The organism is Streptomyces sediminimaris (genome assembly GCF_047049295.1).
Taxonomy (GTDB): Bacteria; Actinomycetota; Actinomycetes; order Streptomycetales; family Streptomycetaceae; genus Streptomyces; species Streptomyces sediminimaris.
In genome coordinates this window covers 670117-892322 of sequence record NZ_JBJWOT010000001.1, presented here as the reverse complement: position 1 = coordinate 892322, position 222206 = coordinate 670117, and the positions used below count along the sequence as shown (strand labels likewise).

General features: G+C 74.3%; 209 protein-coding genes and 2 pseudogenes (2 of these 211 only partly in view). 113 read left to right on the top strand and 98 right to left on the bottom strand.

Annotated elements, in window-relative coordinates; translation table 11 throughout:
- Both ACJ9NR_RS04165 and ACJ9NR_RS04160 read left to right on the top strand, forming a co-directional pair.
- On the top strand, positions 1-247 hold the 3' end of the coding sequence (locus ACJ9NR_RS04165) for a PfkB family carbohydrate kinase (RefSeq protein ID WP_412489709.1). 881 nt of this gene lie to the left of the window's left edge; the window shows 247 of its 1128 coding nt (coding positions 882-1128); its start codon lies beyond the left edge, outside the window; the stop codon is at positions 245-247.
- Positions 248-286: 39 nt separating this feature from the next.
- Positions 287-1222, top strand: coding sequence for a pseudouridine-5'-phosphate glycosidase (locus tag ACJ9NR_RS04160; protein WP_412489710.1), 936 nt, complete (start codon positions 287-289; stop codon positions 1220-1222).
- Between the two features lie 320 nt (positions 1223-1542).
- On the opposite strand, the gene ACJ9NR_RS04155 is transcribed toward ACJ9NR_RS04160, so the two are convergent.
- Positions 1543-2127, bottom strand: coding sequence for a DUF4865 family protein (locus ACJ9NR_RS04155; RefSeq protein ID WP_412489711.1), 585 nt, complete (start codon positions 2125-2127; stop codon positions 1543-1545).
- Between the two features lie 167 nt (positions 2128-2294).
- Entirely contained in the window at positions 2295-2864 is a 570-nt protein-coding gene (locus tag ACJ9NR_RS04150) for a TetR/AcrR family transcriptional regulator (RefSeq protein WP_412489712.1), read from the bottom strand.
- Positions 2865-3039: 175 nt separating this feature from the next.
- On the opposite strand from ACJ9NR_RS04150, the gene ACJ9NR_RS04145 reads away from it, so the two are divergent.
- The 3 genes from ACJ9NR_RS04145 to ACJ9NR_RS04135 are packed head-to-tail and all read left to right on the top strand — an operon-like array spanning position 3040 to position 6631.
- A complete protein-coding gene (locus ACJ9NR_RS04145) occupies positions 3040-3327 on the top strand; it encodes an SHOCT domain-containing protein (RefSeq protein ID WP_412489713.1) in 288 nt (95 codons plus the stop codon).
- Positions 3324-4073 (top strand): ABC transporter ATP-binding protein, encoded by a 750-nt coding sequence (locus ACJ9NR_RS04140; protein WP_412489714.1) that lies wholly within the window; start codon positions 3324-3326, stop codon positions 4071-4073. Before ACJ9NR_RS04145 ends, ACJ9NR_RS04140 begins: the two co-directional genes overlap by 4 nt.
- The gene (locus ACJ9NR_RS04135) at positions 4070-6631 is read left to right on the top strand and encodes an ABC transporter permease (protein WP_412489715.1); all 2562 of its coding nucleotides are present in this window, start codon (positions 4070-4072) and stop codon (positions 6629-6631) included. The genes ACJ9NR_RS04140 and ACJ9NR_RS04135 overlap by 4 nt, the downstream gene beginning before the upstream one ends.
- A gap of 246 nt (positions 6632-6877) precedes the next feature.
- Here the strand turns inward: ACJ9NR_RS04135 and ACJ9NR_RS04130 are convergent, their stop codons facing one another.
- Both ACJ9NR_RS04130 and ACJ9NR_RS04125 read right to left on the bottom strand, forming a co-directional pair.
- Positions 6878-7405 (bottom strand): ATP-binding protein, encoded by a 528-nt coding sequence (locus ACJ9NR_RS04130; RefSeq protein ID WP_412489716.1) that lies wholly within the window; start codon positions 7403-7405, stop codon positions 6878-6880.
- 229 nt (positions 7406-7634) lie between these two features.
- Positions 7635-7958 (bottom strand): hypothetical protein, encoded by a 324-nt coding sequence (locus ACJ9NR_RS04125; RefSeq protein ID WP_412489717.1) that lies wholly within the window; start codon positions 7956-7958, stop codon positions 7635-7637.
- 350 nt (positions 7959-8308) lie between these two features.
- On the opposite strand from ACJ9NR_RS04125, the gene ACJ9NR_RS04120 reads away from it, so the two are divergent.
- Complete coding sequence (locus ACJ9NR_RS04120; protein WP_412489718.1) at positions 8309-9433, top strand: PLP-dependent cysteine synthase family protein; 1125 nt, start codon at positions 8309-8311, stop codon at positions 9431-9433.
- A 15-nt stretch (positions 9434-9448) separates the two neighbouring features.
- Here ACJ9NR_RS04120 and ACJ9NR_RS04115 read toward each other — a convergent pair whose 3' ends face one another.
- The gene (locus ACJ9NR_RS04115; RefSeq protein ID WP_412489719.1) at positions 9449-9922 is read right to left on the bottom strand and encodes an SRPBCC family protein; all 474 of its coding nucleotides are present in this window, start codon (positions 9920-9922) and stop codon (positions 9449-9451) included.
- Between the two features lie 87 nt (positions 9923-10009).
- Positions 10010-10828: a DeoR/GlpR family DNA-binding transcription regulator gene (locus ACJ9NR_RS04110; RefSeq protein ID WP_412489720.1), complete on the bottom strand. Its 819-nt coding sequence runs from the start codon at positions 10826-10828 to the stop codon at positions 10010-10012.
- Positions 10829-11109: 281 nt separating this feature from the next.
- On the opposite strand from ACJ9NR_RS04110, the gene ACJ9NR_RS04105 reads away from it, so the two are divergent.
- The gene (locus ACJ9NR_RS04105) at positions 11110-13464 is read left to right on the top strand and encodes a hypothetical protein (RefSeq protein ID WP_412489721.1); all 2355 of its coding nucleotides are present in this window, start codon (positions 11110-11112) and stop codon (positions 13462-13464) included.
- On the opposite strand, the gene ACJ9NR_RS04100 is transcribed toward ACJ9NR_RS04105, so the two are convergent.
- The 4 genes from ACJ9NR_RS04100 to ACJ9NR_RS04085 all read right to left on the bottom strand — a co-directional run bounded on the left by ACJ9NR_RS04100 (position 13434) and on the right by ACJ9NR_RS04085 (position 18145).
- A complete protein-coding gene (locus ACJ9NR_RS04100; protein ID WP_412489722.1) occupies positions 13434-15869 on the bottom strand; it encodes a right-handed parallel beta-helix repeat-containing protein in 2436 nt (811 codons plus the stop codon). The genes ACJ9NR_RS04105 and ACJ9NR_RS04100 overlap by 31 nt on opposite strands.
- A gap of 109 nt (positions 15870-15978) precedes the next feature.
- Positions 15979-16584 carry an Rv1733c family protein gene (locus ACJ9NR_RS04095; protein WP_412489723.1) on the bottom strand — a complete coding sequence of 202 codons (606 nt, stop codon included), beginning with the start codon at positions 16582-16584 and terminating at the stop codon, positions 15979-15981.
- Positions 16585-16822: 238 nt separating this feature from the next.
- Positions 16823-17650 (bottom strand): MOSC domain-containing protein, encoded by an 828-nt coding sequence (locus ACJ9NR_RS04090; protein WP_412489724.1) that lies wholly within the window; start codon positions 17648-17650, stop codon positions 16823-16825.
- A 51-nt stretch (positions 17651-17701) separates the two neighbouring features.
- Entirely contained in the window at positions 17702-18145 is a 444-nt protein-coding gene (locus ACJ9NR_RS04085; protein ID WP_412489725.1) for a DUF6643 family protein, read from the bottom strand.
- A 297-nt stretch (positions 18146-18442) separates the two neighbouring features.
- On the opposite strand from ACJ9NR_RS04085, the gene ACJ9NR_RS04080 reads away from it, so the two are divergent.
- Positions 18443-19771 (top strand): TerD family protein, encoded by a 1329-nt coding sequence (locus tag ACJ9NR_RS04080; RefSeq protein ID WP_412490517.1) that lies wholly within the window; start codon positions 18443-18445, stop codon positions 19769-19771.
- Between the two features lie 27 nt (positions 19772-19798).
- Here ACJ9NR_RS04080 and ACJ9NR_RS04075 read toward each other — a convergent pair whose 3' ends face one another.
- The gene (locus tag ACJ9NR_RS04075; RefSeq protein WP_412490518.1) at positions 19799-20998 is read right to left on the bottom strand and encodes a glycosyltransferase; all 1200 of its coding nucleotides are present in this window, start codon (positions 20996-20998) and stop codon (positions 19799-19801) included.
- 39 nt (positions 20999-21037) lie between these two features.
- Here ACJ9NR_RS04075 and ACJ9NR_RS04070 point away from each other — a divergent pair, with 39 nt between their 5' ends.
- The gene (locus ACJ9NR_RS04070; protein ID WP_412489726.1) at positions 21038-21823 is read left to right on the top strand and encodes a glutamate racemase; all 786 of its coding nucleotides are present in this window, start codon (positions 21038-21040) and stop codon (positions 21821-21823) included.
- A gap of 105 nt (positions 21824-21928) precedes the next feature.
- The gene (locus ACJ9NR_RS04065) at positions 21929-22465 is read left to right on the top strand and encodes a hypothetical protein (RefSeq protein WP_412489727.1); all 537 of its coding nucleotides are present in this window, start codon (positions 21929-21931) and stop codon (positions 22463-22465) included.
- Positions 22466-22473: 8 nt separating this feature from the next.
- Here the strand turns inward: ACJ9NR_RS04065 and ACJ9NR_RS04060 are convergent, their stop codons facing one another.
- Positions 22474-23541, bottom strand: a complete 1068-nt coding sequence (locus ACJ9NR_RS04060; protein ID WP_412489728.1) for an O-antigen ligase family protein — start codon at positions 23539-23541, stop codon at positions 22474-22476.
- 247 nt (positions 23542-23788) lie between these two features.
- Between ACJ9NR_RS04060 and lnt the strand changes: the two genes are divergently transcribed.
- The 3 genes from lnt (at position 23789) to ACJ9NR_RS04045 (ending at position 28067) form a co-directional block, all read left to right on the top strand.
- A complete protein-coding gene (gene lnt, locus ACJ9NR_RS04055; protein WP_412489729.1) occupies positions 23789-25399 on the top strand; it encodes an apolipoprotein N-acyltransferase in 1611 nt (536 codons plus the stop codon).
- A 68-nt stretch (positions 25400-25467) separates the two neighbouring features.
- Positions 25468-25947 (top strand): NUDIX hydrolase, encoded by a 480-nt coding sequence (locus tag ACJ9NR_RS04050; protein ID WP_412489730.1) that lies wholly within the window; start codon positions 25468-25470, stop codon positions 25945-25947.
- A 176-nt stretch (positions 25948-26123) separates the two neighbouring features.
- Positions 26124-28067 carry a helix-turn-helix domain-containing protein gene (locus ACJ9NR_RS04045; protein ID WP_412489731.1) on the top strand — a complete coding sequence of 648 codons (1944 nt, stop codon included), beginning with the start codon at positions 26124-26126 and terminating at the stop codon, positions 28065-28067.
- Between the two features lie 215 nt (positions 28068-28282).
- Here ACJ9NR_RS04045 and ACJ9NR_RS04040 read toward each other — a convergent pair whose 3' ends face one another.
- The 4 genes from ACJ9NR_RS04040 to ACJ9NR_RS04025 all read right to left on the bottom strand — a co-directional run bounded on the left by ACJ9NR_RS04040 (position 28283) and on the right by ACJ9NR_RS04025 (position 33298).
- Positions 28283-29056: a polysaccharide deacetylase family protein gene (locus ACJ9NR_RS04040; RefSeq protein ID WP_412489732.1), complete on the bottom strand. Its 774-nt coding sequence runs from the start codon at positions 29054-29056 to the stop codon at positions 28283-28285.
- A 176-nt stretch (positions 29057-29232) separates the two neighbouring features.
- The gene (locus ACJ9NR_RS04035) at positions 29233-29928 is read right to left on the bottom strand and encodes a LuxR C-terminal-related transcriptional regulator (protein WP_412489733.1); all 696 of its coding nucleotides are present in this window, start codon (positions 29926-29928) and stop codon (positions 29233-29235) included.
- Between the two features lie 151 nt (positions 29929-30079).
- On the bottom strand, positions 30080-31531 hold the full coding sequence (locus tag ACJ9NR_RS04030) for a purine-cytosine permease family protein (RefSeq protein ID WP_412489734.1): 1452 nt from the start codon (positions 31529-31531) through the stop codon (positions 30080-30082).
- A gap of 303 nt (positions 31532-31834) precedes the next feature.
- Entirely contained in the window at positions 31835-33298 is a 1464-nt protein-coding gene (locus tag ACJ9NR_RS04025; RefSeq protein ID WP_412489735.1) for a glyceraldehyde-3-phosphate dehydrogenase, read from the bottom strand.
- Between the two features lie 190 nt (positions 33299-33488).
- Here ACJ9NR_RS04025 and gnd point away from each other — a divergent pair, with 190 nt between their 5' ends.
- The 4 genes from gnd (at position 33489) to ACJ9NR_RS04005 (ending at position 37822) form a co-directional block, all read left to right on the top strand.
- Positions 33489-34928 (top strand): NADP-dependent phosphogluconate dehydrogenase, encoded by a 1440-nt coding sequence (gene gnd / locus ACJ9NR_RS04020; protein WP_412489736.1) that lies wholly within the window; start codon positions 33489-33491, stop codon positions 34926-34928.
- Positions 34929-35105: 177 nt separating this feature from the next.
- Positions 35106-36605, top strand: coding sequence for a purine-cytosine permease family protein (locus ACJ9NR_RS04015; protein WP_412489737.1), 1500 nt, complete (start codon positions 35106-35108; stop codon positions 36603-36605).
- Entirely contained in the window at positions 36602-37150 is a 549-nt protein-coding gene (locus tag ACJ9NR_RS04010; protein WP_412489738.1) for a cysteine hydrolase family protein, read from the top strand. The genes ACJ9NR_RS04015 and ACJ9NR_RS04010 overlap by 4 nt, the downstream gene beginning before the upstream one ends.
- Positions 37151-37420: 270 nt before the next feature.
- Positions 37421-37822 carry an SseB family protein gene (locus ACJ9NR_RS04005; RefSeq protein ID WP_412489739.1) on the top strand — a complete coding sequence of 134 codons (402 nt, stop codon included), beginning with the start codon at positions 37421-37423 and terminating at the stop codon, positions 37820-37822.
- A 468-nt stretch (positions 37823-38290) separates the two neighbouring features.
- On the opposite strand, the gene ACJ9NR_RS04000 is transcribed toward ACJ9NR_RS04005, so the two are convergent.
- The gene (locus ACJ9NR_RS04000) at positions 38291-39208 is read right to left on the bottom strand and encodes an oxidoreductase (protein WP_412489740.1); all 918 of its coding nucleotides are present in this window, start codon (positions 39206-39208) and stop codon (positions 38291-38293) included.
- Positions 39209-39326: 118 nt separating this feature from the next.
- Between ACJ9NR_RS04000 and ACJ9NR_RS03995 the strand changes: the two genes are divergently transcribed.
- Entirely contained in the window at positions 39327-39923 is a 597-nt protein-coding gene (locus tag ACJ9NR_RS03995) for a TetR/AcrR family transcriptional regulator (RefSeq protein ID WP_412489741.1), read from the top strand.
- A gap of 209 nt (positions 39924-40132) precedes the next feature.
- A complete protein-coding gene (locus tag ACJ9NR_RS03990) occupies positions 40133-40897 on the top strand; it encodes an alpha/beta fold hydrolase (RefSeq protein ID WP_412489742.1) in 765 nt (254 codons plus the stop codon).
- Positions 40898-40978: 81 nt separating this feature from the next.
- Here the strand turns inward: ACJ9NR_RS03990 and ACJ9NR_RS03985 are convergent, their stop codons facing one another.
- The 3 genes and pseudogenes from ACJ9NR_RS03985 to ACJ9NR_RS03975 all read right to left on the bottom strand — a co-directional run.
- Entirely contained in the window at positions 40979-41392 is a 414-nt protein-coding gene (locus tag ACJ9NR_RS03985; RefSeq protein ID WP_412489743.1) for a MarR family winged helix-turn-helix transcriptional regulator, read from the bottom strand.
- Between the two features lie 76 nt (positions 41393-41468).
- Complete coding sequence (locus ACJ9NR_RS03980) at positions 41469-41819, bottom strand: VOC family protein (protein ID WP_412489744.1); 351 nt, start codon at positions 41817-41819, stop codon at positions 41469-41471.
- 614 nt (positions 41820-42433) lie between these two features.
- Positions 42434-43198 (bottom strand): annotated as a pseudogene (locus ACJ9NR_RS03975) (ribonuclease BN); the annotation flags it as partial.
- A gap of 155 nt (positions 43199-43353) precedes the next feature.
- Between ACJ9NR_RS03975 and ACJ9NR_RS03970 the strand changes: the two are divergent.
- From ACJ9NR_RS03970 to ACJ9NR_RS03920, 11 genes are all read left to right on the top strand, one after another.
- On the top strand, positions 43354-44316 hold the full coding sequence (locus ACJ9NR_RS03970; protein WP_412489745.1) for an SMP-30/gluconolactonase/LRE family protein: 963 nt from the start codon (positions 43354-43356) through the stop codon (positions 44314-44316).
- A gap of 171 nt (positions 44317-44487) precedes the next feature.
- On the top strand, positions 44488-44949 hold the full coding sequence (locus ACJ9NR_RS03965) for a fluoride efflux transporter FluC (protein ID WP_412489746.1): 462 nt from the start codon (positions 44488-44490) through the stop codon (positions 44947-44949).
- Entirely contained in the window at positions 44946-45362 is a 417-nt protein-coding gene (locus ACJ9NR_RS03960) for a DUF190 domain-containing protein (protein ID WP_412489747.1), read from the top strand. Before ACJ9NR_RS03965 ends, ACJ9NR_RS03960 begins: the two co-directional genes overlap by 4 nt.
- Positions 45359-45733 (top strand): fluoride efflux transporter CrcB, encoded by a 375-nt coding sequence (gene crcB, locus ACJ9NR_RS03955; RefSeq protein ID WP_412489748.1) that lies wholly within the window; start codon positions 45359-45361, stop codon positions 45731-45733. The genes ACJ9NR_RS03960 and crcB overlap by 4 nt, the downstream gene beginning before the upstream one ends.
- A 74-nt stretch (positions 45734-45807) precedes the next feature.
- Positions 45808-46644, top strand: coding sequence for an undecaprenyl-diphosphate phosphatase (locus tag ACJ9NR_RS03950; protein ID WP_412489749.1), 837 nt, complete (start codon positions 45808-45810; stop codon positions 46642-46644).
- 172 nt (positions 46645-46816) lie between these two features.
- Positions 46817-47494, top strand: a complete 678-nt coding sequence (locus ACJ9NR_RS03945) for a FadR/GntR family transcriptional regulator (protein ID WP_412490519.1) — start codon at positions 46817-46819, stop codon at positions 47492-47494.
- Positions 47491-47658: a hypothetical protein gene (locus ACJ9NR_RS03940; protein ID WP_412512678.1), complete on the top strand. Its 168-nt coding sequence runs from the start codon at positions 47491-47493 to the stop codon at positions 47656-47658. The genes ACJ9NR_RS03945 and ACJ9NR_RS03940 overlap by 4 nt, the downstream gene beginning before the upstream one ends.
- Before the next feature lie 31 nt (positions 47659-47689).
- Positions 47690-48706 (top strand): asparaginase, encoded by a 1017-nt coding sequence (locus ACJ9NR_RS03935; protein ID WP_412489750.1) that lies wholly within the window; start codon positions 47690-47692, stop codon positions 48704-48706.
- Positions 48707-49090: 384 nt separating this feature from the next.
- Entirely contained in the window at positions 49091-50029 is a 939-nt protein-coding gene (locus ACJ9NR_RS03930; RefSeq protein WP_412489751.1) for a glutaminase, read from the top strand.
- Between the two features lie 351 nt (positions 50030-50380).
- Positions 50381-51775 (top strand): polyprenol phosphomannose-dependent alpha 1,6 mannosyltransferase MptB, encoded by a 1395-nt coding sequence (gene mptB / locus ACJ9NR_RS03925; RefSeq protein WP_412489752.1) that lies wholly within the window; start codon positions 50381-50383, stop codon positions 51773-51775.
- Positions 51772-53139: a glycosyltransferase 87 family protein gene (locus ACJ9NR_RS03920; protein WP_412512677.1), complete on the top strand. Its 1368-nt coding sequence runs from the start codon at positions 51772-51774 to the stop codon at positions 53137-53139. Before mptB ends, ACJ9NR_RS03920 begins: the two co-directional genes overlap by 4 nt.
- Positions 53140-53174: 35 nt before the next feature.
- Here ACJ9NR_RS03920 and ACJ9NR_RS03915 read toward each other — a convergent pair.
- The 5 genes and pseudogenes from ACJ9NR_RS03915 to ACJ9NR_RS03895 form a co-directional block, all read right to left on the bottom strand.
- A pseudogene (locus ACJ9NR_RS03915) lies at positions 53175-53990 on the bottom strand (D-alanyl-D-alanine carboxypeptidase family protein); the annotation flags it as partial.
- Between the two features lie 186 nt (positions 53991-54176).
- A complete protein-coding gene (rho, locus tag ACJ9NR_RS03910) occupies positions 54177-55319 on the bottom strand; it encodes a transcription termination factor Rho (protein ID WP_412489754.1) in 1143 nt (380 codons plus the stop codon).
- Between the two features lie 273 nt (positions 55320-55592).
- A complete protein-coding gene (locus ACJ9NR_RS03905; protein WP_412489755.1) occupies positions 55593-56420 on the bottom strand; it encodes a class I SAM-dependent methyltransferase in 828 nt (275 codons plus the stop codon).
- 233 nt (positions 56421-56653) lie between these two features.
- Positions 56654-57679 carry a MerR family transcriptional regulator gene (locus ACJ9NR_RS03900; RefSeq protein ID WP_412489756.1) on the bottom strand — a complete coding sequence of 342 codons (1026 nt, stop codon included), beginning with the start codon at positions 57677-57679 and terminating at the stop codon, positions 56654-56656.
- 97 nt (positions 57680-57776) lie between these two features.
- A complete protein-coding gene (locus ACJ9NR_RS03895; RefSeq protein WP_412489757.1) occupies positions 57777-58244 on the bottom strand; it encodes an SRPBCC family protein in 468 nt (155 codons plus the stop codon).
- Positions 58245-58463: 219 nt separating this feature from the next.
- Between ACJ9NR_RS03895 and ACJ9NR_RS03890 the strand changes: the two genes are divergently transcribed.
- Entirely contained in the window at positions 58464-59105 is a 642-nt protein-coding gene (locus ACJ9NR_RS03890; protein WP_412489758.1) for an RNA polymerase sigma factor, read from the top strand.
- 177 nt (positions 59106-59282) lie between these two features.
- On the opposite strand, the gene ACJ9NR_RS03885 is transcribed toward ACJ9NR_RS03890, so the two are convergent.
- Positions 59283-59696: a nuclear transport factor 2 family protein gene (locus tag ACJ9NR_RS03885; protein ID WP_412489759.1), complete on the bottom strand. Its 414-nt coding sequence runs from the start codon at positions 59694-59696 to the stop codon at positions 59283-59285.
- 114 nt (positions 59697-59810) lie between these two features.
- On the opposite strand from ACJ9NR_RS03885, the gene ACJ9NR_RS03880 reads away from it, so the two are divergent.
- Positions 59811-60557 (top strand): class I SAM-dependent methyltransferase, encoded by a 747-nt coding sequence (locus ACJ9NR_RS03880; protein WP_412489760.1) that lies wholly within the window; start codon positions 59811-59813, stop codon positions 60555-60557.
- A gap of 299 nt (positions 60558-60856) precedes the next feature.
- Here ACJ9NR_RS03880 and ACJ9NR_RS03875 read toward each other — a convergent pair whose 3' ends face one another.
- Positions 60857-62932: an ATP-binding protein gene (locus tag ACJ9NR_RS03875; protein WP_412489761.1), complete on the bottom strand. Its 2076-nt coding sequence runs from the start codon at positions 62930-62932 to the stop codon at positions 60857-60859.
- Between the two features lie 141 nt (positions 62933-63073).
- Between ACJ9NR_RS03875 and ACJ9NR_RS03870 the strand changes: the two genes are divergently transcribed.
- A complete protein-coding gene (locus ACJ9NR_RS03870) occupies positions 63074-63997 on the top strand; it encodes an MEDS domain-containing protein (RefSeq protein WP_412489762.1) in 924 nt (307 codons plus the stop codon).
- A 13-nt stretch (positions 63998-64010) separates the two neighbouring features.
- On the opposite strand, the gene ACJ9NR_RS03865 is transcribed toward ACJ9NR_RS03870, so the two are convergent.
- The 9 genes from ACJ9NR_RS03865 to ACJ9NR_RS03825 all read right to left on the bottom strand — a co-directional run bounded on the left by ACJ9NR_RS03865 (position 64011) and on the right by ACJ9NR_RS03825 (position 70763).
- Positions 64011-64379, bottom strand: coding sequence for a hypothetical protein (locus ACJ9NR_RS03865; RefSeq protein ID WP_412489763.1), 369 nt, complete (start codon positions 64377-64379; stop codon positions 64011-64013).
- A 32-nt stretch (positions 64380-64411) separates the two neighbouring features.
- Complete coding sequence (locus ACJ9NR_RS03860; protein ID WP_412489764.1) at positions 64412-65155, bottom strand: GntR family transcriptional regulator; 744 nt, start codon at positions 65153-65155, stop codon at positions 64412-64414.
- Positions 65156-65285: 130 nt separating this feature from the next.
- Positions 65286-66452 carry a serine hydrolase domain-containing protein gene (locus ACJ9NR_RS03855; protein ID WP_412489765.1) on the bottom strand — a complete coding sequence of 389 codons (1167 nt, stop codon included), beginning with the start codon at positions 66450-66452 and terminating at the stop codon, positions 65286-65288.
- Positions 66453-66543: 91 nt separating this feature from the next.
- Positions 66544-66948: a nuclear transport factor 2 family protein gene (locus tag ACJ9NR_RS03850; RefSeq protein ID WP_412489766.1), complete on the bottom strand. Its 405-nt coding sequence runs from the start codon at positions 66946-66948 to the stop codon at positions 66544-66546.
- Between the two features lie 12 nt (positions 66949-66960).
- Positions 66961-67929, bottom strand: coding sequence for an acetylxylan esterase (locus ACJ9NR_RS03845; RefSeq protein WP_412489767.1), 969 nt, complete (start codon positions 67927-67929; stop codon positions 66961-66963).
- 107 nt (positions 67930-68036) lie between these two features.
- Positions 68037-68621: an Rv1733c family protein gene (locus ACJ9NR_RS03840; protein WP_412489768.1), complete on the bottom strand. Its 585-nt coding sequence runs from the start codon at positions 68619-68621 to the stop codon at positions 68037-68039.
- Between the two features lie 164 nt (positions 68622-68785).
- The gene (locus tag ACJ9NR_RS03835) at positions 68786-69553 is read right to left on the bottom strand and encodes a ferredoxin reductase (protein WP_412489769.1); all 768 of its coding nucleotides are present in this window, start codon (positions 69551-69553) and stop codon (positions 68786-68788) included.
- Positions 69546-70151, bottom strand: a complete 606-nt coding sequence (locus ACJ9NR_RS03830) for a sulfite oxidase-like oxidoreductase (protein ID WP_412489770.1) — start codon at positions 70149-70151, stop codon at positions 69546-69548. Before ACJ9NR_RS03830 ends, ACJ9NR_RS03835 begins: the two co-directional genes overlap by 8 nt.
- A gap of 174 nt (positions 70152-70325) precedes the next feature.
- Positions 70326-70763 carry a MarR family winged helix-turn-helix transcriptional regulator gene (locus ACJ9NR_RS03825; protein ID WP_412489771.1) on the bottom strand — a complete coding sequence of 146 codons (438 nt, stop codon included), beginning with the start codon at positions 70761-70763 and terminating at the stop codon, positions 70326-70328.
- A gap of 257 nt (positions 70764-71020) precedes the next feature.
- On the opposite strand from ACJ9NR_RS03825, the gene ACJ9NR_RS03820 reads away from it, so the two are divergent.
- On the top strand, positions 71021-71815 hold the full coding sequence (locus tag ACJ9NR_RS03820) for a putative protein N(5)-glutamine methyltransferase (protein WP_412489772.1): 795 nt from the start codon (positions 71021-71023) through the stop codon (positions 71813-71815).
- Positions 71816-72423: 608 nt separating this feature from the next.
- On the opposite strand, the gene ACJ9NR_RS03815 is transcribed toward ACJ9NR_RS03820, so the two are convergent.
- Positions 72424-73095: a hypothetical protein gene (locus ACJ9NR_RS03815; protein ID WP_412490520.1), complete on the bottom strand. Its 672-nt coding sequence runs from the start codon at positions 73093-73095 to the stop codon at positions 72424-72426.
- Between the two features lie 110 nt (positions 73096-73205).
- Complete coding sequence (locus ACJ9NR_RS03810; RefSeq protein WP_412489773.1) at positions 73206-75272, bottom strand: SpoIIE family protein phosphatase; 2067 nt, start codon at positions 75270-75272, stop codon at positions 73206-73208.
- Positions 75273-75547: 275 nt separating this feature from the next.
- On the opposite strand from ACJ9NR_RS03810, the gene ACJ9NR_RS03805 reads away from it, so the two are divergent.
- The 4 genes from ACJ9NR_RS03805 (at position 75548) to ACJ9NR_RS03790 (ending at position 80011) form a co-directional block, all read left to right on the top strand.
- Positions 75548-76423: a hypothetical protein gene (locus ACJ9NR_RS03805; RefSeq protein ID WP_412489774.1), complete on the top strand. Its 876-nt coding sequence runs from the start codon at positions 75548-75550 to the stop codon at positions 76421-76423.
- A 104-nt stretch (positions 76424-76527) separates the two neighbouring features.
- Positions 76528-76896 carry a hypothetical protein gene (locus ACJ9NR_RS03800; RefSeq protein ID WP_412489775.1) on the top strand — a complete coding sequence of 123 codons (369 nt, stop codon included), beginning with the start codon at positions 76528-76530 and terminating at the stop codon, positions 76894-76896.
- Between the two features lie 507 nt (positions 76897-77403).
- Positions 77404-79419, top strand: a complete 2016-nt coding sequence (locus ACJ9NR_RS03795) for an oxidoreductase (protein WP_412489776.1) — start codon at positions 77404-77406, stop codon at positions 79417-79419.
- A gap of 40 nt (positions 79420-79459) precedes the next feature.
- Positions 79460-80011: a PadR family transcriptional regulator gene (locus tag ACJ9NR_RS03790; RefSeq protein ID WP_412489777.1), complete on the top strand. Its 552-nt coding sequence runs from the start codon at positions 79460-79462 to the stop codon at positions 80009-80011.
- 11 nt (positions 80012-80022) lie between these two features.
- Here ACJ9NR_RS03790 and ACJ9NR_RS03785 read toward each other — a convergent pair whose 3' ends face one another.
- Positions 80023-80595, bottom strand: coding sequence for a hypothetical protein (locus tag ACJ9NR_RS03785; protein WP_412489778.1), 573 nt, complete (start codon positions 80593-80595; stop codon positions 80023-80025).
- A gap of 743 nt (positions 80596-81338) precedes the next feature.
- Here ACJ9NR_RS03785 and ACJ9NR_RS03780 point away from each other — a divergent pair.
- Complete coding sequence (locus ACJ9NR_RS03780; RefSeq protein ID WP_412489779.1) at positions 81339-82034, top strand: glycoside hydrolase family 75 protein; 696 nt, start codon at positions 81339-81341, stop codon at positions 82032-82034.
- A gap of 116 nt (positions 82035-82150) precedes the next feature.
- Here the strand turns inward: ACJ9NR_RS03780 and ACJ9NR_RS03775 are convergent, their stop codons facing one another.
- The 4 genes from ACJ9NR_RS03775 to ACJ9NR_RS03760 all read right to left on the bottom strand — a co-directional run bounded on the left by ACJ9NR_RS03775 (position 82151) and on the right by ACJ9NR_RS03760 (position 84942).
- Positions 82151-82561 carry a PTS-dependent dihydroxyacetone kinase phosphotransferase subunit DhaM gene (locus ACJ9NR_RS03775; protein ID WP_412489780.1) on the bottom strand — a complete coding sequence of 137 codons (411 nt, stop codon included), beginning with the start codon at positions 82559-82561 and terminating at the stop codon, positions 82151-82153.
- On the bottom strand, positions 82554-83156 hold the full coding sequence (gene dhaL / locus ACJ9NR_RS03770) for a dihydroxyacetone kinase subunit DhaL (protein WP_412489781.1): 603 nt from the start codon (positions 83154-83156) through the stop codon (positions 82554-82556). Before dhaL ends, ACJ9NR_RS03775 begins: the two co-directional genes overlap by 8 nt.
- A 46-nt stretch (positions 83157-83202) precedes the next feature.
- The gene (gene dhaK, locus ACJ9NR_RS03765) at positions 83203-84195 is read right to left on the bottom strand and encodes a dihydroxyacetone kinase subunit DhaK (protein ID WP_412489782.1); all 993 of its coding nucleotides are present in this window, start codon (positions 84193-84195) and stop codon (positions 83203-83205) included.
- Between the two features lie 174 nt (positions 84196-84369).
- Positions 84370-84942, bottom strand: coding sequence for an Rv1733c family protein (locus tag ACJ9NR_RS03760; RefSeq protein ID WP_412489783.1), 573 nt, complete (start codon positions 84940-84942; stop codon positions 84370-84372).
- A 294-nt stretch (positions 84943-85236) separates the two neighbouring features.
- On the opposite strand from ACJ9NR_RS03760, the gene ACJ9NR_RS03755 reads away from it, so the two are divergent.
- Positions 85237-86238, top strand: coding sequence for an Acg family FMN-binding oxidoreductase (locus tag ACJ9NR_RS03755; protein WP_412489784.1), 1002 nt, complete (start codon positions 85237-85239; stop codon positions 86236-86238).
- A gap of 142 nt (positions 86239-86380) precedes the next feature.
- On the opposite strand, the gene ACJ9NR_RS03750 is transcribed toward ACJ9NR_RS03755, so the two are convergent.
- Entirely contained in the window at positions 86381-86779 is a 399-nt protein-coding gene (locus tag ACJ9NR_RS03750) for an STAS domain-containing protein (protein WP_412489785.1), read from the bottom strand.
- A gap of 242 nt (positions 86780-87021) precedes the next feature.
- Between ACJ9NR_RS03750 and ACJ9NR_RS03745 the strand changes: the two genes are divergently transcribed.
- From ACJ9NR_RS03745 to ACJ9NR_RS03725, 5 genes are all read left to right on the top strand, one after another.
- Positions 87022-87852, top strand: coding sequence for a universal stress protein (locus ACJ9NR_RS03745; RefSeq protein WP_412489786.1), 831 nt, complete (start codon positions 87022-87024; stop codon positions 87850-87852).
- Positions 87853-87993: 141 nt separating this feature from the next.
- Positions 87994-88620, top strand: a complete 627-nt coding sequence (locus tag ACJ9NR_RS03740) for a hypothetical protein (protein WP_412489787.1) — start codon at positions 87994-87996, stop codon at positions 88618-88620.
- Between the two features lie 249 nt (positions 88621-88869).
- Positions 88870-89544, top strand: coding sequence for a helix-turn-helix domain-containing protein (locus ACJ9NR_RS03735; RefSeq protein WP_412489788.1), 675 nt, complete (start codon positions 88870-88872; stop codon positions 89542-89544).
- A 114-nt stretch (positions 89545-89658) separates the two neighbouring features.
- Positions 89659-90099, top strand: coding sequence for a pyridoxamine 5'-phosphate oxidase family protein (locus ACJ9NR_RS03730; protein ID WP_412489789.1), 441 nt, complete (start codon positions 89659-89661; stop codon positions 90097-90099).
- A 228-nt stretch (positions 90100-90327) separates the two neighbouring features.
- A complete protein-coding gene (locus ACJ9NR_RS03725; RefSeq protein WP_412489790.1) occupies positions 90328-91422 on the top strand; it encodes a universal stress protein in 1095 nt (364 codons plus the stop codon).
- Positions 91423-91473: 51 nt separating this feature from the next.
- On the opposite strand, the gene ACJ9NR_RS03720 is transcribed toward ACJ9NR_RS03725, so the two are convergent.
- The 7 genes from ACJ9NR_RS03720 to ACJ9NR_RS03690 all read right to left on the bottom strand — a co-directional run bounded on the left by ACJ9NR_RS03720 (position 91474) and on the right by ACJ9NR_RS03690 (position 99076).
- Positions 91474-92505 (bottom strand): Acg family FMN-binding oxidoreductase, encoded by a 1032-nt coding sequence (locus ACJ9NR_RS03720; protein ID WP_412489791.1) that lies wholly within the window; start codon positions 92503-92505, stop codon positions 91474-91476.
- On the bottom strand, positions 92498-93400 hold the full coding sequence (locus ACJ9NR_RS03715; protein WP_412489792.1) for a universal stress protein: 903 nt from the start codon (positions 93398-93400) through the stop codon (positions 92498-92500). The genes ACJ9NR_RS03720 and ACJ9NR_RS03715 overlap by 8 nt, the downstream gene beginning before the upstream one ends.
- A gap of 143 nt (positions 93401-93543) precedes the next feature.
- Complete coding sequence (locus ACJ9NR_RS03710) at positions 93544-95139, bottom strand: ABC transporter permease (protein WP_412489793.1); 1596 nt, start codon at positions 95137-95139, stop codon at positions 93544-93546.
- Positions 95136-96131: an ABC transporter ATP-binding protein gene (locus ACJ9NR_RS03705; RefSeq protein WP_412489794.1), complete on the bottom strand. Its 996-nt coding sequence runs from the start codon at positions 96129-96131 to the stop codon at positions 95136-95138. Before ACJ9NR_RS03705 ends, ACJ9NR_RS03710 begins: the two co-directional genes overlap by 4 nt.
- A complete protein-coding gene (locus tag ACJ9NR_RS03700) occupies positions 96128-96643 on the bottom strand; it encodes a nitroreductase/quinone reductase family protein (RefSeq protein ID WP_412489795.1) in 516 nt (171 codons plus the stop codon). Before ACJ9NR_RS03700 ends, ACJ9NR_RS03705 begins: the two co-directional genes overlap by 4 nt.
- 812 nt (positions 96644-97455) lie before the next feature.
- Positions 97456-97830: a hypothetical protein gene (locus ACJ9NR_RS03695; RefSeq protein WP_412489796.1), complete on the bottom strand. Its 375-nt coding sequence runs from the start codon at positions 97828-97830 to the stop codon at positions 97456-97458.
- Between the two features lie 31 nt (positions 97831-97861).
- Complete coding sequence (locus ACJ9NR_RS03690; RefSeq protein WP_412489797.1) at positions 97862-99076, bottom strand: globin domain-containing protein; 1215 nt, start codon at positions 99074-99076, stop codon at positions 97862-97864.
- A 636-nt stretch (positions 99077-99712) separates the two neighbouring features.
- Here ACJ9NR_RS03690 and ACJ9NR_RS03685 point away from each other — a divergent pair.
- Positions 99713-100627, top strand: a complete 915-nt coding sequence (locus ACJ9NR_RS03685) for a universal stress protein (RefSeq protein ID WP_412489798.1) — start codon at positions 99713-99715, stop codon at positions 100625-100627.
- A gap of 75 nt (positions 100628-100702) precedes the next feature.
- Here the strand turns inward: ACJ9NR_RS03685 and ACJ9NR_RS03680 are convergent, their stop codons facing one another.
- From ACJ9NR_RS03680 to ACJ9NR_RS03670, 3 genes are all read right to left on the bottom strand, one after another.
- Complete coding sequence (locus ACJ9NR_RS03680) at positions 100703-101089, bottom strand: hypothetical protein (protein WP_412489799.1); 387 nt, start codon at positions 101087-101089, stop codon at positions 100703-100705.
- Complete coding sequence (locus ACJ9NR_RS03675; RefSeq protein WP_412489800.1) at positions 101086-101751, bottom strand: DUF4389 domain-containing protein; 666 nt, start codon at positions 101749-101751, stop codon at positions 101086-101088. Before ACJ9NR_RS03675 ends, ACJ9NR_RS03680 begins: the two co-directional genes overlap by 4 nt.
- A 138-nt stretch (positions 101752-101889) precedes the next feature.
- Positions 101890-102354: a pyridoxamine 5'-phosphate oxidase family protein gene (locus tag ACJ9NR_RS03670; protein WP_412489801.1), complete on the bottom strand. Its 465-nt coding sequence runs from the start codon at positions 102352-102354 to the stop codon at positions 101890-101892.
- A gap of 331 nt (positions 102355-102685) precedes the next feature.
- Between ACJ9NR_RS03670 and ACJ9NR_RS03665 the strand changes: the two genes are divergently transcribed.
- The 7 genes from ACJ9NR_RS03665 (at position 102686) to ACJ9NR_RS03635 (ending at position 110509) form a co-directional block, all read left to right on the top strand.
- Complete coding sequence (locus tag ACJ9NR_RS03665) at positions 102686-103378, top strand: response regulator (protein WP_412489802.1); 693 nt, start codon at positions 102686-102688, stop codon at positions 103376-103378.
- A 121-nt stretch (positions 103379-103499) separates the two neighbouring features.
- A complete protein-coding gene (gene gap, locus ACJ9NR_RS03660; protein WP_412489803.1) occupies positions 103500-104528 on the top strand; it encodes a type I glyceraldehyde-3-phosphate dehydrogenase in 1029 nt (342 codons plus the stop codon).
- A gap of 119 nt (positions 104529-104647) precedes the next feature.
- Complete coding sequence (locus tag ACJ9NR_RS03655) at positions 104648-106375, top strand: GAF domain-containing sensor histidine kinase (protein WP_412489804.1); 1728 nt, start codon at positions 104648-104650, stop codon at positions 106373-106375.
- A gap of 212 nt (positions 106376-106587) precedes the next feature.
- Positions 106588-107601, top strand: a complete 1014-nt coding sequence (locus tag ACJ9NR_RS03650; RefSeq protein WP_412489805.1) for a zinc-dependent alcohol dehydrogenase — start codon at positions 106588-106590, stop codon at positions 107599-107601.
- A gap of 39 nt (positions 107602-107640) precedes the next feature.
- The gene (locus tag ACJ9NR_RS03645; RefSeq protein ID WP_412489806.1) at positions 107641-108756 is read left to right on the top strand and encodes an NAD(P) transhydrogenase subunit alpha; all 1116 of its coding nucleotides are present in this window, start codon (positions 107641-107643) and stop codon (positions 108754-108756) included.
- Positions 108753-109091 carry an NAD(P) transhydrogenase subunit alpha part 2 gene (locus ACJ9NR_RS03640; protein ID WP_412489807.1) on the top strand — a complete coding sequence of 113 codons (339 nt, stop codon included), beginning with the start codon at positions 108753-108755 and terminating at the stop codon, positions 109089-109091. Before ACJ9NR_RS03645 ends, ACJ9NR_RS03640 begins: the two co-directional genes overlap by 4 nt.
- A gap of 5 nt (positions 109092-109096) precedes the next feature.
- Positions 109097-110509 (top strand): NAD(P)(+) transhydrogenase (Re/Si-specific) subunit beta, encoded by a 1413-nt coding sequence (locus tag ACJ9NR_RS03635; RefSeq protein ID WP_412489808.1) that lies wholly within the window; start codon positions 109097-109099, stop codon positions 110507-110509.
- Positions 110510-110582: 73 nt separating this feature from the next.
- Here ACJ9NR_RS03635 and ACJ9NR_RS03630 read toward each other — a convergent pair whose 3' ends face one another.
- The 5 genes from ACJ9NR_RS03630 to ACJ9NR_RS03610 are packed head-to-tail and all read right to left on the bottom strand — an operon-like array spanning position 110583 to position 116036.
- Positions 110583-112208 carry an NAD(P)-binding protein gene (locus ACJ9NR_RS03630; protein WP_412489809.1) on the bottom strand — a complete coding sequence of 542 codons (1626 nt, stop codon included), beginning with the start codon at positions 112206-112208 and terminating at the stop codon, positions 110583-110585.
- Positions 112205-113242 (bottom strand): thiamine pyrophosphate-dependent enzyme, encoded by a 1038-nt coding sequence (locus ACJ9NR_RS03625; protein WP_412489810.1) that lies wholly within the window; start codon positions 113240-113242, stop codon positions 112205-112207. The genes ACJ9NR_RS03630 and ACJ9NR_RS03625 overlap by 4 nt, the downstream gene beginning before the upstream one ends.
- The gene (porA, locus tag ACJ9NR_RS03620; protein WP_412489811.1) at positions 113239-114480 is read right to left on the bottom strand and encodes a pyruvate ferredoxin oxidoreductase; all 1242 of its coding nucleotides are present in this window, start codon (positions 114478-114480) and stop codon (positions 113239-113241) included. Before porA ends, ACJ9NR_RS03625 begins: the two co-directional genes overlap by 4 nt.
- Entirely contained in the window at positions 114464-115042 is a 579-nt protein-coding gene (locus ACJ9NR_RS03615; RefSeq protein WP_412489812.1) for a 2-oxoacid:acceptor oxidoreductase family protein, read from the bottom strand. The genes porA and ACJ9NR_RS03615 overlap by 17 nt, the downstream gene beginning before the upstream one ends.
- 37 nt (positions 115043-115079) lie before the next feature.
- On the bottom strand, positions 115080-116036 hold the full coding sequence (locus ACJ9NR_RS03610) for a universal stress protein (RefSeq protein WP_412489813.1): 957 nt from the start codon (positions 116034-116036) through the stop codon (positions 115080-115082).
- Positions 116037-116246: 210 nt separating this feature from the next.
- Here ACJ9NR_RS03610 and ACJ9NR_RS03605 point away from each other — a divergent pair, with 210 nt between their 5' ends.
- The 5 genes from ACJ9NR_RS03605 (at position 116247) to ACJ9NR_RS03585 (ending at position 121067) form a co-directional block, all read left to right on the top strand.
- Positions 116247-116969: a CBS domain-containing protein gene (locus ACJ9NR_RS03605; RefSeq protein WP_412489814.1), complete on the top strand. Its 723-nt coding sequence runs from the start codon at positions 116247-116249 to the stop codon at positions 116967-116969.
- A gap of 135 nt (positions 116970-117104) precedes the next feature.
- Positions 117105-117527, top strand: coding sequence for an Hsp20/alpha crystallin family protein (locus ACJ9NR_RS03600; protein ID WP_412489815.1), 423 nt, complete (start codon positions 117105-117107; stop codon positions 117525-117527).
- A 227-nt stretch (positions 117528-117754) separates the two neighbouring features.
- Positions 117755-118270: a hydrogenase maturation protease gene (locus ACJ9NR_RS03595; RefSeq protein ID WP_412489816.1), complete on the top strand. Its 516-nt coding sequence runs from the start codon at positions 117755-117757 to the stop codon at positions 118268-118270.
- Between the two features lie 181 nt (positions 118271-118451).
- Positions 118452-119888, top strand: coding sequence for an MBL fold metallo-hydrolase RNA specificity domain-containing protein (locus tag ACJ9NR_RS03590; protein WP_412489817.1), 1437 nt, complete (start codon positions 118452-118454; stop codon positions 119886-119888).
- A gap of 108 nt (positions 119889-119996) precedes the next feature.
- Positions 119997-121067 (top strand): zinc-dependent alcohol dehydrogenase family protein, encoded by a 1071-nt coding sequence (locus tag ACJ9NR_RS03585; RefSeq protein WP_412489818.1) that lies wholly within the window; start codon positions 119997-119999, stop codon positions 121065-121067.
- A gap of 54 nt (positions 121068-121121) precedes the next feature.
- On the opposite strand, the gene ACJ9NR_RS03580 is transcribed toward ACJ9NR_RS03585, so the two are convergent.
- Positions 121122-121343 (bottom strand): hypothetical protein, encoded by a 222-nt coding sequence (locus tag ACJ9NR_RS03580; RefSeq protein ID WP_412489819.1) that lies wholly within the window; start codon positions 121341-121343, stop codon positions 121122-121124.
- Between the two features lie 236 nt (positions 121344-121579).
- Between ACJ9NR_RS03580 and ACJ9NR_RS03575 the strand changes: the two genes are divergently transcribed.
- From ACJ9NR_RS03575 to ACJ9NR_RS03545, 7 genes are all read left to right on the top strand, one after another.
- Entirely contained in the window at positions 121580-122455 is an 876-nt protein-coding gene (locus tag ACJ9NR_RS03575; RefSeq protein ID WP_412489820.1) for a universal stress protein, read from the top strand.
- 41 nt (positions 122456-122496) lie between these two features.
- Positions 122497-124866: a glycoside hydrolase family 65 protein gene (locus tag ACJ9NR_RS03570; RefSeq protein ID WP_412489821.1), complete on the top strand. Its 2370-nt coding sequence runs from the start codon at positions 122497-122499 to the stop codon at positions 124864-124866.
- 139 nt (positions 124867-125005) lie between these two features.
- Entirely contained in the window at positions 125006-125269 is a 264-nt protein-coding gene (locus ACJ9NR_RS03565; RefSeq protein WP_412489822.1) for an SHOCT domain-containing protein, read from the top strand.
- A 39-nt stretch (positions 125270-125308) separates the two neighbouring features.
- Positions 125309-126289, top strand: a complete 981-nt coding sequence (locus tag ACJ9NR_RS03560; protein ID WP_412489823.1) for an Acg family FMN-binding oxidoreductase — start codon at positions 125309-125311, stop codon at positions 126287-126289.
- 253 nt (positions 126290-126542) lie between these two features.
- Positions 126543-127907 carry an MBL fold metallo-hydrolase gene (locus ACJ9NR_RS03555; RefSeq protein WP_412489824.1) on the top strand — a complete coding sequence of 455 codons (1365 nt, stop codon included), beginning with the start codon at positions 126543-126545 and terminating at the stop codon, positions 127905-127907.
- Positions 127908-127977: 70 nt separating this feature from the next.
- A complete protein-coding gene (locus ACJ9NR_RS03550) occupies positions 127978-128364 on the top strand; it encodes a rhodanese-like domain-containing protein (protein WP_412489825.1) in 387 nt (128 codons plus the stop codon).
- Positions 128361-129107, top strand: coding sequence for a sulfite exporter TauE/SafE family protein (locus ACJ9NR_RS03545; protein ID WP_412489826.1), 747 nt, complete (start codon positions 128361-128363; stop codon positions 129105-129107). Before ACJ9NR_RS03550 ends, ACJ9NR_RS03545 begins: the two co-directional genes overlap by 4 nt.
- 25 nt (positions 129108-129132) lie before the next feature.
- Here the strand turns inward: ACJ9NR_RS03545 and ACJ9NR_RS03540 are convergent, their stop codons facing one another.
- Entirely contained in the window at positions 129133-129447 is a 315-nt protein-coding gene (locus ACJ9NR_RS03540) for a metal-sensitive transcriptional regulator (RefSeq protein ID WP_412489827.1), read from the bottom strand.
- Positions 129448-129510: 63 nt separating this feature from the next.
- Between ACJ9NR_RS03540 and ACJ9NR_RS03535 the strand changes: the two genes are divergently transcribed.
- The 3 genes from ACJ9NR_RS03535 (at position 129511) to ACJ9NR_RS03525 (ending at position 131956) form a co-directional block, all read left to right on the top strand.
- Complete coding sequence (locus ACJ9NR_RS03535; protein ID WP_412489828.1) at positions 129511-130089, top strand: rhodanese-like domain-containing protein; 579 nt, start codon at positions 129511-129513, stop codon at positions 130087-130089.
- Between the two features lie 185 nt (positions 130090-130274).
- Entirely contained in the window at positions 130275-130565 is a 291-nt protein-coding gene (locus ACJ9NR_RS03530) for a response regulator transcription factor (RefSeq protein WP_412489829.1), read from the top strand.
- A complete protein-coding gene (locus tag ACJ9NR_RS03525; protein WP_412489830.1) occupies positions 130562-131956 on the top strand; it encodes a sensor histidine kinase in 1395 nt (464 codons plus the stop codon). The genes ACJ9NR_RS03530 and ACJ9NR_RS03525 overlap by 4 nt, the downstream gene beginning before the upstream one ends.
- A gap of 171 nt (positions 131957-132127) precedes the next feature.
- Here ACJ9NR_RS03525 and ACJ9NR_RS03520 read toward each other — a convergent pair whose 3' ends face one another.
- On the bottom strand, positions 132128-132829 hold the full coding sequence (locus ACJ9NR_RS03520; RefSeq protein WP_412489831.1) for a response regulator: 702 nt from the start codon (positions 132827-132829) through the stop codon (positions 132128-132130).
- 223 nt (positions 132830-133052) lie between these two features.
- Between ACJ9NR_RS03520 and ACJ9NR_RS03515 the strand changes: the two genes are divergently transcribed.
- Positions 133053-133649: an Rv1733c family protein gene (locus ACJ9NR_RS03515; protein WP_412489832.1), complete on the top strand. Its 597-nt coding sequence runs from the start codon at positions 133053-133055 to the stop codon at positions 133647-133649.
- 22 nt (positions 133650-133671) lie between these two features.
- Here ACJ9NR_RS03515 and ACJ9NR_RS03510 read toward each other — a convergent pair whose 3' ends face one another.
- Both ACJ9NR_RS03510 and ACJ9NR_RS03505 read right to left on the bottom strand, forming a co-directional pair.
- Positions 133672-134334 carry a CBS domain-containing protein gene (locus ACJ9NR_RS03510; protein ID WP_412489833.1) on the bottom strand — a complete coding sequence of 221 codons (663 nt, stop codon included), beginning with the start codon at positions 134332-134334 and terminating at the stop codon, positions 133672-133674.
- A 23-nt stretch (positions 134335-134357) separates the two neighbouring features.
- A complete protein-coding gene (locus ACJ9NR_RS03505) occupies positions 134358-134822 on the bottom strand; it encodes a cyclic nucleotide-binding domain-containing protein (RefSeq protein WP_412489834.1) in 465 nt (154 codons plus the stop codon).
- A 201-nt stretch (positions 134823-135023) separates the two neighbouring features.
- Here ACJ9NR_RS03505 and ACJ9NR_RS03500 point away from each other — a divergent pair, with 201 nt between their 5' ends.
- Positions 135024-135236: a hypothetical protein gene (locus ACJ9NR_RS03500; RefSeq protein WP_412489835.1), complete on the top strand. Its 213-nt coding sequence runs from the start codon at positions 135024-135026 to the stop codon at positions 135234-135236.
- 29 nt (positions 135237-135265) lie between these two features.
- Here ACJ9NR_RS03500 and ACJ9NR_RS03495 read toward each other — a convergent pair whose 3' ends face one another.
- The gene (locus tag ACJ9NR_RS03495) at positions 135266-136960 is read right to left on the bottom strand and encodes a SulP family inorganic anion transporter (RefSeq protein ID WP_412489836.1); all 1695 of its coding nucleotides are present in this window, start codon (positions 136958-136960) and stop codon (positions 135266-135268) included.
- A 247-nt stretch (positions 136961-137207) separates the two neighbouring features.
- Here ACJ9NR_RS03495 and ACJ9NR_RS03490 point away from each other — a divergent pair, with 247 nt between their 5' ends.
- Together ACJ9NR_RS03490 and ACJ9NR_RS03485 are read left to right on the top strand one after the other, a co-directional pair.
- On the top strand, positions 137208-138113 hold the full coding sequence (locus tag ACJ9NR_RS03490; protein WP_412489837.1) for a universal stress protein: 906 nt from the start codon (positions 137208-137210) through the stop codon (positions 138111-138113).
- Positions 138114-138141: 28 nt separating this feature from the next.
- Positions 138142-139023, top strand: coding sequence for a universal stress protein (locus ACJ9NR_RS03485; protein ID WP_412490521.1), 882 nt, complete (start codon positions 138142-138144; stop codon positions 139021-139023).
- 5 nt (positions 139024-139028) lie between these two features.
- Here ACJ9NR_RS03485 and ppk2 read toward each other — a convergent pair whose 3' ends face one another.
- On the bottom strand, positions 139029-139832 hold the full coding sequence (gene ppk2 / locus ACJ9NR_RS03480) for a polyphosphate kinase 2 (protein ID WP_412489838.1): 804 nt from the start codon (positions 139830-139832) through the stop codon (positions 139029-139031).
- A 48-nt stretch (positions 139833-139880) separates the two neighbouring features.
- Here ppk2 and ACJ9NR_RS03475 point away from each other — a divergent pair, with 48 nt between their 5' ends.
- The 3 genes from ACJ9NR_RS03475 to ACJ9NR_RS03465 all read left to right on the top strand — a co-directional run bounded on the left by ACJ9NR_RS03475 (position 139881) and on the right by ACJ9NR_RS03465 (position 143579).
- The gene (locus ACJ9NR_RS03475) at positions 139881-142265 is read left to right on the top strand and encodes a phosphoketolase family protein (RefSeq protein WP_412489839.1); all 2385 of its coding nucleotides are present in this window, start codon (positions 139881-139883) and stop codon (positions 142263-142265) included.
- A 174-nt stretch (positions 142266-142439) separates the two neighbouring features.
- Positions 142440-142904 (top strand): Crp/Fnr family transcriptional regulator, encoded by a 465-nt coding sequence (locus ACJ9NR_RS03470; protein ID WP_412489840.1) that lies wholly within the window; start codon positions 142440-142442, stop codon positions 142902-142904.
- Between the two features lie 144 nt (positions 142905-143048).
- Positions 143049-143579 (top strand): DUF2231 domain-containing protein, encoded by a 531-nt coding sequence (locus tag ACJ9NR_RS03465; RefSeq protein WP_412489841.1) that lies wholly within the window; start codon positions 143049-143051, stop codon positions 143577-143579.
- 46 nt (positions 143580-143625) lie between these two features.
- Here the strand turns inward: ACJ9NR_RS03465 and ACJ9NR_RS03460 are convergent, their stop codons facing one another.
- The 5 genes from ACJ9NR_RS03460 to ACJ9NR_RS03440 form a co-directional block, all read right to left on the bottom strand.
- Complete coding sequence (locus tag ACJ9NR_RS03460) at positions 143626-144282, bottom strand: potassium channel family protein (RefSeq protein ID WP_412489842.1); 657 nt, start codon at positions 144280-144282, stop codon at positions 143626-143628.
- Complete coding sequence (locus ACJ9NR_RS03455; protein ID WP_412489843.1) at positions 144279-144938, bottom strand: potassium channel family protein; 660 nt, start codon at positions 144936-144938, stop codon at positions 144279-144281. The genes ACJ9NR_RS03460 and ACJ9NR_RS03455 overlap by 4 nt, the downstream gene beginning before the upstream one ends.
- A complete protein-coding gene (locus tag ACJ9NR_RS03450; protein ID WP_412489844.1) occupies positions 144935-147706 on the bottom strand; it encodes a cation-translocating P-type ATPase in 2772 nt (923 codons plus the stop codon). Before ACJ9NR_RS03450 ends, ACJ9NR_RS03455 begins: the two co-directional genes overlap by 4 nt.
- A 456-nt stretch (positions 147707-148162) precedes the next feature.
- Positions 148163-148615, bottom strand: a complete 453-nt coding sequence (locus ACJ9NR_RS03445; protein WP_412489845.1) for an OsmC family protein — start codon at positions 148613-148615, stop codon at positions 148163-148165.
- A gap of 60 nt (positions 148616-148675) precedes the next feature.
- A complete protein-coding gene (locus ACJ9NR_RS03440) occupies positions 148676-149542 on the bottom strand; it encodes a CBS domain-containing protein (RefSeq protein WP_412489846.1) in 867 nt (288 codons plus the stop codon).
- Between the two features lie 184 nt (positions 149543-149726).
- On the opposite strand from ACJ9NR_RS03440, the gene ACJ9NR_RS03435 reads away from it, so the two are divergent.
- From ACJ9NR_RS03435 to ACJ9NR_RS03390, 10 genes are all read left to right on the top strand, one after another.
- Positions 149727-150221: a hypothetical protein gene (locus ACJ9NR_RS03435; RefSeq protein WP_412489847.1), complete on the top strand. Its 495-nt coding sequence runs from the start codon at positions 149727-149729 to the stop codon at positions 150219-150221.
- A complete protein-coding gene (locus ACJ9NR_RS03430; RefSeq protein WP_412489848.1) occupies positions 150194-151111 on the top strand; it encodes a hypothetical protein in 918 nt (305 codons plus the stop codon). Before ACJ9NR_RS03435 ends, ACJ9NR_RS03430 begins: the two co-directional genes overlap by 28 nt.
- Positions 151095-152534 (top strand): V-type ATPase 116kDa subunit family protein, encoded by a 1440-nt coding sequence (locus ACJ9NR_RS03425; RefSeq protein ID WP_412489849.1) that lies wholly within the window; start codon positions 151095-151097, stop codon positions 152532-152534. Before ACJ9NR_RS03430 ends, ACJ9NR_RS03425 begins: the two co-directional genes overlap by 17 nt.
- Positions 152531-152956, top strand: coding sequence for an ATP synthase subunit C (locus ACJ9NR_RS03420; protein WP_412489850.1), 426 nt, complete (start codon positions 152531-152533; stop codon positions 152954-152956). The genes ACJ9NR_RS03425 and ACJ9NR_RS03420 overlap by 4 nt, the downstream gene beginning before the upstream one ends.
- Before the next feature lie 2 nt (positions 152957-152958).
- Positions 152959-153180 carry a hypothetical protein gene (locus tag ACJ9NR_RS03415; RefSeq protein WP_412489851.1) on the top strand — a complete coding sequence of 74 codons (222 nt, stop codon included), beginning with the start codon at positions 152959-152961 and terminating at the stop codon, positions 153178-153180.
- Positions 153177-153707 (top strand): hypothetical protein, encoded by a 531-nt coding sequence (locus ACJ9NR_RS03410; RefSeq protein WP_412489852.1) that lies wholly within the window; start codon positions 153177-153179, stop codon positions 153705-153707. The genes ACJ9NR_RS03415 and ACJ9NR_RS03410 overlap by 4 nt, the downstream gene beginning before the upstream one ends.
- Positions 153704-155440, top strand: a complete 1737-nt coding sequence (locus ACJ9NR_RS03405; protein ID WP_412489853.1) for a V-type ATP synthase subunit A — start codon at positions 153704-153706, stop codon at positions 155438-155440. The genes ACJ9NR_RS03410 and ACJ9NR_RS03405 overlap by 4 nt, the downstream gene beginning before the upstream one ends.
- A 5-nt stretch (positions 155441-155445) precedes the next feature.
- A complete protein-coding gene (locus tag ACJ9NR_RS03400; protein ID WP_412490522.1) occupies positions 155446-156831 on the top strand; it encodes a V-type ATP synthase subunit B in 1386 nt (461 codons plus the stop codon).
- A gap of 4 nt (positions 156832-156835) precedes the next feature.
- Entirely contained in the window at positions 156836-157465 is a 630-nt protein-coding gene (locus ACJ9NR_RS03395; protein ID WP_412489854.1) for a V-type ATP synthase subunit D, read from the top strand.
- Between the two features lie 233 nt (positions 157466-157698).
- On the top strand, positions 157699-158979 hold the full coding sequence (locus ACJ9NR_RS03390) for an FAD-dependent oxidoreductase (RefSeq protein WP_412489855.1): 1281 nt from the start codon (positions 157699-157701) through the stop codon (positions 158977-158979).
- Positions 158980-159010: 31 nt separating this feature from the next.
- Here ACJ9NR_RS03390 and ACJ9NR_RS03385 read toward each other — a convergent pair whose 3' ends face one another.
- The 9 genes from ACJ9NR_RS03385 to ACJ9NR_RS03345 form a co-directional block, all read right to left on the bottom strand.
- Entirely contained in the window at positions 159011-160285 is a 1275-nt protein-coding gene (locus ACJ9NR_RS03385; protein ID WP_412489856.1) for an APC family permease, read from the bottom strand.
- Positions 160251-161639 (bottom strand): phosphoribosyltransferase family protein, encoded by a 1389-nt coding sequence (locus tag ACJ9NR_RS03380; protein WP_412489857.1) that lies wholly within the window; start codon positions 161637-161639, stop codon positions 160251-160253. The genes ACJ9NR_RS03385 and ACJ9NR_RS03380 overlap by 35 nt, the downstream gene beginning before the upstream one ends.
- 357 nt (positions 161640-161996) lie before the next feature.
- A complete protein-coding gene (locus tag ACJ9NR_RS03375) occupies positions 161997-162503 on the bottom strand; it encodes a flavodoxin domain-containing protein (protein ID WP_412489858.1) in 507 nt (168 codons plus the stop codon).
- Positions 162504-162572: 69 nt separating this feature from the next.
- Positions 162573-163079 carry a universal stress protein gene (locus tag ACJ9NR_RS03370; protein ID WP_412489859.1) on the bottom strand — a complete coding sequence of 169 codons (507 nt, stop codon included), beginning with the start codon at positions 163077-163079 and terminating at the stop codon, positions 162573-162575.
- Positions 163080-163204: 125 nt separating this feature from the next.
- A complete protein-coding gene (locus tag ACJ9NR_RS03365; protein ID WP_412489860.1) occupies positions 163205-164344 on the bottom strand; it encodes a site-2 protease family protein in 1140 nt (379 codons plus the stop codon).
- A gap of 13 nt (positions 164345-164357) precedes the next feature.
- A complete protein-coding gene (locus tag ACJ9NR_RS03360) occupies positions 164358-164648 on the bottom strand; it encodes a hypothetical protein (protein WP_412489861.1) in 291 nt (96 codons plus the stop codon).
- 135 nt (positions 164649-164783) lie between these two features.
- Entirely contained in the window at positions 164784-165281 is a 498-nt protein-coding gene (locus tag ACJ9NR_RS03355) for a hypothetical protein (RefSeq protein WP_412489862.1), read from the bottom strand.
- Between the two features lie 130 nt (positions 165282-165411).
- Complete coding sequence (locus ACJ9NR_RS03350; RefSeq protein ID WP_412489863.1) at positions 165412-167745, bottom strand: heavy metal translocating P-type ATPase; 2334 nt, start codon at positions 167743-167745, stop codon at positions 165412-165414.
- 24 nt (positions 167746-167769) lie between these two features.
- A complete protein-coding gene (locus ACJ9NR_RS03345; RefSeq protein WP_412489864.1) occupies positions 167770-168651 on the bottom strand; it encodes a universal stress protein in 882 nt (293 codons plus the stop codon).
- Between the two features lie 277 nt (positions 168652-168928).
- On the opposite strand from ACJ9NR_RS03345, the gene ACJ9NR_RS03340 reads away from it, so the two are divergent.
- The 6 genes from ACJ9NR_RS03340 (at position 168929) to ACJ9NR_RS03315 (ending at position 177184) form a co-directional block, all read left to right on the top strand.
- Positions 168929-169687, top strand: coding sequence for a universal stress protein (locus ACJ9NR_RS03340; protein ID WP_412489865.1), 759 nt, complete (start codon positions 168929-168931; stop codon positions 169685-169687).
- A gap of 2 nt (positions 169688-169689) precedes the next feature.
- Entirely contained in the window at positions 169690-172398 is a 2709-nt protein-coding gene (locus ACJ9NR_RS03335; RefSeq protein ID WP_412489866.1) for a cation-translocating P-type ATPase, read from the top strand.
- A 587-nt stretch (positions 172399-172985) separates the two neighbouring features.
- Positions 172986-175676 carry a bifunctional acetate--CoA ligase family protein/GNAT family N-acetyltransferase gene (locus ACJ9NR_RS03330; protein ID WP_412489867.1) on the top strand — a complete coding sequence of 897 codons (2691 nt, stop codon included), beginning with the start codon at positions 172986-172988 and terminating at the stop codon, positions 175674-175676.
- 12 nt (positions 175677-175688) lie between these two features.
- Complete coding sequence (locus ACJ9NR_RS03325; protein ID WP_412489868.1) at positions 175689-176420, top strand: CBS domain-containing protein; 732 nt, start codon at positions 175689-175691, stop codon at positions 176418-176420.
- Between the two features lie 16 nt (positions 176421-176436).
- Positions 176437-176946 carry a flavodoxin domain-containing protein gene (locus tag ACJ9NR_RS03320; protein WP_412489869.1) on the top strand — a complete coding sequence of 170 codons (510 nt, stop codon included), beginning with the start codon at positions 176437-176439 and terminating at the stop codon, positions 176944-176946.
- A 34-nt stretch (positions 176947-176980) separates the two neighbouring features.
- A complete protein-coding gene (locus ACJ9NR_RS03315; RefSeq protein WP_412489870.1) occupies positions 176981-177184 on the top strand; it encodes a hypothetical protein in 204 nt (67 codons plus the stop codon).
- A gap of 191 nt (positions 177185-177375) precedes the next feature.
- Here the strand turns inward: ACJ9NR_RS03315 and ACJ9NR_RS03310 are convergent, their stop codons facing one another.
- A complete protein-coding gene (locus tag ACJ9NR_RS03310) occupies positions 177376-178377 on the bottom strand; it encodes a GerMN domain-containing protein (protein WP_412489871.1) in 1002 nt (333 codons plus the stop codon).
- A gap of 232 nt (positions 178378-178609) precedes the next feature.
- Between ACJ9NR_RS03310 and ACJ9NR_RS03305 the strand changes: the two genes are divergently transcribed.
- The gene (locus tag ACJ9NR_RS03305; protein WP_412489872.1) at positions 178610-179605 is read left to right on the top strand and encodes an Acg family FMN-binding oxidoreductase; all 996 of its coding nucleotides are present in this window, start codon (positions 178610-178612) and stop codon (positions 179603-179605) included.
- 2 nt (positions 179606-179607) lie between these two features.
- Entirely contained in the window at positions 179608-180201 is a 594-nt protein-coding gene (locus tag ACJ9NR_RS03300; protein WP_412489873.1) for an Rv1733c family protein, read from the top strand.
- Positions 180202-180516: 315 nt separating this feature from the next.
- Here the strand turns inward: ACJ9NR_RS03300 and hypE are convergent, their stop codons facing one another.
- The 12 genes from hypE to ACJ9NR_RS03240 form a co-directional block, all read right to left on the bottom strand.
- On the bottom strand, positions 180517-181551 hold the full coding sequence (hypE, locus tag ACJ9NR_RS03295) for a hydrogenase expression/formation protein HypE (protein ID WP_412489874.1): 1035 nt from the start codon (positions 181549-181551) through the stop codon (positions 180517-180519).
- Positions 181548-182651 (bottom strand): hydrogenase formation protein HypD, encoded by a 1104-nt coding sequence (gene hypD / locus ACJ9NR_RS03290; protein ID WP_412489875.1) that lies wholly within the window; start codon positions 182649-182651, stop codon positions 181548-181550. Before hypD ends, hypE begins: the two co-directional genes overlap by 4 nt.
- A complete protein-coding gene (locus ACJ9NR_RS03285; RefSeq protein ID WP_412489876.1) occupies positions 182648-183268 on the bottom strand; it encodes a CBS domain-containing protein in 621 nt (206 codons plus the stop codon). The genes hypD and ACJ9NR_RS03285 overlap by 4 nt, the downstream gene beginning before the upstream one ends.
- A complete protein-coding gene (locus tag ACJ9NR_RS03280; protein WP_412489877.1) occupies positions 183261-184622 on the bottom strand; it encodes a Ni/Fe hydrogenase subunit alpha in 1362 nt (453 codons plus the stop codon). The genes ACJ9NR_RS03285 and ACJ9NR_RS03280 overlap by 8 nt, the downstream gene beginning before the upstream one ends.
- Positions 184619-185386 carry an NADH-quinone oxidoreductase subunit B family protein gene (locus tag ACJ9NR_RS03275; protein WP_412489878.1) on the bottom strand — a complete coding sequence of 256 codons (768 nt, stop codon included), beginning with the start codon at positions 185384-185386 and terminating at the stop codon, positions 184619-184621. Before ACJ9NR_RS03275 ends, ACJ9NR_RS03280 begins: the two co-directional genes overlap by 4 nt.
- A gap of 1 nt (position 185387) precedes the next feature.
- A complete protein-coding gene (locus ACJ9NR_RS03270; protein ID WP_412489879.1) occupies positions 185388-186194 on the bottom strand; it encodes an FAD/NAD(P)-binding protein in 807 nt (268 codons plus the stop codon).
- Complete coding sequence (locus ACJ9NR_RS03265) at positions 186191-186655, bottom strand: Crp/Fnr family transcriptional regulator (RefSeq protein WP_412489880.1); 465 nt, start codon at positions 186653-186655, stop codon at positions 186191-186193. Before ACJ9NR_RS03265 ends, ACJ9NR_RS03270 begins: the two co-directional genes overlap by 4 nt.
- A complete protein-coding gene (locus tag ACJ9NR_RS03260; protein WP_412489881.1) occupies positions 186655-187785 on the bottom strand; it encodes a 4Fe-4S dicluster domain-containing protein in 1131 nt (376 codons plus the stop codon). Before ACJ9NR_RS03260 ends, ACJ9NR_RS03265 begins: the two co-directional genes overlap by 1 nt.
- 205 nt (positions 187786-187990) lie before the next feature.
- Positions 187991-188248 carry a HypC/HybG/HupF family hydrogenase formation chaperone gene (locus tag ACJ9NR_RS03255; protein ID WP_412489882.1) on the bottom strand — a complete coding sequence of 86 codons (258 nt, stop codon included), beginning with the start codon at positions 188246-188248 and terminating at the stop codon, positions 187991-187993.
- A 6-nt stretch (positions 188249-188254) separates the two neighbouring features.
- Positions 188255-190543 carry a carbamoyltransferase HypF gene (gene hypF, locus ACJ9NR_RS03250; protein ID WP_412489883.1) on the bottom strand — a complete coding sequence of 763 codons (2289 nt, stop codon included), beginning with the start codon at positions 190541-190543 and terminating at the stop codon, positions 188255-188257.
- Positions 190540-191043: a hydrogenase maturation protease gene (locus tag ACJ9NR_RS03245; protein WP_412489884.1), complete on the bottom strand. Its 504-nt coding sequence runs from the start codon at positions 191041-191043 to the stop codon at positions 190540-190542. The genes hypF and ACJ9NR_RS03245 overlap by 4 nt, the downstream gene beginning before the upstream one ends.
- A 75-nt stretch (positions 191044-191118) precedes the next feature.
- Positions 191119-191949, bottom strand: coding sequence for a universal stress protein (locus tag ACJ9NR_RS03240; protein ID WP_412489885.1), 831 nt, complete (start codon positions 191947-191949; stop codon positions 191119-191121).
- Between the two features lie 165 nt (positions 191950-192114).
- On the opposite strand from ACJ9NR_RS03240, the gene ACJ9NR_RS03235 reads away from it, so the two are divergent.
- The 3 genes from ACJ9NR_RS03235 (at position 192115) to ACJ9NR_RS03225 (ending at position 196159) form a co-directional block, all read left to right on the top strand.
- Positions 192115-193020 (top strand): universal stress protein, encoded by a 906-nt coding sequence (locus ACJ9NR_RS03235; RefSeq protein ID WP_412489886.1) that lies wholly within the window; start codon positions 192115-192117, stop codon positions 193018-193020.
- A gap of 8 nt (positions 193021-193028) precedes the next feature.
- Positions 193029-195716 (top strand): pyruvate, phosphate dikinase, encoded by a 2688-nt coding sequence (gene ppdK / locus ACJ9NR_RS03230; RefSeq protein ID WP_412489887.1) that lies wholly within the window; start codon positions 193029-193031, stop codon positions 195714-195716.
- Between the two features lie 110 nt (positions 195717-195826).
- Complete coding sequence (locus tag ACJ9NR_RS03225) at positions 195827-196159, top strand: cupin domain-containing protein (protein ID WP_412489888.1); 333 nt, start codon at positions 195827-195829, stop codon at positions 196157-196159.
- A gap of 150 nt (positions 196160-196309) precedes the next feature.
- On the opposite strand, the gene ACJ9NR_RS03220 is transcribed toward ACJ9NR_RS03225, so the two are convergent.
- The gene (locus ACJ9NR_RS03220; RefSeq protein WP_412489890.1) at positions 196310-196660 is read right to left on the bottom strand and encodes a DUF8129 domain-containing protein; all 351 of its coding nucleotides are present in this window, start codon (positions 196658-196660) and stop codon (positions 196310-196312) included.
- A gap of 111 nt (positions 196661-196771) precedes the next feature.
- Positions 196772-197131, bottom strand: coding sequence for a DUF6479 family protein (locus tag ACJ9NR_RS03215; RefSeq protein WP_412489891.1), 360 nt, complete (start codon positions 197129-197131; stop codon positions 196772-196774).
- A gap of 128 nt (positions 197132-197259) precedes the next feature.
- Between ACJ9NR_RS03215 and ACJ9NR_RS03210 the strand changes: the two genes are divergently transcribed.
- The 8 genes from ACJ9NR_RS03210 to ACJ9NR_RS03175 all read left to right on the top strand — a co-directional run bounded on the left by ACJ9NR_RS03210 (position 197260) and on the right by ACJ9NR_RS03175 (position 207900).
- Positions 197260-197655 (top strand): four-helix bundle copper-binding protein, encoded by a 396-nt coding sequence (locus ACJ9NR_RS03210; protein WP_412490523.1) that lies wholly within the window; start codon positions 197260-197262, stop codon positions 197653-197655.
- 281 nt (positions 197656-197936) lie between these two features.
- Entirely contained in the window at positions 197937-199115 is a 1179-nt protein-coding gene (locus ACJ9NR_RS03205; RefSeq protein WP_412489892.1) for an acyl-CoA dehydrogenase family protein, read from the top strand.
- Between the two features lie 9 nt (positions 199116-199124).
- A complete protein-coding gene (locus ACJ9NR_RS03200) occupies positions 199125-199982 on the top strand; it encodes an oxygenase MpaB family protein (protein ID WP_412489893.1) in 858 nt (285 codons plus the stop codon).
- 62 nt (positions 199983-200044) lie between these two features.
- Positions 200045-202285: a serine/threonine-protein kinase gene (locus tag ACJ9NR_RS03195; protein ID WP_412489894.1), complete on the top strand. Its 2241-nt coding sequence runs from the start codon at positions 200045-200047 to the stop codon at positions 202283-202285.
- 100 nt (positions 202286-202385) lie between these two features.
- On the top strand, positions 202386-203954 hold the full coding sequence (locus ACJ9NR_RS03190) for a phytoene desaturase family protein (protein ID WP_412489895.1): 1569 nt from the start codon (positions 202386-202388) through the stop codon (positions 203952-203954).
- A complete protein-coding gene (locus ACJ9NR_RS03185; protein WP_412489896.1) occupies positions 203951-204721 on the top strand; it encodes a class I SAM-dependent methyltransferase in 771 nt (256 codons plus the stop codon). Before ACJ9NR_RS03190 ends, ACJ9NR_RS03185 begins: the two co-directional genes overlap by 4 nt.
- A gap of 519 nt (positions 204722-205240) precedes the next feature.
- Entirely contained in the window at positions 205241-206350 is a 1110-nt protein-coding gene (locus tag ACJ9NR_RS03180) for an NAD(P)H-dependent flavin oxidoreductase (protein ID WP_412489897.1), read from the top strand.
- Entirely contained in the window at positions 206347-207900 is a 1554-nt protein-coding gene (locus ACJ9NR_RS03175) for an acyl-CoA synthetase (RefSeq protein WP_412489898.1), read from the top strand. The genes ACJ9NR_RS03180 and ACJ9NR_RS03175 overlap by 4 nt, the downstream gene beginning before the upstream one ends.
- 44 nt (positions 207901-207944) lie before the next feature.
- Here ACJ9NR_RS03175 and ACJ9NR_RS03170 read toward each other — a convergent pair whose 3' ends face one another.
- Complete coding sequence (locus ACJ9NR_RS03170; protein ID WP_412489899.1) at positions 207945-208127, bottom strand: hypothetical protein; 183 nt, start codon at positions 208125-208127, stop codon at positions 207945-207947.
- 82 nt (positions 208128-208209) lie between these two features.
- On the opposite strand from ACJ9NR_RS03170, the gene ACJ9NR_RS03165 reads away from it, so the two are divergent.
- Complete coding sequence (locus tag ACJ9NR_RS03165; RefSeq protein ID WP_412489900.1) at positions 208210-209706, top strand: acyl-CoA synthetase; 1497 nt, start codon at positions 208210-208212, stop codon at positions 209704-209706.
- An 86-nt stretch (positions 209707-209792) separates the two neighbouring features.
- Entirely contained in the window at positions 209793-211301 is a 1509-nt protein-coding gene (locus ACJ9NR_RS03160) for a purple acid phosphatase family protein (RefSeq protein WP_412489901.1), read from the top strand.
- 62 nt (positions 211302-211363) lie between these two features.
- Here ACJ9NR_RS03160 and ACJ9NR_RS03155 read toward each other — a convergent pair whose 3' ends face one another.
- Positions 211364-213556, bottom strand: a complete 2193-nt coding sequence (locus tag ACJ9NR_RS03155) for a sulfatase (RefSeq protein WP_412512676.1) — start codon at positions 213554-213556, stop codon at positions 211364-211366.
- Positions 213557-213709: 153 nt separating this feature from the next.
- Positions 213710-215326 (bottom strand): acyl-CoA synthetase, encoded by a 1617-nt coding sequence (locus ACJ9NR_RS03150; RefSeq protein ID WP_412489903.1) that lies wholly within the window; start codon positions 215324-215326, stop codon positions 213710-213712.
- A gap of 185 nt (positions 215327-215511) precedes the next feature.
- Here ACJ9NR_RS03150 and ACJ9NR_RS03145 point away from each other — a divergent pair, with 185 nt between their 5' ends.
- The 7 genes from ACJ9NR_RS03145 to ACJ9NR_RS03115 form a co-directional block, all read left to right on the top strand.
- Positions 215512-216312, top strand: coding sequence for a crotonase/enoyl-CoA hydratase family protein (locus ACJ9NR_RS03145; protein ID WP_412489904.1), 801 nt, complete (start codon positions 215512-215514; stop codon positions 216310-216312).
- Positions 216313-216523: 211 nt separating this feature from the next.
- Entirely contained in the window at positions 216524-217465 is a 942-nt protein-coding gene (locus ACJ9NR_RS03140) for a Zn-ribbon domain-containing OB-fold protein (protein ID WP_412489905.1), read from the top strand.
- Positions 217462-218511, top strand: a complete 1050-nt coding sequence (locus ACJ9NR_RS03135) for a thiolase family protein (RefSeq protein ID WP_412489906.1) — start codon at positions 217462-217464, stop codon at positions 218509-218511. The genes ACJ9NR_RS03140 and ACJ9NR_RS03135 overlap by 4 nt, the downstream gene beginning before the upstream one ends.
- On the top strand, positions 218508-219674 hold the full coding sequence (locus ACJ9NR_RS03130) for a thiolase family protein (protein WP_412489907.1): 1167 nt from the start codon (positions 218508-218510) through the stop codon (positions 219672-219674). Before ACJ9NR_RS03135 ends, ACJ9NR_RS03130 begins: the two co-directional genes overlap by 4 nt.
- 93 nt (positions 219675-219767) lie before the next feature.
- Positions 219768-220010 carry a DUF397 domain-containing protein gene (locus tag ACJ9NR_RS03125; RefSeq protein WP_412489908.1) on the top strand — a complete coding sequence of 81 codons (243 nt, stop codon included), beginning with the start codon at positions 219768-219770 and terminating at the stop codon, positions 220008-220010.
- Positions 220011-220142: 132 nt separating this feature from the next.
- Positions 220143-221087: a universal stress protein gene (locus ACJ9NR_RS03120; protein ID WP_412489909.1), complete on the top strand. Its 945-nt coding sequence runs from the start codon at positions 220143-220145 to the stop codon at positions 221085-221087.
- Between the two features lie 322 nt (positions 221088-221409).
- Positions 221410-222206, top strand: the 5' portion of a protein-coding gene (locus tag ACJ9NR_RS03115; RefSeq protein WP_412489910.1) for a lysylphosphatidylglycerol synthase transmembrane domain-containing protein. It continues 259 nt past the right edge of the window; only the first 797 of its 1056 coding nucleotides appear in the window; it begins with the start codon at positions 221410-221412; the stop codon falls past the right edge of the window.

The window sequence follows — 222206 nt, the reverse complement described above, 5'->3', positions numbered from 1 at the left end:
GGGTGCGGACGCGCGGTTCCTGACCGCCCCGGACGCGGAGGTCGCCGATGTCACCGGCGCCGGAGACGCGATGCTCGCCGCCTTCGTCCACGCGCTGCTGGCCGGCGGCGACCCGGTGGACGCCGCGCGCTACGGCCACGCCGCCGCGGCTCTGACGGTCGCGAGCGCGGCGACCGTCAGGCCCGACCTGACGCCGCGCCTGATCGAGGACGTGCTGAACCGCGGCGCGGCCGCGACGAACGCCTGACCCGCCCGCTTGCCCGAACCACCGGATCCGGAGCCCGACATGACCACCCCCGCCCCCGCCCCGCACCCGCGCCTGGTGCTGACCGACGAGGTCCGCGAGGCGCTGCGCGACGGGCGTCCCGTCGTGGCGCTGGAGTCGACGATCATCAGCCACGGCATGCCGTACCCGCAGAACGTGGAGATGGCCGTCGAGGTCGAGCAGATCATCCGCGAGGGCGGTGCCGTCCCCGCGACCATCGCCGTGCTGGACGGCCGGCCCCGCATCGGGCTGACCCCCGCGGACCTGGAACTCCTCGCGACCGCGCCGGACGTCACCAAGGCCAGCGTCCGCGACCTCGCCTACGTCGTCGCGCGTGGTGCCCACGGCGCGACGACCGTGGCCGCGACCATGCGGCTGGCCGCCCTCGCGGGCATCCGCACCTTCGTCACCGGCGGCATCGGCGGGGTGCACCGCGGCGCGCCGACGACGTTCGACATCAGCGCCGACCTGACCGAACTGGCCACGACCGGCGTCGCGGTGATCAGCGCGGGCGTCAAGAGCATCCTCGACATCGGTCTGACCCTGGAGACCCTGGAGACCCTGGGCGTGCCGGTCCTCACCTACGGCACCGAGGAGTTCCCGGCGTTCTACTCGCGCCGCAGCGGCTTCACCTCGCCCCTGCGCGTGGACTCGGCCGCCGAGATCGCCGCGGTGATGCACGCCCGCTGGGACCTCGGCATCCCCGGCGGCCTCAGCATCGCCAACCCCGTGCCCGAGGACGAGGAGGTCCCGGCCGAGCGCATGGACGGCGTCATCGCCCGGGCCCTGGCCGAGATGGACCGGGCCGGGATCACCGGCAAGGACACCACGCCCTACCTCCTCGGCCGGATCGTCGAACTCACCGGGGGCGAGAGCCTGCGGACCAACATCGCCCTGGTCAAGAACAACGCCCGGCTCGGCGCACGGATCGCGGTCGCCTACGCCGAGCTCGGCTGACCGCCGCACGACGACAGCGGCCGAGTCCGTGCGGGGGCGGCCCCGCCGGGCCGCTCGACGCGGTCCCGTCGCTCGGACCACGTGCGCACCGGCCCGCCGCCCCGTCGCGTACGCCGTCCACCGCGCGCCACCACCGCCACCCGCCGCACGGAACGCTTTCCGGCACGGCACGGCACGGCACGGCACCGCACGGCACGCGCGGCGGCGTCATCGCGAGGCCGGCCGGGCAGGTGCGGGCCGCCGGTGACGAGGCGATCGTGTGCGTCGCACCCGGCCAGGTCCCCGGGCCGCACGTCGCGCCGGGACCGTGCGGGCGCCGCTCACCACTGCCTCCCGCGCGGCAGCCGGTCGCGCCCCGGCGCCGACATGTGCAGGACCTCGAACACGTCGCCGTCGGCCTTGGGCGTGCCGTGCCCCCAGAGCGAGAAGTGGACCAGCTCCCAGCGGCCGGTGTCCACGGCGGCGGCCGACAGCACGGCCCCGTCCTCGCCGGCCAGCCGCCGGACCTCGCCGACCGCGTCCGCCATCACCTCGGCCAACCGCACGCCCTCCGGAACGGGCCGGCGCCGCCGTACGGCCGTCCGCGCCGGCGACCCCGCGGCGCCGCCCTCCTCGTGGGCGAGGCTGCTCCACTGCCGGACCGACGGCCGCCCGAAGTCGTCGGCGAGCCCCTGGAAGGCACCGCCCCACAGGAAGGCGTTCATGCCCTCCACGGTGTTCCAGAGGTAGAAGGGCGCGTACTGGTTGACCGGCGAGCCGTTCACCCCGCGCTCGCGCATCAGGTACGCCTTGAGGCCGAGGCCGTCCCAGTCGTCCAGCAGGTGCCCGACCCGGGCGACGCGGCCTCGGACGATGCCCATGTCGTAGTCGGCGGGCAGAGTCAATTCGTACTGCATGGCGTGCACAGGTGCCTCCTCGGGGCGGGCGTGTCCGGCGCACCGGCCGGAGCCCGCGGCCGCGACGGGCCGCGGGTGTGGTGGTCCCGGCGGGCCGTACCCGGCCGGAGAAGCAGCGCTCCGCGCGCGCCTGCCGCAGGCCGGGACGGCGCCTCGCGGCCTGCGCGTGTGTGCTCCTATCGCGGGGCGAGAAGGGACGACAGCCCCCGGACGCCGGCGTCGAAGGCGGCGGGGGAGCCGGAGGCGCGGGCGAGGACGTAACCGCCCTGGACGGTCGCGAGAACGGTCGCGGCGATCTCCTCGCCGTCCAGCGAGGGCGCGAACTGACCCTGTTCCTTGCCCTCCTCGACGATTCCGGCGATCAGCTCGCGGATGGCGTCGAGCGTCTCGTCGACCGGCGCCCGCAGTTCGTCGCTGGCGATGACGTCGGGGTCCATCGTCAGCCGCCCGACCGGGCAGCCGCGCAGCACGTCGCGCTCACGCCGCAGATACGCCTCGATCCGCTCGTACGGCGTCCCCGGCCCGCGCAGCACTCCCTCCGCGGCGACCCGCAGCTCCTCGGCCGTCCGCCGGATCGCGGCCAGCGCGAGATCGGGCTTGCCCTTGAAGTGGTGGTACATGCTGCCCTGCCCGGCACCCGAGCGCTCCAGGATCGCCTTGGGGCTGGTGCCCACGTACCCGCGCTCCCACAGCAGTTCGCGGGTGGATTCGATCAACCGCTCCGACGTGCTTTCCGAGGTGCCCATGAGCCCACTGTACATACTGGTAGTTACAGAAGTCGAGGCGGTCGGGAGCAGTGCGGACACCGGCGCGTACTCCCGGGGAGGTACGCGCGGTGCCGCTGGCCGTACGACGACCCGGACCCCGGTCCGGCGGGAGTCTCGAGACAACACCGAAACGCTCTCAGGGAGATGACTCGAGATGCAGACACTCGCACACTGGGACGGCGGGCCCGGCCCCTGGATCCTCTTCTTCCCGCTGATCTGGGCGGCCGTGGTGGTCGGCGCCGTCACCCTGCTGCGCCGCGGCGCGTGGCGCGGCCGCGGCGGTCCGTGGCGTGCCATGGGGGACGGCCGTCCCACCGGCGACTCGCCCATCGCCGTGCTCGGCCGCCGCTTCGCCTCCGGCGAGATCGACGAGGACGAGTACTGGCGCCGGCTGTCCGTGCTGGACGAGCAGTTCGGCCGTACGAAGGGCGGTGCGGCGTGACGACCGCGACCGCCCTCCGCACGGCCGCCCGGGTCGTCGACGCCGTGAAGGTCTACGGCAGCGGCGACACCGAGGTGAGGGCCCTGGACGGGGTGAGCGTCGACTTCCCGGCCGGCCGCTTCACCGCGATCATGGGGCCCTCGGGCTCCGGCAAGTCCACCCTGATGCACTGCGCGGCCGGACTCGACACGCTCACCTCGGGCGCCGCCCACATCGGCGACACCGACCTGCGCGGCCTCGACGACCGCCGCCTCACCCTGCTGCGCCGCGACCGCGTCGGTTTCGTCTTCCAGGCGTTCAACCTGGTGCCGACGCTCACGGTCGCCGAGAACATCACGCTGCCGCTGGACCTGGCGGGCGGGGAGGGCGACCCGGAGTGGATCGAGGCGCTGATCGACGTCGTCGGCCTGCGCGACCGCCTGCACCACCGGCCCACCGAACTCTCCGGCGGCCAGCAGCAACGGGTCGCCGTGGCCAGGGCGTTCGCCGGGCGGCCGGACGTCGTCTTCGCCGACGAGCCGACCGGCAACCTCGACTCCCGCTCCGGCGGGGAGGTCCTGGGCCTGCTCGGCCGGGCGGTGCGCCAGACCTCCCGCACGGTCGTCATGGTCACGCACGACCCGGTGGCGGCGGCCCACGCCGACGAGGTCGTCTTCCTCGCCGACGGGCGCCTGGTGGACCGTATGCGGGCGCCGACCGCGGAGAAGGTCCTGGACCGCATGAAAGCCCTCGAGGTGCCCTCGTGAACGCCGCCGTACGCCTGAGCGTGTCCTCCCTGCGCGCCCACAAGCGGCGCTTCGCCGGAACCTTCCTCGCCGTGTTCCTCGGCGTGGCCTTCCTCGGCGGCACCCTCGTCATGGGTGACACGCTGCGGGCCGGCTTCGACTCGATGTTCGGCAGCGCGGCCGCCGGCACGGACGCCGTGGTGCGCGGCGCCGACGTGATCACCACGCCCGGCGACAGCCAGGGCGTGCGCCGGCCCGTTCCCACCGCCCTGGTGGGCACGGTCGAGGGCGTGCCGGGCGTGGCGGCCGCCGCGCCGGACATCGAGGGCGCCGGCCAGCTCGTCGGCAGCGACGGCAAGCCCATCGGCGGCCAGGGCCCGCCCACCCTCGCCGGCAACTGGATCACCGACGCCGGGCTCAACCCGTACCGGCTCGCCGAGGGCCGTGCCCCGCGCAGGTCCGGGGAGGTCGTCGTCAACCGCGGCGCCGCGAAGAAGGGCGGTCTGAAGATCGGTGACACGACCACGCTGCGCACCCCCGACCCGGTCAGGGTGACCGTCGTCGGCCTGGCGACCTTCGGCGGCGAGGACGGCATGGCACAGGTGACCTTCACCGGCATGACCCGCGCCGACGCCGAGAAGTACCTCACGGCCAGGCCCGGCGAGGCGGCGAGCATCAAGGTCCGCGCCGGACCCGGCGTGAGCGAGAGGGAACTCGTCGGCCGGCTGACCCCGGTGCTGCCCAAGGGGGTCGAGGCCGTCACCGGTCAGGAGTCGGCGCGGGAGAACACCGACATGATCTCCAGTCAGTTCCTCACCGTCTTCACCACCTTCCTGCTGGTGTTCTCCGGCATCGCCCTGCTGGTCGCGACGTTCTCCATCCACAACACCTTCGCGATCGTCGTGGCCCAGCGCACCCGTGACAACGCCCTGTTGCGGGCCCTGGGCGCCTCCCGGCGGCAGATCACCGCCACCACTCTGATCGAGGCCACCGTCGTCGCCGTGACCGCCTCCGCGGCCGGTCTCGCCGGGGGTATCGGTATCGCCGCGGGCCTGCAGGCGCTGTTCCCGGCGATCGGGTTCCCCTTCCCCGACGGCGACCTGGTGATCGGCGCGCTGTCCCTGGTGGTGCCGCTCGTGGTCGGCGTCGTCGTCTGCCTCGGCTCCGCGCTGCTGCCCGCCGCCCGCGCCGGCCGTACGGCCCCGCTGGCCGCCCTGCGCGAGACGGCCGTCGACGCCTCCGGTGCGTCCCGCGCGCGTGCCGTCCCCGGCCTGGGCCTCGCCGCCCTGGCCGTCTCCGCCACGCTCGGCGGGGTCCTGGTGTCGTCGTCCCTGTGGCTGGCGGGCCTCGGTGCCGTGCTGGCGCTGGCGTCCTTCGTGGTCCTGGGCCCGGTCGCCTCGAACCGGGCCGTGCGCGTCCTCGGCGGCCCGCTCGACAGGCTCCGCGGCGTCTCCGGCGGCCTGGCCCGGCGCAACGCCCTGCGCAGCCCGAGGCGGACCGCCGCCACCGCGAGCGCCCTGATGATCGGCGTGGCCGTCGTCTCGCTGTTCACCGTCTTCGGCGCCTCGCTGAAGGCGACCATGGACCAGACCGTGTCCCGGTCCTTCGCCGGCGACATCGCCGTCAGCACCCCGTCGTTCGGCGCGGGCGGCAGCGGCCTGAGTCCTCGCCTGGCCGGCGCGATCCAGCGGCTTCCCCAGGTCGACACGGCCGTGGGGCTCGGCCGGGGGGTCGCCGAAGTGGACGGCGCGGGACGGGCGCTGACGGTCACCGATCCCGTGGCCCTGGAGCGCACCTTCGACCTGGGCAGGGTCGACGGCTCCCTCCGCGACCTCGGCACCGACGGAATCGCCGTCACCAGGGCGGAGGCCCGCAGGCAGCACCTCGCCACCGGCGGGAAGGCGCACCTCACCTTCACCGACGGCGAGAAGGAGACCTTCACCGTCCGCGCGGTCTACGGCCGGTCCGAACTCGCCGGTGACTACGTCATCACCCGCGCCGCCTGGGCCCCGCACCGCACCCAGGACTCCGACACCCTGGTCGCCGTCTCCCTCGAGGACGGCGTGGGCACGGACGCGGGCAAGGCGGCCGTGCGGAAGGTCACCGTCCATTACGGCGACCCGCAGGTGCAGACCCGCGAGGAGTACGCGCAGTCCTCGGCCGGCGGCATCGACATGATGCTGACCCTCGTCTACGCCCTGCTCGCCCTCGCGGTCCTCATCGCCCTGCTGGGCATCGCCAACACCCTGACGCTGGCGATCCACGAGCGTACCCGCGAACTGGGCCTGCTCCGGGCGGTCGGCCAGACCCGTTCGCAGCTCAGGGCCATGGTCCGCTGGGAGTCGGTGCTCGTCGCCGCCTTCGGCACGGTCGGCGGCCTCGGCCTCGGCGCCTTCCTCGGCTGGGTGCTGGTCAAGGCCTCGGACGGCGCGAGCGACAGTGCGTTCGCCTTCGCGCTCCCGCCCGTACAGCTGCTGATCGTGGCCCTGGTGGGTCTCGGGGCGGGCGCCCTGGCGGGCCTGCGCCCGGCCCGGCGGGCGGCGCGGCTGGACGTGCTGCGCGCCATCGCCACGGAGTGAGCTGCGGCCACCGGGCGGAGGCTTCCGCGGCCGACCGAGCCGACGGCAGGGGCCCTTCGCGCCGAGTACGGGGGCCGGCGCGCCGGCCGGGGGAGCCGTGGAGGGCCCGGCGGCCGGGGGGACCAGGAGCGCGCCGGGGCCCGGAGGGCGGACGCGCGAAGGCGCCGGGCGCTGAGCGCGACCGTCCTCCCGGTGCCGGCCGGTGCGTCCGCGGGCGTACGGCCCTCCCCTACGGTCACCGCCCGGTCAGCCGGCAACGGCGGACCGGGCGGGAGCGTGTGCGGACCTGTGGCCGTCGACCGCGTGCTCGACCTCCGTGAACCGGCGGGCGGGTTTCTCGGCCGTACGGCAGGGACGGGCGGGCGGCGTCACCGGCGCCGGGGCGGTCGGCAGCGTGAACCAGACGACCTTGCCCGAGTCGCCGTCCGGGCGCACGCCCCAGCTCTCGCTCACCGCGGCCACCATGGCGAGCCCGCGCCCGGTGGTCGCGGACGTCTCCACGTCGCGGACCTCGGGCAGCCGCGGGTCGTGGTCGCGCACCGAGACCATGAGCCGGTCCAGCAGCAGCTCTATCTCCACGGTGCACAGCTTGTCGGGCTGGGCGTGCAGGTGCACGTTGGTCAGCAGCTCCGTCACACCGAGCGCGGCCCGGTCGATGAGCGAGTCCATATGCCAGTAGCGCAACTGCGCAGAGACGATTCTGCGGACCTGGCCGATCCGCGACGGCAGGGCTTGGAGCTCTACCGTGCAGTGCCTGCTTGGGTGACTGATCACGGCTGCGACTCCCCGACTGAAGAGGTCCGGAAGAACACGGAAGACGGATCCAGCAGGGCCCGAGTGCAACGGCTGCCTGCTGTCGTGCCCGGCGGCTGGTTCGCAGCGTTATCGCCGGTAAACCCAGAGTGACGTGAGACCAGCGTGACGCAGGGGGCGAGGTGGCGCAACTCGCCGTCGGCCGAGCCGATCGGAGGGTGCGCGCCGCCGCCGTGCTGCCGGGCGGCCGTCAGGCCCTGCCCCCGGCCGCCTTCCGCACGGCCTCGATGAACCGGCGAGCCGCGGGCGGCCCGGGCTCGCCGGGTGCCGGGTCGTGGTCGCCCAGGGTCAGCAGATAGCGTTTGCCGTTGAGGTCGGCGAGCGCCCGGCCCTCCGCCGCGAACCAGGGTTTGGAGGCGCGCACGGCCTGCACCGGCGCACTGTCGATCTCGGTGCCGTAGCTGGTGAGCAACGCGAGCCTGCCGTCGCTGATCCGGACCTGCCCGGCCCGGGTGAGCGAACGCAGCCGTTTGTCGATCCGCACCCCCGTGGCCGTGAACTCCGGCTCCGCCATGCCGCCGCCCCCTTGTGCGCGATCGGTGCGCTGGACCGTGTTCCCGCGCGGGTCATGATCCAGCTCGTGTCGAGGTCCTGTGTGCCCCCGTTCGGTGCGGTCTGCCCGCGCCCGCGGTGCAGTCTGCCCGCACCCGGCGTCGAGCACCAGTACGCACGACACCCTCGGGCGGAGCGCACGGAGCACTCGCGCGAATGCGCCCCCCTCACCCGCCGTACCGGGCCCCCAGGCGCTCCTTTGGGGCGCCCAAAGCTGCGTTTATGCAGGTGAGAAGCGTGTGAAAGGTGCTTATGATCGGTGCGCCGGCCGTGCGGGACCCCGTCGGCGCCCAGCGTAAGGAGCACTCCGTCGTGAGCACCCCCCAGCAGACCCGGTCCGGCGAGACCCTCGACGCCGACCGCAGCGACGCGGCCTACCGCGACTGGCTGAAAGAGGCGGTCCGCAAGGTGCAGGCCGACGCCAACCGCTCGGCCGACACCCACCTCCTGCGCTTCCCGCTGCCCGAGAAGTGGGGGATCGACCTGTACCTCAAGGACGAGTCGACGCACCCGACCGGCAGCCTCAAGCACCGCCTCGCCCGCTCGCTCTTCCTATACGGCCTCTGCAACGGCTGGATCCGGCCGGGCCGTCCGGTGATCGAGGCGTCCAGCGGCTCGACCGCCGTCTCCGAGGCGTACTTCGCGGGGCTGATCGGCGTGCCCTTCATCGCCGTGATGCCGCGCACGACGAGTGCCGAGAAGATCCGCCTGATCGAGTTCCACGGCGGGCGGTGCCACTTCGTGGACGACTCACGCAGGATGTACGAGGAGTCGGCGCGTCTGGCGGCGGAGAGCGGCGGCCACTACATGGACCAGTTCACCTACGCGGAACGGGCCACGGACTGGCGCGGCAACAACAACATCGCCGAGTCCATCTTCCGCCAGCTGGAACTCGAGCGGTTCCCCGAGCCGGCGTGGATCGTGGCGACGGCCGGCACCGGCGGCACCTCGGCGACCCTGGCGCGCTACGTCCACTACACCCAGCGCGACACCCGCATCTGTGTCGCCGACCCCGAGAACTCCTGTTTCTACGAGGGCTGGACCTCCGGCGATCCGGACGTCACCTGCGACTGCGGCTCCCGTATCGAGGGCATCGGCCGGCCCCGCATGGAGCCCAGCTTCGTGCCCGGCGCCATCGACCGGATGATGAAGGTGCCCGACGCGGCGAGCGTCGCCGCCGTACGGGCGCTGGAGCGGGCCATCGGGCGCAAGGCGGGCGGCTCGACGGGTACCGGCCTGTGGAGCGCGCTGAAGATCGTCGCCGAGATGGTGGCCCGGGGGGAGCGGGGGAGCGTGGTGACGCTGCTGTGCGACCCGGGCGACCGGTACCTGGACAAGTACTACTCCGACGCCTGGCTCGCCGCACAGGGCATGGACATCGGACCGTACGCGACGGCGATCCAGTCGCTGCTGGCAACGGGCGTCTGGCCCGATTGAGGGCGTACCGTCGGGCTACCGGGAGGCCAGGCGCCGGTCCAGCGAGGTCACCGCGTCCCGGAAGGACCGGCCCAGGCCCGCACGAGCCGCCTTCAGGACGAGCCGCGACGGCGCCGCCCCGTCGGCGGCGAAGGTCCACCTCACCCGCGTGCCGGTGCCGGCCGGCGCGAGGCGCCACTCCTCGGCGAGGGCCCGCAGGCCGGGCACGTTGGCCACGTCGACGCGGTAGGCGTACAGCTCCGCCTCCTTCGCCGCGAGCACCGTCTCCTCGAACCGTGTGCCGCCCCTGAGCCGCACCTCGCGCCGGGTGCCGCCGTCGAGGGGCCGGGCCAGCGTGATCGCCGCGAACCACTGGGCCCAGCCCGGTACGTCCTCGGCCAGCGCGCGGAAGACGGCGTCGGGTGCGGCCGCGGTGTCGTGCGTGAAGGTGAGTCGCACGGGCGCGGTCTCGACGAAGCCGAGTCCGACGGGGCGCAGTCGGCGGGCCATGGGCACGGACTCCTCGGGCGGGAGGGCGAGCGATCGGCACCGTCACGGTAACTGACGGGCCGTCAGTTGTCTGCCCCGCGGCCGGGATCAGCTCTCCGGCTCGCCCGCCACCACCAGCTGGGGCAGATGCTCGGAGATCTCCTCACGGGCGTCCGACGGCAGTCCCGCGTCCGTCACCAGGGTGTCGACCTGCTCCAGCGCCGCGAACGAACTGAGGCCCACCACACCCCACTTGGTGTGGTCGGCGACCACCACGACCCGCCGCGCCGACTGCACCAGACGCCGGTTGGTCTCGGCCTCCGCGAGGTTCGGCGTCGACAGGCCGGCCTCGACCGATATGCCGTGCACACCGAGGAAGAGCACGTCGAAGTGGAGCGCCGCGATCGCCTGGTCGGCCACGGGCCCCACCAGCGAGTCGGACGGGGTGCGCACCCCGCCCGTCAGCACCACCGTGGCCGCACCCTGCCGGGGGCCGGAGGTGCGCTGCGCAGCGTGGAAGACGTCCGCCACCCGCACCGAGTTGGTCACGACCGTCAGGTCCGGCACGTCCACCAGCTGATGCGCGAGCGCGTACGTCGTCGTACCGCCCGAGAGCGCTATCGCGGTCCCCGGAGCCACCAGCTGCGCCGCCGAGCGTGCGATGTCCTCCTTGGCCGTCAGTTCCAGGCCCGACTTGGCCTCGAAACCGGGCTCGTGCGTGCTCGCCTCGACCACCGGGACCGCGCCGCCGTGCACCTTCTCCAGGACGCCCTGGCGGGCCAGCGCGTCGAGGTCGCGGCGCACGGTCATGTCCGACACGCCGAGCTTGCGGGTCAGCTCGTTGACCCGGACCCCGCCGCGGCGCCGGACCTCCTCCAGGATCAGGGAGCGCCGCTGCTCCGCGAGGAGGTTCTGATTCTCACTCACGTACGCTCCGGTCCTTTCGCCTCAAGCCGTCCGACACGCCGCGCACACCTGCTCCGACAAGGACGTTCTCCGTGCCCCGGTGTGCGGACGTCCCATCCTCGCACGGCTGGGTACCCATCACGCCACCCACCCGACGCGCCCAGGTCACCCTGGCCACATCTGTTCCCCCGTTGTCACCCGGATCGGGGAGATTCCGCGGGCATGGGTGTAAGCCCTGCTCGGAGCGGAGATCATGCCCGCACGCACACAGCCGACGGCGCGTCACGGGGGAAGTGCGAACAGTGGAACGTGCGCAGGAACGCAGCCCGGCCGACGGTCCCGCCGCGGGTGCCGACGCATCCGCGACCGCCCTGGAACTGCTGGTCCACGGCGTGGGCGGCACGACGCCCCAGGAGATGCTGAACGATCCGTCCACGGTGCGCGTCACCGGCGACGACACGGCGGCCGTCTTCCGGCGCGCCGAGGACGTCGACGCCGAGAGCCGGCCCGAGGACTACCGGAACAGGCCGGTGCCGGAGGCGTACGTCTGGTGCAACCTCACCTCCGGCGACAGCGCACGCGCCCTGTGGCTGTTGCTGCTGCCGTTCATGGTCGTCAACCTCGCCCACTGGATGCGCCCCGACGCCCGCGGCCACCGGCGGACGGTCCGCCTGTACGGGCTGCTGGTGCGGCTCGCCGGGCTGACCCTGACGGTGCTGCTGGTCGCGGCCGCCTGCGAGGTCGCCCTGGACCTGGTCGCCTGGCAGTGCGCGGGCACGCGCGCGTGCGCCGAGCGCCACTCCTGGCTGGGCTTTCTCTCGCCCGACGGGTCGCACGACGGCTGGTGGAGCGGGCCGGGCCGCCGCCTCGCCCTGGCGGCCATGGTGCCCGCCGGGCTCACCGGCCTGCTGTGGTACCTCTCGCGCCGCACCTGGAGCGCGTACGAGTCGGTGCGGCCGATGCCCCAGCAGGCCGGACCGGACGAGGACGCCGGCCGCGGCGGCCTGGGCAGCCCCGGCTTCTGGTACGGCCGCCGCCCGGTCGCCCGCCTGCGCGCCGCCCACACCGCGGCCGGCCTGCTCACCGTCGCCTCGGCCGTCGGATGGTCCGCGGCCCGCCGCGACCGGGTGCCCGGCGGACCGGCCGCGCTCGACACCCTGGGCCGGCTGCTCCTCGCGGCGATCCTCGCCACCGCCCTCGTGGCGCTGTGGGCGGTCTGCCGCAGCGGCCGCGGCGAGAACCGCCTCGACCAGGAGCCCGACGAGCACCTCGTGCGGCGGCTGCCGCTCGCCGCGCTCGTCCTGCTGCTGCTCGCCGCGCTGTACGGCGGATGGGAGCGGCCGGGGTGGCACTCCGCGGGCCGGCTGCCCGGCGGCGGCTTCACCTTCGGCGGCATCGCCCTGGTGCAGGGCGCCCTCGTCGTCGCCCTCGCGGTGGTCGCCGGCCTGCTCCACCGCACCCGCCCCGACCGGCGAGCCGCCCTGCGCGGCCTGGCCGGCCCGGCCGTCGCCACGCTCGCCTGCGCCCTGGGCGGCGTGATGTCCGGTGGTGTCGCCCAGCGCGTATCGGACTGGCTGGACGGCACCGGCTCCTTCCTCGACGGCCCGCCCGTCCTGCTGACCTGGCAGGCCTCCGTGATCCCCGTCCTGCTGGTCGTGCTGCTCGCGTTCTGCGGCGGGGCGGCACGGCGGGCCTGGCTGCTGCGCCGCACCGAGCTGGGCGAGGTACGGCTGGACTACGCGTCGGAACCCAGGGACGCCGCCCGCACCGCCCGGATCGCCACCACGCGCGCGCTGGCCACGCTCACCGACCGCGCCCCCCTGCTCGTCGCCGTCGTCGCGGGCACCACCCTGCTCCTGGGCGCCGGGGCGATCGCCGGCGCCCAGGCGACCGACGAGGCCCCGGGCCCGGCCGCCCGGAACGCGTACGCCTTCGTGCACGGCGTCGCGCAGACCTCGCAGGCCCTGGGATCGTGGCTGATCGGCCTGGGCTTCATACTCTTCGTCACCTGGGGCAGGCGCGCCTACAAGGACGCCTCCGCGCGGCGCACCATCGGCATCCTCTGGGACGTCGGCACCTTCTGGCCGCGCGCCGCCCATCCCTTCGCCCCGCCCTGCTACGCCGAACGCGCCGTCCCCGACCTCACCTGGCGGATGGCGACCTGGACCCGCGCCACCGGCGGCCGCCTCGTCATCTCCGGACACTCCCAGGGCAGCGTGCTCGCGGCCGCCGCGGCCTGGCAGCTGGCACCCTCCGACCGCAAGCGGGTCGCCCTGCTCACCTACGGCTCCCCGCTCGAGCGCCTCTACGGCCGCTGGTTCCCGGCCCATTTCGGCCCCGCCGCGCTCGTCTCGCTGCACCACGACGTCGACTGCTGGCGCAACCTCTACCGGCTCACCGATCCCATCGGCGGCCCGGTCCGCCTGCCCGGCGACTGCGGTCTTGAGGTGGACCGCGCCCCGCTGAAGGACCCGCTCGCCTACGGCCGCACCGCGGCGCACCCCCTGCCGGCGCCGATCCTCGGCCACTCCGACTACCAGGCCGACCCGGTCTTCGCCGAGGAGCGCCGGCGGCTGCTGGCCCGCCTGCGGCCGGAGGTGCCGGCTCCGCGCCCCGTCACCGGTGCTCAGGAGGACCCGGGCAGATCCTCCGCGTAGAGCAGGGTCAGGTCGTCCTTGGTGGGCTCCGTGAACTGGGCGACCCGGCTCGCGTGCCGCTCCACCATCGCCTCGAAGGTCTGGCGGGCCGTGCGGCCGTTGCCGAACGCCGGGCCCTTGGGGATCGCCGTGAAGTACTTCAGCAGGGCCTCGGCGGTGCCCGGCGCCAGCCGGTACTCGTGCTCGTCGGCCTGCTGCTCGACGATCCGCAGCAGCTCCTCCGGGTCGTAGTCGCTGAAGGTGATGGTCCGTGAGAAACGGGACGCCACACCGGGGTTGACCGAAAGGAACCGTTCCATCTCCGCCGTGTAACCCGCGACGATCACCACGACCGCGTCGCGGTGGTCCTCCATCAGCTTCACCAGCGTGTCGATGGCCTCCCGGCCGAAGTCCCGGCCCGAGTCCTCCGGCGAGAGCGCGTAGGCCTCGTCGATGAACAGCACACCGCCGCGCGCCCGGTCGAAGGCCTCCTGGGTGCGGATCGCCGTCGAGCCGATGTGCTCGCCGACCAGGTCGACCCGGGAGACCTCGACGAGATGGCCCTTCTCCAGCACCCCGAGCGAGGCGAGGATCTCGCCGTAGAGCCGGGCCACGGTCGTCTTGCCGGTGCCGGGGGAGCCCGTGAAGACCAGATGCCGCTTGACCGAGGCCGCCTTCAGACCCGCCTGCCGGCGGCGCCGGCCCACCTCGATCATGTCGGTCAGCGCCCGGACCTCGCGCTTGACGCTCTCCAGGCCCACCAGCGCGTCGAGTTCACCCAGCACCGCCGTCGGCGTCCGCGCCGGCTGCTCGGGCTGCGCGGCGGTGAGCAGCGGCTCCTGCTCCGTGGTGCGCTGCCCGGGGATGGCGCCCAGCAGCCCGGGCGAGCGGTCGGCCGTCTCCACCGCGGTCTCCCGGGCCGGGGGCGGCGTGAGGCCCGCGCTCTCGTCGCTGGTGCACTCCTCGGCGACCGGGCCGGTGCCGGGTGCCGCGTCGCCGCCCTCCGCGAACTCGTAACCGCCGCGCGCGCACCGCTCCGTACGGCACTTCCTCAGCGTCGTACGGCTGCCGTCGATGACGTGGAAGCCGTAGCCGCCGCTGCCGGTCACGCGGCAGCCGAGGAAGCTGCCGCGGCCACCCGCCGACACGTAGAACCCGGCCTCCGCGGGGGAGTCGACCGTGCAGCGCTCGAGGGTGGGGTCGGCGCCCTTGGTGACGATCACGCCGGTCTGCGTGCCGTCGATGGTGCAGCCGCTGAGGGTGCCGCCGCTGCCGTGGTCGCGGAACCAGGCGCCCGTCGCGGCGTCCCGGATGCGGCAGTCGTCGAGCTGCGCGGTGGCGCCGTCGCTCACCGACACGGCCGTGTTGCGCACCTGGGACAGATCGCTGTCGACGACGTCCGCGCGCGAGCCGCGGTCGAGCACGAACAGGGCGTCCGGCACGTCGTGCACCCGGCAGGAGTCGAGCACGGCCGTGGCGCCGTCGCTGACCCACACCGCCGGGTAGTCGCCCGTGCTGTCGAAGATCTCGCACTGGTTGGCGTCCACGCGGGTGCCCGGGTCCCACACCGACAGCCCGTTGCGCCCGAACTGACGCACCGTCGTGCGGGTCAGCGTGAGCACCGAGCGCGAACGCAGGTCGACCGCGTTCTCCGGGACGTCGTGGATACGGCAGTCGGCCAGCGTGAGCACCGCGTCCGTGTCGAGGGTGACACCGTCCCCGGTGGTGCGGTGCACATCGCTGTCCGTGAGGTGGGCGGTGGCCCGGCCGGTGATCTGCACACCGCTTCCCCGGACCTCGTAGATCTCACAACCCAGCGCCTCCACGGCGGTGTTCTCACCGGTCGCGGTCAGACCCGCCCCGGCGGTGTGGTGGATCCGGCAGCGCTCCAGGCGCGGGTGCGCGCCCCCGCGGACGGCGACGCCCGCCTGGCCGGCGGCCACCACCTCGCACTCCTCGAACACCCCGCCTCCGCCGTCGAGTACGGCCACCCCTATGCCCGCCGGGTTGTCGACGGTGCAGCGCCGCACGGTCGGGCGCGCGCCGGCACGCACCTCGATCCCCGCCGCGGAGCGGGTGACGACCCGGATGTCCAGCAGCTCCGGCGTGCCCTCCTCCACCAGCAGGGCGGGCGCCGCCGCGTCCTGCGCCTCCACGTGCAGGTCCTGGACCACGGCCGAGGCGCGCACGGTCAGCGGCACCCCGTCCACGGGCGCGATCCGCACCGAACCGGGGGAGCCCTCGGGCCCGCGCAGCGTCACCGCCCGCTGCACCACGAGGTTCTCCCGGTAGGTGCCGGGGGCGACGGTGAGAACGTCACCGTCCGCGGCGGCCTCCAGGGCGGCGGCGAGCGATGCGTACTCACCCGTGCGGCGCCGCCACCGCGATGTGCCGGTGTGCGTCACCTGGACCGTGCCCTGTGCCATGGCGCTGCTGTGCCCCCCACCTCGTGATACGCGGGTTGATGCCGAAGGGTTCGGCCCGCTCCACCGTAGCGTGCGCGCGGGTGGTGGGTTGACCAGAGCCGGAAGGCCGTCAGCTGCCGGCGCCGGTCCTGCCCCAGTCCGGGCCCGCCTTGTCCCAGGCCTGGTCCAGGCGGGCGTACCGGCGGCGGACCATGCGCCGGACGATCAGGCGGCGGCCCCCCTCGACGGCGCCCGCGGCGAGCATGGCGGCACCGAACCCGGCGAGCACCGCGTGCGTCGTCGCGGTCGCGGGGTCCAGCGGGCGGGCCACGAGCCGGCCGTGCCGGTCGGTCCATATCCGGAAGTGGTCGCCGCGGTGCGGGGACTTGAGGTCCGCCAGGACCGCGCCGTGGTGACCGGAGCCGTCCGGCGCGGTCCAGCCGGCGAACACGCGGCTGCGCAGGTCGCCCGCCGAGGTCGCCTCCGGGTCGGTGTCCAGCGCGGAGCGGTCCAGCTTGCGCACCACCGTGGCGGTCACCAGGTGGCGGGCCGCACGCTGGTCCCGGACGGACCGCTGGAGGGCGCCCTGGGCGAGACCGCCCACGAGGGAACCGACGACGGGCGCGGCGACGACGATCAGCAGCAACGCCACCAGGGCCAGCCAGGCTTCGACCAGATCGCTCGTGCGGCGCAGCGGATTGTGCCGCCAGCGCCAGAGCCCGCTGATGGTGCGCACCGTCCCGCACCCCCTTCCCGCTCCACCTTGACCCCGGGTGAGCAGTCCAGGGGCCGACCAGGTCGAAGAGAGAGGGAAATCACCCGCTCCCACGGCCTCTCATGAACTTCTCACGCGAACTCAACGCACGGGCACCCGGCCTTGGTTCCCGCGACGGGACCGGGCACCGATCTTCCGGCGCGGTCCGCTGCAGGACCGTTCGGCGGACCGTCCGACACGCACCGCCGGCAACCGGCGGCTACGCGAGAACCGTCACCGCGTCGCCGACCCGGATCACACCGGTGGACAGGGGCACCAGGTTCTGGCCGAAGGCCGGTTTGCCGCCGATACGGCGGTGGCGGACCAGCGTGGCGAGCGGTTCCCTGCCCCGTGCCGCGGTGTCCTGGTCGGTGGTGGTCACCACGCACCGCCCGCACATTCCGGTGACACGGAACGTGACCTCCCCGATGGCCACGCGGGACCAGTCGTCCTCGGCCCAGGCCTCGGTGCCGCGCACCACCACGTTCGGCCGGAAGCGGTTCATGGGCAGCGGTCCCTCGGCCGGGCGAGCGCCCCCTGCGATCAAGGAGTTGAGGGCGTCGAGAGAGGCGCTGGTGGTCAGCAGCAGCGGGTAGCCGTCGGCGAAGCTCACCGTCTCGCCCGGTCGTGCGTACGCGGGGTCGACGGGCCTGCGCGTGGCCGGATCGTCCATGTGGACCAGGCGCACGCCGGTGCCGAGATAGTCGCTGCACCATGCGTGAGCGGCCGCGGCCTCGGCGGGAACCCCTTCGACCTTGTCGCCGAAGACGTCCACCGGTACGGTTCCGGCCGGCCGCGGAACGGGCACGGTCAGCGAGGCCGTGCCCGGCGCGGACAGGCGGACACCGCCGCCGGGCAGCAGCTCGGCGGCGGCGAGCGCGAGGCGCGGCTGCTGACGTTGTGTGACGACCTTTCCCCCGTCGTCGATCAGCGTCCAGCGCCGGTCCCCGGCCAGCCCCCAGGGCTCCACGGCGGCCTCCCGGGGCGCGAAGCCCCGGAACGCCTTCACCGGGTGGATGTGTATCGACTGCAGCAGCGCACTCCCCATGCGGCCATCGTGTCAGGTGACAACGATGGCCGGGAGGGGCCGACGGACGGCTCAGTAACCGCCGCGGTACTGCTGCTGGCCGTTGTACGGCTCCTGGTACTGAGCCGGGGCCGGCCGGGGGGCGGCGGGGCGCATCGCCTCGTAGCCCATGCCGGAGGCCATCGGCCGTTGCGGCTGCTGCTGACCGGGGTATCCGCGCGGAGCGCCGGCCTGCTGCGGGATGTACGCCGCGGGCGCCTGCTGCAGCGGAGCCGGCTGCTGCGCCTGCGGATAGCCGTAGGAGGACTGGGCGGACTGGACGGAGGGACCCGCCGGGAGGGCGGGGAGGGCCGACGGCAGGGCCGGCAGATAGCTGCCCGGCGCGTCGTACGCGGCGGGAACCCGGATCGGAGCGATCTGAGGGGTGCCCCGCTCGGCGACCAGCCGGTCGTAGATCGGGGTGTCCGGGAAGGCGGAGTAGTAACCGCCGCCAAAGGTGGAGCGGGGGGAGGTCATGGCTCATAAGTTAAGCCCTCGATGTGCTAGTTGGGGAGACCGATAAGAGGGTTGTTTTCCGTGTCCGCAGTGACGCGGGATCCCCAATGCGAGCGAACTTGGCAAAAAGGGGCGCCGCTCGGCGCCTGAATTCTGTAAAGGCCAGTTCGCGGATGGTTACCGGCGGGTCGGCGGCCGGTCCTCCCGTGCCGCAGTGGGAGTTCGCCGTCCTACCGAATAGGTTGGGCGGGTAGACGGCCCGAAGGGCTGCCGGGACACCGGCCGGCACGGTGAGACGCGATGGGGGCGGACATGTCAATGTCGAAAGGTTCGAATACGCCGGTGCCGACGACGGCACTGCGGGTGGAATTGGGCTGGCGCTCCGGCCCCGGCGTGCCGGACGCGGACGCCTCGGCGCTGCTGCTCGTGAACGGCAAGGTGCGCTCCGACGGCGACTTCGTCTTCTACAACCAGGCGGCGCACCCCTCCGGCGCGGTCCGGCACGAGGGCAAGCGGGACGGCGGCGGCCGTGTCGTCGACACCCTCCTCGTCGACCTCGCGCGGGTAGAGCCCGCGATCGAGACCGTCGTGCTCGTGGCCTCCTCGGACGGCGGCGGTTTCGGGCAGGTCCCCGGCCTCTACATCGAGGTCCGCGACGCCGCCCGCGACGACGTGGTGGCCCGCTTCGACAGCACGGGCGCCACCGTCGAGACCGCGTTCGTGCTCGGTGAGTTCTACCGCCGCCAGGGCGCCTGGAAGTTCCGTGCCGTCGGCCAGGGGTACAGCAGCGGACTCGAGGGCCTGGCCACGGACTTCGGGATCACGGTGGACGAGCCGCAGCACGCCGCGCCCCCGGTCCCGCCCGCCCCCGCGGCGCCCGCGCCGCCGCCCGCCGCGCCCCCGGTGACGATGCCGCCCCCGGTCACGCCGCCCGCGCACGTGGCCCCGCCGGTCACGCCCCCGGCCGCCGTCCAGCCGCCCCCACCGCAGGCACCTCCCGCGCAGCCGGTGCGGCTGAGCAAGGTGACGCTCACCAAGGCGGCCCCCTCGGTCTCGCTGGCCAAGCAGGGCGGCACCTCGGGCGCCATGCGCGTGAACCTCAACTGGCAGGTGCGCAAGCAGTTCTCCGGCTGGGGCAGCAAGCGCGGCCGCGCGGTCGCCATGCACCGGGACCTCGACCTGGACCTGTGCGCCCTGTACGAGCTCGGCGACGGCAGGAAGGGCGTCATCCAGGCCCTCGGCAACGCCTTCGGGGCGCTGCACCAGCCGCCGTACATCCACCTCGACGGCGACGACCGCACCGGTGCCGTCGAGAGCGGCGAGAACCTCACCATCAACCTCGACCACCAGCGGGACTTCCGGCGCATCCTCGTCTTCGTGACCATCTACGAAGGCGCGCGTTCCTTCGCGGACCTGCACGCGACGGTCACCCTCCAGCCGCAGTACGGCGCCCCGATCGACTTCTCGCTCGACGAGTGCACCGTGCCCTCGACGGTGTGCGCCCTCGCCCTGATCACCAACACGGGCGGTGACCTGATGGTCCAGCGCGAGGCCCGCTACCTGGTGCCCGAGCGGGGCGTGAGCCCCCAGCGGACCATCGACCGCGCCTACGGGTGGGGCATGAACTGGACCCCCGGCAGGAAGTGAGCACCTCTGGACGCCCCTGGACGGCATCTAGAGGGGCTGCTCGTCCGTGACGGTGTCCGGGCGTGCGTAGGTGCGGCCCTTCCAGGCCGCGCCGCGCCCCCGGTAGTGCTGTACCGCGGAGTCGACCGTCATGAGGAGATAGAGCGACGCGGTGAACGGCAGCAGGGGAGCGAGCCACGGCGGCTGCCGGTAGTGGCGGAGCATCGGGAGGTACGTTCCCGCCATCACCAGCCAGGCCAGAGCGCCGAGGACCCAGGCCGCCGTGTCCCCGCAGACCAGGCCCACGACCAGGGCCACGGGCGGCACCAGGTACACCAGGGCCAGCCCGATCACCGTCCCGAGCAGCACCACGGGGTTGTGCCGCAGCTGCGCGTACGCGCTGCGTGACACCATCCGCCACAGGTCGTGCAAGCGCGGATAGGGCCGCACGCTGTCCACCCGCTCGGCCAGCCCCAGCCAGATCCGGCCGCCGCCGCCCTTGACCGCGCGCGCCAGCGCCACGTCGTCGATGACGGCGTGCCGGATGGCGTCCGGGATCCGCGCCCGTTCGGCGGCGTCGGCGCGCAGCAGCACGCAGCCGCCCGCCGCGGCCGCCGTCCGCGTGCCCTTCGCGCCGATCCGGCGGAACGGGTACAGCTGCGCGAAGAAGTAGACGAAGGCCGGCACCACGAGCCGCTCCCACAGGCTCTCCACCCGCAGCCGGGCCATCTGCGAGACGACGTCGAAGCCGCCGCCGTGCGCGGCGGCGACCAGCTCGCGCAGGCTGTCCGGAGCGTGCGCGATGTCCGCGTCCGTCAGGAGCAGGTACCCGGGCTCACGCGCGCGTGCCAGGGCGATGCCGTGCCGCACCGCCCACAGCTTGCCCGTCCAGCCGGCGGGCGGTTCGCCGGGGGATGCGACGGTCAGGGGCAGACCGCCGTGCGCGTCCGCCAGCTCGCGGGCGAGCGCCCCGGTGCCGTCCGAGCTGCCGTCGTCGACGAGGAAGATCTCCGCCGGGCCCGGATACTCCTGGGCGAGCAGGGACGGCAGGCTCGAGGGCAGCACGGCCGCCTCGTCACGCGCGGGCACGACGACGCAGACCGGCGGCCACACGGCCGGCTCCCGCCGGGGCGGCAGCCGGATGTCCGTACGCCAGAAGAAGCCCTGACAGAGCAACAGCCACAGCCAGGCGGCGAGTGATACGGCAGCGATCCACACATTGGCGCTCACCTGGGCAGTGTGCCCCACTCCACCGGCCGGCAACGGGGCATCGTCTATCGTGGCCGGGTGAAGATCGCGCTCATGGACTCCGGAATCGGTCTGCTCCCCGCCGCAGCGGCGGTACGGCGTCTGCGGCCGGACGCCGATCTCGTGCTGTCGTGGGACCCCGACGGAATGCCCTGGGGGCCGCGCACCCCCGAGGACATCACCGAGCGGGCGCTGGACGTGGCCGGTGCCGCCGCGGCGCACGGCCCCGACGTCCTGATCGTCGCGTGCAACACCGCGTCCGTCCATTCCCTGCCCCAGCTGCGGGCCCGTTTCGAGCCCGGTCTGCCGGTCATCGGGACGGTCCCGGCGATCAAGCCGGCCGCGGCCGGCGGCGGGCCGGTGGCGATCTGGGCGACGCCCGCCACCACCGGCAGCCCCTACCAGCGGAACCTGATCGCCGAGTTCGCCCACGGCGTGGACGTCACCGAGGTGCCCTGCCCGGGTCTCGCGGACGCCGTGCACCACGCCGACGAGGCCGCGATCGAGGCCGCGGTCACCGCGGCCGCCGCGCTCACCCCCGGCGACGTGTCGACGGTCGTGCTCGGCTGCACCAACTACGAGCTCGTCGCCGAGCGCATCAGGACGGCCGTGCGGCAGCCGGGCCGGCCGCCGCTGATCCTGCACGGATCCGCCGGGGCGGTCGCCGCTCAGTCGCTGCGCCGGATCGGCGCGCAGCCCGCCCCGGACGCCCGCGCGGAGGGCACGCTGACCGTGCTGCTCAGCGGGCGCGAGGCGGAGCTGCCCGCGACCGCCCTGTCGTACGCGGAGGGCCGGCTGCTGCAGGCGGTCAGCTCCACGCGCTGACCGGGGGCCGCGGATCGTGCGGTCGCGGTCCGGGGCGGCCCGCCCGGCCCGGTCACGCTGAGCGATCCGGTGCCCGCGCAGCGGAACATGAGTAACCTCGTAGCCATGAGGGACCATTCCCACGGCGAGAAGGCCAGGCAACCCGAGGTCTGGACCGGGCGCGCCACCAACCGGGTCCAGTGGCTGCTGGCGCTCGGCGGTGCGGCCTTCATGGCGCTCGGCGTCGAGCTGGCGGTCGACTCCGCCTGGACGTCCGGCGTCGCCCCGCTCGTCATGTCCGTCGTCGGCTGCATCGCCGCCGGACTGCTGGTCCTCTTCGGCACGCTCGCCTTCGTGCACGTCGACATGAAGCTCGACAAGGAGTGCGTCGAGGTGCGCTGCGGGCACATCGGCGTGCCGCGCCGCCGCATTCCCCTCTCGCACGTCGCGGGCGCCGAGTTCGCCGAGCACGTCACTCCGCGCCAGTGGGGCGGCTGGGGCTACCGCTGGCGTCCGGAGAAGGGCACCGCGGTGGTCGTGCGGCGCGGTGAGGGCGTCGTCCTGCGCCTGTGGGACGGCCATACGTTCACCATCACCGTGGACAACGCCGAGACGGCCGTACGGGTCATCAGGGACCGGCTGCGTCCGGGCGGGCCCCGCTGAGCAGCGGCTCAGGGGGCCGGCCGGTCATCAGGCGGGCGCGCGGCCCCGTCCGGCCGCGGTGACTCGCCGGGCAGCGGCCGAGCCGTGGCGACACCCGCCACAAGACCCGCCCCGACCGATACGGCCGTGAAGCTCAGCGCGTTGCCGACCGAGGCGATCACCGCCAGCGCCGTCAGGGCCGCTCCCGCGGTGAGCACGACCGGCGTGGGACGCGGTGAGCGCCACAGCGCGTGCAGCACCCAGCAGAAGGACGCCCCCAGCAGGATCACGCCGAGGACACCCTGCTCCGCCGCCTGCTGCAACAGAGCCGAGTGGGGCTTGCCGTCCGACAGCAGGGTCCGGTTCGCCGTCGAGCTCAGTTCACCGAAACGCTCCGGGCCCACACCGAGGGCGGCGTTGCGGTGGGCCTCGTGCAGCGCGTCCCGCCACAGCTCGATCCGGTGCGGGGTGAGCCGGCCCTCCAGGGAGGTGGTGAGCCCGTCGGGCAGGGCGTCGCCGGCGACGGCCCAGGTCAGGCCGGCCACCAGGAGGGCGGTCAGCGCGAGGCCGGTGATGCCCGGGCCGCGGTGGGTCATCCGGCCGGCGGCCAGGGAGCACAGCAGGACGGCGGTGCAGGCCACGAAGCCGCTGGTGGAGCCCAGGACGGCCGCGGACACCGTGATGGCCACCGCCAGCGCGACCAGGACGTAACGCAGACTCGCCGACTCGGCGGACCAGGCCGCACAGCACGCCGCCCCGGCGCACAGGGCCAGCAGCGCGGCCGTGGCACCGGCGTGCCCGAGCGGCGCGAGGATCTGGGGCCCCGGCGCGAGCTGCGGAACGGCCACGGCCAGGCCGAGCCCGGCCAGCGCCCCCGCGCCCGGCGTCGCCACCGGCAGCAGCGCCCCGCAGATCCGTCCGGCGGCATAGCCGGCGGCCACGGCGAGCACCGCGAGCAGCACGCCCTCCGGGCGGCCCTCGTGCGCGGTCGCCGTGACCAGCGCCCAGGTGGCACAGGCCCCGAGCACGGCCACGCCCGCCGCATCAGAAACGTTTCGTCTTTCGCTGATCTCCCCAGGACCGGCGTCAGACGTCATCCCCGTGGAACCCACCCCGCCCCCAGACCCCGACCGAAAGGCCCCCCGACCTCGTGCGACCCGGGCCGCCGAGGCCGTGACCGGCCGGGCGACTCGCTGGGCACACCGTAACGGCTGATGGCCGGTTTGTGGATGAGTTGGGCCGAGTCACGCAGGAACGATGCGACGCCCGGGCCGGCCGGTGCGTGAGCGCCTGCCGTCCGGCCCGAGGTGTCCGTCGCGAAGTCACCGGCCTTAGACTCCCGGAGTGACCGTCACCGCAACCTCCGTGGACGAGTCGGACCAGTTGCAGCCGCAGTCCGCGCCCGCAGCCCGCGCGGCGCGCCTCGTACGCCTCGTTCCGGCCCTCGCCGCAGCGCTCTCCGGAGTGCTGCTCTACGTCAGTTTCCCGCCACGCACCCTGTGGTGGCTGGCCGTGCCGGCCTTCGCCGGCTTCGGCTGGGCGCTGCGCGGCCGCGGCTGGAAGGCGGGCCTGGGCCTCGGCTACCTCTTCGGCCTCGGCTTCCTGCTGCCCCTGCTGGTGTGGACCGGCGTGGAGGTCGGCCCGGGACCCTGGCTGGCGCTGGTGGCGATCGAGGCGATCTTCATCGCCCTGGTCGGCGCGGGAGTCGCGGTGGTCTCGAAGCTTCCGGCGTGGCCGCTGTGGGCGGCCGCCGTGTGGATCGCGGGCGAGGCGGCACGCGCGCGCGTGCCGTTCAACGGCTTCCCCTGGGGCAAGGTCGCCTTCGGCCAGGCGGACGGCGTCTTCCTGCCGCTGGCCGCGGTGGGCGGCACGCCGGTGCTCGGTTTCGCGGTCGCGCTGTGCGGCTTCGGCCTCTACGAGGTCCTGCGCCTGGTCCGCGAAGGACGCCGGACCCGGGCCGTGCGGCGCTCGGCGGCGGCCGCGGCCCTGCTCAGCGTGGCCGTCCCGGTGGTGGGCGCGGTGGCCGCGCGGTCGCTGGTGAGCGACCAGGCCGAGAACGGCAAGGCCACCGTCGCGGTCATCCAGGGCAACGTGCCCCGCTCCGGACTGGAGTTCAACGCCCAGCGGCGGGCCGTGCTCGATTACCACGCGCGCGAGACGCTGCGGCTGGCCGCCGAGGTCAAGGCCGGCAGGACGCCGAGGCCCGACTTCGTACTGTGGCCGGAGAACTCCTCCGACGTCGACCCCTTCGCCAACGCCGACGCGTACGCCGTGATCGACGGCGCCGCCAAGGCGATCGGTGTGCCGATCTCGGTCGGCGCGGTCGTCGAGCGGCACGGCAGGCTCTACAACGAGCAGATCCTGTGGGACCCGAAGAAGGGCCCCGTCGACACCTACGACAAGCGGCAGATCCAGCCCTTCGGTGAGTACCTGCCGCTGCGCTCGCTCATCGGCGCCGTCAACAGCGACTGGACGTCCATGGTCCGCCAGGACTTCAGCCGGGGCACCGAGCCGGGCGTCTTCACCATGGACCACGCCAAGGTCGGCCTGGTCACCTGCTACGAGGCCGCCTTCGACTGGGCGGTGCGCTCCGAGGTCACCGACGGCGCGCAGATGATCTCCGTGCCCAGCAACAACGCGACCTTCGACCGCAGCGAGATGACCTACCAGCAGCTCGCGATGTCCCGTGTCCGCGCCGTCGAGCACAGCCGGACCGTCACGGTGCCGGTGACCAGCGGTGTGAGCGCGATCATCATGCCGGACGGGAAGATCACTCAGAAGACCGGCATGTTCGTCGCCGGCCACCTGGTGCAGAAGGTGCCGCTGCGGTCGTCCGAGACGCCCGCCACGCGGCTGGGCATCCTGCCGGAGATGGCCCTGGTGCTGGTCGCCGCGGGCGGTCTGGGCTGGGCGATCGGCGCCGGAATGCGCCGGCGGCGCGCCCAGGACCTGTAGCCGTACGCCGGGCGTAAGGCTCGCGGAGCGCGCCGGGAGCGGGGCACCGGCCGTTTAAGGTCGGTGTCATGCCGACTCCTGACTTCATCCGTGACATCCGGGCCACCGCCGGCCACCAGCTGCTCTGGCTTCCCGGTGTCAGCGCCGTCGTCTTCGACGACGAGGGCAGAGTGCTGCTGGGGCAGCGCGCGGACAATCACAAGTGGGCGTTGATCTCCGGCATCCCGGACCCGGGCGAGCAGCCCGCCGCGGCCGTGGTGCGGGAGGTGCGGGAGGAGACGGGCGTCGAGTGCGTCGTCGAGCGCCTGGTCGCGGTGCGCTCCGGACGGCAGGTCACCTACCCCAACGGTGACGTCTGCCAGTTCATGGACATCTGCTTCCGCGCCCGGGCCGTGGGCGGCGAGGCCTGTGTCAACGACGACGAGTCCCTGGAGGTCGGCTGGTTCGCGCTGGACGCGCTGCCCGCCATGACCGAGTTCCACCACTTCCGCATCAAGCAGGCACTGTCCGACGAACCCGCGTGGTTCGAGCCCCTGACGTCCGACTGAAGTACGGGCGGCAAGCACCTGCCGGCCCGCCGGTCTCCTTGGTCCCCTTGCGGCCGCACCGCCTCACTCGTGCCCGGCCGGCGGCCGGCCCGCGCACCGACACCCTCCGGGCCGGAGCGGACGCGAGTTGTCCACAGGCCTGACGGGGCGGGCGTGGGATGAGGAATCCTGTGAGCATGTCCCGTGATCGTGTGCAGTCCGCCGAACGCGCCGGTGCCGAAGCGGCCGGTGCGGCGCTCCCCGGTGCCGAGGCGCCGTTCCTGGAGCTGCTGGCCAGGGACGCGTCCGCGGACGCCTACGAGCAGCCGGTGCCGCTGGCCCGGGCCGAGGGGCGGCCGGCCGGGGAGATCGCCGCGCTCGAGCACGCCAAGCTGCTCGCGCTGCGCGTACGCGCGGAGCTGGAGGGGCGGCGGCGCCGGGAGGCCGAGCTGTCCGCGCTCTTCGAGACGGCACACGACCTCGCCGGACTGCGCGACCTGGACTCCGTGCTGCAGGCGATCGTGCAGCGCGCCCGGTCCCTGCTGGGCACGGACGTCGCCTACCTCAGCCTGAACGACCCGGACCGCGGCGACACCTACATGCGGGTGACCGAGGGCTCCGTCGCCGCCCGCTTCCAGCAGCTGCGACTGGGCATGGGGGAGGGCCTGGGCGGCCTCGTCGCCCAGACCGCCCGGCCGTACGTCACCGACGACTACTTCAAGGACGGCCGCTTCCAGCACACCAACGCCATCGACACCGGCGTACGGGACGAGGGCCTGGTCGCCATCCTCGGCGTACCCCTGAAGCTGGGCCGGCACGTCATCGGCGTCCTCTTCGCGGCCGACCGGCGCGCCCGGGTCTTCGAACGGGAGCAGATCGCGCTGCTCGGCTCGTTCGCCGCGCTCGCCGCGGCCGCCATCGACTCGGCGAACCTGCTCGCCGAGACCCGCTCGGCCCTCGCCGACCTGGAGCGGGCCAACGAGATCATCCGCGACCGCAGCGCCGTCATCGAGCGCGCCTCCGACGTCCACGACCGGCTCGCGGAGCTCGTGCTGCGCGGCGGGGGAGTCCACGACGTGGCCGCCGCCGTCTCCCACGTCCTCGACGGCACCGTCGAGTTCACCGAAACCGCCGACGCGCCCCCGGCTGCCCTGGAGACGTCCCGCGCCGAAGGACACGCGGTACGGCACGAGGACGACTGGATCGCCGCCGTGACGGCCGGCGGCGAACTGCTCGGCGCGCTCGTGCTGCGCGGCCACCCCGGGCTCGACCCCGTCGACCAGCTCACCCTGGAGCGTGCCGCGATGGTCACCTCGCTGCTGCTGCTCGCCAGACGCTCCGCCGCCGAGGCCGAACGGCGCGTCCGCGGCGAACTGCTGGACGACCTCCTCGACGCCCGGGACCGCGACCCGCGTCTGCTGCGCGAGCGCGCCTCCCGGCTGCACGCCGACCTCGACGCCACGCACGTCGTACTCGCCGCCCGGCTCGACGTCCCCGCTCCCGACGCCGACGAGGAGGCGGACGCCCGCCGCCGCCTGTGGTCCGCCGCCTCGCACCTCGCCGCCACGCGGCACGGCCTGGCCGCCGCCCGTGACGGCGGCACCGTCCTGGTGCTGCCCCTGGCCGAGGGCGACACCGCCACCGGCCTGGCCCGCCGCACCGCCCGCCAGCTGGGCACGGCCGTCCACGAAGCGGTCACGGTGGGCGCCTCCGGGCCCGTCCGGGACCTCGCCGCCCGCCCCGACACCGTGGCCGCCGCCTATGCGGAGGGCCGGCGCTGCCTGGAGGCCCTGCGCCTGCTCGGCCGCTCGGGCGACGGGGCCGCGGCCGAGGACTTCGGCTTCCTCGGCCTGCTGCTGGCCGGGGACCGGGACGTCGCCGGATTCGTGGACCGCACGATCGGCGAGGTCATCGCCTACGACGAACGACGCGGCACCGACCTGCTGCGCACCCTCGACGCCTACTTCACCTGCGGTATGAGCCCGGCGCGCACCAAGGACGCGCTGCACGTCCACGTCAACACCGTGGCGCAGCGTCTGGAGCGCGTCGCCCGCCTCCTGGGCGACGACTGGCAGAGCCCCGCGCGGGCCCTGGAGATCCAGCTCGCCCTGCGGCTGCACCGGCTCTCGGCGCACGACTGACCCCGGCGCGTGCGGGAGCCGGCTGCGCCAGGGGCCGGCGGGCGCGCGCCGCGCGCGGGGCCGGCGCGGGTCGCTGCCGCACGGGGCGTCCCGCCCGTAGGGCGTCATCCGCAGGCGTCATCACGACCGTACCGGCGGGCGCCTTCGCCATCTGCCGCCGGCAGGGCCGACCCCGGCGGCGGGCCGCCGCCTGCGCCGCGTCGCGGGACCGGTGGTCAGCGCACCGGGAAGCCGAAGGAGTACCCCTGCTGCTTCAGCCACGGCAGGCACTCGCGCAGGGCGGCCACGGTCTGCGAACGGTCCCCGCCGGCGTCGTGGAAGAGGATCGTCGGACCGTTGGACACCTCCCTCTTGAGGGTGGCGACGATGGTCTCGGTGCCGGGGCGCTCGAAGTCCTTGGTGTCCACGTTCCAGCCCAGCGGCCGCATCCCCTGCGAGGCGGCGAGATGCCTGCTGTACGGCGTGAACGCACCGCCCGGGGCCCGGTAGTACATCGGCCGGACGCCCCCGGACGCCTTGGTGATCATGCCGGCGGCGTCCAGGATCTCCTTCGACTGGTAGGAGTCGGCCTTCTTGTCCATGGTCGTGTCGTGCGACACCGAGTGGTCGCACAGCCGGTGCCCGGCCGCCACCACCGCCTTGACCAGGTCGGGGTGCTCCTGCGCCTGCGTGCCGACCATGCAGAAGGTGGCCTTCACGCCGTTCTCCTTCAGCACCCGCAGCACCTGCGGCGTCCAGACCGGGTCCGGTCCGTCGTCGATGGTGATGTTGACGCCCCGGGGGCCCTTGTCCGAGGCGTGGACGATGCTGATCGCCACCGGGGCCCGGCCGGGGCCGGCGGCCGCGGAGGGCTTCGACACCTCCGGACGCCGCCCGTCGACGGGACCGGCCTGCGCGGTCCACACCGAGGCCGCCGCCGCCACCGCCGTCACTCCGACCGCCGCCGCGAGTACCCGGCCGTACCATCCCCGCCCGCCATGCCGCGCCATGTCCGCCCCGCCCCTTGTCGTTCCGTGCCGCTCGTGCACCTGTCAGGACGGGATAACGGCGGGGCGGGATCCGTCTGTTACGGATCACGGACAATTCCGCGGGGGTTCCGGGACGACCGGCGGCGCGATCCGGGGCCCGGGCGCCGGGTGACGGGTGAGCGCGCGGGGCGCGCGGGTCAGGCTGCCGGCCTGATCAGCCCGGACTCGTAGGCGAAGGTCACCGCCTGGACGCGGGCGCGGGCGCCGATCTTGGTGAGGATGTGGCTGACGTGGGACTTGACGGTGGTCGGTGCGATCGCCAGGCGTAGCGCGATCTCGCTGTTGGACCAGCCCGAGGCGACGGCGGTGAGGACGTCGCGCTCGCGCCGGGTGAGGGTGTCGAGTCCGGCGCCCGGCTGGAGGCGGCGGGCGGTCGGCTCCGCCCGGACGGTGTCGATGAGGGTGCGGGTCAGGGCGGGAGTGATCACGGCGTCCCCGGCGGCCACGATCCGTACGGCCGCGGTCAGTTCCTCCGGGGAGGCGTCGGTGAGGAGGAAGCCGTCGGCCCCGGCGCGCAGGGCGGCGTGGGCGTGGCCCTCGTCGAGGGCCGACGTGAGGACGAGGACGCGGGGAGCGGTCTGGCCGGCGCCGGACTCGGCGGCCGGGCGGATGCGCGCGGGCCGGGCGATGCGCCGCACGGCCTCGATGCCGGACGCGTCGGCGAGGCGGACGTCCATCAGGACGACGTCCGGGCGCAGCGCCGCGATCAGGCCGGCCGCTTCCGCTCCGCTCGCCGCTTCGCCGACGACGGTCAGGTCGGGCTCCGCGGTCAGCAGCATGCGCAGGCCGAGACGCTGCAGCGACTGGTCGTTGACGAGGAGTACGGAGACCATGTCAGTCCTTCCGCCCACTCTGAACGAAACTGTTTCGTTCACCTGGTGGCCAGACTACGCCCAGGGCTATCGAAACGACATCGTTCCCCTTATGGCTTCGCTCACATCGGCGTACAACGGCCTGGGGCGTCTCCTTCTTCCCCGGCGTCCGTCACGATTCGCGGTGCTCGTGCGCGGCCCGCTCGAGTTCGACCGCCTCGTCCTCCGCCAGCCGCTGCTCGGCCGCCACGTCGACGGAGCGGGTCAGCAGCCAGTAGAGGGCCGCGGAGACCGGCAGCCCGATGAAGAGGGAGATGTCGGCGCCGTCGAGCGCGTCGGCGAAGGGCCCGGTGTAGAGCGTGCCGACGGAGAAGAAGGGGATCATCACGGCGAAGCCCACCAGGTAGGCGACGATGCCGTGCCAGCCCCAGCGCCCGTAGATGCCACGGGGGTTGAAGATCTCGGCGATGGCGTAGTGACCACGGCGCACGACGTAGTAGTCCATGAGGTTGACCGCGGTCCACGGAATGAACAGATAGAGCACCAGCAGCAGGAAGTTGTTGAAGTTCTCGAGGAAGTTGGAGGTCGCGGCGAGAGCACCGACCAGGGAGAGCGCGGCCGTGAGGCCGACGGTCACCAGCCGCGCGCCGAACGTCGGCCGCACCCTCTTGACGGAGTCGACGGCACTGATCAATGTGAGCGAACCGCCGTACATGTTGAGCGCGGTGACGGACACCAGCCCCAGGACGGCGAAGAGCAGCACGATCGCGCCGAAGCCGCTGAACACCCTGTCGCCGGCCGCGTTGATCGACTTGATCGTGTCGAAGTCCTTGCCGGCCCAGGCGGCGAGCAGCGACCCGAGCGTCATGAGCCAGATGCCGCCGAGCGCCGAGCCGAAGTAGGTCCAGTAGAAGGTCTTGCGGACGGTCACGTCCGGCGGGAGGTAGCGCGAGTAGTCCGAGACGTAGATGGCCCAGCTGATCTGGTAGCCGGCGACCACGCCGAACTGCGCCAGGAACGGCGTGGCCTGGAAGGCGCCGAGGTCGAAGGAGCCGGCCGGGTAGTGCAGGGTGACCAGGGCGCCCACGGTGAAGACCCCGAAGACGACGAGGAAGGTGTACGTCAGGAACTGCTCGGCCCTGTGGATGACGTCGTAGCCCACCAGCGCGATGACGAGGGCGACCAGGGTGACCACGACGACCCAGAGCTTGACGCCTCCGTGAACGGTGGTGTGCATCGCCTCACCGGCGAGGATGGTGTTGAAGACGTTGAAGCCCGCGTACTGCACATATGCGAACAGCCAGACCAGCAGAGCGCCGACGTAGCCGAACTGGGGTCGCGACTGGATCATCTGGGGCAGCCCGAGCTGGGGCCCCTGGGCCGAGTGGAACGCCATGAAGAACGTGCCGATGACGGTGCCCGCGACGATCGCGATGAGCGACCAGATGAGGTTGCCGCCCTCGGTGATGCTGATCAGGCCCACGGCCAGGGTGGCTATCTGGGCGTTCGACATGAACCACAGGGGGCCGAGATGCCAGAGCTTGCCGTGCCGTTCGTCCAGGGGCACGTAGTCGATGGAGCGGGTCTCCATCCCCGACACGCGCGGTTTCGACGATGTGCTCACGGTGCCTCCAGAGTGCCGGCCCACCCCTGTGGCGACATTTCTGCCCGCGAGCGGCCCGATCAAGCCGTCATTGCCGACCCTTGACCGACGGACCGGGGAGGTCGGGCGGCCGGGGCGGATTCCTCCCCGCGCGGGCCGTGTGCCCGCCCGGCGGCCCGGCGGCGGGGATCTCTGCGGTGGTACCGCTCATGCCGGCCCTCCCCGCCGCCGGAGGGCTCCTGGACACGGGGCGCGCGAACGGCGCGGGCCGCCACCCGGATCCCGGACGGCGGCCCTCGGCGCGCTGCCCCCAGCGGGACGGTGTCAGGCGGCCGGCCCGGGGAACGTCGGGTACTCCACCCCGGACACGTACTGCACGACGCGGATCACCTGGCAGGAGTAGCCGAACTCGTTGTCGTACCAGAGGTAGAGGATGGCGTTGTCGCCCTCCACCTTCGTGGCGCCGGCGTCGACGATCGAGGCGTGGCGGGAGCCGATGAAGTCGCTGGAGACGGCGTCGGGAGCCGTGGTGAAGTCGATCTGGCGCCTGAGCGGGGAGGTCAGTGAGACGTCGCGCAGGTGGTCGAGGACCTCCTCGCGGGACGTCTCGCGCGACAGCTGCAGGTTGAGGATCGCGATGGAGACGTCCGGTACGGGGACCCGGATCGAGCTGCCGGTGATGCGTGCCCTGAGGTCGGGCAGCGCCTTGGCGACCGCGGAGGCGGCGCCGGTCTCGGTGATGACCATGTTGAGCGGCGCGGAACGGCCGCGGCGCTCGGCCTTGTGGTAGTTGTCCAGCAGGTTCTGGTCGTTGGTGAAGGAGTGGACGGTCTCCACGTGGCCGCGCTCGACACCGAACGCGTCGTCCATCGCCTTCAGGGGCGGCACGATCGCGTTGGTGGTGCAGGACGCGCAGGACAGGATCCGCTCGTCCGGTTTGACGGTGTCGTGATTGACGCCGTGCACGATGTTCGGGACGTCGCCCTTGCCCGGCGCGGTCAGCACGACCTTGTCGACACCGGGGCGCAGGTGCTGCGAAAGCCCCTCGCGGTCACGCCACTTGCCGGTGTTGTCGATGAGGATGGCGTTGTCGATGCCGTACGCCGTGTAGTCGACCTCGGACGGGTCGTTCGCGTGGATCACCTTGATGGCGTTGCCGTTGGCGAAGATCGTGCTGGTCGCCTCGTCCACGGTGATGGTGCCCTGGAACTGGCCGTGGATGGAGTCCCGGCGCAGCAGCGAGGCGCGCTTGACGATGTCCTTCGCGGATTCCGCGGACTGCCCGCCGCCCCCGCGCACGACGATCGCGCGCAGCCGCAGGCCGTTGCCGGAGCCGGCCTTCTCGATCAGCAGCCGGGCCACCAGGCGGCCGATGCGGCCGAAGCCGTAGAGGACGACGTCGCGGCCCTCGCCGCGCTCGATCTTGTTGGCGCCCGTGGCACCCGCGACGGCCCCGGCGGTGAACGCCTCCACGCTCAGGCCCCGGTCGTCGCTCTTGTACGTCGCCGCGAGCATGCCGATGTCGATCTGCGAGGGGCCGAGGTCCAGCGTGGTGAGCGCCCGCAGGAACGGCAGGGTCTCGGTGACCGAGAGCTCCTCACCGGCGATCTGCCGGGCGAAGCGGTGCGTCTTGAGGATGCTGACCACCGACTTGTTCACCAGGGAGCGGCTGTGCAGCAGGACCGTGACGTCCCGCTCGCGGTGCAGCTTCCCGATGATCGGGATCATCGACTCCGCGATCTCCTCGCGGGTCTTCCAGTTGGTGAACGAGTCGTCGTTGACAGTCACAGGTCCATCTTTCGAGCTAGGCGGCGCTCATATGTTAAACCCTGTTTGATCGATCGTCCGGGCGGGGTTCCTCACACCGTCCCCGCGCCGTCCCTCCGCCGCCATCGAGACGATCCGGCCGCCCGTCCGTACCTGACGGTCATGGGACCCCGCAGCGGGACCGCCGCCGGACGGATCGAGGACGTACACCATGAACGCAACCGCAGCCATCGGCGTGACCGGCCTGGGCGTGATGGGCCGCAACCTGGCGCGCAACTTCGCCCGCCACGGCTACACCGTCGCGGTCCACAACCGCACGGCGGGCCGCACGCGCGCGCTCATGGAGGTGTACGGCGACGAGGGCGCGTTCGTCGCCGCCGAGACGGCCGAGGAGTTCGTGGCGGCGCTCCGGCGTCCCCGCCGCCTGATGATCATGGTGCAGGCGGGGCCCGCCACCGACGCGGTCATCGGGGAGTTCGCCGCGCTGCTCGAGCCCGGCGACATGATCATCGACGGTGGCAACGCCCACTTCGCCGACACCCGCCGCCGCGAGGCCGCCCTGCGCGAACTCGGACTCCACTTCGTCGGCACCGGCATCTCCGGCGGCGAGGAGGGCGCCCTCGAAGGCCCCTCGATCATGGTCGGCGGCTCGGCGGAGTCCTACGACGTCCTCGGCCCGATGTTCGAGCGGATCAGCGCCAAGGTCGGCGGCGAGCCGTGCGCCGCCCACGTCGGCAGCGACGGCGCCGGGCACTTCGTGAAGATGGTCCACAACGGCATCGAGTACGCCGACATGCAGCTCATCGCCGAGGCCTACGACCTGCTGCGCCAGGTCGGCGGCTACACCCCCGCCGAGATCGCGGGCGTCTTCCGCCACTGGAACGAGGGCCGGCTCGGCTCCTACCTGGTCGAGATCACCGCCGAGGTGCTGGCCCACACCGACCCGGACACCGGTGCCCCCTTCGTCGACGTCGTCCAGGACGCCGCGGGCCAGAAGGGCACCGGCCGCTGGACCGTGCAGACCGCGCTGGACCTGGCCTCCCCGGTCACCGCCATCGCCCAGGCCACCTTCGCCCGCGCCGCCTCCGGCCAGCGCGACCTGCGCGCCGCCTACGCGGGCCTGCCCGGCGGCACCCGGCCCCTGCTCAGCCGCACCGAGGCCGAACGCTTCGCCTCGCAGGTCGAGCACGCCCTGTACGCGTCGAAGGTCATCGCCTACGACCAGGGCTGGAAGATGATCCAGGACGCGGCCGCCGAGTACGGCTGGAAGATCGACCTGGGCACGGTCGCCCGGATCTGGCGCGGCGGCTGCATCATCCGCGCCTCCTTCCTCGACCGCATCCGCGCCGCCTGCTTCGCCGACCACGACCTGGTGAGCCTGCTCGGCGAGATGGAGTTCGCCATGGAGATCACCGACGCGCAGGTGCCCTGGCGGGAGACGGTCGCCTCCGCCGCCCGCCGCGGCATCCCCGTGCCCGCCTTCTCCGCCGCCCTCGCGCACTACGACACGCTGCGCGCCGGCCGGCTTCCCGCCGCCCTGCTCCAGGGCCAGCGCGACTACTTCGGCGCCCACACCTACCGCCGTACCGACCGCCCCGGCGTCTTCCACACCCAGTGGAACGCCCCGGACCGCCAGGAGACGAGTGCCTGACAGCTGTCCGTCTCGTGCCCGGTCGAGGGTCCCTTTCCGTACCGGGCCGGCGCCGCCCGGACGGACGCGGCGCCGTGACCGTCTGCGCGGACTCCTCCTTCTTGACGCTCCGACCGGCGCGCACCAGGCTTCAGGCCTCGGGCTTCGGCGGAAGGCGGCTGGACAGGCAGGTCGACGATGGCAGAGTCACCGGACACCCCCGGCAGCACATCAGCGGGACGTCAGCTGCAGGTGGAGAAGCACGGTATCGACGTCATCTCCGACGCCGAACGCAAGGGCGGCCCGCGGACGCTGTTCTGGCCCTGGTTCGGTGCCAACGTGTCGGTCCTCGGCCTGAGTTACGGTTCCTTCGCGCTCGGCTTCAACACCTCCTTCGGGCAGTCGCTGACCGCCGGCGTCATCGGCATCGTCTTCTCGTTCCTGCTCTGCGGCTTCGTCGCGGTGGCCGGCAAACGCGGCTCGGCGCCGACGATGGTCCTCAGCCGCGCCGCGTACGGCGTGCGCGGCAACCGTCTGCCCTCGGTCATCTCCTGGGTGCTCACCGTCGGCTGGGAGACGGTGCTGTGCGCGCTCGCCACCATGGCCACCGCGACCGTCTTCGGGCGGCTCGGCTGGGGCGGCGGCACCGGGACCAAGGTCGTCGCCCTCGTCCTGGTCGGCGCGCTGACCGTGGTCGGCGGGGTGATGGGCTTCGACCTGATCATGCGGCTGCAGACCGTGATCACGGTGGTCACCGGCGTGCTCACCGTCGTCTACGTCGTGCTGGTCGCCGACCACATCCACTGGAGCACCGTCAGCGCCCTTCCGTCGGGCTCCGCCCAGGAGTTCATCGGCGCGGTGGTGTTCATGATGACCGGCTTCGGCCTCGGCTGGGTCAACGCCGCCGCCGACTACTCCCGTTACCTGCCGCGCGGTTCCTCCAGCCGGGGCGTGATCGGCTGGACCACCTTCGGCGCGTCCCTGGCCCCGCTGCTCCTCCTGGTCTTCGGCCTGCTGCTGGCCGACTCCTCGACCTCACTCGGTGCGGGCGTCGCCGCCGATCCGATCGGCGCTCTCGCCACCCTCCTGCCGACCTGGTTCCTGGTCCCCTTCGCCGTGGTCGCCGTGCTGGGGCTGGTCGGCGGCGCGGTCCTCGACATCTACTCCTCCGGGCTCGCCCTGCTGTCGGCGGGCATCCGGGTGCCGCGTCACGTCGCGGCGCTCGCCGACGGCGTGCTGATGCTCGCGGGCTCGGTCTGCATCGTCTTCCTCGCCGACGACTTCCTGGGCCAGTTCATGGGCTTCCTGACCACGCTCGGCGTGCCCATCGCGGCCTGGTGCGGCATCATGCTCGCCGACCTGGCCCTGCGCCGCCGCGACTACGACGAGGGCGACCTGTACCGTCCGGCCGGCCGCTACGGCGACGTACCGGCCACCCCGCTGCTGCTCACCGTCGGCGCCATCGTCCTCGGCTGGGGCCTGGTCACCAACTCGGCGGCGGGCTGGCTCGACTGGCAGGGCTACCTCCTCGGCCCGGTCGGCCTCGGCGGCACGTCCGGGGCCTGGGCCTTTGCCAACCTCGGCGTCCTCGCCGCCCTCGCCGTCGGCTTCCTCGGCACCCTGGCGCTGACCCGCGCCCGGGTCCGCGCGCAGGAGGCCCGGGCACCGAGTCCCACCGGCGCGGGAGCGGCCGTATGACCGCCGGCCTGCTCGCCGTCATCGACATGCAGCACGTCTTCGCCGACCGCGAGAGCCCTTGGTGCGCCCCTCGCTTCGCCGAAGCGGCGGCCGGCGTACGACGCCTGCTGCCGGCCTTCGGCGACCGGGTCGCCTTCACCCGCTTCCTGGCCCCCGGGAGACCCGAGGGCGCCTGGCGCGCGTACTACGAGCGGTGGCCGTTCGCCCTGCAGTCGCCCGGCGCGCGGCTGTGGTCCCTGACCGACGAGTTCTCGCGGCACGGCGGGTGTGCGGTCGACGCGGCGACCTTCGGCAAGCGGACCCCGGAACTGGCCCGCCTCGTCGGTCCCGGCAACCGCCTGGTCCTGGCGGGCGTCAGCACGGACTGCTGCGTCCTGTCCACGGCGCCGGCCACCGCCGACGCGGGAGTCGGGGTGTCGGTCGCGGCGGACGCGTGCGCGGGGGCGGACGACGACTCGCATGCGAAGGCCCTGCACATCATGGACCTGTACCGGCCTCTGATCCGTGTCACGGGCGTGGCGGAACTGCTGCGCGAGGCGGAGTGAGCGCGCGCAGTGCCTCGGGGACGCGGCGACGGGCCGGACGGACGCGACGGCGCGTCGGCGCACCGGCCACACGCCGGCGCGAGCACGGCCGAGCCCCTGGCCCGCCGGGCGCCGGGCGCCGCCCAATGATCCGCCGCGGGGACGCCTCTCGCGTGAGTCTCCTGGAAAGCGGGGAATGAGATCGGCCCGATCGGGTACGCGAGCAGGACCGTGCCCGGGGCGATCTTGACCCGGGCGGTCCGTACCACCGCCGCTACCAGGGGATCTGTCATGGAGACACCCGCCAACGACCACAACGCCACACCGGCCCGGCAGGCGCTGGACGCGCTGGCCGTGAACACCGAGGACACCAGCGCGCTGGACACGCTCGCCGGCAGCGAGGTGCTCGTCCCCGTCCCGGACGACGCGAACCAGGAGGACGCCGCGGACCCGGGCGCGGTGGCGCTGCCGGTCCTGGAGCAGCCCGGCGGCGACCCGGTGGTGCCCGTGTTCACCTCGGAGGGCGAGATGGCCGGGCTGCTGCCGTTCGTCTCCCGTTACCGCCTGGTGCCCCTGGGCGCGCTCGCCTCGCAGTGGCCGGCCGACGACCTGTCGCTGACCATAGACGCCGGTTCCGAGCACCCGCTGACGCTGACGTCCGAAGGCGTACGGACGCTGCTGGCCCGGCCCTGAGCCCACCCGTCGGGGAATGCGCCGCGGGCCCGGGAAGGGGGCGGGCGTCTCCCGCTCCCGCCCCCGGCTCTCGCGCGGCACGAGGATGAACGGCGCCGACCCCGCTCGTCCGCGCGCCCACGGTCGCCGCGCCCGAGGATAGGTCCGCCGCCGTCCTCGCGTCCCACCTCGCGGCATGGCGGATCGTGGCATTCCCCCGGGAGGCCGTGGTGATCACCGCCCGGCCCGCGCCCGCTGCGTGCTCCGCCACGCCCGCCGGGTACTGCAGCCCCGCGACATCTCCGGTGCCCAGCGCCTGTCCTGTGACCCCCGCCCGCAACCGGAAGCCCGGGTCCGGGCCCAGGCCCGTACCCGGTTCGGCCGCGTCGCCTTCGGCTCGGCGGGGCAGCGGTCCGCGAGGCAGGTGACGGCGGGGCGGAGCGCGCCGGGCGGGCGTCGGTACGACAGGCGCCCGCCGGGGAGGAATCCTCACGCGGCCGTGAGCGGCAGCGGGCGGGGAAAGGTGACGCCGGTCAGCTCCTCGGAGACCGTCCACAGGCGGCGGGCGGTGGCGGGGTCGCTGGCCGCCCGCGAGCGGCCGACCAGGGTCGGTGCGCCGCGCATCTCGCCGCGGCCGTCCGGTCCGACGTAGCCCGCGCCGGGCAGGTCCTGCACGGCGGCGTACAGGGTCGGCAGCGCGCCGGCCTTGTCGTCCTGCGCCACGAGACGGTTGCCGACCTTCATGACCGCGCGCCGCAGAGGGCTGCCGTCGTGGCTCTGGAGGTTGGTGGCGGCCCAGCCCGGGTGTGCCGCCAGGGCGCGGACGGAGGAGCCCGACTCGGTGAGCCGGCGCTGCAGTTCGAGGGTGAAGAGCAGGTTGGCGAGCTTGGACTGGCTGTAGGCCCTGATGGGCGCGTACTCACCGGTGAGGTTGAGGTTGTCGAAGTGGATGCGGGGGCTGCCCGGCATCTTGTGCGCGCCGGAGGACACGGTCACCACCCGGTCGGTGATGTGGGGCAGCAGCAGGTTCGTGAGGGCGAAATGCCCCAGGTGGTTGGTGCCGAACTGGGTCTCGAAGCCGTTCTTGGTGGCGGACTCCGGGATGTTCATGACGCCGGCGTTGTTGATGAGCAGATCGAGGCCGCCGTGCCAGGCCGCGGCGAACTCGCGCACGGAGGCGAGATCGGCGAGGTCGAGCCGGCGCACCTCCACGCTGCCACGGACCCCCGAGGCGGCGGCCTCGCCGCGTCGGGGGTCGCGCACGGCGAGCACCACGTGCGCGCCCGCGCCCGCCAGTGCCTCCACCGTGGCCAGGCCGAGCCCGCTGTTGGCGCCGGTCACGACGGCGGTGCGGCCGGTCTGGTCGGGGATGTCGGTGACGTTCCACTTGCTGGTTCGCGTAGTCATGCCGGCAAATGTAGGCGGCGCCAACAATGCTGTCAATGACAACAATAGTGACGGCGACAACAATGATGGCGCTGTCAACAATGTAGTCGCCACAAACATGACCGATACACTGAAGTCCATGCACACCCGCACTCGCAGCTACCACCACGGAGACCTGCGCGCCGCCCTGCTCGCCCGGGCCGAGGAGACGCTCCGCGAGAGAGGGCCGGCCGCGCTGTCGTTGCGCGAACTCGCCCGTGACCTCGGTGTCAGCCATGCCGCGCCGAGCCGGCACTTCAGGGACAAGCAGGCCCTGCTGGACGCGCTGGCGCTGAACGGATTCGAGCGGCTGACGGCCGTTCTCGGGGCCTCGCAGGACGGGGTCGCGGAGAAGATCGCCGACCAGGTCGACGCGGTGGTCCGCGCCTACATGGGCTTCGCCGGGGACAACGCCGCACTGCTCGACCTCATGTACTCGATCAAGCACGACCCGGCGGCGTCCGACTCCCTGCTCGAGGCCACCCAGCGGTGGTCGGACCTGATCCTGCGGCTGCTCGCCGAGGGCCAGGCCAGGGGAGAGGTGCGCCAGGGGCCGCCGGAGCAGGTCGCCCTCCCCGTCTTCGCGACCCTGCACGGCTACGCCGACCTGACGGTGTCCGGCATGGTGCCCCCGGAGGCGGGCGAGCACGGCCTCGACGACGTGGTCGCGTTCATCCTGCGGGGCATACGGCCGTGACCGCCGACCACGAGGCCGATCGGCGGAAAAGGAGTTGGGCGGGACGAGGGCCGACCGGTAACGTGCGCCACGCCGTGACACCGACCGAGGAGGTGAGACCCATGAACGCTGAAGCCGTGTGGGTGCTCCCCCCGGAGATCACGGTCGGCGACTGACGCAGGCGTCGCCGGGAGCGCCTCGACGAAGGTCCTCCCGAAAGGCAACTACCTGTGCATATTGTGCAGTTCACCGCAGAGACGTCGAAGAACGGCGTTCGCGAACGCGACTTCGTCCTGGGTGAGGTCACCGGCGTGCTCTGGTCGCCGGAATCCGGCCCCGACCGCGCGCCCCTGGTGCTGATGGGACACGGCGGCGGCACCCACAAGAAGTGGCCCGCCATGGTGGGTCGCGCCGAGCGCCTGGTGCACGACGGCGGTTTCCACGTCGCCGTCATCGACGCACCCGGCCACGGCGGCCGGCCCCGCACGCCCTACGACGAGCAGGAGATCGCCGCGCTGTACGAGGCGAGGGCGGCGGGCGAGCCGGAGGGCCCGATCGTGGTCCGCTACAACGCCCGGCTGGCCGAGCGCGCCGTACCCGAGTGGCGGGCGACCCTCGACGCCCTCCAGGGGCTGCCGGAGATCGGCGCCGACGGGCCGGTCGGCTACTACGGCCTGAACATGGCCACCGCGATCGGGGTACCGCTGGTGGCGGCCGAGCCGAGGATCACGGCGGCGGTCTTCGGTCTGCACTGGCCCGACGCCCTGGCCGGGACGGCGAAGGCCGTCACCGTCCCGATCGAGTTCGACATGCAGTGGGACGACGAGCACATCCCCCGCGAGTCCGCTCTCGCGCTCTTCGACGCCTTCGCCTCGGCGGAGAAGACGCTGCACGTCAACGCGGGCAGGCACAAGGAACTGCCCAGGTTCGAGGCCGACAGCGCGGTCCGGTTCTTCGTGCGCCACCTACGGCGGACCGGGGCGGCGCCGGCCTGAGCGGACGGTGACGTCACCACCGTCCCGATGTGACGGGTGCCGGCGTCCGGTGCGCCACCGGGCGCCGGCACCGCGCGGTTCTCAGTGCCCGGACGGGTCCGCGGACCGCTCGCCCAGCAGCCGGGCCAGCACCTCGCGCTGCAGCGGCCGCACCTCGTTGTGCAGGGCACGTCCCTTGCCGGTCAGCGCGACCCACACCCCGCGCCGGTCCTCCACGCAGACGGAGCGCTCCACCAGGCCGTCCTTCTCCAGCCGGCCGATGAGCCGGGACAGCGCGCTCTGGCTGAGATGGACCCGCCCGACGAGGTTCTGCACCCGGCAGTGCTCGCCCTCGCCGAGGGACTCGGACGCGAGGATGTCGAGCACCTCGAAGTCGCTCGCGCCCAGGCCGTGGGGGTGGAGCACACGATCGATCTCGCACATGGTGCGCGCGTGCACCGAGAGGATGTCCCGCCACTTCTCCTCGAGCCGGGCGTCGGCCGTTTTCACTGCCATACCCGCACGGTAACACCGAATCAGCCAATTGTTGACGGCGCAACCAATGCGGGTGCATGCAGCTCCGCCGGCGGTGTCAGGCGGCCGGGTCCTGGAGCAGTCCGACGAGGTTGCCGTCCGCGTCCTTGACGAAGGCGATCAGCCGGCCGCCGCCGACGTCCTGCACGTCCTGCATCAGCTCGGCGCCCGCGTCCACCAGCGCGGCCAGCCGCCCCCGGATGTCCGACACGTGCCAGTACGGCACCGGGCCGGTCATGCCCTTGGCGTGCCCGTTGGGGTCGAGCCCGACGTCCTGCCCGGCGTCCTTGAAGCCGACGTAGTACGGCTCGTCCGCATACGGCTCCACTTCGAGCAGGGCGCTGAACAGGGCCTTCGCCCGGGCGAGGTCCTTGACGGGGTAGATGACGGTCTTGAGGCCGGCGGTCATGGCGGGCTCCTCGGCAGAAGGTGAACCGACGGATTCGGTCGGTGTGTTCACGCTAAGCCGGGGGAGCGGTGTGCGGCTTCTTCGATCCTGACCGTTCGGGCGCGACCACACGGCCGTGACCGGCGGGCGGTGGCCGCCACCGACGCCGTCGCGCGCGAACGGGCCGGCCTCACCGGCGCGCGGCCGGCCGGCCGATCGCGGCCCCCGCGCGGCGCGCGCCTGCGCGGGGGCCGCCGCCCGAGCAGGCGTGCCGCGCCGCCGGGGCCGTACGTTCCCGGTCAAGACCGCTCGAACGCCGTACGCGGCGGCCCGGAGCGCGGGACAGTCGGGGCAGTGCGGAGACACGGAGTGCGACGGTCCGTCCGGAAGGGGGACGCGATGGTGAGGTCCTCCACCGGCCGGTCGCGTCCGGCCGGCAGGCGCCGACGCCCGTGACCGACGCCCGCACCCCGCCAGGAACGCATGGCCGCCGGCCCCGGGCCGCGGTCCGACGTGCGCGCTCCCGTGCCGCGGTCCGACGTGCGCGCTTCCGTGCCGCGGTCCGTCGGCCCCCGGTGGTCCTCTCCGCGGTCGGCCGGTTCCCGGGCCTCCCCCTCCGGCGGATCACCGGGACCGTCGACGTGCCCGAGCCACTCGCACACCAGCCGGCCCAGCAGCGCACCGCCGTAGACGACGAACCCGACGCCGACCAGCCAGGACTCCACCACCAGGACCGTGCCGACCGGGCCGTAGCTGATGGCGTTGGTGACCAGGAGCGGGGTGAACACCAGATACGAGAAGCCGCGCAGGCCGACCAGGCCCGCCATCGTCGCGAGCGCGCCGGGCAGCAGGTACCTCCACGGCACCTGGCGGCTGAGCAGGAAGTGCGGCCCCCACCAGAAGAACAGCACGCCGACGCCCATGCTGAGCAGGATGCGGGGCGTGCCCTCCAGCACGTGACGGGTCTGCACCTGGGCGTACAGGTAGACCATCAGCATGGCCAGCCACACCACCTGCCGCCAGATCCGGTGCCAGGGAACGGAGCGCGGCTTCCAGATCCGCTCGTAGCCGTTCTGCACACTGGAGGCGAAGGACACGCCGAACAGCGCGAGCAGCGCCATGCTCAGCGCGCTGGTGGTGCTGATGACGTTGCGGGTCGGGCCGAAGACGTGGGCGAGTGCGTCGGCGGACTTGCCGGACAGCGCCATGCCGTCCACCAGCCACAGCGCGAACCCGCCGTGCCCGAACGGATCCGCCGCCGCGACCACGATCAGCAGCGGCGCCAGCGTGACCAGGGCGAGTGTCGCGAACCCCATCGCCCGGTGCAGCAACTCCAGCTCGGCGCCCCGTCGGTGCAGCTCCGCGAGCCCCAGCCGGTGCCACGCGGACCACCGCGACATCAGGACCACCCCTTCCTCCGGCCCGGAGCCACCCGTGGTGGTGTGCTGGGTGGCCAGGAATGTCTCCAGGTAAACCTGAACGAGTGACGCGGCGCCGGGCAGCAGCCCCCGCACATGCCAGCATGAACCGTCCCGACCTCGACGAGGAGGTTTTCATGGACCGTCCCAGTGAACTCGTCCCGCTCCGGTACGTGGCCATCGGCGGCCGCGGCCCCGAGGACGTCGTCGCGGACTCCCGCGGCCGTGTCCTGACCGGCGTGGAGGACGGCCGGATCCTGCGCGTCGACGGTCTGGCGGAGCCCTCCGCCGCCCGCGTCGAGGTGCTCGCGGAGACCGGTGGCCGCCCGCTCGGCCTGGAACTCCTCACGGACGACGCCCTGTTGGTGTGCGACGCCGAACTGGGTCTGCTCCGCGTCGACCTGCGCCAGGGCATCGTCCGCATCCTCGCGGACTCGGTGGCGGGACAGCGGCTGCGGTTCTGCAGCAACGCGGTCGCCCTGTCCGACGGGAGCGTCTGCTTCACCGTCTCCAGCCGGGCCTACCCCCTCGGGCAGTGGATCGGCGACATCGTCGAACACACCGGGACCGGCCGTCTGCTGCGCCTGGCCCCCGGCAGCGAGTCCCCGGAAGTCCTGCTGGAGGGACTGCAGTTCGCCAACGGCCTCGCCCTGAGCGGCGACGAGTCCTTCCTGATCGTCGCCGAGTCGGGCGCCCGCCGGCTCACCCGCTACTGGCTCACCGGGCCCGGGGCCGGGCACGGCGAGCCCTTCGTGGAGGACCTGCCCGGCATGCCGGACAACATCTGGCGCGGCACGCCGGACGGCCCCGTCTGGGTGTCCCTGGCCGGCCCCCGCGTCCCCCCGCTCGAGCTGCTGCACCGCGCCGCCCCCGCCGTCCGCGGCGCCGCGGCCCGGATCGCCGTCCGCGCCCCCTACCGCCCCACCGGCATGGCCGGCGTCCTCGCCGTCGACGACCGGGGGGAGACCGTCCACCACCTCGCCCGCCGCCGCTCCGGCTACCGCATGGTGACCAGCGTCTGCGAGGCGGCCGGCCACCTGGTCCTGGGCAGCCTGTGGGAGCGGGGCATCGCGGTGTGCGCGTCACCGGTCCCGAAGTGACCCGGGCGCGGGCCGGGCGTTACCCTGTTCCCCGGCCGCGATCACCTCTCGCGGCGCGGCGGTGGGGCCCGCCGTACCCGAACCGCGGCACCGGTGCCGCCAACGGTCCCTACTTGCTATGGAACGGCGCCCGCCTGTTCACGGGCCCCGGCGAGTAGGAGACGTACGACCATGACAGCCCAGGAGGCCGAGAGCGTCCGCGCCCGGACCCGCACCCCGCGGCCGCCCGCCTGGCGGGGCCAGGCTCCCGTCGTCGCGGTGGTGGCGCTCGGCGGAGCCCTCGGCGCCACCGCGCGCCACGCCCTCGCCCTGTGGTGGCCCGCCGCACCCGGCGGTTTCCCGTGGGCGACCTTGTGGACCAACGTCGCCGGCTGTGCCGTGATCGGCGTGTTCATGGTGGTCATCACCGACGTGTGGGCCGCGCACCGGCTGGTGCGGCCGTTCTTCGGCACCGGCGTGCTCGGCGGCTTCACCACCTTCTCCACCTACGCCGTCGACATCCAGAAGCTCGTCGACGCCGGCCATCCCCGTACCGGACTGGCCTACCTCGCCGCGACCCTGCTCGCGGCCCTCACGGCGGTCTGGCTCGCGATGACCGCGGCCCGCCGCGTCCTGAAGTGGAGGCAGCCATGACGAGGCCGACCGGCAGCGCGCTGCGCCTGACCGTCTTCATCGGCGAGAACGAGACCTGGCACCACAAGCCGCTCTACTCCGAGATCGTGCACCGCGCACACGCGGCCGGACTGGCCGGTGCCAGCGTCTTCCGCGGCATCGAGGGCTTCGGCGCCTCCTCGCTGATCCACACCTCCCGGCTGCTGTCCCTGAGCGAGGACCTGCCGGTCGCCGTCGTCGTCGTCGACACCGAGGAGCGCGTCCGCGCCTTCCTGCCGCTCCTCGACGAGCTGGTCGGCTCGGGTCTCGTCGTCCTGGACGAGTGCGAGGTCGTCCGCCCCCAGTCGCCGCCTCGTCCGACCGGGGGCGCCCCCGGCCCCGGCCGGGAGGGCGGCCCCGGCCCCGCGGACCCGAAGGGTGAGAAGCCGTCGTGAACTGGCTGCTGGTCGTCGCGGGTGCCATGGTCGGCGCCCCGCTGCGTTACCTCACGGACCGCGCGGTGCAGTCCCGGCACGACTCGGTCTTCCCCTGGGGCACCTTCGTGGTGAACGTCTGCGGCTGCCTGGCGCTCGGCCTGCTGACCGGTGCCGCGTCCGCCGGGGCGGCAGGCCCCCATCTCCGGCTGCTGATCGGCACCGGCCTGTGCGGGGCCCTGTCGACCTACTCGACCTTCTCCTACGAGACCCTGCGGCTGACCGAGACGGGTGCGGGGCTCTACGCTGCCGCCAACGTCGTCGCGAGTGTCGCGGCGGGCCTCGGCGCGGCATTCGCCGGGGTGTCGGCCGCACAGGCCCTGTGGGGGTAGGCGGCCGTCCCGCCTTCCGCCCGTAGTAAGACTGTCCACAACACTGTCGACCCAACTCCTCAGAACTGGATCACATGAGCGTCATTAGCGTCGGTCAGGCCGTCGTCCTCGGTGTCGTCGAGGGGGTGACCGAGTTCCTGCCGGTCTCCTCGACCGGACATCTGAAGATCACTGAGGGGCTGATGAACATCCCCGTCGACGACGATGCCGTCGTCGGGTTCTCCGCCGTCATCCAGGTCGGCGCGATCGCCGCCGTGCTCGTGTACTTCTTCAAGGACATCGTGCGGATCGTCTCCGCCTGGGGGCGTGGCATCGCCAACAAGGAGGAGCGGTACCACCACGACTACAAGTTCGCCTGGTGGGTCATCTACGCCACCATCCCGATCGTGATCGTGGGCCTGGCCGCCAAGCCGCTCATCGAGGGGCCGCTGGCCTCGCTGTGGGTGGTGGCCGGCTCACTGATCGCCGGCAGCGGCGTGATGTGGGCGGCGGACCAGATGGGCCGGCACAAGCGCGGCGAGGACGACACCACGCTCAAGGACGCCATGCTGGTGGGCACCTCACAGATCCTGGCGCTGCTCTTCCCCGGCTTCTCGCGCTCGGGCGCCACGATGTCCACCGCGCTGATCCTGGACCTGGACCGGGTGGCGGCCACCCGTCTGTCGTTCTTCCTCGGCATTCCCGCCCTGACCGGCGCCGGCCTGTACGAGCTGAAGGACGCCCTGGGCACGGGGGTGGGCGCCGCCCCGCTGGCCGTCGGCACCATCGTCTCCTTCGTCGTCGCCTACGCCTCGATCGCCTGGCTGCTGAGGTTCGTCGCCAAGCACTCGTTCAACGCCTTCGTGGTCTACCGGATCCTCGTCGGCGTGCTGCTGCTGGGCCTGCTGAGTACTGGCACGCTCAGCAGCTGACGGCGGCCGCTCGGCCGCCTCGGGGCGTGAGGTCCGTTCCCGGACTTCACGCCCCTTGCGCGTACCCGTGGGCCGCGGCGCTTGACAGCTCCGGCCCGCCACCCGCAGGATCGCTCCCGTGAACCTGTCAGACAGCCAGACAGCCGGTCGGGGCCCGCGGCGCGTCAGCGCGATGGAGGCGGTGCTCGGGCACCTGCGTGCCGCCATCGAGCGCGGCCAGTACGCGGTGGGCGACAAGCTGCCCTCCGAGGCCGAGCTCTGCCGCACCCTCGAGGTCAGCCGGCCCGTGCTGCGCGAGGCCCTCAGGGCGCTGCAGACGATGGGCCTGACCGTCTCCCGGACGGGCAAGGGCACCTTCGTCGTCGCCGGCACCGTGGAGGACCCCACTTTCGGTGACTACGCGGCCAGCGATCTGCTGGAGGTGCGCCGGCACGTCGAGATCCCGGTGGCGGGCTACGCGGCCTCCCGCCGCACCGCGGAGGACCTCGACCACCTGGCGCACCTGCTGGAGCGCATGGAGCGGGAGACCGACACCACCTCCTGGGTCGCCCTCGACACGCTCTTCCACCTGGCCGTCGCCCAGGCCTCGCAGAACCCGGTCTTCCGCCGGGTGATCGAGGAGATCCGGGACGCACTGGCGCGCCAGTCGGCCTTCCTCAACGAACTGGGCGGACGCCGCGAGCAGTCCAACCGCGAGCACCGGGCGATCGTCGAGGCGCTGACGGACGGCTGCGCGGCCGACGCCGAGGAGGCCATGGCCCACCACCTCGACCGCGTCAGGTCGACGCTCTCCGACATCGTGCGCCCCGGGCGCGCGGACAGTCCCACGGAAGGCGGACCCGAGGCATGAGCGAGCAGCACCTCGAAGACGAGACACGCACCCCCGCCGCACACGTCGACGCGCGCGACGCAGGCCGATCGCCGGCACCCGGGCCGGCGGACGGCGCGGCATCCGCCGGCCGGATCGCCCGCCCGTCCACCGGCAACCGACCCACGACCGGGGCGGACGCGTGACCCGCGTGCCGCTCCCCGACAAGAGGCAGTGATGTACAGCACTTCCGTCGCGGACGCACCCCTGATCCGCGAGCCCCTCCACGCCCCCGTCGCCCACCTGATACGCGGCGGGGTCGTCGAGGGCCTCCACTACGGGTCCGTCGTCGTCCTGGACGCCGGCGGCACGGTCCGGCTCCAGATCGGAGACATCGAGGCCGCCTTCTACCCCCGCTCGGCCCTCAAGCCCGTCCAGGCGGTCGCCATGGTGCGGGCCGGGCTCCCGCTCGAGGGGGAACTCCTCTCCCTCGCCGCGGCCAGTCACTCGGGCGAGGAACGCCACCTCGCCGGCGCCCGGCGCATCCTCGAACGCGCCGGTCTCCGCGAGGACCACCTGCGCAACGTGCCGGACATGCCGCTCGACCCGGCCGTCCGGGACACCTGGGTACGGGAGGGCCGCGCACCCTCCCGGCTCGCCCAGAACTGCTCGGGCAAGCACGCGGCGATGCTCTACACCTGCACGCTCAACGGCTGGCCGCTGGACGACTACCTCGATCCCGGGCACCCCCTCCAGCAGGCGATCGCCGAGATCGCCGAGGACCTCACCGGACAGCGCGTCGCGAAGGTCTCCGTCGACGGATGCGGCGCGCCGCTGTTCTCGGTGTCCCTGCACGGGCTCGCGCGCGCGGCCGCCCGTATCACCACCGCGGCGGCCGGTACGCCCGAGGCACGGGTCGCCGACGCGATGCGTGACCACGCCGAGATGGCGTCCGGCGCCGGCCGGGACGTGGCCGCGCTGATGCGTGCCGTGCCGGGCCTGCTGGCGAAGGACGGCTACGAGGGCGTCCAGGTCGCCGCGCTTCCCGACGGGCGGGCCGTCGCGGTGAAGATCGCCGACGGGGCCGGCCGGGCGCGGATTCCGGTGACTGCGGCGGCGCTCGCGCGCGCGGGCGTGGACTCGGGGCTGCTCACCGGGTTCGCGGGGGAGCCGCTGCTGGGCGGAGGCGAGCCGGTGGGGTGCGTGCGCCCGGTACGTGCCCTGGACCCGGCTCCGTTGACCGCCTGCGCGTAGTTCCTCCGCGTTCCGGAGGGAACCGCGAAGCGGTGCGGGCCGGTTCCGGTACGCGGGCCGGCGCGCCCGGCTCCCGCGCGTCCAGGACCAGGGTCGTTGTGACCTCCGCGGCTCAGGAATCCGTACCTCACGAATCCGTACCCCAGGAACCCATACCGCAGGAATCCGTACCCCGGGAAGAGGACCCTCGCCCTCACGACCGCCGCCGCCGTGCGCAGCGAACGTGGCCGAACCCGTCCCGGAGAAGGGCCTGTTGCCCGCCGAGAAGCTCGCCGCCCTGCTGCGGCCCGAGGTCGTCGCGGGCAGCGGGCCGGCGCCTGCCCGGCCCCGGTGACCACTCCCTTCGGCACATGCGGGAACGCACCGGACCGGAGCGGCGGCACAATGGTGATCATGACAGCGACGTCGTCCCCTTCCTACGAGCCGGTCCTGGCGCGCATCGCCGAGGAGATCGGCCGGACCCCCGGCCGCGGCCGGCCCGCCGACTACATCCCGGCGCTCGCGGCCCGTGACCCGCGCAGCTTCGGCATGGCGGTCGCGGAGCTCGACGGCACGGTTCACGGCGTCGGGGACTGGCGGGAGCCGTTCTCCACGCAGTCCATCACCAAGGTCTTCACCCTCGCCCTCGACCTGGCCCGCGAGGGCGACCAGCTCTGGGAGCACGTGGGCCGCGAGCCCTCCGGCAATCCCTTCAACTCCCTGGTCCAGCTGGAGTACGAGGACGGCATCCCGCGCAATCCGTTCATCAACGCCGGCGCCCTCGTCGTCACCGACCGCCTGCAGACCCGTACCGGGGACGCCTCGGGCGAACTGCTGGACTTCCTGCGGTCCGAGAGCGGCAACCCGGCCCTGGACTTCGACAAGGACGTCGCCGCCTCCGAGACCGCGCACGGCGACCGCAACGCCGCCCTCGCCCACTTCATGGCGTCGTACGGCAACATCGACAACCCGGTGCCGGTGCTGCTGGAGCAGTACTTCCGCCAGTGCTCCGTCACGGCGTCCTGCGCCGACCTGGCGCTGGCCACCGGCTTCCTGGCCCGCCACGGCATACGCGCCGACGGCGGCCGGCTGCTCACCCGGAGCCAGGCCAAGCAGGTCAACGCGGTGATGCTGACCTGCGGGACGTACGACGCGGCCGGCGACTTCGCCTACCGCGTCGGCCTACCGGGCAAGAGCGGCGTCGGTGGCGGCATCATCGCGGTCGTCCCCGGCCGCTGCACGCTGTGCGTGTGGAGCCCGGGGCTCGACGAACGCGGCAACTCGGTGGCGGGCGTCGCGGCCCTGGACCGCTTCACGACGCTGACCGGCCTGTCGGTGTTCTGAGGCCGCCCGCGGCCCGGATCCCGCCGCAGCCACTGCCCGTACCGCGCCTGCACGCGTGCCCGCCCGGACGAAGCCGGGCCGCCCGCGGCCGGAGCGTCGACGGCCGGAGCGTCGGCGCGCCCGGTCCCCGCAGGCCGGCGACAGCGCGACCGCGGCGGGGCGGTGGGCCGCCGGGGCCCTGCCGGGCAGGTCCCGCGAGCGCTCGGGAGGCGGTGCCCCTGCCGTGTGGGCGCGGGCCGTGTCCGCGCCGCACCGGCGGGATCACACGCCGGTCACCCGCACGCCCCCGCCCGGCAGGCGGCGCGTCGATGTCCGGCCACCCGGCGTTGACACGCTTGCCGGGTGTTGGCCATGGCTCTTCCCGTCGATCTCCGCCGCTGCCAGGTGCTGGGCCTGGCCGGCACCGCCTCCCTCGCACTGGGCGGTGAGACGGCCGGCGCCCTGCCCGTACGGGACCTGCCGGCCCCGGCCGACGTCCACGCCGCCCTGGGCCTGGTCGGCGTCTACTTCGGCCTGGTGCTGCTGATAGCGGCCTGGGTGCTGCTCGGGCGGCTGGTGCGCGGCGCCGAGCCGCCCACCCCGCGCGAGCTGCTGCTCGTGCTCGCCGTCTGGGCGGCCCCGCTGCTGCTGGCCCCGCCGCTGTTCAGCCGCGACGTCTACAGCTACCTCGCCCAGGGCGCCATGGTCGACGCGCACATGGACGTCTACGTCCAGGGACCCGCCCGGCTCGGTGGCCCGCTCGCCGACGAGGTGGCCCCGCTGTGGCAGCACACCGGCGCCCCGTACGGCCCCGTCTTCCTCGCCGCCGCCTCCGCACTGTCCGCGCTGACCCGCGGCGAGCTCCCCGCCGGGCTCCTCGGGATGCGCGCGCTCGCCCTGATCGGCGTGGCACTGATGGCCCTCGTACTGCCGCGGCTGGCCCGGCACAGCGGCGCCGACCCGGCCGCCGCCCTCTGGCTCGGCGCCCTCAACCCGCTGGTGCTGCTGCACCTGGTCGCGGGCGCCCACAACGACTCCGTCATGCTCGGCCTGCTCGGCGCCGGCCTGGTCGCCGCCCTCGGCCGCCACCCCTTGCCGGGCGCCGTCCTCGTCACGCTCGCCGCGCTGGTCAAGGCCCCCGCCGTCCTGGGGCTCGCCGCGGTCGTCGTCCTCCAGGTGCGCTCCGGGCGGCACCCGGCGAAGGCCCTCGCCACGACGGTGCCGGCGGCCGTGGCCACGACGGTCGCCGCGACCGCCGCCGCCGGTACCGGATACGGCTGGATCGGAGCCCTCGAGACCCCCGTCTCCCCGCACAACTGGGCACTGTCCAGCCTCCTCGGCCGCGCCACCGGCGCCGTGCTGGCGCGCTTCGGCAGCGACCTGGCGCCCCTGGCGCTGCCGGCCTGGCACCTGTTCGGTCTCGCGGGCGCGGCGGCGGCCGTGGCGGCCATATGGTGGCGGCTGCGTCCCGGCCCGGTCTACGCGCTCGGCCTGAGCCTCGCCGCGGTGGCCGCGTTCGGCCCGGCGATCCGCCCCTGGTACGCCCTGTGGGGTCTGTTCCTGATCGCCGCCGCAGCGCCCAGCACCTCGGTACGGCAGCGGGTGGTGGCCGTGACGGCGGTGCTCGCGCTCGCCACCCTGCCCAGCGGCGGCGCGGTCGACGGCGGGCAGTTGATGCTGGCCGTCTCCGGCGGCGCGCTCGCCGTGGTCGTCCTGTGGCAGGCCCACCAGGCGGCGGGGGCACCCGCCCTGGAAAGGACGGCATGAGCCCGCCCCGCACCGACCGCGGCCGGCTGCTCCTGGTCCTCGTCCTCGCCGCCGCCACCGCCGCCTTCACCGCGACCGTCCCGCTGCTGCGCGACTGGTTCGACCTGCGCGTCTACTACGGAGCGGTCAACACCTGGATCCACCACGGCGGACGGCTCTACGACTACCGGGTGCCGGGCACGGCGTACGGATTCACCTACCCGCCGTTCGCGGCCGTCAGCATGCTGCCCATGACCCTCGTCGGCCTGCGTACGGCGATCGTGGGCTCGGTCCTGCTCAACCTCGCCGCCCTGGCGCTGATCCTGCACGTCCTGACCGAGGGGGCGTGGCGCCGGTACGGCTGGTTCGGGTGCGCCCTGGGCGCCTGCCTGCTCGCCCTGTTCGAACCGCTGCGGGACACCTTCAGTTTCGGGCAGGTCAACCTCCTGCTGCTGGCGCTGGTGCTCACCGACGCATGGCTGCTGACCACCGGCCGTGAACGCCGGGCGGGTGCCGGCATCGGCCTGGCCGCCGCGATCAAGCTCACGCCCGCGCTCTTCATCGGCCTGCTGCTCCTGGCCCGCCGGTGGCGGCCCGCCGCCGTCGCGGGCGCGGTCACCGCCGCGGCGACCGCGCTCGCCGCCCTGGTGGCTCCCGGTGCCTCCCGTTTCTACTGGACCGAGGCCCTGTGGGACACGAGCCGGGTGGGCCGCCTCGGCTACGTCTCCAACCAGTCCCTCCAGGGCATCCTGGCCCGGCTCGGGGACACCCACCGCACGGCCTGGGCCGCGGCCGTACTGGTGGTGCTCGGTGTCTGGGCGTGGCGCACCCGCCGCGCGCTCGCCGCGGGTGACTGGCCGGCCGCCTTCGCGCTCACCGGTGCGACGGCCTGTCTCGTCAGCCCCATCACCTGGGTGCACCACCTGGTGTGGCTGCTGCCGGCCTTCGCCGTGCTCGTGCGGACGGGGCACCCACGGGTGGCGGGCGCCCTGTACGCCGTGCTGTGCACCAGCGTGGTCTGGCTGTGGTTCCACGACGCCTCCGGCGTCGACGGCTTCCTCGGCAGCAACACCTACACCTGGATCACGCTGGGCCTGCTGCTGTGGCTGCCGGCCGGTCAACTCCGCGCCGGCCGCCTGCCCCTGCGCCGCAGCAGCAGCGCCACGGCCCCCGCGCCGAGCACGGCGGCACCGCAGACGGCGCCCGCCACCGGCCATTCCCGCCCGCGGTCGGGGGCGGCGGCCACCGGTGCGGGGTGCGCCGCCGCGCGCGTGGCGTGCGGTCCCGGCCGGGGCCTGAACCGCAGCGCGTCCAGCGAGCCCACCGGTTCCACCCGCCCCGCCGCCTCGAACCCCCAGTCGAGCAGCCGGCGGGCCTCCTCGTAGATGGCGAACCCGCCGCCTTCCTGAGGGTTCATCACGGTGACCACGAGCGTGCGCCCGTCCCGGCGCGCCGCCGCGATGAGCGTGTTGCCGGCGTTGCTGGTGTAGCCGTTCTTGACGCCGATCAGCCCCGGGTACGGCTCCACGCCGTTCGCCCCGGTCAGCAGCCGGTTGGTGTTGCGGATGCCGTACGACCACCCGCTCCCGCTCGGGAACATCGCCTCGGCGGTGCCGCAGTACCGGGCGAAGTCCGCGTTGCGCAGTCCCTCCCGGCCGAACACCGCCAGGTCGTAGGCCGACGACACCTGGCCCGGCATGTCGTAGCCGTCGGGCGAGCGCACCCGGGTGTCGAGGGCGCCCAGCGTGCGGGCCTTGGCCTGCATCTGCTCGGCCGTCCGGTGCCAGCCGCCGTTCATCGAGGCCAGCACGTCCACGGCGTCGTTGCCGGAGTTGAGGAAGACCCCGCGCCACAGGTCGGAGACCCGGTACGTGTGCCCCTCGACCAGCCCGACCCTGCTGCTGCCCGGGCCGATGTCCGACATCTCGTCCTGGCCGACGGTGTGCCGCAGGTCCGCCGGCAGCGTCGGCAGCACGGTCAGGGCGAACAGGGTCTTCAGCGTGCTGGCGGGCGGAAGCCGGCGGTGCGCGTCGTGCGCGGCCAGCACCTCGCCGGTACGGGCGTCGGCCACCAGCCAGGACAGCGCGGAGACCTCGGGCAGCTTCGGCGCCGCGCGGTGCGGGCGGACCTGAGTCCCCCCGCGATACAGGTACGACGACTGGGGCACCGCCGCCCGCGGTGCGGCGGGCGGCGTGGGCTCCGCGCCGGCCGCGACCGCGACGGGCGCGAACGCCATGACCGCAGCGGCGCAGAAGGCGCAGGTGGTGACGGCCGCCCGGGATGGAAAATCAGTGATCATATGATCAAAGTAGGAATTAACCGGGCATACGGGACGGTGACCGGGCCGGAGACGGCCGGCCGGCACCCGGATGCCGCAGCGCGGGTGCGCGCGTCGCGGGCGTACGGACCTCGCGCGGCGCGGTCACCCCGCGGGCAGCGTCGGCTGGATGCGGCGTACGAACGCCGCGTTGTCGGGGGTGTCCCGCAGGCGTTCCAGCAGGGTCTCCAGACCGGCCTGGCCCTCCCTGTTCTGCAGGGCGCGGCGCAGACCCCGTGCGGCGGTCAACTCGGCCGGGGAGAGCAGGAGTTCCTCGCGGCGGGTGCCGGAGGGGTTGATGTCGACGGCCGGGAACACCCGGCGGGCGGCCATCTCGCGGTTGAGGCGGAGCTCCATGTTGCCGGTGCTCTTCAGCTCCTCGAAGAAGTAGTCGTCGGCGCGGGAGCCGGTCTCCACCAGCGCGGTCGCGAGGATCGTGAGCGAGCCGCCCTCCTCGGCCGACCGGGCGGCGCCGAAGAACCGCTTCGGCCCGAGCAGCGCGGTCGCGTCGACGCCGCCGCTCAAGGTGCGGCCACCGGCGGCGGCCGCGTTGTTGTGGGCCCGGCACAGCCGGGTCAGCGAGTCGAGCAGGATGACGACGTCCTCGCCGGCTTCGACGAGCCGCTTGGCCCGCTCGACGACGAGTTCGGCCAGCGCGATGTGCTGCTTGGCGGACCGGTCGAAGGTCGAGGCGTACACCTCGCCGCGCACGGAGCGCCGCATGTCGGTGACCTCCTCGGGCCGCTCGTCGAGCAGCACCACCATCAGGCGGCACTCGGGGTGGTTGCCGGCCACGGCGGCGGCGATCTGCTGCAGCAGTACGGTCTTGCCGGTCTTGGGCGGGGCGACGAGCAGGCCGCGCTGGCCCTTGCCGACGGGCGCGAGCAGGTCGACGACGCGTCCGGTCAGGCCGGCCGCGGGGTGCTCGACGCGCAGCCGGTCGCGCGGGTGCAGCGGTGTCAGATCGTGGAAGTGGCGGCGTCCGCGCACTTCCCGGGGGGTGCGTCCGTCGATCCGTACGACGTCGGTCAGGGCGCGCCGGCCGTCGCGCACGCCTTCGACGAGGTCGCCCTTGCGCAGGCCGTGACGGCGGATGAGGGCGGGGGAGACGGCGGGGTCGGAGGCCGCTGGCAGCAGGCCCTCGGCGCGCAGGTGCCCCTTCCCGCTCGCGTCGATGTCGAGGACACCGGTGACGACCTGGGTCTGGGGTTCGTGCCGGACAGGGGGGTGTTCGAGAGTGGTGGTCATGGTGGTCGGTCCTTTCGCGGACACGTGACAGCAGGGATGTGCGCAGGGAGGGGAACGCCGCGGAGGGAAGGCGGACAGAGCGCGCCTTCGGCGGCAGGAACAGCACCTCGGGTACGGCAACGCCGGTCGCGAGGCGGTGCTGGAAAGCCGGTGCGCCGACCGGGAAGAGGCGGCGATTCGGCGAACTGATGAGGAACTGGCACCGGCGCCCTCACGTGGGGCGTACACAAGTGCTAGTGGGACCGTACCACAGCGACTGCGGCGTCAAACCGCTCAGCGGGTGGCGAGCAGGCCGTAGAGGAGCGGGATCCGCGGCTGCGGCAGGCGCCACCAGCCGGACGGGGTCCGGACCATCTGCGGCCAGCGTGGCCAGGGCAGCTCCTCGCTCTCCCGGAGGCTCCGGATGGTCAGTCCTGCCCCGGTCAACGCGTTGACGACCTCGCCTATTCCGTGCGTCCACTCGTAGCTGTCGGTGGCGCCCTCGACGGCCGGGCCGTCGGTGTAGGTGTGTGTGGCGTCCCGGCGCACGGCGCCGTCGCCGGCCAGGTAGTCGTGACGCAGCACGAGCTCCGGTCCTTCGCCCGGGCCGGCCTTCGGGCCGAGGGAGTTGAGCAGGGGGTGGAACTCGACGACGTACACCATCCCGCCGGGCCGCAGGAGCCGGGAGAGGACGGCCGCCCAGCGGTCCAGGTCGGGCAGGTAGCACAGGGCGCCCTTGCCGGTGTAGACGACGTCGAACCGCCGCCCGCCCAGGGCCTGTTCGGCGTCGTACACGTTCGCCTGCACGTAGTCGACGTCCAGGCCCGCCCGCGCCGCGATGTCCCGCGCCGCGGCCACCGAGGCCGCGGAGAAGTCGAGACCGGTGGTCCGCGCGCCGCGCTCGGCGAACGCGAGGGTCTCGGTCCCGAGGTGGCACTGCAGGTGCAGTACGTCCCGCCCGGCCGGCTCGCCGAGGTCCTCCCACTCGAACGGGGCGAACCAGCGGGCCGGGTCCAGGCCCTGGCCCAGCCCGTAGAACCGGCTGGCGAGGTGGACGGGGGTCCGGGCGTCCCAGTTCGCCTGGTTGGCCCGCATGAGCCGCGCGTGCTCGTCGGTGGTCATGGGGCCATCCAATCGCGAACGGGCTCCCCGTGGCGGGAGGAAATCCGGACCCGGTCCGGCGGGAGAGCGGCAGGAGGGGCCGCGAGGGGTGGACGTGGCCGGTACGGCCCCGGCGTGTGCCGACCGGCGTGTCCCGCCGCACCGTCACCACCGTGCGCCGCGCGCGGTCACCGGCGACGCCGTCACCGCGTCCCGGGTACGACGCGAGTGCGCGAGGGTGCCTCCGCAGGCGCTCAGGGCCCCGGCGTGTCCAGCATCGACAAGGCTTCGAGCAGCCCGCCGGGACGCAGCAGACCAGGGTGCTGGGTACGCCTCCAGCCGGGTCCGCACAGGAGCACGCGACTGCGCGTGCGCGCGCCGCGGACACCCCAGCGGGTCTCGGCGACGTGCTGGGCCAGGGGCGTGCTCGCGGTGGCGGCCGACTGCGACCAGAGGACCACGGCACTCGGGCCGACGCGCTGCACCGCGGCCAGCAGAGCCTCCACCGGGACGGCACTGCCCAGCATCAGGGTGGCGACGCCTCGCTGTGCCAGTGCCGCGTTGAGCGCCTCGAGGGCGAGGGTGTGCTGCTCCTGCGGAAGGCACGCCAGCACCACCGGGGAGGAGGGCGACACTCTCCGGGTCAGCGCGGCGGACACGTAGACGTGCCGGATCGTCGCCGAGACGTGCCAGGACAGCAGATGCTCCACCTCCACGTAGCGGTCTCCGGCCGACTGCCACTTGCGCCCGACGGCCTGCAGGGCCGGGCTCAGGATCTCCTCCCAGGTGAGGACCAGCCCGTGGACGCGGAGGGACGCGGTGAGCAGTTCCTGGACGGCGACGGAGTCCAGCCGGACGGCGGCACGCGCGAGCCCCCTGCACTCCTGCCGCACGTTGCCCAGCGGCAGGCCGCTGCCCGACCGTGAGGCGCTCGCGCGCGAGGAGGCGGCCGGCACGGCGAGGGCGCCGCCGCCCGCGGGCGGAGGGGGCGGCGTCAGCGTGGCGTGCGCGCTGTGCTCGCCGGCGTGTTCCCTGGCCGCCCTCGCCGCCTCCGCCGGGGGGATGCCCGCGGCCGTCAGCCGGCACATCTCGACCACCATGGCGACGTCACGCGGCGTCCATCTGCGGTGGTGGCCCGCCGGTCTGGTCGCCGGGCCCAGTCCGTACCTGCGGTCCCAGGAGCGCAGCGTCGTGGGCGACACGCCCACGCGTCTGGCGAGGAAACCGGTGCTCACCCCGGCCTCGGGGGCGATGTCCGCGTCCGGTGCCCTCACGTCCATGGGGCGGTCCACGCGGGACGGGCCGACCGGGCGCGAGCACGGTGGAGGAGACGGACGCCCCGGGGCGTGGGGAGCGCGAGGGATGCCGTCCGCCTCGTCACCGCAGGCCCCCGCCCGCTGACGGCGGAACGCCCAGAGCGTGGTCGACGGCCCGGGGCAGATGTTCGGCGACCTCGTCACCGAGCCGCTCGAACTCCCGCCTCAGCAGGGGAGTGAGCAGACGGGCCGGACCGTGGAAGTCGACGCGCGCCCGGTAGGTCAGCCGCGTTCGTGCTCCGTCCTCCTCGAAGCGCAGGTCGTCGGTGGAGGTGGCGGTGCCGTTGCGTCCCACGAAGGTCAGGTGGCCGGGGTCGAACCGGATCATCCGGTAGCGCAGTTCGGTGCGGCGTCCCCGGAACCGCGACACGTTGTGCCACTCCGCGCCCACCGACGGCGCTCCGCCGCCGATCCGGTCGCAGGAGACGGTTCCCGGGTCCCACAACGCCGCGTTCGAGAAGTCCGCGAGAAAGCCCACGACGTCGGGCAGTGGATGGGCCAGTGTCATGACGCGCTCGACCTCGACCACGAGTGCCTCCGTTCCTCGGCCTTGCGACTACGGCTCCCGGCACCTTCTGTTCCGCATCCGTGCTGCGCGCGGATGCACACGGAGCGGGCGGTGTCGCGCGGCCCGTATCGCGTTTTTTCGATGCACAGACGATGCGAGTTGTCCACGGTGCATCGAATCCGCAGAGTGGGACTCCGGCGGTCGCACCGAGCGACCACCAGGCCCGGCCGAGGAGTTGCGATGACGAGCGCACAGCACACCCGCGCGGATGCCGCCGAGGACACCGCGCTCCGACCGCGGACGTCCGGGATACCGGACCCGGACTTCGACGAGGCCGAGGTCGTGGACGGCTTCCTCGCCGGTGACGAGGCATGCCTCGAGGCCGCCCACCGTCGCTGGGGGCCGCTCGTCCACGCCCTCGCACGGCGCTCGCTGGGGGACGCCAGGGAGGCCGAGGACGTCACGCAGGTGGTGTTCCTCGCCGCGTGGCGGGGCCGCGCCGGGTTCGCCCCCGACCGCGGCACCCTGTCCGGATGGCTCGTGGGCATCACCCGCCGGAAGATCGCCGACGCGCTGTCCGCCCGCACCCGGCGGAGCGAGCTCGTCGCGGCCGCGGGTGCCCGGATGATGCTCCAGGTGACCGACGACGCCGCCGGGGTGGAGGCCAGCATCGACCGTGTCCTGCTCGCCGACGAGCTCTCCCGCCTTCCCGCACCGCAGCGCCAGGTGCTCAACCTCGCCTTCTACGACGATCTGACGCAGACCCAGATCGCCGAGCTGACCGGCTGGCCGCTGGGGACCGTCAAGAGCCACGCCCGCCGGGGGCTGCGCCGTCTCGCGGGCCGGCTGAAGGAGGGCGGCGCGCTCGAATGCGCCGTGTGACACCGCCGTACGGCCGTGTGGTGACGCCGTAGGTCCCCGTGTCGCACCGTCGTGTACGCCCGTGTGACACCGGCGTGTACGCCCGTGTGACACCGCTGTGCGAACGACGCGCGCACCCGTCACGCCGTGGGAACTCGCCGTGGCCGTCGGCGCGCTCCTGCCCCGAGCCTCCGGGTCTCATGTCGAGACCGACTGGGCTGGGGGCGAATCCGCCGCCTTGACGATCTCGTCGAACCGCGCGCCCATCTCCGCCGCCAGTGCCTGCGCTCCCGACAACGGCCGCACCATGACCATGAGTTCGGCGATCAGGCCGTCCTCGTTCACTCGGATGAAGTCGCAGCCCGTCAGCTCGCGGTCGCCGACCCGCGCGGTGAACACCAGCGCGTGGTCACGGCCGTCGGCCCCGGCGAGCTCACGCTCGTACCGGAAGTCCTGGAAGACCTCCGAGACCGCCCGCAGCACCGCTGCGGTGATCGCCTTTCCCGTATACGGCTTGAAGACGACGGGGCTGCTGAAGACGACGTCCTCGGCCAGCAGCGCCTCGACGGCGTCCATGTCCACGGCCTCGACCGCCTCGCGGAACGCTCGCACGGGATCACCTTCTCTTTCGGGTAATCAATTAGTGGAGTATGTGTCTATGAGACTAATCAGCGTTCGACGTGGTGTCCACCGCCGGATGCCGCCGCGCTGACTAAGCTGACGGCGATGTTCAGCCCCGAAGGCCCCAGCCTGCGCGAGCTCGCCGTCCAGGCCCTGTCGTCCGTCGAGCACGGCTACGACCTGCTCGCCCCGAAGTTCGACCACACCCCTTTCCGGACGCCGGGCCCGGTGCTCGACGCCGTCGCCTCGGCGCTGGCCCGCACCGGTTCCTTCGACGCCGGGCTGGACCTGTGCTGCGGCACGGGAGCGGGAGTCGACGTGCTGGCGCGGGTGTGCCGGCACGGTGTCACCGGGATCGACTTCAGCGCGGGCATGCTCGACGTGGCGCGGCACACCGTACGCCCGCCGGGGCCCGCGGTCTCCTGGGTCCGCGGTGACGTCCGCGCGCTCCCCTTCGCGTCCGGGGCCTTCGACCTGGTCGTGAGCTTCGGGGCGTTCGGGCACTTCCTGCCCCGCGAACTGCCGGGCCTGTTCGCGCAGGTCCACTCCGTGCTCCGGCCGGGCGGCAGCTTCGCCTTCCCGGTGCTCGCCCCGCCCCGGCCGACGACCCCCGCGTTCTGGATGCTGCTCGGCTTCGACGCGGTCATGCGGGTGCGCAACGCCGTGTGGCGCCCCTCGTTCGTCATGTACTACCGCTCCTTCCGCCTCGGCGACGTACGACGGGAGCTGGAGCGCGCCGGGTTCCGGGTGCGCCTCGAGGCACTGCCGGAGTTCGGGCGGCGCGCCGACGGCAGCCCGCGCGTGCGGATGGTCGTGGCCGTCACCGAGGGGACCGGGCCGGCTGCCGCCTGATCCGGTCCGTGGCGGGCCCGCGTGATCCGGCCTGATGCGACTCGTCCAGAAACGGACCTGGGACGTCCGGCCCGGGTGCGCCCCGGCCGGATCCGTTCCCGCGCGCGGTCCGGCTGCCCGTCGATCGCCCGTCCGATCCGACTGCCGGCCGACCGCCCCCGTCCGATGCGGCTGCTCGCGGCCCGCCCCCGCCCCGGCCCGGCTGCTCGCGCACCGCCACTGTCCCGCCCCGTCCCGTCCCGACTGCTCGCGGCCCGCCCTTTCCCGCCCCGCCCGATCCGTACCGGGTCCGTGCCCGGTCAGACCTCGAACCCCTCCAGTGCCCCGCCCAGCGCCAGCTCGACCGCCTCCTCGGGCCCCAGCATCCCTCCCGCCCGCACCGCTTCGAGGAAGCGTGCCTCCCCGAGCGAGGTGCGTAATCGGCGCTCGTACTCGCGGTGGAAGACCGTCCGGTCCGGCCGGCCGAGCTGCGGCAGTCCCGCCGTGTGCCACAGGCGTCTGCTGACGCCCAGCAGACGTGCGGCGAGCTCGTCCTCGCCCCGTGCGGCATGCGCGACGACCAGGAGGTCGGTGACCGCGGCCGCGCCGATGCGGTCGTGCACCCGCCACTTGGCGGTCAGCGCCTCGCGGGCCGAGCGCACCGCGTCGTCGGGGTGGCCGAGGCCGGCCCTGGCGAGCGACACGAAGAAGTCGCCCCAGGCCCGCATCCACAGCTCACCGCGCTCGGCGCACTCGGCCCGCAGCCGCTCGGCCACCGCCGCGCACCGCTCGAACGCGGCCTGGCCCGCCAGCAGATACGCCTGCAGGGCGAGCGTCAGCAGCTGGAAGAACTCGGCGCCGCCGTCCTCGGCCGGCGCCTGCCCGACGCTGCCGTAGAGCACCGCGGAGCGCGCGGACTCACCCCGTACGGCGAGGCTCGCGCCGGTCAGCGGCAGCGCCGGCACGGGCAGCCGGCGCTCCTCGGCGAGCCAGACATAGGCGGCGCTCACCGACTCCGCGGCCTCCAGGTCGTCGGGGACGACGGTGACCAGCCGGTGGGCCCAGACGGCGAGGGCGTGCTCGGGCCCGTTGTCCCCGGGGGCGTGACGCAGCGCCCGTTCCAGGTAGGTGCGGCCCTCCTCGGCGAAGCCGCACGCGAACCAGAAGAACCACAGCGAGCCGGTGAGTTCCAGCGCCGTCCCGGGCTCGGGTGCGGTCAGGCACTCCTCGATCGCCAGCCGCAGGTTGGCGTGTTCCAGACTCAGCCGCTCGGCCCACATCCGCTGGCCGGGCCCGAGCCACTCGGCCTCGCCCTGGCGGGCGATCCAGCGGAAGTAGTCGCGGTGGCGGCGCCGGACCGCCTCCACTTCCCCGAGACCGGTCAGCCACTCGGCGCCGAAGGAGCGGACGGTGTCCAGCATCCGGTAGCGCACCGCCGTGCCTCCGCCGTCCCGGGCGATGATGGACTTCTCGCCGAGCGAGCCGAGCAGGGCGTGGATCTCCTCGGGGGCCAAGGGGCCGCCGTGGCACACGAATTCGGCCGCCTCGACGTCCCAGCCGCCCGCGAACACCGACAGCCGGGCCCACAGCAGCCGCTCCGGCGGGGTGCACAGCTCATGGCTCCAGCCGATCGCGGTGCGCAGCGTCTGGTGCCGGGCCGGACGTGGCCGGGCGGGCGAGACGAGCAGGTCGAAACGGGAGCCGAGGCCCTCCAGGAGCCGGTGCAGAGGCAGTCCGCGCAGCCGTACGGCGGCCAGTTCCAGGGCGAGCGGGATTCCGTCCAGCCGGGTGCAGACGGCGGCCACGTCGGCCCGGTTGGCATCGGTGAGCGTGAACGCCGGCAGTGCCGCCGCGGCCCGTGCCGCGAACAGGGCCACGGCGTCGTCCCGTTCGCCCAGCGGCAGGGGCGCCACGGTCAGCAGCTGCTCGCCCGGCACGCCCAGCGGCTGCCGGCTGGTGGCCAGGACCCGCAGTTCCGGAACGCCGGCGAGGAGTTCCCGCACCACGCGCGCGCATGCGTCCAGAACATGCTCACAGGTGTCCAGAACCAGCAGTACGGGCGCCCCCGCGAGGTGTTCGCACAGCGCCTGCAGGAGGGGCCGCAGGGTCTGCTCGGTCAGCCGGGTCGCCTGGGCCACGACGTTCGTCAGCAGGTCCGGGTCCCTCAGGTCCGACAGCTCCACCAGCCATGTGCCGCCCGGGAACCCGGCCGTGACGGCGTGCGCGGCCCGCAGCGCCAGCCGGGACTTGCCGACCCCTCCCGGCCCCGTCAGTGTCACCAGTCGCTCGGCCCCCAACAGGCCCGCGATGTCGGCCAGTTCACGTCGGCGGCCGACGAACGCGTTCGCCTCGGCGGGAAGGTTGCCGATCCTGCCGCCCTGGACAGAGGCCGCCATCGCGTCCCCCCTCACCGGAACCGATGGCGCACACGATAACCCCTCACGGCAGGGCCCTCCCGGGCGTAGCGTGGAAGCGGTCGGTCCACCGAGGGAGGCAGGAGGATGGCCGTCGTACCCACCCGGAAAACCGTGGGGCAGATGCGTCAGGGAGACCACTTCCTCCTCGGCTACGACACGGACGAAGAGCGGGAGACCGTCCTCGCCGCGTTCCTGCTGGACGGGCTGGCCAGCGGACAGCGAGGGCTCGTGCTGCCGCCCGCCGACATCCCGGGCCCGGTGGCCCTGTCGTTCCTGGAGCCGCACGGCTGCCGTCTCGACGAGGAACTGGCGCGGGGTCGGTTGTGCGTCGACCCGCACCTCGCCGCCCCCGAGGGGCTGTGGGACCTGGACGAGGTCGTCCGGCGTGAGACCCGGCGCGCCGTGGGCGACGGCTTCCTGGGCCTGCGCGTGTGCACGGAGACCCTGCGCGCGCGGACGGGCGGGCAGTTCAAGATGCTGCACGACAGCGAGCTGCTGCTGGACCCCGTGTTCTCCTCGCTGCCCGTGCTCGGCATCTGCCAGTACGACCGCCGCCTCTTCGACGACACCGAACTCACCCCGCTCACCGGGCTGCACCACGGCCGGGTCGGCGCCGACGACGTGTGGCGCGACGAGATCCTGGTCATCAGCCGCACCTTCGCACCGCAGGGCCTCGCCCTGGCCGGTGAGGTCGACGACACGAACGTCACCGCCGTCGCCCGCGCCCTGCGCGCCGAGACCGACCGCGCCAGGGCGCGCACCGGGAGGCGCACCCGTCTCGACCTGCGTGGCCTGCGCTTCGTGGACGTCGGCGCGCTGCGCCTGCTGGTGTTCACGGCGCTGGGTCTGTACACCGCGGGCGGCACCCTCGAACTGGCGGGCGTGGCCCCGCACGTACGCCGGATGATGCGGGTGACCGGCTGGGACCGGGTCCCTGGCCTGCGGCTGGAGCCGGCCGGGGCGCACGGACTGAACGGACTGAACGGACTGAAGGAACCGAACGGACTGGACGGACCGGGCGGACTGAACGGTGTGGGACCGTGACGTGCTTCGCCCATCAGGCTCCGCGCCGGGCCCGGACGGCGGCCGGGTCCCCGCCGCTGCCGCTGCCGCCGCCTTCGTCCGGGCGGGGCGCCTCGCGCGTCCGGACGGGCGCCGTACGCCGGGCCCCGACGGCGTACGCCCGCCGCCCGGTCTGTGCGGGCGGCGGGCGTACGACCCGGTGGCGGCGGTGCACGAGACGGCTGCCGACGCCCTGCGGTACGGCGGTGGGCAGGGTGCGGTACCCCGGCGCGGCGACCGTGACCGGGTGATCCGCGAGACCTCCGGCGTCGGCGGGTGCCTCCCGGTCGAGGCAGGTGGCGGGCGCGGCGGTCGAGCGATCGGGGCCGACGACGGCCTCGGCTCCCCCCGGGTTCCCCCGCACGGCCCTGCCCTGCCCCCGCGCCCGGGGCGCGTTCAGCCCGCCGCGGGCAGCGTGAACTCGTAGACCAGGGCGTCCGGCTGGGCGTCCACCACCAGGTCGGTGATCTCCAGCGGGCGGGCGTACTGGTCGTGCACGCGCCGGGTCACCCGTACCGAGGGCGTGTCCGGGAGCGGGGTGATGGTGTCCCGGTGGTGCAGCGTCAGGCCCGCCCTGCGCATCCAGTCGTAGGCGCGGCGCAGCTGGGCCGAGCAGGCGCCGTCGGCGCGGCCGCGGTAGCGGCGCAGTTCCTCGACCTCGCAGAGGGCCACCGCGGAGAACGACGTCATGGCCGTGCGGCGGCCACGGCCGTCGGCGCCCGCCGACTCGTAGCGGTGCACCAGGGTAGGGCGGTGCGGGGCGAGCCCCAGGGCCTCGGCGTGCTCCGGCGGCGGCGTCTCCCAGGTGACCCTGGCCCGGTCGAGGGCGCCCGGGTCCGCGGCCCGGGCGCCGACGGGGAAGGCCAGCGAGGACGGGCTCTGCACCGCAGGCCCGGGCAGGGTGGCGTGGCTGCCCCGCCGGTCGGTGGCGACCACGCCGTCCCGGCGCAGCACCTCCAGCGCCTGCCGGATGGTCTCCCTGCTGACGTCGAAGTGCTCGGCGAGATGCCGCTCGGCCGGCAGCCGTTCACCGGGCGGGATGCCGCCGTCGCGCAGCTCGCCGCGCAACCGTGTCGCGACGCGCCAGTACAGCGGCTCCTTCTCGGGCAGGGGAGGGTCGTGCGGGGTGGTGCGGGCCATGCCGCGCCTCCTGTTGGTGACATGCCGTAGCCGTGCGGACTCAGTGCGCCACCAGATCTAGCATTGGTCTAAACCAAGAAGGAAGAGCAGTCCGCCGGTTCGGCCGAAACCGGCCCGCGCGCACCGCCGCTCAGAGGGCGCTGTAGACGGCGTCGACCAGTGCCATCTTCCGCGGGTCGTCGGCGATATGAGGCCCCATCCGGTTCATCACATAGCCCAGGGACACGCCCGCCTCCGGGTCGGCGAGACCGCAGGAGCCGCCGAAGCCGTCGTGTCCGAAAGCGCGCGGGTTGGGGCCGTAGGAGCCGTTGGTGCCGCTGAGCCACAGTCCGAGCCCGGCCTCCGTCTCGCCCTCGAACCCGGCGCCGAGCACCAGGTCCCGGCAGCTGCCCTGCCCCTCGCGCACCCGCTCGGCCGCCTCGGGCGACAGGACGCGATGGCCGTCGCAGGACCCCCGGTCCGCGAAGACGCCGTAGAGCGCGGCGACCGCCCGTGCCGTGCCGTGCCCGTTCGCGGCCGGGATCTCGGCGGCCCGCCACCCGGGCGTGTTGGCCTCGTCGGCGCCGACCGGCGGGTTGGTCAGTGCGGCCAGGGCCGCGGGCGTCAACCGGCTGAAGACCGCAGCCTGTTCGCTGCTGGGCGCGGCCGGCGGACGCACCAGCTCGGCGGCCCGCCCGAACTCCTTCTCCGGCAGCCCGATGCGGAAGTCGATGCCCAGCGGACCGGTCACCTCCCGCTCCAGGAAGGCGCCCGGCCGCAGCCCCGAGACGCGCCGCACGACCTCCCCGACCAGGAAGCCGTAGGTGAGGGCGTGGTATCCGGAGCGTGTCCCGGGCTCCCACCAGGGCTCGGTCGCGGCGAGCCGCCGGGTGGTCAGCTCCCAGTCGTAGAGCTGCTCGAGCGAGTGCGGCTCCCGCAGGCCGGACAGCCCCGCGCGGTGGGACAGCAGATGCCGTACGAGGACCTTCTCCTTGCCCGCGGCGGCGAACTCGGGCCAGTAGGCGGCCACCGGCGCGTCGAAGTCGAGCAGTCCCCGGTCGGCGAGGATGTGCGCGCACAGCGCGACCGGTCCCTTCGTCGTCGACCAGACGTTGACCAGGGTGTCGTGTTCCCAGGGCCGGGTGCGGGCCGCGTCGGCCCAGCCGCCCCACAGGTCCACCACCGCCTCGCCGCCGACTCTGACGGTGACCGCGGCGCCGAGCTCGGCGCGGTCCCGGAAGTTCTCCTCCAGTGCCGTCCGTACCGCCGTGAACCGCTCGTCGCAGTAACCGTGCACCTGTGGCTCACGCTCCGCCATGGGGTCCTCCGTCGTCCGCCGGGAACCCGGGCCGCGACCCTGCGGCCCGGGCTGATGGAGAACGTACCGACTGGTCGGACTGGAGGGAAGGTCACAACAGGAAGAGCTTCTCCGTTGGCTCGCGGTGACCGTCGGCCAGATGCCAGTAGTCCCGGGTCTCGACGGCCAGGCCGGTGTCGTCGAAGCGTGCGAACACGCAGCCCGCGAGGGCGGACGCGACCCCGTCCTCCTCGGCGAGCACCCGGAACTCGGCCACGGCGAGACCGCCCGGACCGACGAGCGGTGGCGAGAACCGCACGTCCGTCACCCGCTCCTGCGTGAACGACCGGCGCAGATAGGCGGCCAGTTCGTCCCGCCCGCGGTGCGGTTCCCGGAACGGCATCGAGCGATGCACGCAGTTCTCGGCGTACAGCTCCAGCAGCGCCGCCACGTCGTGCACGGCCCAGGCCCGCTCCCAGACCCGGACGAAGCGCTCGGCGGCCTCACGTGTGCGCATGTCCCGGCGCCCTCAGACGTACGACCGCAGCCACTGGAGCTTTGCCGCGACCTGGTAGGGCCCGCCGCCCTCATGGTCGTTGAAGTCGTAGACCTCGATCTTTCTGTCCTTGTGCGCCCAGGCGTTGAAGGCGGCGAAGACGGTGGAGGGCGGGCAGGTCTGGTCCTCCAGGGCCGCCGAGAACAGGGCGGGGCAGCTGCCTCGGGAGGCGAAGTGGACGCCGTCGAAGTAGGACAGGGTGCGCAGGGTGTCGTCGGTGCGGCCGCGGTGGGTCTTGAGGAAGAGGCCGATCTCACGGTAGGGGTGGCGGTCCGTCAGCGTCGCGGCGCGCGGGTAGTCGCACAGGAACGGCACGTCCGGCGCGACCGCGGTCAGGTCCGGGACCAGGCCCCCCACCGCGATGGTGATGCCGCCGCCCTGGCTGGCGCCCAGGGCGACCGTGCGGGAGGCGTCGGTCAGCGGGTGCGAGCGGGCCGCCTCCACGGCGCGCACCGCGTCCGTGAAGACCCGGCGGTAGTAGTAGTTCTCGGGCGCGTCGATGCCGCGGGTCATGAAACCGGGGTAGGCGGGGGCGCCGCCCACCGGGTCGGGGGTGCCGCCGCCCCCGCCCCACGCGCTGCCCTGCCCGCGCGTGTCCATCACGAAGTGCGCCCGGCCGGTGGAAGCCCACAGCAGGTGCTCGTGCGGCAGGCCGCGCCCGCCGCCGTAGCCGATGAACTCGACGACCAGCGGCAGCGGCTCCGTCGCCGCCGAGGGCAGCGTCAGCCAGCCCTTGACCGGGTGCCCGCCGAAGCCCGCGAAGGTCACGTCGTACACCTGGACCGTCGTCAGGCCCGTGTCGACCGGTTCGAAGCGGGCGTCCAGGTCGTGCTCACGGGCCTCCTGGAGGGTCTTGGACCAGAGGGCGTCGAAGTCCTCGGGCTCGGCGGAGGCGCTGCGGTACTCGCGGAGCTCGTCGAGCGGTAGGTCGAACAGGGCCATGGAGGACCGCCTTTGTGGAGGGACAGTGCCGGTGATCACACCGTACGTGGGTGGTGCAGCCACCCGCCAGGCCCCTCCGGGACGCCCGTGTCACCGCCGGGGCCCGGTCACGCGCGGCGCCGCGTCCACTCCGGCTCGGTCCGTGCCCACTCCCGCTCCCATTCGGCCAGCCGGTGGCGGGTGGACACGCGGCGGACGACGGCGTTGGCCAGGAGCACCGCGGCGGCCGTGCCGCCCGCGGCGGCCACGCCGAGGGTCACCGTGTGCTGCCAGATCGCGGTGCTGCCGGGCGGCGGGGGGACGCTGCGCCCCTTGGCGTCGAACCAGACGACCACCTTGTCGCCGTGCCGGGTGCCCGCCGGTACCCGGGCCGTCGTGGTGTGCGTCCCGGTGGCCGGATCCGTCCAGCGCACCTGCGCGCGGTACGAGTGCTGCCGGCCGCCCTGCGCGGTGGGCAGCCGGTCGGGCGTCCTGCCGACGACCTCGGCCCGCACCCGGTGCCGGTCGGCGCGCTGCGCCGCGGCGACGGCCCGCGCCTCGTCGTGCGCCCACCAGCCGGTGAGCGCTCCCGCCAGCGGCGCGCCCATCAGCAGCAGGACGGCGAAGACCAGCGCCGTCCACGCCTCGATCACGTCCGACCGGCGCCGCAGCGGATTGCGCCGCCAGCGCCAGCCGCGCATCCGGGTCCGCATGTCGACCTCCTCGCCGTCACGGAAGCCGGAGGGGCCGTTTCCTGCCTGGTTCGTATTGTCCCTCCGTATCGCGTATGCGCGCGAGTGCCCTCAGGAGAGGGGGTACCCCCCGGGACGCGGTTCGGTCACCCGGGGGCCGCCGCGAGGCAGTGGTTTGCGCCACGTCACCCGAAGCGTTCGATACGGATCCGGTCCACCGGCTGGCCGGCCTCGACCAGCAGCCGTGAGGCGTGCTCGGCGAAGGCGTTGGAGCCGCAGACATAGGCCTCCCACCCACCCGGCGGCCGCTCGGCCAGGAGCGGCCCCACATGTGCGGCGGCCATACGCCCTACCGGCACCCCCGCCGGGGCACTCCGTGTGAAGACCGGCGTCGTCTCCGCGCCGAACTCCCGCGCGTAGATGAGCTCCTCGGGGCTGCGCGCGGAGACCAGCAGCCGCAGCGGTACGCCCAGGGCACGCGCCCGGTGGTGCCGCACCATCGACATCAGCGGCACGACCCCGGAGCCGGCCCCGAGCAGCAGCGCGGCCCGGTCGCCCGGCCAGGCGAAGAAACCGCTCAGCGGGCCGCGCACCTCGATCCGGTCGCCGGGCTCGGCCACCGTGTGGAACCAGCCCGAGACCTCGCCGTCCGCCACCTGGTCCAGGGTCAGCTCCACATGCCCGGAGTCGTCGGGGGCCGACGCGATGGAATAGTGGCGCTGGGCCACGTAACCGTCCTCGGCGGTCAGCCGCAGCATCAGGTGCTGGCCGGGCAGGTGCCCGCCCCAGCCGGGTACCGCGAACCGGAAGGTGGCCGCCCGCGGCGTCTCGCGGCGGATCTCGGTGAGCGTGGCCGTGTGCCACACCGAGGCGGCGCGGTCGTCGACGGCGATGCGGCCGGGCACCGCGAAACGGGTCGGCGGGGCGGCGGACGTGGGGGTCGTCTCAGTCACCGGAGTACCGCTGCTCCCGCCAGGGGTTGCCGCGCGTGTGGTAGCCGTTCTGCTCCCAGAAGCCCGGCTCGTCGTGGTCGAGCAGCCTCAGGCCGGCGACCCACTTGGCGCTCTTCCAGAAGTACAGATGGGGGACCAGCAGCCGGGCGGGCCCCCCGTGCTCCGGGGCGAGCGGCTCTCCGCCGTACTCCCAGGCGATCCAGGCCCGCCCGCCGGTCACGTCCGCGAGCGGGAGGCTGGAGGTGTATCCGGTGTGGGAGTACGCGACGGCATGGGTGGCCGACCGGTGGGGCCGCACCACATCGAGGAAGGCGTCCAGGGACACGCCCCCGAACCGCACCCCGAACTTCGACCAGCCGGTCACGCAGTGGATGTCGCCCTCGTACGCCGACGCCGGCAGCGCGTGTGCCTGCTCCCAGTCCCAGGTGCGCGGCCTCTCCACGAGTCCGTCGACGCGGAAGGTCCAGTCGGTGGGCGCCAGTTCGGGCGTGACCTCGGCGGACAGGACGGGCCAGTCGTCGCCCGCGTCGTACTGGCCGGGCGGCAGGCCCGGGAGGTGGGCGCGGGGGCGTCCGGTGAAGCCTCGGGTGACGTTCATGCGGATCCAGCGGGACGGGGGCGAGCGTTCACGTGGTCAACCGTACGTGCTCTCCGGCCGTGCTCCTGTTCGGGGCCCGCGATCTCCGCGGCCGTGCGGAACCCCTGCTCCCCGGCCGTCGTCGTGCGGTCTGCGGTCTGCGGTCTGCGGCCCGCCGTTCGCCGTTGGCGCCGGTCAGGCGTCGCTCTCGGGGCGCGTCCACGCGTTGTAGCGCGCGAGATAGCCGGCGAACCGCTCCAGGTCCTCCTTCGGCCAGTCCGCCAGCCGCTCCCGGAAGGCCGCCCGGCGGCTGTCGGTGACCCGCGCCAGGATCCGGGTGCCCGTCTCGGTCAGGTGCAGGACCTGGACGCGGTGGTCGTCCGGGTCCACGCGACGCTCGATGAGGCGGGCCCGCTCGAGCGCGGCCACCTGGCGGCTGACGGTCGACTTGTCGAGGGCGTAGTGCTCCGCCAGATCGGTGGCGCGGCAGCCGCCGCTCTCCTCCAGATGCCCGAGCAGCGTGTACGAGACCAACGACAGCTCGGGGTGCATCCGGCCCGCCGACGCACGGGCGCGGCGGGCGAAGGCCGTCATCTCGCGCTGGATCGTCTCCACGGCCTCGTCCGCTTCCACCGGACCTCCCTCACCCACGCGACTCACCCCGGCCCCGGAACGCCCCGCGGTCTCTTGGTTGCAGAGTACAACTCGGGCCCGGTGGTTGGGGTAATGTGTCGGTCCGGCCCGGGAACGTCCCGGCCCCCGGAGACAGGGGAGGTGAGACCCATTTCCGCAGTGCGCAGGTCGGGTGCTCTCCCCTCGGAACACGTGCGTCGCCGCCCGTAGGCGGCCGCGGGAGCGCCCTTCGACTCACCGAAAGGCTCTCGGCTTCCATGCCACCACTGTCTTCCTCCTCCCCGCCGTCGCCCTCCACCCGTGACTCCGTCGTGGCCGCCCTGCGCGCCGCGGGCTGTGTCTTCGCCGAGGAGGAGGCCGAGTTGATCCTCGCCGCCGCCCGTACGCCGGGGGAACTGGCCGTCCTGGTCGACCGCCGGGCCGGCGGGCTGCCCCTCGAACTCGTCGTCGGCTGGGCGGAGTTCCGCGGGCTGCGCATCGTCGTGGAACCCGGCGTCTTCGTGCCCCGCCGCCGTACCGGGTTCCTCGTCGAACAGGCCCTCGTCCAGGTCCCGGACGCCTCCGTCGTGGTCGACCTGTGCTGCGGTTCGGGCGCGGTGGGCGCGGCGCTCGCCTCCGCCCTCGGCCCCGTGGAACTGCACGCCGCCGACCTCGACCCGGCCGCGGTGCGCTGCGCCCGCCGCAACGTCGGCGGCCAGGTCCACCAGGGCGACCTGTTCACGGCGCTGCCGGACGACCTGCGCGGCCGGATCGACATCCTCGCGGCCAACGTCCCCTACGTCCCCACGGACGAGGTCGGCCTCCTGCCCGCGGAGGCCCGCGACCACGAGCCCCGCACCGCGCTGGACGGCGGCGCCGACGGCCTCGACGTCCTGCGCCGCGTCGCCACCGAGGCCCCCGCCTGGCTCGCGCCCGGCGGCTGCGTCCTGGTCGAGACGAGCGAACGCCAGGCCGCTGCGGCCCTGGAGACCTTCGCGGCGAGCGGTCTGGCACCACGCCTCGCGGTCTCGGAAGAGCTGTACGCCAACGTCGTGATCGGCGTCAGGGAGTAGCGCCGGGTGCCGCGCCGGCGGCGGGGCCGGGCGCCGCGCCGGGTGCGTGCCGCGTCGTGCAGCCGGCGGGGCGGGGCCGTGGCGCCGCTGCCCGGACCGGAGGGCCCGGGACGGCGCGGAAACGGGCCGGTGGGGCCTTGAGGTGCCCGGCTGCCGGCGCCCGCACGTGTCCGGCACGGCCGCGGACGCCGGCGCCAGGGCGTGGTGCCGCCCGCTGCCCGGCGTGCCTGCCGAGGGCGTTCGGCGGCGGCCGCCGTTGCGCGCGCCGCCTGCGGCTGCCGGCACGGCTGCGGACGGCCGGCGCCAGGGCGTGGTGCCGCTGCCCGGCGTGCCTGCCGAGGGCGTTCGGCGGTGGCCGCCGTTGCGCGCGCCGCCTGCGGCTGCCGGCAGCTGCGGACGGCCGGCGCCAGGGCGTGGTGCCGCTGCCCGGCGTGCCCGGCGAGGGCGTTCGGCGGTGGCCGCCGTTGCGCGCGCCGCCTGCGGCTGCCGGCAGCTGCGGACGGCCGGCGCCAGGGCGTGATGCCGCTGCCCGGCGTGCCCGGCGAGGGCGTTCGGCGGCGGCCGCCGTTGTGCGCGCCTGCGGCCGCCGGTGCGGTGGGCGGCCGGTGTCAGGTCGTGGCGCCGTCGCCCGACGGGGTCCCGAGCGGGGCGGGCATGCGCCAGTTCCGGTGGCCGGGGAACATGCCGTGACGGTCGCCGCCGGGGCCCCTGTCCCAGGTGCCCTGCAGGGCGTGGGTCGCGGTCCTGGTGCCGTCTCCGGCGCGGGTGCCGATGAGGAAGGCGGTGTCGCCCTTCTTGAGGGCGCCGGCGCCGGAGCCCTTCGTGCCGTCGTGCAGGACGGTGGTGCCGGAGTTCACGGTCCAGGTCCACGAGGCGCCGTCGTCGCTCTTGACGGTGACCTGGTCGCCGTCGATCTTCTCGACGGTGCCGCGCTGCCAGGTCCGTACGATCCACTTGCCGGTGTCCTGGTCCTTGACGGTCGCCTCGCCGTGCACGCCCATGCCGCCCGCGCCGAACCAGCGGCCGCCGCCGTGGCGGTCGCCGGGTCCGCCGGGTGAGGGGGATCCGGACGCGGAGGGCACGGCCCCCTGACCCGAGCCGCCCGACGTGGCGGCGTAGGCGACGCTGCCGCCGAGGGCCAGGACGACGACCGTGGCCGCCGCGGTCACGGCACGCGCGCGGCGCGACCGCGGACGCCACGGCCGCCGCTCGCGGTCCGCCCCGCCCGGGCCGGTCATCACTTCCATGTCCGCGGTGGGTTCCTGGTCCGGCTCGTGCATCACGGCTCGCTCCCATCGGCCACGGCCACGGCTTCGACTGCCACGCCTACCGGTGATTGTCCGACGAGGCCGATAAGGAACGGGTAATCAGTACCTGTGAACCCCGCTGATCAGCACGTCTTCTGCACGCGGGCGATGAGCAGCGCCACGTCGTCGGAGTTGTCCGGCTGGTGCAGGGTACGCAGCAGCAGGTCCGCGACCTCCTCCAGCGGACGGTCGGGCCCTTCGAGGAGGGCCAGGAGCGCGTCCAGGCGCTCGTCGAGCGGATGCTGCCGGGTCTCGACCAGGCCGTCGGTGTAGAACACCAGCCGGTCGCCGGGCCCCAGGTCGACGGTGGTGGTGGAGAAGGCCACCCCGCCCACGCCCAGCGGTACCCCGGTGGGCAGGTCGAGCAGCTCAGGGGCGCGCCCGGCGCGCAGCCGGGCCGGCGGCAGGTGGCCCGCGTTGGCGATCCGGCACTGCCGCAGCCCGGGGTCGTGGACGGCGTAGACACAGGTGGCGATGGAGTGGTCCAGGTCCTGGGTGATCCGGTCGAGGTGTTCCAGGAGCCGGGCCGGGTCGAGGTCGAGGGAGGCGAGGGTGTTGGTCGCGGTGCGCAGCCGGCCCATGGTGGCGGCGGCGCTGATGCCGCTGCCCATCACGTCGCCCACGACCAGCGCCGTCTTGCCGCCCTCCAGCGGGATCACGTCGAACCAGTCGCCGCCGACCTCGGTGGTGGCGCCCGCGGGCTGGTAGCGGGAGGCGACCTCCAGGCCGCCCGTCACCGACGGGTGGCTGGGCAGCAGACTGCGCTGGAGGGTGAGGGCCGTGTCGCGGGCGTTCTGGTACCAGCGGGCGTTGTCGATCTGCACGGCCGCGCGGGCCGCCAGCTCACGGGCGAGCAGCAGGTCGTCCTCGCTGAACGGCAGCGGGTTGTTCGTGCGCTTGAGGTCGAGCGCGCCGAGCACCTCCCCGCGCGCGATCAGCGGCACCGCGAGATAGGAGTGGACGCCCGCGCGGGCCAGCAGCTCCGCCGCCTCGGGCGAGCGGGCGATGCGGGGCAGGTGCGCGGCCGCCACCCGTCGCACCAGGACCGGACGGCCGGTGCGCACGCACTCGGTGACGAGGCGGTCGGGGCCGTACCGGGCCACCTGCCCGGGCGGGTCGGCGGCCCGCAGCGCCTCGGGCGCCTCCTCCGCCTGCACGGCGAGCGCGCGGATCACCGCGGACTCCGCGGGGCCCAGGCTGCTGCGTCTGCCCAGCACCACCGCGTCGAGCAGGTCCACGGCCGCTATGTCGGCGAGCTCCGGCACGGCCACGTCGGCCAGCTCGTGGGCGGTGCGCTCCAGCTCCAGGGTGGTGCCGATCCGGGCCGAGGCGTCCGCGATCACCTGCAGCCGCCGCCGGGCGGCCTCCGCCTCGACGGCCGCCCGGTGCTGCTCGGTGACGTCCACCACCGAGGCGGCCAGTCCGAGCACGGTGCCGACCGCGTCGTCCAGCCGGTACAGCGAGATCGACCAGGCCCGGTCCTCCTCGGGCTCGGCCGGGGTCCGCCCGGTGGTCTGCCGGTCCACCAGCGGGCGTCCGGTCTCCAGCACCTGGCGCGCCGCCGCCTCGATCGCGTCGACGTCGAGGTGCGGCAGGACCTCGCGGATGGAGCGGCCGACGTGGTCCTCGGCCGGCCTGCCGTTGATCTCCTCCAGCGCCGGATTGACCGAGACGTAGCGCAGATCGGTGTCCAGGACGGCCAGGCCGATGGGGGACTGGGCGATCATGCGGGTGGACAGCGCCACGTCCCGTTCCAGCCGCCGTACGGTGGTCCGGTCGGCGCACAGGCCCAGCGCGTAGACGTCGCCGTGGTCGTCCAGCAGGCGCATGTTGCGGAACTCCACCAGACGCGTGCTGCCATCCTTGCGCCGGATGGGGAAGGCCCCGGCCCAGCTCTGGCCGGTGAGCATGACGTCGGCGAAGAGCTTGATCACCAGGTCGAGGTGCTGCTCGTGCACCATGATCCGGGCCGCGTACTGGCCGAGGGCCTCGTGGGCCGGATAGCCGAACAGCTCCTCCGCCTGCGGGCTCCAGAGCACGACGCGGCCCTCGGCGTCCAGGACGACCGAGGCCATGCCCAGCACGTCGAGCAGCCCGCTCGGCCGTGCCGACTCCTCGCCGCCGGCCACCGGAAAACCAGGTGCACTCATTCCACGCACCGCCTTCGCCCGCTCACGCGGCACGTCGTTCCCCCGTGCCGACTCCCCAAGTTCTACCGCGCTCAACCGTCGCTGTGACGCCCCTCTCGCCCACCTCCACCATCCCTCGACACGATCAGGGCCGTCCCCCGAGCGGTGACGACACTACCCGCCACGCAGCGTCGCCGACCCGAAAGGCTCCGTTACCGGGCTGGTCTGTACATGACCACCTGGCCGGGCCAGACTGTCCGCCGAGCCGGCCCCACCCCCTACGAAGGAGTCCGCCCATGCCCCTGCGCGCCCGGCAACGTTGTCATGCCGCCGTGACCGCGGTGCTCGCCCTCGCGACCGCCGCCGTGCTGTCCGCCGCCCCGCCCGCGTCGGCCGCCGGCACCTGGAACGAGGTGGGCTCCGACCGCGCCGACCCGCTGACCGAGAGCCAGGGACTCGCCTCCGTCGAGGTGCCCGCCGGCAGCCCCAACCACTACACCGGCATCGGCACCATCCCCATCGGCGTGCGCAGCCGGGGCTGGAACCACGTCGGTGACCCCGACGCCTCCTACGACGGCCACGTCGTCGAGCCGTACCAGGCCGACTCGGGCGACGCGAAGATGTACCGCGTCCAGGCGCCCGACGGCGGCTGGTCGGAGTACGTGCACAAGCTCGCCCCGGGCGAGGCGCTCAACAACTCCTGGGTCGCGATCTCGCCGGACGGGCAGTGGATGCTGTCGGGGGAGTACGGCACGATGAGCCGCTTCCTGGTCTTCCCGACGCCGGGCGTCAACGCCGCCACCTCGCCCTCGGCCGACCTCCCGCAGGTCTCGACGGTCCACCTCGACCACGCCGTACGGGATGTGCAGGGCTGCGACTTCTCCGGCCCCACGACCCTGCTGTGCTCCTCCGACGACCCGGACGGCTCGCTGTTCGGCCTGACCAAGCCGCTGCTCCAGGTCGGCCTGTCGGCCGCGCCGAACGGCACCTCGGACGTCTCCGGCCACGTCACGGCCCTGCGGCAGCTGCCGTTGCGCAGCGCCTGCTCCGGCTCCTTCGAGGCGGAGGGCATCGACTACGACCGCCGCAGCGGCACCCTGCGCGTGATCGTCGTGTCGCCCGGGTTCTGTGTGCTGACGGACAGCAGGACCTACCGCTTCACACAGGGCTGAGGCGCGCGCTGGTCGGGTCCGGACAGGGGTGCTTTTCTGGGGGTGTGGCGTGGTTCGCGGGGAACTCGCGGCGCCGCGCCACCCCCGCGAGAGGAGCGATCACGATGGACCGTGTGCGAGCGCACGAGGAGCCCGTATCCCTCGAGATCAGTGGATGCAGCAAGGAGGACGCCCGGATCGTCTTCGACGCGCTGTGCACCTGCTTCGAGTCCGACCGGGCTCCCGGTGAGGTGCCGAAGCAGCTCCACGAGACCCGCCCGATGGTCTGGCTCGGCACCTTCGAGGTCACCGACGCCCACGACTGTCCCCCGCCCGCTCCGCTGTCCTCCTCCGTGGAGGTGGACGCCCAGGGCGGCTACTGGGCGATCGAACGCCTGCGCTCCACGCTCGATCCGCTCTTCACCGTCCGCGATCTCGCCTCGGCCTCCGGCGACCAGGAGCGCGAACTCCACGTGCGTCTCGAGAGCCGGTGACGCCGTAGGGCGCGCCCGGGTTCAGGCCGGCGGACCGGGCACCGCCCGCCGGCCCCGTTGACCACCGGCAGGACCTCCGGGCGGGCGCGCCCGTCCGGGCCGTGCAACCCCTCACGGCGTACGCCGGAGCCCGCCGTGGCCGGGGTGCCCTCCGCCGCGAGCGGGCCGCCGCTGCCCGGCGCCCCCGCGGTCCTGGCCCGGACCGTCGGACCATCCGCACCCGCCGCACCCGCCGCACCCGCCGCGGCCGGCAGCGACCGGGCGGACGGCGGTCGCCGAGCCAGTGCTCGAGGCAGCTCAGGGCAGGCTCGCAGTCGTCCGTCCCGGACCGGCTCGGGCGGCGGATCGGCTGCCGGGCGAGGGCGACCACCTCGGCGCCTTCGGGGCTCACGGGGCCTCGGCGCGCCGGGGTGGCCCGGATCACCCCTCCCCGCTTATGCAACTAGTTGCAAAACCTCTCCGGAGCCTCTAGAACAGTGGGCACGACACCGCGCACGGAGGGGCCCGATGAGCCGTTACCCGCACCTGCTGAGCCCGCTGGACCTGGGCTTCACCACGCTGCCCAACCGCGTCCTCATGGGCTCCATGCACGTGGGCCTGGAGGAGGCGGAACGCGGCTTCGAGCGCATGGCGGCCTTCTACGCCGCCCGGGCGCGCGGGGGAGTGGGCCTGATCGTCACCGGTGGCATCGCCCCCAACGACGAGGGCCGCCCGTACGAGGGCGGCGCCCGGCTCACCACCGAAGCGGAGGCCGAGCAGCACCGCGAGATCACCGGGGCCGTGCACCGCGAGGGCGGCCGGATCGCGATGCAGATCCTGCACTTCGGGCGCTACGCCTACCACCGGGACCTGGTCGCCCCGAGCCCGCTGCAGGCCCCGATCAGCCCCTTCCCGCCCCGCGAGCTCACCGACGCCGACGTCGAGCGCACCATCGACGACTACGCCCGCGCCGCCCGCCTGGCCCGGCAGGCCGGCTACGACGGCGTCGAGATCATGGGTTCCGAGGGCTACCTCATCAACGAGTTCACCGCCGCGGGCACCAACCACCGCACCGACCGGTGGGGCGGCTCCTACGACAACCGCATGCGCTTCCCGGTCGAGATCGTCCGGCGCGTGCGCGAGGCCGTCGGCGAGGACTTCATCGTCATCTACCGCCTGTCCATGCTGGACCTGGTCCCGGGCGGCTCCACGCTGGACGAGGTGATCACCCTCGCCAGGGCCGTCGAGGCCGCCGGGGCGACGATCATCAACACCGGCATCGGCTGGCACGAGGCCCGCATCCCCACCATCGCCACCTCCGTGCCGCGCGGCGCCTACACCTGGGTCACCGAGAAGCTCATGGGCGAGGTGTCCCTCCCGCTGGTGACCACCAACCGCATCAACACCCCCGAGTTGGCCGAGGAGTTGCTCGCCACGGGCCGCGCGGACATGGTCTCCATGGCCCGCCCGATGCTCGCCGACCCCGACTTCGTCGCCAAGGCCGCGGCGGGCACGCCGGAGGCCATCAACACCTGCATCGGCTGCAACCAGGCCTGCCTCGACCACACCTTCAGCGGGAAGATCACCTCCTGCCTGGTCAACCCGCGCGCCTGCCACGAGACCGAACTCGTCCTCGCCCCGACCCGGACGAGGAAGCGCGTCGCCGTCGTCGGCGCCGGACCGGCCGGACTCGCCTGCGCCGTGTCGGCGGCCGAGCGCGGCCACGCGGTCACGCTCTACGACGCCGCGAGCGAGGTCGGCGGCCAGCTCAACGTCGCCCGCAAGGTGCCGGGCAAGCAGGAGTTCGACGAGACCCTGCGCTACTTCCGCCACCGGCTCGGCGCCCACGGCGTGGACGTGCGCCTCGACACCCGGGTCGGCTCCGGTGACCTGGCGGGCTACGACGAGGTCGTCGTCGCCACCGGAGTCACCCCGCGCACCCCCGACATCCCCGGCGTCGACCACCCGAGCGTCGTCGGCTACCTCGACGTGCTGCGCGACGAGGTGCACGTCGGCGACCGCGTCGCGATCCTCGGCGCGGGCGGCATCGGCTTCGACGTCGCCGAGTACCTGACCGACGGCGGGGACAAGGCGAGCGAGGACCCGGAGACCTACTTCCGTCGGTGGGGCGTCGACATGGACTACCGCCGCCCCGGCGGGCTCGGCGCCCCCGAGCGTCCCGTCCCGCCCCGCACCGTCCACCTGCTCCAGCGCAAGCCCACCAAGGTCGGCGCGGGTCTCGGCAGGACCACCGGCTGGATCCACCGCACCGAGCTCAGGCACCGCGGCGTCACCATGGTCCCGGGCGTGCGCTACGACCGCATCGACGACGCCGGGCTGCACCTCACCGTCGGTGAGGAGAGCACCGTCCTGCCCGTCGACACCATTGTGCTGTGCACCGGACAGGAGCCGCGCCGCGACCTGTACGAGGAACTGCTCGCGGCCGGCCGCAGCGTGCACCTGATCGGCGGCGCGGACGTGGCCGCCGAGCTCGACGCCAAGCGGGCCGTCAAGCAGGGCACGGAGCTGGCCGCGGCCCTCTAGGGGCCTCCAAGGGCCATCGGGCCGTCCTTAGGATGACTCCATGTCACTCCCGCACGCGATCCTGACCGCCCTGCTGGAAAAGCCGTCCTCCGGGCTGGAGCTGACCCGCCGGTTCGACAGGTCCATCGGTTACTTCTGGTCGGCGACGCATCAGCAGATCTATCGCGAGCTGGGAAGACTGGAGGCCGAGGGGCACATCCGGGCACTGCCGTCGAAGCAGCCCGCCCGCGGGCAGAAGAAGAGCTACGAGGTGCTGCCCGCGGGCCGCGCCGAACTGGCCCGCTGGACCGCCGCCTCCCAGGACCCCAAGCCGCACCGCGACCCGCTGCTGCTGCGGCTGCGCGCGGCGGCCGTGGTGGGCACGTTCGGGCTCGAGGCCGACCTGCGCCGCCATCTGGAGCTGCACAGACGCCAGTTGGCCGAGTACGAGGAGATCGAGCGGCGCGACTTCCCGCCCGGCAGGGACACCGCGCACGACCGGCTCCAGCACCTCGTGCTGCGCGCCGGGATCGACCTGGAGACCTTCTGGACGCGGTGGCTCACGCACGCCCTGGAGGAGTTCGCCGAGCTGCCCCGCCCCGGGACGGCCTGAGCGCGAGGCCGTCACAGGCGGTGCGGCCTGGCGCGCTTGCGCAGGTACCACCCCGTGGCGATGACGCCCGTGCCCACCAGGGCCGCGCCGACCCCGAGCGTGACCGGCCCGTAGTCCTTGATCGCGCCGCCCAGGCCGCCCGCCACGCCGAGCGAGGGCGTGGGCGTGGGCGAGGCCGAATGCCTGGCCGTCGCCGAGATGCTGGGCTTGGAAGCGGGGGAGACGACGATCGACTGGGTGCCCGCGGTGCTGTTGGTGGCCGAGCACTGGACGATCACGGTGTACGTGCCGGGGCTCACGTTCGACCAGGCCGCCGACTGCAGGGCGGTGGTGCCCGACAGCGACACCTGACGCCCCTGGGCGAAGCTCGACTGGGTGCTGGTGAGCAGGGAGGCGGTGCCCCAGCTGCCGCTGCTGCTGGTCCGGGAGCACTGGGTGGTCGTCACCGACACCGTGGACCCGCTGGAGCTCACCGAGATGCCCGAGCCCTGCGCCACGGCCGGAGTGGCGGCCAGGGCGAGCGGCAGCGCGGCGGCCGCTGCGGCGGTCAGGGCCGAGCGGGCGAGTGGCTGGGAGTTGCGCATGGGTCTGCCCTCCGACGGCACGGTTGGCGGTACATCCCTTGCGCCGCCGGGGGTCGGGAAACGCCCGTGCTGTCTCAGGGGCAGCCAACGTCCCCGCGGCAGGTCCCGCACGCGCACCGCCCCCGGGCAGGTGACGGATTCCTTCGTCCGGCCCATGCCACGGTCCCGTCAGGGCCGGCCGCCCCGGCCGTCCCCGTCCGCCGCGCCGACCGGCCGCCCCGGGCGCCGTTCGGGCAGCCGGGCCCGGATCCGCTCGCGGTGGTCTCACGCCCGCCTTGCAGTCGGCGGGGGAGGAGCGCGAGGCTCTCGCGCGGTGCGCTCCCGCCGTACACCCGGGAGCCGGCCGCCCGAGGGCCGAGGCGGATCCGGCCGGTGGGGGCCGTGCCGCCGCCGCCGGCGGGAGCGGCGGCGCCGCGCTCGTGTCGGCGGGTGTGTTGGTGGCCGGCCGGAGGAGTTACGTATGCTGAACCACCTCACGGCTGAACTCTCCATGAGGGCTGGTGAGTTGTGCCGGTGGCGCGGACCGCTGTCGTCGCTGTTCCCGCGCCCGACGCGGGTGGCCGGGTGGCCGGAGCCGACGCAGGTTCGGGTGCCCGGCCCCCGCCGCTCGTCCGCACGCGCCACGCCGTGCGTCGCCTGAAGCCCGTGTGCCGGTCCGGCCCGCCTACGGTGGCCGCATCATCGCATCGGCACAAAACGGGCATATAGGCCGTCAGTGCTCCTTCAGGAAAGGGCTCTTCATCGTGCGTGTCCAGTCGCTGACCCTGGCCGTGGCCGGCGTCGCCCTGCTCGCCCCCTCGATGGCGGCCGTCGCCGAACCCCGTGTCCCGGTGGAGCTGACCGCCCGGCGCGAGGGCGACGTCCGCGCCGCCGACCTGCTGGCCAGGGTGCGTGAGTGCACCCGGATCTCGCACGGGCGCTTCCGCAGCGACCACGGCAAGCGGGCGAGCGTCGCGGTCTGCGGCACCCGGCACGCCGTCTTCTGGAAGGCCGACATGGACATCGACTGCGACGGACAGCCCGGACCGCACTGCAACCGCCGCAGCGATCCGCTGTTCTCGGCCTCCACCGCCTACCGGCAGTCCGACGGACGGTCGCTGAACGCCGAACGCCTCCCGTACGTCGTCGTGCCGGCCGCCGGCTCCGCCTGGGACCCCGCCGACGACGGCGTCCGCGGCGGTTCCGTCGCCGCCGTCGTCTACCGCGGCCGGGTGCAGTACGCGGTGGTGGGCGACATCGGCCCGCGCGGCCTCATCGGTGAGGCGTCCTACGCCACCGCCCGGGCCCTGGGCATCGACCCGGACCCGCGCCGCGGCGGCGTGTCCTCGGGCGTGACCTACATCGTCTTCAAGAACTCGCAGGCCAGGCCGATCGAGAGCCATGCCGCCGCCGTCGCGGCGGGGCGGCGGCTGGCACGACGCTTCGTCCAGGGCGAGTAGCCTCCCGGCGGCAGCCGGGAGGCGCCGTGATCGCGGGGGCACTCCGGATGACCGGCCGCCGCCCACCCGTCGCCGGCCGGACGGAGCACACCGTCGGCGTTCCCGCCGGGTGCTCGTCAGACCTTCCGGTAGGTGTACGCCTCCGCGGCCGCCGCCTCCACCGCGGCGAGGTCCGCGCCCGCCGCCGCGGTGACCACCGCGGCCACCGCCCCTTCCACGAACGGGGCGTCCACCAGCCGGGTGTTGCCGGGAAGCTCGTCGCCCTCGGCGAGCAGCGCCTTCACCGTGAGCACGGCGCTGCCGAGATCGGTGAGCACGGCGACCCCGGCGCCCCGGTCGACGGAGGCGGCCGCGGCGGCGATCAGCTCCGAGCTGGTGCCGAGGCCGCCGCCCTCGGTGCCGCCCGCCGGGGCGACGGGCACCGAGACCCCGCCGCCCGCGAGCCCCTTGGCCAGCTCGGCCACGGACGCGGCCACCTCGGCGCTGTGCGACACCAGCACGATCCCGACCTGCTTGTCGTCACTCACCGTCGGCCTCCGCGAGAGCGGCGACGAGCAGCGACGACGAGGTGGCGCCCGGATCCTGGTGACCGATGCTGCGCTCGCCGAGATAGCTGGCACGGCCCTTGCGGGCCAGCATCGGCGTCGTCGCGAGCGCGCCCTCCTCCGCGGCGGCCCGGGCCGCCGCGAAGTCCCCGTCACCGAGCGCCTCCACGGCCGGCACCAGGGCGTCGATCATGGTCTTGTCGCCCGGCGCGGCCCCGCCGAGCGTCATGACCGCGTCCACCCCGGCCCGCAGTGCCTCGGTGAGCTGCGCCTCGCCGACCTCGGAGGCGTCCCCGAGCGCCTTGCCCGTGCGGCGCAGCAGCGTGCCGTACAGCGGCCCCGACGCGCCGCCGACGGTCGAGATCAGCTGCCGCCCGGCGAGCACCAGGACCGCCCCGGGCGTCTGCGGCGCCTCCTTCTCCAGCGCCGCCGCCACGGCCCGGAACCCGCGCTGCAGATTGCTGCCGTGGTCGGCGTCCCCGATGGGCGAGTCGAGAGCGGTGAGGCGTTCCGCCTCGCGGTCCACGGACGCGGTGGTCGCCGTCATCCAACGGCGGAAGAAATCGGCGTCGAGCACTGGATCTCCTTGCGTGGTAGGTACGTTGACACCCCGGCCCGCCGGTCTACATGCCCCAGCGCAGCCCCGGCGTCCTCACCGGCGCGTCCCACAGGCGCAGCAGGTCCTCGTCGACCTGGCACAGGGTGACGGAGGCGCCGGCCATGTCGAGCGAGGTGACGTAGTTGCCCACCAGCGTGCGGGCGACGGCGACGCCGCGCGCGGCGAGCACCCGCTGCACCTCGGCGTTGAAGCCGTACAGCTCCAGCAGCGGCGTCGCGCCCATGCCGTTGACCAGGACGAGGACGGGGTTGCGCGGGGGCATGTCCTCGACGATCGCGTCCACCGCGAACGCGGCGATCTCCCCCGAGGTCATCATCGCCCGCCGTTCCCGGCCGGGCTCCCCGTGGATGCCGACGCCCAGCTCCAGCTCGCCGGCCGGCAGGTCGAAGGTGGGCGTGCCCTTGGCCGGCGTGGTGCAGGCGCTGAGCGCCACGCCGAAGCTGCGGGAGTTCTCGTTGACCTGCCGGGCGATCGCCTCCACGCGCTCCAGCGGCTGCCCCTCCTCCGCCGCCGCGCCCGCGATCTTCTCCACGAACAGCGTCGCCCCGGTGCCCCGGCGCCCGGCGGTGTAGAGGCTGTCGGTGACCGCCACGTCGTCGTTGACGAGCACCTTGGCGACCTGGACGCCCTCGTCCTCGGCGAGCTCGGCGGCCATGTCGAAGTTGAGCACGTCACCGGTGTAGTTCTTCACGATGAACAGCACGCCCGCACCGCTGTCCACGGCGGCCGCGGCGCGCACCATCTGGTCCGGGACCGGCGAGGTGAACACCTCGCCCGGGCAGGCACCCGTCAGCATCCCGGGGCCCACGAATCCGCCGTGCAGCGGCTCGTGCCCCGAGCCGCCGCCCGAGACCAGGGCGACCTTTCCGGCCACGGGGGCGTCCCGCCGCACGATCACCCGGTTCTCCACGTCCACGGCCAGTTCCGGATGGGCGGCCGCCATGCCGCGCAGCGCGTCCGCGACCACGGTTTCCGGAACATTGATCAACATCTTCACGGGATCCTCCTGGTGAGACGCGTTCGATCTGGCATCCGTACAGCCACATTCGGCAGTATCGGTGCTTCTGCGCCGCTGGTCACGTGTACGGCGGATCCGGGCGTGCTGCCGGGCGGCGCGGCGCGCGGTGACGGCCTCTTCCGTCACCGCGCGCCTGCGGCACCCCGGCCGCGGTCAGCCGGTCTTGTGTCCCCACTTCGGGCCGACCATGGCCCATTCCCTGCCCCACCGGCGGGCGCGCCGCCGGTCGAGCCGCAGCCGGGCCAGGCCGCCGGCGCCGAGCACCAGACCGGTCACGCCGAGCGCGGCGCCGGTCCCCAGCACGGCCGCTTCCACGTCCCCGGCCGACCGGCTCGGCGGCCGGGTGGCCAGCTCACCGCGCGCATCGGTGTAGACCACGACGTGCGATCCCGCCTTCAGCCCGGTGTCGACCAGGGTGTTCCCGGTCCGGCTGGAGCCGTCCGGAAGGGTCCAGCGGACCTCGGCCAGGGCCCGGTAGTAGTTCTTGGCTCCGGACTGCGTCGTGTCCGAGACGAGGACGGCCGCCACGGGTACGCGCTCGGCGCGCTGCTGTGCGAAGACGTCGTCGGCGGCGTGCGCGGTGACCACACCGGCGAGCGTCCCGCCCACGGCGATGATCGCCCACACGGCCAGCACGAGCCAGGCCTCGAGAACGTCCTCGCGACGGCGCAGCGGGTTCGACCGCCACCGCCACAGCCACTTCGTCGTTCGCCTGCCTGCAGGCATCGCTCTGCACCTCCTCGTCGTCTCGATGAGCCCAACGTGACAGTCCGCAGCGCGGCGCGGGATGGGCCGGACAGGGGAGAAGGCGGGGCCGACCGGGACCGGGTCGGCGGCGGGGATGGGCCGTTCAGCCCCCGGCGGACCGGGGAAGCCGGCGCTCTCCCGCCGCCGTGGCCGCCGGCAGAGACCTGTAGGGCCACCGAGGAGGGACCATCGGCCTCTGACCCGAACGCCGCCGCGAGTCCACCCTCGAAGCACACCAGCTGCTGTCCGGAGACCGTACGGGAGGAGGCCAGCATGCGATCCGCGCCTCTCGACGCCGAGACCCTGGAAGCCTGCGTCGCCGCGGCCGTGGCCGCGCCCTCGTTCTTCAACACCCAGCCGTGGCGTTTCCGGCTGGACCCCGGCAACGTCGCCTTCGAGGTGCGTGCGGATCCGGAGCGCAGCCTGCGCCACGCGGATCCGGTGGGCCGCGCCCTGCACCTGTCGGTGGGCGCCTCCGTGTTCAACCTGCGGGTCGCCGTCTCCCACTTCGGCTGGGTCCCGGTGGTACGGCTGCTTCCGCGCCCCGAGGAGCCCGGTCTGCTCGCGACCGTGCGGCTGACGGGCAGCACCGGACGGCACAACGGGGAGCACCGCGACGACCTGTACGGGGCGATCTGGCGCCGGCACAGCAGCCGTCTGCCCTTCTCCGAGCGGCCGGTACCGTCGCAGGCGCGCGCCGAGCTGGCCGAGTCCGCCCACCGGGAGGGCGCCTCGCTGAGCTTCGTCGAGGCGGCCGAGACGGCGCGGCTGCTCCGGGTGACCGCGGAGGCCGAGCACCGCAACCGCCTCGACGCCGCCCGCGGCACGGAGAGCCGCCGCTGGGTGCACCGGGACCCGGACGATCCGCACGACACGGGTCTGCCGCGGGCCGCACTCGGCCCGCAGGACGCCAGGGAGGGCCTTCCCATGCGGGACTTCACCGCCGCACGGCACCCCGAACGGCTGTCGTCCCAGGACTTCGAGACCGCCCCGCTCATCGCCCTGCTGAAGACGGTGCACGACCGGCGCACGGACTGGCTGCGGGCGGGGGAGGCCCTCGAACACGTGCTGCTGGTGGCCACGGCCCTCGGCCTGCGCGCCTCCCTGCTGCACCAGCCGATGGAGTGGCCCGACCTGCGCCGCAGCCTGAGCCCGGACCCGGACCTCACCGGCCACGCCCAGATGCTGATCCGTTTCGGCTACGGCCCGGAGGGCCCCGCGACCCCGCGGCGCACCGCGCACGCCGTGCTCGACACCGATCCGCGGCACCGGTAGCGGTAGGTACGGTCGGCGCACCCGCGTGCCTGTGTGTCCGCCAGAGCGGCCGCCGCAGGCCGAAACGCCGCGGCGGTCGCGCTACCCCGGCGCAGGCGTGCCGCGCCGGCGGCCCGGGGCCGCGCGGCGCGGACGGCCCGGGTCAGCCCGCCGCGGCGGAGACGGGGACGTCCTCCTGCCGGAGTGAGCCGAACAGCGCCGTGGGCAGGTCCGGGTGGATCTCGAAGACGCCTGCCAGACGCACGGCGCGCAGGAGGCGCAGGAAGCCGCCGTCGCGGGTGACCAGCCGGAGCCGGCCCCGCCGGGCCAGCACCCGGTTCCTCGTCCGGCACAGCAGCCGCAGCCCGCTGCAGTCGATGAAGGCCACGGGGCGCAGGTCCAGCACCACGTCCGGGCGCCCGAGCGCGGTCAGGGTGTCGAGGCGCGCCGAGAGCGGCGCGGCCGTGAGCAGGTCGATCTCGCCGCGGACCTCCACCACGGTCGTGCCGCCGACGACGCGTTCCGTGTGGCAGGGCGCGAGCCCGGTGTGGTGTGTGTCCATGTGCAGAGCAAAGCCGTGCGCCAGGACGCGGCGGAAGGGCCGGTCGGCCCTGTGGGCGAGGCCGCCGGGACCGATCGGCCCTGTGCCCGCCGTGCCACACGGCGGGCAGGGCCGCTCGCGGGCCGGGAAGGGACCGATGGCCCCCTTCCCCGCGCGGCCGCCGGCCGGAATCTGAGAGGTGGGCCCGTGCCGGGCCGCTCGGTGCGGAGGGGCCGTACGGAGACAGAGAAGGGAATCCCGCCATGACATCCCAGCACGTGGCCGTCGGAGTGGACGGCTCGCTGACCGCCGTACGCGCCCTGGACTGGGCGGCGCAGGAGGCGGTGCACCGCGGCGCCGGCCTGCACATCGTCCACGCCGTCGCCGACCTGGACGAGGCGGGACCCGTCCTCGCGTCGGCCGTCTCACGCATCGAAGAGCACCATCCGCTGCTGCCCGTGACCGCGGAGCCGGTCGTGGGCGGTGCGGTGGAGGTGCTGCTCCGCGCGAGCGAGGACGCGGTCCTCACCGTCGTCGGCAACCGCGGACTCGGCGGGATCACCGGAGCGCTGTTCGGTTCCGTGAGCGTCCGTCTGGCCGCGCACGCGCACGGACCCGTGCTGGTGGTGCGCGGCGACCACCGCTGCGACGAGGGCCGCGAGGTGCTGCTGGGCCTGGGCGGCGACGCCGACGCCGACGCGGCGGCCTACGCCTTCGAGGAGGCGGAGCGGCGCGGCGTCCCACTGCGCGTCCTGCACGCCTGGTCCCACCGCCACGTCGGTCCCGAACTGCCGTCGGTGATCCCCGCGACGAGTCCCGGACAGCGTGAACTCGCCCGGCGGGACGCCGCGGAGGAGGCCGTGGCGCGCTTCAGCATGGCCGAGCTGCGGCAGAAACACCCCGGTGTCGGCGTCGAGTCGCACACGGTACGGGCGGCGGCCGGGCACGTCCTGCTGGAGGCCACCCGTGACGCCGGTCTCGTCGTCGTCGGTGTCCACCGGCACGCGGACCGGCACGTCACGCGGCCGGGTTCGGTCGTCCACACCCTGCTGCACCGTTCGCACTGCCCCGTGGCCATCGTGCCGACCGGCTGAACGGGCCCGTGCGGCAAGGACGTTCGGCCCTGCACCACGGGCCGCGCAGCCCCTCCGGCATCCGCTGCCGGAGCGGGACATTGAAGGCGCAACAACAGACGTCAACCACCCGAGCGTCACCCCGAGAGAGGGATGAGCACCATGGCAGTCCACGAACACCCGCACCGGAACGTCCGGTTCCACCTCCCGTCCATGCGCCGGTCCGCGACGGCCGCGCGCCCGGCCGGCGAGACGAGCACCGTCGTCCTGACGGCGACCGCCGCGCATGTCCTCGCCGGGCTCCGTGTGCTGATCGGGTTCGTCTTCCTGTGGGCCTTCCTGGACAAGACCTTCGGCTTCGGCTACGCCACGGCGTCCGGCAAGGGCTGGATCGACGGCGGGTCGCCGACCAAGGGCTTCCTCAGTTCGGTCGCCGCCGGCCCGATGGAGTCCACGTTCCACGACTGGGCCGGGGCCGGCTGGGCGGACTGGCTGTTCATGCTCGGCCTGCTGGGCATCGGCCTCGCCTTCGTCACGGGCGTCGGCCTGCGGCTCGGGGCCGTCGCCGGCACCGCCCTGATGGCGCTGATGTGGATGGCCGAATGGCCGCCCGCCAAGCACCTGTCCGACGGGTCGCCGAGCATGTCGACCAACCCGTTCGCCGACTACCACCTCATCTACGCCGTCGCTCTCATCGCCCTCGCGGCCGCGGGCGCCGGCGCCACCTGGGGCCTGGGCAAGGTCTGGGCGCGGCTGCCCTTCGTCAGCCGCAACCGCTGGCTGCTCTGACCCGACGGTCGCCGGCCGTGCAACGGTTCCCGACCGTCCCGCACCGGGGCACCGCCGCAGCACCGCGGCGGTGCCCCGGCCTGTGTGTGACCGCGGCCGGGAGCGCAGGACGCGGTTCCGGTTCCGGCCGGCGGTGGAGTGGGGGCCGACCGGCTCAAGCGCACACCGCCCGAACCGGGACAAGCTGAAAACGAGGGGTGATCCCGGCCCCGGGCGCACACCCGGTCGGACGAGAGGAAGTGAGGGGCCATGACGGAGCAGGCACCGTCCCGAGCGGTGGAAGAGCACGCGCTGGGCGACCTCGGCCGCCGTCTCGCGGCACGGCGCACCGAACTCGGGCTGACCAGGGCGGAGACGGCCGCCCGGGCCCACATGGCGCCCGGCTACCTCCAGTACCTCGAGGAGTATCCCGGCGCCGCACCCGGCTCCGGTGTCCTGCTGAGGCTGGCCGAAGTCCTCAAGACCACGGTGCGGGACCTCACCGGCGGCGACACCGATCTGCCGCACGGGCTGGGACGGCCCGCCCGCGGCGCCCGGCTGGTCGAGCTGAGCGTCCCGGAGTGCCGTGCCCTGCTCGGCACGCGCGGGGTGGGCCGCATCGCGGTGCCCACCGCCTCCGGACCCGTCGTCGTGCCCGTCAACTACAGCCTCGTCGACGGCGCGATCGTCTTCCGCACCGAGCCCGGCAGCACACCCGCCCAGGCCTCCGGCTGCCAGGTCGCCTTCGAGGTCGACCGCATCGACGACGCGTTCAGCAGGGGCTGGAGCGTGCTGGTGCGCGGCCACGCCCGGACCGTGACGGACCCCGGCGAGACACGCGCGCTGGCCGAGCGTGCCCGCGGCGCTCCCTGGGCCGGCGGACCGCGCGACACCTGGGTGCGCGTCGATCCGACGGTGATCACCGGTCGCCGTATCACGGTGTGAGGCGGGACGTTCTCCGACCCGGCCGGGACCGATGGTCCCTCACCGCCGGCCCCCGTCCCGCGGAGGATTGAGGGAACGCTCCGGCGCCGCATCCACGTAAGAGACGGACTGGCCATGTATCCGAACGACGGTTTCCGCGAACTCGACCGGCAGGAGTGCCTGCGCCTTCTGGCGAAGGTCCCGGTCGGCCGCATCGTCCACACCCGCCAGGCCCTGCCGGCGGTGCTGCCCGTCAACTTCGGTGTCGACATCGACGGCGCGGTCGTGCTGCGGACGTCGACGGCCTCGGAGCTGGCCCGCGCGGTCGACGGTGTGGTGGTCGCCTTCGAGGCCGACGAGATCGACGCGGCCACCCACTCCGGCTGGAGCGTCGTCGTCACCGGGCCGGCCGAGGTGGTGACCGACCGCGGCGAGCACGAGCGCCTGACGCGGACCGGACCGCGTTCCTGGGTGCCGTCGCCCATGGAGGTGTTCGTGCGCATCGAGCCCGAACTGGTCACCGGCCGCGAACTGGTGGGCGGGCGCAGCCTGTACGGGGTGAACCTGTCGACCTGAGCCCACGGGCCCCCGTTCCGGACGGCAGGGCGGCGGCAGGCAGCGGGCGCCCGGGTCCCGGTGACCCCGGAAGAAGGCCGCCCGGCCCCGACCGGCGCCGGACGCCACGAGAGAACTCTTCGCGACAGCACCCGCGACCGCGTGCCGGGGAGAGAGCGCCGGTCCCGTCCTCGGGACGGAACGGACGGCTCCCGCGCGGACGGCGCGCCGAGACGTACGGAGCGGACGATGGTGAAAGCCGCACGCGCACCGGTCGTGGTCGGCGTCGAGCCCGGCCCGGCCCACCGCCCGGTCCTCGCCTGGGGCGCCGACGAGGCGGACAGGCGCCGGGTGCCCCTGCACCTGGTGCACGCCGAGGGCAGACCCGCCGACGGGGGCACGCCCCGTCACCTCTACCGGGGCGGGTGCACCCAGGAGCGGCGCGACCTGGCGGAACGCGCCCTGCTCGACGCGGTCGCCTTCGTCGCCGACCGCCACCCGCGGCTGGAGGTCTCCACGCTGCTCGCCGCGGACGACCCCGTGCCGCTCCTGCGCAGGCACGCACGCACCGCCGCGGCCGTGGTGCTCGGCCCGCACCGGCTGAGCACGCTGGAAGGAGTGTTCACCCCGGCGTCCGTCACGCTGCCGGTGATCGCCCGCGCCGGCTGCCCCGTGGTGGTCGTGCGCGCCCCCGGGCAGGCGTCCGCCCGGCCGGCGCACTTCGTCGTCGGGGTGGACGTCGGCGTGGACGGCCGCAGCCACTCCGTGGCCGCACTCGATCACGCCTTCGCCGCAGCGGCCCTGCACCGCGTGGCGTTGCGGGTGCTGTACGTCTGGCACCCGCCCCTGCTCGGCGTCCTGGACGAGCACGCCGCCCTGCGCGAGTGCCGCACTCTCCTGCGGGAGCTGGTGGACGGCCGCCGGCCCGCCCACCCGGACGTGGACGTGCGTCACGAAGTGCTCCGCGGCCGGCCGGCGCGGGTCCTGGCCCGGGAGTCCGCGCACGCGCTCGGGCTCGTCGTGGGCATCCGCGGCAACGGCGGCCCCACCGGCATACTGCTCGGCTCGGTCGTGCGGGACGTGCTCGCCCGCGCCCGCTGCCCGGTCGTGGCCGTCCCCCGGTGCGCCGGGCAGCCGCCTCCGTACGGCCGTCTGCACGTCGGCCGTACGGCTCGCCGTGCGCAGCGCGCCGCGGGCCGCCGCGCCCGGCGGCTCACCGCCGTCACCCGTGCCGGGGCGGGGATGGCCCACAGGGGCCGCCGGGCCTGGATCCGGCACGGCGGACCGGTGCGCAGGGGGCTGGCGCCGCGGCGGTGGCGCCGGCGGGCGGGCCTGCGATGGTGAGTAGGCCGCCCGGGCCCGGCCCGGCGCGCCCCCGCGGGAAGGCGGGCGCCGTCACCCCGCCGTGAGGACCGCCTCCACCGGCCGCCGCGGGGTCGCGCGGTCGCGGGCGCAATGGCCGAGCCGCAGGATCATCTGCGGGAACTCGCCGCGCGTGATCGCCGTGCGCACCTGCTCACGCAGCCAGGGCACTTCGAGGGGCTGGGTGTGGAAGGCCGCCGCGGTCCAGCGCACGGTCGCGTGCAGCAGGACGCGCTGCAAAGCCAGCCCGGCGCGCAGCCAGTCCTCCGGTGTGTCGCCCGGGGTGGTCAGCACGACGACCAGTCCCGCGCCGGGAGACCGGCGGACCGGTTCGGCGGGCACCGCGCGGCACAGACCGGTGAAGTCACGGCCGGTCAGACCCGTGCCGTCCGGACGGCCGGCGCAGGAGCCGACGGGGACGCCGTCCGGACGGCCGTCCCGGCCGGGCCGACTCCAGTGGGCCAGTTCGGCGCGGTACCCGGGGTCGTGGCGGTGGGCGGCCTCGGCGGTGCGGACCAGTTCCCCGAGATGGCGGAGCGCGTGCGGGGCCCGCACCGTGTACAGCTCGGCACCCTCGGCCCGTGCGTGCTCGCGCAGTTCCGCGGTCAGCGGCGGCGGCAGCGGGGAGGGGCGGAAGGCGCCGCGGTGCGTGTGCCGTTGCCACAGCGCCCGGTACATCAGGTTCACGTCGGCGGCCGGCCGGGCGTACGCGCCCCAGCCGACCCGCGCGAGCCGAGCCGGGTCGCACGGATCGGGGAGCAGCCGGACGACGGGCCGGTGGCCCAGGCGGCGCATGGCCAGACGGACGTTCAACAGGGCCGCCCCACAGCTGATGAGCTGCTCGCGCCCGTCGGCGTCGCAGAGCGGGAGCCGGCGCCCGCCGTCCGCGTACAGGTCCAGCCCGTCCTCGCCGTGGCTGAACAGCCAGGGCTGGGTGTTGTGGACCGAGGGCGCGGTGACGGCCGCGCGGACCAGGTGGCCGGCCGCGTGGTCGACCCGGGGGAGCGCCGCGTCCATGGCGGACCGCCGTTCGCCGTCGCCTTCTCCTCGCGCGGGCTCAGTCATGCGGCACGACGGCGACGGGGCAGCGCGCGTGGTGGATCACGGTGCGGGTGACCGGTCCGGTGTGCGGGCCGATGTGGCTCTCGCGGGCACGGCGGCCGACGACGAGCAGTCCGGCACCCGAGCCGGCGCGGACCAGGTGGGTTCCGGCGCCGCCCTTGACGACGGTCTCCACGACGTCGACGTCCGGGTACTTGTCGCGCCAGTTGTGCAGCACCATGGTCAGCAGGCCGCGCCATTCCTCCTCGGGGGCCGGGCCCTCGCCGACGGCCGGCTCACCGGGACCGAGCGCGACGGAGTCCGTGTCGCTCCAGGCGTGCAGGGCGTGCAGCCGCGCACCGCGCGACCGGGCCGCCTCGAAGGCGAAGTCGATCACGTCGTCGCACGCCGCGCCCAGGTCGATGCCCACGACGACGTCACGGTACGGCGTGCGGAGCGAGGAGTTGCCGTCCTCGTCCGGCAGGTGCTCGTCCTCGGCCCGCTCCCCGGCCTCGACCAGGACGACCGGCCCCGGCGCACGCGCGGCCAGCGTCTGAGCCACCGATCCGATGAGGAACCCGGTGAAGCCGCTCAGTCCGCGCGAGCCGACGACCAGCAGCTCGGCCCGCCGCGCGGCGTTCGACAGGGCCGTGACGGCCAGGTCCTCGACCTGTTCGTCGGTGATCCACATGTCGGGGCAGAAGCGTGCGATGCGGTCCTTGGCCCGGCGCAGGACACCCTGGCCCACATGACGCCGCACCACGCCCGCCGCCTGCGAGGACGCCCGCTCGGGGCTCCACTCGCTGGCGTGCACCAGATGCAGGGGGAGATCGCGGCGCACCGCCTCCCGTGCCGCCCACTCGGCGGCGGCCAGGCTCTCGGGGGATCCGTCGACCCCGACGACGATCGGTCGTGACATGGCGGCCACCTCCGTAATCCGCGCACTCGGCCGTCGCGGCCCAGTTCCCATGCTCGTGCGGAGACCGGCCGCGCCGGAGGGGCCGGCGGTCCCGTCCTCAGGTCCTTACGGCCCCTGCGCGGCGGGCGCCCTCGCCGGTGGGGCTATCCGACGTCCCGGTGGCGGAAGCCCGCCAGGCCGGCCGCGAGCAGGGCGGCGGCGATCGCCGTGACGGCGGCAGGTGCGCCGAACGCCGCCCGGGCGGCCGGAAGTTGGGGAAGATGCTGGAACGGGGAGAGGTCGAGCAGCCAGTCCGGCAGGCCGAGGACGTCACCGAGCACGCCGGTGACCAGGCACAGACCCAGGACGGCCCACGCCGCGCCCACGGCGCGCGGCGCCAGCCCGGTCAGGGCGGTCGCCACCGCGGCGAGGGTCCACAGGGCGGGCGCGTAGACCAGGGCGGCACCGACCAGGCGGGGGACCTGCCCGGCGTCGTGGCTGACGAGCGCGTAGCTGAGGCCGGTGCCCAGGCCCGCCGCGCCGAGCACCACCACGCTGCCGAGGACCGCGACGGTGAGGTGGCCGCCGGCCCAGCGGAGCCGCGAGACGGGGGCGGCCAGGACGGGTTCGGCGCGCAGCGCGCTCTCCTCGCCCCGCGGGCGCAGGGCGGCCTGGACGGCGAAGCCCGCGCCGACCAGGGCGACGGTCAGCAGGGAGCGGGTGAGATAGGCGTCGGTGATGCTCGTCTCGCCGAAACCGGCGATCACCTTGCGCATGGTGTCGTTGTCGCCGATGAGGTCCTGCACGTCGTCCGCGACCCAGCCGTAGGCGATCCCGGTGAGGAACACGGCGCAGCTCCAGCCGATCAGGCTGCCGCGCTGCAGGCGCAGGGCGAGCCCGAGGGGCCGGCCGAGGCGCGGCGCCGCCCGCGGCGGACCCGGGCGCGGCGGCACGAGGCCGGCGCCGAGGTCGCGCCGGGCCGCGAGGGCGGAGGCGAGGGCGAGGGCGCCGGCCACGCCACCGGCCGCCAGGAGCAGCGGCCACCAGCGTTCGCCGGCGTAGGGGCGCGTCTTCTGCACCCAGCCGATGGGGGAGAGCCAGGACAGCCTGCCGTCGCCGACGTCCCCGACGGCGCGCAGCACGAACGTGAGGCCCAGCACGGCGCCCGTGCCGCCGTGCACCACCCGTGTGTTCTCGCTGACCTGGGCGGCCACGGTGGTGAACGCGGCGAAGACCAGTCCGACGGCGAGGAAGGACAGCCCGAGGGCGACCGAGCCCGCCGCCGGCAGGCGCAGCGCGAGCAGACCGAGCGTCACCGCGGCGGCGACCACGACGTTCATGGCGCCGACCACGAGGAGCGCGGCGGCGACCGACGCGTGCCGCCCGGTCGGCAGGGCACGCACCAGCTCGGCGCGGCCGGCCTCCTCCTCGCCGCGGGTCTGCCGCCCGACCGTGAAGACGCTCATCAGGGCGACCACGACGAGCCCGACCGTGCCGGTCTGGAAGGCGACCTGCCCGCCCATGGTGTCGAGCGCGAGGGGCGGCCCGTTGAAGGCGATGGCCGCGGCGTTGCCCTCGCTGCCCCGGGCCGCCACGTCGAGGTCGTGCTGCGTGGGGTAGAGCCCCTTGACGCCGGCGGCGGTCAGCAGCACCAGCAGCGGGATGCCCACGATCCACAGGGCGATGCGGACCCGCTCGCGGCGCACCAGGAACCGGGTGAGGGTGACGGTCCCGGTCAGCTCCACCGCCCTGCCGCTCATGGCCGCCCGCCGTGGTGTCCGGCCGCGCCCAGGTGACCGTCCGACATCCTCCGCTCCCCGGCCAGTTCGTCGCCGTAGTGGCGCAGGAACAGCTCCTCCAGGGTGGGCGGCCGGCTGGTGAGGGTGCGGATGCCGAAGCCGGTGAGGTGGCGTACGGCCTCGTCGAGGTGGTCGGTGTCGACGTCGAAGCGGGCGCGGTCGCCCTCCGTGCGCAGACCGTGCACACCGGGGAGGGCGCCGAGACCGGTCGCCGGGCGGGCGGTGTGCACGTCGACGGAGGTACGGGTCAGATGGCGCAGCTCGGCCAGGGTGCCGCTCTCCACGGTGCGCCCGGCCCGGATGATGTCGACCCGGTCGCACAGGGCCTCCACCTCGGCCAGGATGTGGCTGGACAGCAGCACGGTGCGGCCCTCTGCCTTGACCTCGCGGATGCAGTCCTGGAAGACGGTCTCCATCAGCGGGTCGAGGCCGGAGGTCGGCTCGTCGAGGACCAGCAGCTCGGCGCGGGAGGCCAGGGCGGCGACCAGACCGACCTTCTGCCGGTTGCCCTTGGAGTAGGTGCGGGCCTTCTTGGCCGGATCGAGTTCGAACCGCTGGAGCAGCTCGTCCCGGCGGGCGGCGTCGAGGTCGCCGCGCAGCCGCCCGAAGACGTCGATGATCTCGCCGCCGGTCAGCTTCGGCCACAGGCTCACGTCGCCCGGCACGTAGGCCAGCCTGCGGTGCAGGGCGACCGCGTCCCGCCAGGGATCACCGCCGAGCAGGACGGCCTCGCCGGCGTCGGGCCGCAGCAGGCCCAGCAGCACCCGGATGGTGGTGGTCTTGCCCGCGCCGTTGGGCCCGAGGAAGCCGTGCACCTCCCCGGTGGCCACGGTCAGGTCGAGGCCGTCCAGGGCCCGGGTCGCGCCGAACGTCTTCACCAGGCCGCAGACGCGGACCGCGGCGTCCTGCCCGCCCGGGGCGGGGGCCGCGGCGGCGGTGGACGGGGAGGTCACGTCCGGCTCCCGTCCTGCGGCAGCGGCCGGTCGGGCAGCACGCGGAACACGGGGACGTGCTCGGCGATCCGCTCGAACTCCTCCAGGGGAGCGTGCCGGTCCACGCGCAGGTGCGGCCGGGCTCCCGGGGCCAGCGCGAGATAACGGCGCAGCACGGGCGCGCGGTCGCCGACGCCGACCTCCTCCAGGCGTACGGCCTCGCGCCGGCCGTGCCGCAGCACCGCGTGTCCGCCGGCCGCGCGGACGTTGCGCACCCAGTTCGCGTCCGGGCCGAGCATCGCCACCAGGTAGCGCTCGCCCTCGTGGTCGGCGACCACCAGCGGCAGCGAGACACGGCGTCCGGTACGGCGCCCGGTCACCTCCAGCGTGACCAGGCGCCGCGGTCCCAGTCCGGCCGAGGCCGCGAGCACGGTCTGCCGGTTCATGACGCGGGCCAGCCGGTTGGGCCGCCCCCGGCGGTACATCCACCGGTCGAACCGGTGCAGTAGGCGTGCCGATCCGTCACGTCCCATCTCTCACACCCGCCTCGGCATGCGATCGGGCCCCGGGCGGCCGCTGTCGCCGTCCACCCGTGGCGACATCCTGATCCACGCCTGCGCCGAGCCGGTGAACACCCCGCGCGGGCAGGGCGGTTCGCCCGCTCGGCCCAGGCTCACCTTCCAGCATCGACGCACGCGGCCGTGTCCCGCAGGGGCCGAACGGCTCTGTCCCGGTGCCATTGGGCCGGCGACACGCCGGGCCGACCGTCCTTTGCCCCGGGCCCGGCCGTCGCCGCGGACGAACGGGAGCGGGGCGGCGCGTTCGGGCCGTCGACGAGAACGAGGGGCACCGGATCCGTGCAGGCCACCGTCCGGCAGGGCGTGACCGATGCCGGCCCTGGGCACCTTCGGATCCAGGCGCCGTGATCGTCGGCCGAAGCACCGGACGCGACACGACACGGTGCGACAGGACACGGTGCGACAGGACATGGCGCGGCCCGGTGCCGTCCGGGCCGCGCCGTTCGCCGCGCTCGTCCCGCGGCGCACGCCGTCGCTCCCACGACCAGGGCCGGGTCCGCGGCGGCGAGGGCGATCGCCTCGTCCCGGCCGCCGCAGAACCGGCCGCTCCGGAAGCCCGGCCGCCTCGGATCCCGGCCGCTTCCGAAGCCGGGTCGCCACCGGAGCCAGGTCGCCACCGGAGCCGGGTCGGCCCGCGGAACCAGCCCGGCCGGCGGGCCGTCGGTCACCCGCGGGGCCCGGACGACCGGGTCGGCGCGGCGGGAGGGCGCGCACACGGCGGGGCCCGGCCGGTGGGTGTCACCGACCGGGCCCGGCCCCGACCAGGGCTACGCGGAGCGCTGAGCGCCACCCCGCCAGGGCGGTGCGGTCGTGCGGTGACCGTCGTCCCAGGCGTGGGCGGCCCGGTCGAGCCGGCGGCGCAGCCGGGCCTGGAGCTGGTCGACGACCTCGCGGCCGCTGGCCTCCTCGGCGTTGACGGTCACCGGCCGGCCGCCGATGTGCAGGTCGGCCGAGGCCGCCCAGGGCAGGTCGGCGTGGGCGGCCGCCCGCACGATGCGCACCTCGCCCGTGACGGCGGGCAGCCCGGACCGCCCGATGACGGCGTCGATCTTCGTGCGCGCGTAGGCGAGGGTCGCCTCGTCCACCGCGCCGTCGCGGCGCAGCCGCACCGCGGGCGTGGCCTGGGTGTTGTCGCTGGTCATGGTGACCCCTTTCGGAAAGGTGCGTCGGCGGTCAGGCGGCGGTGCCCGGCAGCCACAGATCGGGCCCGAAGACCTCGTAGCGGATGCGCCGGGCGGGCACCCCCGCGCCGAGCAGCTGTGCGCGGACGTCGCGCATGAAGGGCAGCGGGCCGCACAGGAACACCGTCGCCCCGTCGGGGAGTGCGACACCGCAGAGGTCCATCCGGCCCTCGTGCGCGGCGGGTTCCTCCGGACCGGGGCGCTCGTACCAGAACTCCGCGTCGGCACCCGGGAGTTGCTCGACGAGCTCACGCGTCTCGGCGCGCAGCGCGTGCTCGGCGGGGGAGTCGTCGGCGTGCAGGACCAGCACCCGGCGGGGCGAGGCGTTGGCCTCGAGGTGGGCCAGGATGCCCGTCATGGGGGTGCAGCCGATGCCCGCCGAGATCAGCACCAGCGGCCCGGCGGCGCCGCCCCGGTCGTCGAGGAAGACGTCACCGAAGGGCGCGGAGAGCGTCAGCCGGTCGCCCTCGTGGACCTGGCTGTGCAGCAGGTTGGAGACCTCGCCGTGTGGTGCGGCGGCCGTGCCGGTCACCCGCTTCACGGTGATGCGCCGCAGCTCCCTGCCCGGGTCCGAGGACAGGCTGTACTGGCGCAGCTGGTGCACCCCGTCGGGCATGCGGACCCGCACGCTCACGTACTGGCCCGCCCGCGCCCGCGGTGCCGGCCGGCCGTCGGCCGGGCGGAGCAGGAAGGACACCACGTCCGGGGTCTCCGCGCGCCGTTCCACGACCGTCCACCGCCGCCAGCCCTGCCCCGGTTCGACGCCCGCCTCGTGGTAGAGGCGCGCCTCCCGGCCGATCAGCGCACCGGCCATCAGCCAGTACACCTCGTCCCAGGCCGCGGCCACCTCCGGGGTGACGGCGTCGCCGAGCGTCTCGGCGATCGCGGCGAACAGGTACTTGTGCACGACGGTGTACTGGTCGTCGGTGACGCCGACCGCCGCGTGCTTGTGGGCTATGCGGTCCAGCAGGGCGTCGGGCCGGGTGTCCGGATGGTCCAGCAGCGCGGTCGCGAACCCGGCGATCGAGCCGGCCAGGGCGCGCCGTTGCTCCCCGCTGGCCTGGTTGCCGCGGTTGAACATGCCGTCCAGGAGCTCCGGACGGTCCCGGAACATCGCCCCGTAGAAGCGGGTCGTGATCTCGTCGAGCGCTCCGGCCACCGCGGGCAGGGTGGCGCGGACCACGGTGGCGGACTCTGCGGACAGCATGGGGCCTCCCGGGCCGGGGAATCGGGGATGCGAACCGCGTCGGCTGCGCGGCGACCTTCTGTCTAGCAGGGGCGCGACCATGGTTCGGCGCCCTTTCCGGGCCGTGGCCCCACCTGGGGACCTACGGCCCAACGACTCGGGCACATCGGCCCAACGGCCCTGCCGCGGCCCGGGGCCCTACGGCACTTCCGCGCTTCCCGCCCGGCCCTGGCCGGGCCCGGGGGACGGCCGGCCGGCCGCACGGGGAGCGCGGTCGGGACGGGGGGCGTGCCCGTGCGGAACGGACCGCCCGGGCACGCGGCCGACGACCCACGTACGGCCACGGCCCTTCGCGGGGCCGTCCCCCTGGGCGGGGCGCCGTGTCCGGTAGGGACGGGGGGAGCCCCTCGGATGCCGTGCGCGGCGTCCCCGCCTGATTCAAGGTTCACTCCGTGGCCGTCCGCCCGGCAGGGGTGACCGGACCCGACTGCGGGCCGTTCGGTCCTTGCGCACGGGGCGCGTGTGCCGCCCGCAGCTGAAGCGACGTCATGGGCTGCGTGCGCGAGGGCCGTTCGGCCCCGGGCGGGGGACGCCAGGCACCTGCTGCTGCGCCCGTGCAGCACGGAGACTGGCGTGACATCCCGAGGAGGTTGGCACATGTCCACGATCACCGTCGGTCTCGACGGCTCCCCGCAGAGCCTCGCCGCCGCGGACTGGGCGGCCCGCGAGGCGGAGCGACGCGCGTCCGGGCTGCGGCTCGTGCACGGCTGGGAACAGCCGCCGTACGTGTATCCGCCGCTCGGCGGCATCCCGGCGCCCGGTGCGATCGACACGCAGGGCAGCTGGGCCGAGGACCTGTTGCGGCAGACGCGCGCCCGGCTCGCCGACCGCCACCCGGCGCTGCGGATCGAGACCGCGCGGAGCGCGGACCACCCCGTCTCCGCCCTGCTGGCCGCCGCCGAGGACTCCGACCTGCTGGTCCTCGGCTCCCGCGGGCTCGGCACGGTCGCCGGGTTCCTCGTCGGATCGGTCGCCCTCGCCGTCGTGGCCCGCGCGGAGCGGCCGGTGGTTCTCGTACGGGCCGGTGAGCGCGCCGAGGACGAGCATCTGCCGGACGCGGCGGGCACGGAGTCCACCAGCACTCCCCCCCGCGACGTCGTGCTGGGGCTGGACCTGGAGAATCCCGGCGAGGCCGTCATCCGGTTCGCCTTCGAATCGGCACAGCGCCGCGGGGCCCGGCTGAAGGTGGTCCACGGCTGGAGCCTGCCGGGCTCCCACGGCTACGGCGCCGCCATGGACGTGGGGCTCGGCGAGGAACTGGCCGAGCGGATCCGGCAGCGGCTGGCCGAGGTCCTGCGGCCGTGGCGGGAGAAGTTCCCCGGCGTCGACGTGCGGGAGCAGGCCGTGGTCGGCAGCCCGGGCCGCCATCTCGTGCACGCCTCGCACGACGCGGCGCTGGTCGTCGTCGGACGCACCAACCGCCGCGCGGCGGTCGGCAGCCACATCGGACCGGTGACCCACGCGGCGCTGCAGCACGCCGTCGCGCCGGTGGCGGTGGTGCCGCACGACTGACCCGGCGACCCGGCGACCCGGGCGGCCGGCGCACGCGGACGCGGGTGCCGGTGACGTCGGTGTCCGCGGCCGGTGTCAGTAGAGGGAGGCGGGCCAGGTGCAGGCGACCGCGGCGATGACGCCCAGGTCCAGCAGCACGCCCACGCTCAGCCACGGATCGAACCAGACCCCCTTCAGCACCAGTCCGCTCGACGCGGCGACGAGCGCGGCCGTGGGCCACCATCCGGCGCCCGCCAGGACTCCGGCGCCGGCGACCACGTACACGACAGCCGTGTACCAGGCCAGGGCGAGCGCCGCCGCCCGGGCCGCCGCGGCGGAGACACCGGCGGACGCCAGCAGCCACGAGTGCCCGGGCGCGAAGGGTGCCGGCGCGCCGCCGGACTGCTGCTGCGGCGCCGTCCACACACCGGGGTGCAGCAGCCCGTGCACGACCAGGAAGGCCGCCACCAGCAGCGTGATCATGCCCGGTCCTCCGGCTCACAGGGCTCGGTTCCGCCCATGTCGAGGCGGAAGGGCGGGTAGACGTCCGTCATCAGGCCGGCGTAGGCGGCCACCCGCAGCACCCACCTGTTGAGGCCGAGGATCAGGTCGAACAGGCTCCGCGGGTACTTCTGGGTGAAGGCCAGCGTCACGCCCGCGATCACCGCCAGCACGGCGACCAGACCGCCGTCCCACCAGCCGAGGTGGTAGCCGCCGAGGAAGAACCCGATGATGATGTAGTGCGGGATGGCCAGCAGCCACCACTTCACCAGCACCAGCCCGCGGGAGAGCCGCTCGGGGTAGGCGACGTCCAGCCGCGCGGGGTAGTCGGGCTCCTCGCCCAGGCTGAACGGCGGATAGCGGTCGGTGCCCAGCGCGCCGTACGAGTAGTAGGCGACCCGCCAGCTCCAGCGCAGCACGCCCAGGTTGAAGTCGAACAGGGCCCGGGGGTAGCGCTCGGTGAACAGGATGCTGACGAACGCGACCATGCTGACCAGGGTGAAGGCGATCCAGAGGAAGAACAGCACCACGTAGTGGGGGATCACCAGGATCCACTTCACCAGCCACAGCCAGCGGGACAGCTGCGGGTCGAGCACCGCGGTCACGCGTACGGGACGGTTCGGCGCACTCGCCAGGGTCGTCATGGCGATCAACTCCTTCGGCCCGTGGCGCCCCGGCGGCGACCCGGGCCCAAGTCCAGCGTGGCCGCGGCACGCCGCGCCGGGCGAGGGCCGTTGGGGCCGCTCCCGGGCCCATCGGTCCCGGCGGGGGCAGTGCCCCGCTCAGCCGCCGTCGGACCGGCCCGCGTCCGCGTCCGTGAGGCGGACGCCGGTGACCAGGTCGGGCCGGATGCGCACGGCGTAGTCCATGGTCTGCTGCACCCAGGGCCGCAGCAGCCGCTGGAAGCGGGCGAGCTCCCGCGGGTCGGTCACCAGGTGGGCGTAGCCCGTGGCCACGACGCTCCAGCCGAGGTGCGTGGCCGGGTCGATGGCGTCGGCCTCGTAGGCGACGACCACGCCCGCGGTGGCGGGCTCACGCGTGTGGGAGGTCAGCGCCGCGCCCTCGTGGGTGCGGATGATGATGTCACCGCCGTCCACGACGTGGTTGACCGGCCGGATGGTCGGCAGGGCGTGCCGGGTGAAGACGACACGGCCCAGGGACACGCTGCCGAGCAGACGCATCGCCTCGCTCCTGTCGAGCTCGATGCTGCGGCGCGGTCCCACGGGGGCCGGGTGGGTAGGGCGCATGGCGGTCATTCCGTAGGGTTCGGCGGCTCACGTGTGCCGATCATTGGAGCGCAGCGCGCCACACCCCGCCAGGGCCGTTCGGCCCCAGTCCGCGACCGGTCGGCCCTGGCGGTATCCGCGCGGCGCGGGCGTGAGGGAGCCCGGGGCGGGTAGCGGAAGAAGGACGCACGAGGACGCGGGAAGAACGACGCCCGAGGACAAGGCCGGACGCACGAGGATCAGGGCCGACCGGCCCTGGCCCGTCCCGCCGCGAGCGGGAAGTATCCCGACACCGGCGCCGGCTCGCAGGAGACACCGGCGCGGAGCGCAGGAGCAGAAGAAGGAGCAACCGATGGCGGACGGCGAGCGGCCGGGCCCGGAGAACCCGATCCGGGTCTTCCTGCTGGACGACCACGAGGTCGTGCGGCGGGGGGTGCACGACCTCCTCGACGACGAGCCGGACATCACTGTGGTCGGCGAGGCCTCCACGGCCGGACAGGCGATGGTCCGCGTCCCGGCGCTGCGCCCGCAGGTCGCGGTCCTCGACGTCCGGCTGCCCGACGGCGACGGCGTCACCGTCTGCCGCGAGCTGCGCTCGAGCATGCCCGACCTGGCCTGCCTCATGCTGACCTCCTTCGACGACGAGGAGGCCCTGCTGGACTCGATCATGGCGGGGGCCTCCGGCTACGTCCTGAAGCAGATCCAGGGCTCCGACCTGGTGTCGGCCGTGCGCACGGTCGCCTCGGGCCAGTCGCTGCTCGACCCCAGCGCCACCACCCGGCTGATGGCCCGGCTGCGCGGCGGGCAGGAGCAGGAGGAGGAACACGACGCGCTGCCCGGTCTGACCGACCGGGAGCGCGAGATCCTCGCGCTGATCGGGGAGGGCCTGACCAACCGGCAGATCGGCCGGCGGCTGTTCCTCGCCGAGAAGACGGTGAAGAACCACATCTCCCGGCTGCTGGCCAAGCTCGGGGTGGAGCGGCGCATCCAGGCCGCCGTGATCGCCACCCAGGCCCAGGACCGGCTGCGGCACGACGGCCGCTGACACCCGGGCCGAACGGCCCCGGATCACCCCCCGTCCGGCCCAAGCCCCGCACCCCCCGCCGTCCGCAGGCTGGCGGCAGGCCCCGGACAGATGCCGGGCGACTACCGGGAGGACGACGGACATGACCGTACGCGTGGGCATCAACGGCTTCGGCCGCATCGGACGCAACTACCTGCGCTGCGTGCTGGAGCGGGCGGAGAACGGCACCGGAACACCGGTCGAGGTCGTGGCGGTCAACGACATCACCTCCCCGGCGACCCTGGCCCATCTGCTGGAGTTCGACTCGACCTACGGACGGCTGCACCGCAGCGTCGAGCACGACGAGGACTCCCTCACGGTCGACGGCCACCGCATCGCCGTGACGGCCGAACGCGACCCGGCCGCCCTCGCCTGGGGCGAGCACGGCGTGGACGTCGTCATCGAGTCCACCGGCCGCTTCCGCACCCGCGAGCAGGCCGGAGCGCACCTGAAGGCGGGCGCCCGCAAGGTGCTGCTGTCGGTGCCCGGCAAGGACGTCGACGCCACCCTCGTCATGGGCGTCAACGAGACCACCTACGACCCGGTCGGCGACCACGTCGTCTCCAACGCCTCCTGCACGACCAACTGCGTGGCCCCCATGGTGAAGGTGCTCCACGAGCGCTTCGGCATCGTCAAGGGCCTGATGACCACCATCCACGGCTACACCAACGACCAGGTGGTCCTCGACGGCCCGCACAAGGACCTGCGCCGCGGCCGCAGCGCCGCCGTCAACATCATCCCCACCAGCACGGGCGCCGCCCGCGCGGTCGGCCTCGTCCTGCCGGAACTGGCCGGGACGCTCGACGGCATCGCGGTGCGGGTGCCCGTGGAGGACGGTTCGCTGACCGACCTCGGCGTGGTCCTGCGGCGGCCCGTCACCGCCGACGAGGTCAACGCCGCCTACCGCGAGGCCGCCGAGGGGCCCCTGAAGGGTGTGCTGCGGGTCTCCGACGCCCCGATCGTCTCCCGCGACGTCGTCGGCGACCCCGCCTCCTGCGTCCTGGACGCACCGCTGACACAGGCCAGCGGCGAGCTGGTCAAGGTCTTCGGCTGGTACGACAACGAGTGGGGCTACACCAACCGGCTGCTCGACCTCACGGAGTACGTCGCCGCCCGCCTCCCGCGCGGCTGACCGGCACGGCGGCGGCCGGTTCCTCCCCGGTCCCGTACCGTCCTGCGCCCCGGACGGTTACCGTGGCACATGACCGACACGGTCGGCCGTCGGCGGTGTCGGGAGTTGGAGGAACACCGGTGGGAAGCCCTGAGGAGTCCCAGGATGCGCGCGTCAAGCTGCCGCAGCTGAGGCTCGACGAGCTGCTGGAGGAGCTGCAGGCCCGTCTCGACGCCGCCCGCGGCACCCGCGACCGGGTGCACAGCCTGCTGGAGGCCGTGCTCTCGGTCGGCCGCGAGCTCGACCTCGAACAGGCCCTGCACAGCATCGTGGAGGCCGCGGCGGCACTCGTCGACGCCGAGTACGCCGCCCTCGGCGTGATCGGGCCGGACGGCAAGCGGCTGTCCGCCTTTCACACGATCGGCGTCAGCGAGGAGACGATCGCCCGGATCGGCCCCTATCCCGAGGGCCACGGCATCCTCGGGGAACTCATCCGCCACCCCGAACCGCTGCGGCTGGCCAAGATCTCCCAGCACCCGGCGTCGTACGGCTTCCCGGCCCACCATCCGCCGATGAACAGCTTCCTCGGTGTTCCGATCCGGGTCCGCGACGAGGTGTTCGGCAATCTGTACCTGACCGAGAAGCGCGGCGGGGTGCAGTTCGACGAGGACGACGAGTCGGTCCTGGCCACGCTGGCGGTGGCGGCCGGTGTCGCGATCGACAACGCCCGCCTGTACGAGGAGTCCCGGCTGCGCGAACGCTGGCTGCAGGCCAACACGGAGATCAGCCACCGGCTGATGTCCGGCGGTCCGGGCGCCGACGTGCTCCGGCTGATCGCCGAGCGGGCCGGCGAGATCACCGGCTCGGCCCTGGCGGCGGTCGCGCTGCCCATGGAGGGCACCGGCAGGCTGTCGGTGGAGATCGCCGTCGGGGTGGACTCCGAGGCGCACCGGGGCCTCGTGCTGCCCATGGACCGGAGCCTGATGGGCCTGGCCTTCTCCGGGGCCGTCCCGGTCACCAGCGAGGACGCCGCCCACGACGAGCGGATCTCCCAGGAGCCGCCGCGCTTCGAGGGACTCGGCCCCGCCGTCGCCGTGCCCATCGGCAGCGCCGGGACGGGGGCGCGAGGCGTGGTCCTGCTGGCGCGCAGGGCCGGCCAGCCGGTGTACCAGGCGGCGGAGACCGAGCCGCTGCAGGCCTTCGCCGCACAGGCCGCCATCGCGATGGAGCTCGCGGAACGACGGATGGACGCCGAGGAGGTCGCGGTGCTCAAGGACCGCGACCGGATCGCCCGTGACCTGCACGACCTGGCGATCCAGCGGCTGTTCGCCACCGGTATGACGCTGCAGAGCGCGGGCCGCTTCATAGAGCACGAGGAGGCCGCCGGCCGGGTGGCGCGGGCGGTCGACGACCTGGACGAGACGATCAAGATCATCCGGTCGACGATCTTCGGTCTGCGCGCGCGTGAGGACGGCGCCGGAACGGGCCTGCGGGCCCGTGTCGTGCGGGCGGTCGGCGAGGCGACCCAGGTGCTCGGCTTCGCGCCCAGCCTGCGGATGGAGGGCCTGCTGGACACCGATGTGCCGCGGGAGGTCGCCGACCACGTCGTGGCCGTCCTGTCCGAGGCCCTGACCAATGTCGCCCGGCACGCCAAGGCCGGCCGTACCGACGTCGTCCTGGAGATGGACGGCCGGGAGATCCGGCTGACGGTTGCGGACGACGGAGTGGGCATCCCGCCCGACGGCCGCCGCAGCGGCCTGCGCAACATGGCCGAGCGGGCCGAGCAGCTGGGCGGGGCACTGGAGCTCGGCGGCGGGCCCGCCGGCGGTGCGGTGCTGGCCTGGCACGCACCGGTGAGCCCTCAGTAGACCGGGGCGCCGCGCCGCACCCGGCGCGGTCCCTCCGGCCCGAGACCACAGGCCCTGCCGCAGGGCCGTTCGGCCTCTGCAGCCGGCCCGCCCACGCGGGTGAGGCTGGTGGTGCCGTCCCGAGGCAACGGGCCGGCATGCGGGTGGAGCACGGCCAGAACCGGACGAGCCGGTGGGCGCACCCCTGCATCGGCCCCGCAGAGGAGCAGAACATGAAGGCAGCGGTCGTCACCGACTTCGGAAAGCCCCTGGAGATCCAGGACCTGCCCGTCCCCGAGCCCGGTCCCGGGCAGGTGCTGGTGAAGATGGAGGCCTCCGGGCTCTGCCACACCGACATCCACGCCGCGCACGGCGACTGGCCCGTCAAGCCGCGGCCCCCGTTCATCCCCGGCCACGAGGGCATCGGCCCCGTGCGGGCCGTGGGCCAGGGCGTCTCCGCCGACCTGATCGGCAAGCGGGTCGCCGTCCCGTGGCTCGGATCGTCCTGCGGCACCTGCCGCTACTGCCTGTCCGGCCGGGAGACCCTGTGCGAGTCGCAGGTCAACTCCGGCTACTCCGTGGACGGCTGCTACGCCGAGTACACCGTCGCGAACGCCGGCGCCGTCGTCCGGGTGCCCGACGGCGTGTCCTCCTTCGACGCCGCACCGCTGACCTGCGCGGGCGTCACCACGTACAAGGCGGTCAAGGTGGCCCGGGTGGTACCGGCCGAGCGGGTGGCGATCTTCGGCGTCGGCGGCCTGGGCCACCTCGCGCTGCAGTACGCCCGTCTCATGGGCGGCCTGGTCACCGCCGTCGACCTGGAGCCGGACAAGCTCGGCCTGGCGCACCGGCTGGGCGCGGACGAGATCGTCAACGCCCGCTCCCACGACCCCGTCGAGGAGATCGAGAAGGCCGGCGGGGCGGACGTCGCCGTCGTGCTCGCCGCCGCGCCCAAGGCGTTCGAGCAGGCGTACCGGTGCCTCAACCGCGGCGGACGTCTGGTCATGGTCGGCCTGCCCGCGGACAATGCGTCCATCCAGGTGCCCATCTTCGACACCGTCCTCGGCGGCATCTCCGTCCTCGGCTCCATCGTGGGCACCCGCCAGGACCTGGCCGAGGTCTTCGCGCTGCACGCCGCGGGACGCACCCAGGTCATCGCCGAGACACGGCGCCTGGAGCAGGTGAACGACTCCTTCGACGAGGTCCTCGGCGGACGGGCCGAGGCCCGGCTCGTCTTCGAGTTCTGAGGCCCGGGGACCCCGGGCCCCAGGGAGAGGCAGCAGATCATGGCCACCGTCACCGTAGGTGCCCTGCGGGAGCGGGCGCCCGGCGAGCGCCGCGTCGCCCTCGTTCCCGAGACCGTCACCCTCCTGCGCCGGATCGGACTCGACGTCCTGATCGAGTCCGGGGCCGGATCCGGCGCCTGGTTCACGGACGCCGACTACACCGACGCCGGCGCGGAGGTCGTGTCCGCGGACGAGCTGTACACACGCGCGGACGTCGTGCTGTGCGTCGGCCCGCCGGACACGGAGACCGCGCGGGCGCTGCGCGGCGCGCAGACCCTCGTCGGCCTGCTCGAAGTGCTGCGCCACCCCGCCCTCGTGCGGGAACTGCACGGGCGCGGGGTGCGCACGGTGAGCCTCGACCTGCTGCCGCGCACCCTCAGCCGCGCCCAGTCCATGGACGCGCTGACCTCGCAGGCGAGCGTCGCCGGCTACAAGGCGGCGGTGCTGGCGGCCGACTCCTACGACCGCTTCTTCCCGATGCTGACCACCGCGGCGGGCACCATGCGCCCGGCCCAGGTCCTCGTCCTCGGCGCCGGAGTGGCCGGACTGCAGGCGATCGCCACCGCCCGCCGCCTCGGCGCCCTCGTCACGGCGTACGACGTACGCCCCGAGTCACGGGAGGAGGTGGAGTCGCTCGGCGCCCGGTTCCTGGACATCCAGAGTCCGCCGGGCACCGGATCGGGCGCCGGGCAGGGCGGGTACGCGCGGGAGCTGTCCGAGGCGGAGCAGGCGGCCCAGCGGGAGGCGCTGGACGCCCACCTCGCCCGTACGGACATCGTCATCACCACCGCCCAGGTCCCGGGCCGCAAGCCGCCGTTGCTGGTCACGGCCGCCGCCGTCGGGGCCATGAAGCCCGGTTCGGTCGTCGTGGACCTCGCGGCCAGCGAGCTCGGCGGCAACGTCGAGGGCTCCGAACCCGACAAGACCGTCGTGCTGGACAACGGCGTCACCGTGATCGGCGCCGGGCACCTGCCGTCCGCGATGGCCACCGCCGCCTCCACGGCCTACGCCCGCAACCTCGTGGCGGTCCTGCGCCACCTCGTGCACGACGGTCGGCTGGTCTTCGACCCGGCCGACGAGATCACGGCCGCGCTCACCCAAGGAGCCCCCTCATGAACGACCTCGATCTCCTCACCGCGATCACCGTCTTCGTCCTGAGCGTCCTGGTCGGCGTCGAGGTCATCAGCAAGGTCCCCGCGACCCTGCACACGCCCCTGATGTCCGGCTCGAACTCGGTGCACGGCATCGTCGTGATCGGCGCCATGCTGATCGCCGCGGAGTCGCACACCGCGCTCGGCTACGTCCTCGCCTTCGTGGCCATGGTGTTCGGGGCGATGAACGTCGTCGGCGGTTACGTCGTCACCGACCGGATGCTGGAGATGTTCAGGGCGAGGCCGCGCGGCGGCGGCAAGGCCGACAGGGCCGACAGGGCCGACAGGGCCGGGGTGTGAGCGCCATGGACACCGTCTCCAACACCGTCCACTACGTCTTCCTCGCCTCGGCCGCCTGCTTCGTCCTCGGCCTGCACCTGATGAACCACCCCCGCACCGCCCGCCGCGGCAACGCCGTCTCCGCCGGAGCCATGGCCGTCGCGATCGCGGCCACGGTGTGGCTGGTGGTCCACCAGGGCACGATCACCACGACCGGCTGGCTCGTGCTCGTCTCGGGCGGCCTGGTCGGCGCCGCGCTCGGCCTGTACGCCGCGCGCGAGGTCAAGATGACCGCCATGCCGCAACTCGTCAGCCTCTTCAACGCGGTGGGCGGCGGGGCGGCCGCGCTCATCGCGGTCAACGACCTGCTGCAGGCCGGCCACCCGGCCGCGCTGGGTGCCCGGGTCTCGCTCCCGGGCGCACTGGACATCGTCATCGGCGCGGTCACCTTCTCCGGATCGCTGATCGCCGCGGGCAAGCTCCAGGGCGTCGTCTCCGGTGCGCCGCTGGTGTTCCCGGGCGCGCGGCTGCTGAACGTCGCGCTGCCGCTGTCCTTCGTCGCCGGCACGGTCTGGCTGGTGCTGGAGCCGGGCTCGCGCACCGCCCTGTACGGACTCGCGGCCGTCGCCCTGGCCTTCGGCGTGACGATGGTCCTGCCGATCGGCGGCGCGGACATGCCGGTCGTGATCGCCCTGCTCAACGCGTTCACCGGATCGGCGGTCGCGATGGCGGGCTTCGTCCTGAACGAGACCGCGCTGATCATCGCGGGAATGCTGGTCAGCTCCTCGGGTGGCATCCTCACCAAGCTGATGGCCGACGCCATGAACCGGTCGATCGCGGGCATCGTGGTCGGCGGCTTCGGCACCGGGGACAGCGCGCCGGTCGCGGCCGGGGGAGCGCCGGTGCAGGTGCGCTCCGTCTCCGCGGACGACGTGGCGATCCAGCTGGCGTACGCGAGCAAGGTCATCTTCGTCCCGGGCTACGGCCTCGCCGCCGCCCAGGCCCAGCACGAACTCGGCGACCTGGCCCAGCTGCTGACCGACAACGGGATCGAGGTCAGCTACGCCATCCACCCGGTCGCGGGCCGGATGCCGGGGCACATGAACGTGCTGCTGGCGGAGGCCGACGTGCCCTACCCCCAGCTGAAGGAGATGGACGAGGTCAACCCGGAGTTCCCGCAGGCCGACGTCGCCCTCGTCATCGGCGCCAACGACGTCACCAACCCCATCGCCCGGCGCCCCGGGAACGCCATCTCCGGCATGCCGATCCTCGACGTCGACAAGGCCAAGAGCGTCGTGGTCATCAAGCGCTCCATGGGCCACGGCTACGCCGGAGTCGACAACGAGCTCTACACCGATCCCAAGACCGGGATGTTCTTCACCGACGCCAAGAAGGGACTGGCCGACCTCAAGGCGGCCATCGGCGAGTTCGTCGGCTGAACCGGCCGGACCGCACGCACGAGGGGGCGCCCCCCGCCGGAGCCGGCGGGGGGCGCCCCCTCGTGCGCGTCGCTCACTCCTCGGGCACCATGTCGATCGCCCCGCACGGGCACTCCGCGGCGCACAGCCCGCAGCCCTTGCAGTAGTCCAGATCGATCGCGAACCCCTTGCCCGGCCCCAGCTTGGTGATGGCGTTGTCCGGGCAGACGCCGTAGCAGTTGTCGCACTCGAAGCAGTTCCCGCACGACATGCAGCGCCGGGCCTCGAACAGGGCGGTGGACTCGTCGAGCCCCTGCACCACCTCGTCGAACGTCGAGACCCGCCGGGCCGTCTCCAGCCGCGGCCGCACGGAGGCGGGCGCGTCGGAGTAGTACCAGGTGTTGAGCCGGTCGGCGGAGGCGAGGCCGTGCTTGGGACCCGGATCGTGGACCGTGCCGCGCAGATACGCGTCGATGTGCCGGGCCGCCTTCTTGCCGTGTCCCACGGCCACCGTGACCGTGCGGTCGGCGGGCACCATGTCGCCGCCGGCGAAGATGCCGTCGTGTCCGGTCATCAGCCCCTCGGCCACCCGCACCGTGCCGTGGTCCACCGCCAGGTCCGGCACGTCCCTCAGCAGCGAGAGGTCGGAGTCCTGACCGAGCGCCAGCACCACGCTGTCCGCCTCGAGCTCCTCGAACTCGCCGGTGGGCTGCGGGAAGCCGGTCTCGTCCAGCTCCATCCGCTCGATGGTGAGACGGCCCCCGTCGGCGTGCTTGATGGTCGACAGCCACTTCATCCGCACGCCCTCCTCCAGCGCCTCCTCGACCTCGACGTCGTGGGCGGGCATGCGGTCGCGGGTGCGCCGGTAGACCACCACGGCTTCGGTCGCGCCGAGCCTGCGGGCGGTGCGGGCCGCGTCCATGGCGGTGTTGCCGCCGCCGTAGACGGCGACCCTGCGGCCCAGCAGGGGCGGCCCCTCTCCCTCCATGCTGCCCAGCAGCGCCACCGCGTCGAGGATGCGGGCGCTGTCACCGGCCGGGATGTAGGCCCGTTTGCCGATACCGGCGCCCACGGCCAGGAACACGGCGTCGAAGCCGCCGTCCCGCTGCGCGGCCAGCACGTCCTCGACGCGCGTGCCGGCCTCGAAGACGACGCCGAGGGCGCGGATGCGGTCGATCTCCGCGTCCAGCACCTCACGCGGCAGGCGGTAGCGCGGGATGCCGTAGCGCATCATCCCGCCGAGCCGGTCCTGCGCCTCGCGCACCGTCACCTCGTGGCCGAGCAGCCGCAGGTGGTACGCGGCCGACAGGCCGGCCGGACCGGAGCCGACGACCAGCACCCGCTTGCCGGAGGACGTCGCCGGCGCGGGCACGGTCCAGCCCCGCTTGACGGCTTCGTCGCCCAGGAAGCGCTCGATCGCGTTGATGCCGACCGCGTTGTCCACCTGGACGCGGTTGCAGGCCGTCTCGCACGGGTGGTAGCAGACCCGGCCCATGATCGCGGGCAGCGGGTTGTCGCGCATCAGCTGCCGCCAGGCGGCCTCGTAGTCGCCGCTCTCCGCGTGGTACAGCCACTGCTGGATGTTCTCGCCGGCGGGGCACGCCTGGTTGCACGGCGGCAACCGGTCGACGTAGAGCGGCCGTTCGGTGCGCCAGGCGCCGGTGTGGTTGGCCAGGCTGGAGCCGACGTTCAAAGTGATCGCGAACGGTTCGTCCTTCACAGCGATGCCTCCTCCTGCTGCCCCGGCCTCCGGCCGGGGGCGTCCCCGAGCAGCCCGAAGCGGGCGATGTTGCGGTCGGCCGTCCGTTGCAGCCGGGCGATGACGTCGGTCTGCGGCTCCGGTTTGAACAGGTGCGCGTACCGCTTCTGCGGGCGCAGGTACTCCTCCACCGGCAGCCTGCGCCGGATCGGTGTGACGTCGGTGACCTCCCCGTCCACGGCCTCGAAGACCGGGAAGAGGCCCGTCTGTTCGGCCAGCCGGGCGATGCGCACGGTGTCGTGGGAGGCCGTCCCCCAGCCCAGCGGGCAGGGCACCAGCACATGCAGATAGCGGGCACCGCGCAGGCCCATCGCCCGGTGCACCTTCGCCTCCAGGTCGCGCAGGCCCGCGACGGTGGCCGTGGCGACGTAGGGGATCTCGTGGGCCATCGCGATCAGCGGCAGGTTCTTGCCCTGCCCGAAGGGGGCGCCGGGCTGCTCGCCGACCGCCTGCGTGGTCGCCGTGCGCGCGGTCGGAGGAGTGGCCCCGGAGCGCTGCACGCCGGTGTTCATGTAGGCCTCGTTGTCGTAGCAGACGTACAGGACGTCGTCGTTGCGCTCGAACATGCCGGACAGGCAGCCGAGGCCGATGTCGACGGTGCCGCCGTCGCCGCCCTGCCCGACCACCCGCACGTCCGTGCGGCCCTTGGCGCGCAGGGCCGCGGCCACCCCGGCGGCGACCGCGGGCGCGTTGCCGAACACGGAGTGCAGCCAGGGCAGTTGCCACGACGTCTCCGGATACGGCGTGGAGAACACCTCCAGGCACCCGGTGGCGTTGACGGCGATCACCTTGCCGCCGGAGGCCCGCTGGGCGGCGTCCAGGATGTAGCGGGCGCCGAGCGCCTCGCCGCAGCCCTGGCAGGCGCGGTGGCCGCAGGTGAGCGCGTTGGAGCGGCCCGCGTCCGCCTGGTCGGACTGCAGCTCGGGCCCCAGCAGCCGGTTTCCGGCGGCGAAGCTGCCCACCTGGTAGAACTTGACCTGCTGTGCGGCACTCATCGGTTGCTCCCCACGTCCCGCAGGATGTTCTCCGCGGAGGGGCCGGACCGCCTGGTCCGCGCCATCCGCGCCAACTCCCGCTCCACCAGTCCGGTGTCGAGGTCCAGGAAGGTCAGCTGACCCAGCCGCCCGGCGAGCGCGTCGTCGAACAGCCGGTGCAGCGACGCCTTGGTGATCGCCCGGCCGCCGAGGCCGGCGACGACGGTGTGGCCGTCCAGCTGGATGCCGGACAGCGCGGTGCGCACGTTCGCCGACACGATCCCGCCGATGCCGACCGCCAGCGCCCGCTCCAGGACGACGACCCGGCGGGCCCCGCCCAGCACCGCACGCACCGCATCCAGCGGGAAGGGCCGGAACGACGTGATCGCCAGAGCGCCGATCCGCACCCCGCGCTCGCGCATCTCGTCGACGACGTCGCACACCGTGCCGAAAACCGACCCCAGCGCCACGACGACCGTCTCGGCGTCCTCGCAGGCGTAGGGATGCACCAGACCGCCGGATTCGCGCCCGAACACCTCCCGGAACTCCCCGGCGATCCGGGGGATCGCCGCCAGCGCCTGCATCTGCTTGGCGTGCGCCAGATAGCGCACCTCGGTGAAGGCCTCCGGCCCGACCATCGCGCCGATCGACACGGGGTCCTCGGGGTCCAGCACCTGCCGTGGCTCGTACGGCGGCAGGAACGCGTCCACCTGGGCCTGCTCCGGCACCTCGACGCGCTCCCAGGCGTGGGTGAGCACGAAGCCGTCCATGCACACCATCACCGGCAGCGACAGCTCCTCCGCCAGCCGGAAGGCCTGCGGATGCAGGTCGGCGGCCTCCTGGTTGTCGCGGGCGTACAGCTGGATCCAGCCGGAGTCGCGCTGCGACATGGTGTCGCTGTGGTCGTTCCAGATGTTGATCGGCGCGCCGATGGCCCGGTTGGCGACCGTCATCACGATCGGCAGCCCGAGGCCGGAGGCGTTGTAGAGGGCCTCCACCATGTACAGCAGGCCCTGGCTAGCCGTCGCCGTGTAGGCACGGGCGCCCGCGGCCGAGGCCCCGATGCACATCGACATCGCGGCGAACTCCGACTCGACGTTGACGTACTCGCACGGCTGCAACTCCCCGGCCTTCACCAGGCGGCTGAGCTCCTCGACGATGTGCGTCTGCGGCGAGATCGGATACGCGGCGATCACCTCGGGCCGGCAGCAGGCGACGGTCTCGGCCACCGCGCGCGACCCCTCAGTTTGCTTGAGCATGCGCCCGCTCCTCCCGCTGGGCTGTGCTGACGTGGTCGTAGGCCTCCCGGGCGGCGGCCGCGTTGGCCCGCCCCAGGTCGCCCGGGAAGCGTTCGAGGACGGCGGCGGTCAGCGAGTCGATGCCCACACAGCCGGTGAGGGCCGCCAGGCCGCCGAGCAGGACGGCGTTCGGCACCGGACGGCCGAAGTGGCGCACGGCCAGCGCGGTGGCCGGCACGGTCAGGGCGTGACCCGGGTACTCGGCCAGGCCCAGCTCCGCGACGGAGCGCGGAGAGTTGATCAGGACGGCGCCGTCCGGGCGCAGTCCCTCGAAGACGTTCACCTGGTGCAGCAGCGTCGGATCCTGGACGACCAGGGCGTCGGGCCGCATGACGGGCTCACGCACCCGGATCGGCCGGTCGTCGATCCGGCAGAACGCCACCACCGGCGCTCCCGTCCGCTCCGATCCGAAGCTCGGGAACGCCTGTGCGTGGCGGTCCTCCATGAACGCCGCCACCGACAGCAACTCGGCGGCCGTGACGGCGCCCTGGCCGCCACGGCCGTGGATACGAACCTGGAACACGGCAACTTTTCCCTTCCGGCTGCTTGGTGCGGACGCTTCACTCGTGCGGGACGACCGCCACCGGGCAGCGGGCCCGGTGCATCGCCGCGTGCGCGACGGGCCCGGTGTGCGTGCCGAGCCGGGTCGGGCGGATCCTGCGGCCGACGACCAGCAGGCAGGCGTCCCGCGCGGCCTGCGGCAGGTGCTGCGCCGGGCGGGCGTCCGCCACCACCGTCCGCACCCGCACGTTCGGGAACTTCTCGTGCCACGGCCGCAGTGCGTCGGCCAGCGCGCGCTCGGCGGCCCCTCGCGCGGCGGCACCCGTCGTGGCCGCGGCCGGCGGCGGCGCGAAGGGCGCGTGCCAGGCGTGCACCACCCGCAGCGGGGCGTTGCGCAGCGCCGCGCTCTCGAAGGAGAACGCGAGCAGTTCCTCGCACGGACGCGAGACGTCCACGCCGGCCACCACGTCCCGGTACGGGGCGCGCCGCGAGGGCAGGCCGGCCGCGTCGGGCAGGTGCTCGTCCTCGGGTGTGCGGTCGGCCCGTACGAGGACGACCGGCCGCGTGGCCCGGGCCACCGTCGCAAGCGCCACGGAGCCGGCCAGGTAACCGCCGAACCCGCCGAACGCCCGGCTGCCCAGCACCAGCAGCTCCGCCTCGGCGGCGGCCTCGACCAGGGCCTGGACCGCGGGCAGCGCGATCTGCTCGGCGCTCGTCCGCACCTGCGGGTGACGCTCCTCCAGGGCCTGGACCGCGGGCAGCGCGATCTGCTCGGCGCTCGTCCGCACCTGCGGGTGACGCTCCTCGACCTGGTCCAGGGCCGTGCGCAGGATGCGCCGCGCCCAGTGACGAGGCGCCTCCAGCTCCGGCAGCCGCGACGCCTCGGGGGACAGCCCCACCCAGGCGTGCACCAGCCGCAGCGGCAGACCGCGCCGCAAGGCCTCCCCGGCCGCCCAGTCGGCGGCGGCGAGGCTCTCCCGTGAGCCGTCCAGGCCCACGACAACGGGGCGAAGCACGGCCGCCACCACCTCTCCGGGTCCTCGCCCGTCCCCTGCACGGCGGGCCTTCGTACCACCAGCGTCCTGGCCGGGCGTGCCGCCGGGCAGGGGCTGCGTGGCCCCCGCAACGGGCCGAACGGCCCTCTGCCCTGCGGCGGGAGAGTGACCGACGCTGAAAGTACGGGGCGAGGCGAGCACGCCGCGGACACGAGCACCCGGGAGGACGCCATGCACGGCACTCCGCACATCGTCAGCGATGTGATGACCCGTACCGTCGTCGCCCTCGGCCGCGGAGCGACGTTCAAGGAGATCGTGAAGACCATGCAGCAGTGGCGGGTCAGCGCCATGCCCGTGGTGGAGGGCGAGACCCGGGTCGTCGGGATCGTCTCGGAAGCCGATCTGCTGCCCAAGGAGGAGTTCCGGGACGGGGACCCGGACCGGCACACCCAGCTGCGCCGCCTCGCCGACCTGCTCAAGGCCGGTGCCGTGACCGCCGAGGAGCTGATGAGCGCCCCGGTCGTCACCGTGCCGGAGGACGCCACCCTCGCCCAGGCCGCCCGGATCATGGCTCTGAGGAAGGTGAAACGGCTGCCCGTGGTCGACGACGCGGGCGTGCTCAGGGGGATCGTCAGCAGGGCCGACCTGCTCAAGGTCTTCCTGCGTAGCGACGAGGACATCGCCGCGGAGGTGCGCGAGACGGTCGTCGCCGACCTGTTCCCCACCCGGCCCGAACCGATCCGCGTGGAGGTGCGCGAGGGCGTCGTGCGGCTGACCGGGAGGATCGCGGACACCGCCCTGGTGCCCGTCGCCGCACGGCTGGTGCGGGCCGTCGAGGGCGTCGTCGACGTGGAGTGCGCGCTCACCGGGCCGCGCCGCCGCCCGGACCTCGACCCCGACCTGCCGGACGCCGCGTCCGCCGCACCGCCGTCGGAGGTCACGGGCACCGCGTGAGCCGGCGCCCCGACCGCGACCGCCCGGGGAGCGACGGGGCGCCAGGGCCGGTCGGACCCCACAGGGGCCCGACCGGCTCACGCGCGTCCCCCGGAGGCGCGCGACGCTGGAAGCGGCGAAGAAGAGGAGGGAGACATGGCTGGCATGATCGAGCGGCTGCCGGGCTGGCCGACCCTGCCCGACCTGTTCGGCTGGGTGGAGTCCGGCTTCCCCGGGGCGCACACGGTCCCCGGACTGCACGGCATCCGCATCGAGGAGTTCCTGGCGGACGGGAAGTACGTGCTGCGGGCGGAGCTCCCCGGCATCGACCCCGCCAAGGATGTCGAGATCACCGTCGCGGAGGGCGTTCTGACCCTGCGGGCCGAGCGCAGTGAGGAGACGACGAAGAAGCACCGCACGGAGTTCCACTACGGCACCTTCGCCCGCTCCGTCCGGCTGCCGGCCGGGGCCAAGGGCGACGAGGCCGCCGCCGAGTACAAGGACGGTGTCCTGACCGTCACGGTCCCGGTGCCCGAGACCAAGACGGCCACGAAGACCATCCCCGTGCGGCAGGTCTGAGCGCGCGAGGGCGCTCGACCGTGAACCGCGGTGCGCGGCCGGTACGCCGGCCGCGCACCCGGCTGTCCGGGCCGGTCACGGGTGCGGGCCGCCCGGAAGCCGGGTGCGCGGGCCCTTCGGCCCGGTGACCGCGATTCCCCGTGACCGGCGGTCCCGGTGACCGCACCACGTCGTTCCACCGACCGCGGAGCTGCGCACGGCGGCACCGCGGTGGAGGGAGAGGAACCATGGCTGTTGCCACCCGTGTCGCGATCATCGCGATCGGCGATCCGGACCGGCACGACGACGGCGTCGCCCGCGCGGTGCTCGACCGGCTGCGGGAACGTGCCGCCGGGCGGCCCCTGCCGCCGGGCACACTCCTGGCGGAGTGCGACCTCGACCCGGCCCGGCTGATCCGGCTGTGGGAGAACGCCGAACTGGCCGTCCTGCTGCAGCCCTCCCATGCCCGCCAGGGGCGTCCCGGCCGCGTCCGCCGTCTCGAACTGGACGCCGCGCGGCTGTGGCGGCCGGGCACGATGGGCCCGCAGGGCCTCGGTGCGGCCGTCGACGTGGCCCGCGCGCTGGGCCGGCTGCCCGGCCGCCTGGTGGCGTACGCCGTCGACGGCGCGGACACCTCGGTCGGCCGCGGCCTGTCCCCGCGGGTCGCCGCCGCGGTGGACGACCTGACCGGGTACGTCGAGGACGAGATCGTCCGCCGACGCGCCGCCCCGGCGCGGCAGACGGCCGCCCGGACGCGGGCATGAACGGCGGGAAGGGCTCCACCCGCTTCTCGCGGATCCTGATCGCGCGGTGCGCGGCTGCCGGCCGCTTCTCCGCGTCTCCTACGGGCCCTTCCCGTCACCTCCAGCACAACACGCGGCCACCGGGGACAACAGGGCCACTCGGCCCTGAATCCCGGTCGGGACCCACGAGAAGAGACACACCATGACCGTGAACGAACCGCGCCCGGCCGACACCCCACCGGCGCGCCCGCGGGCCGCACTGCTGACCTTCCTGGGCGGCGTGGGAACGGTCACCGGCAGCAAGTTCCTCGTCGAGAGCGACCACGCCCGCGTCCTCGTCGACTGCGGGCTCTTCCAGGGCCTGGCCGACCTGCGCAGGCTCAACTGGCGCCGCCTGACCTGCGACGCGGAGGACATCGAGGCGGTGGTGGTCACCCACGCGCACCTCGACCACTGCGGATACCTGCCCCGGCTGGTGCGTCACGGGTTCCGGGGGCGGATCGTGACGACGCCGTACACGGCACGGCTGATGGAGATCGTGCTGCGCGACAGCGCCAAGCTCCAGCTCGAGGCCGCCCGGCACGCCAACGAGCACGGCTGGTCCAGACACCGGCCCGCTCAGCCCCTGTACGACGACGCGGACGTCGACCGGACCCTCAAACTCGTCGACGCCGTCCCCGTGGGCACATCCGCCGGCATCGCGGCCGGTACCACCGTGACGCTGCACTCCGCCGGCCACATCCTCGGATCCGCCTGGGCCCGGCTCACCCTGGAGGACGGGCGCACCCTCGCCGTCAGCGGCGACCTGGGCCGCCCGGGCCACCCGCTGCTGCGCCCCGCCGAGCCGTTCTCCGGGGCCGACGTGCTGCTGGTGGAGTCGACCTACGGCAACCGGCGCCACGAGGAGGAGGCGGGCCGCACCCGCTTCGCGGACGTGCTGACCCGCACCCTCGCCCGCGGCGGCACCGTCGTCATCCCCGCCTTCGCCCTCGACCGCACCGAGACCGTCCTGCACGAGCTCGCCGCGCTGCGCCACCAGGGCCGCCTGCCCGCAGCGGTGCCGGTGTACGTGGACAGCCCGATGGCCCTCGCGGCCCTCGACGTCTACCGCGACGCCGTCCGGGCGGGGGCACCGGAACTGCGTGCGGAGGTCACGGCCGCGGGCACCGCCGCGCTCAGTCCCGAGCCGTTCCGGCCGGCCCGTTCCGTGCAGGAGTCGGCCGGCATCGCCGAGGCGGGAGGACCGGCCGTCATCGTCTCCGCGTCCGGCATGGCCACCGGCGGCCGTGTGCTGCACCATCTCAGGCGCCTGCTGCCGGACCCGCGCAACGCCGTCGTCGTGGTGGGCTTCGCCGCCCTGGGCACCCGCGCCCGCGACCTCGTCGACGGGGCCAGGGCCCTGAAGATGTTCGGCGAGTACGTCCCGGTGCGCGCCCAGGTCGCCGACGTGCCGCACTTCTCGGCGCACGCCGACGCCGTGCAGATCGTCGACTGGCTGCGCGGCGCCGCCCCGCCGTGCACCACCTACCTGGTACACGGCGAGCCCGACGCGGCCGCCGCGCTGCGCGACCGCATCGACCGCACGCTGGGCTGGACGGCCGTCGTGCCCCGCTCCGGGGAGCGCGTGCTGGTCCGGTGATCGGGGCCGACCGGCCCCGTGCGGATCGCGTGCGTACCGGTCAAGCTGGAGCTGTGGGTTGCTCCCCGCAACCGCACGAGCCCGCTGATCAAGAGGGTGAGGTCGGACATGAGAGGCTACGTGTTCCACGGCCCAGGACAGGGCGCCTGGGAAGAGGTCGCGGACCCGGGGCTGCAGGAGGCCACGGACGCGATCGTGCGGGTCGACGCCGTCACCATCTGCGGGACGGACCTGCACATCCTCAAGGGCGACGTGCCCGAGGTGCGACCGGGCACCGTGCTGGGACACGAGGCGGTCGGCGAGATCGTCGAGGTCGGCAGCGACGTGCGCGGCGTACGGCCCGGGGACCGGGTCCTGGTCTCCTGCATCACCGCCTGCGGACGCTGCCGGTACTGCCGCGAGGCCATGTACGGCCAGTGCCGGGGCGGCGGAGGCTGGATCCTCGGCCACACGATCAACGGCACCCAGGCCGAATACGTCCGCGTCCCGCACGCCGACCTCTCCGTGCACGCGCTGCCCGGCTCGGTGGGCAACGAGGACGCCGTACTGCTGGCCGACATCTTCCCGACGGCCTACGAGGTGGGGGTGCTCAACGGGCACGTGCGTCCCGGTGACACGGTCGTCGTGGTGGGGGCGGGGCCCATCGGCCTGGCCGCGATCGCCACGGCCCGGCTGTTCGCGCCCGAGCGCGTCGTCGCCGTGGACCTCGCCGCCTCGCGTCTGGAGGCGGCCAGGAAGCTGGGCGCCGAGGTGGTCGCGGAAGCGGGTGAGGCGCCCGAGCAGCTGGTCGCCGACCTCACCGACGGGCTCGGCGCCGACGTCGTCATCGAGGCGGTCGGCGTGCCGGAGAGCTTCGAGCTGTGCACGCGCATGGTGCGCCCCGGCGGGCACGTGGCCAACGTCGGCGTGCACGGCAGGCCCGCGACCCTGCACCTGGAAGACCTGTGGATCAAGAACGTGACGATCACCACGGGTCTGGTCGACACGCACTCCACGCCCACCCTGCTGCGGATGGCGGCGGCCGGGCGGCTGCCGACCTCCCAGCTGGTCACCCACGGCTTCCCGCTCGAGCGCATGGAGGAGGCCTACGAGGTCTTCTCCCGGGCCGGTGAGACCGGTGCGCTCAAGGTCGTGCTCGGCGGGCCGCAGCGCGAGGTCGTGCCGGTGCCCACGGCGTGAACGGCGTGGACACAGCTCCGGCCGGGGCGGCGGCCCCGGCCGGAGCGGCACCGCTCAGGCGCGGTAGTGCCGGTGGTGCTGGGGATCACCGATGAAGTGCTTCTCGATGATCGTTTCGCCCTCACCGGGCCTCCGGACCGCACCGGACGTGCCCATGAAGACGATCAGGCCCAGGATTCCGGCGGACAGCAGGATGAAGCCGACGACGAACGAGCTGGAACCGAAGATCAGGCTCGCGCCCCACACGGCCGCACCGATCAGGATGAGAGGGACCATGGCTGCCTTCCTCGGGTCGGTGGTGCATCTCGGGCCGGGACCGACAGGGACGGTCCGGTCACTCTCAGTGTCCGCAGGCCCCGGTGACCGGCCCAGATGCCGAGCGGGCACGAGTCCGGGCCGAGCGGCCCCGGTTCGGGGCCGAACCACCCCTGCTGAACCCGGTCCGCCAGTGCCACGGTGAGGTGGGGTGCCATGACGGGCTCCCGCGGAGACCGACGAAGGCGGTGAGGACGATGGAGCTGCCCCTGGTCGTGGGTGTCGACGGATCGGACGGGAGCCTCGCGGCGGTCGACTGGGCCGCGGACGAGGCGGCCCGGCACGGCCTGCCGTTGCGGCTGGTGTACGCCTCGCTGTGGGAACGCTACGAAGGCGGCATGCCGTCCGCGGGCCGCGACCGCTCCGCGGAGCGGGTGCTGGCGGAGCACATCGTCGCCTCCGCCGCGGACCGTGCCCAGCGGCGCGACCCGGATGTGAAGGTCACCGCCGAGGTGATCCCCGCGGAGGCCGTCTCCGCGCTGCTGAGCGAAGGCCGCAACGCCTCCGCCCTGGTGACCGGTTCCCGCGGCCGCGGGGAGCTGGCGGGTCTGCTGCTCGGCTCGGTCGGGCTCGCCGTGGCCGCCCGGGCGCACGGTCCGGTGATCGTGGTCCGCGGTGACAGGGCCGGCCTGGCGGGCACCCACGAGCGCGTCCTGCTCGGCGCCGGGGATCCGGCGAGCGGCCGGGAGGCCGTGCGGTTCGCCTTCCGGGAGGCCGGGGCCCGCGGGTGCGCCCTGGACGTCGTGCGCGCCTGGCGCTGCCCCGCCCACGAGAGCGCCGGCGACTCCGAGCCGGCCGCGGACCCGGCGCACCGGCACGAGGAGCAGGCGTCCGCGCTGCTCGACCACCTGATCGAGGACGCGGTCGCGGACCACCCGGAGGTCCGGGTGCGCCGGATCACCGTGGAGGGGCCGGCCCGCAGGGTGCTGCTGCACCGCTCGGCCGGCGCGGACCTGCTGATCGTCGGGGCGCGGCGGCGCACCGGCCACTTCGGCCTCCAGCTCGGCCGGGTGGCACACACGCTGCTGCACCACGCCGACTGCCCGGTGGCGATCGTGCCGCAGCAGGCGTGACCACGCGCCGACCCGCATCCCCGTACCGAAGGAGAACGGACGTGACGGGCTGGACCTGGGAGTACGAAGGCTACGAGCCCGCCGACGCGCGTCTGCGGGAGGCGCTGTGCACACTGGGCAACGGCTATTTCGCCACGCGGGGAGCCCTGCCCGAGTGCGCCGCCGACGAGGTGCACTACCCCGGGACGTACGTGGCGGGCTGTTACAACCGGCTCACTTCCGAGGTCTCCGGCCGCCGGGTCGAGAACGAGGACATGGTCAATGTGCCGAACTGGCTGCCGCTGCGCTTCCGCCTCGCCGGCGGGACGTGGCTCACCCCCGACACCGCGGCGGTGCTCGACCACCGGGAGGTCCTGCGCCTGTCCGCGGGGCTGATGGAGCGGCTGACCCGGTTCGGCCTCGGCGAGGGGCGCGTGCTGACCGTGCGCCAGCAGCGGCTGGTGCACATGGCCGACCCCCATCTCGCCGCCCTGCGCACCGAGTTCACCGCGGAGGGCTTCTCCGGCCGGCTCGACGTCGAGGCGGCCCTGGACGCCTCCGTGAGCAACGCCGGGGTGCCCCGCTACCGCGAACTGGACGGTCACCACCTCACCCACGTGCACACCGGAACCTCCGACCGGGACACCGTGTGGCTGCGCTGCCGCACCCGCACCTCCGACATCCGCATCGGCATGGCGGCGCGCCTCGGCGCCGGCGTCCCGGCCACGATCGCCCACGAGGAGCCGCGCGCCGTACAGCGGCTGGGCCTGGACCTGGTGCCCGGGCGTGCCGTCACCGTCGACAAGATCGTCGCCCTGCACACCTCGCGCGACCCGGCGATCAGCGACCCGCTGTTCGCCGCGGTCGAGCGGGTGACCCGGGCGCCGGGCTTCGACGAACTGCTGGAGTCGCACCTCACGGCCTGGGACCAGCTCTGGCGCCGGGCCGACCTGGAGGTGGACGGCCAGGCGGGCCGCATCCTGCGGCTGCACCTGTTCCACGTCCTGCAGACGCTCTCCCCGCACACCGCCGACCTGGACGTCGGGGTGCCGGCCCGCGGCCTGCACGGCGAGGCCTACCGGGGTCACATCTTCTGGGACGAGCTGTTCGTACTGCCCTATCTCAACCTGCACTTCCCCGAGGTCTCCCGGGCCCTGCTGCGCTACCGTCACCGGCGCCTGGAACAGGCCTGCACCGCCGCGCGCGCGGTGGGCCGGCGGGGGGCGATGTACCCCTGGCAGAGCGGCAGCGACGGCCGTGAGGAGACCCAGCAGCTGCACCTCAACCCGCACTCGGGACGGTGGCTGCCCGACCACTCCCGGCTGCAGCACCATGTCGGCTCGGCGATCGCGTACAACGTCTGGCAGTACTGCGAGGCGAGCGGCGACGCCGAGTTCCGGCACACCAAGGGCGCCGAGATGCTGCTGCAGATCGCCCGCTTCTGGGCCGACTCGGCCGTCTACGACGACCGGCTCGGCCGCCACCGGATCAGGGGAGTGGTCGGTCCCGACGAGTACCACGACGCCTATCCCGGTGCGGCACGGCCCGGTCTCGACGACAACGCGTACACGAACGTCACGGCCGCCTGGGTGCTCGCCCGCACCCTGGAGCTGCTGGAGTCGCTCCCCGAGCCGCGGCGGCGCGAACTCGTCGAGCGCACCGGCCTGGACGGCGGCGAGCTCGAACAGTGGGAGGACGTCTCCCGCAGCCTCCACGTGCCCTTCCACGAGGGCGTCATCAGCCAGTTCGAGGGCTACGGCGAGCTCGCCGAGCTCGACTGGGACGGCTACCGCAAGCGGTACGACGACATCCGCCGCCTGGACCGGATCCTGGAGGCGGAGGGCGACACCGTCAACCGCTACCGGGCCTCCAAGCAGGCCGACGTCCTGATGCTCGGCTATCTCTTCGGACCGGCCGAGCTGCAGGGCCTGTTCCGGCGGCTGGGGCTGCGGCTGGAGGAGGAGACCTGGCGGCGCACCGTCGACCACTACCTCCAGCGCACGAGCCACGGCTCCACGCTCAGCGGCCTGGTCCACGGCTGGGTGCTGGCCCGCGCCCGGCGGGCCGAGGCGTGGGAGTTCTGCCTGGAGGCCCTGCGGGGTGACGTCGCCGACGTCCAGGGCGGCACCACCGGCGAGGGCATCCACCTCGGCGCGATGGCCGGCACCCTCGACCTCGTGCAGCGCGGGCTGACCGGCCTGGAGACCAGGGACGGGGCGCTGTGGCTGGACCCGGTGCCGCTGCCGGAGCTGTCCTCCTACGGTTTCGCGCTGCGCTACCAGGAGCACTGGGGCGTGCGGCTGAGGCTGGAGCGCGGGCTGCTGGAGATCGCGGTGCCGTCGTCCGACGGCTCACCGATCGACGTGCGGCTGCCGGGCCGGGCCGTGTGCCTGCAGCCGGGCGACACCGGGCGGCTGGTGCTGGGGGAGTAGCGCCGACCAGGGCCGCATGGTCCCGGGCCGAGACCGGACGGCCCATCCCCGCTGGTCGTGCCGGGTGCCAGGCTGTCGGTGAGGGAAAGCCCGCGCGCACGGTCCGGCGTACGGGGTGAGCGAAGGGAGCGGGGCCTTGATGTACTGGAACGGACACGACATGAACGGCTGGGGCTGGTTCACCATGTCGTTCGGCACGGTCCTGCTGTGGGCCCTGCTCATCACCGTGGGCGTCCTGCTCTACCGGAGCCTGCACGCCCCGTCGAAGCCGCAGCCCCCCGCCTCCGGCACGGCCGAGCAGTTGCTGGCCGAGCGCTTCGCCCGCGGGGAGATCGACGAGGAGCAGTACCGGCGCGGCCTGGCCGTGCTGCGGGGGGACGGTCCCACCCTGACCAAGCACTGATCCCCGCGCCGTACCGCCTGTCCGAGGGAGGTGCGTCCCATGCCGGCGCAGCCACTCGACACGAGGAACGTCAAGGCCCTGGTGGCCGCCGCCACGGCCGCGCCCTCCATGCACAACGCGCAGCCCTGGCGCTTCCGTCACGAGCCCGCCGGCGGCACCCTGGAACTGCGCGCCGACCTCGGTCGGGCCATGCCGCACACGGACCCCGACAACCGCGCCCTGCACCTCGGCTGCGGCGCCGCGCTGCTCAACCTCCGCGTCGCCGCGGCCCACAGCGGGCTGCGCACGGACCTGGTCCTCTTCCCCGGGCCTGCCGACCGCGAGCTGCTCGCCGCGGTGCGCCTCAGCGGCACCGACCGCCCCGACGGCGACCTGGCACGACTGTTCCCGGCGATCGCCCGCCGGCACACCAGCCGCCACCCCTTCGAGGACCGGCCCGTCCCGGCCGCCGTCCAGGAGGCGCTGAGCGAGGCCGCCCGGCGCGAGGGCGCGGAGCTGGTCTTCCCCGGCGTGTGGCACGTGGCGGCCCTGCTGGAGCACGTCCGCGACGCCGAGGGGCGCGACAGCATGGACCCGGAGCGGTTCGAGGACATCCGGCGGTGGACCCGCACGGGGGAGCAGGCCGCCGTCGACGGCATCCCCGAGAGCGCGTTCGGACCCCGCAAGGCGGGCGGCCGTGCCCCGGTCCGCGACTTCGCCGGCCGCCGTGCGCTGCCCGGCCGTCCCGCGGCCGTCTTCGAGGCCGCGCCGCACCTGGCCGTGCTGGGCACCGCCCAGGACCGGCCGGAGGACTGGCTGCGGGCCGGGCAGGCCCTGGAGCGCGTCCTGCTGCTGGCCACGCTCAGCGGACTGGCCACCTCCCTGACCTCGCACTCCCTGGAACGGAAGGACCTGCGGGAGCTGGCCCGCGACCCGCGCTCTGACCTCGGCTTCGTGCACATGGTGCTCCGCCTCGGCTACGGCCCCGCGGGCACCGCCACGCCCCGCCGTCCCGTGGACGAGGTGCTGGAGATCCGCTGACCCCTCAGGGGCCTCACCTTTTGATCCACTCGGGTACGCCTGGTCCGCTGCGGACCCGTCCGGCCTGCTCGGATCTCCTCTGCCCCGATGCCGACCGGCTCATGCGGCCCGGGACGGGTGCCCTGCCGTGTGCGAGGTACCCGTGGAACGGTTCCCAGGGCCTCCCCGGCCCCCCGGAATACCCCCCGGGGTACTCATGTTATCGTCGGTGACATACCCCCAGGGGTAATTCATCGCGAGAAGGGAGTACCGCGTGTTCTTCGTCGACACCATCGAGATGTCGGGGCTCGGCAACCGCAGTTATCTGGCGGGCGGCGAGCGGACGGCCGTGGCGGTGGATCCGCCCCGGGACATCGAGCAGGTGATCGCGGCAGCGGCGCGGCGCGGGGTACGGATCTCGCACGTGGTCGAGACGCACGTGCACAACGACTACGTCACCGGCGGCCTGGAGCTCGCGCGGGTCACCGGTGCCGCCTACCTGGTCCCCGCCGGGGCCCGCGTCTCCTTCGACCGGGTGCCGGTCGCCGACGGCGACCGTGCGGAGATCGCCGCCGCCGAGGGACTGGTCCTGCGCGCGGTCGCGACGCCGGGCCACACCCCGCACCACACCTCCTACGTGCTGGAGCAGGACGGATCGGCGGTCGCGGTGTTCACCGGCGGTTCGCTGCTGATCGGCACGGTCGGCCGTCCCGATCTGGTCGATCCGCGGCTGACCGAGCGCCTGGCCCGTGACCAGCACGCCTCCGCGCACCGGCTGGCCGCCGAACTGCCCGACGAGACGGCGGTGCTGCCCACGCACGGCTTCGGCAGCTTCTGCTCCTCGTCCCAGGCCGAGGGCAGCGACACGACCATCGGCAAGGAGAAGGAGTCCAACGCGGCGCTGCTGCGGGACGTGGACACCTTCGTCGCCGAGCTGCTGGCCGGCCTGGACGACATCCCCGCCTACTACACGCACATGGGCCCGGCCAACGCCGCCGGACCCGCGCCCGTGGACCTGACCCCGCCCGCCGTCGCCGACGCCGACGAGATCGCGCAGCGGCTCGCGGCGGGGGAGTGGGTGGTGGACCTGCGCAACCGGGTCGCCTTCGCCCAGGGACATGTCGCCGGCTCGTTCAACTTCGAGGCCGAGGGGCAGCTCGCCACGTATCTGGCGTGGCTGATCCCGTGGGGCAAGCCGGTCACCCTGCTCGCCGAGTCCGCCGAGCAGCTCGCCGCCGCCCAGCGTGAGCTGGTGCGGGTGGGCATCGACCGGCCGGCCGCCGGGGCCACGGGCGATCCGTCCGGCTGGGTGCGTGCGGGCGAGGCCCAGGCCTCCTTCCCGCGTGCCACCTTCGCCGACCTCGCGGGCCGCAGCCGGGACGGCGTCGTCGTCCTCGACGTGCGCCGCACGTCGGAGCGGGCGGCCGGCTTCATCGAGGGCTCGGTGAACATCCCGATCCACACCCTGCACGGCCGCCTCGGCGAGGTGCCCGAGGGCGAGGTGTGGGTGCACTGCGCGGGCGGCATGCGCGCGGCGATCGCGGCCTCCCTGCTGGACGCCGTGGGCCGCGACGTCGTCGCCGTGGACGACTCCTTCGACACCGCCGAGAAGGCCGGGCTCACCGTCCGGACCCCCTGACGGCGCCGCACGCCGCAGGGCCTCACCGATCTTCCGTACCGATCCGGGGAAACAGGAGCGACAGACCGACATGAGTATCTTCCGACGGAGCCAGGGCGCACCGGGCCGCGTGAGTGTGCAGGAAGCGGCCGCGCGCACCGGGCACGGCACGTCCGCAGGCGGCGGTGACGCCGTGCTGCTGGACGTGCGTGAGCCGCAGGAATGGCGGGCGGGACGTGCGCCGTGGGCGGTGCACCTGCCGTTGTCCGCGCTGGCGGCCGGCGCGGGGCTGCCCGCCGAGGTGCAGGCGCGGCCCCTGGTCGTGATCTGCCGCTCCGGCAACCGGTCCCGGCAGGCCGCGGAACTCCTCGTGGCCCGTGGCGCGCACGCGGTGGATGTCGTCGGCGGCATGCGCGAGTGGGCCGGAGCGGGTCTGCCGGTGGTGGACGCGCGCGGCGGGAACGGCGCGGTCGCGTGAGTGCGGTGATACTCGCCCTGGTCGCCGGGGCGGTGGTCGGTCTGGCGCTGGGCGCGCTGGGCGGCGGCGGCAGTGTGCTGGCGGTGCCGGCGCTGATCTATCTGCTGGGTTTCAGTCCGGTCGGGGCGACGACGGCGAGTCTGGTCATCGTCACCCTGACGTCGGTCACGGCGCTGGTGGCGCATGCCCGGGACGGTCAAGTGCGGTGGCGGACCGGAACACTGTTCGCGGCGGCCGGGATCGTGCCGGCGATGGTGGGCGGAGCGCTGGCGTCCCGCATCCCGGCGGCGGCGCTGACGGCGGCGTTCGCGGTGGTGGCGGCCATCGCGGCGGCGCGCATGCTGCGCTCGCGGCAGGCCGCGGAAGGCACGGTGACGGTGCGGCCGGGACGCGCGGCGGCGGCCGGTGCCGGGCTCGGCGCCGTGACCGGCGTGCTCGGCGTCGGCGGCGGCTTCCTGGCGGTACCGGCGCTGGTGGGGGTGCTCGGCCTGCGGATGCGGGCGGCCGTCGGCACCAGTCTGCTGGTCATCACCGTCAACTCGGTCGCCGCGCTGGCCACCCGGGCGGGTACGGTGGAGACGCTGGACTGGGCGGTGGTCGGCCCGTTCATCGCGGCCGCGGTGCTGGGAGCCTGGGACGGCAAGCGGCTGGCCACGAAGATCTCCGGGCACACGCTGCAGCGGATCTTCGCCCTGGTGCTGCTGGCGGTGGCCGCCTTCATGCTCGTCGACGCGGTCATGTGAGGTCCACGCGTCCCGATCGGGCCAGTCAGGCCAGAAAGAGGAACAGCTTCTCCAGGCGGGCGCGGACGGCCTGCGGATCCTCGCCGTCGGTGCCCGTCGTGCGGGCGGAGTCGATGCCGCTCACGCACTGCCGCAGACCGGTGGCGACCATGGTGAAGCCGGCGCGGTCCGGCGCCCGGGAGGCGGCGGCGAGCTGGGTGACGACATCCTCGCAGTCGCGTCCTTCCTCGGTCATCCGGATCACCCCGGAGATCCGGCCCTGGGCGCGGCGCAACCGGTTCAGCACGGCCTTCAGCTCGCGCCCGCACGTTCGATGTCCACGTCCATTCCTCGTCACCATACCCCTAGGGGTACTGTACGTCCCGCTTCGGGACGCCGTCGATCAGTAAGGATCACATCTGTCATGACAGCCCCTGTCACGTTCGCCGTCGATCAGGCCCGTACCCGGCTGCACGAGCTGACCGTCATCGACGTGCGCACACCCGCCGAGTACGCCTCCGGGCATCTGCCCGGCGCGCTGAACATCCCCCTGGACCACCTCCAGCGGGCGCTGCCGGAGATACGGCACGCCGCCGGGCGCGGGGAGGTGCTGGTGGTGTGCGCCTCCGGCGCCCGTTCGCAGAACGCCTGCAAGCTCCTGGCCGAGCAGGGCATAGCCACCGCCACCCTGGCCGGCGGCACCGGCGCCTGGACCGCCGGCGGCCACGACCTGCACACCCCGGTGGCCTGCGACACCCGGGCCGGCTGGAGCATGGAGCGCCAGGTGCGCTTCACGGCCGGCAGCGTCGTCCTGCTCGGCATCGTGCTGGGCCTGCTGGTGCATCCGGCGCTGCTGGCGCTGTCGGCCGCGATCGCGGGCGGCCTGGTCTACTCCGCCCTCACCGACACCTGCGGCATGGCGGCCGTGCTGGGCAAGCTGCCGCACAACCGCCCCCGCGGCGCCGACCTGGACGCCGCCCTCGCCGCCCTGCGCGACCGCTGACCCGCACGGCCCCGGGGCACCCGCGCCACGGCGGGTGCCCCGGGGCCGTTGCCTCATCCGCCCCGCCCACCCCGTAAGCCGGTAAGGAGGACGAACGGCCCCTGCCGACAGCAGACGGGTGTGGCGCACGGTGGGGGAAGGAGGCGGTGCCCGCGAGTGCACCGCCCGGGAGGCAGGACACGCGCATGAACGCCCGGAGCACGGCCCTGGACGAGGGTGCCGACGACCACCTGGCCGAGCGGTTCGGACCGGCCGAACGGCCGACGCGGATCCGGGCGGTGCTGCACCGGCGCCCGGCGGGCCCCGAGGCGGTACGGCACGGCCCGCCCGCCCTCGGCCCGCGCACCCGGCAGGTCGCGGTCGACGGGCGAACGCCGGCGCCGGCGCCGGCACCCGGGCGGTTCGGCATCCTGGAGCGCCTGGCCGCCGGCCCGGGCCGGGTGGTGAGCCGGCGGCACGTCCTGGAGCGGTCGTGAGCCGCCGGGTCACCTGGACCCTCCTGGTCCTCACCTCGCTGCTGCTGGTGCTGGCGGTCGTACCGCTGGCGGCGATGATGACGGCCCGCGAGCGCGTGGCCTACCGCGACAGCCAGCGCGCGGCCACCCGGGTGATCGCCGCGGCGGCCGAGGAGCACCTGTCCGACCACAAACCGGCCGCCGCCATGCGCCAGGAACTGCGGGCCGCCGCCCGGGCGGGGGACTGCGCGGCGGTGTACGACGCCTCCGCGCGCCTGGTGGCCAGTACGCCCTGCGGGGCGGCCCAGGGCGAGGAGGCGCTGGAGCTGGTGGCGGGGGTGCTGGCCGGGCACGAGCCGGAGCCGCCGGAGAACGAGGGCCGGCTGCTGGCCGCGGAACCGGCCGGCGAGGTGCGCAGGCCCGCCGGAGCGGTCGTCCTGGCCCGCTCCGCCGGCCCGCTCGACGCCCGCGTCGCGGCGATCTGGGGCTGGTCCGCCGCGATCGGCGCCGCGGGGCTGGCCGCCACCGTGGTGCTCTCCGTCCGCCTCGCCCGCTGGGTCAGCCGCCCGCTGTCGACGCTCGACGCCTCCGCCCGGCGGCTGGGCGAGGGCGCGCTCGACGAACGGGCCGACGTCGCGGCCGGCCCGCCGGAGGTGCGCCGGCTGGCCGCCACCTTCAACACCATGGCCGCCCGCACGGAGGCCCTCGTGCACGGCCACCGGGCCGTGATCGCGGATGTGTCCCATCAGCTGCGCACCCCGCTGGCCGCGCTGCGGCTGCGGCTCGACGTCCTGGCCGCCGGCGCCGAGACCGGCACCGCGGCCGAACTGGCCGCCGCCCAGGAGGAGATCGCCCGGCTGTCCCGGCTGGTCGACGGGCTGCTGGCGGTGGCCCGTGCCGAGCAGGCGACGCCCCGCCCGAGCGCGGTGCGGGTCGACGAGGTGGTCGCCGAGCGGGTGGCCGCCTGGACGCCCGTGGCCGGGGAACGCGGTCTCCGGCTGACCGCCGGGTCGGGGGAGCCCGGCCTCACCGTCGCCGCGGGCGCGGGCCACCTGGAGCAGATCCTCGACAACCTGATCGCCAACGCGGTGGACGCCGTGCCGGAGGGCGGCAGCGTCACCGTCGACCACCGCGCGGCAGGGGACCGGGCGAGGCTGCGGGTGCGGGACGACGGCCCCGGCATGTCCGAGCGGGCGAAGGCGGTGGCGTTCCGCCGGTTCGGCAACCCCGAGGCCAGGGGCACCGGTCTGGGGCTGGCCATCGTCCACCGGCTGGCCACGGTCAACGGCGGAACGGCGCGGCTGGAGGACACTCCGGGCGGCGGGCTGACCGTCGTGCTGGACCTGCCGCTGTGGCCGGCCGCCGGGCGGAGCGGCGGATCGCGATCGTCACCGGTTGTGAAGGAGACGTGAGCGGGTTCCCGGGTGCCGTCACCGCCGTCCGGTCCGCCGCTCGTACGTGATCGCGGGCTGCCCCGCAGCCCTTCCCCGGCGAGCAGGGCCGGCCCTGGACGGTCCGGGGCGCGGGTCGGGGCCGGCCGGCACCCGGCGCCGCCTCCGGTCACCTCCGTGCGGGGGCGGTCGTCAGCGCACGGGGCGCTCCTCCGGCTCCGGCTGGTCCAGATGCGTGGCGAGCACCGCGGCCTGGACGCGGCGCTGGACCCCCAGCTTCGCCAGCAGCCGGGAGATGTGGTTCTTGACCGTCTTCTCGGACAGGTAGAGCCGCTTGCCGATCTCGCGGTTGGTGAGGCCGTCCCCGATCAGCGCGAGGATCTCCCGCTCGCGCGGGGACAGGCCCGCGAGTTCCGGCGCGACGGCCGGCGTCTCGGCCGGCTCCGCCCGCAGGGAACGCATCAGCCGGGCCGTCGTGGCGGGGTCGAGCATCGACTGACCCGAGGCGACCGTGCGCACCGCGGCGACCAGGTCCGAGCCGCGGATCTGCTTCAGGACGTAGCCCGAGGCACCGGCCATGATCGCGTCGAGCAGCGCCTCCTCGTCGTCGAACGACGTCAGCATCAGCACGGCCAGCTCCGGCATCCGGCTGCGCAGGTCGCGGCAGACGGAGATGCCGTCCCCGTCGGGCAGGCGCACGTCCAGGACGGCGACGTGCGGACGCACCGCGGGCGCCCGGACCAGCGCGTGCTCCATGTTCGCGGCGTCTCCGACGACGGAGATGTCCGGCTCGGCGTCCAGCAGGTCCGCCAGGCCGCGCCGGACGACCTCGTGGTCGTCGAGCAGGAAGACACGGATCGGGTCCTGCGCGGAGAAGGTGCGTGCTTCGGTCATGTCGGCCCCTTGATCCCGGGAGGTGTGGCGCACGGACTGCGGGCCGTCCGCCAGCCGATCATCACGCGCCGGGGCCGGTCGCACTAGGGCCGACCGGCCCCACTCCCCGGTTCGGGCGGCCGGCGCGCGGCCACCCCCTCCCGCCGACGGTGATCCGGTGAGACCGTTTGAGTGTGTTCCTCCTCAGTGTCCTCCCGTGACGTGCGGCAAGGAGGTGCGACCGATGCGGAAGGCCAGACGCACGACGGTGCTCGGATGGCGGTGGCGCCGCAATCCGCTGCGGCGGCGCAGCGACGTGCTGGAGGCGTGGATCGTGCTGGCCGCCTGGACGCTGGCGGCCGTGGCGTCGGTCGCCGCCGGAATCGTCGGGGCACGGGTCGCGCAACACGTGGTGGACGCGGGCCGGGCGGGCCGCAGCCCGGTGACGGCGGTGCTGGTGCGGATCGTGCCGGGCAGCGGACGGGACGTCGTCACCGGGGTCAGGTACGACCGGGTGGTGGCGACGGTGCGCTGGAGCGACGTCCGCGACGGCAGGGCGGTCACCCGCACCGGGCTCATGAACGTGAGGCCCACCGCGCGGCCGGGCAGCACGGTGCGGACCTGGACGGACGGGCACGGCCACCTGGTGGCGCCGCCCGTGGGCGCCACCGAGGCCACCGTCCGCGTGCTGCTCGCCGGTACCGGAGCCGCGCCGGCCGCCGGGGCGACGGTGCTCGGCACCGGGTACCTGGCCCGGCTGCGCGTGCAACGGCGCGCCACCGAGAAGTGGGGCGCCGAGTGGGAGCGGGCCGGACGGCACCGGGGGCACACCACCGGCTGAGGCGGCCCGGACGCGGCGCGGCTCACGCGGTGGACCGGCGGTCCGGCCCGTCGAGCGCGAACTCCACGTCCACGACCCCCTCCACCGCCCGCACCAGACGCGCGGCCACCGGCACGAGCGAGGTGTCGTGGACCCGGCCGGCGAGCGTGGCGACCCCGTCCCGGACCTCGACCACGACCGAGGACTCCGGGGCGGAGAAGAGGTAGGAGACGACCTCCCGCCGGATCTCCTCGGCGATCTCCTCGTCGTCGCGCAGGAAGACCTTCAGCAGGTCCGCCCGGCTGACGATGCCCTCCACCCGCCCGTCGGCGTCGACCACCGGCAGCCGCTTGACCCGCGCGCGGGCCATCTCCCGCGCGGCCTGCGCGAGGGTGGCGTCCGCCCGGACGGTGAGGGCGGGGGAGGTCATCAGGTCCTCCGCGGTGAGCGAGCCGGCCTTGGCCAGGTCGGACAGCCGCCGCAGCTGGGTGCGGCGGTCGGGGTCGCTGTCGCGGAACTCCTCCTTGGGCAGCATGTCGGCCTCGGAGACGATCCCCAGGACCCGGTTGCCGCCGTCCACCACGGGCACCGCGCTGACCCTGCGGTCCTGCATGATCCGCACGATGTCCTTGAAGGCCGCCGCACGGTCGACGGTGGCGACGGCCCGGGTCATCACATCGCTGACGATGTGCGGGGAGCCCTGCATGACGCCTCCCTGAAGGCTCGCCCTCACCGCGCGCTCCCGCTGCCGTAGGGCCCGTACAGATCCAGCAGCCGGATGCGGGCCGCCTGCAGCCGGTGCGCCACGACCATGCCCACCCACTCGGCCACGTTCCGCCCGAACTCCGGGTCCTCCGCGCAGATCGTCCGCACCGTGGTGGCGTCGAACTCGTACGCCCGCACCGGGGAGGACGCCTCGGCGCCGAGGTGCCAGGAGTGCGGCGGGAACAGCCAGGACCAGCCGAGGAGTTCGTTGTGCCCGATGGACTCGATGACGGCGGCCCTGCGGCCGGGCACCCGCATGTCGAGGTCGACCGTGCCGGTGCGGATGATCCAGAACCGGTCGGCCCGGCCGCCCTCCTCGAACAGCCGGGTGCCCAGGGGGAACGACACCTCCCGGGCGAGCCGCATCAGCCGCTGCCGGTGCTCGGCGGACAGCGCCCGCGGCATGCTCATGGTTGCGGGAGCGTTCATGGCGTGCCTCCAGTAAGGCGTACGGGACTTCCACCCCCAGCCTGGGCCCGGCGGCCCGCGGACGGCCAGGGGCCACCCGGCCCCACGAACGGGCCGTCCGGCGGCCCGCGCCACCCCGATGGCACCCTGTGCCGAAGGGCGCCCGGCGGTTCGATGAGGGTGAGAGCTCCACCCGGCGCAGCCTGTAAGGGGGAAACGATCATGGGTACGAGCCTGACGCCGGAGTTCTGGCGGCTGTGCGCCGTCCTCCTGGTGATCGCCATGGCCGTCACCTTCGTGCTCAGCGCGGCACTGGACGCGCTGTACCTGCGCCGGCAGCAGCGGCGCGCCGCGCTGTACTCGGGCACCGCGACGACCGGCGCGACGCCGGATCGCCCGCCCCGGGCCGCCGGCCGCCCGCTGGTGAAGAGCTGACCCGGCCGACCCGCTGAGGGGCGGGGTCCTCAGCGCTTGCGGCCCCACTCGCGGTACGCGGCCACGGCGGTGGGCAGCGTGGGAAAGATCAGGTCCCTGCCCACCGCCTCGGCGAGGCCGTACGCCTCCAGCTGTTCCAGCAGGTCCTGTTTCACCCGGGCCAGGGCGAAGACGATCCCGCGTCCGTCGAGTTCCCGGCGCAGCCGGTCCACCGCGTCGAGGGCGGTGATGTCCACCTCGACGTTCGCCTCGGTGTTGAGCAGGAACCAGCGCACCGGCTCGGTCTGCTCGTCCACCGAGGCCAGGGCCCGGCGGTGGAAGTCCTGGGCGTTGGCGAAGAACAGCGGCGAGTCGTAGCGGTACACCAGCAGGCCCGGGACCGTGCGGGCCTGCGGGTAGTCGTCGACGTCGTGCATCCCCGCCATGCCGGGCACCAGCCCCTCGACGGCGTCGTGCGGGCGGGCCACCCGGCTCAGCAGCTCGGCCACCGACATGCCGACGGCGACCAGGACCCCGTAGAGGATGTCCAGGGCCAGCACCCCGGCCAGGCAGCCGAGGGCCAGCAGCAGTTCGCGCCGCCGGAAGGAGGCCAGCCGGCGAAAGCCCGCGAGGTCGATCATCCGCACGGCCGCGAACACGACGATCGCGCCCAGCACGGCCGACGGCGTCCGCGCCAGCAGGGGGCTGAGGAACAGCAGGACCGCGACCACCGCGAGACCGGCCACCAGCGAGTAGACCTGGCTCCGCGCTCCCGCCGTGGAGGCGAGCGCGGTACGGCTGGCGCTGCTGCTCACCGGGAAGCCGTGCAGACAGGCGGCCCCCAGATTGGCCGCGCCGAGGGCCAGGAACTCCTGGTCGGCGTCCAGCTCCGGGGCGTCGTCGTCGGGTGAGGTGAAGCCGCGGGCCGTGAGGATGAAGTCGGTGTACGCGACCAGGAGCACACCGAGGGCGGGCAGCACCAGGTCCGGCAGTGCGGTGAGGTCCGGAAGCGCGAAGGAGGGCAGGCCCGCGGGGACGTCGCCGATCACCTTGATGCCGTGCGCGCCGTCCAGGTCGAAGACCGTCACGGCCGCCGTGCCCAGCAGCACGAGCAGCAGCGGTCCGGGCACCAGACGCCATCGGGCGACCGAGAACAGGAAGGCCACGGCGACGGACGAGAACACCACGGTGGCCGGATCGGCCTGCCCCAGGTGCCGCAGGAAGGACCACAGCTGCGGGAAGAACCTCGAGCCCGCCGTCGGCACTCCGGTCAGCTTGGTGAGCTGGTCCACCACCATGATCAGGGCGACGCCGGACAGATAGCCGATCAGCACCGGCCGCGACAGCAGGTCGGCGACGAAGCCCAGCCGCAGGACCCGCGCGGCCAGGCAGAGCAGACCGACGGCCGCCGCGAGCGTGGTGGCCAGCGTGGCGTAGCGGGCCGGGTCCGAGCCGGCGAGGGGAGCCACCACGGTCGCCGTCATCAGCGCGGCCGTCGTCTCGGGGCCGACCGACAGCAGCCGCGACGTGCCGAACAGGGCGTACAGCGCGAGCGAGGGCAGGATCGCCCACAGTCCGGCGACCGGCGGCAGCCCGGCCACGCCCGCGTACGCCATCACCTGCGGCACCAGGTACGCGGCCACCGTCAGGCCCGCCAGCAGGTCCCCGCGCAGCCAGGAGCGACGGTAACCGGCCGGCAGGCCGGCACCGGGCACCGTACGGCGCCACCACGGGACGCGGGACATGCGTCTCCTCTCGCCGCCGGCCTCGAAGGAACCACCGCCAAAGAAACCACCGCCCGCCGCCGGCCGCGAGAGGTGCCGCGCCGGTGATCCGGCCCGGCGCCTCGAAGGGGCCGTTCAGCCCATGGAGATCGCCGGCCCGGCACGCGAGTGTGGGGCCGGTCGGGTCCCGGCCAGGGACCTGCGGCCCCCTGCGGCTACCACCCCCGACGACCCACGCTGGAGACAGGTACCGATCAGGAGGCGAACCATGGTGCGCAGCGTTGTCGCAGGTCTGGACGGCTCGGCCGAGAGCCGTGCCGCGGTGGAGTGGGCGGCGCGTGAGGCGGAACTGCGTGACCTGCCGCTGAAGATCGTTCATGTCCGGGAGCCGGTCCCGGAGCCCATGGCGCAGGCCCCGCTGGTCGGTGGCGAGACGATGCAGGACTGGACCGAACGCATCCCGCGCGAGAGCGCCGAGGGCGTCCGGCTGCGCCACCCCGGCCTGCGGGTGACCACCCGGCAGCCGAGCGGCCGGCCCGCCGAGGTGCTGGCCGAGGAGGCCCAGGACGCCGAACTGCTCGTCCTCGGCTCTCGCGCGATGGGCGGCGTCAGCGGCTTCATGGTCGGCTCCGTCGGCCTCTCCGTCGTCGCGCACGCCGCGCGTCCCGTGGTGCTGGTCCGGGCCGGCGAACAGGCCGCCGACGAGCACGAGCCGGACCCGGCGGGCGTTCCCTCGGCCGCCGCGCCCTTCCGGCCCGTCCTCCTCGCCCTCGACACCAGGCACCCCGACGAGACGCTGCTGGAGTTCGCCTTCGACGCCGCCGTCCGCCGCGGGACCTCCCTGCGGGTGGTCCACGGCTGGAACCCGCCCCCCTACTACGCTTACGGCATGTCGGGCGACCTGGCGGCGCACAACTCGGTCTCGCAGCGCGAGACCACCGCCCTGACCGAGGCGCTGCGCCCCTGGCGGCAGAAGTACCCGGACATCGAGGTCACCGAGGAATCCCGGTTCGGCAGCCCCGCCGTGCACGTCGTCAACGCCTCCGTCGCGGCCTCGCTGGTCGTCGTGGGCCGCCGGGTGCGCCACAGCCCCCTCGGCACCCACATCGGGCACGTCACGCACGCCGTCCTGCACCACGCCGCCGCGCCCGTCGCGGTCGTCGCCCACCACTGACACCGCGCTTCGAGGAGGAGGACCGATGATGGAAGCCCCTCTGGTCGTGGGCGTGGACGGCTCCGAGCCGAGCCTGCGGGCCGTCGACTGGGCGGCCGACGAGGCCGTGCTGCGCGGGGTGCCGCTGCGCGTGGTGTACGCCTCGCTGTGGGAGCGCTACGAGGGCGGCTCGCTCGCCGCGGACCTCGGCAAGCCGTCCGAGGAGGTGCTCGCCCAGGACGTCGTCGACCACGCCGCCCGGCGGGCGCTCGCCCGCCACCCGGATCTGCGGGTGAGCGTCACGGTGCTGCCGGAGGAGCCCGAGTACGCCTTGGTGCACGAGGGGCACACGGCCTCCGCGCTCGTGGTGGGCAGCCGGGGCCGCAGCGGCATCGCCGAGTTCCTGCTGGGCTCCGTCGGCCTCAGCGTGGCCGCGCACGCCGACTGCCCGGTCATCGTGCTGCGCGGCAGCCACGACAAGCAGGCGGTGCCGGGGGTCCACGGGCGGATCCTCCTCGGTGTGGGGGAGGACGTGAAGGACGCGCCGGCCGTGCGCTTCGCCGTCGACGAGGCGCGCCGCCGCGGGGTGGCCCTGGAGGCCGTACGGGCCTGGCGGTGCCCCGCGCACGAGACCACCGACCACCCGCTGATGTCCGGCGAGCCCGCCCGGATGCACGAGGAACAGGCCGCGGAGGCGCTCGAAGCGGCGCTCGAGGATGTCCCGGAGGACGTCGACGTGCACCGCCGCACCGTCGAGGGCCATGCCCGCAGGGTGCTGGCGGACCTCTCGCACGAGGCCGACCTCCTGGTCGTCGGGGCCAGGCGCCCGGAGGGGCACTTCGGGCTCCAGCTGGGCCGGGTCGCCCACGCGGTGCTGCACCACTCCGCCTGCCCGGTCGCCGTGGTGCCCCGGAAGGTGCGGGCGCGGTGAGGCGCTTACAGGCTTGCCGTGTGGTCAGGAACGTAATTCTGGAGGTCGCGCGGCGTGCGCAGGTAGCCGGTCGGCGCCGGCCGGTCCGGCAGCTTCAGCACCGGCGGCGGCACGTCGTGGTAGGGAACCGTGCTCAGCAGATGGGCGATCATGTTCAGCCGCGCCCGGCGCTTGTCGTCGCTCTCCACGACGAACCACGGCGCCTCTCTGATGTCCGTGTGCACCAGCATCTCGTCCTTCGCCCGGGAGTACGCCTCCCAGCGGGTGATCGACTCCAGGTCCATCGGCGACAGCTTCCAGCGCCGCAGCGGGTCCTGGAGCCGGCGCCGGAAGCGCTCCTGCTGCTCGGTGTCGCTCACCGAGAACCAGTACTTGCGCAGCAGGACCCCGTCCTCCACCAGCATCCGCTCGAAGATGGGGCACTGGCGCAGGAAGAGCTGGTGCTCCTCCTTGGTGCAGAAGCCCATCACGCGCTCGACGCCGGCCCGGTTGTACCAGGACCGGTCGAACAGCACGATCTCCCCCGCGGCCGGCAGATGCTCCACGTAGCGCTGGAAGTACCACTGGGTGCGCTCGCGCTCGGTCGGCCTGGGCAGCGCCGCGATCCGCGCCACCCGGGGGTTGAGGTGCTCCGCCACCCGCTTGATGGTGCCGCCCTTGCCTGCCGCGTCCCGCCCCTCGAAGACGACCACGAGGCGGGCACCCTCGGCCCGCACCCACTCCTGCAGCCTCACCAACTCGGTCTGCAGGCGCAGCAGTTCCCTCTCATATGCCTTGCGCGGCAGCGCCGCCTCTTTCCTGCCGGCCATGCCGCCTCCATCACCCGTTGCCCACGTCGATGACTTACGGAGTCCCTGATGCCCAAGGTCCACCACCAGGACAGCAGCACGGTACTGACCGAAGAAGAGCTGCGCACCCTGGATCTGCACTGGCGCGCCGCCAACTACCTGGCCGCCGGACAGATCTACCTCATGGCCAACCCGCTGCTGCGTGAACCCCTCAAGCCGGAGCACATCAAGCCGCGCCTGCTCGGTCACTGGGGCACCTCGCCCGGTCTGAACCTCGTCTACACCCACCTCAACCGGGTCATCAAGGCCCGCGGCCTCGACGCCCTGTGCATCTGGGGGCCCGGCCACGGCGGCCCCTCCGTGCTGGCGAACTCCTGGCTGGAGGGCACCTACAGCGAGACCTACCCGGACATCGGCCGGGACGAGGCCGGCATGGAGCGGCTGTTCCGCCAGTTCTCCTTCCCCGGCGGGGTGCCGAGCCATGTGGCGCCGGAGACGCCCGGCTCCATCCACGAGGGCGGAGAGCTCGGCTACTCGCTCTCGCACGCCTACGGGGCCGCCTTCGACAACCCGAACCTGCTGGTCGCCTGTGTGATCGGCGACGGCGAGGCGGAGACCGGGCCGCTGGCCGCCTCCTGGCACTCCAACAAGTTCCTCGACCCGGTGCACGACGGCGCCGTCCTGCCGATCCTGCACCTCAACGGCTACAAGATCGCCAACCCGACGGTGCTGTCCCGGCTGCCCGAGCACGAGCTCGACGAACTGCTGCGCGGCTACGGGCACTCGCCCATCCACGTCAGCGGCGACGACCCGGCCACCGTGCACCGGGCGATGGCCCAGGCGATGGACAGCGCGCTGGAACGCATCGAGCTGCTGCAGCGGTCGGCCCGCGAGGACGGCGTCGCCGAGCGCTCGCACTGGCCCGTGATCGTACTGCGCACCCCGAAGGGCTGGACCGGCCCCGCCGAGGTGGACGGCCTGCCGGTCGAGGGCACCTGGCGGGCCCACCAGGTCCCGCTGGCCGGCGTGCGCGAGAACCCCGAGCACCTGCGGCAGCTGGAGCAGTGGCTGCGCTCCTACCGTCCGCAGGAGCTCTTCGACGCCGCGGGCCGCCCGGTCGCCGGCGCGCTCGCCTGCGTGCCCGAGGGCGCCCGCCGGCTCGGTGCCACCCCGCACGCCAACGGCGGCCTGCTCGTGCGTGACCTGCCCGTCCGCTCCCTCGACCGGTTCGCCGTACCGGTCGACAAGCCCGGCACGACCCTGCACGAGCCCACCCGCGTCCTCGGCAACCTCCTCGAGAAGGTCATGGAGGACACCGCCGCCCGCCGCGACTTCCGCGTCGTGGGCCCCGACGAGACCGCCTCCAACCGGCTGCAGGCCGTCTTCGACGCCAGCGGCAAGGCCTGGCAGGCCGAGCACCTGCCGGTGGACGAACACCTCGACCGGCACGGCCGGGTGATGGAGATCCTCTCCGAGCACACCGTCCAGGGCTGGCTGGAGGGCTACCTCCTCACCGGCCGGCACGGGCTGTTCTCCTGCTACGAGGCCTTCGTGCACATCGTCGACTCCATGGTCAACCAGCACATCAAGTGGCTGAAGACGTCGCGGCAGCTGCCCTGGCGTGCCCCGATCGCCTCCCTCAACTACCTGCTGACCTCGCACGTGTGGCGCCAGGACCACAACGGCTTCTCCCACCAGGACCCCGGCTTCGTCGACCACGTCCTCAACAAGAGCCCCGAGGTCGTACGGGTCTACCTGCCGCCGGACGCCAACACCCTGCTCTCGGTCGCCGACCACGCGCTGCACAGCCGGGACTACGTCAACGTGATCGTGGCCGGCAAGCAGCCCACCTTCGACTGGCTGTCCATGGACCAGGCCCGCGCCCACTGCGCCCGAGGGGCCGGCATCTGGGAGTGGGCGGGCAGTGAGAACGGCGGCGAGCCGGACGTGGTCCTCGCCTGCGCGGGCGACGTGCCCACGCTGGAGGTGCTGGCCGCCGCCCAGCTGCTGCGCCGCCACCTGCCCGACCTCGCGGTCCGCGTGGTCAACGTCGTCGACATGGCCCGGCTGATGCCGCGCGAGGAGCACCCGCACGGGATGACCGACTTCGAGTACGACGGACTGTTCACCGCCGACAAGCCGGTGATCTTCGCGTACCACGGCTACCCGTGGCTGATCCACCGCCTCGCCTACCGCCGCACCGGCCACCGCCACCTGCACGTGCGCGGCTACAAGGAGTCCGGCACCACGACCACGCCGTTCGACATGGTCGTCCGCAACGACCTGGACCGCTACCGGCTGGTCATGGACGTGATCGACCGGGTGCCCGGTCTGGCGGTGCGTGCCGCGGCCGTGCGCCAGCGCATGGAGGACGCCCGGCTGCGCCACCACGACTGGATCCGCGCCCACGGCACGGACCTGCCGGAGGTCGCCGACTGGACCTGGAACGGCTGACCCGCGCCGGAGGGAGCCCCGCGGAGGCTGACGCCGCCTCCCGCGGGGCCCCCTCGGCCCTCGCGACGGGGACCGGTCGGCCCATGTGGTGCCCCCGGCCGTGCCCGACGCTGAAGGCAGGCGACGTCCCCGGGACGACCGCCGTGCCGGACGGGCGCAACAGGAGGCGCAGCCATGACCACCGCGATCACACCCCGCACGACCAGGAAGCTTCCCGCCGTCTACCGGGGCAGGCTCATGAGCATGGCGCACGACGTGCGCTATCCGCCGGACACCCGCCTGTTCACGGAGGGCGGCCGGGCCGATCACTTCTGGATCGTCGAGTCGGGCACCGTCGCCCTCGACACGCGGGTGCCCGGCCGCCGCGCGGCCGTCATCGACACCGTGGAGTCCGGTGAGCTCCTCGGCTGCTCCTGGCTCTACCAGCCGTACCGGTGGCGGTTCGGTGCCCGGACGGTGGGCCCGGTGCGGGCCCGCGAGTTCGACGCGGGGGCCGTGCGGCGGATGTGCGACGCCGATCCCGAGATGGGGCGCTGGATCGCCCTGTGGGTCGGCGAGGTCGTCCACCGCAGGCTGAGCGCGGCACGCACCCGGCTGCTCGATCTGTACGCGCCCTACGGCAGCGGAGCCCGCGGCTGAGACGCGCCGCGCGACGGCGCTCCGGTGGCGCGAAACACGGCGTTGACAAGAAACCGTCACTCTCAGAAGAACCTCAGAAATTGCTGTGCCAGGCTGGCGCGCGAGTGATCGAAAAGTCATGCGCCCCCCTGCTGAAGGAGTCTTATGAGCCTGGTCAACGGCCTGCCCGCGCACGTCCTGCTCGTGCATTTCGTCGTCGTGCTCGTACCGCTGACCGCGTTGGCACTCGTCGTCTGCGCGGTCTGGCCGGCGGCGGCACGGCGCCTGGGCATCGTGCTGCCGCTGCTCGCCCTGGTCACGCTCGCGAGTGTTCCGCTCACCACGCAGGCGGGGGAGTGGCTGGAGGCGCACGTCAACAGCAACTCACTGATACGCCGGCACGCCGAACTCGGTGACGGGCTGCTCCCGTGGGCGGGCGGTCTGCTGGTGCTGGCCGTCGTCGTCTGGTGGGCGGCCCGCCGCACCGCCGCGTCCGGGGACGCGGGCACGTCGGGCACGACGAGTACGACACGCTGGTCGACCACCCCCGTACGCGTCGCGGCCGCCGTGCTGTCGGTCGTGATCGCCGCGGGAGCCGTCGTGGACGTCTACCGCATCGGGGACTCGGGGGCGAAGGCCGCCTGGCAGGGCGGCTTCTCCAAGTCCGCCTCGGGCGGAGAGGGCGACGGCGACTGAGTCCGGCCCGCCCCACGGCCCGGTGGGCCGCCGCGCCCGCGGCGGCTCACTGGAAGACGGCGTGCACCTCGCTCTGGTCGGCGGTGTGGGAGACCACCAGGATCTCGTCGCCCTCCCGCAGCTCCAGGTCCGGCGCGGGCGCCAGCGGATCTCCGCCGCGGACCACGGTGGCCACCACGATGCCGTGCGGCACGGCGATGTCCGCGAGCGTGTGGCCGGCGGCGCGGGACCGGGGACCGATGGTCGTCTCGATCACGTTGACGCCCGCCTTGCTCAGCCGCAGCAGCGCGACCGTGTCGCTGGAGCTGGTCGCCTCCTCGACGAGGGAGACGAGGGGCGCTGCGGCCGGCACGGCGGTGTCGACGCCCCAGTGCCGGGTGAACAGCCAGGCGTTCTCGTCGTCGTTGATCCGGGCGATGACCCGGGGGACCCGGAACTGGCGCTTGGCGAGCAGGCTGACGACCAGATTGTCCTCGTCCTCGCCGGTGGTGGCGACGACCAGGTCGGCGGCGTGGGCGCCCGCGGCCTCCAGCACGGCCGGCTCGCAGGCGTCACCGAGGCACAGCTCGGCGGGCACCCGGCCCTCCAGCGCGGCGACCCGGCCCTCGTCCTGGTCCACGAGCGTGACCTGGTTGCGGGCGGCGCCCAGGACCTGGGCGATCTGGGTGCCGAGGCGCCCGGCCCCGGCGACGACGACCTTCATGTGCCGAGCTCCTTGTCCAGAAAGCCGCGCAGCCGGCCGAGCGCGTCGGCGGCGACGGCGAACGTGACCAGGTCGTCCGCCTCGGCGGGGGTGTGGGACGTGGGCAGGAACGACCGTCCGCCGCGGGTCACCTCGACGACCCGGATCTCGCCGTCCACCTCCAGCGCGCCGAGCCGCCGGCCGGTGAGGTAGGCGGGCAGCCGGGACCGCACCAGCATCGTCTCGCCGTTGCCGAAGTCGAGCTCCGGGGTGAGGTGGCGGTGCAGCAGCATCTGGTGCAGCTGGTGCACCGTCCAGCGCACGCTGGCGATCGTCGGGATGCCCAGGTCGCGGTAGATGTCGGCGCGCCGCGGATCGTAGATGCGGGCCAGCACGATCGGTACCCGGTAGGTCTCCTTCGCCGTGCGGGCGCTGACGATGTTGGTGTTGTCGCCGGAGGTGACGGCGACGAACGCGTCGGCGAGCGCGATGCCGGCGGACTCCAGCAGGGTGCGGCTGAAGCCGTTGCCGTGCAGGACCCGGCCGGAGAACCCGGGGGGCAGCAGCCGCCGGGTCCTCGGGTCGCGGTCGATGACGCGCACGTCGTGGCCCTCGTTGACCAGCTGGGCGGCGAGCTGGGAACCGACCCGGCCGCAGCCCACCACGATGACCCTCATGGCGCGCTCTCCTTTCCGGACGGGGTGCGGGCGGACCTGCGGCGCACCCACCACTTGCGGGCCTCCTCCGCGGCCAGCAGCAGGACGCCGAAGCCGACGAGCACGGCCCAGTCGACGGCGCTCAGGGCCGCGGTGCCGAACACGTCCTGCAGCGCCGGCACATAGCTGATCGCCGCCATCAGCCCGATGCCGAAACAACCCGCCGCGATCAGGCGGGGATTGGACAGCAGCCCGACACCGAACACGCTCTGCCGGTCGGTGCGCACGGCCAGGGCGTTGAAGAACTGGCTCACCACGATCGCCGCCTGGGTGAGCGTGATGGCCTTGCGGTAGGCGGGGTCGTCGCTGGTGAAGTCCGCGTACGGGATCCCCGAGGCGTGCACCTGCCAGAAGAACACCGTGCACACGCCGATCGACTGCACGGCGCCCAGGAAGAGGAACCTGCGCACGAGTTCGGCGGAGAACAGGCGCTCACGGCGGGAGCGGGGCGGGCGGTCCATGGTGTCCCGCTCGGGTGGCTCGGCTCCCAGCGCCAGGGCCGGCAGCACGTCCGAGCCGAGGTCGATGGCCAGGATCTGCACGGCGGTCAGGGGCACCAGCGGGAAACCGGCGAACGCCGCGGCGAGAATCGGCACGAGCTCGGCGATGTTGTGGCTGAAGAGGTAGGCGAGGAACTTGCGGATGTTGCGGTAGACGGACCGCCCGAGTTCCACGGCCGCCGTGATGGAGGCGAAGGAGTCGTCCAGCAGCACCATCTCGGACGCCTCGCGGGCGACGTCGGTGCCGGTGGCGCCCATGGACACACCGATGTCGGCGTGCTTGAGGGCGGGGGCGTCGTTGGCCCCGTCGCCGGTGACCGCGACCACCTCGCCGCGCGCCTGCAGCGCCGCCACCACCCGCATCTTGTGCTCCGGGCTGACCCGGCACAGCAGCAACTGCCCCGGTGCCGCGAGCAGTTCGTCGAGCGCGGCCGCGTCCATGGCGTCCAGGCCGGGACCGGTCACGACGGTGGGCGCCGGGCCCGTCACGATGCCGACGCGGCGGGCGATCGCCTCCGCCGTCAGCGGGTGGTCCCCGGTCACCATCACGATCCTTATCCCGGCCCGGCGGCAGGCCCGTACCGACTCGGCGACCTCGGGCCTGGGCGGATCGAGCATGCCGATCAGGCCCAGGAAGGTCAGCTCCGACTCGGCCTCCCGCGCCGTGCCCGGCGGCTCGTCCACCGGGCGGACGGCCACCGCCAGCACCCGCAGCCCCCGCGCCGCCATCGTGTCGTCGGCGGCGGTCACCTCCTCCCGCAGCCGGGCGTCGAGCTCGTGCTCGGTGGCGCCCAGGCGGATGCGACGGCACCGCGCGAGCAGTTCCTGCGGCGCGCCCTTGACGCACAGCAGGTCGCCCTCGGGCGTCCGGTGGACGGTGCTCATCAGCTTGCGCACGGGATCGAAGGGGAACTCGCCGACGCGCGGCGCCGCCTCCTTCTCCGCCTCCGGCTGCAGACCCGCCTTGGCCGCCGCGACGAGGATCGCGCCCTCCGTGGTGTCACCGAGCACCCGCCAGCCCTCGGCGCCCGCCGGGGGCACCAGCCGGGCGTCCGTGCACAGCGCCGCACAGCGCAGCAGCTCGCCCAGGTCCCCGGCGTCGGACACCTCGCCGGCCGGGGCGTATCCCACGCCTGACACCTCGTGCCAGCTCCCGTCGCCCCAGATCCGGGTGACCGTCATCTCGGCCTGGGTCAGGGTGCCGGTCTTGTCCGTGCAGACGACGGTGGTGGAGCCCAGCGCCTCCACCGCCAGCAGCTTCTTGACCAGAGCCCGGCGGCGGGCCATCCGCCGTACCCCGATGGCCAGCGACACCGACAGCGTCGCGGGCAGCCCCTCGGGCACCAGGGCGACCATCACCCCGAGCGCGAACACGAAGGCCGACACCAGGGGCTGCCCGGTCTGCAGGCGCAGCGCGAACATGCCCGCGCCGATCGCCACGGCCAGCGCCGCCACCCGCCGCGCCATGACGGCGACCTCACGCTGCAGGGGTGTCTTCTGCCGCGGGGCCTCGTCGGTGAGGCGGAAGATCCTGCCGAACTCCGTGGCCGCACCGATCGCGTAGACGACCGCCTTGCCCGATCCGGCCACCACCGTGGTGCCCATGAAGACGCAGTTGCGGGAGTTCAGGGCGGTGTCCGCCGCGGTCGGCTCGCCGACCCTGCCGACCGCGGAACTCTCCCCGGTCAGCGGCGCGTTGTTCACCGACAGGCCGTGCGCCTCGACGACCCGGCAGTCTGCGGAGACCGCGTCGCCCGCCTCCAGTACGACGAGATCGCCCGGCACCAGCCCGGCGGACGGCAGCTCCAGGCGCTCGCCGTCGCGCAGCACCCGGCAGGCGTGCGGCACCATGGCCTGCAGCGTCTGGGCGGTCCGCTCGGCCGAGTACTCCTGGGCGAAGCCGATCACCGCGTTCAGCACCACCACGCCCAGGATCGCGAAGGCCAGCTGCAGGTTCCCGACGTCGCGGGGATCCTGCAGCGCGTAGGCGAGGAACGTCAGCGCCGACGCCGTGATCAGCACCAGCGCGAAGAGATCGGTGAACTGGGCGAGGAAGCGCCGCCACACGCCCTTGCGGCGTGGGCGGGGCAGCTCGTTGGGCCCGTACGTCTCCTGCCGTGTGCGCGCCGCACCGGCGGACAGCCCGCGCGGCGAGCCGCCGAACGCCGTGAACACCTCGTCGGCGCGCAGCCGCTGCACCGGCGGGGCCGACGCGTCGAGCGGAGACACCGCGCCCGCCGGCCGTGGGCCGCGGGCGGCGGGGAGACTCGCTGTGAGACGGCTCGGCACCGGACCCCCAGGCGCTCGTAGGACGACTCTCGCGCCGACGCCTCGGCACGGGAGCCGGGGCCGGGCCACCCGGTCCGTACGCGGGACGGACCCGCTCCGGGAACACCCCGCGGACACGGCGAAACCTGCGAGGTGGGCTCCCTTCGCCGGCATGGTCCGGATCAGGTACTGGAGGTCGCCGTCCGGTTCATGGACCTTCCGGCCTCTCAGCCCGTCCGTCGATGGCGTCTGCTGACAGGGGCGGTGACTCCCTTGTCGAGACGGCCGTTGCGGACGGGCTCCCTCGCTCGCCCCGCAGGCTGCTTTCAGCGTATGTCCGCGGCTCGGCGGTCGCATGGGCCGTTCGGCCCCGTTGCGCCGACGACCGGCCCGTCATGGCGCCCGCGCCCGGCGCGCTCACGGCGCCAGCCCGATGTCGATCCGCGGCGGCAGACACAGCGTGTTGCGCACGGTGCAGTGCGCCTCCACGGCCGCGAGCAGGGCCTCATGGCGCTGGGCGGGCAGCGCGGGCGGGGGAGAGACGGTGACCCGCAGCGCGTCGACGCGGGCCGGCGGGTCGGCGGCCATCGTGAACTCCGCGTGCACCCGCAGCCCACCGCGGGGCAGGCCGTGCCGCTTGAGGTAGCGGCCCGCGTAGAAGGCCACGCAGGTGGCCAGGGACGCGGCGAACAGCTCGACCGGGGTGGGCGCCACGTCCGTGCCGCCCGCCTCGGTGGGCTGGTCGACCAGGAGCCGGTGGCCGCGGATGTCGACGTCGTACGCGTCGCCGTGGACGTGGGTGACGTCGAGGCGGTACGCGTCCGGGGCGTTCCCCCGCGGGTCGACGGTCTGCGGTGCCGTATGGGTCATGGCCGGACCTCCCTGGTCGGCGTGGGCTGCCTGTGTGCCGTGAAGGGCGCGCCCGCGGCCTCAGACCGCCGTGAGGTGGTCCTCCACCTCGAGCACGTCGGGGATGCGCGCCACCGCGTCGGTCAGCCGCGGCACGAGGTCCGCGGCCAGTGAACCGCTGAGGGTGACGACGCCGTAGCGGACCTGCACCCGCACGTCCTTGGGGTCGACCCCCAGCTCGTCCCGCAGGACGTGGGAGACGATCTCCGCGCGGAGGGCGGCATCGTCCCGGACGAGGGCGTGCAGCAGTTCGCTGCGGCTGACGACGCCCACCAGACGGCCCTTGAAATCGGTCACGTACACCTGACGGATCCGCGAGCGGGCCGCCATGCGGGCCGCTTCGACGACCGGGGTCCAGGGGCGGACGGTGAGGGCCGGCGTGGACATCAGGGCGGCGGCCGTGACACCGGCGCCCAGTCCCCGCGACCGGCGCCCGAGCAGCTTGCCCAGCGCGCCGGTCTGTTCGTCCGTGGCGGCCAGGGTGGCCGCCCGGGCCAGCAGGTCGGACTCCGCGACCACGCCGACGACGCGGCGGGAGTCGTCCACCACGGGAACGGCTCCCAGCTGCTCGCGGGCGAGCATGCGGGCGATCTCCGCGAACGGCGTGCCGGGGGCGACCCCGGTCGCGGACCGCCTGACGATGTGGCTGATCTGAAGGTCCGCGATCGTCGCCGGACGCGGAACGGCGCGCCGGGCCGTGCGGAGCACGGTGTGCGCGGGAGCGAACGGTTCTTCGGCGGCGTGCGCGTCGTGCGAGGCCATGGCCTGCAGGTAGCGCACCATGATGTTCTGACGGAACTCCTCGGCGGGCTTGCGGGCCATGGAGGGCACCGAACGGCGTGCCTCCAACGCTGCCGCGCCTGCTTCCCGGGCCTCACGGTCGTTCATGGCAACCTCCCGTGGTCCGCGCGCGCAACGCGCCTCCTACGCTCACCATCCCGCCCGCGCCGCCGGCGGCACAGGGCCGCCCGGCCCCTTCCGCAGGTCACTCGGCCCCTGTGGGCCGCCTCGCGCCCTTCGTAGCGTGAAAGCAGGCCACCGGCGGACGCCGTGGCCGGGCTCGGAGGTCTTCATGCCTGGGTTCCGCGAGTTCCTCGCGCGCTTCCGGCCGGCCGGCTCACCCGGCCCCGCCGTGGGAGGCGCCGTCCCCGCCGACCGCTCCGCCGAACTCGCGGCCGAACTGGAGCCCCCGCTCGCCCTCCTGGACGACGCCGCCGCCGAGGCCACCGCGATACGCGAGGCCGCGTCGCGGGAGGCCGCGGCACGCCGGCGCGCCGCGACCCGGCAGGCCGAGCGCATCGTGCGGACGGCGCGGGAACGCGCCCCCGAGGTCAGGCGCGCGACCGCGGCCCGGCTCGGCGAGCAGGACTGCGCCGCGGCGGCCCGCGCCGACGCCGCCGCCGAGCAGGCCCTGCGCGAGACGCGGGAGCGCGCGCTCCCGCGCACCCGTGACCTGGCCGCGCGCCTGACGGCACAGGCCGTCCGCGAACTGACCCGTCCGCCCGGCTCCGGGCCGGACGAACCGCACCGGGGAACGCCATGGGCGCCGGATGGGTCGCCGGGGTGACCCGGGCCGGGGCCATGGCCGCCGCCCGCGCCGGGCCCGCGACGGCGCGGGCCCTGGCCACGGCACCCGGCCTGCCGGACGCCCTGCGGGCGCTGGCCGCCACCCCCTACCGCCGCGGGACCGACGCCGAGGCGGGCATCGCCGAGGCCCAGCGGACGGTCACCGAGGCCCTGCTGTGGCAGCTGCGCGTACTGGCCGGCTGGCAGCCACGGCCCGGCTCCGCCGCCGTACGCCTGCTCGCGTCGCACTTCGAGATCGCGAACACCCGGAGCCTGCTGCGCGCCATGGCGGGCACGCCGCAGCCACCGCCCTACCGGCTGGGGGCGCTGTCGACGGTCTGGCCCCGGCTGGCCCGGGCCGGCGACCCCGCTCGGCTGCGGGCCGAACTGGCCGCCTCCCCCTGGGGCGACCCCGGATCCGAGTCGCCCGCGGCGGTCATCACCGCCATGCGGTGGTCGGCGGCCGCCCGGACCGCGGCGAACCTCCCGCCGGCCGCCCGCTGGGCGGCGGGCGAGGCGGCTCTGCTGTGGGCCCGCGAGACCTTCGTGGCCGGCCGCCGGCCGGTCACCCGGCACGCGACCCGCCTGCTCGGCACGGCGGCCGTGCGGGCGACCGGCTTCGACGAGTACCGCGCTCGCCTGTCGCCGGCCGCCACGTGGGCGCTGGAGGGCGTCGAGCGGCCCGGCGACCTGTGGCGGGCGGAGGCCCGCTGGTGGAGCGAGGTCGAACGGGACGGGCTGCGGCTGCTGCACGGCGCGCGATACGACATGACGCCCGTCGTGGGCGCGGTCGCGGTGCTGGGCACCGACGCCTGGCGCGTCCGCGCGGGCCTGGAGTGCGCCGCCCACGGCGGCCGGGCGCTGGAGGCCTTCGATGAGCTCATGGGCTGAGTCCCTGACGCCGGCGCGCATGCGGCGGGTGGCCGTCGTCGCCCCCCACGCCCTGCTGCGGGAGGCCCTGGTGTGCGTGGCCGACGCGGGCTGCGTCGAACTCGACGGAGCGGACGAGCCCGGCCACGGCACGCCGGGACCGGCCGCCCGCCGCCTCCAGGCGCTCGGCTCCGGCCCCGTCCGCCCCCTGCTGTCCGCCACGGCCCCGGACCTCGACGCACTCCGGGCCGCGGGCCGGGCCGACCTGCTCGCGGGCGAGGCCCAGCTCGAGGCCCGCCGCGAGGCGGCGGTAGCGCACGGCGCCGTCGCCGCCCTGGCCGGCTGGTGCCCCGCGGCCGACGTGCCGCGGCTGTCCGCCCGGCTGGCGCACGCCGGAGCCGCCCTGGTGCCGCTGCGCCCCCCACCCGGCATCGACCCGCCGACCCGGCTCGACGACGCCGGCACGGTACGGCGCTCCCTGGTCCCGCTGGTGCGCACCTACGGCACCGTCCCGTACGCCGACGTCGACCCCACCGTGCCCGCCGGCATCGCCTACGTCGCCATGTTCGGCATGATGTTCGGCGACACCGGCCACGGGCTCCTGCTGCTGCTCGGCGCCCTGCTGCTGCGGGCCGGCCGGCCGCGGCGCCTGGCCTCCCTGCGGCCCGTGTGGCCGTTCCTGGCCGGGGCCGGCGTGACGAGCGCCCTCGCCGGACTCGCCTACGGCGAGTTCTTCGGCCCCACCGGTGTGCTGCCGGTGCTGTGGCTCGACCCCCTCGGCGAACCCCTGCGGCTGCTCGGCGCCGCGATCGCCGTCGGCGCGGTCCTGCTCGCCCTCGCCTACGCGGCGGGCATCGCCAACCGCTGGCGCGAGGGCGGCCCGGGCCGTGCCCTGTACGCCGCGTCCGGCATCGCCGGAGCCGCGGTCTTCCTCGGCCTCGCGGTCCTCGCGGCGGGCGTCCTCACCCACGCGCCCGTCCTCCTGGTGAGCGGCTCGCTGCTCGCGCTCGCCGGGCTGGCGCTGGCCGGCACCGGGCTGTTCGCGGCCTCCGGCGGCGGCGCCGCGGGCGCCCTGCAGACGGGTGTCCAGCTCTTCGACGTGGTCGTCCGCATCGGCTCCAACACGGTGTCCTTCGCCCGGCTCGCGGCCTTCGGCCTCACCCATGCCGCCCTGGGCGCCATCGTCTGGCAGGGCACCACGGCCCTGGCCGGATCCGGGCCCGCGGGCGTCGTCGCCGGGTGTGCCGTCCTCGTCCTCGGCAACGCGCTCGCCTTCGCCCTGGAGGCGCTCGTCGCGGGCGTCCAGGCCCTGCGGCTGGAGTTCTACGAGCTGTTCTCCCGGGTCTTCGACGCCGAGGGCCGGCCCTTCCGCCCCTGGCACGTGCCCACCGAGACACCGTCCGCACCACCACCCACCCCACACGCCCTGGAGGTGACCACATGATCGCCTGGCTGATCGCACTTCCCGTGCTCGTCGCGGCGTTCGCCGGCACCCGTCGCCTGCTGCGCCGTCGCGAGAAGGCGGTGCTGCGGTGGATTCTCGCGGCGGACGCGGTGCTGTTCTCCGGAGCCCTCGCGCTCCTGCTCGTCGCCCTCAGCGGCGGCCCGGCACAGGCGCACACCGCCACGGCCGCCGCGGCGCAGAGCTCCGGCTCGGGCTCGGCGGCCCTGATCGGCGCCGCCATCGCGGTCGCCGGGGCATCGATCGGCGCCGCGATCGCCGTCGCGTACACGGGGGCCGCGGCGCTGGCCGCACTCAGCGAACGGCCCGAGCTGTTCGGCCGGGCCATGGTCATCGTCGGCCTCGCCGAAGGGATCGCCATCTACGGTCTCGTCGTCGCCATCATCCTGATCGGAAAGGCCTGACCATGACGCACGTGGCAGCGATCGGCGAGCGCCGGCGCGTGATCGGGCTGGCGACGGCGGGTGTCGTCGTTCTCCCGGCGGAGGACCCGGAGGCGGTGCGGGCCGCCTGGCGCGGGCTCCCGGCGGACGTGGGCCTGGTGATCCTCACCCCCGCCGCGGCCACCGCGCTCGGACCCGGTCCGCTCGAGGCCCGGGAGCCGCTCACCGCGGTGATGCCGCCATGAGGACCGCCCCGCTGCCCGCCGGGGCCCCGGCGGCACTGGAACCGGTACGGGCCCGGCTCCTGCGGGACGCCGCGGCGGACGCCGACGCCCTGCTGGCCGCCGCCGCCGAGGACGCCCGCGCCACCGTCCGGGAGGCCGGGGCACGGGCGTCCGCCGTCCTCGCCGAGGCCCGGAGCCAGGGCGCGCGCGACGCCCGGCGGACCGGCGCCGCCGCCCGCGGCCGGGTCCGCCGCGCAGCCCGGGCCAGGGAGCTCGCCGCCCGCCGGGAGATCTGGGAGGACCTGTGCCGGCGGGTCGTCGACGGCGTCGAGGCACTGCGCGGCACCGACGCGTACCCGGCCGTGCGCCGCCGCCTGACCGCCCACGTACGGCAGGCGCTGGGACCTGACGCGCGCATCACCGAGGCACCCGGGGGAGGCGTCGTCGGCGAGGCCCCGGGGCGCCGGATCGACTGCGGCCTGGCCGCGTTCGCGCAGCGGGCGCTCGACCGGTCGGGCGGAGAGGTGGAGCAGCTGTGGGCACCGTGACATCCACGCGGAACGGCACCGGGCGCATCCTCCGGGTCGCCGGTCCGCTGGTGGAGGCCGAGCACGTCGGCGGCACCGCCATGCACGACCTCGTCGCGCTGGGCGAGGGGGAGCTGCCCGGCGAGGTGGTCGCCATCCGCGACACGGTGGACACGATCCAGGCGTACGAGTACACGGGCGGCCTCGCCCCCGGGATGCCGTGCCGCCCCCTGGGCCGGCCGCTGTCCGCGGCGCTCGGCCCCGGCCTGCTCGGCGGCATCTTCGACGGGCTGCTGCGTCCCCTGAAGGCGGCCGGAACCTGGCTCGGACCCGGGGCCGCCGGCCGCGGCGGCGACGAGGAGCCCGGCTGGTCGTTCACGCCCCGGGCCGCCGAGGGCGAACGGGTGGGACCGGGGGACGTCCTCGGAGAGATCCACGACGCCGGGCCCCTGCCGCTCCCGGTCCTCGTACCGCCCGGCTGTGCGGGAGCGGTGGAGCGGATCGCCGCACCGGGCCGCCTCACCGCCGACGACGCCGTCGCCACGGTGGCCGGCACCGTGATCCCGCTGACGGCCCGGTGGCCCGTGCGCACGCCCCGGCCGGTCCGTGAACGCCTGCACACCGCCGGGGCGCTCAACACCGGCCAGCGCGCCATCGACCTGCTCTTCCCGGTGGCGCTGGGCAGCACCGTCGCCGTACCCGGCGGCTTCGGCACCGGCAAGACGGTGCTGCTGCAGCAGATCGCCAAGTGGTGCGACGCGGACGTCATCGTCTACGTCGGCTGCGGCGAGCGCGGCAACGAGATGGCGGATGTCATCCAGGAGTTCGGGGCGCTGAGCGACCCGCGCACCGGCGGGCGGCTGGCCGACCGGACCGTGATCGTCGCCAACACATCCAACATGCCGATGATGGCCCGGGAGGCCAGCGTCCACACGGGGGTGACGGTCGCCGAGTACTTCCGCGACATGGGCCTGCACGTCGTCGTCATCGCCGACTCCACCTCCCGCTGGGCGGAGGCGCTGCGCGAGTTCGCCTCCCGCACCGGCGCGCTGCCCGCCGAGGAGGGCTACCCGGCGGGCCTCGCCTCGGCCATCGCGGCGTTCTACGAGCGGGCCGGCGCCGTGACCACCCTCGGCGGCCGCACCGGCTCCGTCACCGTGATCGGCGCGGTCTCCCCGCCCGGCGGCGACATGGCCGAGCCGGTCACCGCCCACACCCAGCGCTTCGTCCGCTGCCTGTGGACCCTCGACCGCGAACTGGCCTACGCCCGCCACTACCCGGCCGTCTCCTGGGCCGAGTCCTTCTCCCGGGACACCGAGGCGCTCGACGCCCACCACGCGACGACCGACGACCCGGACCGGCCCGCCCGCAGGGCCCGTGTCGCCGCGCTGCTCGCCGAGGCGGACCGGCTCGCCGACCTGGTCGACCTGCTCGGCATCACCGCCCTGCCCGCCCGTGAACGCGTCAGCGTCCTGGGCGGCCGGCTGGTGCGCGAGGGCGTGCTCCAGCAGAGCGCGCTGTCCGAACGGGACGCCTACAGCGGTACCGAGAAGACGGCCGCGCTGGCCGAGGCGGTGCTGGCCGTCGTCGCCCGCTGCCACGAGCTGGCGGACGCGGGCGTGCCGGCCGCACATATCGAGGAGGTCGATTTCTCGCCCGTCCTGCGCGCCCGCGAGGAGGCGGGTCCGCACGACGCGGCGACCGTGGACGCCCTGCGCGCGACCATGCTCGCCCGGCTCGGGGAGGTGTCGTGAACGGTATGCCCGACCGGGGCCGCATCGAGTTCACCTCGGTGCGTGAGCTGAGCGGCCCGCTCGCCGTCATCGACAAGGTCGAGGGGGTCGGCTGGGACGAGTTCGTCCTGTTCACCGTCGGGCCGGGGGAGCGGCGCCACGGCGTCGTGCTGGAGGTGGACCGGGGCACGGCCGTGGTCCAGGTGCTCGAGGACACGGCGGGCATGGACCCGGCGCGTGTCGGCGCCGTCTTCACCGGCTCGCCCCTGCGCATCCCCGTCGGTCCCGGCTGGCTGGGCCGGGTGTGCAACGGCCGCGGGGAGCCGCTGGACGGCGGCCCGCCCGTCTTCGGGACCACCGCCTCGGCGGTCGCCGGCCGCCCGGTCAACCCCCTGCTCCGCGAGCCTCCCGCCGAGCCGGTGCTGACCGGCGTCAGCGCCGTCGACGCGCTCACCACGCTGGTGCGGGGGCAGAAGCTCCCGGTCTTCTCGGTGGCCGGTCTGCCCCATCTCGAACTGGCGACCCAGATCGCCGCGCAGTCGACGGCCGGAGGACAGCCGTTCTGCGTGGTCTTCGCCGCCATGGGCGTGACGCACCCGGACGCCGACTTCGTACGGGACGCGCTGGAGGAGCGGTCCGCCGCCGGCGAGCTGGTGCTGCTCCTCAACACGGCCGACGACCCCGTGATCGAGCGCATCCTCACCCCGCGCATCGCGCTCACCGTCGCCGAGGAGCTGGCGTTCACCGGGGGACGCCACGTCCTGGTGGTCATGACGGACATGACGAGCTACGCCGAGGCGCTGCGGGAGGTGTCCGCCGCCCGCGGCGAGACCCCGGCCCGCCGGGCCTACCCCGGCTACCTCTACAGCGACCTGGCCTCCCTCTACGAGCGCTGCGGCCGCGTCCGGGGCCTGCCGGGGTCGGTGACCGTGCTGCCGGTGCTCACCATGCCGGCCGGTGACATCACCCACCCCGTGCCGGACCTCACCGGGTACATCACGGAGGGACAGATCGTCCTGTCCCGGCAGATGCACGCCCGGGGCGTCTATCCGCCGGTCGACGCGCTGTCCTCGCTGTCCCGGCTGATGCGCAAGGGCGCGGGGCCCGGCCGTACCCGCGAGGACCATCTCGACGTCGCCGCCCAGCTGCTGTCCGCCCTGGCCCGCGCCCGTCAGGTCAGGGAACTGGCCGACCTCGTCGGCGAAGGGTCGCTCGGCCCCGCCGACCGGAGCCACCTGGACTTCGACGAGGCGTTCGCCCACGGTCTCGTGCACCAGGGGCGGGACGAACTGCGCACGCTCCAGCAGACCCTGGACCGCGCCTGGCAGGTGCTGCTGACCCTGCCGCGCAGCCAGCTGGCGATGCTCCCGGCGAAGTTCCTCGACGCCCACGGCGCGCGGGAAGGCGGGTGACCCGATGGCCGAACCGCGCGTGCCTCCCGGCCGGGCCGGCCGGCTGCGCCTGCGCCGCAGCCTCGACGTCGCCCGGCGCGGGGCGGACCTGCTCGACCAGAAACTGCGCGTCCTGCGCACCCGCCACGAGGAACTGCTGCGCACCGAGCGGGACGCCCGCGAGCGCTGGCACGAGCAGCTGGCGCGGGCCGAGCGATGGCTGCGGCGCGGGCTGCTGCTGGGCGGTGAGGAGGCCATGGAGACGGCGGACGAGGCCCGGCTCGCCGAACTGTCGGTCTCCTGGACCGCCACGATGGGCGTACGGCACCCGGACACCGCGGCGTGCACGCCGCCGCGGCGGCGGCCGGAGGACCCCGCGCCCGCGAACACCGCCCTCGCCCACGCGGAGGCCGCCTACGCCGAGGCCCTGCGGGCGGCGGCCGCGTACGCCGTCGCCCGGTCCGCCTCCCGGGCCGTCGGCGAGGAGGCCGTCCGCACCCGGCGCAGGCTGCGGGCCCTGCGCCGGCACTGGGTGCCGCGCCTGGAGACGGCCCTCGCCGCCGCGGACCGCGCGCTCGAACAGAGCGAGCACGAGGACGCGGTCCGCAGACGGTGGGCGGCGGGAACCGTGGACGGCCGGCCACATGCCCGGTGAGTCACGCCTGCCGCGCCTGCCACGCGACGCGCGAGCGCCACGCCCCGGGCAATTCGCGGTCCACGGTTCGACCACGTTTTGGACAACGTGTGCCGATATCGTCGACCGACGGCGGCACGACACGGCACACTGAGCCGCGGAGGGGGACGGGTGCGACGGGCCTGCGCCGGACGCGCCATCCCGGATGTCGCGCCGCTTTGGGGAAAGCGGCGTCGGGACCAGTGGGGGGATGCATGACGCAGTCGCTTCCGGGGCAGCGCCCCGTCGGCGAGCAGGCGTCGACCGGGCGCGGGGGGCTTCCGGTCGTCATCGTGGGTGCGGGGCCGTACGGCCTCTCGGTGGCCGCGCACCTGCGGGCCGCGGGCGTGCCGGTGCGCATCTTCGGCGAGGTGCTGGGCAGTTGGCGGCACGCCATGGCCACCGGGATGTTCCTGAAATCGACCCCGGACGCCACCGACCTCTCGGCGCCGGAGCCGGGCGGGCGGCTGGCGGACTTCCGCCGCGTCCACGGCGAGCCGGAGCTGACCGAACTGACGCCGATCCCGTGCGACGTCTTCGTGCGCTACGGGATGTGGTTCCAGAAACAGTACGTCGGGGAGGTGGAGCCGGCCCGGGTGGCCGCCGTCGACCGGCCGGGGCCCGGCCCGGCCTTCCTCGTCCGCCTCGACGACGGGCAGGAGATCGCGGCGGCGGCCGTCGTGGCCGCCACCGGCCTGAACGGTCTCGCCCACATCCCCGGCCAGCTGCGGCGCCTCGCCCCGGAAGGCCCGGGCCGCGGCGCCCTGGTGTCCCACACCAGCCACCACACCGACCTCTCCTGCTACGCAGGCCGGCGCGTCGCCGTCATCGGGGGAGGGCAGTCGGCGCTGGAGAGCGCCGCCCTGCTGCACGAGGCCGGAGCCGAGGCCCAGGTCCTGGTCCGCGAGCCGCGCGTGCTGTGGGGGATGAAGCCGGACCTGTCCCGGCCCTGGACCGAGCGCCTGGCCAAACCCGCCTCGCCGCTCGGCACGGGCTGGATCCTCGCGGCGGTCTGCCGGTCTCCGGGCGGGGTACGGCGGATGCCCGCGGCGGCCCGCCTGCTGCTGTTCCGCCGGGCGCTGGGACCGTCGGGCGGTTGGTGGCTGCGGGACCGGGTCGAGGGCATCGTCCCGGTACGCACGTCCTGCCGTGTCACAGGGGCCGAAGCCGTCCGCGCCGGAGTGCGTCTGGAGCTCGACGGGCCGGGCGGCCCCGAGGCCATGACGGTGGATCACGTACTGGCGGCCACCGGCTACCGGCTCGACCTGCGCGCGGTGCCGTTCCTGTCGCCCGCGGTCCGTGACGCCGTGGTGTGCGTGCGCGGTTCGAGGGCGCCGCATCTCTCGGCGGCCCTGGAATCGTCGGTGCCGGGCCTGTACTTCACCGGATCTCTCGCCGCGCCCATGTTCGGCCCGATGATGCGGTTCGTCGCCGGCACCGAGTTCGCCGCCACACGCATCGCCCGGCATCTCTCCCGTACGGCCGCGCCGGGCTGAGGAGCCGGCCCCGAACCGGCCGGGCACGGGCTCAGGACGTTCCGCCCGCGGTGACGGCGTGGCGTACGCCGTAGGCAGCGGCTCCCAGGAGCAGCACGGCCGCCCCCCAGGCCACCGACGAGACGGGCAGGGTGAAGGCGAGGACGAGACAGCCGGCCAGCCCGACGGCGGGGACGGCGCGCGGCGGCCGGTTCTCCTGCTCGGTCAGGGTCCACGCGGAGGCGTTGGCCACGGCGTAGTAGGCGAGCACGCCGAAGGAGGAGAAGCCGATCGCGCCGCGTACGTCGGTGGTGGCGGCCAGGACGGTCACCACCGCGCCGACGAGAAGTTCGGCGCGGTGCGGGACCTTGTGGCGGGGATGCACGGCGGACAGGGCACGGGGCAGGTGGCGGTCCCGGGCCATGGCCAGCGTGGTGCGCGAGACGCCGAGGATCAGGGCGAGCAGCGACCCGAGGGCGGCCACCGCCGCTCCCGCCCGTACGACCGGGACCAGACCGGGTACGCCGGCCCGCCGTACCGCTTCGGCCAGCGGCGCGCTCTCGCCCGCCAGCCCGCCGGGGCCGAGGACGACGAGCACGGAGACGGCGACCGCCGCGTACACCACGAGGGTGAGGCCCAGGGCGAGGGGGATCGCCCGCGGAATCGTGCGCGCGGGATCGCGTACCTCCTCGCCCAGGGTGGCGATGCGCGCGTACCCGGCGAAGGCGAAGAACAGCAGGCCGGCGGCGCGCAGCACGCCGCCGGCGGAGGTGTCCGAGCCGATGCCGAGCCGTCCGGCGCGGGCGTCGGCGGAGGTCAGACAGGCGACGACGACCGCGGCCAGCACCGCCAGGACCACCGCCACGATCACCCGCGTCAGCCAGGCCGCCTTCCGCACGCCCAGGTAGTCGACCGCCGTGAGGACCACGACCGCGGCCACCGCGACGGCGTGCGCCCGCTCGGGCCACACGTACGCGCCCACGGTCAGCGCCATCGCCGCGCACGACGCGGTCTTGCCCACCACGAATCCCCAGCCGGCCAGGTACCCCCAGAACGCGCCCAGCCGTTCCCGGCCGTACACGTACGTCCCGCCCGAGCGCGGGTAGCGGGCGGCGAGCCGTGCCGAGGACGTGGCGTTGCAGTACGCCACCACCGCCGCGATCGCCAGTCCCACCAGCAGCCCCGACCCCGCGGCCCGCGCGGCCGGTGCCAGGGCGGCGAAGACGCCCGCGCCGATCATCGATCCGAGCCCGACGACCACGGCGTCGAACACGCCGAGCCGCCGCTCCAGCTCAGCCGTCGTGCCGCCCCGCGACGCCTGGCTCATGCCCCACCCGTCCTCTGTCACCGTCCGATGCCGCCCGACGATATACAGCGGGGGTGAACGCGAGGTGGCCGGTGAACCAGTCGCGGGCCAGTCCCGCGACCGCCGGCAGGGTGCCGGGCTCCTCGAAGAGGTGGCCGGCGCCGGGCACGACGGCGATCCGGTGGTCGCAGTGCATCCAGTCGGCGGCCAGCCGGTTCAGGCTCAGCACCCGTGCGTCGAGCGAGCCGACGACGAACAGGGTGGGGGCCCGCACGTGCGCCAGCGCGGCCGGTGAGGCCAGGTCGGGGCGGCCGCCGCGGGAGACGACCGCGCGGACGTCGGCGTCCACGGCGGCGGCCTCCAGGGCGGCGGCCGCCCCGGTGCTGGCCCCGAAGTAGGCGACGGGCAGAGCGGTTTCGCGGCGCACCCAGTCGGCGGCGGCGCGCAGCCGCCGGGCGAGCAGGACGATGTCGAAGACGTTGTGCCGGTTGTCCTCCTCGTCCTCGGTGAGCAGGTCCAGCAGCAGCGTGCCCAGGCCCGCCCCGTTCAGGACGTCGGCGACGTAGCGGTTGCGCGGGCTGTGGCGGCTGCTGCCGCTGCCGTGCGCGAACGCCACGACGGCCGGCGCCCCCTCGGGCAGGACGAACCGTGCGGCCAGCCGCACGTGCCGGGTGGGAATCCCGATCTCCCGGTCCGCGGGCGGCACTTCGGCGGCCGGCGAGGACGGGGCGGGCGCTGCCGGGCGGGCGGCCCGCTGCAGCAGGTCGGTCACCCGCGCGTCGGCGACCTGCGTGAAGTCCTGGTACCAGGCGCCGACCGAGCCGAAGAAGCGCGGGGAGTGCAGACAGACCACCTCGTCGGCGCAGCGGCGCAGGCGCAGCACGGTCCGCTCCGCCCCGACCGGCACGGCGAGCACGACCCGGGCCGCCCCCAGGGTGCGCACGACACGGCACGCGGCCTCCGCGGTGGCTCCGGTGGCCAGCCCGTCGTCGACGACCACGGCGGTCCGCCCGGCCACGGACACGGGGGGACGCGCGCGGCGATAGCGCTCCGACTGCCGTGCCACCTCGGCGCGCCGGGCCAGCTCCAGACTCCGCCGCTCGTCCGGACCCGGCCCCGCCTCACCGATCACGTCCTCGTTGAGCACGAGGACGCCGTGCTCTCCCACGGCGCCGAAGGCCAGCTCGGGCTGCCGGGGCACGCCCAGCTTGCGCACCACGAGGACATCCAGCGCGGCGCCGAGTTCCCGCGCCACCTCGAAGGCCACGGGCATCCCGCCCCTGGGCAGGCCGAGGACGACGACGTCCTGGCCGCGCAGGTGCGCCAGCAGGGGCGCCAGCCGGCGTCCCGCGTCCGTACGGTCCACGAATCGCATGGTCACCGCCTCGTTCACGCTCAGTCGCTCAGTAGGGCAGCGGCCGCCCCGACGGCGTGCGCAGGTCCGGGGGCTCCGGCTGCCGCGGAATTCCGGGGCGACGGGTCTGCTGTATGCGCTTCATGGTCGCCGCCTCCTCGCCGAGCGGTGTGCGCGGTGCCGGTGACTCCGGCACCCCCGCACCGATCAGCCTTGTCCGCGGCGGGGCTCCCCGCATGAGGCCATCGACCCCGGATCATGGGCCGGTCCGCGACCACGACCGGGACCGAACGGCCCACCCGCGCCCGGCGGGTGCGAGCCGTCCCGGACCGGCGATCCGGCCGCGACCGCCTGCCCGCGTGGGGCCGCGGGGCTCCGTCAGCGCGCCAGGTCCTCGGCGATCCGGCTGGTCCAGGCGTCCACGGCGGCCCAGTCGCGGTAGTCGCCGAACCGGCCACCGACCAGGTGGAACATCAGGCGCCCGGTGAGCGGCAGCTGCTGCCGGGCGATCACACCCGAGAAGAGGCGGTGGTCACGGTAGGGCAGCCCGCCGGGCAGGCTCTCCACGATCACCGGTTCCTCCTTGGGGCCCAGCCGCTTCCAGGGGCCGCGCAGCGCGGCCGGCATCCCGACGCTGAAGATCCACACCGGGCGGGAGCCGAGGATGTCGGCGTTCTCGCGCAGGAAGGCCCTGGCCGGCTCGAGCCAGGTCTGCCCGTGCACGGCGCTGCCGAGGACGAAGGCGGCGTAGGCGTCGGCGTCGTCCACCGTCCCCAGGTCCCTCGCCTCGACCTTCAGCCCCGCCTTGTCCAGTCCGGCCGCCACACGGTCGGCGATCTCGCGTGTCGAGCCGTGGGCGGTCGCGTATCCGACCAGGACGTCCATGGTCATCACCTCGTTGAGTTCGCGCGCTCCTCCGCGTCTCCGGGAGGCGGCCTCCTGGCGAGGCGCCCGCTAGCCGGCGACGCGGTGGAGGCGGCGCGGTACGTCGGTGGCCGCCGGGGCCCCGGTCCGGCCGGACGCGGGCACCATGACGACGGGCACGGTGGAGTGGCGCAGGCACTCCCGGCCCACGGGGCCCACCACCGGCAGCTCCCACCGCTCGCGGGGCCCGCGGCCCAGGGCGAGCAGCAGTGCACCGCGTGCCTGCCGGAGCAGGACGTGAGCGGGCGGGCCCTCCGCGAGCACGGCACGTATGCCGGGCCCGACGTGCGGGCCGAAGACGTCGCGCACGCTGGTGGCGAGCACCTCGGCGGCCCGTTCGCGCTGCTCCGCCGGAGTGGGGCGCGCGGAGACGGGCGCGTAGGGGGCGAAGGCCCTGACGGGCTCCCAGGCGTGCACGGCGACGACCTCCGTGTCGAGGGCGTGCGCCTGCTCCACGGCCCAGCGCAGCGCGGCGCGCGAGGCCGCGGAACCGTCGACGCCCACGATGATCCCCTTGCCGTCTGCGCATCCGGACACGGCTGCCTCCCCTGAAGGATCTCCCGCTGAAAGGTCTCCGATCCCACCGTGCCCCGCGCCCGGACGCCGTCGCGCGGGCCGAAGGGCACCGGGTGGGTGTCCAAGGGGCCCTGTCCGGCGCCGCGTCACGTCCGCGGGCGGGTCGTCGCCGTCAGCCAGCTCACGGCCCGGCTGACGTCGGCGAGGGTGACGATGCCGACGAGGTGCTCGCCGTCCAGGACGAGGGCCCGGCGCTCCCGGCTCGCCTCCAGACGCGGCAGCAGGTCCACGACCGCCTCGTCGGGCGACGCGGTCGCGACGTCCGCGAGGGGGCGCATCACGTCGGCGACGGTGGTCGCCGAACGGGCCTGCACGGGGACTTCGTTGACGAGCCGCACCGTGACCAGTCCGGCCGGCGCGCCGTCCGCCGCGAGCACCGGGAACGCGGAGTGACGGTAGGCGCCGAAGGGGCCCTCGGCCAGGAAGGCGGCGACCGTCACCGTGGCGCGCACGGTGACGGGGTCGCGGGTCATCACCCGGCGGACGGGCAGCCCGGCCAGGACCGCGCCCAGTTCGGCGTGGCGGGCCTCCTCGGTGGCGGCGGTGATCAGGAACCAGCCGATCAGCGCGGACCACAGGCCCGACAGGTTGCCCTCGAAGAGCACCATGGCGAAGCCGAGGACGACCAGGAACCAGCCCAGGGCCCGTCCCGCCGCCGAGGCACCGCGGGTGGCGCGGACCGGATCGCCGGTGCGGTGCCACAGGTACGCCCGCAGCAGCCGCCCGCCGTCCAGCGGAGCGGCGGGAACGGCGTTGAACACCGCCAGGACCACGTTGATCGCGGCCAGCCAGGCGACCGCCTCCACGACCAGGCCCGAGACGCCGATCGCGTCCAGCCACAGGGCCAGGCCCGTGAACGCGGCGCCGAGCACCGCACTGGTCAGCGGTCCCACGCCGGCGATGCGCAGCTCCGCCGCCGGGGTGGGCGCCTCACTGCGCAGCCGTGCCACCCCGCCGAGCATCCACAAGGTGATGCCGTCGACCTGGACGCCGTTGCGCTGGGCGACCACGGCGTGCGCCAGTTCGTGGACCAGCAGCGAGGCGAGGAAGACGAGCGCCGTCAGCAGCGCCAGGACGGTGTAGGCCCAGGAGGAGTGGTGCGGGTGGGCGTCCGGGAACCGTCCGCCCGCGAGCATCACGGTCACCAGTGCGACGATGACCAGCACGCTCCAGTGCAGTCCGACCCGGACACCGGCGATCCGCCCCAGCGGAAGGCTCTCCTTCATGGCGCCGCCTCGGTCAGTCGGGAGCGTCAAGACACTGCGCGGCCAGCTCCCGCATCCGCAGTTCCTTGGCGCGCAGCCGCCGGCCCTCCGCCTGCCAGCGGCGCCGGGCCCAGGGGTGCAGGCGGTGGGGCTCGCGCCGCTCCCAGTCGCGCAGCGCGATCACGGTGCAGGTGTCCTCCACCACCAGCACCATCACACTGGGCAGCCGCAGCGCCGCCTCCAGGCCCACGGTGCGCCGGGCACAGGGCAGGTGCACCACGGCCTTCGGGCGCCCGGACGACCGCCGTGAGGGAACCGTGCTCATGGGGTCACCTCCGAGACCTCGGGTGTACCGCCGCCCTCTGCCGCAGAGCGCGGGCACACCGTCATCCTGCGCGGTCCGCGTCCGTCCCGGGATGGGCCGACCGGTCCTTCGCACGGCCGACCGGGCCCTGTCCGGTCAGGTGCCGGCGCGGATACCGGAGATCAGCCGCGACCCGAGGTCGGACTGGATCATCAGATGCGTGCGGTGGGTGCGGTTGCCGGGGTCCTGCCAGGTGAGCGTGACCCTGGTCCAGCAGTGGCCCATCCCGCTGTCGTTGTAGACGACCCGCCAGGCGACCGGCGTGCCCTTGGCGCGCAGCACGCCGTCCTTGTGGTGGGCGGCCTCCCACCGCGCCAGGTCCGCCCGCAGTCCCGCGGTCAGGTAGTGGGCGCGCAGTGAGTTCGCCAGGCCGTTGCGGCCGGAGTCGTACTGGACGTCGATGTAGGCGCCGTAGAAGTCGGCGACCCTGTCGACCGTGGAGCGCGGCGTGCCCTCGCGGGCCGGCGCGGGGGTCGTGGCCACGGCGGACCCTTCGTGCGTGGGCGGGCCTGCCGCGGCCGCCGGTGCGGTGACCGCGAGAGCCGGCACCACGGCGCCGAGCGCGAGACGGCGCACGGCACGAGGTGTCATCATGTCCTTCCCCTTCCCTGCAGACGGTGCGGAAACCTCGTCAACTCCAGTACAGCCCGGCACAGTTGCCGCGATCGCGGGCCGACAGGCCCGACCCGGTGGGCCGGTCGGTCACACTCCGGCGGGCGGGCGCTCACAGGGCGAGGGAGAAGTAGCTCTCCTCCTCCTGCACGAAGTGCAGGCGCAGCACGGTGTGCAGGCCGTAGAGGCAGGCCCGCAGGTCGTCCAGTTGCTCCGGGGACGGCGATCCGTCGGCGCCGGTCAGTGTGAGGTGGGTGGCGATGCGGCGGGCGAGCCGTTCGATCTCCGCGTGCGCGCGGCTCATGGTGGCCGTCGCCTCGGGGCCGCCGAGGGTCGGGGCGAGCGCGGGATACAGCTCGTGCTCCTCGGCGTACTCGTGCGGCAGCAGCCGCTCGGTGAGCAGCCGGTGCACCTCGCGCACCGCGGCCAGGGAATCCTCCCCCGCGCCGTCCGACAGCCGGTCGGCGGCGTCGCGCACGGCCTCCAGCACGTCCTGCAGGTCGTCGTGCTCCGCGGCGAAGCGGCGGATGAGGGCCTCCGTCGAGGGCGGCAGCACCGGCCGTCCCTGCCGGTCGTCACGCAGCACCCGCAGGGCGTTGAGGATCACCGCCACGTCGATGCCCTCCTGCAGCAGCGCGCCGGCGGCCGGCGGGAGCAGGCCGAAGGCGGCCGCGGCCATGGCGGCCAGCGACAGCGCCATACCGCCGAGCGCGCTCTGCACGGCGATGCGCCGGGCCCGTACGGCGATCGCCCCGGCGTCGGCCAGCCGGTCGACCCGGTCGGTGGTCAGGACGATGTCGGCCGCCTCGGAGGAGGCCGTGGAACCCCGCGCACCCATCGCCACGCCGATGTCCGCGGCCGCGAGGGCGGGGGCGTCGTTGACGCCGTCACCCACCATGACGGTGACCGCGTGCTCCCGTTCGGCGCGGACCTCGGCGACCTTGCCGGCCGGGGTGAGGCCGGCCCGCACGTCGTCGAGGCCGAGGACCGCGCCCACCTCGCGCGCGGAGGCGGCGCGGTCGCCGGTGAGCATCACCAGCCGCCGGATGCCGGAGGCGCGCAGCCGGCGCAGGGTGCGCGGCGCGTCCGGACGCAGCGGATCGCGCAGCAGCACCGCCCCGACCGGGGCGCCGTCCACGGACAGCCAGGCCACCGCCGCCCCGTCCAGCAGCGCCCGGTTCTCCACCGACCGTCCCCAGTCCGGCAGTTCGGCGTCCTCGGCACGCCGGCCGATCGTCATACGGCGCCCGGCCACCGTGCCGGACGCACCCCGGCCGGGCTCCTCCGACACCTGCAAGGGCTCCGAGAGGTGCAGGCCCCGCTCCCGGGCCGCGTCGACCACGGCCCGCGCCAGGACGTGCGGGGAGTACTGGTCGAGCGAGGCCGCCAGCCGCAGCACCTGGGCCGACTGCCAGCGCGGCGCCGCGACCACGTCCAGGACGCGGGGCCGGCCGCCGGTGAGCGTGCCCGTCTTGTCCAGCAGCAGCGTCCTGGCCCGGCCGAGGTTCTCCAGCGCCCCTCCGTCGCGGACCACCACCCCGAGCCGGGAGGCCCGGGACAGCCCGGAGACGACGGCCACCGGCGCCGCCAGCAGCAGCGGACAGGGCGTCGCCACCACCAGGACCGCCACCGCCCGCACGGCGGAGCCGCTGACCAGCCAGGCCAGCCCGGCGACCGCCAGGGACAGGGGCAGGAACCAGGCCGCGTACCGGTCGGCCAGCCGCACCACCGGGGCCGACTCCGCGCCCGCCTGCCGGGCCAGCCGTACGATCCCGGCGTAGGTGCTGTCCTCCTCGGTCGCGGTGGCGCGCAGTTCGAAGGCGCCGCCCGCGTTGAGCACCCCGCTGCGCACCGGCTCGCCCGGCCCTCTCCGCACGGTCAGCGGCTCGCCGGTCAGCGCCGACTCGTCCAGCGCGGCGGGCGCCGCGGCCACCCGGCCGTCCACCGGCACGACTTCACCGGGGCCCACCACCAGCAGGTCGCCGACGGCGACCTCGGACGAGGGGATCTCGTGCACTCCGGCCCCGGTGCGCACCCGCGCGGTGCGGGGCGCGCGTTCCAGGAGGGCCCGCAGATCGTGCGAGGCGCGGCGCTGCGCCGCCGCCTCGAGGGTGCGGCCGGAGGCGAGCATCAGCGCGATGAGCGCCCCGGCCAGGTACTCGTGCACGGCCAGGGTGCCGCCGAGGGCGAGAACGGCGATCAGGTCGACCCCGGCGCGGCCGTGCCTGAGGGCGTCGAGCACCCAGCCGATCGACGGGATCACGGCGGCGACCGTGCCCAGGCCCCAGCACAGGTCGGCGAGCCCGGGGGCGCCGGCGAGCCGGCAGACGCCGCCGGCGACGAGCGCGGCGGTGGTCACCAGCAGCAGGAGGGACTCGGGCGTCGGCGGCAGGAACAGGGCCGTGAACAACCGGCGCGGCTGTTTCCTCGAGGTGGCGGTGGCCATGACGGGCTCTCTCGTCCGGGCGGATCAGTCGTGCGGAATGACGGCGACGGGGCAGGGCGCGTGGTGCAGGGCCGCGTGCGCGACGGGGCCGAGCTTCCACGTCAGCGGTGACGGGTGACGCCGGCGGCCGAGGACGGTGAGCATGCCGTGGGCGGAGGCGCTGAGCAGCACCTGTGCGGCGGTCCCGCGGGCGACATGGTCCACGACGTCGATGTCGGGGAACTTCTGCCGCCACGGCGCCAGCGCGGCGCCCAGCCGCCCGTGTTCGTCCGTCTCGTAGCCCTCCTCGGAGCGGCCGATGTGCGGATGCGTCACCAAGGACGACACCGGCAGCGCGCGTACCGCGCGCACCCGGGCCCCGTGCAGGTCCGCGGAGGTGAAGGCGAACTCCAGCAGCGCGTCGGCGGCGGGCCCGGCTTCCTGGACGCCGACGACGATCTCCCGCCGGTCGGCCGCGGCCGGGTGCTCCCAGCCGGTCTCCACGGCGGGATCGTCCGCCCGTACGGTCACGGCGGGGCACCGGGCCAGCCCCAGCACGTGCAGGCTGATGGAACCCAGCACGAAGCCGGCCACCGAACCGTGTCCGCGGGAGCCGAGCACCAGCAGCGAGGCGTTGCCGCTCGCCTCCAGCAGGGCCTGCGCCGCCGGGACCGAGACCAGTTCCGTCACCAGGTCGAGCTCTCCGTGACGGTGCAGCAGTTCGGCCTCCATCCGCTGCAGCACCTGGCCCCCGTACCGCTGCTTGCTCAGCGCCTCCTGCGCGATCGGCGCGTCGAGCGGCTGGGTGGTCCAGGAGTGCAGCAGGACGACGGGCAGCCGGCGGACCACGGCCTCGCGCACCGCCCACCACGCGGCCGTCACACTCGCGGGGGAGCCGTCGAGTCCGACGACGACGGGTCCGGTCATGGCACACCTCCACTGTCGGCGCGGCACGTGCCGCGCAATGTGCCTCCCAGCTCCAGAGTGGCCGCCGCGGGAGCGCCGAGGCAGGGCCGGACGGTGCGCCATTGGGCCCGTACGGCCCACTGCGGCCCGGAGACCGCGGCACGGACGCTGGGTTCCGTCAGGGAAGGCGGGGGCCGGCCCGCCGGCAGGGCGGGCACGGTCCCCGCCGCACGATGCCGCTTCGGCCGCGCCGCACACAGAGGCCGGCCCGGAGCGGGCCGGTGGCGGGAGGGCTGCCATGAAGGGTCCGGTTGTGGTGGGCGTCGACGGATCGCCGTCGAGCCTGGTGGCGGTGGAGGCCGCGGCGCTGGAGGCCGAACGGCGTGGTACGGGACTGCGCCTGGCGCACGCCCTGGCCTGGTCGCCGGCCCGCGTACGGCCCGGTGTGCCGCCCTGGGACCCGGACGGCGCCGCACTGCGCGACAGCGTCAACGGCCGCCTGGGCGAGGCCGAGCGGCGCGCCCGGAAAGTCGCGCCGCGGGTGGCGATCACCAGTGACGTCCTGATCGGCGATCCGCTCGAGGTGCTGCAGAGCGAGGCGCGCACCGCGTCGCTCACCGTGGTGGACGGCCGGCGGGCGGCCGGCCGCCCGGGCCGGCTGACGCCCCGCGGGCGCTGCCCGCTGCTGGTGGTGCGCGGCCGCACCGAGCGGCACGGCCCCGTGGTGCTGGCGGACGGCGCCAGCGCCGCCGCCGCCGAATTCGCCTTCGCGGAGGCCGCGGAGCGCGGCGCGGACCTGCTCGTCCTGCGCACCCGGGCGGACGCCGCACGACGGCCGCTGACCTCGTTGCGCAAGCGGTACCCGGGCGTCGGCGTCCAGGACCGGCGCACCCGGCGCCGTAGCGGACGAGCACTCGTCCGGGCGAGCGCCGGCGCCCAGCTGGTGGTGATCGCGGCCCGCCACGGGGCCCTGGAGATGGTGCCGGGCTCGGCCGGCCGGACCCTCGTGGGCCGCGCCCACTGCCCCGTCGCCGTGGTGCCGGGCGGGAAGGCGTAACCGTGGACGGACCGGCGGCGGCCGAGGCCGAACGCACCGTGCGGGACCGGGAGATCGACCGGTCGTCCCCCGCGCAGGTGGCGGCCCGCCTCGCCGTCGATCCCGGCACGGGACTCGGCGCCCGCCAGGTCGCCGAACGCGCGGCCGCCCACGGGCCCAACCGGCTGGCCGAACCGGCCCGCCGGCCCGAGTGGCTGAAGTTCCTGGACCAGTTCCGCAACTGGCTGATCGGCATCCTGCTGATCGCCGCCGTCGTCGCCGCGGTCATCGGGGACGTCAAGGACGCCGTGGTGATCACGGTGGTGCTGCAGATCAACGCGGTCCTCGGCTACCTCCAGGAACGGCGCGCCGAGCGCAGCCTGGAGGCGCTGCGCCGGATGCTCGTGCCGACCGCCAGGGTCCGCCGCGACGGTACCGAGAAGGTCGTGGCGGCGGACGCTCTGGTGCCCGGGGACGTGGTCCTGCTGGAGGCGGGCGACCGTGTGCCCGCCGACGGGAGGCTGCTCGTCGCGCAGGCGGTGGAGGTCGCCGAGGCCGCCCTCACCGGCGAGTCGCAGCCGGTCGCCAAGTCCGCCGCGGCGCTCGCACCGGCCGGCGACGCTCCGGTGCCGCTCGCCGAGCGCACCGGCATGCTGTTCATGAACACCGCGCTGACCCGCGGCCGTGCCGAGATGGTCGTCACGGCCACCGGCATGCGCACCGAACTCGGCGCGATCGCCGAGGCGTTGCGCGCGGACACCGAGCCGCCCAGCCCGCTGCAGATCCAACTCGACAGCCTGGGGCGGCGGTTGGCGCTGCTGAGCGGCATCGCCGTCCTGGTGTACGCCCTCGCGGCGCTGGCACACGGCGAGTCGCTGTCGGGCCTCGGGCTGCGCGCCGTCGCCCTGGCCGTCGCCGCCATCCCCGAGGGCCTGCCCGCCGTCATGGCGCTGACGCTGGCGCTCGGCGTGTACCGCATGGCCCGCAGCGGTGCCATCGTCAAGCGCCTGGCCTCGGTGGAGTCGCTGGGCGCGGCGACCGTGGTGTGCAGCGACAAGACCGGCACCCTCACCCTGAACGAGATGACCGTACGGGCCCTGTGGACCGCCGGCCGGCTCCACGACGTCACCGGCGAGGGCTACGCCCCGCACGGCCGCGTCGGTGACGGCACCGCCCGCCCCGGCCAACTGCGGGAGGCGGTCACGCCGTTCGCGCTGTGCAACGACGCCCGCCTGACCGAAGAAGGCTTCGTCGGCGACCCCACCGAGGCCGCGCTGGTGGTGCTGGCGGCCAAGGCAGGCGTCGACGCCGACCGCCTGCGCGCCGAGCGGCCCCGCCGCGGTGAACTGCCCTTCGACGCCGCCACCAAGTACATGGCCACCTTCCACACCGAACCCGGAGGCCGCACCCGGGTGCACGTCAAGGGCGCGGTCGACGTCCTGCTCGACCGGTGCGCGGACGTGCTCACCGCCGAGGGCGTGCGCCCGCTCGACGAACGGCGCAGGAGCGAGGTCCGGTCCGTCACGGCGACGCTGGGCGCGTCGGGGCTGCGGGTCCTGGGCGCGGCGACGGCCGTGACGGACCACCCCGTGGACGATCCCGGGCTCACGGGGCTGACCCTGGTGTCGGTGGCCGGCATCGCCGATCCGCCGCGGCCGCAGGCCCACGAGGCGATGGCGGTGTGCCGCACGGCGGGAGTCTCCGTCAAGATGATCACCGGTGACCACGCCGACACGGCGGCGGCCGTCGCGCGTGAGGTCGGCATCGGCGGCGAGGTGGTGACCGGCGCCGAGCTGGACCGGATGCCCGCGGACGAACTCGCCGCGCGCATCGACGGCATCGGCGTGCTGGCCCGCGTCGCACCCGAGCACAAGGTCGCGGTCGTACGGGCGCTGTCGAGCCGCGGCCACGTCGTCGCCATGACGGGCGACGGCGTGAACGACGCGGCGGCGCTGCGGGCCGCCCACATCGGGGTGGCCATGGGCCGCACCGGCACCGACGTGGCCAAGGAAGCCGCCGACATGGTCCTCACCGACGACGACTTCTCGACGATCGTGCGCGCGGTGCGCGAGGGCCGCGCCATCTACGCCAACATCGTCAAGTTCGTCCGCTTCCAGCTGGCGACCAACATCGGCGCCATCCTCACCCTGCTGGGGGCTTCGCTGGCCGGGCTGCCCGCGCCGCTGACGGCGGCCCAGCTGCTGTGGGTGAACATCATCATGGACGGCCCGCCCGCGATGGCCCTGGCCGTCGACCCCGCCCGCGACGACGTCATGCGGCACCCGCCGCGCGACCCGGGCGAACGCATCCTGGACGCCCGCAGGCTGGCCGCCATCGGCCGGGCCGGCGCGGTCATGGCCGCGGGCACCGTGGCCGTCCTCGCCCTGGCCCGGCCCCGCACCGGCACGGACGTCGCCCTGACCATGGCGTTCACCACGTTCGTCCTCTATCAGCTGTTCAACTCCCTGGTCGCCCGCGCCGACGACGGCCCCCTGCTCGGGCGCCACCAGCTGCGCAACCGGACGCTGTGGCTGTGCCTGGCCGGCGTCCTGGTGGTGCAGATCGCCGCCGTCCACCTGCCCTGGGCCCGCGGCGTCTTCGGCACCGTGCCGCTCGACCTCGCCCAGTGGCTGGTCTGCCTGGCGACCGCGGCCACGGTGCTCCTCGCCGAACTGACCGTGCGCGCGGCACGGGCCGTGGCCGCCGGGACCGTTCACCGGCATCCGCGGTGAGGACGTGAGCGTGCGCCGGGATCTGCGGTGGGGGCGTGGGCGTGCGTGGGGTCTTCGGCGGGGGCTGGGGCGTGGGTCGGTTCTGCGGTGGGGCGTAGGCGTGTGGTGCCTGCGGTGGGGGGTGTGGGCGTGTGGTGCCTGCGGTGGGGGGTGTGGGCGTGTGTGGTGCCTGCGGTGATGGCTGGGTCGTGCGTCGGTGTCCGCGGCGGCGGTTCGGGCTGCGTGCCGGTGTCTGCGATGAGTGCCGCGCTGCGTGCCGGGGCCCGCGGGGAGGGGCTGGGCTGTGCGCCGCTGTCTGCGGTGGGGGGCGTGGGCGTGCGTGGTGTCCGCGGCGAGGGGCCGGGCCGTACCGGTGTCCGCGGTGGAGGGCCGGGCCACAGCGGTGTCCGCGGTGGAGGGCCGGGCCGCACCGGTGTCCGCGGTGGAGGGCCGGGCCGCGTGCCGGTAGCCGCGGTGGGCGGGGGCGCGCTCGGCGTCCGTGTGGACCGAGGGCCGTCCGGCCCTCAAGCCACCGCCGGTCAGCCCATGGGACGCCGCACCGTTCCGCTGGACGCTCGAAGTGAACAGACACCTGGAGGAGATCCGCGATGACGGACGACAAGCCCAGTGGCCCCCCGGTCCATGCCCTGCTCGCGGACGGCACCACCGTCTGCATCCGTCCTGTGGCATCCGGTGATCACGCCCAACTGCAGGGGCTCTACGAGGAGATGTCCCCGGAGAACCTGCGGCTGAGGTTCTTCGGCGTGAGCCGGCGTTCGGCCGAGATGGCCGCCGACCGCGCCTGCGCCGCCCCGCACCCCGGATACCGGGCGCTGTTGGCCGAACGGTCGGGCCAGGTGATCGGTCTCGCCGAGTACGACACCGGCGGCACCGGAACCGAGGCCGACATCTCCATCGCGGTCGCCGACGGGCTGCACCACCGTGGTGTCGGCACGCTCCTCGTCGAGCACCTCGTCTCCTCCGCGCGCGCGGAGGGCATCACCGCCTTCACCGCCGACGCGCTGAGCGAGAACCGCGAGGTGCTCCGCCTCTTCGCCGACCTCGGCCTGCGCACCGCCCGCCGCTTCGAGGGGCCGGAGGTGCGCTGCACCATCGAACTCACCCAGGACGACACCTACCTCTCCGCGGTGGAGGAGCGCGGCCGGGCCGCCGACGTGGCCAGCCTCGAGCCGCTGCTGCGGCCGAAGACCGTCGCCGTCGTCGGCGCCGGACGCAAACCGGGCTCGGTGGGCCGGGCGATCCTGCACCACCTGAAGGCAGCCGGTTACACCCGGCGCGTGTTCGCGGTGAACCCCGCCGCCACCTCCATCCTCGGCGTGCCCTCCCATCCCTCCGTCAGCGCCCTGCCCACCATCCCCGACCTCGCGGTCGTCGCCGTGCCCGCCGCGGGCGTGGCCCCGGTGGCCGAGGAGTGCGGCAAGGCCGGCGTACGCGCCGTGCTCGTGGTCACCGCCGGACTCGACGCCGACCAGGCGCAGGCGCTCATGGCCGCCTGCCGCACCTACGGCATGCGCATGGTCGGGCCGAACTGCCTCGGCGTGTCCAACACCGACCCCGATCTCCGCCTGGACGCGACCTTCGCCGCCAGCCACCCGCGCCCCGGCACGGCCGGTGTCGCGGTGCAGTCCGGCGGTGTCGGCATCGCCCTGCTGGACGGGCTGTCCCGGCTCGGCATCGGCGTCTCCACGTTCGCGTCGCTGGGCGACAAGTACGACGTCAGCGGCAACGACATGCTCCAGTGGTGGGAGAGCGACTGCCGCACCGACCTGGCCCTGCTGCACCTCGAGTCGTTCGGCAACCCGCGCGCCTTCTCGCACACCGCCCGCCGCGTGGCGCGCCGCATACCCGTGCTGACCGTCGACGCCGGCCGCACCGACGCGGGCCGGCGTGCGGCCGCCTCGCACACCGCCGCGGCCGCCACCCGCACCATGACCCGCGGCGCGCTGTTCACACAGGCCGGCATCACCGCCACCCGCTCGGTCGGCGAACTCCTGGAGACCGCGGCCCTGCTGCACTCCCAGCCGCTGCCCGCGGGCGGGCGCGTCGCGATCGTCACCAACGCCGGCGGAGCCGGCGTGCTCGCGGCGGACGCCTGCGCCGAGGCCGGACTGACCCTGCCGGTGTTCACGCCGCAGCTGATCGACGAGGTGCTCGCCGGGCTGCCCGACGGCGCCGCTGTCGGCAACCCCGTCGACGCGAGCGCGGCCGTCACGGAGGAAGAACTCGCGAGCTGCGTGGACCTGATCATGCGGCACGGCGGCGTCGACGCCGTCCTGGTGGCCCTCGTCCCCACCGCGGTCGCCGCCGCCACGGGCGACGACCTGGTCCGGGCCCTCACCCGCGCCCCCGCGCGACGGACCAAGCCCGTCGCCCTGATCCGGCTCGAACAGGCGCTGCCGGTCGAACTGCTGCCGGCCGACGGCGGCAGCGTCCCGTCGTACGCCGAACCCCACGCGGCGGCACGGGCCCTGGCCCACGCCGTGCAGCGTGCCGACTGGCTGGCCCGGCCCGCAGGGAGCGTCCCCGCCCTCGACGGCGTCGAGACGGAGCGCGCCCACGCCGTCGTCGAGACCTACCTCGACGCGTACCCGGACGGCGGCTGGCTCGACCCGCGCACCTGCGCCGACCTCCTGAGCTGCTACGGCATCCGGCAGTCACCGTGGGCGTGGGCCGAGACCGAGGACGACGCCGCCCTCGCCGCCGATCGGCTGCGCGGCGCCGACGGCCGCGTGGTGATGAAGGGGCACTGGCCCGGACTGCTGCACAAGACCGCCGAGCACGCCGTCCACCTCGACCTGCGCGGCGAGTCCCAGGTGCGGGCCGCCTTCCGGGACCTGCAGACCCGCTTCGCCGGGCTGCTCACCGGAGTGGTCCTGCAGCCGCTCGCCGACCGCGGCACCGAACTGTTCGCCGGCGTGGTCCAGGACCAGGTCTTCGGCCCGCTGGTGCTGTTCGGTCTCGGCGGCACCGCGACCGAGGTGCTCGCCGATCACGCCGCGCGGCTCGCCCCCCTCACCGACCACGACGTGCACGACCTGATCACGGCCCCGCGCTGCGCTCCGCTGCTGTTCGGAGCGGACGGCGCGCGGCCCGTCGACCTCGAGGAGCTCGAACAGCTGCTGCTGCGTCTGTCGCGGATGGCGAGCGACCTGCCGCAGCTGGCCGAGGCCGACTTCAACCCCGTTCTCGCGGCACCCGGCTCAGTCACCGTGCTGGACGCACGGGTGCGCCTGGTGCCGCGCAGGCCCCACGATCCGTATCTGCGGCGACTCCGCTGAGGAGGGACACTCATGAAGCACAACAAGGTCGGCTCCGTGATGACCACGGAGGTCGTCCGCGCCGAGTACGGCACCCCGTTCAAGGAGGTGGCACGCCGGCTCGGCGAGCACCGCATCAGCGGACTGCCGGTGGTCGACGAGGACGACAAGGTCATCGGAGTCATCTCCGAGACCGACCTGATGGCCCGCCAGGCGGAGACCCCGGATCCCTTCGAGCCGAAGAAGCGGTCCCGGCTGGCCGGCCTGACCTCGAAGGCCAGGAGGCGCGCCGCGAAGGCCGGGGCACGCACCGCCGGACAGCTGATGACCACACCGCCCGTCACGGTGCACGCGGACGACACCATCGTCGAGGCGGCACGGACCATGGCCCAGCACCGCATCGAGCGGCTGCCCGTCCTCGACGAAGCGGACCGGCTCGTGGGCATCGTCACCCGCCGCGACCTGCTGACGGTCTTCCTGCGGCCGGACGCGGAGATCCGCACCGAGGTGGTCGAGGAGGTGCTGGTACGCGCGTTGTGGCTGCCGGCGCGCAGCGTCGACGTCTCCGTGACCGAAGGCGTGGTCACGCTCAGCGGTCACCTGGAGCGCAAGAGCGAGAAGGAGATCGCCCTGTCCATGACGCGGCAGGTCGACGGGGTCGTCGCCGTCGTCGACAAGCTCACCTACCGGCTGGACGACGCCAAGATCCAGCCCCAGGAGCAGGCCCTGCACGGCGTGGCCGACGACTGGCTGCGCAGGCTGTGAGAGGAGGCGGAGTGCCATGCCCGCCCATGTTCTGGTCGCCTACGGGACGACGAACGGATCCACCGCGCAGATCGCCGAGGCCGTGGCCCAGGTCCTGGCCAAGGAGGGGCTGACCGCCGAGGCGCTCCCGGCCGGCTCCGTCGGTGACGTGACGCGCTACGACGCGGTCGTCGTCGGCGGCGCGCTGTACGCCGGACGCTGGCACAAGGACGCCCGCCGGTTCGTGCGCCGCAACCGCCGCGCGCTCGCCGGCCGTCCGCTGTGGCTGTTCAGCAGCGGTCCGCTGGACGCCTCGGCGTCCGAGAAGGACATCCCGCCCGTGCCCGGCGTGCGGCGTGCCATGAACCGGCTCGACGTCCGGGAGCACGTCACCTTCGGCGGCAGCCTGCAGGAGGGCGCCAAGGGACGCATGGCGCGGATGCTCGTGCGCAACGGAAAGGGCGGCGACTACCGCGACTTCCCCGCCATCGAGGCGTGGGCGGCGCGGATCGCCGGCCGGCTGATCGAGGAGCGGGGCAAGGACTGACGCCCCGGCACACCCTCCCGGAGGGAGGCACGTCATGAACATCCGTCAGGTCCCCACCATCACGGCCGAGGCGGTGCTGTACCTGATCGCCGCGGTCCTGGCGGTCTTCTGCCTCGGACTGATCGCCTCGGTGATCGGCCTGCCACTGGTTCCGCTGGTGGTCCCGGTCGTCGTCGCGCTGGTCCTGCTGGCCCGTCGCCTGAGCCGCGGTCACCACCCTCCCACCGCCGGGGCGTAGCCCGCCGGGCCGTGGACCCGCCGGGCGTCAAGAGCCCGGCGGTCCCGCGGTCCCGCGGGGCCCCGTAGGCGAAGGCCCGTGGGCAAGGTCTCGTGGCCAAAGACCCGTAGCCAAGGGTCTGTGGGCATCTGTGGGCAATGGACGACCCCGGCGCGGTTCTCGCGCCGGGGTTCTCGTGTCGGCGGCCGGTGTCAGCGGTTCACGGTCAGCGGCACGGTGTCGACGGTCACGGGCCGGCCGTCCTTCGGTGACAGGAAGTACGCCTTGAGCAGGCCCGGTCCGGTGCGGGTGGCCTTGTAGGGGAAGGTCACGTCGAAGGTGCCGCGGGTGCCCGTGCCCGACGTCGCCCTGACCTGGACGTCGGCGGCGGTGCGCCCGCCGGCGTCGGTGACCTTCAGCCGGAACACGGCCTCGAAGGTGTTGGCGCTGCCCCAGACCCGCACCGGGGTGCGGACGGCATCGCCGATCAGCGGGGACTCCACCAGGACGGCGGGGGACACGTTCTCGAAGTCGGCCCGGCCGACCGGGCCGTTGAGCACGATGCCCTCGCCCCCGAAGGCGCGCACGGGCTTGCCGTCGATCTCGAAGGCGACCTTGTGCACGGTGGGGAACCGGGTGACGGTGAACACGACCTGGGCCAGCCGTGCGCTCATCGACAGGCTGCCGCCCCCGTCGTCGTACCGGCCCGAGAGGTCGACGGTGGCGACGTGGTCGCGGATGACGAGTGAGCGCAGCCGCGTGCCGGACGGGACGGCGGTGGTGCGCCCGTGCCGGGCCTCGTAGCCGCTGGGTCCGGCGAGCAGCGCCCGTACGGCCGCGGTGGCGGTCGCGGGTGCGGTCACGGAGCGCGGGGCGGGCGAGACGTACTCGCCGTGCAGGAAGTAGACGGCCGTGCGGACGGTCTTCGCCGCGGTGCCGCCGGACCCGCTCGTCCGGGGCGCCGAGGGCGTGGTCGCGCGCGGTGCGGACGCGGAGGTTCCGGGGGCGCCCGAGGTGCCGCCCGAAGTGCCTTCCGAGGTGCCTGGGCCGGCCGGTGAACCGGAGGGACGGCCGGTGCCGGCCGGGGTGCCGGGAGCGGCGCTGTCCGTGCCGCAGGCGGTGAGGGCGAGGGCCGGGAGTGCCAGCGCCGTGGTGAACAGCACGGCGTGGCGGTGCCGGCGGGAGCGAGCGACGGACCATGGCTGGCGGGACATGGCAACCTCCTCCGACACTTCCAGCGAACCCCTCCCCGCCCGCCGCCTGAAGTGCCGTACGGCCCGTACCGAGGGGCCGAACGGCCGCGCGTGCCGCCGCACGCCCGCGTCCTGCGCGCCCGCGGCCAAGCAGGGCCGCTGAGGCCGGGTGGGCGGGACGGACGGCCCATGTGCCCGGGAGCGGCCGGCGCGGACGCTGGAGGTGGACGCTTCGGGAAAGGCGGGATGCATCATGTCGGTCACCTACGACAAGCGAGGCCGCGCGGCCCTTCACCTGGCTCGCGCAGCCTCGCTCGCGCCCTCGCCGCACAACAGCCAGCCCTGGTACTTCGTCGAGGAGGGGTACGACCACGGCTTCGAGGTGCACCTGGACGGCGGCCGGCGCATGGTGCTGACCGACCCGCTCGGCAGGGAGGCCGTCATCGCCTGCGGGGCGGCGCTGTTCAACGTGCGGATGGCCGTACGGCAGCTCGGGTTCCGGCCGGTCGTCGACCTCCTGCCGGAACCCGGTGACTCCCACCACCTGGCCCGCGTCGGCTACGCGGCCCACGCCCCGAGCACCCCCGAGGAGAGGCTGCTGGCCGAGGGGATGCTGCGCCGGTACACCCACCGGGGCCGCTTCGGCGCCGAACCGGTCGCGGACCCGGTCCTCGAGGAGCTGCACGAACAGGCCCGGGTCGAGGGCGCCGGCCTTCAGGTCGTCGACGACCCCGACCAGCTGGCGCTGCTCGCCGGCCTGGTGCGCACCGCGGAGGAGCTGCACCGGTCGGACTTCGGGCACGCCACCGAACTGGCGCGCTGCGTCGGCCCGTACGGGATACCCGTCGAGGCCTGCCGCCACCACCCGGACGCGACCCTGCTGGCCGGACGCGACTACCTGTTCCGCGCGCGCCGGTACCACGTCTCGTCCCGCAACCACGGCAAGGGCGCCGGCACCGTCGTCATACTCACCACGCCCCACGACCACCGCCCGGACTGGCTGCGCTCGGGGCAGGCGCTGCAGCGCGTGCTGCTGCACGCGGCGGCCCACGACGTCATGGCCGCGTTCCACACCCAGCCCCTCGAACTGCCCGTGCTGCGCGCCCGGCTGCGGACGGACATCACCGCCGGCCGGTACCCGCAGGTGATCCTGCGCCTGGGCCATGTGCCGCAGCGGCCGACGTGGTGCATGCCCCGGCGCTCGCCCGTACAGGTCCTCTTCCGCGACGACGCTCCGGCACGGTGGTGACCATGACACGGAACAGGAGCCGACGGCAGGGCCGGGTGCGGTGGTGGCGTCTGCGCCGCAACCCGCTCAGGCGCCGCAGCTACCTCGTCGAGGCCTGGCTGCTGTTCGCGACCGGGGTCCTCGCACTGGGCGGCGCGATCGTGGCCGGCGTACTGACCGCCCACGGCGTCGAACGCGACCTCGACGGGCTGAGGGCCGAGCGGCATGCGGTGCCCGCGGTGGTCACCGAGGACGCGCGGCGGGCCCCCGGCACCGAGGGCACGGACGGCGACCGCGTATGGGCCCAGGTCCGCTGGAAGGCGGCGGACGGCACGACCCGGACGGGTGCGACCCGGGTCGACTCCGCGAGGGCCGGGGCCGGCAGCGCGACCCGGGTGTGGCTGGACGCGAAGGGCAACCTCGTGCCCGAACCCGCGACGGCCGACGAGGCGGAGTTCCAGGGGGCCGTGATGGGCGCGGTGGCCGCCCTGAGCGCGGGCACGGCGGTGGCCCTCGCCGGCTGCTTCGCCCGCGCCCGTCTGGACCGCCGCCGCCAGGACCAGTGGGACACGGAGTGGGCCGTGATCGACCCGGGCTGGGGCCGCAGGACCGGCTGAGACGAACGCGCAGGGCCGGCGCCGCGGCGCTCGTACCCCCGCTGCCGTGGCGCCCGTATCCCCCACTTCCGTGACGCTCGTACCCCCGGCTGCCGCGGGGCCGGCCCCCGAACCGGCCAAGCGCCACCGCGCGGGGCGTGCCCCTGTGCTGGGCATGCGTGCTTGCCGTGCTCCCGCGCTTGACGCGCCGGCCGCCCCCGCGCCGGCCGCGTCCCGGTCCCCGCCCCACCTGCGGTCCCCGCCCCACCTGCGGTACCGGCGGCCCCGCGTCCGCTGCCTTCGGATGTTCCGATGCCGCCGGATGTCCGGCAGACCTCAGCAGATGCGCGGCAGTTGCTCGCCCAGCGGCATCTCCACGATCCGCCGCGCGCCGACCAGCGTCCGGAGCATGACCCGGCCCCGCGGCCCCTGCGGCAGCACCTCGCCGATGCGTGCCGCCTGTGCCCCCTCGGGGAGCGAACGCAGGGCGGCCAGTGCCGCGTCGGCCACGCCGGGGTCCACGAAGGCGACCAGGCAGCCCTCGTTGGCGACGACCATGGGATCCAGCCCGAGCAGGTCGCAGGCGGAGGCCACCGCCTGCGGCACGGGCACGGCGCCTTCCTCGATCTCCACGGCGACGGACGAGTCCCGGGCGATCTCGTTGAGCGCGGCGGCCAGTCCGCCCCGGGTCGGGTCGCGCAGGACGTGCATCCTCTCGCCCAGCGGGACCAGGGCGCGCACCAGCCGGTGCAGCGGCCGGGTGTCCGAGGCGATGTCGCTCTCGAAACCGAGCCCCTCCCGGGTGCTCAGCACGGTCGTGCCGTGCAGACCGATCGGCCCGGACAGCAGTACGGCGTCCCCCGGCCGGGCCAACGCGGCCGACGGACACAGGAGTTCGTGCCGCTGCCCGATGCCGGTGGTGTTGATGAAGAGCCGGTCGGCGGCACCACGCCCGACGACCTTGGTGTCCCCGGTGATCACGGGCACGCCCACGTCCTGGGCGGCCTTGCCCAACGAGGCCATGACGGAGCGCAGTTCGGCCAGCGGCAGCCCCTCCTCGACGATCAGGGACACGGACAGCGCCAGCGGCCACGCGCCGCGCATGGCGAGGTCGTTGACCGTGCCGTGCACGGCGAGGGACCCGATGTCCCCGCCCGGGAAGAACAGCGGGCTGACGACGAAGCTGTCGGTGCTCATCACCAGACCCGGATGGGCGGGCAGCAGCGCGGCGTCCTCCAGCGGTCCCGTGCCGCCGCCGACGGCGGGCAGCACCAGGCTGTCGAGCAGCTCCGCGGTGAGGCGCCCGCCGGCACCGTGGCCCAGCAGGACCACCTCGTCCTCGTGGTTCGGGTTGGGGCATTGGATGCTCATGGCGTGCTCCTCGTGGGAGTGCGTCCGGCCGCGTGGAAGGCGGCGCAGGTGCCCTCGGACGACACCATCGGCGCGCCCAGCGGGTGGCGGGGTGTGCAGCGGGTACCGTACGCGGCGCAGTCCGTGGGCAGTTTGGCCCCGGTGAGGATGGCGCCCGCGATGCACGCCGCGTCCTCGACGGGCCGCAGACCGCCCACGTCGAAGCGGTGGGCCGCGTCGAACTCCCGGAACCGCGGGGTCAGTTCCAGCCCGCTGTCCGGCAGCTGCCCGATGCCGCGCCAGGCCCGGTCGGCGACCCGGAAGACCCGGCGGACGGAGTCCTGGGCGTCGGTGTTGCCGGACCGGCGCACGGCCCGCGCGTACTGGTTCTCCACCTCCGCCCGCCCGGCCTCCAGCTGCCGTACGGCCATCAGGATGCCCTCCAGCAGGTCCAGCGGCTCGAAGCCGGTGACCACGATGGGGACCCGGTAGCGGGCGGCGATCGGCTCGTACTCGGTCCAGCCCATCACCGCGCACACGTGCCCGGCCGCCAGGAAGGCCTGCACCTCGCAGTCGGGGTCGTCGAGCAGGGCCGTCATGGCGGGCGGCACGAGGACGTGGCTGACCAGCATGGAGAAGTTCGTCAGGCCGAGCCGGGCCGCGTGCAGCACGGCCGTGGCGTTGGCCGGCGCGGTTGTCTCGAAGCCGACGGCGAGGAAGACCACCTCACGGTCGGGGTTCTCGGCGGCCAGGCGCACGGCGTCCATCGGGGCGTACACCACGCGCACGTCGGCGCCGCGCGCCCGCAGCGACAGCAGGTCGGTGTCCGTGCCGGGCACCCGCAGCATGTCGCCGAAGCTGGTGAGGATCACACCGGGCCGGGCGGCGATCGCCATGGCCCGGTCCAGGGTCTCCAGCGGGGTGACGCAGACCGGGCAGCCGGGACCGTGGATCATCCGCATCCCGGCGGGCAGCAGCTCGTCGATGCCCTGGCGGACCAGGGTGTGGGTCTGCCCGCCGCACACCTCCATGATCCGCCAGGGACGCGTGGCGGTCCGCCGCAGCTCGTCCAGGAGCCGCCGGGCGAGGACGGGATCGCGGTACTCGTCGAGGTACTTCATCGGTGCGTGAGATCGAGGCGGACGTCCACGACCCCCTCCACCGCCCGCACCGCGCGCGCCACCACGGGCACGAGCGTCCGGTCGGGCATGACACCGCCCAGCGTGACCACGCCCTCGGACACGCTGACGTTGACCGGGGTGACGACCGGGAGCTGGCTCAGCACGCTGCGCCGGATCTCCGCGGCGATCTCCTCGTCGTCCCGCAGGAAGACCTTGAGCAGGTCGCTGCGGCTGACCACGCCCTGGAGCAGGCCGACGCCGTCCACGACGGGCAGCCGCTTGACGTGCCGGCGGGCCATGATGCGGGCGGCCTCGGCCAGCGACGCGTCGGCGTGCACGGTCACGGCGGGGGCGCTCATCAGCTGGCCCGCGGTCACCGCGCCCGCCTTCCTCCGGTCGGCCGGGTCCCCCTCCTCGGTGTCCCTGAACTCCTCCTTGGCCATCAGGTCGGCCTCGGAGACCACCCCGACGACCCGGCCCTCGCCCGCCAGGACCGGCAGGGCGCTGACCTTCCACTGGTCGAGCAGCTCGACGATCTCCTTGAAGGACGCCTCGCTGCCGACGGCGACGACGGTGTGCGTCATCACGTCGCTCACGGTGTACGGGGATTCAGACATCGCAGCCTCCCGGGGTGTCTCCCGAGGTACGGACGACCGTCAGGTCGAGGAAGTGGGTGGAGCACGAGATGCACGGGTCGTGGTTGCGGATCGCCCGCTCGCACAGGGCCGTCAACTCGGCCTCGTCCGGGTCGCGTTCGCCGATCGCGTGCTGCGTCAGGCGGCGCAGGTCGTCCTCGATCGCGCCCTGGTTCTGCGCCGTCGGCGGCACCAGCAGGGCACTGGTCACGATGCCGTCGGCGTCGAGTTCGTAGCGGTGGTACAGCAGCCCGCGGGGCGCCTCGGTGGCGCCGTGACCGGTGCCCGCGACCGGGGGCACCTCGGCGTAGGGGCGCGCGGGCGGCTCGTAGCCGTCGATGATCCGCAGCGCCTCCGCGACGGCGTACACCGTCTCCACGGCCCGCACCAGGATCGACCGGAACGGATTGCGGCACACGGCGCCCTCGCGTGGATCGCCCAGCCCCGCCTCCACGGCGGCCTGCAGCGCCACCGGCGACAACCGCGCGCCGCTGATCGCGAACCGGGCGAGCGAGCCGGTGAGATGCGTCCGTCCGTCCAGCCGCGAGTGCAGCGCGGTGGAGTGCTCCACGTGCGTCTCGGCGACGTGCCCGGTGAACTCCCGCACCGGGAAGGAGAGGGTGGAGCCGTCCGGGCGCAGCACGGTCGGGGTGCCGCCCTCGATGGCGTACGTGTCCGGTTCGGCCAGCGCCAGCAGGTCGGCCTCGACGCGGGCGTCCGGGAACTCGAAGCCGGCCACCCAGCGCACGGTCTCCCACGCGTCGTCCAGCGACTGCGTCAACTGCTCCCGCAGCGGGCGCAGTTCCTCACGGGTCGGCACCCGGTGGAAGCCGCCCAGCCGGACGTTCACGGGGTGCACGGCCCGTCCGCCGAGCAGCTCCATCAGGGCGTTGCCGGCCTTCTTCAGCCTGAGCCCCCGCTCCACCTCCGCGCGATGGGTGCGGGCCAGCTCGATGGCGCTCGCCCGGCCCAGGAAGTCCGGCGCGTGCAGCAGGTAGATGTGCAGGACCTGGCTCTCGATCCACTCGCCGCAGTACAGCAGCCGGCGCAGGTCCCGGATCGCCGGGTCGACCGTCACCCCGCACGCGTCCTCCAGCGCCGCGCACGCGCTCATCTGGTACGCCACCGGGCAGATCCCGCACACCCGCGCCGTGATGTCCGGGGGCTCGGTGTAGGAACGGCCGCGCAGGAACGCCTCGAAGAAGCGCGGCGGCTCGTAGATCTCCAGCCGCGCCTCGGTGACCGTGCCGTCGTGCACGCGCAGGCGCAGCGCGCCCTCGCCCTCGACCCGGGACAGCGAGCCGACGTGCAGCACTCGGGATCCGCGATGCGTCACTTGCCCAACTCCTTGTCGAAGGCGGTGGCGTTGAAGGTGTGCAGGAACCGCTCCACGTCGTCCTCGCCGAGGCCGTCGCGGCGCAGCAGCGGGATCAGCGCGGGCAGGTTCACCGACCCGGACGGGCCGAAGCAGCCGAAGCAGCCGCGGTGGTAGGCGGGGCACAGGGCCCCGCACCCGGCGTGGGTGATCGGCCCGAGGCAGGGGGTGCCGTGGGCGACCGTGACGCAGACCGTGCCGCGCCGCTTGCACTCGAAGCACACGCTGTGGTTCGGCACGTCCGGCTTCCGGCCGGCGAGGAAGGCGGTGATCACCTCGATGAGCTGGCGGCGGTCGACCGGGCAGCCGCGCAGCTCGAAGTCGACGTCCACATGGGCCGACACGGGCGTGGAGGTGGCGAGCGTGGAGATGTACTCGGGGTGCGCGTACACGGTGCGCCGGAACTCCGCCACGTCCGCGAAGTTCCTCAGCGCCTGGATGCCGCCGGCCGTGGCGCACGCCCCGATGGTCACCAGGTGGCGCGAGGCGGCGCGGATCGCCCGGATCCGCTCGGCGTCCGCGGCCGTGGTGATCGAGCCCTCGACCAGGGAGAGGTCGTACGGGCCGGGCTCCACCGCGCTGGAGGCCTCGAGGAAGTGCGAGATGTCCACCTCGCCCGCGAGCGCGAGGAGTTCGTCCTCGCAGTCGAGCAGCGTCAGCTGGCAGCCGTCGCAGGAGGCCAGCTTGAACACGGCGAGCCTGGGCCTGGTCCTGGTGTCGGCCATCTCACAACTCCCTCACCGAAAGCAGGGGTTCGGCGCGCGCCCAGTCCACGACCGGGCCCACCTGGCACAGCAGCAGCGGGCCGAGCTGGCAGTGTCCGCAGTGCCCGGTCGCGCAGCGCATGTTGCGTTCCAGCGAGACCTGGACGCGGTCGCCGGGCACCCCGCGCTGGACGAGGTCGCGGGCGGTGGCCCGGATCATGGGCTCGGGGCCGCACACGAACGCCGTCGTCCCGGGGGGCTCGAACCGCGCCCGCCCGAGCAGCTGGGTGACCACGCCGACGTCCCCGCGCCAGTCCACCTCGGGCTGGTCCACCGTCACGCCGGTGTACGCCGTGGCCCAGCTCGCCACCTCCGCGCGGGCGATCAGGTCGCCCGGGGTGCGCGCGCCGATCAGCACGTTCACGCGCCCGTACGCGGCCGGCTCGGCCAGCACGGCGAGGATCAGCGGCCGCAGCGGGGCGAAACCGATGCCGCCCGCCACGATCACGACGTCCCGGCCGTGCGCCCGCTCGGCCGCCCAGCCGGTGCCGTAGGGGCCGCGGATGCCGACGACGTCGCCGACCCCGGCCGCGCACACCCCGGAGGAGACCGCGCCCACGGAGCGGACGGTGTGCGCGAGACCGCCGGTGGCCTGGACGGAGCTGACGGACACGGGGATCTCGCCCCGCCCGAAGGCGTGCACCATGGCGAACTGACCGGGCGCGAAGTCGGGCAGCGCCGGGCCGACCGGTTCGAACCGGAGCGTGACCGTGTCCGCGGTCTCCGCCCGGCGGGCGACCACACGGTGGGGTACCGGCAGCGCGGTCATCGCCGGCCCTCCGTCTCGTAGACGCCGTAGAGGTCCACCAGCCGGGCGCGGGCCGCGTTCAGCCGGTGGGCCAGCACCCGCCCGACCCAGTGCTCCACGGCCCGCCCGAACTCGGCGTCGTCGAGACACATCAGCCGTACGGCGACGGCGTCGAACTGGTAGGCCCGCAACGGGGTCACGGCCACCGCGCCGAGCTGCCACACATACGGCTCGTACAGCCACGACCAGCCGAGCAGGTCGCCGACGCCGAGCGTCTCGATGACCGGCGGGCGGCGGCCGGGCACATGCATGTCGAGGGCGGCCGTGCCGTCGCGCAGGATCCAGAACCGGTTCGCGTGCCCGCCCTCCTCGAACAGCCGGGTGCCCTGGGCCAGGTCGACCTGGCGGCCGACCCGCAGCAGCCGTTCACGGTGTTCGGCGGGCAGCGCGTGGTTCATGCGCAGGGCTATCGAGGGGGCCATCAGTCCGACTCCGTTCCGTGTTCGTTCTCCAGGGCCGCCACTTCCTCCGTGATGTCGATGCCGGCCGGGCACCAGGCGATGCAGCGCCCGCAGCCGACGCAACCGGAGGTGCCGAACTGGTCGTGCCAGGTGGAGAGTTTGTGGGTCAGCCACTGCCGGTAGCGGCTGCGGGCCGAGCGGCGCACCGAGCCTCCGTGCAGATACGAGAAGTCCAGGTCGAAGCAGGAGTCCCAGCGCTGCCAGCGCTCGGTGTGGTCACCGGTCAGGTCGGTGACCTCCTCCGTGGTGGTGCAGAAGCAGGTGGGGCAGACCATGGTGCAGTTGCCGCAGGTCAGACAGCGCTCGGCCACGTCGTTCCAGCGCTCGGCGTCCAGACTCGACCCCATCAGGGCGCGCAGGTCGACCGGGGGCAGCGAGCGGCCCATCCGCTCACGGGCCGCGTCGACCGCGCCGCGGGCGGCGGCCTCGGTGACCGTGTCGGCGGGACGGTGCGGCAGTTGCTTCAGCAGCCGGGCGCCCTCCTCGCTGCCCACCCGCACCAGGAACCGGTGCCCGTCCTCGTCCACCACCTCGGTCAGCGCCAGGTCGTAGCCGGGATCGGCGGCCGGCCCGCCGCCCGTGGAGACGCAGAAGCAGGTGGCACCGGGCTCGGTGCACTCGGCGGCGATCAGCAGCGCACGCCGGCGCCGCCTGCCGTAGCCGCCGTCCTCGTACCGGCCGCCGCTCAGCACCCGGTCCTGGATGGCGATGGCCCGCAGATCACAGGGCCGGACCCCGAGGAAGGCGTACGACGGCGCCCCCGGCTCGTGCGCGGTGAACGACACCTCGCCCTCCGGCGTCCGGTGGGCGCTCCACAGCAGCTCCCGCGAAGGGTGCAGGAAGTTCTTCCAGGACTGCGGTCCCGCGCTGTGCGCGAAGGCCGCCCCGTCCTCGCGGGGCACCAGCCGGTAGCGCCCGGCCTCCAGCTCGACACCCCAGCCGTACGGCAGCGCGTCCGCCGAGGTCAGCTCGGACAGCACGACCGCCCCGTCCCGCACGGTCGGACCCACAACGGTCCGCCCGTCCGTCACGAGTACCCTGACCAGGTCACTGAGCCCGTCCCGATCGAGCACGGCCGGGGCTTCGTTCATGACGCTCCTCCTCGTCGCTCGTCCACTCCCAGCGTCCGGCCGCGCGGACCCTCCGGGGCAGGGGCCAACAGGCCCGGCGGCCGAGCCGACCGGACCCCGAGGTCCCGTCCGGGACACGGGCGGCCGCGCGGCGCGATCAGCTCCCCGCCGCCCGCGCACCTGCCCGGCCGCCGCCGCCCGACGCCGCTGCCGACGGCCGGCGGGCCTACGGCAGCGGCTCACCCAGTTCGCCCTCCACCGCGCCCGCCATCGCCCGCAGCACGTCGAGAGTCCGCCGGGCCTCCGCCTCGTCCACCTCGGTGATCGCGAACCCCACGTGCACGATCACGTAGGAGCCCACGTCCGCGTCAGGCGTGCAGTCGAGGCACACCTCGCGCCGGACCCCGCCGAAATCCACCGTCCCCATCCGCAGCCCCACGTCGTCGTGGACCTCCATGACCCGCCCCGGGATGCCCAGGCACATCCGCGTTCACTCCTTCCGGGCCAGCCGCGCGGCGGCGACCGCGGCCTGGCCGTAACTGATGCCGCCGTCCCCGACCGGGACCTGGCCGCCGACCAGCACCCGCAGCCCCTGCGCGTGCAGCCGCCGCTTCACCTCCGTCAGCAGCCGCCGGTTGACGAAGCAGCCTCCGCCGAGACAGACCGTCCGCGGCGCGCCGTCGTCCACCGCCCGGGCCACGAGCTCCGCGGTCACCATCCCGAGCGTCAGGTGGAAGGCCGCCGCCAGGCGGGACACCGGTTCGCCGTCCAGCCGGCGGCGCAGGATGTCCGCCAGGGTCGGGGTGGAGTCGTACACCCACAGCCCCCGTACCCGCACCACCCGCCGGTCGAGCGCCGCGGCGTGCTCCGCCCCGGCCACGGCTTCCAGCAGCACGGCCGCCTCGCCCTCGTAACCGGCCCGGTCGCACACGCCCAGCAGCGCGGCGACCGCGTCGAAGAGCCGGCCGGCGCTCGACGCGCGCGGGCAGTTGACGTCACGCGCGACCATGGCGCGCACGGCGGCGACCTCGGCCGGATCGAGCCGGTCGGTGAAGTGCCGGGTGAGCCACGGATACGGGTGCGGCGAGCCCAGCGTCTCGGCACCGAACAGATGGCCCAGAGCCGTACGGGAGGGGTGGCGCACCGCCGCGTCGCCGCCGGGCAGGGGCGCGGTCGCGAACCTGCCCACGCGGCGGTAGCCGCTCAGATCCGCGACGAGGATCTCACCGCCCCACAGGGTGCCGTCGTCACCCAGCCCGAGACCGTCGTAGGCCACGCCCGTGAACGGCCCGTGCACCCCGTGCTCGGCGGCGCAGGCGGCCACGTGGGCGTGGTGGTGCTGCACCGGAATCCGGCGCAACTCCTGCGCCCGGGCCCACTGGGTGGACAGGTAGCCGGGGTGCAGGTCGTGGGCGAGGGCCACCGGCTCGATGCCGGTGAGGTGCTTGAGGTGTGCGTACGAGGCCAGGAACGCGTCATGGGCCGGTGCGTCGGCCAGGTCCCCGAGGTGCGGTCCGAGGTGGGCGCGGCCCTCGGCGGCCAGCGTGAACGTGTGCTTGAGCTGGGCCCCGGCCCCGGCGACCGGAGCGGACACGGCGAGCGGCAGCGGGGCGGGCGCGAGTCCGCGGGCGCGCCGGACGGTGATCCGCGTCCGCCCGGCGAACTGCACCACGGAGTCGTCGTAGCGGGACCGGACGGGCCGGTCGTGGGTGAGGAAGCCGTCGGCCACTCCCGCCAGCGCACGGCGGGCCTCGGCGTCGTCGATCGCGATGGGTTCGTTCGTGAGGTTGCCGCTGGTGACCACGAGGGGGCGGGCCAGTTCGTCGAGGAGGAGGTGGTGCAGTCCGGTGGTCGGCAGGAACAGGCCCACGGTGGCCAGGCCGGGGTGCACCTCCCGGGCGAGGGGATCGGCGCCGTGCGCGCGGCGGCGCGCGAGCAGCACCACCGGGCGTTCCAGGGAGGTCAGGGCGCGCTCCTCGCCGGCGCCGATCCGGGCCAGCCGGGCGGCCGCGGGCAGGTCGCGGACCATGACGGCGAACGGCTTGGCCGGCCGGTGCTTGCGCCGCCGCAGCCGTGAGACGGCGGCCGGATCGCCCGCGTCGCAGACGAGCTGGTAGCCGCCCATCCCCTTCAGCGCGACGATCCCGCCCGCCGCGACAGCCTTGACGGCCGCCTGCAGGGCCTCCTCCCCGCGCAGGTCCTCCCAGGCGAGCCGCGGTCCGCAGTCGGGACAGGCGACGGGTTCGGCGTGGAAGCGCCGGTCCGCGGGATCGGCGTACTCGGCCGCGCACCGCGGGCAGAGCGGGAAGCGGCGCATGGTGGTGCGGATCCGGTCGTAGGGCAGGTCCTCGATGATCGTGGCGCGTGGCCCGCAGTCCGTGCAGTTGATGAACGGGTAGCGGTGGCGGCGGTCGCGGGGATCACGCAGCTCGGCCAGGCAGGCGCCGCAGATCGCGGCGTCGGGCGGGATCTCGCGCGGCGCCGCGCCCGCCTTCTCGGGCGCGCTGTGCCGTACCCGGAAGCCCCGGCCGTACGCGGGCCGTGCCTCGGCGCCGGTCAGCCGGACCCGGCGTACCCGGGCGAGGAGCGGCGCGTCGGCGCGCAGGCGGACGGCGAACTCGTCGATCGCCTGCGGTGGCCCGGCGACCTCGCCCTCCACGTGCCCGTTGACGTTGGCCACCCAGCCCTCCAGACCCAGGGCGGACGCCGTGCGGTACACGAACGGCCGGAAGCCGACCCCCTGGACGATCCCCTCCACCCGGAAGCGCCGCACGGTCATGCCGGCCTCCCCGCGCTCCGCCCGTACCGGGCGATCTCCCCCTCGACGGCCCGCACGAGCGGTTCCAGGGCCGCCTCGACGGCGGGGGAGAGGCCGGTGCCCAGTGCGCCGTCGGCGCCCTCCACGGCGTAGACGACGAGGCGTCCGGGCAGCTTGCCGAGCGCGCGGGCGAGTTCCACGGCCTCGCCGAGGCCGAGGCCGTGCGAGCTGGTCGTCGGTGGGCCCGCCAGGTCCTCGCCGTCGAGCTCCAGGCGGTGCACCCGGCCGGGCGTGCCCGGGTGCGCGTGCGCCGCGTCCACGACCACCGCGAGGTCCGCGTCCTCCCACAGCCCGATCAGCCGCCCCGGATCGCCGTCGCAGGTGGCGGGCACGGTGCCGGGCGGCAGCGGCCGCCGCGCGGCGCGCTCGCGCAGCCGGGCGAGCACCGCCCAGCCCACGCCGTCGTCACGCCGGAACTCGTTGCCGACGCCGATGACGGTGATCCGTACAGGTGTCCCCATGGCCCTCACGGTGCGCCGGCGCGCCCGGGCCCCGCATGGGCCGAACGACCCCACGGCCGGGCCGACCCGCCCGGATCAGGAGGGCACCACGGCGACCGGGCAGCGGAAGTGGCCCATCAGCTCCCGCAGTGTGGAGCCCGCGCCCGAATGCCGTCCGAGCACCATGAGTTCGGCGCCCTCCGAGGCATGGGCGAGGGCTTCGGCGGGGGTGAACAGCAGGACGTCCTCCAGCACGTCGACGTCCGGGTTCTTCCTGCGCCAGGGCCGCAGGGCGTCCGACAGCAGCTGCACCTCGTTGTCCTCCCAGGTGGCGCGGTCCTCCTCCAGCAGCGGCAGCGGTGCGGCGGGGGTGCGCGCGGGCAGCTTCCAGGCGTGCACCGCGTGCAGGCGCGCGCCGCGCAGCCGGGCCTCCTCGAAGGCGAAGTCGAGCGCGGCGGCCGACGGGTCGCGGACGTCGACGCCGACGGTCACGCCGGCCGGCCGCCACGGGGGAACCTCACCGGGCGCCGCACCCGGGACCAGGACCACCGGACCGGCCGCGGCCGCCGCCACGGCGGCCGCGGTCGAGCCCACGGAGATCCCGGCCTGGCCCCCCTCGCCGCGCAGGCCGAGCACGAGCAGCGGCGCGCCCCGGCCGGCTTCGCGCAGCACCGGGGCCGGTGCGCCGATCTCGCTCGCGGCCCGTGCCCGCAACGCCGGGTGGCGCCCGGCGAGTTCGGCCACCACATGGTCGGCCACCGCCTCGGGGTGGTACGGCCACTGCTCCACGGGATCCATGGGGGCCGGCGGCACCACGTGCACCACCCGCAGCGGCAGTCCGCGCAGCAGCGCCTCCCTGGCCGCCCAGTCGGCGGCGGCACGGCTGCGCGCCGACCGGTCGACGCCGACGATGATCTCCTGCTGCATGGTGCGCCGCCTTTCGGACCGTGTGCCCTCCAGATTTCCCCCCGCGTCCCGCCGCCACGCAGGGGCCGAACGGTCCAGGTTGAAGACCTGGCGGCCCATACCTGCCAGCGGGCCCCGGCACGACGCTGGTGGCGAGGAGCAGACCGAGCGCTGGAGGTGCGCATCATGGTGTTGCCCGTCATCGCCGGGGTCGACGGATCCGCCGAGAGCCTGGCAGCCGCTCAGTGGGCCGCCCGCGAGGCGCTGCGCCGCGACCGGCCCCTGCAGCTCTTCCACGCCTGGAACTGGCACCCCCGCCAGGAGGACGGCGAAGAGGCCATGGCCGCCCGGCGCCACCTCGCCAGGCGGTCGCTGCGCGAGGCGGAGGACCACATCCGCCGCACCTGTCCCGACGTCCGCCTGACCCCCGACGTCCAGGTCGAGGGCCCGGCCACCGCCGCCCTGGTCAAGGCCGGTGAGGAGACCGATCTGCTGGTGCTGGGCTCGCGCGGTCTGAGCGGCTTCACCGGCTTCCTGGTCGGTTCGGTCGCACAGGGCGTGGTGGCCCGCGCCGCCCGGCCCGTCGTGCTGGTCCGGGCCGGCGAGGAGGCCGCCGACGAGCACCTTCCGGACCGTGACGGGAACGCGTCCACGCGCACCCCGTACCGGGACGTCGTCCTCGGCGTCGACGTCGGCAACCCGTGCGACGAGGTGATCGAGTTCGCCTTCGAGGAGGCCCGGCTGCGCGGCGCGCGCCTGCACGTGGTGCACGCCTGGCAGCAGCCCTCCGCGGTCGCGCTCGGCCCCGGCGACCTCGGCCTGATCGACGCCTCGGAACGGGCCGGGGAGTGGCTCGGCTATCTGACCGCCGTCCTGCGGGTGTGGCGTGACAAGTACCCCGAGGTCGAGGTCACCGAGACCGTGACCGAGGGCCGCCCGCAGTCCGTGCTGGTCCGGGCCGCCTCCGGAGCGAGCCTGCTCGTCGTCGGCCGCCGGGTCGCCGAACGGTCCGCGGGCCCGCGCACCGGCCCCGTCACCCATGCCGCCATCCACCACGTCGGCTGCCCCGTGGCCGTCGTGCCCCACGTCTGAGAGGGATCATGACCAAGCCGACGAAGTATGTGTACGCCTTCGCCGAGGGCAGCCGCGACATGGCCGACCTGCTGGGCGGCAAGGGCGCCGGACTCGCCGAGATGACCAGGATCGGCCTGCCCGTCCCGCCCGGGTTCACCGTCACCACCGAGGCGTGCAAGGTCTATCTGGCCACCGGGCAGGAGCCGCCCGAACTCGGCGTCGAGGCGGCCCGGGCGCTGGCCGGCCTGGAGAGCGCCATGGGCCGCACCCTGGGGGCGCCCGACGATCCGCTCCTGGTGTCCGTCCGCTCGGGTGCCCGCTTCTCGATGCCCGGCATGATGGACACCATCCTCGACATCGGCCTCAACGACGAGTCCGTCACCGGGCTCGCCAAGGCCTCGGGGCAGGAGCGGTTCGCCTGGGACTCCTACCGCAGGCTCATCCAGATGTTCGGGCACACCGTGCTGGGTGTGGACGGCGACCTGTTCGAGCAGGCCATCGCCGCGCACAAGGCCCGGCGCGCGGTCGCCGACGACCACCTGCTCGACACCTCCGAACTCGTCCTGCTCACCGAGGACTTCAAGGCGATCATCCGCCGGGAGACCGGCGAGGACTTCCCGCAGGACCCGGCCGACCAGCTCGCCCGCGCCATCCGCGCGGTCTTCGACTCCTGGAACACCGAGCGGGCCCGCGTCTACCGCCACCGCGAACACATCCCCGAGGACCTCGGCACGGCCGTCAACGTCCAGGCGATGGTGTTCGGCAACCTCGGCCCCGACTCCGGGACCGGCGTCGCCTTCACCCGCGACCCCGCCACCGGTGAACAGGGCGTCTACGGCGACTACCTCCCCGACGCACAGGGCGAGGACGTCGTCGCCGGCGTGCGCGACGCGCTGCCGCTGAGCGAGCTCGGCACCCTCGACCCCCGCTCCTACGCCGAACTCGGCGACCACCTGCGCACCCTGGAGAACCACTACCGCGACCTGTGCGACGTCGAGTTCACCGTCGAACGCGGCAAGCTGTGGGTGCTGCAGACCCGGGTCGGCAAGCGCACCGCGGAGGCCGCCTTCCGTATCGCCCACGACCTGCGCGAGGAACACGCGATCACGGCCGACGAGGCCCTCATCCGCGTCGACGGGGCCGAACTGACCCGCCTGATGTTCCCCCGCTTCGACCTCAAGGCCACCGACCAGCCCCTGGCCCACGGCGTGCCCGCCTCACCGGGAGCGGCGGTCGGCGCCGTCGTGTTCGACTCCGCCGAGGCCGTACGCCGTGCCGCGGCCGGCGAGCAGGTGGTGCTGGTCCGCCGGGAGACCACCCCCGACGACCTGCCCGGCATGATCGCCGCCCAGGCGGTACTGACCAGCCGGGGCGGCAAGACCAGCCACGCCGCCGTGGTCGCCCGCGGCATGGGCAAGGTGTGCGTGTGCGGTGCCGAGGAGCTGGCCGTGGACACGGCCGCCCGGCAGTTCGCCGCGCCGTCCGGTGCCGTCGTCCGCGAGGGCGACGTCGTCTCCGTGGACGGCACCGCGGGCACCGTGCACCTCGGTGCCCTGCCGCTCACCGACTCCGACGTCGGTCGCGCGCTGGAGACGGGCACCGCCACGGACACGCTCACCGACGCGGTCCTGGGTGCCCTGACCCACGCCGACTCCGTACGCCGTCTTCAGGTGCGGGCCAACGCCGACACACCCGAGGACGCCGTGCGCGCCCGTGCGCTGGGTGCGCAGGGCATCGGTCTGTGCCGTACCGAGCACATGTTCCTCGGCGAGCGCAGGGCACTCGTCGAGGCGATGATCCTGGCCCGCGACGACGCCGCGCGCGAACGGGCGCTCGACGCCCTGCTGCCGCTGCAGCGGGCCGACTTCACCGCCATCCTGGAGGCGATGGACGGGCTGCCGGTGACGATCCGGCTGATCGACCCGCCGCTGCACGAGTTCCTGCCCGACCGCACGGAACTCGCCGTCCGCCTCGCCCGCACCGCGGACCCCGACCCGCACGAGCGTGAACTGCTGGCGGCCGTCGAGCGGATGCACGAGCAGAACCCGATGCTGGGCCTGCGCGGCGTCCGGCTGGGGCTGGCCGTGCCGGGCCTGATGGCCATGCAGGTCAGGGCGGTCGGCGAGGCCGTCGCCCAGCGGCTGCGCGACGGCGGCGCACCGCGCGCCGAGATCATGATCCCGCTCGTCGGCACGGTCGAGGAGCTGCGGCTGGCCCGCGCCGAGACGGAGCTCGTGCTCGGCGAGGTGGAGACCGAGACCGGCCTGAGCCTGGACTGCCCGATCGGCACGATGATCGAGCTGCCGCGGGCCGCGCTCACCGCGGGCCGTATCGCCGAGGCGGCCGACTTCTTCTCCTTCGGCACCAACGACCTCACCCAGACCACCTGGGGGCTGTCCCGCGACGACGCGGAGGCGTCCTTCTTCCCGCTCTACATCGACAAGGGCGTGTTCTCCGTGTCGCCGTTCGAGACGATCGACCAGGAGGGCGTCGGCCGGCTGGTGGAGCTGGGCGTCCAGGCGGGCCGCGCCGTCAACCCCGGGCTGGAGACGGGCGTGTGCGGCGAGCACGGCGGCGACCCGGAGTCCATCCACTTCTTCCACCGGGCGGGACTGGACTACGTCTCCTGCTCGCCCTTCCGCATCCCGGCGGCCCGGCTGGAGGCGGGACGCGCGGCGCTCACCGAGACCACCGGCACGAGCGACACCAGGTGAGCGCGTCCGGGTGGATCAGGGCGCCGCACGGCTGTGCCGGCGGCGCCCTCGCCCGGTGACCGGCCCGGGAAACGGCACCCCGACCGGCACGGAGACGGCAGACTGCGACCATGCAGAAGCTCTCGATCGACGCCCGTATCCGCGAACACCTCGAACGCGCCGCCGCGTCCTCCACCGGCCGCAGCGCCGAGACCGTCTACGGCGGTCACGAACACGTCCTGCGCCAGACCCTCATCACCCTGTGCGCCGGTACCGAGCTGGCCGAACACGAGAATCCCGGCGAGGCGACACTGCTGGTACTGCGCGGCCGGGTGCGCCTGCGCAGCGGTGCGGAGTCGTGGGAGGGCAGGAGCGGGGACCTGCTCCTGCTGCCCGCCGCCCGCCACGGCGTGGAGGCCCTCGAGGACGCCGCCGCGCTCCTGACGGTGGCCAAGACCGGCTGACTGCGCGCGCCCTTCCCTCCCGCCGCCGGAGGGCAGGACCGATACGGGGGAAGGGCGTAGCTCAGAGGGAAGGGCGCAGCTCGACGGACGGCGCAGCTCGACGGACGGCCGGCCTCCCCGGGGCCGGCCGCGCGCCCGGGCAGTGAACCGTCAGGTCCGGTTCCCCTTCGGCTTGCCCCGCTGGTCGGGGGTGCCGTGCGGCGGCGGGCTGAAGGGCGGTGAGGAGGTGGCCGGCGACACGGGTGAGCCCGCGCGGCTGCCGTGCTGTTCGGGGCGCAGGGCGCCGGGGTCGCCGGTGGTCGGTTCGGCACCCGGAGCCAGCTGCTCCAGGCGGGCCGACAGCAGGTCGACCGCCGGGACCCGGTCGGCGTGCGAGCGCTCGTAGGCCAGCAGTTCCTCGACCTCCTCGCTGCTCAGCGACCGGATGCGGCTCTCCAGCCCGCCGATCGGCAGGTGGTCGTAGTCGGGCAGCGGCAGGGCGTTGCGGGCGGGGTCGGTCATGGGTCTCACTTCCTCCGGTCGACAGCCGGTGGCAGCCGGACGGCGGCGCGTGCGGCGGCGCGGTGCACGGCGCCCGGGGCGGAGCGGTGTACGGCGCGTGCGGCCGGGGCGTCAGCCGCCCGGTCCGCCGCTGCCGAACGAACCGCTGTTGCCCTCGCGCCAGCGGCGCCGGCCCTTCTGCGAGCCGGTCCGGGTCGGCGAGTTGCCGAGGTTGGGCAGCTCGTGCGGCGTCAGCCGCCGGTCACCGCGGGGGATCTCGTCCGGCTCGCGGTTCTCCAGCACCTCGCGGACCGGGCCTCCGTCCGGAGTGCGGGGCTGCTCCTCCGGTCGCGGCGGGGCGGGCTCGCGGCGCCGGATGCGGGCACCCATCCAGAAGGCGCCGAGCAGAACCAGCACGAGCACCACTCCGGCCGCGGTGAGCCCCATGGCGGCGGCGCTGCTTGCGGCGATGTCCATCGATGCGCTGTTCATGGCACGCGAGTACCCCGCGCCCCCACGGCGAACCGACTCGCCCCGGCGAATCGGCCGCCGCCGAATGCGGAGGTCCGGTCCTCCCGGGCGCGACGGCCCGGAAGGAGCCCGCCCCCGTGTTTGACGGCATGGACGGCGGCAACCCGACCGGGGTGACTTCGACGACGCAGCAGGAACTCTTCCAATTCCTGGAGGACCGCTTCGCCTGCGCCCAGGCCTGCACCGAGTGCGCCCGCGCGTGTGCGCTGCGTGCGAGCCTGGTGGACACAGACGGCACGGAGGAGCAGGAACTCGTACGGCGCAAGGGCATCATGTGCGCGGAGGTGTGCGACGCGACGTGCCGGGTGCTGTCCGAGCAGAACCGCCTGGACGAGTCCGGCATGCGCATCCAGGTCGAGTGGTGCCGCACGGTGTGCCTGGAGTGCGCGCACGTCTTCGACCGGCACCCCGGCGCGGAGGACGGGGCGAAGGCCGCCCGGGACTGCGCCCGGGCCTGCACGGAATTCCTCGCCACGCTCGACTGACGCGCACGGCCGTCCCGGACCGCGCAGGCCGGCCCCAGTGTGACCCGCCCGGGTGCGGCATGCTCGCGGCACACACCGCGCGCCGTCCGCGCCCGCGCTCCCGCCCGGCGGCGCGAGCCGTGCGCGGGGCCGGCGCGGACCCTTCTTCTTTTCGGACTGCCTTCCCAGTCCCCGCCCGCCGGGTGCTCCCGCCGAAGTCCGCACCCATCGCCATTCCCAATTTCTGAAACACGTTCTACGGTGTGCGCCGTCAGGACCGGCCTGCGAAGCCTGGAGGCGCCGTGCACCTCGAATACTCGCCCGAGCAGCAGCGGCTGCGTACCGAACTGCGCACGTACTTCGCCGGGTTGGTGCCGGACCACGCCTACGCCCGGCACGCCGACCCGGCCGCGCAGAAGCGCTTCTACCGCGAGACGGTCCGGCGCCTCGGCGCGGACGGCTGGCTCGGCGTGGGCTGGCCGAAGGAGTACGGCGGGCGCGGGCTGAGCGCGATGGAGCAGTTCATCTTCTTCGACGAGGCCGCCCAGGCCGGCGTACCGCTGCCGCTGATGGCGCTCAACACCGTCGGGCCGACGATCATGCAGTTCGGCACGGACGAGCAGAAGGCCCACTTCCTGCCGAAGATCCTCTCCGGCGAGATCGACTTCGCCATCGGCTACAGCGAGCCCGACGCCGGCACGGACCTGGCCTCGCTCAGGACGCGCGCGGTGCGCGAGGGCGACGAGTACGTCGTCAACGGGCAGAAGATCTGGACCACCAACGGCGACACGGCGGACTGGGTCTGGCTCGCCACCCGCACCGACCCCGACGCCCCGCCGCACAAGGGCATCACCATGCTGCTGGTGCCGACCACCGACCCCGGCTACTCCTGCACCCTCATCAACACCCTCGCCTCCCACGACACCACCGCCAGCCACTACGAGAACGTCCGCGTCCCCGTCTCCCGCCGCGTCGGCGCGGAGAACCAGGGCTGGCGGCTGATCACCAACCAGCTCAACCACGAGCGCGTCACCCTCGCCGCCCACGGCACCATGGCCATCCGCGCCCTGCACGACGTGCAGCGCTGGGCGATGGAGACCAAACTCGCCGACGGCCGCCGCGTCGTCGACCTGCCCTGGGTGCGCAGCCGGCTCGCCCGGACCCACACCAGGCTCGACGCCATGAAACTCCTCAACTGGCGCATGGTCGGCGCCGTCCAGGACGGCACGCTCACCCCCCAGGACGCCTCCGCCGTCAAGGTCTACGGCTCCGAGGCCCGCCGGGACGCCTACGCCTGGCTGATGGAGATCGTCGGCACCGCGGGCGAGCTGAAGGAGGGCTCGGCGGGCGCGGTGCTGCACGGCGAACTCGAACGCGGCTACCGCTCCGCCGTGATCTTCACCTTCGGCGGCGGCAACAACGAGATCCAGCGCGAGATCATCTCGTGGATCGGGCTGGGGATGCCCAGGGTGCGGCGTTAGCCTGCGGGGATGACGGGTTTCGAGACAGGTGACCCCGGGCTGTTCGGGCCGTCGTCGGTGACCTGGCGGATGCACGGCGACCCGATGATGTGGGTCGCCGGCATCCGCGCGCTCTACCTGCAGGCCCTGCACCCGCGCGCGGTGCGCGGCGTCATGCAGAACTCCGACTTCCGCAAGGACGCCTGGGGCCGGCTGATGCGCACCGCCGACTTCGTCGGGACCACCACCTACGGCACCACCGAGGCCGCCGAGCGGGCCGGGGCCCGGGTGCGCAGGATCCACCGCATGCTGTCGGCGACCGACCCGGACACGGGGGAGCGGTACGGCGTCGACGAGCCGGAGCTGCTGCTGTGGGTGCACTGCGCGGAGATCGACTCGTATCTGAGCGTCGTACGGCGATCCGGCTTCCGGCTCACCGGTGATCAGGCCGACCGCTATGTCGCCGAACACCGCGTCAGCGCACGCCTGGTGGGCCTCGACCCCGGCGAGGTGCCCGCGAACCGGGCCGAACTGGCGGCCTACTTCGAGAAGGTGCGTCCCGGACTCGCCGCCGGAGCCGAGGCACGCGCGGTGGACGACTTCCTGCTCCGCCCGCCGACGCACCCCCTCCTGCTCCCGGCGCGCGAGGTGCTGTGGCGGCGCGTGGCACAGCTGGCCTACGCCGCCCTGCCGCCGTACGCCCACGATTTGTACGGCAGACCGGCGCCGCGACCCGCCACCGTCGCCCGGCGACTGCGTGCCACCGGCACCCTGCTGCGCTGCGTCCCCGCACGTGTGCGGTGGCAACTCCCGCCCAAACACATCCTGCGCGCCATGGCCCGGCTCGGCCCCGGCTCCCGGCCGCGACCGTACAAACTCGGGCGATAGGTCGCCATACTGGACGGGCCAGGGGTGGGCGGAACGGACCGTTACGGGGGCGATCGCGGCAGATGGGGGACAGCAGGCTGATCCAGGGCCGGTACCGGCTGCTCGACCTGATCGGGCGGGGCGGTATGGGCGAGGTGTGGCGTGCGCGCGACGAGTCGCTCGGCCGGCATGTCGCGGTGAAGTGCCTCAAGCCCCTCGGCCCGCACCACGACCAGTCCTTCACCCGGGTCCTCAGGGAACGCTTCCGCCGGGAGGCCCGCGTGGCCGCCGCCCTGCAGCACCGGGGCGTGACCGTCGTGCACGACTTCGGCGAGTCCGACGGCGTCCTCTACCTGGTCATGGAACTCCTGGACGGCCGCAACCTGTCCCAGCTGCTGGAGGAGAACGGACAGCACCCGCTGCCGGTCGGCGACATCGTGGACATCGCCGACCAGGTCGCCGCCGCCCTCGCCTACACCCACCGGCAGGGCATCGTGCACCGGGACCTGAAGCCGGCGAACATCATGCGCCTCGAGGACGGCACGGTGAAGATCTGCGACTTCGGCATCGCCCGCCTCGGCCACGACATCGGCTTCACCTCCCGGCTCACCGGCACCGGCATCGCCATGGGCACCCCGCACTACATGTCCCCGGAGCAGATCGGCGGCTCGGAGGTCGACCGGCGCAGCGACCTGTACTCGCTGGGGTGCGTCCTGTACGAGATCGCCACCGGGGTGCCGCCCTTCGACCTCGACGACGCGTGGGCGATCCTCGTCGGCCACCGCGACACCCCGCCCGAGCCGCCGCGCAGCAGGCGGGCCGAGCTTCCCGGGTACCTCGAGAAGCTCATCCTGGACCTGCTGGCCAAGCGCCCCGAGCAACGCCCGCACGACGCGCGCGAGGTGGGCCGCCGGATCACCCTCGGCCGTACGACACCGGCGTACGTGCCCACCGTCGTCACTCCGCGGCCCGTCCCGCGCCCGCCCGGGCAGACGCCCGCCCGCGAGGCCCGGCTGCCCTCCTGGACCCGGGGCATGACCACCGGCCACAAGGCCACCGGTGCCCGGCTCTCCAGTACGCCCCCGGACCCCGGGGCCGGGCTCACCGGCGAGTGGATCCCGCGTCCGCCGGGCGGCCGGACGGACGAGCCGGCCCCCGGGCAGCCGTCCGCCCCCACCCCGGAGCAGATCGCCGCGCTCGCCGGGCGGCACAACGCCGGGCTCAGCCTGGGACGGCTCGGCCGCTGGGCGGAGGCCGGCGAGGTGCACCGCGCGGTGGCCGCCGAACGCACCCACCTGCTCGGCCCCGACCACCCCGACACCCTCGCCAGCCGCTACGAGGTCGCCTTCACCCTCAGCCGCACCGGCCGCGCCGCCGACGCCCTGCGGGAGTACAAGCACGTGGCCGCCGCCAGGACGCGCGCGCTGGGCCCCGACCACCCCGACACGCTCGCCGCCCGCCAGGAGATGGCCTACGTGCTCGGCCGGCTGGGCCGCCACTTCGACGCCCACCAGGTCTACGTCTCCGTGCTCGCCGCCCGCGAACGCGAGCAGGGCCCTGACCACCCGGACAGCCTGCGCTGCCGCCACAACCTCGCCTTCAACCTCAGCAGACTCGGCCGTCTGGAGGACTCCTACCGCATGGCCGGCCAGGTGGCCGCCGCCCGCGCCCGCGTCCTGGGCCCCGACCACCCCGACACCCTGGTCACCCGCTACGAGGTCGCCTACGCGCTCGGCCAGCTGGGCCGCTGGCCCGAGGCCCTGCAGACCTACCAGGAGGTCGCCGAGGCCCGTGCCCGCGCCCTCGGCCCCGACCACGCCGACACCCTCGCCGCCCGATACGAGGTCGGCATCAGCCTGGGCCGCCTCGGCCGCAGCGCGGAGGCGCTCACCCTCTATCGCGACCTGATCGAGGACCGCACCCGCGTCCAGGGCCCCACCCACCCCGAGACGCTCCGCGCCCGCCACGGCCTGGGCGTCAACCTCGGCCGTCTGGGGCGCTGGGAGGAGGCCCTCGCCGAGTCCCGCGACGTCTGCGCCATCCGCGAGCGCGTGCTCGGCCCCGACCACCCCGACACCCTGGTCAGCCGGCGCGAGGTCGCCGTCGGCCTCGGCTGGCTGGGCCGCTGGCACGACGCGCTGGCCGAGTACCGCCGCGTCGCCGCCGCCCGCGAGCGCGTGCTGGGCCCCGACCACCCCGACACCCTCGCCAGCCGCAACGACGAGGCCCACTGCCTGGAACAGCTCGGCCGCGGCGCGGAGGCGGTCGAGCTCTACCGCAGGGTGGCGGTGCTGCGGCAGCAGCGGGCGGCCGGCGGGCGCTGACCCCGGTCACCGCGGGCCGCCAGGACACCGCGGCCGACCGTGCGCCGCCCGTCGCCGTGCACCCCTGGCCGCCCGCGATCATCGCGTGTTACCAAGAACCATGGCTGCAGACGAGGGACACCGGACATACGACGCCGTGATCGTCGGCGGGGGCCACAACGGCCTGGTCGCCGCCGCCTACCTGGCCCGGGCCGGGCGGTCGGTGCTGGTGCTGGAGCGGCTGGAGCGCACCGGGGGCGCCGCCGTCTCCACCCGGCCGTTCGCCGGGGTCGACGCCCGGCTGTCGCGGTACTCCTACCTGGTCAGCCTGCTGCCGCGGAAGATCGTGCGGGACCTCGGCCTGGAGTTCCGGCTGAGCACCCGCACCATCTCCTCGTACACGCCCGTGGAGCGGGCGGGCCGGCCGACCGGCCTCCTGGTCGGAGGCGGCGAGGGGCGCACCCGCGAGGCCTTCGCCCGCCTCACCGGCTCCGACCGCGAGTACGAGGCCTGGCAGCGCTTCTACGGCATGACCGGCCGCGTCGCCGAACGCGTCTTCCCGACCCTCACCGAACCACTGCCCACCCGGGAGGAGCTGCGCCGCCGTGTCGACGACGAAGAGGCCTGGCGGGCGCTGTTCGAGGACCCGATCGGCGTCGCGATCGAGGACCGCTTCGCCGACGACCTGGTCCGCGGCGTCGTCCTCACCGACGCCCTCATCGGCACCTTCGCCGACGCCCACGACCCGTCCCTGCCGCAGAACCGCTGCTTCCTCTACCACGTGATCGGCGGCGGCACCGGCGCCTGGGACGTGCCCGTCGGCGGCATGGGCGCCCTGACCAACGCCCTGGCCGGCGCAGCCCGGACCGCGGGCGTCGTCATCGCCACCGGCCACGAGGCGGTACGCGTCGACACGGACGGCCGGACCGCCGAGGTCCGCTACCGCACGCCCGGCGGCGAGGGCGTCGCCGCGGCACGCCACGTCCTGGTCAACGCCTCCCCGCAGGCCCTGGCCGAGCTGACCGGCGGCACCCCGCCGGAGGCCGCGGAGGGCGCCCAGCTGAAGGTGAACATGCTGCTCAAAAGGCTGCCCAGGCTGCGCGACACGTCGGTGGACCCGCGCGAGGCGTTCTCCGGCACCTGCCACATCGCCGAGGGCTACCGGCAGCTCGCCACCGCCCACGCCCAGGCCGCCGCCGGTGAACTCCCCACCGCGCCTCCGTCGGAGATCTACTGCCACTCGCTCACCGACCCGACGATCCTCGGCCCGGACCTCGTCGAGCGGGGCTACCAGACCCTGACCCTCTTCGGCCTGCACGCACCCGCCCGGCTCTTCGACCGGGACAACGACGCCGCACGCGGGGAACTGCTGAAGTCGACCCTCGCCCAGCTCGACGCCCACCTCGCCGAGCCGCTGGCCGGCTGTCTGGCGACCGACGCGGACGGCCGCCCGTGCATCGAGGCGAAGACCCCGCTCGACCTGGAGCGCGACCTGCGCCTGCCCGGCGGCAACATCTTCCACCGCGCCCTGTCCTGGCCCTACGCCCAGGAGGGCACGGGCCGTTGGGGAGTGGAGACCGGACAGGCGAACGTGCTGCTGTGCGGGGCGGGCGCGGTGCGCGGCGGGGGCGTGAGCGGAGTGCCCGGGCACAACGCGGCGATGGCGGTCCTGGAGGCGACGGGCGAGTGACGCACTCACCACGCGACTTCTACGACTCGCTCGCCGCCGACTACCACCGCATCTTCCCCGACTGGGAGGCGAGCATCGCCCGCCAGGCCGCCGTGCTGGACGGCCTGCTGCACCGTGGACTCAGCGGCCCTGGCCCGTACCGCCTCCTGGACTGCGCCTGCGGCATCGGCACCCAGGCGATCGGCCTCGCGCGCGCCGGACACCGGGTCGTCGGCAGCGACCTGAGCCCGGTGGCGGCCGCGCGGGCCGCCGCGGAGGCCGCGGCCCGGGGTGTGGACCTGTCCACGGCGGCGGGGGACATGCGCCGACTGCCGTTCCGGCAGGGCGTGTTCGAGGCCGTCGTATGCGCCGACAACTCGATCGCGCACCTGCTGACGGGGGAGGACCTCGAGGCGGCTCTCCGCGACATGCGCCGGGTCCTGAAGGACGGCGGGCTGCTCCTGCTCACCCTCCGCGACTACGACGAGGCCCGCCGGACCCGCCCCGCGTCCGTGCCTCCCCAGGTCTCGCAGGGCTCCGACGGCCGGTCGATCACCTTCCAGCTGTGGCACTGGCACGAGGACGGGGAGCACTACGACCAGGAGTACTTCCAGCTCCTCCCGGACGCGCAGGGCCGGCAGGTACGTGTCCGCCATGCCACCTCCCGGGCACTGACCCGACGCGAGGTGACGGACGCCGCGACCGCGTCCGGCTTCACCGGACCGGTGTGGCACAGTCCGGCCGACACCGGCTTCCACCAGCCCGTACTGGTGGCGAGAGCGGCCTGACGGGGTGAGTGAGATCTCGTTGTACGGCAACGGCCGCCACGCGCAGTAGCGGTCCGGTGGCGGATCGCGGGCGAGTGCGCCTGATCGGCCGACGCGCTCCACCCCGTCGCCACGGTCCGCGCCGCGTCCGCCCGGCGGGCCTCGTCGAAGAGGACGCCTCGCCCGGCCCGGACGCGCGGTCCGTCCACGTACCCCCCGCGGCCGACGCAGCGCCTGTCCGCCGAGCAGTGCCGGCGCAGGACCAGCCGGGGGTGCGCGGGGAGAGGGGCCGGCAGCCGGTGCCGGACCCGGCGGGTGCTCCCGCGGGTCCTCGCCGGGGCGGTGCGCGGTGAACGGCAGCGACGGCGCGTGTCAGGTTCTCGCCGGCGGCCGCCCGCGGCGCGAAGCCGGTAGCGCCAGGTGCGCACCGGGTGCACCGAGTCGCCGACGAGGCGTGCGGGTGGCGCCGCACGGCCAGGAATCTGACGGAGCATCAGAAAAACTCTTCCGTCGGCCGGAGGACTGCGGCATCCTGCGGCCATGCAGACGGAGCTGAGCAAGAAACTGGGAGTCGAGCACGCCGTTTTCGGCTTCACGCCGTTCCCCGCCGTCGCCGCGGCCATCAGCCGGGCCGGCGGCTTCGGAGTGCTCGGCGCGGTCCGCTACACCGCCCCCGACGAGCTCAGGCGCGACCTCGACTGGCTCCAGGCCCATGTCGACGGACGGCCCTACGGCCTGGACGTGGTCATGCCCGCCAAGAAGGTGGAGGGCGTCACCGAGGCCGACGTGGAGGCGATGATCCCCCCGGCGCACCGGCAGTTCGTCCAGGACACCCTCGCCAAGTACGGCGTGCCCGAGCTCGCCGAGGGAGAGGCCGCCGGCTGGCGCATCACCGGCTGGATGGAGCAGGTCGCCCGCAACCAGCTCGACGTCGCCTTCGACTACCCGATCCGCCTCCTCGCCAACGCCCTCGGCTCCCCGCCCGCCGACGTGGTGGCCCGCGCCCACGAACACGACGTCCTCGTCGCCGCGCTCGCGGGCAGCGCCCGGCACGCGCTCAAGCACAAGGACGCGGGCATCGACATCGTCGTCGCGCAGGGCTACGAGGCCGGCGGGCACACCGGCGAGATCGCCTCCATGGTGCTCACCCCGGAGGTGGTCGACGCCGTGGACCCGCTGCCCGTGCTGGCGGCGGGCGGCATCGGCAGCGGCCGGCAGGTGGCCGCCGCCCTCGCCCTCGGCGCCCAGGGCGTCTGGCTCGGCTCCATCTGGCTGACCTGCACGGAGGCCGAGCTCACCTCGCCCGCGGTGACACGGAAACTGCTCGCCGCCGGCTCCGGCGACACCGTCCGCTCCCGCGCCCTGACCGGGAAGCCCGCACGGCAGCTCCGTACCGAGTGGACCGACGCCTGGGACGACCCGGCCGGGCCCGGCGCCCTCCCCATGCCCCTGCAGGGCCTTCTGGTCGCCGACGCCCTCACCCGCATCCAGAAGTACGAGGTCGAGCCCCTGCTCGGCACGCCGGTCGGCCAGATCGTCGGCCGCATGAACAGCGAACGCAGTGTCCAGGCCGTCTTCGACGACCTCACCCGCGGCTTCGAGGAGGCCGTCGACCGCATGATCCGTATCGCCGGAAGGAGCGGCACGTGACGAGTACACCCCCCGCCGGGTTCTGGGCCCAGGCCGCCGCCGATCCCGACCGCCAGGTCCTCGTCGCACCGGACGGCGAGCGGTGGACCGCCGGCCGCCTGCACGCCGACGTCAACCGCCTCGTGCACGGCCTGCGGGCCGCCGGGCTGGAGCGCGGGGACGCCTTCGCGGTCGTGCTGCCCAACGGCGTCGAGTTCCTCACCGCCTATCTGGCCGCCAGCCAGGCCGGTTTCTACCTGGTCCCCGTCAACCACCACTTCGTCGGCCCGGAGATCGGCTGGATCGTCGCCGACTCCGGTGCCAAGGTGCTGATCGCGCACGAGCGGTTCGCGCGCCCGGCCCGCCACGCGGCCGAGGAGACCGGGCTCCCGGACACCCACCGGTACGCCGTCGGTGCTGTCGAGGGCTTCCGGCCGTACGCCGAACTGCTGGACGGACAGCCGGAGTCGGTGCCCGCGAACCGCGAGCTCGGCTGGGTCATGAACTACACCTCGGGCACCACCGGCCGCCCGCGCGGCATCCGCCGCCCGCTGCCCGGCAGGAGCCCGGAGGAGGCCTACCTCGGCGGCTTCCTCGGCATCTTCGGGATCAAGCCGTTCGACGGCAACGTGCACCTCGTCTGCTCGCCGCTCTACCACACCGCCGTGCTGCAGTTCGCGGGCGCGTCCCTGCACATCGGTCACCGGCTGGTGATGATGGACAAGTGGACGCCCGAGGAGATGCTCCGGCTGATCGACCGGGAGAAGTGCACGCACACCCATATGGTCCCGACCCAGTTCCACCGCCTGCTCGCCCTGCCGGAGGAGGTCCGGCGCCGCTACGACGTCTCGTCCATGCGGCACGCCATCCACGGCGCCGCGCCCTGCCCGGACCACGTGAAGCGGGCGATGATCGACTGGTGGGGCGAGTCGGTGGAGGAGTACTACGCGGCCAGCGAGGGCGGCGGCGCCTTCGCCACCGCCGAGGACTGGCTGAAGAAGCCCGGCACCGTCGGCAAGGCCTGGCCCATCAGCGAACTCGCCGTCTTCGACGACGACGGCGACCGGCTGCCGCCCGGCGAACTCGGCACCGTCTACATGAAGATGAACACCGGCGGCTTCACCTACCACAAGGACGAGGCCAAGACGCAGAAGAACCGCATCGGCGACTTCTTCACCGTCGGCGACCTCGGCCACCTCGACGAGGACGGCTACCTCTTCCTCAGGGACCGCAAGATCGACATGATCATCTCGGGCGGCGTCAACATCTACCCCGCCGAGATCGAGTCGGTCCTGCTCGCCCACCCGGCCGTCGCCGACGCCGCCGTCTTCGGCATCCCGCACGACGACTGGGGCGAGGAGGTCAAGGCGGTCGTCGAGCCGGCCCCCGGCCGGGAGCCCGGTCCCGAACTGGCCGCCTCGGTCCTGGAGCACTGCGCCGAGCGGCTCGCGGGGTACAAGCGGCCCAGGACCGTCGACTTCATCGCCGAGATGCCCCGCGACCCCAACGGCAAGCTGTACAAGCGGCGGCTGCGCGATCCGTACTGGGAGGGCCGGACGCGCGCCGTGTGAGGGGCGTCAGCCCCGCACGGCCCGGCCCACCACATGAGGGACGATCAGGTGGTGGAAGGGTGCACCCACTCGGGTGTGCCGGTGAACACCATCCTGGTGAACGCGACGGCGTCGGTGCCCGGTGGCAGGTCCACGGCCACCGCGTCCGCGTGGTCGCACCCGCCGAGGTCGGCCACCGCCCCGTCGAGCACCGGCTCGGCGTGCCGGCGGACCCGTGTGCCGGTCATGACCCCCACTCCCCGTGACCGGCTCGCCCCGAGGCTGCCACATGCTTGACCCCGCCCGGTGACGGACCGAGGATCATCAGTCATGACGCAGGGACAGGGCAGCACGGTTGACGGGGTGCTGCGGCGCAGCGCCCGGCGCACCCCCGCGCGCGTCGCGGTCGAGTACCGCGACCGCTCCTGGACGTACGCCGAACTCGACGAGGCCGTCTCCCGCGCGGCGAGCGTGCTGCTCGCGCGGGGCCTCGCCCCCGGCGACCGGGTCGGTGCCTACGGCCACAACTCGGACGCCTATCTGATCGGCTTCCTCGCCTGCGCCCGCGCCGGCCTGGTCCATGTGCCGGTCAACCAGAACCTGACGGGCGATGACCTGGCCTACATCGTCGGCCAGTCCGGCTGCGCGCTGGTCATGACCGATCCCGCTCTCGCCGGCCGGCTCCCGGAGGGCGTGGCGGTGCTGCCGCTGCGCGACGCCGACGACTGCCTGCTCGCGCGCCAGGCGGCGGCCCCCGCCCACGACGGATCCGAGCCGCGCGCCGAGGACCTGGTGCAGCTGCTGTACACGTCCGGCACCACGGCCCTGCCCAAGGGCGCGATGATGACGCACCGGGCGCTGGTCCACGAGTACCTGAGCGCGATCACCGCCCTCGACCTCGGCGCAGGCGACCGGCCCGTGCACTCCCTGCCGCTGTACCACTCGGCGCAGATGCACGTGTTCCTGCTGCCGTACCTCGCCGTCGGCGCCACGAACATCATCCTCGACGCCCCCGACGGCGACCGGCTCTTCGACCTCATCGAAGCCGGCCGGGTGGACAGCCTGTTCGCCCCGCCCACGGTCTGGATCGGCCTGTCCAACCGCCCGGACTTCGCGACCCGCGACCTGTCCGGGCTGCGCAAGGCGTACTACGGCGCGTCGATCATGCCGGTGCCGGTCCTGGAGCGCCTGCGCGAACGGCTTCCCGGACTCGGCTTCTTCAACTGCTTCGGCCAGAGCGAGATCGGCCCGCTGGCCACCGTCCTGGCCCCCGACGAGCACCAGGGCCGCATGGACTCCTGCGGCCGGCCCGTCCTCTTCGTCGACGCGCGCGTGGTCGACGAGGACGGCAAGGACGTCCCCGACGGCACACCCGGTGAAATCGTCTACCGCTCACCGCAGTTGTGCGAGGGCTACTGGGACAAGCCTGAGGAGACGGCCGCCGCCTTCCGCGACGGCTGGTTCCGCTCCGGCGACCTCGCGGTGCGTGACGCGGACGGCTACTACACCATCGTCGACCGGGTGAAGGACGTGATCAACTCCGGTGGTGTGCTCGTCGCTTCCCGCCAGGTCGAGGACGCCCTCTACACCCACGAGCGGGTGGCCGAGGTCGCGGTGGTCGGCCTGCCCGACGAACGGTGGATCGAGGCGGTCACCGCGGTCGTCGTCCCGCGCGGCGAGGTGACCGAGGAGGAGCTGATCGCCCACGTCCGGGAGAAGCTCGCCCACTTCAAGGCACCGAAGCGGGTGGAGTTCGTGGACGAACTCCCGCGCAACGCGAGCGGAAAGATCCTCAAGAGGGAGCTGCGCAGCCGTCTTGCCACGTGACGAGATGCACAAGAAGTCTCATTTCATACCTGGTAGGGCCACCAGTACCATGGATCGTGTATACGGCAGGAGGGCACATACCAGCCATGAGATGCTGCTTCTCCGCTCCTCTCGCCGCCCTCGCCGGAGTTCCCGGCCCCTGTGAGGTACTGCGCTCCGGAGCCCTGCTCGCCCCGGCCCTGCTCAGGGCCGCGTCCGCGGCCCGCTCCCGGCTGCCCCGCCCGCACACGGTCGCGGCCGTCCACCTGGAACTGGTCACCCTGACCGAGGACCGCGCCGTCATCACCTGGTACACCGGGGTGCCCGGCACCGACGACGGTTTCGGGCACATGCTCCCCGCCGTCACGGAGGGCGAGGTCGTCTACGGCACCCACCCCGGCCACCTGAACCGCGTCGCCGGCGAGAACCGGCTCACGGCACACCACTACGTGGAGATCACCGGCCTGGAGCCGGGACAGACGTACTACTACCAGGCCCGCTCCCGCGGCGTGGCCGCACGGCCCACCACGCTGCACCTGATCAGCGGCAACGCGGCGGGCACCTCACGGCACGGCCTGGGCTCGCACGGCGGCCCGTACGCCTTCACCACGCCGCAGCCGCCGCCCGGCCGCCACCTGATGACCCTCGCGCTCTGCAACGACCTGCACCTCGGCGAGACCATCGCCGGGCTCGTGACCGGCATCCCCCTGCTGCGCGGCGTGTCGCAGCAGCCGGGGCTGGAGCCCTATCCGGAGATCATGGGCCGGGCCCTGGTGGAGGAGGCCCGCCGGCGCGGTGCGGACCTGCTGCTGGCCGCCGGAGACATCTCGGCCGGCGGCGGGGCCCAGGACCTGGCCGAGGCCCGGCGGATCCTGGACGGCTTCGGCGACCTGGGGCGGGACTACCTCGTCGTCCGGGGAAACCACGACCGCCCCGGCTCCGGCGACGGCCAGGAACTCGACGGCGACAGCTTCCTCCGGGGCTTCGGCGCGGAGGGTGCGCCGGGCTACTTCGCGCACGACCTCGGCGGGCTGCGGATCATCGGCCTCGACACCTACGAGAAGCGGGGCAACGGCGCCGACTCGGGCGGACTGGGCGCCGAGCAGCTCTCCTGGTTCCGCAGCCGGTTGCGTGAGAACAGGGAACAGCCCACCGTCGTCTTCGGCCACCATCCGCTGACCGTGCGCGACTCGCTGTTCCCGGTCAGCGCCGGTCAGCGCATGGGGCGCCGCCAGGCCCGCGCCATCGTCGAGGCCTACGCCGCCACACCGGGCGTGTTCCTGCACCACGCGGGCCACACCCACCGCAACAAGCGCACCCTGCTGCCGCTCGCCCCGCACGTGGCCCTGCAGGAGGTCGGCGCCGCCAAGGAGTACCCCGGCGGCTTCGGCCTGCTGCGGATCCACTCCGGCGGCTACGCCCTGAACTTCTACAAGGCGCCGGGCGCGGAGGCCCTTGAGTGGGGCGAGCGCAGCCGCCGGATGGCCGGCGGGCTGTGGCCCCATCACGCGCTGGGACGTTCGGTCACCGACCGCAACAGCGTGGTCTTCCGCGACCTGTCCGGGATCACCCGGCCGGTGCTGCCGTCCCTGGCCGCGGCCGGACCCGAGGGGTGACGGGCCGGCGCCCCTGACCGGCCGCCGCGGCCCGCCGCCGCACCCCGGGTGCGGCCGCCGCCTCACCCCCCGTGCGGCCCGTACGCCGCCATGAAGCGGTCGCGGAACTTGTTCATGGTCCACTCCGGTGCGTTGTCCGCGGGCTTGAGGCCCTCCGTCCAGCCCCAGTTCGAGACGCGGGCCAGCACCTTCGGGTCATGGGCGACGATCGTGACGGGCACGTCCCGGCTGGCGCTGCCCCCGGTGACCGTCGGGACGGGCTGGTGGTCGCCGAGGAAGACCAGGACGGTGTTCTTGTCGCCGTAGCGCTGGACCCACTGGGTCAGGCTGTCCAGCGAGTACTGGATGGCCTTGCGGTACTCGGTCCGCACGCGCTTGGAGCTCTTCCAGACCTGCGTGGGGTTGGTGCCCTCCTTCTTGATCTTGTAGAAGACCTTGCCGTTCCCGAGGTCCTTCCAGTCGATCATGCGGGCGATGGGGGACCAGGGGTCGTGGCTGGAGGCGAGGATGATCTCCGCCATGATCGGTTCGCGGTTCTTCTTGCCGTGCTCCAGCCGCTGGAAGGCCTCCAGGCTGAACTGGTCGGGCACCGGCGTCCAGCTGAAGTACGGCCCCTGGTAGCCGAGGTGTGTGGAGTCGTAGATGTGGTCGAGGCCGAAGTACTTGCCCTCGGGCCAGTCCTTGCGCACCCCGGGCATGATGCCGACCGTGCGCCAGGCGCCGGTCTTGCGGAAGTAGCTGGTGAGGGTGGCGCGGTCGCTGGTGGTCAGGGCCCGGTACCGCTGCTGGTTCTTGACCCACAGACCGGACAGGAACGTCGAGTGGGCGAGCCAGCTGCCGGCGCCGGTCACCGGCGACCTGAGCCAGCCGCTGCGGGCCGAGAAGCCGGCCGACCTCAGCCGGGCGTCGCCCGCCCTGAGCGTCGCGTCGACCTCCGGTGCCATCGCCGGGTCGTCGATGGCCACCCGGCCGTAGCTCTCGACGAAGGTGAGCATCACGTCCTTGCCGCGCAGACCGGTCAGCAGCTGACCGGGCGGGGTCTTGGCGTAGGCGTCGACCGCCAGCTGCTTCTTGAAGACATCGGCGTCGCCGAGGCCCTCGCGGACGTACTGCACTCGGTTGGCCAGGTACTGGGCGTAGCCCTCGGTGGCGAAGGTGACGCCGCCGAACTGGGCACCCAGGGTGAAGCAGATGATCCACGCGACGCCGAGGGCCAGCGTGGTGCGTACGGCCGCGGGGCGGTGGCGGCCCAGCACGTTCGCCACGCGCAGCAGCGCGAGCGCGCTCACCGCGAGCACGGCGACCGTCAGGACGATCACCCCGATCACCGCGAGCAGTTCACCGGAGCGTCCGAAGGAGTCCTTCATCCAGTCGGCCGCGTCGCTCAGCAGGACCCAGTCGAAGACCAGGTCGAACGGCCGGGCGAGGGTCTGCCTGAAGCCCATGTCGAGGCATTTGAGGACGGTGGACAGCCCGAGGAACACCCCCAGCGCCCCGGCCGTGATCCTGCGCGGCTTCGGTGGCAGCACGAGCAGGAGCCCCGCGAGGACGATCGCCTCCACGGGCAGCCGGAGGAAGGCCTGGACGTCGATCCGGTCGAGGCGGTTGGGCACCAGCACCGCGACGAACACCAGCACGGCGGCCAGGACACTCGTGACCACGCGGACGGTACGCGCGGTACGGGGGAAGCGGCGACGCCAGCCGAACCAGCCGGGGCGGCCCGCCGGGGTGGGCCCGGCCGCTCCCGCGGGCACGGTGGCGGCCGTCGCCGCCGCTTCGGTGCCGGGATCGGGAGCAGGCTCCCCCGTGCCGTCGGCGGACCGGGCGGTCTCGGGGCCGGGTGCCGGCTCTTCCTCCGGGCCCGCCGCCCGCTCGCGGGCAGCCTCCGCAGGGGCGGCCGTCGGTCCGGTCGCCGGTTCAGCCGCCTGCTGCGGGTCCGGGTCCGGTTCTGGTGTGTCCGTCGGGCCGGCTGCCGGCTGCCTCGCGTCCGGGACCGCCGGACCCGTCGACGCCTTTGCGGAGGGCACGTCCACGGACCCGGCGCTCTCGTCCGTCCGTTCCGCCTCGGTGTCTGCCTGCGCCTTCGCCTGTGCGGTGGCGGCCGTCCCGCCGGCGCTCACCGGTGCGGCCGGCTCCGGCCGTCCCCCCTCGGCCGTATCGCCCGGTGCCGCGGCGGCATCAGGCCGTCCGGGCGTGTCAGGGTCGGGGCCCGCTTCGATGTCCGGCAGTTGACGAGGGGGCGTGAGGTGCGACACCCGTAGGTCCTTCCGTGCGAAGCCCGGTGATGGGACGGCGGACCGGGCTCGCGGGACCGGGCCGCCAACCTCCGTACGGTCCGGCTTCACTCCCTGTTCAAGGCCCCGGGTCAACCGCGCGCAAAGACTACGCCGGTGGCCGTCACCCGGTGCCTACACGGAGGAGGCGTCCGCCGCCACCGCCACCTCCCGGGCCCAGCGGTAGTCCGCCTTTCCGCTGGGCGAGCGCCGTATGTCCTCGGTGATCACCAGCTGCCGCGGGATCTTGTACCCGGCGAGGTGGGTGCGGCAGTACGACTGGACGTCCTCCAGCGAGGGGTGCGGCGCCCCCGCCCGCAGCTGTACGACCGCCGCCACATGCTGGCCCCACCTCGCGTCCGGCACCCCGGCCACCAGCGCGTCGTACACGTCCGGATGGGACTTCAGCGCCTGCTCGACCTCCTCCGGGTACACCTTCTCGCCGCCGGTGTTGATGCACTGCGAGCCCCGGCCGAGGACGGTGACCACGCCCTCCCCGTCCACGGTCGCCATGTCGCCGAGCAGCACCCAGCGCCGGCCGTCCTTCTCGAAGAACGTCTCGGCGGTCTTGCGCGGGTCGTTGTAGTAGCCCAGGGGCACGCTGCCGGACTGGGCGACACGGCCCACCTCACCCGGCGCCACCGGCTCGTGGGTGACCGGGTCGACCACCCGGGTACGGGAGTTGACCCGGATGCGGAAGCTCTGCCCGGCTCCGGAGTCGGCCGTCGCCGTGCCGTTGAACCCGGACTCCGACGAGCCGTAGTTGTTCAGCAGCATGGCGTTCGGCAGCAGGTCCTGGAACTGCCGGCGGACCGTCTCGGACATGACCGCGCCGGAGGAGGACACACTGAACAACGAGGAGCAGTCGGTGCCCTTCATGGGCCCGCCGAGGGCGTCGATCAGCGGCCGCAGCATCGCGTCGCCGACCAGCGAGACGCTGGTGACCTGCTCCTTCTCGATCGTACGCAGCACCTCCTCCGGCACGAACTTGCGGTGGATCACCACGCGCTGACCGAAGTTGAAGCCGATCAGGGAGGTCAGGGTGGAGGTGCCGTGCATCAGCGGGGGAGTGGGGAAGAAGGTGATCCCGCTGCCGCCGGCCGCGACCCGTTCGGCCAGCTCCTCCGGCCTGCGCACCGGCTCACCGGTCGGCGCGCCGCCGCCGAGGCCCGCGAAGAACAGGTCCTCCTGGCGCCACATCACGCCCTTGGGCATCCCGGTGGTGCCGCCGGTGTAGATGATGAACTGGTCGTCGCCCGAACGCGCCGGGAATCCGCGCTCCGGTACGCCGTCCGCCTCCGCCGCCGCGAAGGACACGGCGGGGGACCGCCCGCCGTCCCCGGCCCGTACGAGGTGGCGCACCGCGGGGCACCTCGGCAGCGCCGCCGCCACCCGGTCGTCGAACTCCGCGTCGAAGACCAGCGCCACGAGGTCGGCATCGCGGTAGAGGTACACCAACTCGTCTTCCACGTAGCGGTAGTTGACGTTGACCGGGACGATCCGCGCCTTGAGGCAGGCGATCAGTGTCTGCAGGTACTCGACGCCGTTGTAGAGGTGCAGCCCGAGGTGTTCGCCGGGGCGGACCCCGGCGCCGATCAGGTGATGGCCGATGCGGTTGGCCGCCGCGTCCAGCTCCGCGTAGGTCAGACGGCGTTCGGCGCCCGTGCCCGGGTGGTCGACGTACACCAGGGCCTCGCGGTCGGGCACCACGTCGACGACCGACTCGAACAGGTCCGCAAGGTTGTACTCCACCGCTCCTCCTGACCGTTCCCTCGCTCGGGGCGAGCCTGGCAGCTGTCGGTTCGCGGTCATCAGAGCAAAGGGGGCGGCAACTGTGAAGAGTTCGGGCCAAGAAATCTGACTACCTGTCAGAAAACTCTTGAAGTGCCTTCCGGGGTACTGCAACCTGTTCTCGTTCCTGGAGAGGGGAGACGGCGATGGGTGGTACCGAACACCTCACCGTGCAGCGCGAAGGCGCCACACTGGTGCTCACGCTCAACAGGCCGGAGGCCAAGAACGCGCTCTCGCTGCCGATGCTCGTCGGGCTCTACGACGGCTGGCTCGAGGCCGACGAGGACGACGCCGTCCGCTCGGTGGTGCTGACCGGCGCCGGCGGCGCGTTCTGCGCCGGCATGGACCTCAAGGCCCTCGCGGGACGGGGCATGGCGGGAGAGCACCACCGGGACCGCCTCAAGGCCGACCCCGACCTGCACTGGAAGGCGATGCTGCGCCACCACCGCCCCCGCAAGCCGGTGATCGCCGCCGTCGAGGGGCACTGCGTGGCGGGCGGCACCGAGATCCTGCAGGGCACCGACATCAGGGTCGCGGGCGAGTCGGCGACCTTCGGCCTCTTCGAGGTCAGGCGCGGACTGTTCCCGATCGGCGGCTCCACCGTCCGGCTGCAGCGCCAGATCCCGCGCACCCACGCCCTGGAGATGCTGCTCACCGGCCGGCCCTACAGCGCCCGTGAGGCCGCGGACGTCGGCCTGATCGGCCATGTCGTGCCCGACGGCACCGCCCTCGCCAAGGCCCTGGAGATCGCCGGACTGATCAACGCCTGCGGCCCGCTCGCCGTGGAGGCCGTCAAGGCGTCGGTCTACGAGAGCGCGGAGATGACCGAGGCCGACGGACTCGCCGCCGAACTCGAGCGCGGCTGGCCGATCTTCGACACCGCCGACGCGAAGGAGGGTGCCCGGGCCTTCGCGGAGAAACGACCGCCCGTCTACAAGCGTGCCTAGTGCCGCAACAGGCAACGTTCGCCCCGTCGCGACGCCCGGCACGCACCGGACGCCGCTCCTTGACGGGCAAACGTTGCCTGCCGCGGCACCAGCACCGCGCCGGCCTCGCCCGGTCCGGGCCTCGAGGGCCCGATGCGGCCGGTCGCGCGGTTCCCCCGCGCCCCTGCAGGGCGCGTCCCCTCACTGCCCACCTCTCAAGGAGGCGGCCCCGATGCCCGAAGTCCTCAAAGCAGCCCTCACCGTCGAGTTCCCCTTCACCCGCTCCCTCGGCCCGGTCCAGAGCGCCTTCCTGACCGGGCTGCGCGAGCGCGTCGTCCTCGGGGTGCGCACCGGTGACGGCCGTACCCTCGTGCCACCCGTCGAGTACGACCCCGTCACCGCCGAGGAGATCCGCGACCTGGTCGAGGTCGCCCCCACCGGCACGGTCACCACCTGGGCCTGGAACCACCGGCCGCGCCGGGGCCAGCCCCTGGACACCCCCTTCGCCTGGGTCCTGGTCCGCCTCGACGGCGCCGACACCGCCCTGCTGCACGCCCTCGACGCCCCCGGCCCCGACGCCGTGCACACCGGCATGCGCGTCCGCGTGCGCTGGGCCGGCACGCGCGAGGGCGCCATCACGGACATCGCCTGCTTCGAGCCGTACGACGGCGGACCGGTACAACCCACGGGCCACAGCGGCGAGTTCGCGGATGCGATCACCGGCATCGTCGCCCCCGCCCGCCTCGACTACACCTACTCGCCCGGCCGCGCGCAGTCCGCCTACATCCACGCCCTCGCCGAGCGGCGCACGGTCGGCGAACGCTGCCCCTCCTGCCGCAAGGTGTACGTCCCGCCGCGCGGCGCCTGCCCCACCTGCGGCGTCGCCACCTCGGAGCAGGTCGAGGTGGGACCGCGCGGCACGGTCACCACCTACTGCATCGTCAACATCAAGGCGAAGAACCTGGACATCGAGGTGCCGTACGTCTACGCCCACATCGCCCTCGACGGCGCCGACCTCGCGCTGCACGGCCGTATCGGCGGCATCCCCTACGACCAGGTGCGCATGGGCCTGCGCGTCGAGGCGGTGTGGACCGAGGGCGCCCGCTACCCCGACCACTACCGGCCCACCGGGGAGCCCGACGCGGACTACGACGCCTACAAGGAGCTGCTGTGACGCGTGACATAGCACTGGTCGCCTTCGCCCAGAGCGACCACCGCCGCACCAGCGACGAGCTCTCCGAGGTCGAGATGCTCATGCCGGTGCTGCACGACGTCCTCGGGCAGACCGGCCTGAAGACCGCCGACATCGGCTTCACCTGCTCCGGTTCCAGCGACTACCTGGCCGGCCGTCCCTTCTCCTTCACCCTCGCCCTCGACGGCGTGGGCGCCTGGCCGCCGATCTCCGAGTCGCACGTGGAGATGGACGGCGCCTGGGCCCTGTACGAGGCGTGGACGAAACTGCTGACCGGGGACGCGGACACCGCGCTCGTCTACGCGTACGGCAAGTCCTCACCGGGGTCCGTGCGCGACGTCCTGACCCGGCAGCTCGACCCGTACTACCTGGCGCCCCTGTGGCCCGACCCGGTCGCCCTGGCCGCCCTGCAGGCGCAGGCCCTCATCGACGCGGGCGAGACCGACGAGCCCGCGCTCGCGGCCGTCGCCGCCCGAAGCCGCGCGGACGCCGAGGCCAACTCCCACGCCCAGCTGAGGGGTTCGGTGCCCCAGGGGGACTACCTGGTACGGCCGCTGCGCACCGGGGACTGCCCGCCCATCGGCGACGGGGCCGCCGCCGTGATCCTCGCGGCCGGGGAGCGGGCCCGCCGGCTGTGCGAGCGGCCCGCCTGGATCCGTGGCATCGACCACCGCATCGAGGCCCACGGCCTGGGAGTCCGGGACCTGACCGACTCGCCCTCCACTCGCCTGGCCGCCGAGAAGGCGGGCGCCTTCGAACGCCCCGTCGACACCGCCGAGCTGCACGCGCCCTTCACCTCCCAGGAGGTCGTCCTGCGCAGGGCGCTGCGGCTCGGCGACGGCGTACGGGTGAACCCGTCCGGCGGTGCCCTCGCCGCCAACCCGATCATGGCCGCGGGGCTCGTCCGGCTCGGTGAGGCCGCCGCCGCCATTCACCGGGGCGGGTCGGACCGGGCGCTCGCCCACGCCACCTCCGGCCCCTGTCTGCAGCAGAACCTGGTCGCCGTACTCGAAGGGGATCCGCGATGAGCAAGGAACCCGTGGCCGTCGTAGGCGTCGGCCAGACCAAGCACGTGGCGGCGCGGCGGGACGTGTCGATCGCCGGGCTCGTCCGGGAGGCGGCCGGACGGGCCCTGGAGGACGCGGAACTGGCCTGGGCGGACATCGACGCCGTCGTCATCGGCAAGGCGCCCGACTTCTTCGAGGGCGTGATGATGCCCGAGCTGTACCTCGCCGACGCGCTCGGCGCGGTGGGCAAGCCCATGCTGCGGGTGCACACGGCGGGCTCGGTGGGCGGCTCCACCGCGCTCGTGGCCGCGAACCTGGTGGCGGCCGGCGTCCACGGCACCGTGCTGACGCTGGCCTTCGAGAAGCAGTCCGAGTCCAACGCCATGTGGGGCCTGTCCCTGCCGATCCCCTTCCAGCAGCCGCTGCTCGCCGGCGCGGGCGGCTTCTTCGCCCCGCACGTGCGTGCCTACATGCGCCGCACCGGCGCGCCCGACACCGTCGGCTCACTCGTCGCCTACAAGGACCGGCGCAACGCCCTGAAGAACCCCTACGCCCACCTCCACGAGCACGACATCACCCTGGAGAAGGTCCAGGCCTCGCCCATGCTGTGGGATCCGATCCGCTACTCGGAGACCTGCCCGTCCTCCGACGGCGCCTGCGCGATGGTGCTGACGGACCGGGCCGGGGCCGCGCGCGCCCCGCGGCCGCCGGCCTGGATGCACGGCGGCGCCATGCGCAGCGAACCGACCCTCTTCGCCGGCAAGGACTTCGTCTCGCCGCAGGCCGGCAAGGACTGCGCGGCCGACGTGTACCGGCAGGCCGGGATCGCGGACCCGCGCCGGGACATCGACGCCGTCGAGATGTACGTGCCGTTCTCCTGGTACGAGCCCATGTGGCTGGAGAACCTCGGCTTCGCCGAGGAGGGCGAGGGCTGGAAGCTCACCGAGTCGGGGGTGACCGAGCTGGACGGGGACCTGCCCGTCAACATGTCGGGCGGCGTCCTGTCCACCAACCCCATCGGCGCCTCCGGCATGATCCGCTTCGCGGAGGCGGCCCTGCAGGTGCGCGGACTCGCCGGAGAACACCAGGTGGAGGGCGCGCGGCGGGCCCTCGGGCACGCCTACGGCGGCGGATCGCAGTTCTTCTCCATGTGGCTCGTGGGCAGCGAACGCCCGGACTCCTGACGGCCCCGGGAAAGGTCCCCCTCACGTGGCCTGTCGGCATCAGAAACCGATCGCTAGGCTGGCCGCGGACGACGAATCGGGAGGAGCACCGACGTGGCCGAGAGCACCATCCAGCAGCACCCGCTTGCCGGCTGGGAGAAGCCGGAGCTGGACCTCAGCAACGCCGACTGGCGCTCGAGCAGCCGCGGCCTGGGGGATGTCCAGATCGCCTTTGTCGAGGGTTTCATCGCGATGCGCAACAGCGGCCGCCCGGAAAGCCCTTCCCTGATCTTCACACCCGCGGAATGGGGCGCGTTCGTGTCAGGGGCGCGGGAGGGGGAGTTCGACCTGACGTGAGCCGATGCCGCGGGCCGATCGGGGTGTTCCGCCGTTTTTCCGGACACGCGACGTGGTGACCCTCCCGGGCCGGACGCCTGAGCCAGGCTGGTCCCGGAAGGCAAGGCCGTCTTTCCGGAGATGAGGAACCCCATGAGCAGCAGCCTGCCGGTCATCGCGGCGGTCGACGGGTCGGACGGCAGCCTGGCCGCGCTGGACCGGGCCGTCGACGCCGCGCGCAGGCGCGGGGCGCCGCTGCGGGTGGTCCATGTGCGGCAGTACGCGCCCTGGGTGCGGCCCGGCGTGCTGCCCGAGGGCCCACCGGACCCCGAGGACGATCCGGTGCTCGCGGGGGTGCGCGGCCGGTTCGCGGGCCGGGCCGACCTGCCGGTCGTGGAGTACCGGGCGCTGGAGGGCGCACCGGGCGCGGTGCTGTCCGGACTGGGCTCCGCCGCCCAGCTGCTGGTGCTCGGCTCCCGCGGGCGCGGGGGCTTCGCCGGCCTGCTGCTCGGCTCCAACAGCATGGCCGCCGCTCGTGACGCCGAGTGCCCGGTGCTCGTGGTGCCCCGGCCGGGGCACGGTGAGCGGACCGCCGATGCCTCCGAGGCGGTGCGGGCGCACGCCGGCACGGCCGCCGGACCCGGCCCGCGCGTGGTCGTCGGCCTGAACGTCGACAGCCCCGACGAGACGGCGCTGGCCTTCGCCTTCCTGGAGGCCGAACTGCGCGGTGCCCGCCTCCAGGCGATCGCCGCCTACGGCTGGCCGCCGCAGACCTGGGCGTCCCCCGGTGAACTCGTCCCGCCGATGATCGACCAGAGTGCCGTGGAGAACGAGGTCTGGGCCCTGGCCGAAGGGCTTCTCGCGCCGTACCGCTCACGGCATCCCGACGTCCGGGCCGACGCCCACGCGATGCCGGGCGACGCGGCGGGCCTCCTGGTCGCCGCATCCAAGGACGCCGGCCTGGTCGTCGTGGGCCGCCATCGCCGCCGACCGCTGTCCCCGGCCCGCATGATCGGCTCGGTCACCCAGGCCGTCCTGCTGCACGCGCCGGCCCCGGTGGCGGTGGTGCCACCGGCGGCATCGCAGGCGAGCGTCTAGCGCCCGCCGGCGGGCGCGGGTGCGGGCGCGGCTGCTCGTGCGGGTGCGGTGGTGCCTGGCTCGCGCGACCCCGCGCATCGCGTTCCCCGTAGCGGCGCCTTCGGGCGTGGGGCCTTCGGCGCGGTCCAGGGCCGAGCGGTCCCCGGTGGGGCCCGACCGACCCCGTCCCTCTCGGGCAGCCGTGCCCTTTCGGCTTCTGGCGGCACCGGCGTCCCGGGCGTTTGCATGGAGGGACCGAAGCCCTCGCCGACCCGACCGAGGAGGCGACCGTGGAACGCAACCGCCCCGCGGATCGGCCGGGCACGGCCGAGGGTGACGGCTGATGCCCGGGCGGCAGGCGTCCGCGGCGGAAGCCCACGCCGGGTGGGAGACGGGGCGTCCCGCGCGGCCGGGAGCGCTGTGGTGGCTGGCGGCCGTGCTCCTCGCGGCGGCCGTCGTCCTGGTCGCCGTCCTGCGGCGGCGTGAGCTGGCCCAGGCGTACCACCTCATCGCCGGGGTGCACCCGCTGCCGGTGGCGGTCGCCGTGGGATGCGAGGCGCTGTCGTTCCTGTGCTTCGCGGGCGTGTACCGGTGGTTGCTGGCGGCGGGCGGAATGCGCTGGAGCCTGCGCCGCACGACGGCGGTCGTGGTGGCCGCCAACTCGGTGGCCGGCGCGCTGCCCGGCGGGGCGGCCTTCTCGGCCGCCTGGGTCTACCGCCAGCTGCGCCGCCGGGGCACGGAGCAGGTGCTCGCGGCCGCGGTGCTGGTCATGGCCGGCGTGCTGTCGGTCCTGAGCCTGGCCGTCGTGTTCCTGGTCGGCGTGGCCGCCGCAGGGCCGGCGGGGCTGCGCACCGTACTGCTTCCCCTCGTGGGCCTGCTGCCGGTCGCGGGGATCGCCCTGGCGGTGTTCGGCGCGTCCCGCTTCGCGGGCTTCCGGGCGGCGGCGGAGAGGACGTGGCAGCGCGCCGGAGCGCGCTCACCGCGCATCCGGACGGGACAGCAGGCCCTGGTCCGTCTCATCGACCAGGCTCGCGCGCTCCAGCCCGGCCTGCGGCCGTGGCTGCGACCGTTCACGCTGGCTCTGCTGAACTGGGGTCTCGACGTGGCGGGACTGGCCGCCGCCCTCTGGGCCCTGGGCAT

What these genes read in the sequence shown, in the direction of transcription:
- ACJ9NR_RS04160 (WP_412489710.1), top strand. Translation starts at nt 287, where the DNA reads ATGACCACCCCCGCCCCCGCCCCGCACCCGCGCCTGGTGCTGACCGAC.
- ACJ9NR_RS04150 (WP_412489712.1), bottom strand. Translation starts at nt 2,864, where the DNA reads ATGGGCACCTCGGAAAGCACGTCGGAGCGGTTGATCGAATCCACCCGC.
- ACJ9NR_RS04145 (WP_412489713.1), top strand. Translation starts at nt 3,040, where the DNA reads ATGCAGACACTCGCACACTGGGACGGCGGGCCCGGCCCCTGGATCCTC.
- ACJ9NR_RS04125 (WP_412489717.1), bottom strand. Translation starts at nt 7,958, where the DNA reads ATGGCGGAGCCGGAGTTCACGGCCACGGGGGTGCGGATCGACAAACGG.
- ACJ9NR_RS04115 (WP_412489719.1), bottom strand. Translation starts at nt 9,922, where the DNA reads ATGGCCCGCCGACTGCGCCCCGTCGGACTCGGCTTCGTCGAGACCGCG.
- ACJ9NR_RS04100 (WP_412489722.1), bottom strand. Translation starts at nt 15,869, where the DNA reads ATGGCACAGGGCACGGTCCAGGTGACGCACACCGGCACATCGCGGTGG.
- ACJ9NR_RS04090 (WP_412489724.1), bottom strand. Translation starts at nt 17,650, where the DNA reads ATGGGGAGTGCGCTGCTGCAGTCGATACACATCCACCCGGTGAAGGCG.
- ACJ9NR_RS04085 (WP_412489725.1), bottom strand. Translation starts at nt 18,145, where the DNA reads ATGACCTCCCCCCGCTCCACCTTTGGCGGCGGTTACTACTCCGCCTTC.
- ACJ9NR_RS04080 (WP_412490517.1), top strand. Translation starts at nt 18,443, where the DNA reads ATGTCGAAAGGTTCGAATACGCCGGTGCCGACGACGGCACTGCGGGTG.
- ACJ9NR_RS04065 (WP_412489727.1), top strand. Translation starts at nt 21,929, where the DNA reads ATGAGGGACCATTCCCACGGCGAGAAGGCCAGGCAACCCGAGGTCTGG.
- ACJ9NR_RS04060 (WP_412489728.1), bottom strand. Translation starts at nt 23,541, where the DNA reads ATGACGTCTGACGCCGGTCCTGGGGAGATCAGCGAAAGACGAAACGTT.
- ACJ9NR_RS04050 (WP_412489730.1), top strand. Translation starts at nt 25,468, where the DNA reads ATGCCGACTCCTGACTTCATCCGTGACATCCGGGCCACCGCCGGCCAC.
- ACJ9NR_RS04045 (WP_412489731.1), top strand. Translation starts at nt 26,124, where the DNA reads ATGTCCCGTGATCGTGTGCAGTCCGCCGAACGCGCCGGTGCCGAAGCG.
- ACJ9NR_RS04040 (WP_412489732.1), bottom strand. Translation starts at nt 29,056, where the DNA reads ATGGCGCGGCATGGCGGGCGGGGATGGTACGGCCGGGTACTCGCGGCG.
- ACJ9NR_RS04035 (WP_412489733.1), bottom strand. Translation starts at nt 29,928, where the DNA reads ATGGTCTCCGTACTCCTCGTCAACGACCAGTCGCTGCAGCGTCTCGGC.
- gnd (WP_412489736.1), top strand. Translation starts at nt 33,489, where the DNA reads ATGAACGCAACCGCAGCCATCGGCGTGACCGGCCTGGGCGTGATGGGC.
- ACJ9NR_RS04015 (WP_412489737.1), top strand. Translation starts at nt 35,106, where the DNA reads ATGGCAGAGTCACCGGACACCCCCGGCAGCACATCAGCGGGACGTCAG.
- ACJ9NR_RS04010 (WP_412489738.1), top strand. Translation starts at nt 36,602, where the DNA reads ATGACCGCCGGCCTGCTCGCCGTCATCGACATGCAGCACGTCTTCGCC.
- ACJ9NR_RS04005 (WP_412489739.1), top strand. Translation starts at nt 37,421, where the DNA reads ATGGAGACACCCGCCAACGACCACAACGCCACACCGGCCCGGCAGGCG.
- ACJ9NR_RS04000 (WP_412489740.1), bottom strand. Translation starts at nt 39,208, where the DNA reads ATGACTACGCGAACCAGCAAGTGGAACGTCACCGACATCCCCGACCAG.
- ACJ9NR_RS03995 (WP_412489741.1), top strand. Translation starts at nt 39,327, where the DNA reads ATGCACACCCGCACTCGCAGCTACCACCACGGAGACCTGCGCGCCGCC.
- ACJ9NR_RS03985 (WP_412489743.1), bottom strand. Translation starts at nt 41,392, where the DNA reads ATGGCAGTGAAAACGGCCGACGCCCGGCTCGAGGAGAAGTGGCGGGAC.
- ACJ9NR_RS03980 (WP_412489744.1), bottom strand. Translation starts at nt 41,819, where the DNA reads ATGACCGCCGGCCTCAAGACCGTCATCTACCCCGTCAAGGACCTCGCC.
- ACJ9NR_RS03970 (WP_412489745.1), top strand. Translation starts at nt 43,354, where the DNA reads ATGGACCGTCCCAGTGAACTCGTCCCGCTCCGGTACGTGGCCATCGGC.
- ACJ9NR_RS03965 (WP_412489746.1), top strand. Translation starts at nt 44,488, where the DNA reads ATGACAGCCCAGGAGGCCGAGAGCGTCCGCGCCCGGACCCGCACCCCG.
- ACJ9NR_RS03960 (WP_412489747.1), top strand. Translation starts at nt 44,946, where the DNA reads ATGACGAGGCCGACCGGCAGCGCGCTGCGCCTGACCGTCTTCATCGGC.
- ACJ9NR_RS03950 (WP_412489749.1), top strand. Translation starts at nt 45,808, where the DNA reads ATGAGCGTCATTAGCGTCGGTCAGGCCGTCGTCCTCGGTGTCGTCGAG.
- ACJ9NR_RS03945 (WP_412490519.1), top strand. Translation starts at nt 46,817, where the DNA reads ATGGAGGCGGTGCTCGGGCACCTGCGTGCCGCCATCGAGCGCGGCCAG.
- ACJ9NR_RS03940 (WP_412512678.1), top strand. Translation starts at nt 47,491, where the DNA reads ATGAGCGAGCAGCACCTCGAAGACGAGACACGCACCCCCGCCGCACAC.
- ACJ9NR_RS03935 (WP_412489750.1), top strand. Translation starts at nt 47,690, where the DNA reads ATGTACAGCACTTCCGTCGCGGACGCACCCCTGATCCGCGAGCCCCTC.
- ACJ9NR_RS03930 (WP_412489751.1), top strand. Translation starts at nt 49,091, where the DNA reads ATGGTGATCATGACAGCGACGTCGTCCCCTTCCTACGAGCCGGTCCTG.
- mptB (WP_412489752.1), top strand. Translation starts at nt 50,381, where the DNA reads ATGGCTCTTCCCGTCGATCTCCGCCGCTGCCAGGTGCTGGGCCTGGCC.
- ACJ9NR_RS03920 (WP_412512677.1), top strand. Translation starts at nt 51,772, where the DNA reads ATGAGCCCGCCCCGCACCGACCGCGGCCGGCTGCTCCTGGTCCTCGTC.
- rho (WP_412489754.1), bottom strand. Translation starts at nt 55,319, where the DNA reads ATGACCACCACTCTCGAACACCCCCCTGTCCGGCACGAACCCCAGACC.
- ACJ9NR_RS03905 (WP_412489755.1), bottom strand. Translation starts at nt 56,420, where the DNA reads ATGACCACCGACGAGCACGCGCGGCTCATGCGGGCCAACCAGGCGAAC.
- ACJ9NR_RS03900 (WP_412489756.1), bottom strand. Translation starts at nt 57,679, where the DNA reads ATGGACGTGAGGGCACCGGACGCGGACATCGCCCCCGAGGCCGGGGTG.
- ACJ9NR_RS03890 (WP_412489758.1), top strand. Translation starts at nt 58,464, where the DNA reads ATGACGAGCGCACAGCACACCCGCGCGGATGCCGCCGAGGACACCGCG.
- ACJ9NR_RS03880 (WP_412489760.1), top strand. Translation starts at nt 59,811, where the DNA reads ATGTTCAGCCCCGAAGGCCCCAGCCTGCGCGAGCTCGCCGTCCAGGCC.
- ACJ9NR_RS03875 (WP_412489761.1), bottom strand. Translation starts at nt 62,932, where the DNA reads ATGGCGGCCTCTGTCCAGGGCGGCAGGATCGGCAACCTTCCCGCCGAG.
- ACJ9NR_RS03870 (WP_412489762.1), top strand. Translation starts at nt 63,074, where the DNA reads ATGCGTCAGGGAGACCACTTCCTCCTCGGCTACGACACGGACGAAGAG.
- ACJ9NR_RS03860 (WP_412489764.1), bottom strand. Translation starts at nt 65,155, where the DNA reads ATGGCCCGCACCACCCCGCACGACCCTCCCCTGCCCGAGAAGGAGCCG.
- ACJ9NR_RS03855 (WP_412489765.1), bottom strand. Translation starts at nt 66,452, where the DNA reads ATGGCGGAGCGTGAGCCACAGGTGCACGGTTACTGCGACGAGCGGTTC.
- ACJ9NR_RS03850 (WP_412489766.1), bottom strand. Translation starts at nt 66,948, where the DNA reads ATGCGCACACGTGAGGCCGCCGAGCGCTTCGTCCGGGTCTGGGAGCGG.
- ACJ9NR_RS03845 (WP_412489767.1), bottom strand. Translation starts at nt 67,929, where the DNA reads ATGGCCCTGTTCGACCTACCGCTCGACGAGCTCCGCGAGTACCGCAGC.
- ACJ9NR_RS03840 (WP_412489768.1), bottom strand. Translation starts at nt 68,621, where the DNA reads ATGCGGACCCGGATGCGCGGCTGGCGCTGGCGGCGCAATCCGCTGCGG.
- ACJ9NR_RS03830 (WP_412489770.1), bottom strand. Translation starts at nt 70,151, where the DNA reads ATGAACGTCACCCGAGGCTTCACCGGACGCCCCCGCGCCCACCTCCCG.
- ACJ9NR_RS03820 (WP_412489772.1), top strand. Translation starts at nt 71,021, where the DNA reads ATGCCACCACTGTCTTCCTCCTCCCCGCCGTCGCCCTCCACCCGTGAC.
- ACJ9NR_RS03815 (WP_412490520.1), bottom strand. Translation starts at nt 73,095, where the DNA reads ATGCACGAGCCGGACCAGGAACCCACCGCGGACATGGAAGTGATGACC.
- ACJ9NR_RS03810 (WP_412489773.1), bottom strand. Translation starts at nt 75,272, where the DNA reads ATGAGTGCACCTGGTTTTCCGGTGGCCGGCGGCGAGGAGTCGGCACGG.
- ACJ9NR_RS03805 (WP_412489774.1), top strand. Translation starts at nt 75,548, where the DNA reads ATGCCCCTGCGCGCCCGGCAACGTTGTCATGCCGCCGTGACCGCGGTG.
- ACJ9NR_RS03800 (WP_412489775.1), top strand. Translation starts at nt 76,528, where the DNA reads ATGGACCGTGTGCGAGCGCACGAGGAGCCCGTATCCCTCGAGATCAGT.
- ACJ9NR_RS03795 (WP_412489776.1), top strand. Translation starts at nt 77,404, where the DNA reads ATGAGCCGTTACCCGCACCTGCTGAGCCCGCTGGACCTGGGCTTCACC.
- ACJ9NR_RS03790 (WP_412489777.1), top strand. Translation starts at nt 79,460, where the DNA reads ATGTCACTCCCGCACGCGATCCTGACCGCCCTGCTGGAAAAGCCGTCC.
- ACJ9NR_RS03785 (WP_412489778.1), bottom strand. Translation starts at nt 80,595, where the DNA reads ATGCGCAACTCCCAGCCACTCGCCCGCTCGGCCCTGACCGCCGCAGCG.
- ACJ9NR_RS03760 (WP_412489783.1), bottom strand. Translation starts at nt 84,942, where the DNA reads ATGCCTGCAGGCAGGCGAACGACGAAGTGGCTGTGGCGGTGGCGGTCG.
- ACJ9NR_RS03755 (WP_412489784.1), top strand. Translation starts at nt 85,237, where the DNA reads ATGCGATCCGCGCCTCTCGACGCCGAGACCCTGGAAGCCTGCGTCGCC.
- ACJ9NR_RS03750 (WP_412489785.1), bottom strand. Translation starts at nt 86,779, where the DNA reads ATGGACACACACCACACCGGGCTCGCGCCCTGCCACACGGAACGCGTC.
- ACJ9NR_RS03745 (WP_412489786.1), top strand. Translation starts at nt 87,022, where the DNA reads ATGACATCCCAGCACGTGGCCGTCGGAGTGGACGGCTCGCTGACCGCC.
- ACJ9NR_RS03740 (WP_412489787.1), top strand. Translation starts at nt 87,994, where the DNA reads ATGGCAGTCCACGAACACCCGCACCGGAACGTCCGGTTCCACCTCCCG.
- ACJ9NR_RS03735 (WP_412489788.1), top strand. Translation starts at nt 88,870, where the DNA reads ATGACGGAGCAGGCACCGTCCCGAGCGGTGGAAGAGCACGCGCTGGGC.
- ACJ9NR_RS03730 (WP_412489789.1), top strand. Translation starts at nt 89,659, where the DNA reads ATGTATCCGAACGACGGTTTCCGCGAACTCGACCGGCAGGAGTGCCTG.
- ACJ9NR_RS03725 (WP_412489790.1), top strand. Translation starts at nt 90,328, where the DNA reads ATGGTGAAAGCCGCACGCGCACCGGTCGTGGTCGGCGTCGAGCCCGGC.
- ACJ9NR_RS03720 (WP_412489791.1), bottom strand. Translation starts at nt 92,505, where the DNA reads ATGACTGAGCCCGCGCGAGGAGAAGGCGACGGCGAACGGCGGTCCGCC.
- ACJ9NR_RS03715 (WP_412489792.1), bottom strand. Translation starts at nt 93,400, where the DNA reads ATGTCACGACCGATCGTCGTCGGGGTCGACGGATCCCCCGAGAGCCTG.
- ACJ9NR_RS03710 (WP_412489793.1), bottom strand. Translation starts at nt 95,139, where the DNA reads ATGAGCGGCAGGGCGGTGGAGCTGACCGGGACCGTCACCCTCACCCGG.
- ACJ9NR_RS03700 (WP_412489795.1), bottom strand. Translation starts at nt 96,643, where the DNA reads ATGGGACGTGACGGATCGGCACGCCTACTGCACCGGTTCGACCGGTGG.
- ACJ9NR_RS03695 (WP_412489796.1), bottom strand. Translation starts at nt 97,830, where the DNA reads ATGACCAGCGACAACACCCAGGCCACGCCCGCGGTGCGGCTGCGCCGC.
- ACJ9NR_RS03690 (WP_412489797.1), bottom strand. Translation starts at nt 99,076, where the DNA reads ATGCTGTCCGCAGAGTCCGCCACCGTGGTCCGCGCCACCCTGCCCGCG.
- ACJ9NR_RS03685 (WP_412489798.1), top strand. Translation starts at nt 99,713, where the DNA reads ATGTCCACGATCACCGTCGGTCTCGACGGCTCCCCGCAGAGCCTCGCC.
- ACJ9NR_RS03680 (WP_412489799.1), bottom strand. Translation starts at nt 101,089, where the DNA reads ATGATCACGCTGCTGGTGGCGGCCTTCCTGGTCGTGCACGGGCTGCTG.
- ACJ9NR_RS03675 (WP_412489800.1), bottom strand. Translation starts at nt 101,751, where the DNA reads ATGACGACCCTGGCGAGTGCGCCGAACCGTCCCGTACGCGTGACCGCG.
- ACJ9NR_RS03670 (WP_412489801.1), bottom strand. Translation starts at nt 102,354, where the DNA reads ATGCGCCCTACCCACCCGGCCCCCGTGGGACCGCGCCGCAGCATCGAG.
- ACJ9NR_RS03665 (WP_412489802.1), top strand. Translation starts at nt 102,686, where the DNA reads ATGGCGGACGGCGAGCGGCCGGGCCCGGAGAACCCGATCCGGGTCTTC.
- gap (WP_412489803.1), top strand. Translation starts at nt 103,500, where the DNA reads ATGACCGTACGCGTGGGCATCAACGGCTTCGGCCGCATCGGACGCAAC.
- ACJ9NR_RS03650 (WP_412489805.1), top strand. Translation starts at nt 106,588, where the DNA reads ATGAAGGCAGCGGTCGTCACCGACTTCGGAAAGCCCCTGGAGATCCAG.
- ACJ9NR_RS03645 (WP_412489806.1), top strand. Translation starts at nt 107,641, where the DNA reads ATGGCCACCGTCACCGTAGGTGCCCTGCGGGAGCGGGCGCCCGGCGAG.
- ACJ9NR_RS03640 (WP_412489807.1), top strand. Translation starts at nt 108,753, where the DNA reads ATGAACGACCTCGATCTCCTCACCGCGATCACCGTCTTCGTCCTGAGC.
- ACJ9NR_RS03635 (WP_412489808.1), top strand. Translation starts at nt 109,097, where the DNA reads ATGGACACCGTCTCCAACACCGTCCACTACGTCTTCCTCGCCTCGGCC.
- ACJ9NR_RS03625 (WP_412489810.1), bottom strand. Translation starts at nt 113,242, where the DNA reads ATGAGTGCCGCACAGCAGGTCAAGTTCTACCAGGTGGGCAGCTTCGCC.
- porA (WP_412489811.1), bottom strand. Translation starts at nt 114,480, where the DNA reads ATGCTCAAGCAAACTGAGGGGTCGCGCGCGGTGGCCGAGACCGTCGCC.
- ACJ9NR_RS03605 (WP_412489814.1), top strand. Translation starts at nt 116,247, where the DNA reads ATGCACGGCACTCCGCACATCGTCAGCGATGTGATGACCCGTACCGTC.
- ACJ9NR_RS03600 (WP_412489815.1), top strand. Translation starts at nt 117,105, where the DNA reads ATGGCTGGCATGATCGAGCGGCTGCCGGGCTGGCCGACCCTGCCCGAC.
- ACJ9NR_RS03595 (WP_412489816.1), top strand. Translation starts at nt 117,755, where the DNA reads ATGGCTGTTGCCACCCGTGTCGCGATCATCGCGATCGGCGATCCGGAC.
- ACJ9NR_RS03590 (WP_412489817.1), top strand. Translation starts at nt 118,452, where the DNA reads ATGACCGTGAACGAACCGCGCCCGGCCGACACCCCACCGGCGCGCCCG.
- ACJ9NR_RS03585 (WP_412489818.1), top strand. Translation starts at nt 119,997, where the DNA reads ATGAGAGGCTACGTGTTCCACGGCCCAGGACAGGGCGCCTGGGAAGAG.
- ACJ9NR_RS03580 (WP_412489819.1), bottom strand. Translation starts at nt 121,343, where the DNA reads ATGGTCCCTCTCATCCTGATCGGTGCGGCCGTGTGGGGCGCGAGCCTG.
- ACJ9NR_RS03575 (WP_412489820.1), top strand. Translation starts at nt 121,580, where the DNA reads ATGGAGCTGCCCCTGGTCGTGGGTGTCGACGGATCGGACGGGAGCCTC.
- ACJ9NR_RS03565 (WP_412489822.1), top strand. Translation starts at nt 125,006, where the DNA reads ATGTACTGGAACGGACACGACATGAACGGCTGGGGCTGGTTCACCATG.
- ACJ9NR_RS03560 (WP_412489823.1), top strand. Translation starts at nt 125,309, where the DNA reads ATGCCGGCGCAGCCACTCGACACGAGGAACGTCAAGGCCCTGGTGGCC.
- ACJ9NR_RS03550 (WP_412489825.1), top strand. Translation starts at nt 127,978, where the DNA reads ATGAGTATCTTCCGACGGAGCCAGGGCGCACCGGGCCGCGTGAGTGTG.
- ACJ9NR_RS03540 (WP_412489827.1), bottom strand. Translation starts at nt 129,447, where the DNA reads ATGGTGACGAGGAATGGACGTGGACATCGAACGTGCGGGCGCGAGCTG.
- ACJ9NR_RS03535 (WP_412489828.1), top strand. Translation starts at nt 129,511, where the DNA reads ATGACAGCCCCTGTCACGTTCGCCGTCGATCAGGCCCGTACCCGGCTG.
- ACJ9NR_RS03530 (WP_412489829.1), top strand. Translation starts at nt 130,275, where the DNA reads ATGAACGCCCGGAGCACGGCCCTGGACGAGGGTGCCGACGACCACCTG.
- ACJ9NR_RS03520 (WP_412489831.1), bottom strand. Translation starts at nt 132,829, where the DNA reads ATGACCGAAGCACGCACCTTCTCCGCGCAGGACCCGATCCGTGTCTTC.
- ACJ9NR_RS03515 (WP_412489832.1), top strand. Translation starts at nt 133,053, where the DNA reads ATGCGGAAGGCCAGACGCACGACGGTGCTCGGATGGCGGTGGCGCCGC.
- ACJ9NR_RS03510 (WP_412489833.1), bottom strand. Translation starts at nt 134,334, where the DNA reads ATGCAGGGCTCCCCGCACATCGTCAGCGATGTGATGACCCGGGCCGTC.
- ACJ9NR_RS03505 (WP_412489834.1), bottom strand. Translation starts at nt 134,822, where the DNA reads ATGAACGCTCCCGCAACCATGAGCATGCCGCGGGCGCTGTCCGCCGAG.
- ACJ9NR_RS03500 (WP_412489835.1), top strand. Translation starts at nt 135,024, where the DNA reads ATGGGTACGAGCCTGACGCCGGAGTTCTGGCGGCTGTGCGCCGTCCTC.
- ACJ9NR_RS03495 (WP_412489836.1), bottom strand. Translation starts at nt 136,960, where the DNA reads ATGTCCCGCGTCCCGTGGTGGCGCCGTACGGTGCCCGGTGCCGGCCTG.
- ACJ9NR_RS03490 (WP_412489837.1), top strand. Translation starts at nt 137,208, where the DNA reads ATGGTGCGCAGCGTTGTCGCAGGTCTGGACGGCTCGGCCGAGAGCCGT.
- ACJ9NR_RS03485 (WP_412490521.1), top strand. Translation starts at nt 138,142, where the DNA reads ATGGAAGCCCCTCTGGTCGTGGGCGTGGACGGCTCCGAGCCGAGCCTG.
- ppk2 (WP_412489838.1), bottom strand. Translation starts at nt 139,832, where the DNA reads ATGGCCGGCAGGAAAGAGGCGGCGCTGCCGCGCAAGGCATATGAGAGG.
- ACJ9NR_RS03475 (WP_412489839.1), top strand. Translation starts at nt 139,881, where the DNA reads ATGCCCAAGGTCCACCACCAGGACAGCAGCACGGTACTGACCGAAGAA.
- ACJ9NR_RS03470 (WP_412489840.1), top strand. Translation starts at nt 142,440, where the DNA reads ATGACCACCGCGATCACACCCCGCACGACCAGGAAGCTTCCCGCCGTC.
- ACJ9NR_RS03465 (WP_412489841.1), top strand. Translation starts at nt 143,049, where the DNA reads ATGAGCCTGGTCAACGGCCTGCCCGCGCACGTCCTGCTCGTGCATTTC.
- ACJ9NR_RS03460 (WP_412489842.1), bottom strand. Translation starts at nt 144,282, where the DNA reads ATGAAGGTCGTCGTCGCCGGGGCCGGGCGCCTCGGCACCCAGATCGCC.
- ACJ9NR_RS03455 (WP_412489843.1), bottom strand. Translation starts at nt 144,938, where the DNA reads ATGAGGGTCATCGTGGTGGGCTGCGGCCGGGTCGGTTCCCAGCTCGCC.
- ACJ9NR_RS03445 (WP_412489845.1), bottom strand. Translation starts at nt 148,615, where the DNA reads ATGACCCATACGGCACCGCAGACCGTCGACCCGCGGGGGAACGCCCCG.
- ACJ9NR_RS03440 (WP_412489846.1), bottom strand. Translation starts at nt 149,542, where the DNA reads ATGAACGACCGTGAGGCCCGGGAAGCAGGCGCGGCAGCGTTGGAGGCA.
- ACJ9NR_RS03435 (WP_412489847.1), top strand. Translation starts at nt 149,727, where the DNA reads ATGCCTGGGTTCCGCGAGTTCCTCGCGCGCTTCCGGCCGGCCGGCTCA.
- ACJ9NR_RS03430 (WP_412489848.1), top strand. Translation starts at nt 150,194, where the DNA reads ATGGGCGCCGGATGGGTCGCCGGGGTGACCCGGGCCGGGGCCATGGCC.
- ACJ9NR_RS03425 (WP_412489849.1), top strand. Translation starts at nt 151,095, where the DNA reads ATGAGCTCATGGGCTGAGTCCCTGACGCCGGCGCGCATGCGGCGGGTG.
- ACJ9NR_RS03420 (WP_412489850.1), top strand. Translation starts at nt 152,531, where the DNA reads ATGATCGCCTGGCTGATCGCACTTCCCGTGCTCGTCGCGGCGTTCGCC.
- ACJ9NR_RS03415 (WP_412489851.1), top strand. Translation starts at nt 152,959, where the DNA reads ATGACGCACGTGGCAGCGATCGGCGAGCGCCGGCGCGTGATCGGGCTG.
- ACJ9NR_RS03410 (WP_412489852.1), top strand. Translation starts at nt 153,177, where the DNA reads ATGAGGACCGCCCCGCTGCCCGCCGGGGCCCCGGCGGCACTGGAACCG.
- ACJ9NR_RS03400 (WP_412490522.1), top strand. Translation starts at nt 155,446, where the DNA reads ATGCCCGACCGGGGCCGCATCGAGTTCACCTCGGTGCGTGAGCTGAGC.
- ACJ9NR_RS03395 (WP_412489854.1), top strand. Translation starts at nt 156,836, where the DNA reads ATGGCCGAACCGCGCGTGCCTCCCGGCCGGGCCGGCCGGCTGCGCCTG.
- ACJ9NR_RS03390 (WP_412489855.1), top strand. Translation starts at nt 157,699, where the DNA reads ATGACGCAGTCGCTTCCGGGGCAGCGCCCCGTCGGCGAGCAGGCGTCG.
- ACJ9NR_RS03385 (WP_412489856.1), bottom strand. Translation starts at nt 160,285, where the DNA reads ATGAGCCAGGCGTCGCGGGGCGGCACGACGGCTGAGCTGGAGCGGCGG.
- ACJ9NR_RS03380 (WP_412489857.1), bottom strand. Translation starts at nt 161,639, where the DNA reads ATGCGATTCGTGGACCGTACGGACGCGGGACGCCGGCTGGCGCCCCTG.
- ACJ9NR_RS03375 (WP_412489858.1), bottom strand. Translation starts at nt 162,503, where the DNA reads ATGGACGTCCTGGTCGGATACGCGACCGCCCACGGCTCGACACGCGAG.
- ACJ9NR_RS03365 (WP_412489860.1), bottom strand. Translation starts at nt 164,344, where the DNA reads ATGAAGGAGAGCCTTCCGCTGGGGCGGATCGCCGGTGTCCGGGTCGGA.
- ACJ9NR_RS03360 (WP_412489861.1), bottom strand. Translation starts at nt 164,648, where the DNA reads ATGAGCACGGTTCCCTCACGGCGGTCGTCCGGGCGCCCGAAGGCCGTG.
- ACJ9NR_RS03355 (WP_412489862.1), bottom strand. Translation starts at nt 165,281, where the DNA reads ATGATGACACCTCGTGCCGTGCGCCGTCTCGCGCTCGGCGCCGTGGTG.
- ACJ9NR_RS03350 (WP_412489863.1), bottom strand. Translation starts at nt 167,745, where the DNA reads ATGGCCACCGCCACCTCGAGGAAACAGCCGCGCCGGTTGTTCACGGCC.
- ACJ9NR_RS03345 (WP_412489864.1), bottom strand. Translation starts at nt 168,651, where the DNA reads ATGACCGGACCCGTCGTCGTCGGACTCGACGGCTCCCCCGCGAGTGTG.
- ACJ9NR_RS03340 (WP_412489865.1), top strand. Translation starts at nt 168,929, where the DNA reads ATGAAGGGTCCGGTTGTGGTGGGCGTCGACGGATCGCCGTCGAGCCTG.
- ACJ9NR_RS03330 (WP_412489867.1), top strand. Translation starts at nt 172,986, where the DNA reads ATGACGGACGACAAGCCCAGTGGCCCCCCGGTCCATGCCCTGCTCGCG.
- ACJ9NR_RS03325 (WP_412489868.1), top strand. Translation starts at nt 175,689, where the DNA reads ATGAAGCACAACAAGGTCGGCTCCGTGATGACCACGGAGGTCGTCCGC.
- ACJ9NR_RS03320 (WP_412489869.1), top strand. Translation starts at nt 176,437, where the DNA reads ATGCCCGCCCATGTTCTGGTCGCCTACGGGACGACGAACGGATCCACC.
- ACJ9NR_RS03315 (WP_412489870.1), top strand. Translation starts at nt 176,981, where the DNA reads ATGAACATCCGTCAGGTCCCCACCATCACGGCCGAGGCGGTGCTGTAC.
- ACJ9NR_RS03310 (WP_412489871.1), bottom strand. Translation starts at nt 178,377, where the DNA reads ATGTCCCGCCAGCCATGGTCCGTCGCTCGCTCCCGCCGGCACCGCCAC.
- ACJ9NR_RS03305 (WP_412489872.1), top strand. Translation starts at nt 178,610, where the DNA reads ATGTCGGTCACCTACGACAAGCGAGGCCGCGCGGCCCTTCACCTGGCT.
- ACJ9NR_RS03300 (WP_412489873.1), top strand. Translation starts at nt 179,608, where the DNA reads ATGACACGGAACAGGAGCCGACGGCAGGGCCGGGTGCGGTGGTGGCGT.
- hypE (WP_412489874.1), bottom strand. Translation starts at nt 181,551, where the DNA reads ATGAGCATCCAATGCCCCAACCCGAACCACGAGGACGAGGTGGTCCTG.
- hypD (WP_412489875.1), bottom strand. Translation starts at nt 182,651, where the DNA reads ATGAAGTACCTCGACGAGTACCGCGATCCCGTCCTCGCCCGGCGGCTC.
- ACJ9NR_RS03285 (WP_412489876.1), bottom strand. Translation starts at nt 183,268, where the DNA reads ATGTCTGAATCCCCGTACACCGTGAGCGACGTGATGACGCACACCGTC.
- ACJ9NR_RS03275 (WP_412489878.1), bottom strand. Translation starts at nt 185,386, where the DNA reads ATGGCCGACACCAGGACCAGGCCCAGGCTCGCCGTGTTCAAGCTGGCC.
- ACJ9NR_RS03270 (WP_412489879.1), bottom strand. Translation starts at nt 186,194, where the DNA reads ATGACCGCGCTGCCGGTACCCCACCGTGTGGTCGCCCGCCGGGCGGAG.
- ACJ9NR_RS03265 (WP_412489880.1), bottom strand. Translation starts at nt 186,655, where the DNA reads ATGGCCCCCTCGATAGCCCTGCGCATGAACCACGCGCTGCCCGCCGAA.
- ACJ9NR_RS03260 (WP_412489881.1), bottom strand. Translation starts at nt 187,785, where the DNA reads ATGAACGAAGCCCCGGCCGTGCTCGATCGGGACGGGCTCAGTGACCTG.
- ACJ9NR_RS03255 (WP_412489882.1), bottom strand. Translation starts at nt 188,248, where the DNA reads ATGTGCCTGGGCATCCCGGGGCGGGTCATGGAGGTCCACGACGACGTG.
- hypF (WP_412489883.1), bottom strand. Translation starts at nt 190,543, where the DNA reads ATGACCGTGCGGCGCTTCCGGGTGGAGGGGATCGTCCAGGGGGTCGGC.
- ACJ9NR_RS03245 (WP_412489884.1), bottom strand. Translation starts at nt 191,043, where the DNA reads ATGGGGACACCTGTACGGATCACCGTCATCGGCGTCGGCAACGAGTTC.
- ACJ9NR_RS03240 (WP_412489885.1), bottom strand. Translation starts at nt 191,949, where the DNA reads ATGCAGCAGGAGATCATCGTCGGCGTCGACCGGTCGGCGCGCAGCCGT.
- ACJ9NR_RS03235 (WP_412489886.1), top strand. Translation starts at nt 192,115, where the DNA reads ATGGTGTTGCCCGTCATCGCCGGGGTCGACGGATCCGCCGAGAGCCTG.
- ppdK (WP_412489887.1), top strand. Translation starts at nt 193,029, where the DNA reads ATGACCAAGCCGACGAAGTATGTGTACGCCTTCGCCGAGGGCAGCCGC.
- ACJ9NR_RS03225 (WP_412489888.1), top strand. Translation starts at nt 195,827, where the DNA reads ATGCAGAAGCTCTCGATCGACGCCCGTATCCGCGAACACCTCGAACGC.
- ACJ9NR_RS03220 (WP_412489890.1), bottom strand. Translation starts at nt 196,660, where the DNA reads ATGACCGACCCCGCCCGCAACGCCCTGCCGCTGCCCGACTACGACCAC.
- ACJ9NR_RS03215 (WP_412489891.1), bottom strand. Translation starts at nt 197,131, where the DNA reads ATGAACAGCGCATCGATGGACATCGCCGCAAGCAGCGCCGCCGCCATG.
- ACJ9NR_RS03210 (WP_412490523.1), top strand. Translation starts at nt 197,260, where the DNA reads ATGGACGGCGGCAACCCGACCGGGGTGACTTCGACGACGCAGCAGGAA.
- ACJ9NR_RS03200 (WP_412489893.1), top strand. Translation starts at nt 199,125, where the DNA reads ATGACGGGTTTCGAGACAGGTGACCCCGGGCTGTTCGGGCCGTCGTCG.
- ACJ9NR_RS03195 (WP_412489894.1), top strand. Translation starts at nt 200,045, where the DNA reads ATGGGGGACAGCAGGCTGATCCAGGGCCGGTACCGGCTGCTCGACCTG.
- ACJ9NR_RS03190 (WP_412489895.1), top strand. Translation starts at nt 202,386, where the DNA reads ATGGCTGCAGACGAGGGACACCGGACATACGACGCCGTGATCGTCGGC.
- ACJ9NR_RS03180 (WP_412489897.1), top strand. Translation starts at nt 205,241, where the DNA reads ATGCAGACGGAGCTGAGCAAGAAACTGGGAGTCGAGCACGCCGTTTTC.
- ACJ9NR_RS03170 (WP_412489899.1), bottom strand. Translation starts at nt 208,127, where the DNA reads ATGACCGGCACACGGGTCCGCCGGCACGCCGAGCCGGTGCTCGACGGG.
- ACJ9NR_RS03165 (WP_412489900.1), top strand. Translation starts at nt 208,210, where the DNA reads ATGACGCAGGGACAGGGCAGCACGGTTGACGGGGTGCTGCGGCGCAGC.
- ACJ9NR_RS03160 (WP_412489901.1), top strand. Translation starts at nt 209,793, where the DNA reads ATGAGATGCTGCTTCTCCGCTCCTCTCGCCGCCCTCGCCGGAGTTCCC.
- ACJ9NR_RS03145 (WP_412489904.1), top strand. Translation starts at nt 215,512, where the DNA reads ATGGGTGGTACCGAACACCTCACCGTGCAGCGCGAAGGCGCCACACTG.
- ACJ9NR_RS03140 (WP_412489905.1), top strand. Translation starts at nt 216,524, where the DNA reads ATGCCCGAAGTCCTCAAAGCAGCCCTCACCGTCGAGTTCCCCTTCACC.
- ACJ9NR_RS03130 (WP_412489907.1), top strand. Translation starts at nt 218,508, where the DNA reads ATGAGCAAGGAACCCGTGGCCGTCGTAGGCGTCGGCCAGACCAAGCAC.
- ACJ9NR_RS03120 (WP_412489909.1), top strand. Translation starts at nt 220,143, where the DNA reads ATGAGCAGCAGCCTGCCGGTCATCGCGGCGGTCGACGGGTCGGACGGC.